Below are 230,686 nucleotides of genomic sequence, written 5' to 3' on the forward strand. Positions count from 1 at the left end.
TATTCTTCAGGTGACCGGTCCTTAGTTTTTTCTGCAATCGTCTATTGTTGTAGAAGCGAAAATACTGCTCGTCTGCTAAACGGATCTTTTACTCTGATCTCGACTGATCTTCCCGATATGAAAAATTTAGTGGCTACAGCATTATTATTGAATTTTGCTCGATTTCTAATTGGATATGCTTACTTTCCTGAGATTGAATGGGAGGTATGGGAGGTCATTTATTTTGACAATGCCAAATCTCATCTTGCTTAAATGGGTGAGGGAACGCTTAAGTAATTTGATAGAATGAAAGAATTAGGATTGAATCAGTGGTTCGCATGAAGAAATATCGTTCCTATAGTGGGACAGTAGGTAAGATTGCTCCCAACGTACTTGATCGTAATTTTCAAGCAGAAAAACCCAATGAAAAGTGGGCAACCGACATTACTGAATTTAAGTTGTTTGGAGAAAAGCTTTATTTATCATCTGTGTCAAAATTAAAGGGCATGAGTCCGGTACAATACCGAGTGCATGCCCAACAGGTTGCCTAAATAATACGTGTCTAACTTTAAGGGGTCACTCTACTGCTGGCTGCTTTTGTTATTTTGAGGGGGATGTTGACGCTGCTCCAAAATACAGGATATTGTCGATAACTTTCGATGGCAGGTTAAGTAAGATTAAACCTCTGTCTTGAAATCCGGATAAATTCGGATATAGCTGCAGTTTCATAAGTATCTTTACGACGTATGAATAGAGTCGGAACTTTATAGAATTCTTCCGAGATTTCTTGAGATTGCAAGTTATATTGAACCATGGCTCTCTCAATTACTGAGCGAGGTAAAAGGGAGACACCAAGACCGGCGTGGATACATCCGAGGATCCCCTCCAATGTTCCGAATTCCATGATCTTTGCGGGTATAATTCCTTTCAGATGTAACCAGTTCTCGAGTTTTTGACGATAAGAACAACCAGTACGGAAAACCAGTAAAGTCAGATTTCGTAATTGTTCGGGTTGACTGATTGAGGGAAACTGTTCTCCTGATATGAGTGCAAGTTCCTCAACCCCTACCTCAGTAATATCGAGCTCAGCATGATCAACTGGCGCAGCTACGAAAGCTCCGTCCAACTCGTATTTCAACACTAAATGGATAAGTTCTTCCGTAGTTCCAGTTTTTAATGCCAAATCCACCTCTGGATAAGATTTATGGTAATCGGTGAGAATAGATGGTAGCCGAATCGCAGCTGTGGTTTCAGGCGATCCGATCCGAAGCGGGCCTCTTGGGGTTGAGTTATCTGCCACGACTCGTTCCGCCTCTTGAGTAAGAAAGACAATTTTCTCAGCATAGGACTTGAGTGTCTCTCCGGATGTTGTGAGCCGAACCCCTTGCCGCCCACGACGAAATAACGCTGTTTTCAGTTTCTTTTCAAGCTGCTGGATACGGATGCTTATACTCGACTGAACATATTCCATTTTTTCGGCTGCTTTGGTAATGCTTCCTTCGTTCGCAACCGCCAGAAAAATCTGCAAGTCTCGGATGTCCACCGTCATTCCTCCATTTAATTATTGATAATTTTGATATTACAAATCGTATAAATTCATTTTACACGATATTTGTGAGGAGTTACAATTAATTTAGTAAGCGGCAGGTCTTATGAAGAAAACAGGAGGTTATAGTATGAGGGCTTATCATTCATTAGAGATAGAAGGATTAAACGTATTTTATCGTGAGGCTGGTAATCCCAACAAGCCAGTCATTTTATTGCTTCATGGCTTTCCATCCGCAAGTCATATGTTTAGAGAGCTAATACCTATTTTAGAAAAAGACTACTATTTAATTGCTCCTGATTATCCGGGGTTTGGGAATTCCTCATCCCCTGACAGAGAAGATTTCCAGTATACATTTGACCATATTACTGAAATTATTGAAACTTTCATCGATAAACTAGGGCTTGCTAAATATGCGTTATATGTCTTTGACTACGGAGCCCCTATTGGCTTTCGTATTGCCAAGCACCATCCAGAACGTGTAACAGCAATAATAAGCCAAAATGGCAACATTTATCGTGAAGGACTAGGAGAAAAATGGGCGGCACGAGAAGATTATTGGCGTTATCCTACACAAGAAAAAAGGGAAAGTTATAGGACAGCATTTGCGCCTAACACAATCAAGGGCCAATATGTTGATGGAACAAAGGAAAGCCAAGTTTCCCCAGATGGTTATACTCTTGATATTGCATATATGTTCCGGCCGGGAAATGATGAGAAACAATTGGATTTAATTTTTGATTACCAAAATAATGTGAAAATGTATCCGGAGTTTCAACAGTATCTCCGTGAATATCAGCCGCCCTTATTAGCAACGTGGGGTAAAAATGATGTTTCATTTATTCCGGCTGGTGCTGAAGCTTTTAAAAAGGATTTACCTAAAGCCGAGATACATTTATTAGATACTGGGCACTTTGCATTGGAAACACATGCATATGAAATCGGAAAGCAAATGTTGGATTTTTTGAAAAACAATAAAAGGGTGGAATAGGGATAATTTGAATTTAGAAGGGTGACAAGTCAGTCTCATGGAGAATTCAGGAGCTAAAAATGCGAAATTGTTTAATTCCACAAAGACCATGATCGGTGGATTAGTTATGCTCATCATTTCAATGGGGATCGGACGTTTTTCATATACTTCTATACTTCCATTGATGCAATCACAAGCTCATCTATCCGCTACGGAATCCGGATATTTGGCAGGGAGTAATAACTTGGGTTACCTTATCGCTGCATTTGGTGCAGGTTTCATAACATGGGGGTCCCGAAGAGCCTATCATCTCCGGATGCAATTGGTACTCTGCATTATTTTAACAGGACTTATGGGAATCACTTCATCATTTTTATGGTGGATGGTTTTGCGCTTTCTGACTGGAGTTAGCAGTGGTCTTATTTTTGTTCTATCATCAAGTTTAGTGTTGGATGTGCTGTTTTCAGATAAACGTGAAAAATGGGTAGGTATATTTTACGGCGGGGTTGGTATAGGCATTGTTTTAGCTGGGTTACTTACGCCTGTTCTTAGCTTTTTCACTTGGAGGGGAACTTGGATCGGGCTTTTGATTATCAGTATCATCCTCATCATACCTGTTTGGTCATTTATCCACGATAAAGAGCCAAAACCTATAACTCAAAATGCTGCATCCCTGAGTTCATCAGCGGAAAATCCATCTATCTTCGGCTGGCTACTTGTTGCTTATGGACTTGAGGGGTTAGGTTATATAGTAAGCGCGACGTTTCTTGTGGCGATGGTTAAGCAAATGCCTCATATGTCAATTTTTGCTGACTTTAGCTGGATTATCGTTGGGATAGCGGCGGTACCATCAACAGTGATCTGGTCCTGGTGGGCGAGTAAAGTCGGTTACATCAAACCATTGATTATTGCGCTTATCCTGCAAGCTGCTGGGGTCATACTACCTGTATGGCTTCCCAATATATTCGGCGTGACGTTAGGATCTGTCCTTTTTGGTGGCACGTTTATGGGTATTTCCATGCTCGCTCTCGCCGCAGCACGTATGTCTAGACCATTCAGTGGTAATAGAGCAATTGCTTTGATGACAGGATTTTATGGTATAGGTCAAATACTCGGTCCAATCGGAGCCGGAATTGTATTGGAAGTGGCGCATAGCTACAACCTATCATTACTTCTTTCTGCTTTGGTGCTTGTTGCTGCTGCTATTATATTGCTATCCGGTGCAGTTAATTCAAGTAAAAAAAAACGACAGGAAATTTGCAACATGCTCGTATTCATCCTGATCAAGAGCTTAGTTAGATCCTGGGCAGTTTGCATTGGAATCAGATACAAATGGAATTGGTGAATTGATTCCTTTAATGGGAGGAATGAAAAATGCAAATAGGTTTTTTTGATTCTGGTATTGGAGGCATTACTGTACTGCATGATACATTAAAAGTTTTACCTAATGAAGACTATTTGTATTACGCAGATACATTAAATGCTCCATATGGGCACAAAACGAAAGATGACGTTAAAAAGCTTGTATTAAATGCTATAGAATTTATTAGCCAGCAAAAAGTAAAAGCGATAGTAATTGCTTGTAATACTGCCACAAGCGCGGCAATCGAAGAAATAAGGGCAAAATCCAGTATTCCATTTTTTGGTATGGAGCCTGCCGTAAAACCTGCCGTTACGACAAAAAAAATATAAATAAACGAATTTTGGTAACGGCTACTGCTTTGACTCTAAGGGAAGAAAGACTTCAAAATCTTATTACTAAATTAGATAACGAACATGTTGTTGATTTATTACCTCTTCCGAAATTAGTTCAGTTTGCAGAAAGTTTTGAGTTTAACGAGCAAATAGTGCTGCCTTATCTTAAAGAACAATTATCTATATATGATTTAAGTAAGTATGAAACTATTGTTTTAGGATGTACTCACTTTTCTTACTATAAAGATATATTTAGAAAATTATTTTCATCGGATGTTAATATAATTGATGGAAATAATGGTACTGCAAAAAATCTAAAAAAAGTACTGGAAGAAATGAATTCTTTAGATGAAGGCAACGGTAATATTTCTTTCTATTGTTCAGGGGTCAAAGTCGAGGATAAGGCTAAATTAAAAGAGTTTAATGAACTGTTCAAAAGATTGTATGCTATTAACGAATATAATTGAAAAGTCTGAGATTTTATTTTCATTGATTATTGCGCTTATCCTGCAAACCGTGGTGTCATGCTACCAGTATGGCTTCCCAATATATTCGGCGTGAGATTAGGGTCTGTCCTTTTTGGGAGGTACGAGTTCGTCTAAATTTCAATAGAAGGAGGTTTTTAAAAGTGTTTGAGACTGATTTGACGCGTACTCTTAAAATTCGATACCCGATTTTTCAAGCGCCGATGGCTGGTGGCGTTTCGACGCCCGAATTAGTAGCGGCTGTTTCAAATGCCGGTGGGCTAGGCAACCTGGGGGGCGGATACTTAACACCGGAGCAACTCCGTAGCGAGATCCAAAAGATCAAGCAACGAACGGACCAGCCTTTTGGAGTAAACTTGTTTGTGCCTGAGCAATCAGAAGAGTCGGAAGAAGCCATTTACCGGATGACAGATTATCTGAATAAATACCGCATCCAACTTGGAATTGCTCAAAATTCATCTCTTATGAAGTTTTCAGAATCATTTGAGGAGCAGGTACAGGTCCTGTTGGAGGAGTGTGTACCCGTATTTAGTTTCACTTTTGGCGTACCATCCCAAGACGTGATCCAAACCATGAAACAGCATGGAATATTCATCATTGGAACTGCTACAACTGTTGATGAAGCCAAGCAATTGGAAGCAGCTGGCGCTGATGCAATTGTGGCCCAAGGGAGCGAAGCAGGCGGGCATAGGGGGACCTTCATGAAAGACCCTTCCCATGCTTTGATAGGCACTATGGCTATTGTTCCGCAGATCATTGACCATGTGTCGATCCCGGTCATCGCAGCAGGGGGAATCATGGATGGACGGGGACTTGTAGCAAGCCTTACATTAGGAGCCGCTGCAGTACAGATGGGCACTGCGTTTCTAGCCTGCCCCGAGAGCGGCGCCCATGAAACGTACAAACAGAAAATCCTCTCGTCAAATGAGGACTCCACTGAAATTACACGTGCATACTCTGGAAGAGCTTCAAGAGGCATTCAAACAAAATTTATGATTGACATGTATCAGTACCCAGGAACAATCCCGGCTTACCCGATTCAAAACGCGATGACCCAGGACATTCGTCAAGCGGCTGCAAAAGCGAACAACCCCGAGTACATGTCACTTTGGGCAGGCCAGGGTCTTCGGTTAGCAGGCGACCAACCTGCCGCTTCAATTGTAAAACAAACCATTGATCAAGCCAGTGTTCTTGTCCGAAAATTTTCTTTTATTAGAATGGTTGATAATAAATAGGGGAAAATAATTTTTATTAAAGGGAGGAAGTTAAAATGCCATTACTTCGTTTTGATCTTATTAAAGGACGAGATAAAGCAAGCCTGAAAAAACTTTTGGATGTTGCCCACCAAATTGTTGTGGAAGCTTTTGACGTTCCTGAGCGAGATCGTTACCAAATCGTTCACGAACACCCGGCGGACCATATGATTATTGAGGATACTGGGCTAGGATTTAACCGTACCGATAGTCTAGTTATTCTCTCCATAATAAGCAAAGCCCGGCCAAAAGAGAAGAAACAAAAGCTCTATTCCTTACTGGCTGAAAGGTTAGAAGCCGAATGCGGCATCGCACCAACCGATTTAATGGTATCTATTGTTGAAAATAATGATGATGATTGGAGCTTTGGACTAGGGGAGGCACAATTTTTGACTGGTAAGTTAAGCTGACTCAATGCTAGGCGTTTCGATCTTAATCGGTAATATATGAAAAAGGCAAACAAGCAGAACGAAATAGAGGGGCTGGCAGGTAGTTATACAACGTCGCACGGAATGACGGTTACATTAAAAAGACTAACTTGAATGGTGCAAGGAGTAAGATGTTGAGTTTTCATTTCGAGACTACAGATGGGGAAGAGATTCACTCGGTGAATCCAAGAAAAACGGGATACAGGGATAGCTTAATGACATCTGTCCATAGAGTTATTGGAAACGGAAAAATGCATTGGAGTTATACCTTCAAGTACCTGCCTGAGGATAAATCATATTGCTTTGTCCTGGATGCATACATTTTGTTCTCTGAAGTCTAATCAAACAAAAACGCGCCTGAACCATTGTGGTTTTGCGCGTTTTGCCGGGATGAAATACGGTGTCAGGACGGAATGTCCATAGCGGTCTGAATGTTTTTCAGATCGAGCTGAATTTGCTCTGCAATATGGTAAGGATGGTATAGGCCCCGCTGCATCATGTAGATTGTTATCTTTTCATGGGAGTCTATGGCTTCGTCGAGCTGTTTCATCAAAATTTGCTTGATTTCGGGGGTGGTACATTCGGTCACGGCCATGGCATAGTTTTTGACTCCGCTCTTGGCGTTCATCAAAAAATCCATTGCGATCACGTCGTCGGTCAGTGTATGAAACCCTGTCATGTGTTCTAATATAGTGTTCATGTTTTTATCTCCTATAGGGTCATTTTAGACAGCACTCCACCGAGCTCCTGAAGCTGCTGCTGTGATAATTGCACGTCTTGCTGCAAAATTTGCATGAGCTCCGGGTCGGTTACCAGAGCTTGCATAGTTTTGGATTTGGTCTTGCAAACGGTCTTGAACGCAGCTATTTCATGAACCTCCAGCATTTCATGCAAAGCGTAATTGGAATTCATTCGGATTGTCCTCCCATGTATCTATCCATATTCAAGGCTTTAAGACGACTTTGATGCAATTGTCCGTTTTCGTATCGAACACTTCATAGCCTCGCTTGGCCTCGCTGAGCGGAATGACGTGCGTAACAATGTCCCCAGGGTCCACTTTGCCCGAAGTAACCAACTCATACATATACGGCATGTAGTGAATGACCGGAGCTTGTCCGGAACGAATGTTCACGTTGCGCTGCATGATGTCGCCGAGTGGGAATCCGTTATAACGTCCGCCGTATACCCCAGTGACTTGGATGGTCCCGCCTTTGCGGACAGCCTGAGACGCAATGATAAATGCGCTCATGGTGCCACCTTGCAGCTTCAAACCACTGGCTAGAAATTCGAGGTCGCTCATCTTGCCGTCCATTCCTACTGCATCAATCACGACATCGGCACCGCCTTTGGTCATTTCCTTGAGAGTGTTGCCGATATTCTTATCCTGTTCGAAGTTTACGATTTCCACATTGTTCGTTCGCTTCGCATGCTGTAAGCGGTAATCGACATAGTCGACGGCTATGACCCGCTTTGCTCCTTTCAGCCAGCAGAATTTCTGGGCCAGAAGTCCGACCGGACCGCAGCCGAGCACGATGACCGTATCTCCATTCTTTACTCCGGCGTTATCTACGCTCCAAAATGCCGTCGTCATGGCATCGGCAATCAAGCTTAGCTTTTCATCCGGTTGTTCGCAGTTTTCAGGAATCTTGAAGTGGGTAAAATTTGCAAACGGAACTCGTAAATACTCGGCTTGCCCGCCAGGGTATCCGCCGGTCGTTCCGGAGTAGCCAAAATATGCGCCCATATCCCCGTGTTCGTTTGACTTGTCACATTGGCTTTCCAGCTGATTTTTGCAAAAAAAGCATTCTCCACATGCGATGTTGAACGGGATGATTACTCGGTCGCCTTTCTTTACATTTGTCACACCGGGGCCTACTTCTTCTACGATCCCCATCGGTTCATGCCCGATGACATAGTTCTCTTGAAGGTTAGGGATCATCCCGTGAATAAGGTGAAGGTCAGAACCGCAAATGGCGGTACTGGTAATCTTTACGATCATATCGTCCGGTTTCTTAATCTTCGGATCAGGCACCTCTTTGACCACGACATTTTTAATCCCTTGATACGTTACCGCCTTCATGCTTTATGTCCTCCAATATGTTCATCTGGGGTCCGATCAAACATCCCTTTACGCGACGTATCATCCGGGAACAAATTCATCTGCCCGATCATCACCGTATTTTTCGCCGAAAGCTGGTCGAGTTGGTACTGTTCGTTAAGCTCATAGGGATGAAACCATTTTTTGCGAATCATGAGATCTGTGATTTCTTGGTGCATTACAATCCCCTGCTTAAGATGATTGCGCAGCAGCGCCCTAACATCCGGAGAAGCGGTTTCTGTCAGGGCGATGGACAAATTTCTCACACCCTCCTTGGCACGAAGAAGGAAGTCCATTGCAAAAGTCATATCTGCCATTTCCGGCATATTTAATGAATTTATTGGGTCTAAATAATCGGTATTCATTTGCGTTCCCCTTTAATGTGTTATAGGTGTCGGGCTATTCGGAACAGGCGCTTGGAAAGGAGCTCTTGCATAGATTGCTTGCAGTTCAGCCATCTGTTGTGTGGATTGAATTACGTCTTTCTGCATTAACGCTTTTAGCTCTTGGTCAAAGACCAAGCCTTGCATAAGTTTTGACTTAGCGAGGCAGAGCGTTTTAAAATTTAACGCTTCATGCAGTTCCATCGATTCATGCGGCGCTAACGCTGGAGTATTCATTGACAAATTCTCACCTCCTTTTTTCACCAAAGTTAGATTTCCCAACGCATCGCATCTTATACTAAAATTGATTGCTGGAATTGTGTGATCCATATATTCCTATTTAGTCGCAGGAATACAAACAAAATATCAACCGCATACTTATTACTGTTTAAATTAATGATCTTTGCTTAAGGGAGGAGGACTCACCTTGCCTAATGGAAACAAAATTGATCTAGGCACTGAAGATGCAAGAAAACCGGCAGAAAGTGCACTTAACTCGAGCGGCAATACGCTGGAGCAACATGCTTCTAACGCGGTTTCTGAGGTGCAAACGGCTTTAAATCAGGCGATGAACTCGATAAGTAAATCTAACGCGGCAACAAATTCACAAGCCTTGGAGACGGCCCGGCGGCAATTGACTCAGGCAGAGGAATTTTTAGATCAAGCGCAAACTTCAGCAAACGCATTACGTCTGCCGGACCAACAATAAAATGCTCTTGGCTCAGTTAGACTTTCAGACGAACTACTTGCCAAAGACAACGGAGAGTCACCGTCAAAAGGCTTCGGGTTGCGCCGAAGCCTTTTGTTTTTTGAGATGTCTTGGACATTTTCAAAAAACTTAATTAAATTCGTTATTATTAAGCAGTGAATCCCAATTTATACAATATGCCGGCTTTGATCTCTTCCTGAAGTCAGCCTATCTTCATTTTAGAAATTATATCGACAAAAATTAGCTCATCTACGTATTTGAGCACCGCACACTCATTCAAAAGATTAGTATTGCAGACAGCAAAGTGAAATCCGCATCGCCAATGTGTCGCATGATGCCACTTACCTGCACGGATGTTGATGACTAACCAGCTACAAACTGGTCGGCATCATAAAATTGAGGACGGCGCAACAACCAGCAGAGGGTTACTCTACCCAGCGTGCTTCTATGTTTCGGTTAGAAAAGAATCATTAAGAGGCAGGCATTAGAAAAAGTTTTAAACATATTATAGGTAATATCCGTTCAAATATGGTGGGGAGGATATCAAAAAAACTATGTTACCTATGGAAGAATATTTCGGTAAGTTAGAACTCGTTTATTCATTTTATGGGGCCATGCCTACAGGCGTTAGTGTGTCAGAAACCGGGCGTATCTTCATTTGCTTTCCGAAATGGGGAGATGACGTTAGATTTACGGTAGCGGAAATTGTTGAGGGTCAGTTGCAGCCTTATCCTAATTTAGAAACGAATTTGGTAAATCCTTTGAATATCACTATGTCCTTCATCAGTGTCCAAAGTGTAATTGCTGATGGAAGGGGGACCCTGTGGGTACTGGATACAGCTGCACCAAATTTTTCTGTGCCTATTAAAGGAGGAGCAAAATTAGTCGCTGTAGATTTAAAAACAAATACAATAAGAAAAGTATACACGTTTGCAGAAGATGCAATCTTGCCGACAACGTATCTGAATGATGTCCGATTTGATTTTCGTGTTGGTAAATCAGGTTACGCATATATAACGGATTCTTCTTCCAAAGGTCCAGGCGCTATTATAGTCGTAAATTTAGAAAATGGAAATGCGTTTAGACGGTTAAATGGAGCAAATTCAACTTCACCCGATCCGTATTTTTTACCGAAAGTGGAAGGTGAAATTTTGATGAATCGAAACACAGATGGTTCGACATCTCCCTTTCGATTGGCTTCTGATGGTATAGCGATTTCCCCTGATGGAAAAATTATATTTTTTTGTCCATTAACCAGTCGTCATCTATACTCGATCTCAACAGAAGCCCTAAGAGACAGAACGATACCGGATTTCAATTTACATTATCATGTGCAGTATTGGGGAGAAAAAGGTGCGTCTGATGGATTGATAACCGATGCAAAAGGAAACGTTTACGCTGGTGACTATGAAAACGATAGTATTCGAAAGATATTTCCGAATGGAATAATGGAAACCATCGCACATGATCCGAGAATTTTATGGCCGGATACTTTTTCTATTGGTCCAGATCAACACTTATATGTTATTGTGAACCAATTACATCGGCAGGCAAGATTTCATTATGGAAAAGACCTGCGACAAAAACCTTACAGTTTAATTCGTATAAAAATTGATGAATTACCGGCTCCTACCTTTTAATAAATATTTCACTTTACAAAGTAGACTTTATTTGCATAGAAAATGCATTTCATGATTTTATGATTATTAAGAATTTGAAGGCTGCCGCTCGACAGCCTGTTCAACTAACTGGAACTTAGTTTTATAACAATGCGTGCTGCCACACAATTAGTAGCGGCATGTATTGTTGATTTCAGCAATTCCGGGGAATCTCTACATATACTTATGTATACTTAAATTAGAACGTTTACGTTTTTTGAGAAATTGGAAATCAAATAGCTTTAATCGGTATGCTAGCTGCTGTTTTTTTTGATCTTAAACACTACACTACATTGTAGACTATCGGTACTCTGTTAAGAGCTAACAGGCAGTTCAGTTCAACAAGTAATCCTAATTCCGAAAAAACATACTATATAGAACGCAATTAAAAAACGGACATCACCACTCCAATCGCCAAATCGGGTAATAAACAGTGAGATCAGACCCAAGGTGGCGATAAAAATGAAAACAAAGAAATCGAGAAATTGAATAGAGCCATGAAAGAAACATCGGATAAACAGCTTTACGAAAGGTACCTGGCTGTACGTCTTCGTTTGGATGTAGAGATATTTCTAGCAGAAAATTTGCAGCAAGATACTTATGAAGTTAAACGCATTTTTAACGAACTTTATATTTAATCTTACCCAGGAAGGTGAACGTAATGAGCATTATTCTTCAGGTTGATTTCAAATTTGAAGGACCGTTCGGAAGTACAATGGCTTCCTCTTTTCAGGAACTGGCTGCAGGTATTTATTAATTAGGAAGAAGGCTTCAAAATGAAAGTCTGGACTGAAAATGAGGCGAAGGGTGAAGCCGGGGGCATTTATTTTTTTGAAAGAGTGCGACTATAATTTTGACGCTAGCCCACTACTCAAAGCTCGGTAGCTCATAATGTAACCTATAAAGTATTTTGAGAACTGATAAAATATATTTCTACAAACTCCGAGCGGTTCTTTAAGAACAAAATTGATTCGAGTGATGCCTCTCTTAGAGGTGTCTCTTTTCTTTTTAACTCACATTCCTAACCCCTACGGCTCTGAAAATGGGGATTTTGGTGCATTAGATTATGAGCGCCCCCATGAAAAATAAACACGAGAGAAGAAGATACAAATTGCATGTTTTTACCTTGTCTGTAAGGCCTGAGGGCTTACCCACCGGGATGCATATGCTGATGCATTGGTTTTTGTCACTCAAAAGGAAAGCTTCGTGGCAGCTGAAAGTCCTCCTACAGATGTTAGCAGTATGGCTCCTACCTATAAAGATGTGGTGTATGCAACTGCAGCTAATGACGAAGGGAAGAAAAGAGAGTTAAAAATGAACATCTTTAAGCCGGAAGGTGTAACCGAAGCAACTCCTGTCTTGGTGTATGTTCATGGTGGAGGATGGAGTATAGGGGACTATCAGGGCGATGATGCTCCTAAAGATGCAAAAAAGGAAACAGCCGCACCACCAAATCGACCAGCACAAATGACAGGTAGAGCCACAGATCAAGTGGCTACAGATTCAGCATACCAAGTTTTTAAAAAAGTATTAGAGGATAAAATCACTTTCGTTTCCATAGATTATCGGCTAAGTGGCGAAGCTATTTTCCCGGCTCCAATGTATGATGTTAAGGGCAGTATCAGATATCTGCGTGCACATGCCAAGGAATACGGTATTGATCCAGAAAAAATTGCAGTTGCAGGAAATTCTGCAGGTGGACATCTGGCTACCGAACTCGCTGTTACCAGTGATATAAAAGAGCTTGAAGGTGATGTTGGGGGCAATCTTGAGTATTCAAGCAAAGTAATGGCTGCAGTTGATTTTTACGGTCCAACAGATATGTTTACCATGGGACCTGAGATGGACCCAACCCTGCAATCTCCTGAGGAGGCAGCCGAAACACATGACTCTCCACGAGCAGCTGAAGCCAAACTTCTTGGATTTGATAAAGAAGGACAAGGTGTGGCAGTCCTGAGAGATATTCGGGATAAAAAACAAACCAATTCTCCTTATTGGGAAAAAGTAAAGTTGGCAGAATTGGCAAGTCCTATAAATTATGTATCTTCAGATGATCCACCAATGTTTATTGCACATGGAGGACGTGACAGTTTAGTATCTATTCAACAAAGTTGGAGACTTAGAGATGCTCTTAACCATACTGGAGTAGAAAATATTTTTATGTCTAACTCTAAAGCTCCCCACGGTGGTCAGGGTGAAGATGTTAATAATGCAGCTATAACTTGGGTAACAAAAAAACTGCTTAATAAATGAGCTGTTCTGAATATTCATGTTAAAAAAGGGAGCGCTCTTTATGAACTCCCCCTGTCAAGTAGACAGTAATTAAGCAACATTAAACAGCCTGAGTCCGATATTCATACGGTCTTAGGTTGTTTAATTTTTATTGAAAACTTTGGTATAACTTTGACGACCATAAAAATTAACTCTAATCGATTGGAGAAAACGAATGAGTTTGGCTATTTATTTTCGGGAAACAAACTCATTTGCAACGCGTTACCACTTAGAGAACAATGATGTGCCTAGGTTGAAGAACCAATTAGGACATTCCTCAATACAAACGACCATGATCTATACACATTTAACAGATGAGGAAATGAGGAAGGCAGTCAATAATATGGATAAGTAATGTAGAGCGCGTCAAGTAAGTGACACAAAGTTGCCTACCTGACTGGGAGAATGACACAAAGTTACCTACTTAGCTTGATTAATAAAAAAATCACCTCATTCGCTTGTAGAAAAAGAACTAAGTCACTCAAAATAAAGGGATCGCAGAAGGAGTAGGGATGGTTGTTGAGTGGTTGATTTATTATGGTAGCAAAGTAATACTTTAATGATTCGAAAACGAGAGGTGCATCATGGAAAACTCAAATATAACCCAGCTTGAAAAACGTATAAATATTTTGCTTGAATGGAAATCTGTATTGTTGCGTTTAGCAGAAGATGAATTGTCACCATATGATAAGTGGTGTGCAGAAAAAGAACTTAGTCGCGAAGATCAACACTTTATCACGAATCTTTGTATGTTATTTAACATACGATTGCATCCTGATCAAAGTAACCCCGATGTTCAAAAAGTCACTAAGAACTTTGAAGAACATTTCAAAGTTGGCGATTTTGAGTTGAGTTACGAAGTATTTGAAAAATTTATAAAAGATTATCAACTTAGAGAGAAAACAATTCATGAGTGGGATGCTCGAGAAGTGCTTGAAAAGCTGGCCGAGAGCAATAGGAGTGTTGAATTGAAGGAACAGCTATTGGGTTAGCTATGGATTCTAAACGGAATAGGTAAAGCGGTCCCGCCAATTTAGATTAGCGGGGCCTTGTTTATTGCAGGAAAAATCACAATTCAGATCTTCAGATTCCATATCAGGTGCGTCATATCAATGTAGCGCTATAATACCTTTATAGCGTCGAAGGATCGTTGGCATAATTCACTCCCAAGTAATGCGCCTGGTTCAGCAGGGCCTCGTAATGCTCAGGCTTGGCTTCCAACGTTTCGTATAAAAACTCAACCCGTGATTGGGACACGCCGCAGTAATCGGCAATACCCACATTGAGCAGATTGGTGATCGATTGCCCATAGTTGCGCTTATGCATCTGCTCTTCTGTCACACCAGCAAGAGCGATCCACAATATCTGCTGATGAGGAAGTTTGTTCGCGCCGTAGGCAATCTCGTTGTTCATGACACGATCTACATACCCTTTCAACATGGCTGGCATATGCCACCACCAGAGAGGAAACACAAAAGCTATAGCATCGTGCTTCTTCAATCGCTCCATCTCCGTTTCAATCTCAGAGGAGAACACCTGTTTCTCTTGGGTAAAGTCCGGTTCATCCATTTCACGAAGAATCGGGTCGAACCCAATCCCATACAAATCCAATATTTCATAACTGTGACCTGCCTTGGCAAGACCTTGTACAAAACGATCAGCTACCTGGAAGGTCAGGGAATCTTTTCTCGGGTGGGATACTACAACGAGTACGTTCATCTTATCTTTCACTACCTTTCTGGATAACGGTTTTTGTAGCCATAAATCAATGACTGATGCTATTATAAACAGGTATCAAGACATCTGGAAGTACGCACTTTGAGGTTCTATAGGAAGAATGAAGTACCATAGGAACATTAAAGCAACCTAAATTGATGCCTTTAAATGGGCTTAAATAATGGAAATTGAGCAGCAAGAAGATTATGTTTTCACCTTGGATACAGCCTGATTATGGAGGGGTTCAAAAATGATGGAACATGGAAAAACGATCGCTCCAAAGAAATATAAAGTAGGCGTGGAAGCGGCCTTGGAAGTGATGGGCGGAAAGTGGAAGCCTTTAATTGTTTACCACTTGATGACCGGACGGAAACGCACGTCAGAGCTTCGAAGATTGATACCGGACATTACGCAGAAGATGCTGACAACACAGCTCAGAGGTCTGGAAAAGGACGAAATTGTGCAGCGCAAGGTGTATTCGGAGGTACCTCCCAAAGTGGAATATGAGTTAACGGACTACGGTTGGGGACTCAAGCCTGCTCTGGACCATTTGTGTTATTGGGGAGAGGATCATCTGGAGAAGGTGCACGGGGATAAGTTTAAGGTTTTGGAGGACTTCGATTCTGAAGAGAAGGGGGCGGGAAGGTGAATGGTGCAAAGCATGTGAAAGAGGCAGTCTCTATTCGTTTTGAAGGAGTCGCTGTAGTTCTGTTGAAGAAGAGCCTTGATCAATACCGTGTACTGATGCTGAAGTGGGCTGGTCGTATGTTGGTGGCAGGATAGAGAAAGGCGAGAAGGCGTGGGAAGCTGCACTAAGAGAAGTCCACGAGGAAACAGGCATTACGGAAGTCCGTTTGTACTCTGCCAATCAATTCGAACAATATTGGAGGCGTATGTCTATATTACTTTCGTATTCGTAGGATATATGGATGAAATCCAGCCTGTCCGGTTAAATCATGAACATACCGAGTACCAATGGATGACGTTTGACGAAGCCAAAGAAAATGCGGCATTGCCCGGATGACATTTTGGATTTTGTTGAAAAGCATTTTGCCAAGAAGGCCCCGTCGAAATGGCTGCGGATTGATAGGAAGGTTAAATAGGAGGGATAATTCATAAAATATTGGACTACATAATCTTTTTTCTACTGAAAAACAAGTTTCCCGTAGAAAAAAGAGACATCAAGAGTACTTATAAAACTCACTGAACGGAATTAGCAGACATTAGACTAAGGATATGGCAACTTGACGTAGAGGTTCAATTCCTTACACTCGCACCATTGAAGTTGCTATTTTAGCGGCTTTTTATTTTATCGATACAAGTTGTCCCGAGCCAAGGACACGAACTTGTACCGATTACCGAAAGTAGAGCGCGTCAAGTAAGTGACACAAATTTGCCTACTTTGTTTGATAATAAAAAAATCACCTCATTCGCTTGAAGAAAAAAACTAAGTTACTCAAAATTCCGATTAAACTGCTAAAGTAGGGAACTTTGTGTCAATGTACAATCGAGAACAAAAGTAATTTATACTACTTGTAATAATAATTTTATTTTGAAAGTTGTGACAACAAGTTTATACCTTTGATGATCCAGTAATATGGAGTTCAAAAATATTATTATGCTTGTTCCAACAAAAGTTATATAAGAAAAGGGTAAACTTGACACTGGACAACGCTAATGTCGGGTGATAAAAACAATATCTCATTAATTGCTGCGAAAATCGCGGCTTTTTTATTTTATGGGATAAAGTTCTTGTCAAAACCAAATGACAAGAACTTTATCCCATTTCCGATTTTGACAAGAATATTATCTCATTTCCGACGAACCAATCATCGAAAGTCTCTATTTTAGCAGCTTTTTTGTTTTATCGGTACAAGTTAGTGTCCGGAGTCGACAACAAAAACTTGTACCGGTTGCTGAAAGGACAAGAACATAGTGTCATTATTGATTTGGTATTTACCTAAACAGCTTAATTCGGCTTATGTGTAAGAAAAGTGGACGTATCGGCAGTTATTAATAAGTTGCTTTTCCAACAACTGCCTTAGCAGTATCATAAAGATTATCATAATGCAGAAGTTCAATCTTTTGTTCCGTTTTGGTACGACGCTTAGTTCGGTAAGTTTTTTCGTTAAAGTCTGCCCGACGGCCTGCAACAACGACGAAATGCATTCTCGTCCTGTCGGGTACCATAAATTCTAAAGGTAATTGTTGTGCCGCGTTCTTGTACTTTAGAATAGCTTCTTGAAAAGATGTATAGTACGATTCGAGCCAATCAGACCAGTCTTTTACTTGACGAATACCCTTTCTGAAAGCATCGCCTAAATCACCGTCACTCAAAGTGATTTTCCCGTACCGTGCTTCTAACTCAACAAAGACGAATTCATAACCGCCTGAATTTTTGCCGATTATCAAGAAATCAACTTGGATAGTTGTACCTAACTTAAGCTCTGGAAAGATGAAGGCATCGTGATGACCAAAGTTATAATTTTGTAAAATGGAGGCGATTATGAAATAGGATTTATTCTCTCGAATCCAATTTAAAACTGTTCGCTCAGGCGTTCCATGACTATCTAACATTTCAGCATATTTTTCGCATAAGTAGTTAAGCTCCGACTCGTTTTTCAATTCTTCAATGTCTAGGTAGTTATTTGGAAAAAGGCTCATGAAATGGCGTGCAGCTTTCGGGTACTCTCTGAACAAACTTTTGCGTATCCACTTCCCCCCCAACTTCCCAACCTTCTCCGCTTCCTTTTTCTCATCCCACAGCTTCAATTCTTCATCGGTAAGGTAAGTATAGTCTCGTTCGTATATTTTCATATGTGGTCCTCTTTTTCGATAGTATTAAACATACCTAATTTTAGCATAAGAGCTTTAATTATCATTATATAATCAGCAAGAATTACTGGAGCTAATAGTGTTTGGTTGCTCTCAATACCACGTAAACTAAATTGTTGACCGTTCCCAATAAAACCGGGTAAAGGTTGATAGTTATTTCTGTTGAAAAACAAAGTAAGTATTAAAATCCGTCACTACCAAAAGAATGTTCTCTTCGTGGAACATAGTTCTCGAAGTGTTGAATTTTCAATGGTAATATATAGATTGAGTACAAGTCATAAGCACAAGAAGTCTATACATGTGTATACAAAACGGGGGATAAGTATGCTTGAAATAACAGGTGATGAAATCGCTCAACTTAATGATACCGACCTAAGATCCTTGGTAGGCCTTCTTTGTGAAGCAGAACTGACATCTGCACAAATCACGACAGCAGGAGTGACTTGGGGAGGTAATCAAAATGCTAAAGATGGCGGAATAGATGTGCGTGTTGAAGTGAAATCAATAATGGATAATGATGGTTTCATCCCGAGATCAAACACGGCATTTCAAGTGAAGAAACCTGATATGCCTCGGAGCAACATTTTGGATGAAATGCGGCCAAAAGGAATACTAAGAGAAGTAATAAGAGATTTAGCCGATAATAAGGGAGCTTACATTATTATAAGTAGTCAGGGATCTACTTCGGATTCTGCATTAAGTAGCAGAAAATTAGCCATGCAAGATGCTATTTCAGATTATGCCAACGCTTCACAATTAAAAGTTGACTTTTATGATCGTGAGCGTATTGCCAGTTGGGTAAGAAGCCATCCTTCTATGATTTTATGGGTTAGAGACAAAATTGGACAACCTCTACAAGGATGGCGATCATTTGATAACTGGGCAGACCATTCTGAGAGTGATGATGGAGGATATCTATTGGATGGAACCTCTCGTTTGTCTAACTCATCAAGTATTGCTGCAAAAGGAATGGATTTGTTACAAGGTATTCAGGAACTAAGAACAATTTTAAAGCGTCCTGGTAGTTCTGTTCGGCTAATTGGATTGTCAGGTGTGGGGAAAACACGCCTAGTTCAAGCTTTATTTGATGATCAAGTTGGTGAGAAAGCTCTAAACAAATCACTAGCTTTTTATACAGATCTTGGAGATGCCCCACTTCCTGACCCTAAATCCTTTACTGCAAGACTTAAATCGCTTGGAAAACGGGGAATCTTGATAGTCGATAATTGTCCTCCTGATCTACATAATCAACTAACTAAATTAAACTCAAACAATAGTCTCATTAGTTTAATTACAGTTGAATACGATGTTAGAGAGGATCAGCCCGAACAAACAACTGTTTTCCGGTTAGAACCTTCTTCAATAGAGCTATTAGAAAAAGTAATTTGTAAGAAATTCACGCATATAAACAGTGTAACCTCAAGAAAAATAGCAGAAATGTCTGGTGGGAACGCACGTGTTGCTGTTGCCATAGCAAGAACAATAAAGATGGGAGAAAACATATCCCACCTAAGGGATTCTGAATTATTTAATAGATTATTTCATCAACGACATGATTCAGACTCAAAGTTACTTAAAGCTGCCGAAATCTGTTCACTCGTCTATTCATTTAATATTGAGACGGAAGCAACAAGAAATATTGAAATGACCATTCTTGCTGAATTAGCAGGAATGAGTGTCTTGGAACTGTATCAAAATGTTGCCGAATTAAAGAGGAGAGATCTCGTACAGCAGCGGAGCACGTGGAGAGCTGTATTACCACATGCTATAGCAAATAGGTTAGCACAGAGCTCATTAGAGAATTTTCCACTCCCGTTACTAAGAGATGTTTTTGAAAAGCGTGCTAATAAGAGGTTATTAATATCATTTTCCAGAAGGCTTGGTTATCTTCATCACAATCAAACTGCTCGAAAAGTTGCTCAAGAATGGCTCTCAGATGGGGGACCGTTGGAGGATTTTCGCAAACTCGATAATGCTGCTGTGACTATGCTTGGTAATGTTGCACCACTTCACCCCGAATTAGTCCTAGCACATATGGAGGAAATTTTAGATCAAGATCGAGACTCAACTTTCTTTTCCCGTCATAATGAAAATTTTAGTTACTTTACAAGTTTGTTAAAGTCTTTAGCATATGATGTTGAGTTTTTTGATAGATCTGTTCAATTATTATGTCATTTTGCTTTAACAGAAGATGTTAACGAGAACAAAAACTCGATACGCAGTACATTAAAATCATTATTTTACATTTATCTTTCTGGAACACACGCTACTGTAGATCAAAGATTAAAAATCATTTCTAATCTAATTGAGTCAGATTCAGAGCAAAAAAATGCATTAGGACTTTCCCTTTTAGATGCAGCACTAGAAGCTTGGCATTTTACATCTATTAATAGCTTTGATTTTGGAGCTCACGTCCGAGACTATGGGTACCATCCAACATCTAATGATGAAATCAGATCTTGGTATGAAACACTCATTCAATATGCTGTGTCAATAGTTTTATCAGAAAAAATAATATCTACTGAGATAAAGGCAATCCTCTGTAGAAAATTCAGGGGGATATGGACTAGAGCAAAAGTTTACAATGCGTTAGAATCCGCTGTGAGAGAAATTTCGGCTAAAAATCCATGGTATGGGGCTTGGTATGCTGTTAAAAACACTATAGGGTTTGATTCTGACAAAATGTCAAAAGAAGCTGTATTTCGACTTGAATCATTAGCTACATTACTGGGACCCCAAAATTTATATGATGAAGTAATGCTGCTAACATTGCCCGATCACGGAAGTCTTCTTAACATAGTAGAAGCAAAAGATACTGAAGAGGCATTGACTAAGATTAGAGATTTATCGCAAGATTTTGGCTATAAAATTAGTTCTCAAGAAGATACCTTGAATGCCTTGTTGATACATCTCATGAGTACTAATGGAAGAAATGTATTTCAATTAGGACAAGGCCTGGCCAAAGGGACTAATGATCCCAAAAAACTATGGGCTACAATGGTTGAAAAACTAAGTACGATCGAACACAATAAACGTAATTATCAACTGCTACAAGGCTTTCTGGATTATCTTACTTCAACTGATAACAGCAGCACTAAAGAACTACTAGATGAAGCAATAGATCACGAGATACTTTCGGAAGTTTTCCCAATTCTTCAGATTGTGATAATTGACATAGATGGAATTGAACGTATAAAAAGATCCCTCCAGCTAGGGAAAGCACCAATTTACTTATACGGGAATCTAGCTTACACACACACATCTGAACTAAATAACGAAGACTTATTCTGCGAGTTAATTCGACTAATTAGCTCTAAACAGAATGGATTGGCCGTTGCTATAGATATCTTTAATATGAAATTTCACCAAAACAATAATGAATTGAGTCCAAGAATACTCACTTTGGGCCAAGAATTAGTTTTAGGTTACGATTTTTCTCAAGAAACTAATAGCGATTCATATCAAATATCAGAAATAGTTAAATCATGCTTTCAAAACAAAGATGCTGCTGATAAAGCAAAACATCTAGCTGTAAAACTCTATACTGCCATTGCAGATAATCGTGTTTTTCACACCAACTTTGATTATATTTATAAATCTCTAGTTGAGGCCCATCCGTTTGTATTTTTGGATGTATTTATAGGAGATCATAACGAATTAGATTACTACATCGAACAGATATTCAGTGGACAATTGATGGTGAGTCCATTGAGAAGCATCCCCCATGAAACATTTATTGAATGGTGTAACATCAAAGGAAAAGCACATTATCCTTTAATAGCATCGGCTATTGAACCGTACATGCATGTAGCCGATCAATTGCAATGGACACCCGTAGCAATATTCCTGATCAATCATTATTCTGATCCTTCAGTTATTTTAGAAGAATTTATGCATGTCTTTCATCCAAATCAATGGGAAGGATCACTAGCAGATAAAATGGTAAAACGCCTTCCACTGTTAGAAAGCCTTATGATTCACGAAAATCCAGTTGTCTCACAGTGGGCCAAAAATAAAGAACCGATTTTGAAGAAAGAAATTATCAGAGTCCATGAATGGGAACAATCACGAGAACAGAATCAGAATGAGCGTTTTGAGTAATGATGGAGATATTCGCTATGTTCACAATTTCTTACCATCAAAAAAACTTAGAGCCTACTGATTTAAATAGCTTATAGATTCTGCAGAGGCGTCGCCAGATTGGCGACTTCTTTGTTGTAAACTACCAGTTTCTATATGTAAAAATTTTTAATTGAAAATATATTACTCATATAAAAGAATTGATATGTATGAAAGATAAGCAACTGAGCAATCCATTTGCATCCGGGAGCGGCGGTGTACACTTTGAAGCTCATATCCAAGCTTCTTTTGTTACATTGATGCTTACAGGTGGATTCGCGCCTTGTTTATCGCGATGGCCTGTGGTCGAATTAAAGCTTCAAGGGAAAATCGATGGGTTTAATACCGATGGCTTAATTGTTTTTGTTGAGGAACCTGTTTCGAAGAGAAAAGCTAAAATGCTTACACAAATTAAGCATAACAGGTTAGCTTACTTGGTATATAAGAAACACTTGAATGTCTAAATAGTTCTTTTAAATCATCCGGAATCTTTTTAGTGATAATTGTTCCAGCATTTTGATTCCATGTTTATACAATATCGACAATACGAGGCCAAACCCAATGCGGATATTGTTGATCAAACTATGAAATATGTGAATGCAAAAGCGGTAACACAACATTTCATTAATTGCTGCGAAAATCGCGGCTCTTTTATTTTGGGATAAAGTTCTTGTCAAAACCAAATGACAAGAACTTTATCTCATTATCGATTTTGATAAGAATATTATCCCATTCCCAACAAAGCAATTCGGGTTATTGAACCATTTCACGATAGGAGCAACCCTTAAATAACGGGCTTGATCGTTCACAGTTGAAAGTGGAAGATCTATAATCTAGGATCATCATCGGAAGTATTGAGAAGCGCATAGACGAATTGAAGATTTTATACATTTTACAATAAGAAACGTGCCTGTTGTCTTCTGTCGCAAACCTATAAATCGGGAGACAAGAACATAGTTCCATTGAAAGTCGATAATATAGTGCCTTTTTTGCTTTAACGGTACAAGTTCTTGTCCCGACTCGAGGAGAAGAACTTGATCCCATTGCCGATTTGATACTCATCTAATAAGATTCAAAGGATTTCGAAAGATTCTGGTTCTTATAACTCTTTTCTCTTTTTCTTCGTAGTCTTGGATGGTGGCCGCAGGATAGGCTGGAGGTGCTGCGGAAGCAGTAACACGAGGCTTTGCGCGCCGGCTGCCCGCGACGCAGTTGCGGTTCTCCTGGTGCCGAACCGAGAAGGAGAGGCTCAGTCGCTCATCTGAAGGTTGTCATTTTAAATTTCCAAAAAAATATATCGCATTAGATGACAGTTAATTATTTGTGGATGTAAAATATAACCGACAGGTAATAGGAGTTTACAGTATTTATATCAAGGCTTAAGGTTTAGGTGCTGGTTCCAATCATCAGTTTTTTTATTTCCAGAAAACAACGCTTAGCTGGCTAGGTAAAAAGATTATTTGATGGGACAATACGTGGATGATGCCGAGGACAAGAACATTGTCCCATTAAAATTCGCTATTTTGGTCATAACCTTGTGAAGTAGACAACCCCTAAAAAACAACCCTATGCTGCGACCGTTTCCCATTTCTGAAAGCGCCAATGGTTGTAAATCTAATCGTAATTTTGGATATCCTGCTATAGCTCCAATAATGTTTGAGGTTTAGTTAAATAGATCTTTTCGGTTTTGAGATGCGAAAAGAACGACTCAATACAAGCGTTGTCAAAGCAGTTTCCAATTCGGAATGGCTGATAATAACCCTAAACTTCGTGAGTTTGTGATAAAACGGTTTCGAGGTGTATTGAAATTCTTGGAGATGGCAGGGGATTTGTGGAAAATATTGAATATTAAAATTAACAAGCGCAATTTGATGAAAACTGTTTTGCGACTTATACTTACGTTAAGATTGATAAGTTATAAAACAAAGTATTCTGTGAGGACAAATTAATATGAAGGATAAACAACTCAGTAATCCGATTTCTACGGGAGGCGGGGGAGGACATTTTGAGGCCCACGTTCAAGCTTCTTTTGTCATCTTAATGCTTACAGGAGGAGTTGCACCTTGTTTGCCTCCTTGGCCTATTACTGAAATAAAACTACAAGGAAGAGTTGATGGGTTTAATACTGATGACTTTATTGTATTAATAGAAGAGCCTGCTTCAAAGAGAAAGCGAAAGTTACTTGGTCAGATCAAGCATAGGATTAAAATCACTCAAGGAGATGAAATATTCTCGGAAGTCATTCGAGCAGCGTGGAGTGATTTTAATAATCCTAAAATTTTTAATAAAGAAAAAGACATTATTGCACTAATCACGGGTCCACTGAATGCAACAGATTTTCATAATGTACAGTGGCTATTGAACCAGGCACGGCATACGAAAGATGTGGAGGAATTTGAGAGGCAGGTAACTCAAGCCAATTTCAGCCCTTCTAAAAGTGAAGAAAAGTTGAACGTGATAAAGTATCATTTGAAGCTAGCCAATAATAATCAAGAGGTGTCTGGCAAAGAACTTTATTCTTTCTTAAATCATTTTTATTTATTAGGGTATGATCTTGGAGAAGAGGAAGGAGAAATGGGAAGTAAATAATGTAAATCTCGAAACCCCTTATCTTATCTATGGATAGGGGGTGAATTATTGTTGTCAGAATGCAACGTATTGTGTAGAATTAAAGAAAATTATGGAAACATAATTGAGGTGGGGGTGGTCCCTCTATACTCAACTTATACAGAGGAATGAATAAAAATGCTTGGGAGAGGGGGGGAGTGTGTGTATAAAGAGCTTCTGAGCATAGCACAGCTAATGGGGGAAACAATGCGATTGGTTGGGTATGCCCGATACTACAAATCCCTTAACATTGATGGTTTACATTACATACATCAAGTAGAAGGTACCCAAGTGATCGCTATTGTTAAACCAAATCATAGTACTCATCATGAAGCTACAACATTTTTAATGAATCTATTATTAACGGAAAAGCTAAAAATGAATACGGTTACATGGCATGCCCAGAATCTGAAAAAGTTCTTGGATTACATGATGTTCTGGAGGCTAGAGGAAGATTTTGAACATATCCATAATATCGAAGTAAAAGCAGGTGGACCGTATCCTATTGAAGTAATATTACTGGGATTTGCGGATTACCTTCGATGTATTCCAAAAGGTTACAAGCCATTTGAAGATTTAAAGGTGGCGACTCACGGGATTCATTGGTCTATGTTAAAGAATATCCCCCTTAACAAACATGCAATGGCAGAAGGGAAGCTATCAACCGTAATTCGAAGCAGTCATAACGATTTAAAGAAAACCAACTGGTGTGAGTACCCGTCTGGTGCACTTGCTCCGATCATCTATACTGCATGTGCATATCTGAAGTTCTTGCGTGATAGAACAACAAGATTTAAATACCTGCCATTAGAGCAGGTTCCGAGAAAAGAAATAAGAGATAATCATTCATTAATAGCGGGTACTGCGGGTAGTAGGGTGCGGATAGTGTTTGATGTGGAAAATATTGCTCGAGATTCCGGTACTGCAGGACCTGGAGGAGGGAAGAGCAGGCAAGCCTCTCCCATTAACCACGACAAGGTCTTTAGTGAGACCGAAGCAGACATGTTCTTTGAATTGATCGATCCGTATGAAAATGCTTTGGATCTTCATCTCTTTGCGATATTGCGTTACTTTGGATTACGCCCTGGTGAAGCAGCTGAGATTCGAATTGAGCCGTCAACAATTCCTTCCAACTTAAACGTGTATCATACAGCAAGAGAGGAATTAACCGAGTCTCTTTCCGGGAACTTGCAGTTTGTAAAAGAACGCGGGTTGCGGGGGAATTGGGTCATTGATACGGGATGGAAAACGAAGGCTTCCTGCAGGGACGTGGCGTTGATAACTCACAAAACAATTGATCCATTTAGCAGGAAAAATATCCGATTTCCAACACAAGAGGAGTTCACTGATCTTCTGTATTGGGCACTTCTTCAGCGGCGGGAACTTTTGTCTTATTACACAAGTGAAGATCATGGCTATCTATTTGTATCAGAGTCAAACAATTCAAAAGGGAAGCCATTAAGTAAGAAAGGCGTTTACAGTAAGTATAATAATTTGGCTGATGACTTATTTCAACGAACTGGGGGAAGCGTAGACCTACGTTCCTACTATCCACACACCTTCCGACACTTATTCGCGACATCACTTCTCCTAAGATATCGCAGACCAATCGAAGAGATCAGCAAGTGGTTGGGGCATTCTTCTGTCGTGATTACGCGCGATACATATATTCATTGGATACCTGAGTCAAATAATGACACAGAAAAAGGTAAAGTAGATCATTTAGGGAGGGTATTTATGCGACAGGCGGAGATCTCAGAGGGAATCCACGCGCATGAGGAGGACTCGGAATGACACTAGAATGGACTCCATTATCGGAATTTCGCAAATTTTTAAAAAACACGCTGCGTTTGAATCATGTGAATCAAGTATTTTCTTCTATAAAAAATCCCGTCCTTCAATTATTTACTACATTTCCGGCCCCGGATAACTGGTTAGCTGTACCGCCTGAAGAGAGACCAACCTTTCGGCATCGCGACAGTCGAGACCTATGGTATGTCATTTTCTGGGCTTGGCATACAGGTTTTTGCAAGGGAAATGATGTAGTAGCACAATATCGTCGAAACGACTTGGTTTGTTACCTGTCAACCAGAGGTCGTGTTAATCTGTCGGATTTCCCCGTCAAAATGGGCCTCCTCAAAAATTCAGAAGCAGAACACATCCGCAAAAAAGACTCAAACCGTATAGGTTTGTTCAACAAACTATCTATACACCTTCTAGGTGTTATGAAACCGCTGGGCGATTTCACGGAAGAAGATATAGCGTTAGCGGATGTAATGCGTCCGAACGACAAACGTTATAACGCCAAGTGTTTAAAGGACATTCTTTTTGAGCTTGGATATTCGGATGAACCAGGAAGACGTAGGCAAAGAATACTGTTTGACGATTGCTGTGAGCATCCAAAGTGGGGGGATATCGCACGTGAGTTTCGCGAGCATTTAAAACGAAGTAATTCGCTAGACTATTATATTCGTAAAGCGGGCAGTGCTTTGCATAAATTTTTCAAATGGCTTGACCAGCACGGGGAGTCGGATGCTTCATCTCTCGAGTATGAAGATTTTCTCGATTTGTTTGATTACATTTCAAAGAATAACGATGGAGAGGAGTTTTCAGCTAAGTATACCGGGAACAATCTTCTACACATAAAGTTATTCTTTGATTGGGGGAAAGGTTCTCATACATTTTTTCCAACATACGTTGACTGGCCCAGTGATTTATATTCTGGAATTCATCGTGAGGCCCAAGAAGAAACATATTCCGGTGATGGCCTCGCTTTTGATGACCCAAACTTCCCGATGCTCATGAAGGAAGCAATTGAAAATTATCATCCCGAAGATGATGTTGAAGTTTTATGTTGCGCTTTTTGGTTAATTATTGCCTCATCACCGGTGCGTAAAACGTATCTGCTCAATCTTCAGGCTGAAGAATGTATGCTGCCATTGCCTAATGCTCCATCAGCGGTAGGATTATACAGCCCATATTCAGGTATTGAGAAAGCTAAACATCGTAACGGCCAATTTCCTATAATTGATTCTGCAGGTCTTAGAGCGGTCGAATTTTTACAGAAAAGATCGAGCGATAAAGCCTTCCGACCGATACGGAACGAAAGAGCGGATGCATCGTATGTGCATCTTTTTCAATTGGAGAAATATCCCTGGATTTTGAATGAAAGACAAATATATATGTTTTTTGATAAGATAGCAGAATTTATTGGACATGGAGATAAAAAAAGGGAAGGCTCATGGTTACAGACACTATCTCATAACTCACATTGCAATCGAAACCGGGAACAGTGAGTTAGCACGACTTGCTGCAGGTCATGAAAATCAAACCATGCTGAATCGATACTTACGAAGTAATCTCTCCCGTCAAGCATTGTTATTTGCTACTATTAAGAAATATCAGGATGGTGAGATTGCGGGACGGTTTATTTGGCGAATCTTCGAAGCACTTGCCAGCGAACAAACTGAGCCTGACGAATTGATAAAAGCTTTGGGATCTGAAGAGCTATCTTTAGATGAATTCTTTGCAAAATTCGGGCTTCCAGCTCCTACAGGTGTAGGAAGATGTTTAATACAGGGGGCTTGCCTTTTTGAGGCAAAGTGTTTTTCCTGTCATCATTTCGCCATACGAAAAAGTGAAGCAGCACAGGCATTTCATACTTTGGCCAGATTAACCAAGGACATGTGGAACATGATGCGAGGCAGTCGGGATTTTACAACCAAAAACGCCAAGGCGGCCGGATTAGCTACGCAAATAGCGTTGCTTGGGGACATGATTCGGCATTTCGGCTATAGTGACGAACAGATTCAAATAGAGGTTATCAGTCGACTAGTCTGAGCTTAGATTGGAAAGAGGTGAAATCGTGTCGCAAATATTAGCTTGGCAATCCCTGAGATTTGGACCCATTACTGTAAGGCGAAAGGGACAATTCGAGAGTAGAGAGCATCTGACAAGATCGGAGTATGAACAATACAGATCGGCAGAGACTTGGGGACGGGTTGAACCTATTTTATCAAGCTCCTTAACGGATTTGGTACAACCCACAATATTTTTCAAGTTACCCGGCACCCAAAGAGATTACGTATTACTGCTTGCCTTTTTACAACGGATCAGTTTGCCTTTAGAGATCGTATTTCCAACCAAGACCGAATTCAATAAATTTCCTTTTCCCGAGTTACCGAATTTTGAGTACTTTGATGCGCTTTACGATAAATACTATCCGGTATTGTATCCGATGGATAGCGAAAAACAACTACAAAAGGCAAAGAAAAGGATTCCTTTGCTTCGAACTGTAGTTTGCTTATGGTTCGCAGGTTACGCCCTTAAGGAAGGGTTAGAGGGTAATCATATTATTACTTCCTCTGTATTAGCAAAAGCAAGTAAGATCGCTAAATATCATAGAAGTAGTTTAACCCTCCTAGGTAAGATGTTAGCTAAAGAAACAGATTCCTTGATTGAAAATAAACCGGTCATACCTTGCGATGAAGCGGAAAGAAGTCTCTGGATAGCCGCGGGAATATATCCAACCCAAACGCCGTTTGAGGAGAGTCTCTATACCTTTGCATTTTCTTACTTGAGGCAACGTGTGAATGATTCAATAACTGATGATTATTACGACGATGAAGGAAATTTACTTTTCAGATACGGTAAAAAAACTATCAGCATAAATTATTGGAAAGCGATAGTCAAGTACATCCGGTATTTTGCAATCAAATGTCGATCAAAAGGTCTTACTGACATAAGCGAGAATTCAATATCAGAAGTATACACAGAGATTTTTGGCCAGATGAAGGGACAAGAAGATAAGACGTTTTTCCGAGTGGCGCTTCGACATTGGCTTAGGTGGCTTATAAGAACTACAAATGCTTCATACAACATAGAACGGATTATGCCAAGACCTAGACGTGTTATGTCAAAAGATCATGGACGAGTATTTAGTATGTCCAAAGCTTATATTCTTGTGCAGACCTTAATGAACGATCAAACTCCTTTAATTAACGAGAACATTCTGATGGACTTTCGTCATAGGCGGGCTTGCCTGTTGATGTTATCAACTGCAGCAAGGCCTCATGAAATAGTTAATTTGCTTCAGAATGCTTTATTTATAGATTCGCAGGATAATTCCTGGATTCGTTTTCACAAAACCAAGACCATTCGCAATCAACCCGATCGAAACGGCTATGAATGGGTTCATCACGCTCTAGTGAAGAACGATGCTGCAAGATGGTTTAACGAATTGATTCATTTTGCCCCATCAGAACCTATATTTTTTCCAAGAGAGTGGGGTGGGGATGGCCTTACGGAACTTCGTTTACTGGCTTCAAAACATAATGATGGCCCTATACGAACTAGCGGACTGTATAATTTTTTAACTCGCATTCAATCGAAGTTATGGCCTGAACTTAGGAAGCCATATTTCACACCCCATAATCTAAGAGCGCTCCATCTTACTTATCGGCGTATCTTAGGAGACAATGATGAGCTACTAGAGAGGCAGGCCGGACATAGTCAAATGACCAAATGTTTAATTTTTTAAACTTCAGGTCAAATCCAAAGGGTGAGGAGAACATATAGAATGGAAAAATTATTGGATCCGCAAAAAACAGCGTTAGTTGTCATTTATTTGCAAAAATGGCTTGGTAATCAATACGCCCCTTATTCCGCCGAGCAGGTAGTATCTAACGCTGCCGCCTTGGCAGATGCTTTCCGTGAGCAAGGCTCAATGGTTGCCCTGGTCCGGGTATCTAGCAAAGATCTGAAGGATATCCCGAGACCGAAGTTGGATTCGCCTGCACCACCACTGAATCTGCCTGAAGGATGGGATCAAATCGTCCCGGAAATGCGGGTCGCCGAAACAGACCACATCATTACTAAAAAGCAATGGGGAGCTTTTTACGGAACGGAGCTCGACCTGCAGTTGCGTCGCCGGGGAATCGACACCATCGTCTTATGCGGCATCGCTACCGGGCTTGGCGTGGATACGACCGCGCGGGAAGCGTTTATGAATGGGTATCAGCTGATTTTGGCGATCGATGCCATGACCGGGTTTTCTCAAGCCGAGCACGATCACGTGAAAAATTTTATTTTTCCACGCATCGGGCGTGTTCGGACAACACAGGAAATCATTTCTGCCTTTGCTGAAGTTTGAACCCAAAGGAGATGTGCCCTTGGATTTATCAGGTTCCAGGGGTCGTTTTTTTATTTCAGGAGGTTGGTCTCTATGACCCAAAAGAGAAGTCCCAAGTCCGATAGGATGTACCCCTGGTATGTCTTATCTGTAACCAGTCTCGGAGCGTTCCTGGTTCTGGTCAATATCGGAACGCTTAATGTCGCATTGCCGGAATTAAGCCAGCAATTTCATGCGAATGCGGCAGCTTCCAGCTGGATTTTACTTTCCTATATGCTGGTAAACACTATCCTGATTTTAATCTTCGGACAAATTTCGGATATTTTCGGAAGAAGCCGAATGTATTTAATAGGAATGGCCATCTTTACCGTATCCAGTTTACTACTCGGTTATGCTTTTAATGTAGAGGTACTAATCCTTCTTCGGATCGTACAGGCTGCCGGAGGAGCGCTCGTAGTGACGAACACAACACCGCTGATTACCGATGCGTTTCCCCAATCGCAGCTGGGCACCGGTCTCGGTCTGAATTTATTGTCCGCTTCCGTCGCGCAGGTGCTTGGCCCGGTCGTCGGCGGCGTGGTCACGACCGCCTGAGGCTGGAGGTGGGTGTTCTGGTCTAATGTTCCCTTCGGGATCATTGCTCTCATCTGGGGGCTCTGGATTCTAAGGGTGAAGCCCCTAGCGCAGCTCCATAAAAAAGTGGACGGATATGGAGGCATCATGATCTTTGTCGCTTTAGCGGGTCTAATCATTGCTTTATCCAAGGGGGGAGAACTGGGCTGGGGAGACAAGCAGGTGATCGGAGGTTTTGCGATATTCGCCATATTTACTACTATATTTTTATGGCATGAGCATCGTTCAGCATCACCTCTACTAGATTTAAGCCTTTTTGAAAGCTGGACGTTCAGTATGGGGAACATCGCTACATTCTTTAATTCTTTTGCCCGTACGGCGGTTGCTCTGCTCTTCGCTCTCTATTACCAATTTGCCTTCCACCAAAACGCGCTTAATGCCGGTCTAAGGATCCTTCCAATTACGATAGGGATGTTGGTCATTTCTCCGATTGCTGGCATGTTGACTAAGAAGGCGGCCATTCGAGTTCTGGCCTCACTTGGAATTCTTATTTCTATAGCAGGACTACTACTACTCCTATTCGTGGTCGGTGGAAATTTCTCTTACGGGGTCACCGCTTGCGGCATGTTGTTAATCGGGGTCGGGACCGGTTTATTCCTTACCCCCAATACGACGGAGGTCATGTCAAGCGTTCCGGAGCAAAGCCGCGGGGTGGCGAATGGACTGCGGTCCATGCTATATAACTTGGGTCAAGTGCTGAGTACGGCTCTTTCTTTAACCATCGTCGGCGCAGCGCTGCCAGCCCACCTGAAGAACGTGCTGTATTCCGGAAAGAACAATGTGATTTCTGCCGTTGATTTTGCTTTCGTCATTCACGGTTACCGCTGGGTCATCATCGCACTAATAGGGACTTCTCTACTCGCTCTTGCTGCCTCGTGGTTCCGTCCGCAACAGAAAAAAGCTTACGAAAGCTCTTCAGCGGCCTCTTGACTTTGACGCATTGATGCCGCGTCAATCCGTCCGATCCTCATCGATCGGTCCTGCGGCTGCCGCCATAACCCCAGCGCGTCCGGTAAGCCCAAACTTCTGGAGCTAGCGATATATATCCGGCGGGTAGTGGAGCGTTGCGATATACTTTCACACGACACCAAGATATCCTCTTCTCCTAAATTCCGCCTTTTGGAGGCGCGAAAAAGATGAGAGTTCTAAAGTTAGAACATGTAGGTGTTCTAACACATAACGAACATTGTTCTTTACGAACAATGTTCGTTATGGTATAAATATTGTATGAACGTCCAAATACTGCATATGCGGTAAATGATACAGTAACATATAGTGGAAGTACTTATACCTGTCTTCAGGCACATACTTCCCTTGTAGGCTGGGAACCATCCAATGTTCCTGCTTTATGGGAGAAAGGCGGCAGCGGAACTACGCCACCTACAACACCGCCAACAACGCCACCAACAGGTCCTTCAGTAACAAAGCCTTCCGAAGTTCCAAGCCACATATGGACATACACAATGAATGCGGGCGATAAATTCGGTAAAGGCGGAGATTTTGCTTTATTGCTGAGTGCTGTGATCAAAAAGGAAAGCAGCTTTGGAGCAGGCTTACCAGGCAGTCCATCAGCCGGCGACGGATTGATGCAGGTAGAACCAAACACACGTAATGCTTATTTATCTCAATTCAGTTCAAAATTTGGCCGTGCTTATAATCACGGCAGTGAACAAGATCAGGTATGCTTGGGCGGACTGATTTTAAATGAAAAGATTACTAGATTCGGCAACATATATAATGGCTTATTACACTATAACGGAGGAGATAACTGGTATCCGGGAGCTACAGACTCTTATGGCCGTCCTATTCTGGCCAATCAATATGCAGATGCAGTTTACGCTACTTATAAGGGCTATGGCGGTAAGAACTAAGATGTTATTTATTTTCCACCCTTGCAGGTTTTACAATCCTACCGTACATGTACACCCAGTTTTGTAAGTAATACCGGGAGTGGGCGGGGGAGGACAAAGGCAACGATGCACATCCACCACAAGCCGGGAGAGAACATGGATGTGGATTGGGCCGGAAAAATAAACTGAAGTTAGTGTTTAAACACTAACTTCAGTTTAAGGGAGGAATTATGAGTATGGAAATTTTTGAGCAGTATGAATCCAACGTAAGAGCATATTGTAGAAACTTCTACGATGTGTTTGACCGGGCTAAAGGTGCACTGATTTATTCAGAATCCGGAAAGAAATTTGTTGATTTTTTTGCAGGAGCAGGAGCTTTAAATTATGGACATAACAACGAATACATCAAACAAAAGATACTCGCTTATCTTGAATCGGACAGTATTACTCATGGGCTTGATATGTACACAAAAGCGAAACGTGAATTTATCGAAAAATTCTCGCAGATCATATTGGAACCCCGAAAGTTAAACTATAAAATTCAATTTTGCGGGCCTACAGGTACAAACGCTGTAGAAGCATCGCTGAAGCTTGCCCGAAAGATCACTAAACGGACTGGTATATTTGCGTTTATGGGAGGATTTCACGGAATGTCGCTGGGGAGTCTGGCTGTTACCAGCAACATTCAGAAAAGATCTTCCTCCGGCATAGCATTATCCGATGTTACCTTTTTCCCATACTCCGAGAGTCCAATTGACTCATTCGATACTATTGAATACATGGAAGCCGTTCTAAACGACGGTCACTCGGGAATCGAAAAACCGGCGGCTATTATATTTGAAACCATTCAGGCGGAAGGCGGCGTAAATATAGCTTCACCCGAATGGATGCTCAGGCTGAGGGAACTTAGCGACAGACACGGTATTCTACTGATTTGCGATGACATTCAGGTTGGCTGCGGACGCACCGGACCGTTCTTTTCATTTGAACGTGCCGGGATGATCCCTGATATTGTACTGCTTTCCAAGTCAATCAGCGGGTATGGCCTTCCCATGTCTATTCTGCTGATGAAACCGGAACTTGATGTCTGGAAGCCTGGTGAGCATAACGGTACGTTCCGGGGAAACCAGCTTGCTTTCATTGGAGCTACAGCTGCGTTGGAATATTGGGAAATGAATAATTTGGAACAGTCTGTGAAATATAAGGAAGCATTTGTAAGAGAATATTTAACCAAGCAGATTTTGTCATTACATAAGGGCCTGACCATTCGGGGTGCAGGTTTGATTTGGGGTATTGATTTTTCCAATGTGGAGGATGAGCGAATCACGCAAAAAGTAGTAGAGGAATGTTACCAAAACGGTTTAATCATCGAAAGCGCAGGAAGAAAAGACAGTGTTATAAAACTTATGCCTCCGTTAACCATCGAGCTTGAACTTTTGCAGCAGGGTTGTTCAATTATCAGACAAGCTATTCAAGAGAATATAAATAAAGTATTGGAGGTCGAAAGTTATGGATAAAATCGCCATTATAGGAATAGGATGCCGTTTGCCAGGAGGAATAAGGGGGCCTGAGGAGTTCTGGGAAGCATTGACTGCGGGAAAAGATATGACTTCCGATTTACCCGAAGGCCGCTGGGATTTAGAAAAGTTTTATGATCCTGACAAATCAAAGCCAGGCAAGCATTACACCTGTCATGGTGGATTTTTAGATAAAATAGATGAGTTTGACCCTTTGTTTTTTGGTATTTCTCCAAGGGAAGCGGCCTTTCTTGATCCACAGCAAAGACTGATGCTGGAGACATCATGGGAAGCAATGGAAGATGGAGGCTTGGATCCGGCCAAGCTAGCAGGAACCAATACCGGTGTCTTTGTAGCGGGCTTCACCCTTGACTATCAAGCAATACAATTTAAAAACGAATCGGTTGAAAGTTTAGATACACATTCGGCAACGGGTATGATGATGACAATGTTGTCCAACAGGATTTCATATATATATGATTTCAGAGGTCCAAGTTTGTCTGTAGATACAGCGTGTTCGGGCTCTTTGGTTGCAACACACCTTGCATGCGGGAGTTTATTGAATAATGAATGTAATCTCGCAATAGCAGGCGGAGTAAGTGTTATAGCTACACCTGAGTATACCATAGCGGAAAGTAAGGGTGGTTTTTTATCTCCCGATGGACGGTGCAAAACTTTCGATTCCAGTGCAAACGGTTATGCAAGAGGAGAAGGAGCCGGCGTTGTGGTTTTAAAACGCCTGTCAGATGCTATCGAAGACGGAGATAGGATTTATGCCGTAATAAGTGGATCGGGTGTAAACCAGGACGGCCACACAGACGGGATTACTGTTCCAAACGGGCAGGCTCAGGAAAACTTAATGAAGGAGGTATACAAAAAGGCAGGAATATCACCTTCAGATATAACATATATTGAAGCTCACGGCACCGGCACTCCGGTTGGAGACCCTATTGAGGCTAATGCAATAGCACGAGTGGTTTCAACAGACAGGCCAAAAGATAAAAAGTGTATTGTCGGATCTGTTAAGACAAACATTGCCCACCTTGAGGCCGCTGCAGGAGTTGCCGCACTGATAAAAGCTTCACTAATCATAAAGCATAAGCAAATACCTCCACATCTGCACTTTAAGAATCCAAACCCTAAAATTCCCTTTGACGATTTATGTATACGAATTCCTCAGACCCTGGAGCCTTTGCCGCAACCCGCATTGGTTGGCATAAATTCATTCGGTTTTGGAGGAACAAATGCCCATATCCTCTTGGAGGAAGCTACAGATCTCCAAAAAGAGGGTACTCCTGAAGTTAATGTAAATACCGGATGGCCATATATGATTCCCATATCTGCGCGCTCAGAAAAGGCGCTAAAAAACTATGCGCAAAAGTATGTTGATTTTATTAATGGAAGTGGAGAAAGTATTTCTTTATATGATATTGGAAGCATGATGAGCAAAAAGCGCACCCATCATGACTATAGACTAGCGGTTTCGGCATCTTCAAAGGAAGAACTTGCAGGAAACCTGGAAGCGTATATTAAAGGACAAGCACGCCAGGGGATGTCTGCGGGAAATGTTGAGGCAGGAAAGTACAATAAAGCTGTTTTTGTATATACAGGTATGGGGCCCATATGGTGGGCTATGGGCAGACAGCTCCTTGAAAAAGACCCTGTGTTTAGAAATATGATAGAAAAATGTGATAAACTTACACGTCAGTATGCTGGATGGTCTCTACTGGAGGAACTTCTCGCCGATGAGGAGAATTCACGTCTGGACCAGCCCCAGTTTGCTCAACCTGCCAATTTTGCTGTTCAGGTGGGTTTGACTGAAGTATGGAAATCCTTGGGTATTATACCCCATGCGGTGGTAGGACACAGTGTTGGAGAAGTGGCTTCTACATATGTTGCAGGAATTTACAGCCTTGAAGATGCCATGTTGGTAAGTATTCACAGAAGCCGTGCACAGCAAAAAGCAGTAAACAAGGGCACAATGCTGGCGGTAGGTTTACCAGAAAAAGAAGTTGTGGCCCTGCTGGATGAGAACATAAAAGGTGTTTCAATGGCAGCAATCAATAGCCCAAATTCGGTAACTTTGTCAGGTGATCCTGATGCCCTTGAGCAGATCCAAAAACAGTTGCAGGATAAGGGGGTTTTTGCGCGGCTTTTAAAGGTCAATGTAGCGTATCACAGTTACCAAATGGAACCATATGAGCAGGAGCTATTGGAGGCATTAAAAGGAATAAAGTCCCAGCCTGCCGGGATACCGATATATTCCACGGTTACAGGGAAAATGCTGACGGGTACAGAGTGTGATGGACATTACTGGTATAAAAATGTAAGAGAGCCGGTACGTTTTGAAGCAGCAATGTATGAAATGATTTCGTTGAATTATAACTTATTTATTGAGGTGGGCCCTCACCCTGTTTTAGCAGCTTCTATTTCTGATTGTCTGTCAGCTAAAAACGTTGAAGGTAAGAAGTTGTTCTCTATAAAAAGAAATGAAAACGAACAGGTTTCAATACTGGAGAATTTAGGGAATCTATATGCACTGGGATACCCTATAGATTGGAACAAGATTTACCGGTACCAAGGTGAGTTTGTAAGTCTCCCTCTTTATCCATGGCAATGGGATAAATACTGGATGGAAACGCAGGAATCAAGTGAATTTAGGCAGGGAAAAAATAAGCACAAGTTTTTAGGACGCCGTTTGAAAACTTCCAGCCCTATATGGGAGATTGAACTTAATACTACCTATATGACGTATCTTTCTGATCATAAAATACAAGGTATAGAAGTTTTCCCCGGAGCAGGGTATGTAGAGCTGGGAATGGCTTGTGCCAGAAGCTATTTTGGAGAGGGTTTTTATACAGTTGAAGATATAAAGTTTGAAAATGCTTTATTTTTAAATCAAGGAGTATCACCTGTGGTGCAGGTGGTTTTGGATCCAAAAACCGCAAAATTCGAGATTTCAAGCAGGATACCGGGACAAGATAAGACTTGGACATGCAATGCATCCGGCACAATAAGAAAACGGCAAAACATAAAGATCACTGCTAAAGATGAGTTGATTCAAATACTTGGCAATTGTACCAAAGAATACGGAAAAGAAGTATGTTATAAAACCTTCTATCAAATGGGTTTCCATTATGGTCCTTATTTCCAAGGTATAGACAAGATATGGAAAGGTGATAACGAAGCTCTTGGCAGGATCGAGATCCCTAAAATACTGGAGATTGATAGCTCTATCTACGGTCTTCACCCGGCGGTATTGGACGCCTGTTTCCAGGTTACCATTGCGGCAGTTGCACCACTTAATGAAGATGAAAATAACGAAGGCCAATCATTCCTACCTGTAGGAATAGACAGGGTGCAGCTTTATGGAAGGCCGGAGCCTGTCATGCTTTGTCATACGCAGATGGTAGATAGGAAAGATAATAATTTGAACGCCAACATCCGTCTATATAGTGAGGACGGAAATCTAATCGCCGAAATACTGGGCATAAGAACTAAGGAACTTGGAAATAGTGGAGGGTCTGATGCTGGAAGAGTTAAGGATTATCTTTATGAGATAAACTGGGAGCTTCTAAAAAGTGAAGAAGTTGATACCCGCACAGCTGCTGCTAACTCTGGAGCATGGCTTATTTTTGTGGATCATAAAGCAGCAGGAAAAGAACTGGCAAATCTCCTTGAAAAAAGGGGAGAAGAATGCTTTATGGTATATCCTGGTGAGAATTTTGGTTGGCAGTATGAAGAGCGTGAGATATATATAAACCCTCGAAGCATTGAGGATCTTAGAGCGTTGTTTGATGAATTCTCAAAAATTAAAACGAAGCTAACAGGTATTGTATATATGTGGAGCCTCAATATCCTTGAGATCCAGGAAGTTAGTAATACAGCTATAGAAAAAGCTTGTTTTGAAAACCTGTTTGTATTAAAACACCTGGTACAAGCAACCACAAATCTGGGATTAAATTTTAAGCTGTGGGTTATTACAAGAGGAGCCCAAATGATCAACAGGGCTACTCCAAATTCTGCATTCTTACAGTCGTTGGTATGGGGCCTTGGCACCGTCATAGGTTACCATGAGTTGCCTTCAAATTGGGGAGGCCTTGTAGACCTTGACATAGAGGCCAATGCGGGTGAAATGGAAATGCTGTTAAAAGAAGTCTTAGGTAATGGAGAGAACCAAATTGCTTTCCGTAATGGGAATAGACTTGCAGCAAGAATCGATAAACTGCGGATTGATATGCAGCATCAAGTACCCGTACATCTTCGCCCCGATGGAAGTTATGTTATTACAGGTGCTTTTGGTGGCATAGGTATGATTACAGCCCAGTGGATGGTTGCCAAGGGAGCAAGACATCTGGTACTGCTTGGACGCGGAGAATTTCCAAAACGTTCTGAATGGAACAATGTAGAGCCAGGCAGCAGCCTTGCAGAGAGGATTGAGTTTGTTCGTAAGCTGGAGTCCCAGGGGGCAACAGTATATATTGGATCAGTGGATGTAACTGATGAGGAAAAGCTTGCTGGATTTTTTAAAGATTTTGATAAGGAAGAAAGGCCTCCTATTCGAGGTGTTGTACATTCTGCTGGTATTACGGATGATCAATTTCTTGAGGTTAGTAAAGATGAGACTTTTTATAGGGTCCTTTCGCCTAAGGTAAATGGTGCATGGAACCTTCACCGTATGACAGAGGGACGGCCTATTGACTTCTTTATTTTATTTTCTTCAGTTGCTTCTGTATTTGGTTCACCAGGCCAGGGAGCATATGCAACTGGGAATGCCTTTTTGGACTCACTTGCACATTACCGTTTATCGAGAGGACTTCCTGCACTGAGTATCAATTGGGGACCATGGTCAGAGGTTGGAATGGCTGCAAGGTTTATGGAACGTGATCCGGAGTATTATATACAAAAATCCATAGAATCTGTAACGGTAGAAAAGGGAATTAGGGCTATGGAGCACCTTGTTGGAGAAGCTGTTGCACAGTCTGTGGTTCTACCTATACTCTCGTGGCAAACGTTTGGGGAAAAATGGTTCTCACCCATGAGTTCTCCACATGTGCTTAAAACTCTTTTGCAAGATGAGTCAGGACAACAAGAGAATATAAATAAATCAAAGGTGGATGTTGATATCCTGGAGGATATTATTTCATCTCCAATACAGAGCAGGCAGAATATCGTTGAAATGCATATTAAAACAATAGTAGCGAAGGTTTTGCGTTATAATCCTGAGGATCTAAGTACCAAACAACCACTAACTGTTTTTGGGATGGATTCATTAATGGCCACCGAAATAAAAAACAGGATGGAGGTTGCCTTTAAAACACCTGTTTCCATAGTAGAACTTCTTAAGGGTTCCAGCATATACGATCTTTCCGAGCAAATGATATCAAAGCTATACGAATCGGGAAAGATTTCAGAACAGGATTCCCTAAATATGGGTAAGGCTGAGCTTGAAAGAATACCTAAAGTTTCTGAAAAAGAGTACTATGAAACCTCATCTGCACAAAAGATGATGTATATCATTAATAATCTTGAGGGTAACAACATTGGGTATAACATACCTGTGGGAATTTTATTTGAAGGTGGGATTGAAAGGGTTGCCCTTGGGGAAGCATTAAAAACATTGATACAAAGGCATGAAGCATTTAGGACATCCTTTGAGATGATTGATGGGGAGCTTGTGCAAAGGATACAAGATGAAGTTGATTTTACTATAGAATATTTTGAGTCTGAGGAAGACGGAGTAGAGAAAATAATCGATGAATTTGTAAGACCGTTCGATTTAAGCAAAGCACCCTTAATAAGAGTAGGTCTTATAGAAATCCATGCTAGCAGGCAAATACTTTTGCTTGATGTACATCATATAGTCTCGGATGGAACTTCAATAATCAGGACTTTTGATGAAATAGTTTCTATATTAAGTGGTGAAAGCCTTCCGGCAATGGAGGTGCAATATAAGGATTTTGCCCAGTGGCAGAATGGCTTGTTTAGCACTGAGGTTTACAAAAAGCAGGAAGAATACTGGCTTAATAGGTTCAAGGGTGAAATTCCTATCCTTGATATGCCTACAGATTATCCTAGGCCTGTCCTTCAAAGCTTTGAAGGAAATAGGTTGCTATTTGATTTAGACAGTCATTTGATGGATAAATTAAATGTACTTTCCTCCCAAACAGGAGCCACCGTGTATATGATACTTCTTGCGGCATTAAATACACTAATGTATAAATACTCAGGACAGGAAGACATAATTATTGGTACTCCTATAGCGGCAAGAACTCATTTTGATACTGAAAGAATACTGGGGATGTTTATAAATACCCTGGCATTAAGGAATTTCCCAGAGGGAAATAAGGCCTTTACTGAGTTCTTGGAAGAAGTAAAAGAAAGCTCCTTAGAAGCATATGAAAATCAGGAATACAGGTTTGATCAGTTTGTGACAAAACTTAACGTAAAGAGAGATTCAAGCAGAAATCCTTTATTTACTGTTATGTTTAATATTGTTCCTTCTGATGAGCATATTATGGAACATCGTGGTGAATTAAAGTATTCCAAATATCCGGTTGAAAGTAAAACATCAAAATTTGACCTAACATTCCAGTTGATACCAGATGGTCATAATACAATATTATGGATGGAATATGCTACACGTCTGTTTAAGAAGGAGACGGTAGAAAGGCTTGTTCAGCATTACTTTAATATCCTTGAAGAGATAACCTCAAACCCTGAAAAAAAACTATCAGAAATCAATATGTTATCCCAAGAAGAAAAGGAGCGAATAATATACGGCTTTAACGATACGAAGGTTGAATTTGAACATCACCTGACGGTACACCACCTGTTTGAGCAGCAGACGAAAGTACGTCCAGACAATATAGCAGTAGCGTATGAAGGCCGTAGATTTACATATGGCCAGATCAACCAAAGGGCAAACAGGATAGCAAGGTACATGCTAAAGGCTGGCACTGGTAGAGAAGAAGCCGTAGTTGTCATGCTGGAGAGGGGACCCTTATTTGTAGAATCGGTACTTGGTATATGGAAAGCAGGGGGGGCTTACATACCTGTAAATCCAAAATACCCTACACAAAGGGTGCTTGATATATTTAAGGAATCTAAAGCTGCCTATGTGTTGACCTTATCAGATTATGTGACCCAGCAGCTTAGTGAGAACTATAAAGGCCGAATTATATACCTTGACCAGTGTGAAAAAGAGATTGAGGCTGAAAGTGGCGAAAACCTAGATCTAGATATAGACATAAATAGTTTGGCCTATGTTATATATACATCTGGTTCAACTGGTGTACCAAAGGGAGCTATGATAGAGCATCTTGGCATGATAAACCACATCCATGCGGAAATAAAGGAACTTTGTATAACTAACAACAGCATAATATCCCAGAACTCGCCTCAATACTTTGATGTATCTGTATGGCAGTTCTTTGCAGCCCTAACCATAGGAGCTCAAATTATCATCTATCCAGATGAAATAGTAAAGGATGTTGCAAGGTTTACGAATCGGATCATAGAAGATGGCATAACGGTCCTTGAGGTGGTACCTTCATACCTTGCTTTAATGCTTGAGTATGTGGAAAATACAGGGAATAAACCGGAAAAACTTCATTACTTGCTGATAACGGGAGAAACCGTAAAATCCGGCATAGTAAGGAAATGGTTTGACCTATGTCCAAATACTAAAGTAGTTAATGCCTACGGACCTGCAGAGGCAGCGGACGATATTACTCTATATACTATGGAAGCTGCTCATGAAGGAGAGAACATTCCTGTAGGCAAGCCTATACAAAATATGAATCTATATATAACAGATAAAAACATGAACCTGTGCCCTATCGGAGTAAAAGGAGAGATCTGCGTCTCTGGAACAGGTGTAGGAAGGGGTTATTTAAATGACCCTGAAAAAACAGCCCATGTATTCCTTGAAGATCCTTTCAGAGAAGAAAAGGGGATAAGGCTGTACAAAACAGGAGACCTGGGAAGATGGCTGCCTGACGGGAATATCGAATTCCTGGGCAGAATAGACCATCAGGTTAAGATCCGCGGATACCGAATAGAGCTTGGAGAAATAGAAGCTCAGCTTCTAAAACATTCTTCAATAAAAGAAGTTGTGGCAGCAACAAGGGAAGACCCCCAAGGGAACAAGTACATCTGTGCATATATAGTTGGAGAAAGTGAATTGACAATACCGGAATTAAGGGAGTATCTCTCCAAAGATCTGCCAGACTACATGATCCCTTCATATTTTGTACAGTTGCAAAAACTGCCTTTATCAGCGAATGGCAAGGTAGATAGAAATGCCCTGCCTGCCCCTGATGGAAATATTAATACAGGGGTAGACTATGCTGCACCATTCGGTGAAATTGAGGAGAAGCTTGTACTGATATGGAGCCAAATCCTTGGAGTCCAGAAGATTGGAGTAAATGATAACTTCTTTGAATTAGGAGGAGACTCATTAAAGGCAACCAATCTTGTATCAAGGGTTCATAAAGAATTTGACATAGAATTTGCATTAAAAGAAGTGTTTATGGGTCCTACAATTTCGGCAATAGCAAAAACTATTAAAAATAGACTTAACGATACAGTGGAAATCGAAGAAATTTTAAGCATGATTGAAAATCTATAAATAGGAATTAAAAGAGATGAAATAGAGAAGAGGGACGAAGTTATGGATAATTTGATGAAAAGAATAGAATCTCTTTCTCCAGAAAAAAGAAAGCTATTTGAGACGATGCTAAAAGAAAAAGGAAAAGATGTTTCAAAATATACGCCAAATGCCTTTTCTGGAATACCTTCTGCCAGAGAGCAGGAATTTTACCCTATGTCATCTGCCCAGAAAAGGCTGTATATACTAAACGAGCTTGAAGGAGCAGGTACTGCATATAACATGCCAGGCGTCGTACTGCTGGAAGGAAACATTGATGCAGTACGCTTCGAACAGGCATTCAAGGAGCTAGTAAAAAGACATGAGGCTCTGCGCACATCATTTCATATGGTTGAGGGTGAACCAGTACAAAAGGTTCATGATTACGTGGATTTCAGTATTACGTACCTGGAACTGGATGAAGAAAAAGCAGCAGAAATAGTCAAAGAATTCATAACGCCCTTTGATCTTAGCCAAGTTCCATTACTGAGAGTAGGACTTGTAAAAACGAACGAAGACAGGCGTGTTATGATGTTTGACATGCACCACATAGTATCAGATGGTATATCAGTCAATATACTTATGAGTGAGTTTTTGGATTTGTACCAAGGGAAGACCCTTTTGCCACTACGGATACAGTACAAGGATTTTTCTGTATGGCAGAAGGAGATGTTTGCCGGAGACTCAATAAAGAAGCAGGAAGAATACTGGCTCCAGACATTTAAGGGTGATATACCGGTACTGGATATGCCTACTGACTATCCAAGACCGGCGGTACAAAGTTTTGAAGGAGATGCTGTAAGCTTTGAAATAAACCCTGAACTTTCAGTCAAACTAAATAAGCTTGCAACAGATAATGGAGCTACCTTATACATGGTACTGATGGCTGCATATAACGTACTCCTGTCCAGATACACTGGACAGGAAGACATCATAGTTGGAAGTCCTGTAGCCGGAAGGCCCCATGCTGACCTGCAGGGTATCATTGGTATGTTTATAAATACCTTGGCCATAAGGAACTATCCTGAGGGAGAAAAGACCTTCGTCCAATTCTTGCAGGAAGTAAGGGAAAATGCGTTTTTGGCTTTTGAAAATCAGAACTACCAGTTTGAAGAACTTGTAGAAAAACTTAATCTCATGAGGGACATGAGCAGGAATCCTCTTTTTGACACTATGTTTGCACTGCGCACTTCAAACAAGACAGAATTTGCAGCATCGGGTATAAACTTCAAACAATACAACAACTGGCTGGAAGGCAGAAAGGCAAAATTTGACCTTATGCTTGAAGTGGTAGAGGGTCAAGAAGGTATAACATTTAACCTTGAATATTGTACCAGGCTGTTTAAGAAGGAGACAATAAAAAGGTTTGGAACCCATTACTTAACCGTTCTTGAAGAGATAACGGCATGCCCTGAAAAAAGGTTGTGGGAAATTGATGTACTGTTACAGGAAGAAAAACAGCAAATCCTATATACCTTTAACGCTACAGAGGCACAGTATCCTAAAAACAAGACTATCCATCAGCTTTTTGAAGAGCAGGCAGAGAAGAACCCTGATCATGTAGCTGTGGTATTTGAGGGTAAAAAGCTTACATATAGTGAACTCAATAAAAAATCAAATGGGTTGGCCCATGTATTAAGGGCTAAAGGAGTCAAACCGGACAGTATCGTAGGTATTCTGGCAGAACGCTCACTTGAGATGATAGTAGCAATCCTAGGGGTATTAAAAGCAGGAGGGGCATATCTTCCCATAGATCCAGATTATCCTGAGGAAAGAATAAGTCATATGCTGGAAGACAGCCGGGCAGTGATCCTGTTGACCCAATCACATTTTATAGACAAATATACATCAATAGGTACAGTAATAAATTTAGAAGATGAGCAGGAATATTCAGATGAACAATATAACTTATCGGAGGTAAATAAACCTTCCGATCTAGCTTACTTAATATATACCTCAGGCTCTACAGGTAAACCCAAAGGGGCAATGATAGAGCATAGAAACATAGTAAGGCTGTTATTTAACAGTAAAATGCAGTTTGATTTTAACGAAAATGATGTATGGACTATGTTTCATTCTATGAGTTTCGATTTTTCCGTATGGGAGATGTACGGGGCGTTGTTATATGGGGGCAGATTGGTGGTAGTTCCTAAAATGACAGCACGCAGCAATGTAGAGTATCTGAGAATTCTAAGGAATGAGAAGGTGACCGTATTAAATCAGACACCTTCAGCCTTCTATAATATAGCCAATGAAGAAGTATCATATGAAGAAAAAGAACTTAAGATAAGATATGTCATATTCGGAGGGGAAGCATTAAAGCCTGCATTGTTGAAGGAATGGAGAAAGAAGTACCCGCAGACTAGACTCATCAATATGTATGGAATAACCGAGACAACAGTGCATGTCACATATAAAGAGATAGAAGAGGAAGAAATTAGATCTAATGTGAGCAGCATAGGAAGGCCTATACCAACCCTTACAACATATGTAATGGATAAGAACATGAAAGTTGTTCCCATTGGAGTAGCCGGAGAGCTTTGTGTAGGAGGAGACGGAGTTTGCAGAGGATATCTTGGAAGACCGGAGCTTACAAAGGAAAAGTTCGTTCAAAATCCGTACAAGCCGGAAGAGAGGTTATATAGATCTGGAGACCTGGTCCGGTTATTATCTGATGGAGAAATGGAATACCTGGGTAGAATAGACCACCAGGTAAAGATAAGAGGCTTTAGGATAGAGCTTGGTGAAATAGAAGCACAACTGCTAAAGCATCCTTCAATTGAGGAATCTTTGGTGATTGCAAAGGAAGACCATCAGGGCAGTAAATACCTGTGTGCATATATAGCGGGAGAAAATGAGCTGACAATATCAGAACTAAGGGAGCATCTCTTAAAAGAACTGCCCGAATACATGGTACCATCATACTTTGTGCAGCTTGAAAAAATGCCATTGACAGCTAATGGCAAGATAGACAGGAAGGCATTGCCTGAACCCGAAGGTAATATAAATACGGGAATAGAGTATGAAGCGCCTATAGGCGAATTTGAAGAGAAGCTTGCACTGATTTGGCAAGACATCCTTGGAATTAAGAAGATAGGAAGAAATGACAACTTCTTTATGTTAGGTGGACACTCTTTAAAGGCTACAAGCCTTGTAGCGAGAATTCACAAAGAGTTCAATATAGACATGCCTCTTAAGGAAATATTTAAGGCTCCAATTATAGCGGAAATAGCAAGGTATATGAAGGAAGCAAAGGAGAGTATATATCAATCCATCCAAACTGCTAAAGAGATGGAATACTACCCTATGTCATCAGCCCAAAGAAGGCTGTATATATTAAATCAGTTTGAAGGAGCAGGGACAGCATACAATATGCCAGGCAGCTTGCTGGTTGAAGGCAGTATTGATCTGGAGCTTTTTCAGAAGACCTTCCAACAGCTTATAAATAGGCATGAGACCCTTCGAACATCTTTCCATTTCATAGAGGGTGAACCCGTCCAGAAGATCAATGATCCTGTGGGTTTTAGTGTAGTGTATCTAGAATCTGACGAAGAAAAAGTGGGGGAAATCGTAAAAGAATTTATAAAGCCGTTTGATCTTGGAATTGCTCCGCTGCTAAGAGTAGGCCTTGTGAAAACGGGAAAAGACAAGCATGTCATGATGTTTGACATGCACCATATCATATCTGACGGTACGTCCATGGATATACTGGTACATGAGTTCATGGATATGTATGGAGGAAATAACCCTTCTTCCCTCCGTATACAGTACAAGGACTATTCTGTTTGGCAGAAGGAACTATTTGCTGGGGACAAAATAAAGAAGCAGGAGGAATACTGGCTCCAGGAATTTAATGGAGAAATTCCTGTGCTGAATATGCCAGTAGATTACCAAAGGCCTGCGGTTCAAAGCTTTGACGGAGGTTTTATCCGTTTTGAAGCAGGCAGTGAGCTTACGGGAAAACTTATTAAGCTTGCAAGGGATAATGGGGCTACTCTTTACATGACATTGCTTGCTTCATACAACATACTGCTGTCTAAGTATACGGGGCAGGAAGATATTATAGTGGGAAGCCCTATAGCTGGAAGACCTCATACAGATTTACAAGACATAATAGGTATGTTTGTAAATACTTTAGCCATGAGGAACTATCCCCAGGGAGAAAAGACCTTTGCTGAGTTTCTAAAGGAAGTAAGGGAAAACTCTATAAGGGCTTATGAAAATCAGGACTACCAGTTTGAAGAACTGGTGGAAAAGCTTAATGTAAAGAGGGATATGAGCAGGAATCCTCTTTTTGATACTATGTTTGTATTGCAAAATACCGGCTCATCAGAATTGAAGATAGATAGGCTTAAGTTTATACCCTATACAAATGAATTTAGAATATCCAAATTTGACTTGACATTAAATGCTCGGGAAACCCAGGAAGGTATTGCATTTGATTTGGAATATGCCACAAGGCTGTTCAAGAAAGAGACTGTAGAAAGGTTTGCAGCCCATTACCTTAATGTTCTGGAAGAGATAACGGTTTATCCTGGAAAAAGGTTGTCAGAAATTGATATGCTTTCACAGGAAGAAAAGCAGAAAATACTATATGACTTTAACGATACAAAGGTCCGGTATCCTAAGGATAAGACTATACATCAACTGTTTGAAGAGCAGGTAGAAAAGACACCCAATAATATTGCTGTAGTGTTTGAAGATAAACAGCTGACTTATAAGGAAGTAAACGAAAAGGCAAACCAACTGGCCAGAAAATTAAGAGAAAAGGGAATAAAACCTGATAGTGTAGTGGGAATTATGGTAGAACGTTCCCCGGAAATGATCATAGGGATCATGGCTGTCCTAAAAGCTGGGGGGGCTTATTTACCCATAGCTCCTGAATACCCTGAAGACAGGATCCAGTTTATGCTTGATGACAGTGGCAGCCAAATTATTCTGATACAGGATAAATTTATAAATGCTAAAGGTAGTTACAGAAATGCTGAATTTATTAGCATAGAAAATCAGGAACTATTTACTGGGGATGTATCAAATCCAAAGTTAATTAGTAAACCTGAAAACTTGGCTTATGTAATATATACATCCGGTTCTACCGGCAAACCCAAAGGGGTAATGATAGAGAACTACTCCGTAATCAACCGGATCAACTGGATGCAGAAGCAATACCCGATAGCTGAAGGTGATGTGATCCTGCAGAAAACTCCCTATACCTTTGACGTATCGGTATGGGAATTATTGTGGTGGAGCTTTACTGGGGCCAAAGTCTGCCTGCTGATACCGGGAGGAGAAAAAAATCCGGAAGAAATCGTGAAGGCAATCGAAAAAAATAAAGTTACCACAATGCACTTTGTACCATCCATGTTGAGTGTATTTTTAGAGTATGTAGAGGAAAAGGGGATAATAGAGGAAATAGCAAGCTTAAAGCAGGTATTTGCCAGTGGAGAAGCACTGAACCTGAAGCAAGTAGAAAAGTTCAACAAGCTGCTGTACAAAGAAAAAGGAACAAGCCTGCATAACCTGTACGGACCAACAGAAGCAACAGTAGATGTATCCTACTTTGGCTGCTCTACGGAAGAAGAATTGGAGCTTGTACCTATAGGAAAGCCCATAGATAACATTAAGTTGTATGTTGTCAGTAAGGAAAAGGGCCTGCAGCCGATAGGAGTAGCGGGAGAACTATGCATAGCAGGGGATGGACTGGCAAGAGGGTACTTGAACAGACCGGAACTTACAGAAGAAAAATTCGCAGCAAACCCATTCGCACCGGGTGAAAGGATGTACAGGACAGGTGACCTGGCAAGGTGGCTGCCTGACGGCAACCTAGAATATCTGGGCAGGATCGACCATCAGGTAAAGATAAGAGGCTACAGGATAGAACTGGGTGAAATAGAGAACCGGTTATTAAAGCATGAAGCAATAAAAGAAGCGGTGGTATTGGACAAAGAAGGAGCTGACGGAAATAAGTATCTTTGTGGATACGTCGTACCGGATCAAGAAATAACCGTACAGGGGATGAGGGAACACTTGTCAAAAGAGCTCCCGGACTACATGATCCCTTCCTACTTTGTGCGGATGGAAAAGCTGCCATTGACCCCTAATGGAAAAATAGACAGGAAAGCATTGCCTGTGCTCGATAGCAATGTTAATACCGGCGTAGAATACGTAGTACCTTCGGGAGAAATAGAGGAGAAACTTGCGCTGTTGTGGCGGGATATCCTTGGAATAGAGAAGGTAGGAAGAAATGATAACTTTTTTATGCTTGGGGGACACTCGTTAAAGGCAACAAGCCTTGTAGCAAGAATTCACAAAGAGTTCAATATAGACATACCTCTTAAGGAAATATTCAAGACACCAACCATCTTAGAAATTGCCAGATATATTAAAGACTCAAAGGAGAGCCTATATCAGTCAATCCAACCGGCAGGAGAAATGGAATACTACCCTATGTCATCTGCACAAAGAAGGCTGTATATACTAAACCAGCTTGAAGGGGCAGGGACAGCATACAACATGCCTGGTATTATGCTGCTGGAAGGAAGCATTGATACAGCGCGTTTCCAGGAAGTCTTCAGGCAGTTGGTAAAAAGGCATGAGACTCTTAGAACATCGTTCCACATGATCGATGGTAACCCGGTCCAGAAGGTTCATGACCATGTGGAATTCAGCGTGATGTACTTTGAAACTAACGAAGAAAAAGCCGCAGAGTATGCTGGGGAATTTGCCAGACCTTTTGATCTTGGCAAGGCTCCTCTGCTAAGGGTAGAGCTTGTAAAAACGGGAGAAGACAGGCATCTTATGATGTTTGATATGCATCACATTATATCCGATGGTGTCTCCATGGACATACTGATTCGTGAGTTTATGGATCTTTATGAAGGAAACAACCCTCCAGCACTTCGGATACAGTACAAGGACTACGCTGTATGGCAGAATAAACTGTTTGATGAGGGCGGAATTAGCAGCCAGGAGGAATACTGGCTCCAAGCATTCCAGGGAGAAATACCTGTACTGAATATGCCGCTAGACTATCCAAGGCCTGTAATACAAAGCTTTGAAGGGGATTTTTTTAGCTTTGAAGCAGGCAGTGAGCTTACGAATAAATTAAACAAGCTTGCAAGGGATAATGGGGCTACGCTTTACATGACACTGCTCGCGGCATACAACATATTGCTGTCTAAGCACACCGGACAGGAAGACATAATCGTTGGAAGCCCTATAGCCGGAAGGCCACATTCAGACCTGCAGGATATCCTTGGTATGTTTGTAAATACCTTGGCTATGAGAAATTACCCCAAGGGAGATAGTACCTTTGTAGAATTCTTGAATGAAGTAAGAGAAAACGCTCTAAGGGCTTATGACAATCAGGATTACCAATTTGAAGAACTGGTTGAGAAGCTTAACTTGAAGAGGGACATGAGCAGAAACCCACTGTTTGATACTATGTTTACCATGCAAAATGCCTCTAAGGTAGAATTTGCAGTACCTGGTATAAGCTTCAGACCTTTTAATAACGGGCTAGAGTATAGAATATCAAAATTTGACCTATCCATTGATGCAATAGAGCGTGAAGATGGTATGGCTTTTAGCTTTGAATATTGTACTCGGCTTTTCAAAAAAGAGACTATAAAAAGGTTGGCGGCTCATTACCTTAACGTGTTGGAAGAGATAACCGCAAATCCGTTTAAAAGGTTGTCGGAAATAAATATGTTGTCCCAGGAGGAAAAACAGCAAATAATCTATGGCTTCAATGATACAAAAGTAGAATATCCTAAGGATAAGACCATACAAGAGCTATTTGAAGAACAAGTGGAAAAGACGCCTGATAACATAGCAGTAGTATTTGAAGATAAATACTTGACTTACGGAGAACTTAATGAAAAGGCCAATCAACTGGCTTGGATCTTAAGGGACAAGGGATTAAAACCTGACAGTGTAGTAGCTATAATGGTAGACCGGTCCATAGAAATGATAATAGGTGTAATTGCTGTATTTAAAGCAGGAGGCGCGTATTTACCCATAGACACCGAATATCCTGAAGAACGAATCAGATATATGATCGATGACAGCTTGGCTGGAATTATTCTTACGCAAGAACATCATAAAGAAAAAATTAAATTTGATCTTGATATTATAAGCTTTGATGACTGTGTGAATTACAACGGGAGAACAGAAAATCTTCCTGTCATTAATAAATCTTGTAATTTAGCATATGTCATTTATACATCAGGAACCACAGGAAAGCCAAAGGGGATCATGATAGAGCATAGAAGTCTTGTCAACATATCTTACGCATGGAAAAAGGAATATAGGCTTGCGGATATGGATGTAAAGCTGTTGCAAATCGCAAGTTTTTCTTTTGATGTATTTGTGGGAGATGTTTCGAGAACGCTGCTCAACGGAGGCCAAATGGTTATTTGTTCATCCGAGGAGAGATACGATCCTGCACGATTATATTCACTTATTAAAACCCATAAAATAACCATCTTTGAATCCACACCGGCACTGATTATTCCTCTTATGGATTATATCCATGATAATGCTTTGATTATTGATAGCCTCAAGTTGCTTATACTTGGATCAGATACTCTCTCTGTGGAAGATTATGAAAGATTACAATCCTGGTATGGAGAGAAACTGCGGGTTGTTAATAGCTATGGGGTTACTGAGTCCACCATAGATTCCAGTTATTACGAAAAGAGACTGGGAAGCTATTTGGAATCCGGGAGTGTACCTATCGGAAAGCCAATGCAAAATATAAAATACTACGTTGTTGACAAACACTTGAGACCTCAGCCTACAGGGGTTTTGGGTGAGTTGTGCATAGGGGGAGAAGGGCTTGCAAGGGGATATCTAAACCGGCCCGAACTGACAGCTGAAAAATTTGTACCTAACCCGTTTATACCAGGGGAAAGGATGTATCGTACAGGGGATCTGGCCAGATGGCTGTCTGATGGGAATATGGAATTTTTAGGAAGAGTAGATCATCAGGTAAAGATAAGGGGATTTAGAATAGAGCTGGGGGAAATAGAAGCACAACTGCTAAAGCACGTTTCAATAAAGGAAGCAGTGGTTATTGCAAGGGAAGATCAGAAGGGAAACAAGTATCTGTGTGCCTATGTGGCAGGGGAAAATGAATTAACAATAGCAGAACTAAGGGGACATCTCTTAAAGGACCTTCCAGACTATATGATACCATCCTATTTTATGCAGTTAAAAAAGCTGCCGCTGACTCCCAATGGCAAAATAGATAGGAAGGCATTGCCCGAACCTGACGGCAATATCGATGCTGGAATAGAGTATGTCGCACCCTTGGGTGAAGTGGAGGAGAAACTTGCGGGGTTGTGGCAGGATATCCTTAGTATAGAGAAAGTGGGAAGAAACGACAATTTCTTTGAGCTGGGGGGACATTCCTTAAGGGCAGCAAATCTTATTGCCAGGATTCACAAAGAGTTCAATGTAAACATACCGCTTAAAGAAATATTTAAGAGCCCAAATATGTCTGAAGTTGCCGAGTGCATCAAGATTGCAAAGGAGAGTGTATTTCATTCTATTGGGCCGGCTGGGGAGATGGAGTACTATCCAATTTCATCCGCCCAGAAAAGGCTGTATATTCTAAACCAGCTTGACGCAGTTGGGATGGCATACAACATGCCTGGTATTATGCTAATTGAAGGCAAACTCGATAAACTGCGCTTTGAACAGGCTTTTAGGGAGCTTGTTGACAGACATGAGTCTTTCCGTACCTCATTCCATATGATAGATGGTAAACCGGTACAAAAGGTCCATAGCAATGTGGATTTTAGTGTTATGTATATGGAAACCGATGAGGAAAGAGCTGCGAAAATAGCCAGTGAATTTATTAGGACCTTTGACCTTGATGAGGCTCCTTTACTTAGGGTTGGGCTTATAAAAGTTGGAGAAGACAGATATATTATGATGTTTGATAAGCACCATATTATATCTGACGGGGTGTCTGACGACATACTGGTAAGAGAATTTATGAGCCTGTATGAAGGTAAGGAACTTCCGGAACTTAAGATTCAGTACAAGGATTTTTCCGTATGGCAGAACAGGCTGTTTGCTGATGGGACAATTAGTAAGCAGGAAGAATACTGGCTCCAAGTATTCAAAGGAGAAATTCCTTTGCTTAATATGCCGCTAGACTACCCTAGGCCAGCTATACAGAGTTTTGAGGGAGATGTGATCAGTTTCAAAGCAGGCAAGGAGCTTGCTGTTAAACTGAACAAACTTGCAGTGAATAATGGTGCCACGCTCTACATGGTACTTTTAGCTTCATACAATGTCCTTTTATCCAAGTACACCGGACAGGAAGATATTATAGTTGGAAGTCCCGTTGCAGGAAGGCCGCATACTGATCTTCAGGACGTTATTGGTATGTTTGTAAACACGCTAGCCATGAGGAATCACCCTCAAGGTGGAAAGACTTTTGTGGACTTCCTTAATGAAGTAAGAGAAAACTCCTTAAGGGCTTACGAAAACCAAGATTACCAATTTGAAGAACTGGTAGATAAGCTTAACCTGGAAAGGGATCTGGGCAGAAATCCACTTTTCGATACTATGTTTGTACTGCAAAATATCGAGGCATCAGAAGTGAAGATGGATGGGCTAAGGTTTATGCCCTATGACAGTGAAGTAAGAATATCCAAGTTTGACTTGACTTTAAACGCTGAGGAAACAGAGGACGGTATTGCATTTGAATTGGAGTATGCTACCAGGTTGTTTAAGAAAGAGTCAGTTATAAGGCTTATTGCCCATTACCTTAATGTATTGGAAGAGGCAGCAGCCTTTCCTGAAAAAAGGCTATTAGAAATTGATATGCTGTCACAAGACGAAAAACATCAAATATTATATGAATTTAATAATACAAAAGCAGGATACCCTCGGGAAAAGACCATCCATCAGATTTTTGAGGAACAGGTGGAACGGACACCCAATAATATTGCTGTAGTGTTTGAAGATAAACAGCTGACTTATAAGGAAGTAAACGAAAAGGCAAACCAACTGGCCAGAAAATTAAGAGAAAAGGGAATAAAACCTGATAGTGTAGTGGGAATTATGGTAGAACGTTCCCCGGAAATGATCATAGGGATCATGGCTGTCCTAAAAGCTGGGGGGGCTTATTTACCCATAGCTCCTGAATACCCTGAAGACAGGATCCAGTTTATGCTTGATGACAGTGGCAGCCAAATTATTCTGATACAGGATAAATTTATAAATGCTAAAGGTAGTTACAGAAATGCTGAATTTATTAGCATAGAAAATCAGGAACTATTTACTGGGGATGTATCAAATCCAAAGTTAATTAGTAAACCTGAAAACTTGGCTTATGTAATATATACATCCGGTTCTACCGGCAAACCCAAAGGGGTAATGATAGAGAACTACTCCGTAATCAACCGGATCAACTGGATGCAGAAGCAATACCCGATAGCTGAAGGTGATGTGATCCTGCAGAAAACTCCCTATACCTTTGACGTATCGGTATGGGAATTATTGTGGTGGAGCTTTACTGGGGCCAAAGTCTGCCTGCTGATACCGGGAGGAGAAAAAAATCCGGAAGAAATCGTGAAGGCAATCGAAAAAAATAAAGTTACCACAATGCACTTTGTACCATCCATGTTGAGTGTATTTTTAGAGTATGTAGAGGAAAAGGGGATAATAGAGGAAATAGCAAGCTTAAAGCAGGTATTTGCCAGTGGAGAAGCACTGAACCTGAAGCAAGTAGAAAAGTTCAACAAGCTGCTGTACAAAGAAAAAGGAACAAGCCTGCATAACCTGTACGGACCAACAGAAGCAACAGTAGATGTATCCTACTTTGGCTGCTCTACGGAAGAAGAATTGGAGCTTGTACCTATAGGAAAGCCCATAGATAACATTAAGTTGTATGTTGTCAGTAAGGAAAAGGGCCTGCAGCCGATAGGAGTAGCGGGAGAACTATGCATAGCAGGGGATGGACTGGCAAGAGGGTACTTGAACAGACTGGAACTTACAGAAGAAAAATTCGCAGCAAACCCATTCGCACCGGGTGAAAGGATGTACAGGACAGGTGACCTGGCAAGGTGGCTGCCTGACGGCAACCTAGAATATCTGGGCAGGATCGACCATCAGGTAAAGATAAGAGGCTACAGGATAGAACTGGGTGAAATAGAGAACCGGTTATTAAAGCATGAAGCAATAAAAGAAGCGGTGGTATTGGACAAAGAAGGAGCTGACGGAAATAAGTATCTTTGTGCGTACGTCGTACCGGATCAAGAAATAACCGTACAGGGGATGAGGGAACACTTGTCAAAAGAGCTCCCGGACTACATGATCCCTTCTTACTTTATGCAGATGGAAAAGCTGCCATTGACCCCTAATGGAAAAATAGACAGGAAAGCATTGCCCGAGCCTGACGGAAGTATGAGTACGGGAACAGAATATGTAGCGCCGCGGAATGAAGTGGAAGAGAAACTGGTTGAAATATGGCAGGAAGTGCTTGGAGCAAAACAGGTAGGAATAAGGGACAACTTCTTTAAAATAGGCGGAGATTCTATACGTGCAATATCATTAGTCAGCACAATATGCAAAAAGTTGGATATAAACATCCAAATCAGGGATATATACATGAATCCTGATATTGAGAGATTGTCTGCATTCTTAAAAGTAAAAGATACGGAAGCTTTTAACAGTAAGATGGGTAAAGCAAGGGAAGAACTGGAGTTATTTAAACAGCGAATATTGATGAATGAAACTCTCTCAGAAAAGTTACCTTCGGACATGGAAGATATATATCCGATGAGTCACATAGAGCTGGGTATGATTTATCATTCCAAAAAAGACTATGAAAATGCAGTTTATCATGACCAATTTGCATTTCATCTGAATGACAAAGACTTTGATTTCCCAGCATTTAAAGAAGCGATGCTTCTAATGACGTCAAAACATGATATTTTAAGGACGGTTTTTAATTTAGAGGATTTTGAAACTCCTGTGCAAATTGTTTACAAGGGCAGTAGTCTTGATATTGAGCAGATAGATATCATGAATTTTAGCAGGACAGGGCAGGTTGAGTATATAAACAAATATTTGGAAAATGACAGAGCGAATCCGTTTGATATATCAAAGCCCCTTTGGAGGATAAGAATATTCAAACTTGACGCAAACCATATTTGTCTGGTTCTGATATTCCACCATGCTATCCTGGATGGCTGGAGTGTTGCTTCATTGATTACGGAAGTTTCAAACCTATACTCTAAGCTTAAGCAAGAAAAAGATTATATACCAACACGGCTTAAATGCAGCTATAAAGATTATATAGCAGACCAAATGACAATTAAGGACAACCAGGAAGTAATTAATTATTGGAGAGAGGAATTAAGTGTATATAAAAGGTTGAATATGCCTGCAAATATTCATGGAAAAACAAAAAAATCTTATAAAGTAGACCATGTAACACGCCATTTAAGTCAGGAATTTTTAGGTGATTTAAGAAGTACTGCCAGAAGATATGATGTAAGCTTAAAGACACTTTGCTTTGCTGCATACACTTATATGCTCAATATGCTTTCATACGAGGATGACTTTGTCGTAGGTTTGGTAGAAAATAACAGACCTGTATGCGAAGATGGAGATAAGATGCTGGGGTGCTTCTTAAATACGGTTCCCGTCAAAATGTGTTTTGATAAAATCGATATATGGGAGGAATTGATAAAAGTTGCAGAAAAGAAATTAATAAACTTAAAGCTTTATGGAAGACTGCCTTTATTTGAGATCATAAATATCCTGGGCGGAAAAGAAAACAAAGAGGAAAATCCTTTATTTGATACCATATTCAATTATGTGGATTTTCATATATATAACGAGATAATAAACAAAGAAATCGGTGATGTTAAAGATAGAATTTCAGTTGATGAATATGAAGCAACCAATACAAGTCTTGACTTTACAGTAAGTAATACATTCGATGATCTTAATATAAGCTTGATCTACTCGGACAAAGTATTGGAAAGAAAACAGGCAGAAGAGTGTATAGACTATTTTATTAATATTTTAAATATGTTTATCCATAACCCCAAAGGGTCAGTTGACAAGCTTATTATATTAAGTCATGAAGAAAGAAAGCAGTTGCTGATAGACTTTAATGATACTAAGAAAGACTATCCGCAGGACAAAACCATACATGAGCTGTTTGCTGAGCAGGTGGAAAGGACACCTGACAACATAGCTGTGGTATATGAAGACAAGCACTTGACTTACAGGGAATTGAACGGAAAGGCAAATCATTTGGCCAGAGTATTGAGGAACAAAGGGGTAAAGCCTGACCGTATTGTAGGAATTATGGCCGAACGTTCATTTGAGATGATTGTGGGGATATTTGCCATATTGAAAGCTGGAGGGGCGTATCTGCCGATAGATCCTAATTATCCTGATACAAGGATAAAGTATTTGTTGGACGATAGTGGTTCCCAGATCCTTTTGACCTCCAGGACCTTTATGGAAAATAAGCAGATTGATGCGGATATTATATATCTGGAGGAAGAATATTTAAATGAAGAGAACTCAAAGCTTGAAAATGTAAACAAACCCTCGGACCTTGCGTACGTCATTTATACATCAGGTTCGACAGGGAAGCCCAAAGGTGGAATGATTGAGCATACTAGCGTTGTAAACATAATTACAGCCCTCCAGGCCATGTATCCGCTTAAAGCGGAAGACGCTTTTCTATTTAAAACAACTTATACCTTTGACGTATCCGTAGCTGAGATATTTGGCTGGTTCCTCAACGGAGGAAAGCTTGTAATATCACGCCAAGGTGTGGAAAAGGAAGCTATGGAGTTAGTAGAGGTAATAAACAAGCATAAGATAACCCATGTAAACTTTGTACCATCAATGCTGAATATAATGGTACAGACTTTAAAAGATAATGGTATAAAACTGCCATCAACTCTCAGGTATATTTTTGCTGCTGGAGAAGCGCTGCCCAAAAAGCTTGTCCATGAGCTTTTCGATGTCTCAGAGAACACATCTCTGGAAAATATCTATGGGCCTACAGAGTCCACGATATATGCAGCGGGTTACAGTATAACAAAGAAAATAGCAGAAGAACTTATAACAGTACCTATAGGGAAAGCTTTACAGAATGTATACCTTTATATACTGGACAAGCACAACCAATTAACTCCTGTAGGAGTGGCCGGTGAACTTGTGATAGGTGGAAGCGGTCTTGCAAGGGGCTATTTGAATAGACCTGAACTGACAGCAGAAAAATTTGTACCTAACCCGTTTATTCCCGGCGAAAAAGTGTACCGCACAGGGGACTTAGTAAGGCGGCTTCCTGATGGGAACATCGAATTCATGGGCAGGATCGACCACCAGGTAAAGATAAGAGGCTTTAGAATAGAGCTTGGAGAAATTGAAGCACATCTGGTGAAGCACACTGCTATTAAGGAAGCAGTGGTTATTGCAAAGGAAGAGCAGCAAGGGAAGAAGTACCTGTGTGCATATATTGTAGGGGAAAATGAATTGACCATTTCCGAGCTAAGGGAGCATCTCTTAAACGAACTACCTGACTACATGGTACCAGCATATTTCATGATGCTGGAACAGCTGCCATTTAATGCCAACGGTAAAATTGATCGGAAAGCATTGCCTGAACCACAGGGGAATATTAATACCGGAGTAGAGCATGTAGTTCCTAGAAACGAAAGAGAAGAAATACTGGCCAAAGTATGGGAAGACGTACTAAAAACTGAAAACATCGGGGTAAAAGATAATTTCTTCAGCCTTGGAGGAGACTCAATAAAAGCCATACAGGTAATGTCGCGTCTTAACGTCCATGGGCTAAAGCTTGAAATGCGGGACTTATTCAAACATCCTGTAATTGAGGAACTCGTCGAATATATACAATCTACAAGCCGAAGAATTCATCAAGGCCCGGTAGAAGGCATAGTACCGATAACACCTATACAAAGATGGTTGTATAAACAAGACAGCAAGGATATCCATCATTTTAATCAGGAAATAATGATATATGGGCGTAACGGATTTGAAGAAGCTATTATTCGAAAAGTATTGTCAAAGCTTGTAGAGCACCACGATATTTTTAGAACAGTGGTAAAAATAGAGGATCAAAATATACTCCAATACAACAAAAACCTTGAAGGTGAACATTTTTCATTGGAAATTGTAGACCTTAGGGACAGCTATAATTACCGGGAAAAAATAGAGCTGGAAGCGTCGAGGATTCAGAGGAGCATGGACTTGTATAACGGTCCTTTAGTTAAGGTTGGTCTGTTTAAGACTAAAGAAGGGGACCACCTGCTAATAGCTATTCACCACCTTGTAGTTGATGGGGTATCGTGGAGAATCATACTGGAAGATTTGGACATAGGATACAGACAGGCGCTAAACAATGATGAAATAAAATTCAGCAACAAGACCGACTCTTTCAAAGATTGGGCACAGAGGCTTGATGAGTATGCCAATAGCCCTGAACTATTAAAAGAAATAAATTACTGGACCAATTTGGAAAAAACTGAAACAATACCGCTTCCAAAAGACCGAGAGATTGAAGAAAGAAGGTATATGAATAACAATAGCGTCAAGATCGAGCTGAGTATTGAAGAGACTGAGAAGATGCTAAAGCGGGTAAACCATGCTTATAACACAGAAGTAAACGACATATTGCTTACCGCCTTGGGATTAGCAGTGAGGGAATGGACCGGAAATGATAAGGTTCTGATCAGTCTGGAGGGGCACGGCAGGGAGGAAATCATTAAAGACATTGACATAAGCAGGACCGTGGGATGGTTCACCACCCAGTATCCCGTGGTGTTAGATGTCAGCGGACAACTCGATATTTCCCGCATGATCAAATCGGTAAAAGAAAACATCAGGCAGATACCTAACAAAGGGATAGGTTACGGCATACTAAAATATCTTACCTTGCCGGAAAACAAAGCCGATTTAAACTTTAATCTAAACCCTGAAATAAGCTTCAATTACCTCGGTCAATTCAACCAGGATAATGTAGACAATTTATTTGGAGTGTCTGATATTCCTGCCGGAGAGTCTACAGGACCAAACTATAAAAGTGAGTATTGTATTGATATTAACGGCGGAACTGTAGAAGGCGGGAAGCTGGAATTAAACTTTAGCTACAACCAGGGCGAGTATGAGAAGAGTACTATTGAAGGGGTAGCGGTGAGTTTTAAAAAGCATTTAGTAAACATAATAACCCATTGTGCAGAAATGGACTATTCAGAAGCTACACTCAGTGATTTTACAGTAGACGATCTGAATATGGATGAGTTTGAAGACGTATTGAATAACTTCGAATAAAAAGAGTTTGTATTTAAGGAGGAGTACTTATGAGTGATTTGAAGAAACAAAACATAAAAGATATGTACCGGCTCACTCCTATGCAGCAAGGGATATTGTACCACTATATGATGGATAAAAATTCAGACGCCTACTTTGAGCAGATATCACTTTCTATAAAAGGCATCCTGGACATTGATTGTGTTGAAAAGAGCGTTAATATCATTATTGAAAAGTATGACGCTTTGAGAACAATTTTTTTGTATGAAAATGTAGCCAAGCCCTTACAAGTAGTCATGAAGGAAAGAAAGCTGTCTGTCAGCTATGAGGATATTACCCCCCTTGCCGAAGAACTAAGGGATAGGTATATAGAAGAATACAGGGTTAAAGACAGAAAAAAGGGCTTTGACTTATCAAGGGATATTTTAACAAGATTAAGTGTAATTAAAACAGGCTACCAATCTTATAACATGGTATGGAGCTTTCATCACATCATTATTGATGGGTGGAGTCTCGCAAATATATTTAGAGAATTTATGGAAAACTATGAAGCCCTGATGAATAGCCGGGAGCCGGAGTCAGGAAAGGTATATCCTTACAGCCGCTATATCAAATGGTTGGAAGGCAGAAATCAGAACGAGGCCGCAGATTACTGGGAAACCTATCTTAAAGGTTACGAGCATCAGACAGTCCTTCCCCAAAACGGCAGGTCTGCAAGTGATGATTTCAGGATTGAAGAAACGGAGTTTAAAATATCTGAACAAATAACTAGCGATCTTGAGAAGTTTGCAGCCAAAAACAATACAACCATGAGTACCATTATAAAGACCATATGGGGGATATTATTACAGCGGTATAACAATACCGATGATGTGGTGTTTGGTGAGGTGGTATCGGGAAGGCCTCATGAAATACAGGGAATTGAGAGCATGGTGGGTTTATTTATAAATACCGTTGCAGTAAGGGTGAGTTGTGATGAGGATAAAACTTTTACCGAACTGATCAAAGAGATGCAGCAATCGGTGCTTGAATCTGACCGGTACAGTTTCTATCCTCTGGCGGATGTGCAGTCAAAAACATGCTTGAAAGATGCCTTGATACATCATGTCATGGCTTTTGAAAATTACCCTATGGATGAAGCGGTTAATGCTTCATCCAGTAATGGCATTTTAAATGTAGTTGGAATGGAAATATTCGAGCAGACGAATTATGATTTTGGGATACTCGTTGATGGCGGTAAGGAATTATCTATTAAATTCAGTTACAACTCACTGGTATATGATGGTAATTTCATAGAAAAAATCAAGGGACATTTTCAGTCGGTAATAGAAATTGTAACCGATAATCCCGATATGCATATTAGGAATATTGATATACTCACCGAAGTGGAAAAGAAAGAAATAGTACACTGCTTCAATAATACAACGGAGGAATACCACAGGGAAAAGACCATTCACCAACTATTTGAGGAACAAGCGGTGAAGACACCTGACAATGCGGCAGTGGTGTTTGAGGGTAAGCAGCTAACCTATAGGGAACTCAATGAGAAGTCAAATCAGCTTGCAAGAGTGTTGAGGGATAAGGGAGTTAAACCAGACAGCATAGTGGGTATTATGGTAGAACGCTCACTGGAGATGGTCATAGGTATATTTGGCATACTTAAAGCCGGAGGGGCATATATGCCTATAGATCCTGACTACCCTAAGGCAAGAATCGAATATTTACTCGAGGACAGCAGGATAGGGGTGCTGATTTCCCAAAAGCAATTCCTGGAGAAAGTGGAGTTTTACGGGAAGTATATAGACATAGAAGATGAAAGCCTTTATGCCGGAAACCCTATGAACCTGGAAGTGGTATGTTCACCGCAAAATTTGGCATATATCATTTATACATCTGGGTCTACAGGAAAACCTAAAGGGGTTATGGTAGAACATAAAGGGGTAGCAAATCTGGAGGCGTTTTTCAAGACCCGCTTAAATGTAAGTGAAAGCGATAGGATTATTCAATTTGCATCAATTTCATTCGACGCTGCAGTTTGGGAAATATTTATGGGACTATTGGCAGGAGCAACACTATATATATCTTCAGGCGATATTATCAATGACTATCGAAGATTTGAAGAATACCTAAATGAAAATGAGATAACTATTGCTACTTTACCACCTCCGTATCTGGCAAATCTGGACCCGGAAAAAGTAACTTCCTTAAAGAAGGTAATTGCAGCAGGTTCGGCTTCCACTCCCGAACTTTTAAAGAAATGGAGCAACAGGATTTCATATATAAATGCTTATGGACCTACTGAGACAACCGTATGTGCAACGGTATGGAAAGCAGATGATTGTGAGACGGCCGATAAGTCGGTACCTATTGGTAAACCTATTACCAATACCCGGGTGTTTATAGTTGATGAAAACAATAATCTTAAGCCCATAGGTGTTGAGGGTGAACTCTGTGTTTCCGGGGCAGGATTGGCGAGAGGATACTTGAAAAAACCGGAACTTACCAGGGAAAAGTTTGTACCGAACCCATTTATGCCTGGAGAACTGATGTATAAAACAGGAGATCTTGCAAAGTGGCTTCCTGACGGGAATATTGCATTTGCCGGCAGAAAAGACCACCAGGTTAAAATAAGAGGGTATAGAATCGAGCTTGAGGAAATAGAAGCAGCCCTTTTGAAGCATGCTGATATAAATGAGGCGGTGGTCATTGACCGGGAGGATTCAAGTGTAGGCAGGTATCTTTGCGCTTATATAGTGTCTGACCGAGAAGTGACAGTGACCGAAATAAGGGAGCTTATATCTAAAGAGCTGCCCGATTATATGATTCCATCCTATTTTATGAGGATAGCAAAAGTACCGTTAACCATAAATGGAAAATTGGACAGAAAGGCGCTGCCGCTGCCTGATGGAAGAATAAATACAGGAACAGAGTATGCAGCGCCTTCAGGTGAAGTGGAGGAAAGGCTTGCGCTGCTGTGGCAGGACATCCTTGGAATAGAGAAGGTAGGAAGAAATGATAACTTCTTTATGCTCGGAGGACACTCGTTAAAGGCAACAAGCCTTGTAGCAAGAATTCACAAAGAGTTCAATGTAGACATACCTCTTAAGGAAATATTCAAAACACCAACCATCTTAGAAATTGCCAGCTACATTGAAGACTCAAAGGAGAGCCTATATCAGTCCATTCAACGTGCTGGGGATATGGAATATTATCCCATGTCATCCGCCCAGAAAAGACTATATATATTAAACCAGCTTGAAGGAGCTGGAATCGCCTACAATATACCTGGCATAATATTGCTGGAAGGTACTGTTGATAAAGCACGTTTTGAGCAGGCTTTTCATAGTCTGATAGAAAGGCATGAGAGCTTTCGAACCTCCTTCCATATGATCGAGGAAGAGCTGTCTCAGAAAGTCCATGACAAGGCGGACCTAAGTATCATGTACCTGGAAACCAGTGAAGAGAAGGTTCCCGAAATAGTGGAGAAATTCATAAGGCCCTTTGACCTTGGAAAGGCTCCACTATTAAGAGTTGGACTTGTAAAGATTGGAGAAGCCAGACATATTATGGTGTTTGACATGCATCATATCATATCGGATGGAGTGTCCAACGACATACTGGTAAGAGAGTTTATAAGCTTATATGAAGGGAAAATACTTCCTCCACTGCGTATACAGTACAAGGACTACTCAGTTTGGCAGAGGGAATTGTTTGCAGGAGCTGCCATAAGTAAGCAGGAGGAATTCTGGCTCCAGACCTTTCAGGGAGAGATCCCTGTGCTGGATTTATCCACCGACTACCCAAGACCCGCAGTACAAAGCTTTGAAGGAGACTACATCAGCTTTGAAGCTGATAGCGAGCTTGCGGTTAGACTTAACAAGCTTGGATCAGACAATGGAGCTACATTATATATGACGCTTCTTGCTGCATACAATGTGCTGTTATCTAGATACACTGGACAGGAAGATATTATTGTGGGAAGTCCTATAGCTGGAAGGCCTCATGCTGACCTTCAAGACATCATAGGTATGTTTGTAAACACTCTGGCCATGAGAAACCACCCGCAAGGAGAAAAGACTTTTATTGAATTCTTGAAAGAAGTTAAAGAAAATGCTTTGAAAGCATACGACAATCAGGACTATCAGTTTGAAGAATTAGTGGATAAGCTGGACATAAGGAGGGATATGAGCAGGAATCCCCTCTTTGATACCATGTTTGCCATATACAATGTTGGAAAAGCAGAGCTCATAACGTCTGATCTAAGCTTCAAGCCGTACAACAAAGGGATAGAAGGCAGAATATCAAAATTTGACATCACCTTAAATGCATTTGAGACTGAGGATGGTATAGCCTTTGAACTCGAATACTGTACAAGACTGTTTAAGAAAGAAACAGTTGAAAGACTTGGGGCTCATTACATCAATTTGCTGGAAGAAATTGCAGCATACCCCGAAAAAAGGCTTTATGAAATCGAAATGTTATCACAGGAAGAAAAACAGCAAGTATTATACAGCTTTAACGATACTGCTCTCGAATATCCCCTGGATAAAACCATACACCAAATGTTTGAGGAGCAAGTGAAAAAGACTCCTGATCATATTGCAGTGGTTTTTGAAGGTAAACAATTAACCTACCGAGAACTGAATCAAAAGGCAAACCAATTGGCCAGGGCATTAAGAGAAAAGGGAGTAAAGCCTGATGATATTGTAGGCATAATGGTGGACCGCTCGCCTGAAATGGTTATAGGTATAATGTCAGTAATCAAGGCTGGGGGGGCGTACCTTCCTGTAGATCCTAATTATCCATTGGAAAGAAAAAGGTATATGATGGAGGACAGCAAGGCCAAAATTTTACTCACCCAAAATCATCTTATGGATCGTGATGATTTCGATGGTGAGATTATTGATTTATCTGATTATGATTATAATTTTATAAACGATGTGAATATAAAATGTATAAATAAGCCTGGTGATACAGCGTACATCATCTATACCTCTGGCTCAACGGGAAACCCTAAAGGTGTTTGCATTGATAATAAGAGTGTATTAAACCTGGTAGAGGGTCTGTTCCAGAGAATATATAGCAAATATGAATCACCGTTGAATGTTTGCCTCATTGCCCCTTATGTTTTTGATGCTTCGGTGCAGCAGATTTTCGCAGCACTGCTAATGGGGCATGCATTGTACATTGTACCGGAGGAAGCAAGGAAAGACGGTAAAAAGCTGCTGGACTTCTATAGTGAAAATAGGATTGATATTTCGGATGGAACGCCCATACACGTAAATATGATGTTAAATTCTCCTCCTATAGATAATAACCTAAAAGTGAGACATTTTATTATAGGCGGAGATGTTCTTCCATTTGATGCAGTAAAAGACTTCCTAAGCAGATTTGAGGATGTGCAACCTTGCATCACAAATGTTTATGGTCCTACCGAATGCTGTGTGGATTCTACGGAATATTTGATTACTGCGGCGGGGCTTAGTAGATTGGATAATATCCCCATAGGCCGTCCTTTGCCAAACACCAGAGCATTCATACTTGGTAAGAAATTAGAAGTAAATCCTATAGGTATCGCTGGGGAATTATATATATCTGGGGATGGTCTTGCCAAAGGCTATTTAAACAAGACGGGGCTTACTGCAGAAAGATTTGTATCTAACCCGTTTATAAAGGGAGAAAGAATGTATCGTACTGGGGACTTGGCAAGATGGCTGCCTGACGGGAATATAGAATTTTTAGGCAGGATGGACCACCAGGTAAAGATAAGGGGATTTAGAATAGAACTTGGAGAAATAGAGGCTCAGCTATTAAGACATGCTTCAATAAAAGAAGCTGTGGTTATTGTAAAGGAAGACCAACAGAAGAACAAGGATCTGTGTGCATATTTCGTTGGGGAAAATGAACTGACAATAACTGAACTAAGGGAATGCCTTTCAAAAGAATTGCCCGAGTATATGATCCCGGCATACTTCATGCAGCTGGATGAAATGCCTTTGACAGCCAATGGTAAGATAGACCGGAAGAACTTGCCCCACCCTGCTGCTCATTTAAATACTGGAGTAGAGTATGAAGCACCTTCAGGTGAAGTGGAAGAGAAGCTTGTACAATTGTGGCAGGATATCCTGGGGGTTGAGAAAATAGGGAGAAATGATAATTTCTTTGTGCTTGGGGGGCACTCATTAAAAGCAATAAACTTTGCAGCCAAAATTCACAAAGAGTTCAATGTAAATATATCTCTTAAGGAGATATTCAAGCTGCCGACAATTGCAGAAATTGCCAAGTACATCCAGGAAGCCCAAGAGAGTATTTATCAATCTATCCAGCCCACTGGAGAAATGGAATACTATCCTATGTCGTCTTCCCAAAGAAGGCTGTATATATTAAATCAGCTTGAAGGAGCAAGGGTGGCATACAATATGCCAGAGTTTATGTTGTTAGAAGGCAGTATTGATATAGAACGTTTTGAGAAAGCCTTAGATCAGCTGGTAAAAAGGCATGAGGCTTTCCGGACCTCCTTCCATATGGTAGATGGTGAACCGGTGCAGAAGGTCCATGATGAGGTGGAATTTAGTATCATGTACATGGAAACCGGCGAAGAAAAAGCCTCAGAAGCAGCAAATGAATTCATAAGGCCATTTGACCTTGGCAAGGCTCCTTTACTAAGAGCAGGGCTCGTAAAAATTAGAGAAGACAGGCATGTCATGATGCTTGATAAACACCATATCATATCTGACGGGGTGTCGGATGAAATACTGGTAAGAGAATTCATAAGCTTGTATGAAGGAATGAATCTTCCAGCACTTCAGATTCAGTACAAGGACTATTCCGTATGGCAGAATAAATTGTTTGCTGACGGCACAATCAGTAAACAAGAAGAATACTGGCTCCAGGCATTTAGGGGAGAAATACCAGTACTTGATATGCCGGTAGACTACCCAAGGCCGGCTATACAGAGTTTTGAAGGCGATATGGTCAGTTTTGAAACAGGCCGGGAACTTGCACATAAACTGAACAAGCTTGCCGTGGATCATGGAGCAACACTGTATATGGTGCTTCTAGCTTCATACAATGTGCTTCTTTTCAAATACACCGGACAGGAAGATGTCGTAATTGGAAGCCCTATAGCAGGAAGGCCACATACAGATTTGCAGGACATCATAGGCATGTTTGTCAATACCCTAGCTATGAGGAATTACCCTCAAGGTAAAAAGAATTTCAGCGAGTTTTTGATGGTAGTAAAAGAAAATGCTCTAAGGGCTTATGAAAACCAGGATTACCCATTTGAGGAACTTGTGGAGAAGCTTAGCATTAAGCGGGATTTGAGCAGAAATCCGCTGTTTGATACTATGTTTGTCTTGCAAAATAAAGAGGCATCAGAATTTAAGATGAATGGGCTAAGGTTCATGCCCTATGATAATGAGTTCAGGGCGTCCAAATTTGATTTGACCCTAAACGCCCAAGAGACCCAGAATAATATTGTATTTGGGTTAAAGTATGCTACTCGTCTGTTTAAGAAAGAGACAATAGAAAAACTTGGGGTCCATTTCATCAATGTACTGGAAGAGATCACAGCTTACCCCGAAAAGATGCTGTCCGAAATAAATATACTATCTCAGGATGAAAAACAGCAAATACTAAATAGTTTTAATGATACAAAGGCAGAATACCCTAGGGATAAGACTCTACATGAGCTGTTCCAAGACCAAGTGGAAAGGACACCTGATAATGTAGCTGTAGTGTTTGAGGACAAGCAATTAACCTACAGGCAGCTCAATGAAAAGGCAAATCAGCTTGCCAGAGCACTTAGAAGTAATGGTGTAAAGCAAAACAGCATAGTTGGAATAATGGTAGAAAGATCCGTAGATATGCAGGTTGGAATACTGGGAATTTTAAAAGCAGGAGGTGTCTATTTACCAATTTCAACCAAACTTCCTGGACTAAGAATAAAAAAATTACTGGAAGATAGTAATGCAACTATGCTGTTGACGCAATCACATTTAGCGGATAAAGCAGAGTTTTACGGTAATATATTACTGCTTGATTCCCCTGAAATATACATTGGAAGTGCTGAAAACCTTGATAAAATAAATAAACCAGAGGACTTAGCTTATATCATTTATACATCGGGATCTACTGGAGTTCCGAAGGGTTCAATGATAGAGCATCGAAGTGTAGTTAACTTGGTTTATGGACTAAGAAAGCTTGTCTATGAAAATTATGATAATTATTTAAATGTTGCCCTTGTGTCCCCTTACTTTTTTGACGCATCTGTAAAACAAATATTTGCGGCTTCTCTCCTTGGCCATACGCTGTTTATAGTTCCTGAGGATACAAGGCTAGATGGTGAGGGCCTTCTAAAGTACTATAACAGGAATTCAATTGCTGTTTCAGACGGAACACCAGCACATATAAAGCTTTTAACAGATACTGCCAGGCCTGGCGAAAGTCTTTCAGTTATGCAGTTTATTATCGGAGGGGAAGAACTTTCATGTAAAGGTATACAAGGTTTCTATGATCGGTTTAAAGATAATAACCCTACTATAACAAACGTTTATGGTCCAACAGAATGCTGCGTAGATTCAACTTATTACCATTTAAGCCGTGAGAAGGTGAGAAATCTAACAAGTATACCTATAGGTATGCCATTGCAGAATTATAAGATATATATACTTAATGAAGACATGAATATCTTACCGGTTAATACAACTGGTGAAATATATATATCTGGAGATGGGCTGGCAAAAGGCTATTTGAACAAACTTGAATTGACTACGGAAAAATTTGTAGCTAATCCTTTCAGCTCTGGAGAAAGAATGTATCGTACCGGTGATCTTGGAAGGTGGCTTCCTGACGGAAACATCGAATTTATAGGCAGAGTAGACCATCAGGTAAAGATTAGGGGCTTTAGGATAGAGCTTGGGGAAATAGAAGTGCAGCTATTAAAGCATCCTTCAATAAAAGAAGCTGCGGTAATTGCAAAGACAGACCAGGAGGGCAACAAGTATTTGTGTGCTTATATAGCAGGGGAAAGTGAATTTACAATATCAGATTTAAGGGCGCTTCTCTTAAAAGAACTTCCCGATTACATGATACCACAATACTTTGTTCAGCTGGAAAAGCTGCCTTTGACAGCCAATGGCAAAATAGATCGGAATAATTTACCCCAAAATGACGGTACTTTAGCTACATCAGTAGAGTATGTAGAGCCTTGCGGTGAAGTTGAGGAGAAGCTTGCACTGCTGTGGCATGATGCCCTTGGAGTACAAAAAATTGGTGTGAATGATAACTTCTTTGAACTGGGAGGATACTCACTGAAGGCAATATCCCTTATAAGCAGAATTTATGAACAGTTAAATGTTGAGGTACCACTAAAAGACTTTTATATGGCCCCAACCATAAAGGAAATTGCCCGTTTTATACACAATACGTACGCCAATGATTATATTACACCAAGTCCGGCAATTCATTTTAATTCAGCAATGGAGAGTCTTATGTTTGCATTCCCTCCAGGAGGAGGAAATGGAATAGCTTATGGTAGTTTATCAAAACAAATGAATGCTTATTCCATATATTCCTTTGACTTTATAGAAAATGAGAGCAGGATGGAGGAGTATGTGAAGGCAATTACTTCTGTCAAACCCGAGGGCCCATATATTCTATTTGGTTACTCGGCAGGAGGTAATCTGGCATTTGAAGTTGCTAAAGTATTAATTGAAACTGGACATCATGTATCCGATATAATCTTTCTGGATTCGGCTAAATCATTTGTCCTTATTGAGGAAGAAAGCGAAGATGCTAAGAAACTTGCTGAGCAACAGGATAAAGAATTTATAGAAGAAAATGAGAAACTTATAAAAGGCATGTTTGGAGATAACCAGGCAGTTATTGAAAAGGCCATTGAAAGAATGAGAAATTATCATAAATACACTAGAAGTGTTATAAACTCGGGACAGATAAACTCCAATATCCATCTTATTATATCACAGCAGCAAGACAATGAAGGTGAAGCTGATTTATGTGAAGGATGGAGAGAGGCAACAACGGGAGAGTTCAAAGTATATAACGGATTTGGCAGTCATTTTGATATGTTAAGTACAGGATATATAGATAAAAATGCGGCTATTATTAAAGAAATATTGGAAGAGATCAACCAATAGTTCAGATATAAGGGGTAGATATAATGGATAAGATTAAATTGTTTTGTCTGCCGTATGCAGGAGGTTCTGCAGCAGTATATAAATATTGGGAACAATACTTGCATGATAGGATTGAGCTTTTCCCGATTGAGCTTGCGGGAAGAGGCAGCAGGATTGGTGAACCGTTTTACGGAAGTGTTGAGGAAGCGCTTGAAGATATACACCGTATTATCATAAGCAACCTTGAAGAACAACCTTATGCGTTGTTTGGCCACAGTATGGGCAGTGTACTTGTATATGAACTTGCCTATAGAATAAAGGAGCTCGGACATCCATATCCTGTCCATATGTTTATTTCCGGCAGATATCCTCCGGGTTTTGTAAGTAAGAAGAAGGTACTCTATGATTTGCCGGATAAGGAGTTTGTGGATGAGGTATTTAAGCTGGGAGGCACGCCCAAAGAGGTTCTGAAAAGCAATGAATTAATGGAGTTGTTTTTACCGATACTCAGAGCGGATTTTAGAATTACTGACACATACAGGCACATTGAAAAAAACGCTAAGCTTGACTGCGATATAAGTGTATTGTGGGGAAAAAGAGAAAAGGGAGCCACTATTTTTGACGTTGCAAAATGGCATGATTATACGTCCAAAAGTTGTAAAATTCATATGTTTGACGGGGATCATTTTTTTATACACGATTACAAAAAGGATGTAGCAGCAATAATAAATAGTAGTCTCATCGACTTTGCAGACAATGGTATGTGAAGACTGAAGTTTATTTAAAATTTAATATGAAATCAAGAGGCTAAGTTTTTAGGTTGACTTTAATGACCTGTAGACTTAGCCTCTTTCCAGTCTAATCAAAAATTTCAAGAAAGTAGAACCTACGTCCTATTGGAATTATTTTCATGTTTCTGTATTATCAGAATTGTAATCATTTGTTTAATCGCTTTAATTATGGAATGAACTTGAAGTATTTGTGAAAACAAAGGGGGGGAAATAGTGCTGATAAATGTTGAAAATGAGCAACACAGGAAAATATCAGAAGAAAAATACAAGGAGGTTTGAAAATGACTAGCAAAAAGTTTTCTTTTAAAGCCACATCACTTTTGGTAGTTTTAGCAGTATTCTTATCCACCTTTTGCGCAGTCTTGCCGGTGAGCGCAGCCGCTAGGGGAGCATGGGCACCAAATACTGCCTATGCAGTAAATGATACAGTAACATATAGTGGAAGTACTTATACCTGTCGTCAGGCACATACTTCCCTCGTAGGTTGGGAACCACCTATTGTTCCTGCTTTATGGGAGAAAGGCGGCAGCGGAACTACGCCACCTACAACACCGCCAACAACGCCACCAACAGGTCCTTCAGTAACAAAGCCTTCCGAAGTTCCAAGCCACATATGGACATACACAATGAATGCGGGCGATAAATTCGGTAAAGGCGGAGATTTTGCTTTATTGCTGAGTGCTGTGATCAAAAAGGAAAGTAGCTTTGGAGCAGGCTTACCAGGCAGTCCATCAGCCGGCGACGGATTGATGCAGGTAGAACCAAACACACGTAATGCTTATTTATCTCAATTCAGTTCAAAATTTGGCCGTGCTTATAATCACGGCAGTGAACAAGATCAGGTATGCTTGGGCGGACTGATTTTAAATGAAAAGATTACTAGATTCGGCAACATATATAATGGCTTATTACACTATAACGGAGGAGATAACTGGTATCCGGGAACTACAGACTCTTATGGCCGTCCTATTCTGGCCAATCAATATGCAGATGCAGTTTACGCTACTTATAAGGGCTATGGCGGTAAGAACTAAGGTGGATTTTAAAAAAAGATAAGCAAAATCGGGCTGAAAAATGCGTTTTTTCAGCCCGATTTTTTTAGGGCCTGTACGCAAACTGTACAACTCGTAGAAATCTAGTAAAATAAGGCACATGAGACGAAGATACGAGTTAACGGATGAAGAATGGAATATAGTTGACCCCCTGTTGCCCCCAGCCCGAAAAAAACAGGGAGGACGTCCGCCCAAGGATCGGCGCCAGATGCTCAATGCCGTGCTTTGGGTTGCTCGAACGGGCGCGCCATGGCGGGATTTACCGAGTTACTATGGCCCTTGGTCTTCAGCCTACAGCTTTTTCTGGCGGCTACAAAAAGCGAATATTTGGGGTGAAATACTGAAGCATGTCGCCATCGAGCCGGATTGGGAGCAGGTCATGGTCGATGCCACCATCGTCCGCGTCCATCAACATGGAGCGGGCGCAAAAGGGGGCAGGACCGGCAAGCAATCGGACGTTCGCGCGGAGGATTAACTACCAAAATTCATGCGATGGTGGATGCGCTCGGCTATCCGCTGCGTTTCGAATTGACGCCAGGACAAGACCACGATTCTGTCACCGGCTATCGCCTTCTTCATGAACTGGACTTCTGCCCGGGCGAAGTGTTGGCTGATCGCGCCTACGATACCAATGCCATTCTGGAGCTTTTGCAAAGCCGAGCGATCACTCCGGTTATCCCAAGCAAACGCAATCGGCGGGTAAAGCGCCCGTTAGATTCATCCGACAGGACATGTCGGGTGATAGGAACATTATCTCATTAATTGCTGCGAAAATCGCAGCTTTTTTATTTTATGGGATAAAGTTCTTGTCAAAACCAAATGACAAGAACTTTATCCCATTTCCGATTTTGACAAGAATATTATCTCATTCCTGAAGAATCAATCCGGGTTATTGAATCATTTCACGAACGAGCAGCGACTATCATAGGAGCATCCCTTAAATCACAGGCTTGATCGTTCACAGCCGAAAGTGGAAGATCTATAATCTTAGGATCATCATCGGAAGTATTGAGAAGCACATAGACGAATTGAAGACTGTATACATTTTTACAATAAGATACGTGCCTGTTATCTTCTGTCGCAATTTCAAATCAGGAGACAAGAACATGGTCCCATTGAAAATCACTATTATAGCGGCTTTTTTGTTTTATTGGAACAGGTTCTTGTCCCGATTGCCGTAATGAATACAAACATGATCCAATTAACAATTAGACATTTATCTATACAGTTGCAAAATAGCAAATGTCGTTATGCTTACCTCAGAAATTTCAGAGTAAGACTTTAAATTTCATCAGTGGGGAGACGATTCCCCTGATCCGCCCCATGTGCTCTTCTACTGCCATTTGCAGGAGCGCTATAAGCTTTACTACAAAACCGCAGTGAAAGAAACAGACCACTTCAGATTGAAATAAAAGTAATTTAAGTAATTTAGTTTAAGAAAAAGGAGTGCTTAAAGTCGATCTGAAAAATGCCTGTTAGTGGTCTTGGAGCACTTAGTGATCTTAATGCACCTTCATATCTATTCTCTATATTAACTGACCCTCGCATCAAAAACATCGAATAAGATTGATCAAGGAGTGGATTTTGAATAATGATATCTTTAACCCACAGTAACAACCATCATCAGATTCCAAGTGGTTTTTCGAGAACATTTTAACAACCTGCGAAAATGATCGTCAATCGAATTGATGTAATTTGACATAGGCTTAACAATTAATAAAATTCTTGGTTTCGAGGGGTGATTGGAGAAATGTAGCTTTAGTTCAGCAAACCTGGAGCTGTCATATATACGAGTGAGACAAAATGGAATCAACCCGGGCAATACCAAATCTGCGCTGCTAAGTGTCATTTCCTCCGTTGTGGCAGATGTGGGTTCCTCTCCATAGGACGTCATGTACCAGGATTCATCATCTCTCACGTCTACATGTTGCAGCTCAGCCTCATCTACCGTTGTACCCATACCGGAACTCGTTGATACGATTGAATTCATTGGAATAGATGGATTTTAACCTGAAAAATATCGAGGGAAAATCATTTTTTTCAGCACTATATTGTACAACCGGTTGTCTATAAAGTGGGATGTAAACGAATACAACAATTGAATTCATCATGTTATTATGAATCCACAGCAAGAAAGAAGTTAATCCTGCTGAGTAAAAGGAAATATAAAACAATTTGCAAGGAGGATTTTTTCAACCCTAGCTTCGAAAACTAACATACCAGGAGGAATTAACATGTCAAATTCAAAAATTAAAATCGCCGTAGCTTGTGGAAGCGGAGTAGCAACTTCTACTATCGCAGCAGATGGAGTGAAAGAGGTATTAAAAGAAGCAGGAATTGAACATTACGATATCATTAAAACGAGTATGACGGAATTACCGAATATTATTGACAACGTCGATATTGTTCTGACAACTAATAATTTTAAAACCGATGAAAAGCCATATATGAACATCATGGGATTTGTAACAGGGCTTAATGAAGAAAAATTGAAAAATCAATTGGCTGAAAAACTGCTGGATTTAAAAAATAGTTAAGGTGGTAGATCATAATGGATACTGTGCATAATATTATTAAATCTATTACTGATATGGGAGCAACAGCTATTTTACCAATAATAATCACTGTATTAGGTCTAGTTTTTCGAATGAAAGTTGGAAACGCTATCAAATCCGGTCTTTTAGTTGGAGTAGGCTTCTTAGGTTTAACATTAGTTGTTGGCTTGCTCAATTCCTCCCTAAAACCGGCAGTTGATTATTATGCAAAAATCGGTTCTGGATTTACAATTGCAGATATTGGATGGCCAGCTGTAGGGGCGGCATCTTGGGTGCCTCCTTTTGCAGCATTAGCAATCCCTCTTGGTTTAATTATTAATCTAGTATTAGTTCGACTTAGATGGACAAAAACGTTAAATGTGGATATATGGAATTACATGCATTTTCTAATCCCAGGAGCTTTGGCTTACTTTCTTTTTGACAGTTTCTGGTTAGGGTTGGTAGTAACATTGGTGATGTCTGTTATTGCTCTATTTGTTGGTGATTTAATTGCTTCAAAATGGCAAGAATACTTTGGTTTAGAAGGTACAACCTGCACAACTATTATTTATTCAGCTTGGGGTTATCCGATTGCCTGGCTGGTAAATAGAATCATTGATTTCATTCCTGGTTTAAATAAATTGGAGTTTTCGCTGAGTAAAATTAATAAAAAAATAGGCGTTCTCGGGGACCCCGTTATTATTGGATTTATTGTTGGGTTAGTTTTAGGGGCAATTACTAAAAGACCTGTTACAGAGATAGTGACTATGGCCACAGGGATAGCTGGAGTTATGGTATTAATGCCTAAAGTTGTTGGAGTGATGATGGACGGGCTATCTCCAATTGGGAAATCGGCAAAAGACTTTATGATTAAACGCATGGGGAATAACTCCAATCTAAATGTGGGGATGGATATTGCGCTAGGCTTAGGCGATCCGACTACTATTACAACTACAGTCGTTTCCATTCCAATTGTTATGTTATTAGCACTCATTTTACCTGGAGTTCAGTTCTTTCCAATAGGACTGTTAATGTCTGTTACCTATATTTCTGTAATGTGTACGCTAACAAGCAAAGGAAATCTATTCCGTTCTATTGTGTCGACAGTAGTATTTTGTATTATCACATTTTATTTGGCAGGATTTGTTGCACCTGGTGCAACACAGATGCTTAACAGCGCAGGTGTCGAGTTAAAAGGTTTAGGGACAGATGTTACTTTTTCTGAGATATGGAACTTATTAATTTATTGGGTAAGCACTTTAGTTAAATAAAGACTAGAGAAGAGGAAAAACAATGAATCTGATTTTACCTTCAATATTTGCAGCAGATTTAATGAACTTAAAAAGTGAATGCGATGTTTTATATGAAGAAGGATTTCAAGTACTTCATGTAGATATGATGGACGGAAATTTCGTCCCTCATATCGCATTTGGTCCAGAACAAATTAAAAATATAAAAAAACAAGTGAATATGAAATTAGATGTTCACATGATGGTATCAGCCCCAGAGCAGCATATAGCGAGTGTGTTGGACACTGGAGCAGAAATGATATCAGTTCACTATGAATCAACTCCTCATATTCGTTTTGTCATTGATCAGATTAAGCAACATGGAAGGAAAGCAGGGATCGTCATTAATCCTGGGACGGACACCTTTTTATTGAAACCTTTTCTAAACATCATTGACTATGTTCTAGTTATGTCGATCAATCCAGGAAGACCTAATCAAGTTTTTATGGAAGAAACAATTGATAGAATAAGAGAACTGAAAGTAATGATAGGTCAACGAGATATTCAGATCGAAGTTGATGGTGGAGTCGATGAGAGTATAGCTAGTCAATGTATCGAAGCTGGAGCATCTTTGGTTGTCATCGGATCATATTTATTTTCGAATAACAAAGCACATGTGAAGAATTTGAAAAGTCTAGAACATGGAGAGAGAAAGGATGAGAGAAAATGAAATCATTAAAACTGTATGGTGCCAGAGACATACGTTTTGGAGGAGCGGAAAAACCTCAAATACTGCATGGAAAAGATGTCATTGTAAAAATAAAAGCATGTGGCATTTGTGGATCTGATATCTCTCGGTATAAAAAATTGGGTGCAGTCACACCTGGTCAGGTATGGGGACATGAATTTGCAGGTGTTGTAGAACAAGTTGGCGATCAAGTAACAGATCTAAAAATTGGAGACCATGTTGCTGGATGTCCAGCACTAATTGAAGAAGATGATTATTATTATCGAGCAGGTCAACCAGCTAGAGCGAATTCATTGCATGCAATAGGTGCTAAGGAACCTGGTGGATTCGCCGAATACATTAAACTCCCAGAGAAGAATTTAGTTAAAGTACCTGATGATTTGGATTTCGAATCAGCTTCAATGGTAGAACCTTCTACTGTAGTTTTACATGGGTATTATCGAACCAATCTATCGGTGGGCGACGATGTGGTCATTGTTGGAGCAGGGGGAACCATTGGGTTGTTTGCTGTTCAATGGGCAAAAATATTTGGCGCGAAAAAAGTAATTGCGGTTGATATTGATGATGAAAAGCTTCAAATTGCGAAGGAATTAGGCGCCGATTATACGATAAATTCTCTGAATGAAGATGTTCTGACAAAGGTCGCTAAATATACGGATGGCATGAATGCAGATATTGTAGTTGAAGCAGCTGGAACGCCACATACAGCAGCAACTGTGTTTGGTTACGCCAAAAAAGGCGGCGGAGTTGTGTTCCTAGGTATCCCTTATGCAGACGTTGCGATGGAAAGATTTTATTTTGAAAAAATCCTAAGAAGTGAGTTAACCGTGTGGGGATCATGGAGTTGTGTATCCGCACCATTCCCAGGTAAGGAATGGGCAACGACTGTTCACTTTATGCACAATAACAGATTAAATACTAAAAAAATGATTACACATCGTATACCGCTTGAAGAAGGTTCAGAAATGTTTGAACGATTAATGGAAAGAAAAGAACTTATCGGCAAGGTAATCATGTATCCAGAAAGCTGAAGGTGAACTTATGGACAAATTAATTAAACAAATGGAAGTCATTATGAAAGAATTAGAAAGAAGTATTTCCTTAATGAATGTTGGTGAATGTGAACAAATTCTGCAGGCCTTGTATAATACAAAGCGGATTTTCCTTGCTGGTTCAGGGAGATCAGGTTTAGCGATCCGTGCTTTCGCTAATCGACTGTTGCACTTAGGTAAAACGGTTTATATTGTTGGTGATATTACTACTCCAAGCATTCAAGCAGAGGATATTTTATTTATTGGTTCTGGTTCAGGAGAAACCGCTGGTCTAATAGTAAATGCAAAAAAAGCAAAGCAATCAGGAGCAAAGGTAATTCTTAATACAACGAATTCGCAGTCCACTTTGGGGAAACTAGCTGATTACATGCTTTTAATTAATGTTGACAATAAAGAAACGGATACTGATTTAATGGAATCTTCTATTCAACCAATGGGATCGGCATTTGAGCAATTAAGTCTTCTCTTGTATGATGCGATTGTTTTGGAATGGGTAGCTACTTTTAATGAAACCTATGATGACATGAAATTAAGACATGCTAATTTGGAATAAACGTTTGATTTGGAGGCAGAACAAAATTTCGATTCTTCACAGAGCGCCTCCAAGAGCAAAGATTAAATTGAGTAATTTGAATACGACCTAAACTTGAAGCCTCTTATATAATCCTCTGGAGCTGTCAATATTATTATTAACAAGGAAGGAGGAGAGAGAGCCATGCAGCTTGATGATAGAAGCAGCAGCTTGCTGCAAGAATTGTTATCAAATCCAAGTGTGAAGAGTAAGAACTTGGAACATAAGTATGGTTTAAGCCGCAGGCAAATCAGTTACAGCCTTGAAAAAATCAATGATTGGTTAGAGGGCCAACGCCTACCAAAAATTGAACGGAATAAACAGGGTGTTTTTATTGTTGATGCTACTCTCTTCTCTGCTGTGCCTAATGAAGTAAACAAGCCTTCGACAAAAAAGTATATTTTTTCTGAAGCAGAGCGAGTAGAACTTATTATTCTGATCCTACTGAGTCGTAGTGAAGAATTATCTTTATTTCATTTTACCAGTTCCATTTACGTAAGCAAGAATACCATACTAAATGATCTAAAAGCAGCACAAGAATTAGTCGAACCTTATGATCTTAGTATCCGTTATTCCCGGTTATCTGGTTACTCAATTGAGGGTGTTGAATTTCAAAAAAGAAAGTTATTGATTGATGTCGTTAACAAAATTCATCACATGTACAATGGGGAAAAATGGGTTCAACAGTTAGCAGAGATCACTGAAAAAGAAGTGCAACAGATTCATGAACGTCTTGAAAAGGTTGAAAACCATCTGAGCTTGAAATTTACAGACGATAAGATGAAAATTTTGCCGCATATCCTACTGATCTTGCTGCGAAGAATCAAACTTGGGAAAACAATAAATTCCTTTCATATTAGCTATGAAGAATTATCGGATACCAAGGAGTACCAAGCGGTTCAAGAACTACTATTGGATTTGGAGCATATACCGACTGAGGAAAGATTATTCATCACACTGCAAATTCTTACGACGAATGTTTCCTCATCTGAGCTCCTTGGGGAAGACATCGTATCAGATTTAAATCAGGCATTGAAAAAGATGCTGGAGCGATTCGAGAAAATGTCCTGCATCCTCTTACAAGACAAAAAGCAGTTGTTGCATATGATCATGCTGCATATAAAACCTGCATATTATCGCATTAAATACAAACTTACTATTACTAATCCACTACAAGAAACAATTAATAGTGAATTCATAGAACTGCACCACCTTGTAAAAAAGTCAGCAAAACCTTTAGCTGATTACATTGGCTGTGATATTCCAGATAGTGAATGCACTTATTTAACGATGCTGATAGGCGGTTGGTTAACAAAGCAAGGAGACAGCATTCTGAGTAAAACAAAAGCAGTAGTGGTTTGCGCTAACGGAGTATCCGTTTCTAAGCTTTTACTAATTACTTTGAATGATTTATTTCCTGAATTCATTTTTCTGGATTCCTTATCTGTGAGAGAATTCAAGATGTATGATTTGGAATATGACATTGTTTTTTCTTCCGTATATCTGCAAACGAACAAACGACTATTTATAGTCAAGCCAATATTACAAAAGGAAGAAAAGATCTCTCTACGAAAACAAGTGATGGAATTATTGCATGGATTCACTCCATCTGAATTAAGTTTGAAAAATATTCTGGAGATCGTTGAGAAATATGCAACCGTTCAGAACAGGCAACTTCTTGCAAAGGAATTACAACAATACTTTACAAGCCATCACTCGTTGTCTTTCAAATCACAACCCGAATTACAAAAGACAAATTTGCATGACCTGATAACGCCGGAGAATATTACATTGCTTCCTTCAGTATCATCTTGGGAAGAGGCTATACGATTAGGGGCGCTACCGCTGCTACTTCAAGGGAGTATCCAACCTTCTTATGTAGAAGCTATGATCCAACATTACGATGTGGAAGATCCGTATATCATTATTAGCCCAAATGTGGCAATTCCTCATGATAGTCCCGAAAGTGGCGTAAACGAAGTAGCTATGAGCTTGCTCCGTTTAGAGCAAGGCGTTGAATTTGCAAGAAATAGGCCGATAAACATCGTTATTATCATAGCCGCTGTCGATAAACAACAGCACTTAAGGGCATTGGTTCAATTAATGAAACTTGTTGAAAGTAAAGATGATTGTGAAGCTATCATTCAAGCCCAAAGTGCAATGGATATCCATAGTATCATCAAAAAATATGGTACGGATTAATAAAAAGATATCTATGTGTTCCGATTTTTATAAAAGGGAGTAATTATTATGAGCGCAAAAACGATAAATGGACTCGTGTTTGATCAGGATTTAATTCAACTGCACGCACGTTACGATTCGAGGGAAGAGCTTATCAAAAGCTTTGGAAAAAAGATAGAAGAGAAAAATTATGCCAAAAAAGGATATACAGAATCTTTGCTTCAACGTGAAATCGAATATCCGACCGGAATCAACATGGGGACAATTGGTATAGCAATTCCACATACAAATAAAGAATTCGTTAACGAAACTGCTATTGCCGTTGCAGTTTTAGATAATAGCATAGAGTTCGAGGATATGGGGGGATCAGATGAAACTGTCAACGCAGAAATCGTGATGGTACTTGTAGTAAAAAATCCTAAGATGCACATCTCATTTTTAAAGAACTTAACGAGTTTGTTTCAAGAAGAAAAATTCGTTAAACGTTTTCAAAATGCAACTAATCCTGCCGAGATCGAGGAAATACTCTTGAAGTTGCTTTAATAGAGACACATAAAATAATGTTGTAAAATTAATTAAATTGGTTGATGGGACCGGATATGAAATTGCGACATATAACAATGATGGAAAACTGGATTTACAGCCAAATACAGATTATCATCTCAAAGTAGAAGCGCAAGGCAATATCACTAAGGTTTATTTGAACAATAAATTAGTTATCGACACAAAAGATCAAACTTATAAAGAAGGACACTTTGGTCTCAATGTATGGGATACAACGGCTTTTTTTAATGATGTTAAAGTGAAACTAACACATAAAGATGAATGATTAAGAAAAGTTAAATAATGATATTTGTATCTCTATGGATTTAGTTTGTGTCGCCACACAGCGACACAAACTTTTTTTAATTATATTGAACAAACCAAACATAACTTAATGATGGGGGCATTATCAATGAATAAGGAGTGATGAGAAATTACTGCAATATTATCTGGAACTCAAAGGTCCGAATGCGGGGGAATGGAACTCCTCTCCACAGTGCCTTCACACACAGTTGGTGACAAGAGATTACATAAAGAAGACATTCGATATTTTTGATGAAATCCAAGTATGTAATGTTGGTATCGGAACTGGAGATTGGGACGATTACCTTGGATATTGGCTTAAGGGAAGAGGTGGTTTAACCAGCATTGATATTGACGAAAGTATTTGCGAGATATTTGAGTATAGACAACAGAGGGAGCAGCATCCCAATCCATCAAAGGATTTATGCAGGAGCATATTCGATTCCGATTTGCCTCAAGAAGCCTTTGATATTGTAACCCTAATTGGGTCCGCTATTAATGAAACAGGGGACTTCAAAAAATGCTTAGATTCGTGTTTTAGTTTAATCAAGCATGGGGGATATTTGATGTTTATGGCAAGTTTAAAATATACACCCGTTGAAATGTTAGAGGAATACATAAGTAATACTAAATATCATATTGTGCAAAAAAATGTATACGAAGTGTTCCCTGAATATCCGTTTTTCATCAGCAAAATCAGAAAATAATCAGGCTAAGTGTAAATTGACTTACTGCAACCACTCTAATTGTATAGGCTTGGTTGCACAATCTTTGGTACTTCGCGAATAATTTTTCTTTCATTTGCGATATAAAAGTTTTCATTTGTAAAGTGATTATATATATTCTTACCTTCATTCAGTCATTTTCATCGACCTATCAATTATAAGGACGCGATGCTCTCGCTTCATTTTATTAATCGAGAGCAACAGGGATGCGCATCATAAATAATAAGTTTAAATTTTCACCAAGCTTTCCGTCATTCATTAGAAGGTGCCCTGATCAGTAGCATCTTTCCAATGAATGACGGACCTCTACATAAAAAGGTGTCCAGCGACCTTAGGGATCGTCTGACACCTTTTGCTGTTTTTACGCTTCATTCCTTGATTCAACCTTGCGCTACGAAACGATTAACTTCTTCCAACGACGGCAAGGCTGCAATCGCTCCAACTTTAGTGCGAATGACCTCGATCATAGGGGCGATACCATGCTCAGCTGAAAAGTCGAGCATTTCTTGCGTTTCTTTGATACTGCCAATGTATGATGCCGTAATATTCCGCGCCCAGCAAATAAGAAGAAAACATTATATTGATCTGGCTTGTTTGGCAGACCAAGATTTACAAGTGCCCTGTCCACACTAAGGATGGATAGAAAGGCATCAACGTTGATATTTGCAGACACTGTGTTTAAAATAAGATCAAATTGACCAGCCAACTCAGTGAACGTGGTGGGATCAGAGGTTACGTAATAGTGATTCGCGCCAAACGCAAGAGCTTCATCTTTTTTGTTCATACTATGGGGTTGTTACCTATGAGAGCGATACCTTGCCCCGCTCCGATGCAGTTCGGCATATTTCTGCGTGTTTGTCCCATATAATTTCCACCTTAGGCTTAGATTTTGTTCAATCAAGAATGAGGGTTGACACCTATATCGGGAATAAATATAATAAGGCTAATCAAAACATATGAACAGTTGATCATATGTTTATATAAATTCAATTCGTTTCTTTCAAACTGTATAGAGAGGGAATGAAAAGTCGATCGAAACAGTGGAAAGGTATTATGACAAACCATTCAATTAGTTTAAGGAGAGGATAACGGTGTCCGTAAACAATCATGGTCATGACCATGGACATAACCATAAGCATGTACATACCAACAATAAAAAAGTACTTCTGATTTCATTCATCATTATTACGGTGTATATGATTATCGAAGCGGTTGGAGGTGTGATTACCAACAGTTTGGCTCTGCTTTCCGATGCGGGTCATATGTTGTCCGATTCCATCGCTTTAGGGGTGGCTTTGCTTGCATTCACATTTGGCTCCAAAGCTGTAAACACAGGGAAAACATACGGCTACAGGAGATTTGAAATTTTAGCTGCAGCCCTTAACGGTGTTACGTTGATCGGCATTTCACTTTACATTTTTTACGAGGCGATTGAGCGGTTTATGAATCCTCCGGAAGTAGCCACCCTTGGCATGTTGATTATCAGTACCATCGGATTGCTTATAAATCTGTTGGTTGCGTGGATTATGATGCGTGGGAGTGACACCAAGGAAAACCTGAATATGCGCAGTGCCTATTTGCACGTACTCAGTGATATGCTGGGGTCAGTTGGCGCCATTGCCGCAGCTCTTATGATGATGTTTTTTGGCTTGGGCTGGGCAGATCCGCTTGCTAGTGTCGTTGTCGCGGGACTTGTTTTACGTAGCGGTTACTTTGTCACAAAATCGTCCTTGCATGTTTTGATGGAAGGGACGCCCGAAAATGTTGATATGAACGAAATTGTCAATTCGATCCGAAGGGTAGATGGTGTTAAGGGAGTCCATGATGTACACATTTGGTCCATTACAAGCAGCATGAACGCTCTTACTGCTCATGTTGTCGTTAACGGAGAAAAATCGATCTATGAAACCGAAGTGATTCTAAAAAAAATCAAACACATGCTGGAAAACAAAGAAATCTGGCACGTGACCTTACAAGTTAGGTCCGAACGGCATGCTCACGATAGCTCGATTTTATGTACCGTCAAAGCCGATGTGACGGATGCGCATGCTCATCATCACCATTGATGGACACGGAATCGTCAACATCAACCGCTGTAGACGAAATGAATTTATTCCCCCACAAGCGGCCTCTCCACTCCATAGTGTGATGAGGCTGTTCTGCTACTTATGGAAACAAAGTCAATCAAATCAAGATGACTTGTATAATGAGTTTTTAATAAAGGTGTCTGGCCTACATTCAAGTTCGGAATTAATTCTTACTAAAATAGTATCTCAGTGTAATAGAAAAAGTACTTTTATCTAACTGGAATGTTATAAAAACTCAGTCTCAAAGGATGTTATAACCCATACTACTGCGAGTATTACGGCAGGCCAGTAAACAAGCTGGAGCTGCTGTTTCGCTTGCTGTTTTTGCAGATCCTATACAATCTCTTGGATAACCGAATGATTTAGGAAGCCAAAGTGAATCTGGCTTACAAGTGGTTCATCGGATTAATCCGGAGGATCCGCTGACAGATCGAGTTTGACCTTAGAGATACGTTCAAGAAATGGATCAAGCGCAGGCCGATCATTGAACACAAAAACGTGGAGGTGAAGAGATTCGGTATGGATACAGCCCCAGGTACTAGGGTCTCTTTCGTATGTGATTACAATCCTACCTCACCAAGTTCGTTGTAAACGCGAAACGGAGGTGAAGCTAATAGAGTAAAAGCAGCCCATCATCGGGTAGAGGATGGGCTGCTTTTTTCGTCTCATCGTATCCATTTTTCCTGTCTGAGCTTTCATAACTATACAAGCGAGGGTTTGCAGGAATCTCCTAATTCGGGGCTGTTTTTACGTTATTGATGGTAGGTGAAATGGTGAACCGTTTTTGGGGGAGTGTTGCCCTCATTCAAATCTCTTTCTGCTATTTGGAAGCTACATCCATCAATACTCAGGAAAAGTTTGTCTTTAGCTTTCGGGGATGTTTAGATAATTAACAAGCCTGTTTTTTTATTGTATTTATTAAGCTGGGATGAAAAAGTGTCCATCAGTTTTTCATATACGGGTATAATGATGACGAAAATGAAAAGGGAGGAGATTAAGATTAATTATAAAGATATATATAATTTACATATTCAGCTTCTTGATGTATATGAGAGGAACCAACAGGATCGCCATCCTTATCAAAAGGATATTAATTTTTATAAACGACAACTTAACTTTTTTTATGAAAATATTGTACAAAAGATTTTTGTTTTAAACCAACTAATAAAAATTTATGAGAAGAATAGAGAGCCTAAAATTAAGTGGTGCTCAGAGACTTATTATTCAAAACAACATGAGGATATTGAAAAAGTAACAGATTGAAAGATGATAAGACCAGTGGGTGGTTTCATTTCAGCGTAATTAAAATAAGATTCTATATGAATAAATAGACATGCTAAAGCGAAATATTCAAGAAAAGCAAAATCACAGATGAGTTCCCAGTTTGGGATTTGATTCTGTGATTTTTCTTATTTCACGAGCGGAAAAATGTTTGAATTGGAGGCTATTACAAAGAAAATATAACGAAAATTACCGCTAGAAGCAGGCTAAATTGCTGCTCAAGAGCCTGTTTCTACAAGTAGTCACCATAGTTTAGACCTGCAGGAGAAGTTAACCTCGTATGCAAAAGATTAAATCAGATCTACAACAATACAGAAACAACCTCTCGCCAAAAAGGGACGAAGCGGGCTATCGTAAAGCTTAGCAATAAATCCAATTACTAACTCGGATTACTAACTCGGGTATCGTTTCTTTGTCCTCTGAGAAATGAATACGAACCCATTTCTCAGAATCCAGGCGAAGATTAGGGAGTTTGATCACTTCATCTGGATCCTAAAATTCCAGTCTGGGTATACCAGATGAACCAAAGCCAGTAGCTCCGTTTTCCTTGGCTGTGGAATAGGGCGGTTATTATCTTTTTTTTCCATATGGGCTTTATTTAATCTTGGCAGCAATATGCTGTGGATTACTTGAGTTTGAAGACACGCCCTAGTTAATTAAAATCTTAAATAAGTTGAATCTTTAGCCGTTGATCTAAATCAAAAGGTCTTCGGATTTTTGGTTTGGGTTTAAGAACAAAATAGACTTAGTAGTTTAAACGGGAAAGTAATACAGGTGCTGTAAATTGAACTTAAGTTCTATTCTGAGATATAAAGATTAGATATAAAAACGTTGACTAAATTCAATTTCAAAAGTATAATTCAATTAATCGATTGAATAATTGATAAATTAATTGAGGAGGATTCTATTTATGGGAGCAGTATCTTTAACAAAACAGAATTTTGAATCGAACATTAAAACCGGAGTGACACTAGTCGATTTTTGGGCACCGTGGTGTCCACCTTGTCAAGTGCAACTTCCAATCGTGAACGAGCTAGCTGATGATTTAGCCGGACAAGCAACAATAGCCAAAGTCAACGTTGATGAGGAAATCGAATTGGCTTCACAATTTGGAGTTAGAAGTATTCCAACGCTTCTCTTATTTAAAGATGGTAAACTGGCTGAAACAATGGTGGGGGTCGAGCAAAAGCAAGCTCTTAGAGAAAAAATTCTAGGATTGCTTAATTAACAGAGTATTCAACAAATCCATTTTTGTAATAATCATTGAAATACATGTGAAGAGAGCGACGGATTTGGATTTTTCTGAACCGTCGTTTTTTTCAATTTATTAAGTGAATTTTTGAGTTAGAATCAAAATGAACGGAAAGTAAATGTTGGATTGCTATTTTATACTTGGACATACTAGTGAGTAATTCGAATGCAGGAAGGCATAACCCGAAAATCCAAGGTATTGCAACAAAGAGGAGGTTCCAAATGGAAAGTAGATGTCCTGAATCGGATATTAAAGAACGTTTATATCAGCAATTTGCTCGAATTGGGAAATGTTTATCCAGTGACAAAAGACTTGAGATTATGGATCTCTTATCAAACGGACCAAAATCTGTTGAAAGTTTGGCTACACAAACTGGTATGAGTGTTGCGAATGTATCCCGTCACTTACAAATTTTGCTGGAAGCGAAATTGGTTAGATTTCAAAAGAAAGGTACTTTCGTCATATATAATATTAGTGATTCATCTGTAACTCATTTTTTGTCCTCTTTATGGAATTTGTGTGAGGACAGACTCTCTGACATAAAACAGATTAAAGATGAGTTGAAAAGGCAATATGTAGGTGTTCAAAGTATCACAAAAAATGACCTATTGGCAAAAATGAAGCAGGATAACATGGTTCTCATAGATCTTCGACCAGTTGAGGAGTATAACACATCTCATATCCCAGGTGCTATATCTGTACCTTTAGAGCAGTTGGAAGAATACCTAAAAACATTAAATAAAGCTGATGTAGAACTTGCTGCATACTGTCGTGGCCCTTATTGTTCTCTTGCATCTCAAGCTGTTGATTATATTCAAAAACAGGGCTTCACAGCGTATCGAATAGAAGAAGGAGCCCGAGAGTGGAATGCTTACGATGGAGAATGAGGAACGAAATTTTAATAATAGATGCAATTGGAAAATATAATACTTTTAACATTTAAAGTTCGATTTAGAGAGTTGATCATACTGAAAATTAATCATTAAATTCAACTGTTCAATTGATTTTATGGAATCCCTGAAAAATAGTTTTTTTTGTTAAATTTACTGGCTAATTCAACATTTCTGCTTCTTTCGCGGTGTAAGATGTTATCTTTAAAATCAAACCCAATCCAGGTGCCTGATCATATTAAATGGCTTGACATAAGAGATAATTCCGATTTTGAAAAAGAGCAAGTTCCAGAATCCATCAATATCTCTAGGGCGATTGTCTTTTGTTTGGAGAAAAGATAAGTCTCCCACAGATAGATAGTGTAATTATATTGACCGATCAATATTTTAAAGAAAAAAAGCGGTACGTATTTTACGAAAATAGGGATTTCATGATTTGTATTTATTAGTAGGTCCAGTTCCTCAATTAAATGAATGGAGTTAGAAAAGTAAATTAGAACAATATTGCATTGAATATTATTGGATCTGTAGCTATTCAGTTCCGAATAACATACAGTAAGGCGGGAGATTAATGATAAATGTCCAAGAAATAACTTCAGTGAATGAAATAGATTCGTTTATCCAAGATAACCGATTAAGTATGCTATATGTATCTCAAGAGGATTGTAATGTATGTCATGCAATTTATCCCAAACTAAAAGAATTACTCAACAACTATCCAGAAATAAAACTTGCGCATATAGATGCTAGTCAGGTAGAGGCGGTTGCAGGCAAATTATTGATTTTTACAGTTCCCACGATCATCTTATTTTTTGATCAAAAGGAATATCTTCGTGAAGGACGGTTTGTTCAGTTTGAACAATTAGAAGCACGATTAGAACAGTTGTACAATGCGGTATAAATTATAAGGCAATATCAACATGAAAATAAAACTATTTAATACGATGGAGAAAGAATGGAGAATCCCGTGATTATTATTGGTGTTGGTTTAAGTGACCTGCGAGCTGTCAATTTACTTACGGAACAAAGAATCTGATGCCCATCAGCAAAAAAAGTAAGGACTATTTTTTATAAAGATTGTTCTGCGGATGCCGATACGGCTATATCCAAAGAGCGTATTTCACTTCAAAATTTTTCACATTAAGTACCTATACCTGTATCTGGGAATGGAACATCCAAAAACTAACAAGAAGTTACAACGAATCTATTCATCCGTAATGAAAATAATCAATTCGAATATACAATTAATTAATTGAATATTTGACCCGTTTAAATTATACTAATGGAATATCACTATTTTAAAACTAAGGAGGTTTATTCATGAAGAAAATGAAAGCCATGCAAATTCCAGCTGCAGGAGAAAAAATGCAGTTAGTTGAGGTACCGGTTCCGCAGCCGGCAGAAGGGCAAGTATTGCTCCGCGTTGAAGCTTGCGGCGTATGTAATGGAGATTCAATGGCCATGGGCGGTGCGGCGTCAGCATATCCCCGCATTCCTGGACATGAAGTGATAGGAATCGTTGATGAGCTTGGATCAGGCTCGTCAAAATGGAAAATTGGAGAACGTGTCGGCATTGGATGGCATGGGGGACATAGCCATGTGACCGGATTAACAATGGACGGTGGATATGCTGAATACATGGTTGCTTATGAGGAAAGTTTGTCCAGTATTCCAAATGAAATTTCGGCAATGGAAGCTGCTCCACTAATGTGTGCTGGAGAAACGACCTTTAGTGCCATCAAAAATAGTAAAGCTCGCCCTGGTGATCTGGTAGCGATTCAGGGGATTGGTGGACTGGGACATCTTGCCGTTCAGTTTGCAAGCAAAGCCGGATATCGCACCGTGGCTATTTCACGAGGAAATGATAAAGAAGCTCTCGTACGTGAACTTGGAGCCCATCACTACATTGATTCGGCCAAAGAAGATCCGGCTGAGGCATTACAAGCATTAGGCGGTGCTAAAGTCATCCTGGCAACTGCACCTAACGCGAAGGCCGTTTCCTCTCTGATCAACGGGTTGGGTCAAGACAGCGAGCTCATCATTGTGGCAACTTCCACTGATCCACTAGAATTGTCAGCGATGGACTTTTTGAAAGGATCTAACACGGTCAAAGGTACGTTAACAGGCGGAGCGGAAGAAATCCAAGCGACGATTAATTTCAGTGTGCTGACGGATATTCGCCCCATGATTGAGTCATATCCATTAGATCGTGCTAGCGAAGCATACGATAAAATGATGTCAGCATCGACTCGATTCCGTGCTGTCCTGAATATTTCTGAGTGATAATATAATTCTATAGGTGGGTAGCCTACGACTCACGGGTTAATAGAACCACTTGTTCAATTTGGACAAGTGGTTTTTATAATGTACTGTAGGATTTACCATACGCCTGTAATACTAAAGATACTGCGTTATGTCGAACTTCGCTCAACTAACTTGTATGTTAAAGTGTTTAGCCTGTTTTTGATGTTATTCAACTTATTTTGCAAAATAAGAAATGCATTCTCAGCTTGCTGGTCGATAGGATAGTCAATCGTTGTCAAATCGAGCAAGTGAGCCACCTCTGTATTATCGAAGCCCATAATCCCCAAATCTCCCGGAATGGAAAATCCCAATCGACGCAGGGCTGTCATAAGACCAGCTGCCACTTCATCATTGGCACAAAAAATAGCATCAGGTCGGTCTTCCTGCGATACCCACCATTTAGCAAGCTCCTCCCCATCACGAACTAAAGTTTTATCTTCGAAATGAGGAAATGGATACGCCATGAGATTGTGTTTCTTAACGAATTCTGTATGGGCACGAATGCGTTCCTTTGTATTCAGTCCTTTGGACATCGGATATATGCTAAGTATTTTTCGGTAACCTTTGGAATGAAGATATTCAAGACCTGTCGAATAGGCATGAAATTGATCCATATAGACAGAAGGAAGATTCTCGTTTTGAAGACGTTGCCATATAACAATGGGGCCATACCGGACATAGGATTCAATGACATCCCATTCATTGGACCGTATCAAACACACGATAGCATCTAATTGCTTCCGTTTTAGCATTTCCAGGGCGATAAGCTCCTTTTCAGGTTCTCCATTCGTGATAAAAAGAGTGACGATAAATCCGTTTTTCTCAGCAAAAAGAGTGAATGCACGAACAAAATTAATAATAATGGGACTAAAGGAGATCGTCATTATTCCAATCTGACGAGTTTTACCTTTTTTTAGAGAGATCGCATTAGCATTGGGGACATAATCAAGCTCCTCGATAATTTCTAAAACTTTTTGTCTGGTTAAATCACTTACGTAGCCGTGTTTATTAATTACTCGTGATACAGTTGCTGTGGATACTCCCGCTAAGCGAGCAATTTCTTGAATATTCGCCACTTCTAACCACCTCTTAAGAGAAATCATATCATGTTTCCTAAGTTTGTCTTAACTAAAAAGGACTTCAGAGCCTAATAATATTGGCCTTGAAGTCTTTTAGTTAAGAATTGGAGAAATTCATTGTTCTTCGTCTGTTCTTAGAAGTCAGCTTAGTGTAACTGAAAATGTTCTTGCCACTCATTTAAGCCCTCTTCCATGCGAAAAGCCGTAAAGCCTTCAGATTGTAATTTCTGGGTCGCCAAAGCTGAGTAGACACACAGTGGGCCTCTGCAATATGCGATGATTTCTGTGTTTTTCGGTATCTCTCTTATTAATGCATCTAACTCTTCCATCGGCACCGAAATTGCTCCCGCAATATGATCCATATCATACTCTTCTTTAGGACGTAAATCGACCAAAATTATTGAATCATTATTAATCTTCTCCCTAACTTCATCCATCGTAAGCGTTTGAACGTTATCAAGATTATTTAGGAAATCATCTTTCATTCTACTAATGTCAGGGAGCTGTTTTTCACTGATTCGCCATAAAGAGGAAAGAAATTCGATGATTTCTGGATCAGCCAAGGAATAGATCACATATACTCCTTTTTTTGTGAATTTAACCAGTTTTGCATCGAGCAGAACTTGAAGGTGGCGGGAAACATTCGCAATATTCATGTCTGTGCAGGTAGCTATTTTTTCTACGGTTCTAGAACCATTGGATAGCACATTTAAGATCTCAAGACGCTTATCACTGGATAAACATTTTCCGATTCTAGCCAATTGTTTATAGAGATCTTCCTTAAAAATTTTCGCAGAGTTCAGCATATCTTCCATTATTCTCAACCTCTATTCTTGTCGTATTATAAAACGGGAATCCCCAATTTCAATTCATGCATAGCAGAAGCCTTAGAACACACCTTAAACTATAATCCTTAAATGAAGAATCATAATGAGGAAATTAGATACTAAAAATTTGACTCTACTCACGAAATCGAGCTCTTGGTCATTCAATTGAATATTAAAATTTTAACATGAACATCCCGAGTGGAGTCAAGTTAAAAGGATATACTTTAATAAAATTTATAAGAATACCCTATTTAGAAAGTTAAAAAGAAAGCCTTTCTATTTCATGTATCTCATAAACGCATAGACGACCAAGGCTATAACATATAAGTTTGGGCTAAGCAATTCGTTCCAATCTATTGATAGAGGACCAAAGCACATCTTAGTTGATCTCCATCCGAATGGATTATGATTAAAGGCGCCAAACTTGCCTTCCACAACCACCAACACGTCTTGAACCATCAATTCCGCTGTGCGACTCTGGGGATTTCGACTCCACTCTAGGGGCGTGAGCTGTAGGGTACTGCGAAAGCAGTTCTTCATGAGGAATTTGCTCAATCAGGTCGAGACGATCAGACAAGATTATTTTCTTTTATGACCAAGGCCCGCGGTATCGCCGCGGTGACTGGCAAGCTGCTGCTCGATGACTATTGGGCGTGCAGAACAGCGTCCCGGTAGATCGAATCTGTATATAAAAGAAAATCTTAAATTCTGGATTACATATCTAACATACAACGCATATGAAACATAAACTCTCATAAAAAAGGTTGACACTGCCATTGCGCTCTGTCAGCTTTTTTCATAATGCAAAGATTAGTCAAACATCCGCCCCCAAATATATTTCTACAATGTGTGTCTCATTTGTAGTCATTTTCTATCCGTGTATTGACGAACAGATTTCCTAATGCTATAATTCAATTAATCAATTGAATATTAAAAAAGTCTGTTATAAACAACTGTAAGAACAATCAATTTTGGAGGGATCAATATGTATAAATCTGTAATTGTCGGAACTGGTCCAGCAGGACTGACCGCAGCGATCTACCTGGCTCGTGCTAATATGAATCCGCTCGTCATTGAAGGACTTGAACCAGGAGGACAGCTTACAACAACAACTGAAATCGAGAATTATCCTGGATTTCCAGAAGGCATCATGGGCCCTGAATTAATGGATAATATGCGTAAACAAGCGGAACGCTTCGGGGCTACATTTCTTAATGGTTGGGTAAAGACGGTAGATTTGGAAAAACGACCGTTTAAACTGGAAGTGGAGGGCAAAGGTGAAATCATAACTGAAACTCTGATCATTTCCACCGGTGCCAGTGCGAAATATTTAGGAATACCAGGCGAAACGGAAAATGTAGGCCGGGGAGTTAGTACTTGTGCCACTTGTGATGGGTTTTTCTTTCGAAATAAGGAACTCATTGTAGTGGGTGGAGGCGATACTGCATTGGAAGAAGCAAACTTTCTAACACGATTCGCTTCCAAAGTTACTGTGGTGCATCGTCGAGAAGAACTGAGAGCCTCAAAAATTATGCAAGATCGCGCTCGTTCAAACCCTAAAATTGAGTGGGCTTTAAGCAGGACCCCGCTTGAAGTTGTTGCGGAAGAGCGTGGAGTGACAGGATTGAAAGTCCTGAACCATATCTCAGGCAAAGAGGAAATCCTACATGCACATGGTGTATTTGTAGCCATCGGCCATCATCCGAATACGGACTTTTTAAATGGTCAAATTGAAACGGATGAGAATGGCTATATCGTCACAGTACCCGGCACATCAATGACAAATGTTTCAGGTGTGTTTGCTTGTGGAGATGTACAGGATACTCGCTATCGTCAAGCTATTACAGCAGCAGGAACTGGAGCCATGGCGGCTATGGATAGCGAAAAGTTTATCGATTCTTTGGAGAATAATTAAAAACGTGTTAACCGAATAGATCCTTGTGAAATTCTCGGAATCGAAAGATTTTAGTGACAAGTACAAGTGTTAAAATATGGAAAAAGGAGCATGTTAAAATGCCGAATCAAAAAGTGAACATGAATACGGTTTGGTTCAAAGACGCGAAAGGTTTTGGTCGTATGAAAGGCGACAATTTACAAACCCAAATTGCTATCCCTGTTATGAAAGGCGGAAGTGGAGAAGGTGCTAATCCACAACAACTCCTGATGTCCTCTGCCATTGCTTGTTATGCTCTGACACTGGCGTACATGCTCGATCGCAAGAAACTACCTGTTGCCGGGTTCTTTATGGACACAGAAGGGGACATAGCTAGAGGGGACCAACTGAGCATTACACATCGTCCGCATGTTGTTTTATCCTCGAGTGCATCAAAGGAAGATATCACTGTGGTCGAAGCATTATTCTTACAAGCAGAAGAAAAATGCCACATTGGTCAGCTGCTTGTCAAAGCAGGTGTGCCGGTAGGTACCGAAGGTAAGGTATCGATTGATGCTGGAGATGATCTGACAAGTAACTATATTGAACAACATCAATTGGAATGGTAAACCATCCATTAAAAAAGGAGAAATTAAAATGAAAAAAGTTACCTCTAAATCAGAATTTGATACAGCTATCCGTTCCCCCAAAATTACAGTTGCTGTTTTTAAAGCAGACTGGTGCCCGGACTGCAAATTTATTGATCCATTCATGCCTGAAGTTGAAGAAAAATTTGCGAATGATCTGGATCTCATCGAGGTGGATGTAGATCATGTAGGCACTGTGAGTGAAGAACAAAATATTATGGGTATTCCAAGCTTTGTAGCCTATGTCGACGGTAAAGAGCATACTCGTTATGTCAACAAGCTTCGTAAATCACGCGAAGAGATTGAACATTTTCTGCAAAGTGCTGTTGAGGTATATAACAAACGTTCATAAGGGATTTTTTGCTATTGCGTATCAATATAGAAACTACTCGAAGAAGCCACGTTTACCTCAAAAAGCAATTTGGCATAAAGAACGGTACGACACCAACTTAGAAGGCCTCATTAAAAAATATGAACAAACGATCTCTAACTACATGGATAAACGTACAAATGGAAAAGAAACAAGAGGTTGGAGTCAAGAAGTATCCTCCTTCTATAACCACATTTATTATTCTGAAGTGAGAAGAATGTTGCAGCAGCAAGGATTTAATTTCAAGTAATTTCATTGATGGAAGCCCAAATTACATGAAAATCAATCGCTTAGGTTAAACAAGCCCTAAGTTGAAGATGGAGCCGATTTGGATATCTGCTCTAATGGAGGAGAGCTGTCCTATTTAACAGGCTTCTGTGGTGGTGTAGCCATAACTTGGTCCTCAGTTCATTTTATAAACGTTAGAACGAGAGTCTTTTTATATGCACTGTTAGGGATTAGATAAGTTGATTTAATTGTTGCTAATATACGAACGTCTACGTTATAAAATGACAATAATAAAACTTGGAGGTTTTTTTGTGACTAATTCTCAATCTGTTGAAGCTCTTTTTAAACCATTCGAAATGGGAAATCTCAAACTATCTAATCGTATTATATTGGCACCTATGACTCGAAATTTTTCTCCAAATGGAGTGCCAGGGGAGGATGTCGCTGCGTATTATCGTCGTAGAGCTGAAAATAGTGTTGGACTTATTGTGACAGAGGGTACGTTTATCAACCATCCTGATGTTGCATCCGAGGTGCCAGCATGGCAGGAGGACGTACCACACTTATACGGAGAAGAGGCGCTAAACGGTTGGTCAAAAGTAGTTGATGGAGTACACGAGGCCGGTGGGAAAATTTTCTCTCAAATGTGGCATATGGGTGCACGAGGCAACGTTAATAATTACTCAAAACAAGAAATTTCGGAATTGGTTGAAGCTTTCGTACAGGCAGCAGTCAATGCTAAAAAAGTTGGTTTTGATGGCATCGAGATTATGGCAGCCCATGGATTTTTAATCGATCAGTTCTTCTGGGAAAAAACAAACTCGCGTAACGATGAATACGGTGGCGACATTGTCAAACGTGCACGCTTTGCTAGTGAGGTTATCGCAGCTTGCCGACGTGCTGTTGGACCAGAATTTCCAATCGTGTTGCGAATCTCGCAGTGGAAATATGATGCCTATACAGCAAAATTAGTTGAAACTCCAGAACAACTAAAACGTTTCTTAACGCCATTAGTTGATGCAGGCGTTGACATCTTTCATGCCTCTCTTCGTCGCTTTTGGGAACCAGCTTTTGAAGGATCTGACTTGAATCTTTCAGGATGGATTAAAAAACTGACAGGGAAACCAACAATTACAGTTGGATCTGTCGGTCTTGACGCTGATTTTTTGGATTTCTTTGCTACCGGGGAAGAGGCTAATGGCAAAGCCAACAAGATGGGCGATTTAATCGAGAGATTGGGACGTGAAGAATTCGATTTGGTCGCAGTCGGGCGTGCATTATTGGCTGACCCTGACTGGGTAAACAAAATCCGCGATGGACGAACAGAAGAATTACTTCCGTTTACGCGTGAGGCAATCGAAACATTGTATTAAACGGGAGTATGAAAATTAACGAAGAACCTAAATCGATTTGAAATGCACCCCCTAGAATATATTAGATAAACCCTGGGTTTAACCAATGTATTCTAAGGGTTCATTCTTTTGTGGCTATTCGCATGCATATTTTGGAAGGTTGGATATAAAAGATTTATTAAATATCTGGATATTCATGGCCTCCAAGGTGTCCTCCTGTTCGCATAAAAAGGACTTGACTTAAATGCCTACACATTCTATAATTCAATTAATCAATTGAATAATGTTTTCTTGTTTCGACTAAAAGGAGCCATTTAATGAGAGAAACTTGTTGATTCAATCGTAGGATCTATGAAAAAGCGTAAGTAAGGAAAAAATTCTGAGCGTGATGAATAAAAGCTAAGCGTACACTAAAATTTCTAATGAATAGAGGGGTTTTCTATGAGTCATCAAGACAGTTTATTTAAAAAATCGAATTTTAAACGTATTGGAGAATTTAACTCGGTTTCTCCAGAGATATTCAAGGCGTTTGTAGCCTTTGAAAAGTTAGCATTGGCTGAAGGTAAACTTACAGCAAAATACAAGGAACTAATTGCAATTGCTATAGCCCACACCACGGGATGCCCTTATTGCATTGAGGTTCATGTAAAACAAGCTAAGAAACATGGTGTTTCAAAAGAGGAAATGGCAGAAGCTATAATGGTTGCCACCGCGCTCAAGGCAGGTTCGGCGATGGCTCATGGCGTTAATGCTTTAAATGCGTATGATGGTACCGATGACGACGAGTTATACCGTGCATCTTATATTAATAGACTGCGGGAGTTTACCCAATTAAGTGATTCGTTTAAATCCTTTGCTTCTTTTGATCAGCAAGCGTTGAAAGCCAGCATACTCAGTACCAAGGAAAAAGAATTGATTGCGGTTGCGGTTGCCCATACCACTGGGTGTCCATATTGCATTGATATTCATACGAAAGCAGCTAAAAAAGCCGGAGCAAACAAAGAAGAACTGGCTGAATCGATTATGGTAGCTACTGCTTTAAAAGCTGGTTCCGCTCTTGCTCATGGAGTAAATGCACTGGTTGCATTTGACGAATAACTAAAACTGAGAAGGGGTAGAAACATGAAAATTGAAATCTGGTCTGACATTGCATGTCCATTCTGCTATATTGGTAAACAAAATCTGGAGCGAGCCTTAGATGGATTACCGTATAAAGATGAAATAAGTATTGAATACAAAAGCTTTGAGCTTGATCCGGGAGCTTCTTCGTATGATGGAACAAGTTTTGTAGAAAAATTAACCCCTAAATTTGGCGGAAGAGAACAAGCAAAAGAATTTCTTAGCCACTTAACTCAACAAGCCAAGAACGTGGGATTATCCTTTCAATTAGATAGTCTTAAACCCACCAATACACTGGATGCTCATCGTTTATTAAAATGGGCAAAAACGAATGGCAAAGAAACAACGTTGAATGAAAAATTACTTATTGCACATTTCACTGAATCAAAGGATGTAGGAGATTATGATACACTGGCCGATATTGCAGAAGCGGTTGGATTAAATAGAAAAGAAGCCCTCGGAGTATTAAAAAATAAGGATCTTTATAAAGATCAAGTACGAAAAGATCAAGATGAAGCTCGTAGAGTTGGGATTAGCGGGGTACCGTTCTTTATATTCAACCAAAAATATGCAGTTTCAGGGGCACAGCCGACAGAATCTTTTTCTCAAGTGTTAGAGAAAGTTTGGGAAGAAGAGCATCCGGCACCTAAGTTTGAAATTCTTTCTGATGAAACATCTAGTGAAGGACTATGTACTGATGAAGGGTGTGCGATCCCGCCTAAAAAGTCATAAAGGACAAGCGAGGATTCAATTAAATTGGTCTATGAAAAATATAAAATAGAGGAGTCCTAAATATGAGTAAAATGAACGGTGTAGATGTGAATATGCTCGGAAGCTTGGCAGAAAAATATAAGGAAAATCCTGAGGATGCGATTACAAGTTTTGCTTCTACAGTAAAATGGAAAGATGGGTTTTACTCGGAGGCCGAGGTTGGGGACTATAAGCCGGTACCCATTGATGAACCAGAGTGGCTATCTGGAACTGGAAAAGGGCCTAATCCCGTTGAGCTTTTGTTAAGTGCACTTGGCGCTTGTGTAGGTGTTGGATTCATTGCAACAGCTAGTGGTATGGGGATTAAAGTAAATTCGTTGGACGTTGATGTTACTGGCGAAATAGATCTGAACGTTTTCTTTGGCTTAAAAGAGGGGAATTCTGGCTTTGATGAAATAAACGTTCGTTTCAATGTGGACAGTGACGCAGATGAAACGCAGGTTGAAGAATTGGTTGCACAAGCCATAAAACTATCACCTGTGAGAAACACCATTGAAAGAAACGTTAAAGTGAATTCGACGTATACACTTAACAATTAAAACGTAAGCGTCAAACCTAGTACACCTGTAAACCCAACACCAGTCATGAGATCATAGGCATATCTTAACGATTTGCCAGATGACCAGAGCAGAACGACACCAGCAGCAATGGACGGAGCGCATCACGGACTATGAGCCAGTGGCCTCACTGTATGAAAAACGTGAAGATCACGAAATTGTGTACTAATTCAAAAGATTCGTGCTATTAAGAATATAAAGGCTTCATAGACTTGGTAATCTATTTTTCATTCACTTAAGGAGTGATACAATGGCACATTACGCAGCAATCTTGCACATAGTTGACCCGGTAAAAAGACAAGAGTTACATCCTAAGCACCTGGAATTTTTGAACAAAATGAAGGAACAGGGGAAAATTTATGCCATGGGACCTTTTGTTGATGGGGCCGGCGGTCTAGTCATTTACGTTGCAGATTCATTGGAAGAGGCACAGGCGATGGTTGAAAAAGACCCGTATGTGTCGGAAAAAGCGCTTCGCTTGGAACTTCATGAGTGGAAAATGGTATAAATGAACATACATTTCTCTTTTAGGTTTCGTTAAAAAGCCATCAACGCTACTACAATATCAAGAGGCCCCCAGTATAGGGAGCCTCTTTTTTTGGTGCACCTCACAGTCGCATCATTAGGTGGTTCAAATCCACCGGGTAGCTTTACCCTTTAAAGTGCCGTAGCCGAAGCAGACATCCGGCAATCCAAGGTTTCGGATGGGCAGGGTGGAGAAAGTTTGGGAAGAAGAGCATCCGGCACCTAAGTTTGAAATTCTTTCTGATGAAACATCTAGTGAAGGACTATGTACTGATGAAGGGTGTGCGATCCCGTCTAAAAAGTCATAAAGGACAAGCGAGGATTCAATTAAGATTAGTTTATGAAAAATATAAAATAGAGGAGTCCTAAATATGAGTAAAATGAACGGTGTAGATGTGAATATGCTCGGAAGCTTGGCAGAAAAATATAAGGAAAATCCTGAGGATGCGATTACAAGTTTTGCTTCTACAGTAAAATGGAAAGATGGGTTTTACTTGGAGGCCGAGGTTGGGGACTATAAGCCGGTACCCATTGATGAACCAGAGTGGCTATCTGGAACTGGAAAAGGGCCTAATCCCGTTGAGCTTTTGTTAAGTGCACTTGGCGCTTGTGTAGGTGTTGGATTCATTGCAACAGCTAGTGGTATGGGGATTAAAGTAAATTCGTTGGACGTTGATGTTACTGGCGAAATAGATCTGAACGTTTTCTTTGGCTTAAAAGAGGGGAATTCTGGCTTTGATGAAATAAACGTTCGTTTCAATGTGGACAGTGACGCAGATGAAACGCAGGTTGAAGAATTGGTTGCACAAGCCATAGAAATATCACCTGTGAGAAACACCATTGAAAGAAACGTTAAAGTGAATTCGACGTATACACTTAACAATTAAAACCATGAATACTTGATTGTTTTACTAGAAGCGTAGACATTATGCGAGGAACACATAGCATAATGTCTACTTTTTTTATAATATTAGGATCAGGGTGCTTTCGCTTTACCTTGTGGCTAAGGACATATGTGCTCCCTTTTGCCAAACGTCCTACATACGTCAGTAGTTAGTATTTTTAAAACAGCCGACAGGCCGATGTACGAACTATTCTACAGTGGGAGTGGAGAAAACAGATTTGCTGCTCCAGCAGCCGACTTGAGTTATAAGTAGAACAGTAAAGATGGGATAGGTCGTCTACACATTTTGCTTCATTCCCTTCTTTCTGATCACGAACACGATGGAAAGAAGTACCGGAACCAGAAAAAACAAAATGATTCCCATGTATTCGACCGCACCGCTCAGGCTAAACACGTCCATCATACGAACAGGAGTCATTGTGGAGATAAAGATAATCGGAATTAAGCCAAAAATTGCATAACGATATTCAAGACCGAATACCTGTGAGACCCCTAAGGATGCATTGAAGAAAAAACTACAGAAATTACAAAACATTTGCAGCATCCAGATCACCAGCAGCGGAAACTCCAGACGTTCAAAAAGAAATCGGGGATTTCAAAAGTGCGTATTAAATTAATGGTGGGCCAAGTACTTGTCACAGTGGAGTCCATCGATAACCCACCGATCACCATAACTACGGTCAGAAAGTACAAAACCCAAGGGATACTGATCCCCACTACCATGGTGCCGCTTTATATAATGGCTTTGGTTGACCTTCACAAACCGCTTGCCAGTAACGTTGTAATATGCGATCCGTTCAGCAAGCCCTAAAGATATTTACAAGAATATCTCTATAGTTCTAAAGACCGTTCTTCATTTAAGAGGAGAGGTCTGGATTATCTGGCGAAACCAGCGATCACGGAATCGAAATGCTTGTGGTTAGAACATGGTGGTATTTTTTATTAGAATGAGGAATGGGAAAGGAACTTACCGGTGAAATCATATGTGCCTTTTACCTATAAAATGATGGTACCCTACTTGCTGCTAGTGTTGCTTACGGACGTGTTGATCGGCTATATTTCGTATTCGATGCTTGTTCAATCGCGGACCGAGATGGCTGAGACGAATATTCGGACCGGCATGGAGCAGACAAGGAACAATATTCTTTACCAGATGGACGAAATTCAGCGCATATCCGATACGCTATTTGGTAGCCTGGCGTTCCAGCAAGCCATTCAGAAGAAGGGAGATCCGCTGGACATTTACTGGACGATGATGGATGAGATCATCCCGCAGATGACAGCGCCGCTGCAGCTATCTGGGAACGATATTCGCCTTATGCTTTACACACTGAACAGCGATTTGAGCATTGTGAGTGGCGATAACCTTTCGGAGCCGATCGCGCAAAACGATTATTATATCCTGCCGTTCGGTGAGATTTCCCATTCCGAGTGGTTTCGTTCGCTTCAAGCCACGGAACGGGACAACATCTGGCTGCAAATCGATACCGACAGTAAACTTGGTAATATATCACATTTTCGCCGTTTGGTATCGTATGCCGACTATAAGACCGAAATCGGCTATGTGCGTATCACCGTGTCACTCGAAGACCTGTTGGGCGATTTCGTGGCCTTTCCGCTCGAAGAAGGGATTACGCTACGTCTGGTCGACCGTTCCACTGGCATATCGCTTTACCATCGAGGAATGGCCGAACAGAACGCCTCGCGCGAAGCGTATCTAAGCCTCCTGGAAGAGATCCCGGGTACTGATTTCGTAATCGAGACGCTGGTGCCCAATTCCTACTTGTCAAAGGATGCGGGTAGGTTACAGCGAATCATCATCACCGTATGTGCCATTAGCTTTGCTGTCATGGCCTTCATTGGCTATATCGTCGCCCGCCTTTCCGGGCGTAGGATGTCGAGGATCGTCAACCTTGTTCGTTCGTTCCAGAAAGGGAATTTTCTAAAGCGGATACAATTCTCCGGCAATGACGAGTTTGTACAAATCGCCGATGCGTTCAACGTGATGGCCAGTAGTATCCAAAAATTGATCGATAGCGTCTATATCGAAGGCATCCAAAAGAAACAAGCTGAGCTGGAGGCATTGCAAGCACAGATCAATCCTCATTTCCTCTATAACACGCTGTCGACGATCGGAAGCTTGGCGAATCTCGGAGAGACGGACAAGGTGACGGAGATGGTGCAAGGGCTCTCCCGTTTTTACCGTCTCACCCTCAACCAAGGCCGTGTCTGCATTGAGCTGGAGAAAGAGCTGGAACAAGTGACGACCTATCTTGCGATCCAAAGGGTAAAATATGCGGACACGTTTACGGTGCATGTCGATGTCGAGCCCGATATTCTGCAGGTGCCGGTCATCAAGCTGATCCTGCAACCCTTCGTGGAGAACGTCTTTAAGCACGCTTGGTTCGGAGATTCTATCGCGATCCTGATTAAGGCGTGTCGTATTGGCGATCTTATCGAGCTGAAGGTCATCGACAACGGCATTGGCATGAAACCCCATACAGTGGAGCGATTGTTAAACAACTCGAGGCAAGAGGGCGGTTACGGTGTCAAAAACGTCGACGAGCGCATCAAACTGTTATATGGAGATCCTTACGGCGTCCAGATCGCAAGTATTTATGGAGGAGGAACGACGGTTCGGATTCTGCTCCCGGCTGGGCATCAGGATGGGCAGGGCGGCGAACCACGGCAGTAACCGTGAATTTGTATCCGTTTTCATTGAAGACCGCCATGTTGTCCTTCGGGGGGAAAAGGTATGATACATTCAGGCATAGTGCGTAAATGAGTGAAACGATCGGAGGCATGTACATGAGTGTTAATCTGTTGCTAGTTGATGATGAAGTGGTCGACCTCGAATGGCTACGCCGACGCGTCCTCGAGAGTGGGCTGAATGTCCGCGTGGCGGGCACGGCCCATAGCGGTTTTCAGGCATTGAAGCTCATGGAATCCGAACCGATAGACTTGATCTTATCGGACATTCGAATGCCGATCATGACGGGAACCGAATTCGCCCGGAAGGTCAAGACGATCCATCCGAAGGTTAAGATCGTATTTATTAGCGGCCACGAGGATTTCGGCTACGCCAAGGAAGCGATCGAGATCAATGCTTCAGGGTATTTGCTGAAGCCGGTCGAAGACCAAGAATTATTTCGTATACTGACGGAGCAGGTCGCGAAAATTGAGCAAGAACTGGAGCAGGATCGTTCCTTTACGGAAACCCTGTCGCTCGTGAACGAAGAGCTACTCCTACGGTGGTTTGAGGAACGAACGCCCGCGTCGGCCACATCGCACGTTAGTGGCGTGCTTGCGCATTATTTGGAGAAGGAGACGTCCGTGGCGCTCGTGGAAATTGACGACTTAGAATGGAAGATGCGCAACCTTCCGCCGGAAGAGCAACGCGCAGAGATTCGAAAGATCAGCCGGACGATCAAGACATTTGCAGCAGACATCAGGCTCGGTACCGTCATCGAGGGGCAGGGAAACCGATTCGTGATTCTTGCAGCCGTGCCGGAGTCTAGGTTCAATAGCTTGCTTAAGGAGCTTGTCGAACATGTGAATCGAAGCACTTCTCGCACGGTCACGATCGGCGTCGGTCGTTACGCATCCAACGAGACGGAACTCCACGAGTCTTTTCGACAGGCGCTGGCGGCGCTTGGCGCCAAATGGCTGCTCGGCAAAAATCGAATCATTCAAGGAGTGATCGAGGCACATCCTCAAAATACGCCGGGCAAGTGCATGGAAGAGAAGGTCAATCGAATGCTCGAAGCGATCTTGGACTACGACCTGGTCACAATTGACGACTGTTTGATGGAGTTGCTTCAACAGGATGTAACACTGACTGGCAAGGAAGGCGTGTACGCGCTTATCATACGCATGACGTCCAAGCTGCATGCCGATCTTCAGCAGCGAAAAGAAAATTTATACGAGCTGCTGGAATGGGAATCGCGCCAACCAGACGTACTATTTCAATTCGAGACGGTGCATGACATTCTGTCTTGGCTTCGCAGGGGATTCTTCGAGCTGTCTGAGATGCTGTACATCAAGGGACAAAGGCAGATGCGCAAACTAATTGAAGAAATCATGCGATACGTGGAGAATAACCTGGAGAAGAAAATTACGCTTAAGGAAGTCGCGGCGCATTTAGATTTTACTGCGAACTATTTGGGCCAGTTATTCAAAGAGGAGACGGGCACACATTTCAGCGATTACTTGATCGGCCTAAAGACGGATCGTGTGTGCGAGCTGCTTAAAGACCCGACGAAGAAAATTTATGAAATCGCTGATCAGATGGGCTATAAGAATATAATTTATTTCAACCGGAATTTCAAGCAAGCAATGGGCATGACGCCGGGCGAATACCGCAAGAAGCACAAAATTTGATAGCTATATGTGTGATTGAGGTCCCGGTCGAATCATGACCGAGGGTCTTTTTTTTCTACGCGTAATCAATGAACTCACTGACCTTATTTTAAATGTTTATTAGATAATTATGCTTCTTTTGAAATCTCTGTTGCTTGGTTCCAGCCGGCCTTGTTAATCAATGGGGCAGTGTAGTTTTTTTATGGAGGTAAACGGCACGGTTCGACAGATCGGTGAAAAAGTATAGTTTTTTGTTGCTTGGCTAAATTTTCAAGGCCTATAACGCTCGCCTATAATGGGGACAAAGAGGAGAGAGGAGAGGGAGCATATGAACCTGCATGGATTTTGGAGCGATGTCAGGAAGTATAAAACCCTGCTACTGATGCTCACGCCAGGCGTACTTTTTATTTTTCTGTTCGCCTACGTGCCTATGGCGGGAATCGTATTGGCGTTCAAGCAATTCAACTTCGATGGCGGTGTATTCGGGAGCCCCTGGAATGGTCTCGATAATTTCCGGTTCCTTTTCGAGTCAGGTGACGCCTGGCGCGTAACACGCAACACCGCGCTTTACAATATCGCGTTCATCGTCGTGAACAACGTAGTGCAAATCTTTGCCGCGATCCTGCTGTTCGAGGTGGGGGGGAAGTGGTTTCGAAAGTTGACTCAAACGGTGTTTTTCCTGCCTTACTTCATCTCGTGGGTTGTCGTCGGCGCCATTGCATTCAACTTATTTAGCTACGACTTCGGGTTTATTAACGCGATGTTGACGAAGCTGGGCATGGAGCCGATCGACATTTACAATACCCCCGCGTATTGGCCGTTCATTCTGGTCATCGTATCCACATGGAAGGCGTTTGGTTACGGGACGATCATGTATCTGGCTACCATCACGAGCATCGATACCGAGATGTACGAGGCGGCGGAAATCGATGGGGCCAACGTCTTCCAGCGAATCTTGAAAATTACTGTGCCAAACCTGTATCCAACAATGATTATCCTGGTGTTGCTGGCGATCGGCAATATTTTTCGTGGGGATTTCGGGATGTTCTACAACATGATCGGCAACAACGGTCTCTTATTCTCAAATACAGATGTCATCGATACGTTTGTCTTCCGCCTGCTGATGAGCTCAAATGAGATCGGCATGTCGGCCGCAGCGGGCTTCTACCAATCGTTGCTTGGCTTCGTGACCATCATGATTGCCAACTACGCGGTTCGCAAATACGATAAAGACCGTGCATTATTCTAAGAGAAGGAGGAAATGCCCATGTCTACGATAAATACGAGCCCAGTCGCCCAAGCGGTAGGCAGAAGACGCGTGTCTGCCGATCGTGTATTGCTCAATATTATCGGTTACGTCTCGCTTACTATTCTGGCTTTGTTCTGTATCTTGCCTTTTATTTTGATCGTGTCCTCCTCGTTGACAGAGGAGAAGAGCATTATTGAGAATGGCTTTCAGTTGTTTCCGACGGTCTTCTCGATCGAAGCGTATAGTATTCTGTTCAAATATCCCTCACAGATGATCCAGGCTTACGCCGTCACGATCGGGGTGACCGCCATCGGGACGGTAGTCGGGCTGTTTTTGACCGCAATGACGGCCTATGTTCTGGCTAGGAAGGATTTCAAATGGCGAGGAACCTTCTCGTTCTACTTCTTCTTTACGACACTGTTCAACGGTGGGCTTGTCCCCTGGTACTTGCTCGTCGTTGAATACTTGCACCTGAAGGATACTTTTCTGGTATTGATTCTTCCCTTATTGATGAATGTGTTTTACATCATTGTCATGAAGACGTTCATGAGTAATATACCGGAAGCGATTACAGAATCCGCTAAAATAGACGGAGCGGGCGATTTTAGGATCTTTATCGAGCTGATCATCCCCTTGTCGAAGCCGGCACTGGCGACCATAGGATTGTTCATCGCGCTTGGTTACTGGAACGATTGGTATAACCCGCTGCTCTTTATCTCACAAGAGAATTTGATGCCGCTGCAGTACTATCTTTATCGCATGCTTGGGAATATGGACGGCATGCGCAAGGCGATGATGGAATCGGGGGCAGTCGTCAATTTAAGTATCCCGACCGAAAGCTTGAAGATGGCGATGACCATTGTAGCGACAGGACCCATCCTAATCGCGTACCCGTTCATTCAGCGTTTTTTCGTCAAAGGCTTGACTGTTGGTTCAGTGAAAGGATGATCTCAGGGCAACTTGGTTATCAATAGCATGTCCGTTCACATCAATGCCATTATCTGAATTAGGGGGAGTATGGATCATGAAACATAAGAAGAGGAATGCCATGTTGCTTCTTGTCATCGTGCTGTTGCTTAGTACGCTACTTAGCGCATGCGGTAGTAACAACGGAAATTCGGGGGACGGGAACGGTACAGACGGCGCGAACGACGGCACGGTTAAACTGAAAATGCTGCTGCTGGGCGCCAAGCCGGCGGATTACGACGAAGTGTTCGGTGAGGTGAACAAACTGCTGAAGAAGAAGATCAACACGACAGTCGATGTCGAATTCCTCGACTGGTCCGATTGGTCGCAGAAATATCCACTCAGGTTCGCAGCGAAAGATGATTTCGACTTGGTGTTCACGGCGAACTGGGCATTTTATTCCAATCAGGCGCTGAATGGTGGCTTCTACGAACTGACCGACGAACTGCTGAAATCCAATGCACCTATGACATGGAAAGCGATGCCGAAGCTCTCTTGGGACCAGGCGAAGATTAAGGGTAAGCTGTACATGGTGCCGAACAACAACCAAGAAATTATGGACAAAGTTCTGCTAATTCGTGAGGACTTACGAAAGAAGTACAATCTTGAGCCAGTCACCAGTCCCGAGACGTTTGCCGCCTACGCGAAGACGATTTCGAAGAACGAAAAAGGGATGAGCGGCTTCGCCGCAGCGGCGGGCGGCGGGTATAAATGGAACGAGCTGGATAATGTGCTGCTCGAGCAGTATAACGAATGGAAACTCGTAGATCCGAACATCCCGTTCGCTTATAAGCTCGACGATGCAACAGGCAAAGTTTTTAACGTTTATGATACGCCGGAATTCAAAAAGTTGCTCATTTATTATAAAGACTTGGCCGATAACGGTGGTTGGTCCAAGAACGTTGTCAACAGCAAGAACGACGTTTGGCAGGAAATGAAGGCTGGCAAGGCCGCATCGTACAAACGCAATCTCGGATCTGTGGGCTTCGATTTGGCCGAGGCTCGTCGTGCGCTTCCTGATGCCGACATGGCTATCGCCGATCTCACCCCGAATCAGAAGAAGACGGCTTCCATCTCGACGCAGAATGGCATGGCGGTTCATGCGACGACCAAGCATGTAGAGCGTTCCCTAATGGTGATCGACCTATTGCAGAACGACAAGCAAATTCATGATTTAACGATGTACGGCATCGCAGGCAAGCACTACGAGCCGGTCGGCGACGACAAGTTTAAACCAGGCGCGAGCCAAGCGAATTTCACCGGTTTCTCCTACTGGGGGTGGAATTCGGCACTCAATCGGACGGATGCTTCCTACCCTCAGGAAGCGACGAATATGGAAGCTGACTGGAAGAAGAAAGTTTATCACTATCCGCTTGAGACGTTCGTGTTCGACGACCAGAAGGTAAAGAATGAAATGGCTAGCATCGGCAACGTGATGTTACGATACGGCGTTCCGTTAGAGTACGGCCTGGTTCCGGATTTGGAGAAGGGTCAAGCCGAGTTGATCAAACAACTTAAAGTTGCAGGCATCGACAAAGTGCAGGCGGAACTGCAAAGCCAGATCAACGCCTTCTTAGCAGGGAAATAATGTAAAGAGGGAGTCATTCCCTCTTTCTTTTTTCAACGAAAGGCGGGTACAGCATTGGCAAACTTCGAATTTTTAAAAGGGATAGATATCTCGTTTGTGGACGAAATCGAAGCGGCAGGAGGTACGTTTTACGAAGACTAGGTGCAGGACGACATGCTGCGATTAAAGCGGAGCGTGTGAGTTGATCAGGTTGCGAATTTGGAACTACCCGAATCGGCGGATTCTGAAATCCAAGTGGACGATCCAGTTGGCGTGGAACGGGATGTGATCCATAGAGGTTTGTGAAAGCGCTTCAATCCAGATGTGTTGATGCAAATAAAACAAGGAGGTAGTACAATGATAAATAGAATAATTGCTATGATTCTTACATTTGCAATGATTATATCCATGACAGCCTTTATCTTACCTATTAAGGTAAGCGCTTCATCTATCCCTGACTCGTTCGCCAAAGGCGCAGATATCAGCTGGCTGCCACAATTAGAGGCCCTGGGTTATAAATTCTATAATGATAATGGGGAAGAGCAAGATCTTCTTCAGATTTTAAAGGATCACGGAATTGATTCCATAAGAATACGGGCTTTTGTTGATCCGTCTGATGATCCTTCCAATGGTCATTGCAGTACAGAAGAAGTAGTTGCATTAGCATCTCGTGTAAGCGCCTTCGGATTTAGGGTTATGATTGATTTACACTACAGTGATACTTGGGCTGACCCGGGAAAACAGATAACACCTAAAGCATGGGCCAACGATAATTTAGATCAATTAAAAGTACATGTATCGGAATACACTTCTGAGGTGATGAATGCTCTAAAAGTAGCAGGCGTAACACCAGAGTGGGTACAAATCGGGAATGAAATTAATAATGGAATGATGCATCCCTTGGGGGAGTATAGCAATACGTCCAACCTCGTTCAACTGATCCAAGCCGGATCGAGCGCAGCCAAAGCGGTTTTTCCTGGGATTAAGGTTATCATCCATAGAGCAAGCGGAGCAGAAAATGGCGTTGAACCGTTTTATGCCGGTCTGGTTGCAGCCGGTCTTAAAGATAGCGATTATGATATCATTGGCTTATCTTATTATCCGGATTCGGTTTTTACTTCCTCAATTAATGAATTAACTGAAAACATGAATAAACTCGCAGAAAAATATAGGAAGGAAGTCATGATTGTTGAAGTCGGGGGGGAAGTTGCCAAGGATGCTGATAGTGTTTATAACATGCTTGTAAATGTTCAAAATAAATTACATGCAGCTCCGAACGATTTGGGAACGGGTGTATTTTATTGGGCACCTGAGGGGAATTATTTTGGGTATCCTAAATCTGCATGGGACCCGGACGGTACGCCCTCATTGGCATTAGATGCATTTATTGACGGTGCTGTTGAAAATAATCGGTATCCTGTGCAATCTTTAGCTCTGGATAAGCACACCGAAACGATTGAAGTAGGTGCTACTAGTAAGCTAAATGCTATCATCAATCCTGCTAATGCAACCTATAAAGGAATTACTTTTACGAGCTCAAATCCTGATATCGTAAAGGTACATCCTTATAATGGGACTATTTCCGGACTTTCTGTTGGGACAGCAACCATATCGGTGGTTTCATATGATGGGGGTTTTACTGACTCTTCCGAAGTTACTGTGGTGCCAAGCACAAGTTTGATTCAAAATCCTGGCTTTGAGATGGGATTAAAACCGTGGAAGGTTACTGGGGATACAGACGCGGTTAGTACAGATAGTGACGTACACTCCGGCACATTAGCATTACACTATTGGAGACCAACATCCACAGAATTCAAAGTTTCCCAAACTATCACAGGGATTAAAAATGGCACCTATCAATTATCTGCTTGGGTCTACGGCGGAGGAGAAGAAGAGATATCTGAGATTTTTGCTGGAGGTAAAAGGAAGAGTTTTACAAATACCGGACAATGGTCTAATCCAACAATAGATAACGTTGTAGTTACAGATGGAACTCTGACTATTGGCGCCCATCTAAAATTTCCCGGCGGGCAGTGGGGAAACATTGATGACTTCAAACTTATTAAGAAAGCCGATGCTGTAAAGTAACAAGATCTTTGGATCTAAGCTAAAGACATCGAAATTAAGTTATTGGAAAAGCGGGTCCCCATTCCTTGGAATGGGGACCCGTTTCTTTCGTTTTGACTCATACTATTCGAAAGGGACTTTTTACGAGCAAGAGGCACAAGATTTGAATAGCTGCATGTGTGAGCGAGACCCTGGTTGAATCATGAACGGGGTTCTCTGTTTTTTGCTCTGAGGGAAAATACATGGTTCGACAGATCGGTGAAAAAGTATGGGTTATTGTTGCTAGGCTAAATTCTCGAGACCCATTACGCTATCCTATAATGGATACATAGCGGAGAGAGGAGAGGGAGAGCATGAACCTACACAGATTTGGAGTGAGGAAGAATGAAACCCTGCTTCTAATGCTCACGCTGAGCCTATCGTGATCGGGTATCAGATGTTTCTGCTGGGTTTTCCGTCGATATCATCCTGCCGCATTTCAATCATGCTGGATGAGTTACCGAATACAATAAAATCGTATCGACGGCAGAGGCTTACGACATGGCGCTAGCTCACCGCAGTCACTCCATACCGATCGCTTTGACTGCTTGCCTGCAAGTAGATCAATAGGCATTCATTATAACAAAGCAAGTATCGATTACAAGGACGAAGCGTGGACGAGTGGTGAGCGTAAAGGACGAAAGGGCGTGGATGATTATGGTTAAGATCGAGACGTATTGGGAGGACTTGGGTATAAGGCAAATCAATCGCGAGGAATCCAGGGCGTATTTTATTCCATATGGGGATACGCGGCGGGCGATGGAGGGGAAGCGAGGGCGATCTCCCTTTTACCAAACGTTGAATGGCAGCTGGAAATTCCGCTATCATGCCAGTGTACAGGGGGTTGAAAACGGGTTTTATGAGGAAAGGGCGGATGTCGGTGGATGGGACGATCTTCTTGTACCTTCCTGCTGGCAAGTGAACGGATACGACCAGCTGCATTATACGAACATCCACTATCCTTTTCCGTATAATCCGCCGTATGTGCCGGACGACAATCCGGCGGGGGTCTATGTCAGGGACTTCAATGTGCCGGTTAGCTGGGAGAAGAAGAAGCCGTTCATCGTGTTCGAGGGCGTGAACTCATGTTTTTACCTATGGGTCAACGGCCGGTTTGTCGGCTACAGTCAAGGAAGCCGGATGCCGGCGGAGTTCGATCTGACGGGCGTCTTGCGAACGGGATCGAACCGGGTTACTGTCATGGTCTTAAAATGGTGTGATGGTTCGTATATAGAGGATCAGGACGTTTGGCGATTTTCGGGTATTTTCCGGGACGTCTATTTGCTCGCACGCGATTCACATTACATTCGGGATGTCTACAACAAGCAAGAGTTGGCGAGTGATTTCAGCTGGGCCGTGCTGCGCTGCGAAATCGAGGCGATTGGCCCTGTAGGCGTAAAAGCGGAACTACTTGACACGGCCGGTAAGCAGGTCGGCTTCCAATCGGCGGCAATCGACGGGAAGGGTATGCTAGCGTTCCATGTCGAAGCCCCGGTGCTGTGGAACGCGGAGTGTCCTTATTTGTACCAGTTACTCGTATACTCCGGACAAGAAGTCCTCCTATTCCAGGTAGGCTTCCGCAAAATCGAAATCAAGGACGGTGTCTTTCGGATTAATGGACAGGCCGTTAAGCTAAAAGGGGTCAATCGGCATGACTCTCATCCCGAGCTGGGACAGACCATTCCCGTTCCCCACATGGTTCAAGACCTTGTCTTAATGAAGCGGTATAACATCAACACGATTCGGTCTTCACATTATCCCAACGACTCGAAATTTTTGGAGCTTTGCGACGAATACGGATTTTACGTCATCGACGAGGCGGACTTGGAATGCCATGGGGTGCTGCCCGCGACGGGAACCTACCATGCCTTGACGAAGAATCCAGCCTGGCGGGAAAGCTTTGTCGAACGCGCGGAACGGATGATCGAACGGGATAAAAACCACCCGTCCGTCATCATTTGGTCGATGGGGAATGAATCTGGTTTCGACGCAAATCATATCGCGATGGCGGAGTGGGCGAAAGTGCGCGATCCATCCCGTCCGATTCACTACGAAGGCGCCGCACCACGCCATCAAGGCAGCACCGAAACGAGGTGTTTGGACATGGATAGCCATATGTACGAATCGATCGAGTATATTGAGAATTATGCGAAGGACGAAACGGCTACGATGCCGCTCTTCTTATGCGAGTACAGCCATGCGATGGGCAATGGCCCCGGGGATTTGAAGGATTACTGGGACGTCATATATAAATACCCGAAGCTGATGGGCGGCTGCGTCTGGGAATGGTGCGATCACGGGATTTTGACGCGGACGGAGGACGGCACACCTTTCTTCGGCTACGGAGGCGACTTCGGGGATCGGCCAAATGACGGAAATTTCTGCATTGACGGACTCGTGTCGCCGGACCGCGTTCCGCATACCGGTCTGCTCGAGCTAAAGCAAGTCATCGCTCCAATTCGCGTGGAAGCAAAGGCGCTTGAGGAAGGAAAGCTCGATGTCACGAATCTATACGATTTCATCGACTTGTCCCACGTCATTTTCCATTGGAAGGTCGAGAAGGACGGACAAGTCGCGGGACAAGGCCTGCTCGAAGGACTGTCGACGCCGCCGCACGCAACGGAAACGATTACGATCCCGGTTTGCTGGCCTAAGGAGTCGGAGAGCCGTTATTTCCTGACGATCTCATACCGATTGAACCGCGAGACGTCATGGGGCGACTTGGGGCACGAAATTGCGTTTGAGCAATTCGAGCTACCCGTCATCCGAAAGAAAGTAGACGTCGTTGCCGTTGACCGGCCCGGCATCTTGGCGCGGGAAGAGGATGGGATGCTGACGATCAAAGGCTTCGATTTCGTCCATCACTTCGATTTATGCAAGGGAGCATTCACGGCGATTTCCCGGCACGGCGTGCCGCTTATTCAAGAACCGGTTGCCTTCTCCGTATGGCGCGCGCCGACCGATAACGACCGCTTTGTGAAAGAAAAGTGGCTTGAGGCCGGATTTGATCGGGCGGTCACGAAGGTGTATCGCGTGGATTGGAAGCAGGAGGAAGTCGGTTCGGTCACCATTCAAGTCTCCTTCTCATTGGGCGGCCATAGCGTACCGACCATTCTCTCAGGAAACGCCGAATGGACAGTGTTGGCGACGGGGGAAATCGCGCTATGCGTAAAAGCGAACGTGAAGGAGGACCTGTTGTATTTGCCTCGCTTCGGGCTTCAGCTCACGATGCCTGCCGGCATGGAGGAAGTAGAATACTTCGGACTCGGCCCGCACGAGAGCTATATGGACAAACGTCGAAGCGTAAAGAAAGGGCGTTACCTGACGACAGTCGATGAGATGTTCGTTCCTTACATTAAACCGCAAGAAAACGGCTCACGATTCGGAACAGAATGGGTCACTGTATCCAATGCACTAGGCATGGGCCTTCGTTTCAAAGGGGATGAGGCCTTCTCGTTCAATGCGGGGCATTACGGCATGGACGATCTTGCGGCTGCGGGGCACCTCCATGAGCTTACTAAGCGTAAAGAAACGTTTATCCATCTTGATTACAAGATGAGTGGAATTGGATCGAACTCTTGCGGTCCGGAGCTGCTCCAGCCATATCGTCTGGATGAAAAGGAAATTGAATTTGGTTTTCGCATCATTCCGGTGTTTAAAGCAGATGAGTAGCTATGCCTGCCCAGCAGCACAAATACGATAAGTTCAAACAGATTCGTTTGATTCCAAGATCTAGCTGCATTTTTGCAGGTAGATGACCGATTTTGTCCATAATTCACCATTACACGAGGAGAGATAGACGCTATGAAGAACACGCAAGTATTCCCACCCGTCAGCGACAAGCTTCCCGTCATGATGCACGGCGCCGATTACAATCCAGATCAATGGCTTCGTTATCCGGAGGTGCTCGAAGAAGATATCCGTCTGATGAAGCTTTCCGGCTGCAACGTCATGTCGATCGGCATATTCGCATGGGCCGCGCTCGAACCGACGGAAGGCACGTTTACCTTCGATTGGCTGGATCAGATGCTCGAGTGCTTCGAAGCGAACGGTATTTATGCTTGGCTGGCGACGCCGAGCGGCGCACGCCCGGCTTGGATGTCGGAGAAGTATCCTGAGGTTCGGCGGGTCGAAGCGAATCGCATCCGCAACCTGCACGGCATGCGTCACAATCACTGCTATACATCACCGGTTTACCGCGAGAAGACTTCCATCATCAACCAGAAGCTGGCGGAGCGTTACGGTGACCATCCGGCGGTCGTAGGCTGGCATATTTCCAACGAATTCGGCGGCGATTGTCATTGCGACTATTGCCAAGACGCCTTCCGGGAGTGGTTGAAAAGTAAATACGGCACGCTTGAGGCGTTAAACCATGCGTGGTGGTCGACGTTCTGGGCGCATACGTACCTCGATTGGGGGCAGATCGAATCCCCTGCTCCGCATGGCGAATCCGCGGTACACGGCCAGAATCTTGACTGGCGACGCTTCGTGACGGACCAAACAATTGATTTCTGTCGGTACGAGATCGAAGCAATACGGAAAGCAGGATCAGCGTTGCCGGTCACGACCAACATGCATATGTTCGAGGGTTTGGACTACCGTAAATTCGGAGATTTGCTCGACATCATTTCCTGGGACGCTTATCCAACGTGGCATGAGCATCAAGACGACGCCAAATTGGGAGCATTCGTCGCGTTCTATCACGACCTGTTTCGTTCTATCAAGGGGCGGCCGTTTCTGCTGATGGAAAGCACGCCGAGCCTGACCAACTGGCAGCCGGTCAGCAAGCTAAAGCAGCCGGGCATGCACAAACTGTCCTCGTTGCAAGCCGTGGCGCACGGCTCGGATTCCGTCCAATACTTCCAATGGCGCAAAAGCCGCGGCTCCAGCGAGAAATTCCACGGCGCGGTTGTGGACCATGTCGGTCACGAGCATACGCGCGTCTTCCGCGATGTCACGGAGCTTAGCCAGACGCTGGCGGGATTGATCGAGGTCGTTGGGACTTCGACGCCCGCGCAAGCGGCAATCCTGTTCGATTGGGATAACCGTTGGGCAATCAAGGATGCACAAGGGCCTCGCAACATGGGTCTCCATTACGAAGAGACTGCGTATGCTCAGCACCGCGCGCTGTGGTCGCACGGCGTGCCAACTGACGTCATCGGCTCCGAGGACGACTTCGCGCCGTACAAGCTGATCGTCGCGCCCATGCTATATTTGTGCCGGGAGGAGACCGGGAAGAAGCTAGAACTTTTCGTCGAGAACGGGGGGACGCTGGTCGCGACGTACTGGTCCGGCATCGTCGACGAGCATGATCTTTGCCACCTCGGGGGTTTCCCGGGACCGCTACGCAACACGCTTGGCATTTGGGCGGAGGAGATCGATGGCTTGTACGACAATGATCGCAACGGCGTCGTATTGGCGGCGGACAATCCGCTCGGGCTGGCAGGAACATTTGAATCGCATGAACTTTGCGAGCTGATCCATACGGAGGGTGCGGAAGTGCTTGGCGTCTACACGGACAGTTTCTATGCAGGCCGTCCCGCGCTGACGGTGAACCGACTGGGCAAAGGCCGCGCCTATTACATGGCGACCCGCTTCAAGGACGATTTCCTGGACGCATTCTATGGCCGATTGGCTGAAGAGGCCGGCCTGGAGCGGGTAATCGATACAAAGCTTCCTCATGGCGTTACGGCGCAGGCGCGGACGAACGGAACGGCCGACTTCGTGTTTATCCAGAATTTCGGAGGTACGCCGCAGCAAGTCAAATTGGACGGCCAGTCCTACACGGATATGGAAACAGGCGATGCCGCGGGCGATGCCGTCGAGCTCGGTGTAAACGGCATTCGCTTGTTGAAACGACAAGCGAAATCCTGGTACAACAAGTATGGAGCAAATAAACAAAATGGATGACAAATGTGCCTTGTCAGTAAAGATGATGCCTGCATAGGGTAAAAGAATACAGTAAGAAGCCCTGTACTCTATTAAGGTACAGGGCTTCTTGCATTTCAAATAGTCAATTACTGAGAATAAACGTGCCATAATCCCCCCGTTTTTCAAATGAGATCCAGGTAGATCACCATCTCTTTCATGTTCTGGGCGGCTGCTGTTGTCTTTTAGACTGAAAAATAAAGTGTTAGACTAGGTAAATAGAGTTGTAGACTGAGAAAATAAAGTCTTAGACTGGTGTCGTTGATTTAACGCGGTTTTTGAATTGAAGAATCGTCAGCTTTTGAAAAATAAGTTTTAGACTAATCCATTAAAAGAAGCAGCGACGGAACAAGACTTGAAAAATAAAGTCTTAGACTGCCGCTGTTGTCGTTCAACTAACGTATTTCGTTAGTTCAATCAATTCTGTTGCCATCGTATATGCTGGTGGTGAACCAGGTCTTCTACATTACTATATCGTCTTTCGTAAGTTTTTGGTACAGGGCTATCTTCTCGTTGGCAAGGGAAATCATGCACTCAAGTTCCTGCCGCTTGGATTCCAGTTCCACCAGATGCTTTTCAAGAATTTCTATCCGTATGTGTAAGGCAGGAGTAAAATTAGCAACTTTTTCCCCTTTTTGAATTTTATCCAGTACACATCCGTCACGAGTAAATTCCGTAATCTCCTCAAGCGACAATCCCAATTTTTTTAATCTAATTAAACATTGTATATATGAAACCTCACTTTCGGTATAAATGCGTGTCCTTCCATTTCTTCGATTTGGTTCCTGTAGCACTCCAATTTTTTCATAATAGCGAATCGTATAAGGAGTTAACCCCGTTCTTTCTGATACTTGACTTATAGTAAGCATTGCTTTTTTATGTCACTCCTTTTTTCTAAACCAAAATTTAAAACTATTATACATCTTTAAGTCAACTCGAAGTCGATATTTGCACCTCAAACTTCATTTCAAAAATTTGTGCTTGATTTCTAGTTGACTCTAACTTGTAAGCTAAAGTTGCTAATTGATATACATGAAACATAAAAAAACTAAAGATAAAAGGAAATGGTGTCAAACTTATTTTGATGGAGGCATAAACAATGAACAACAAATATTTCACGATTCAACAAGCAGCGGAAGGTATCTGGGGTGCTATTTCGGTACCTGGTAGTGGTTCCCTGGGGAATGCGGCAATTATTGACATTGGGGATTTGACCGTTGTTGTGGACACAACTAACCTACCGCATTCTGGTGCTTTGTTACGTCAAACCGCAGAACAATTAACGAATAAACCAATTAAATATGTGATCAATACTCATTTCCATGGAGATCATGTCAACGGCAATCAGGAATTCATGGAAAGTGATTTTATATCTACCGTTTGGACAAGAGATTTGCTATCTGAAATGGGTAAAGTGAATATTGATCTTATGCAACAAAACATTCAGAAGTTAATAAATAGCCTACATCAAGTACGTTCACAAGAAAAAAATCCGCACATCTTAACCGAAATCGGCTATGATCTTTCCGTGCAGAGAGCCCTGTATGATGCTATCCCTTCCCTTCGTAGGGTGATACCCACGATAACTTTTGACGATAAACTAGTTATAAAAGGAGCAAAACGCACTGTCGAAGTTTTATCCTACGGAGGCGGCCATTCTTTAAGCGATGTCGTTATTTACGTGCCTGAAGAACGAACCTTGATTGCTGGTGATTTAATAACCAACAAGACGATTCCGGTCATGCCATACGGTAATCCCTACGCTTGGATACGCATCCTTAGACGCATTCAAAGAGATCTGAAGGTAGATACTGTCATTCCCGGGCATGGAGATGTGTCCACTCCAGATAAAATCCTAGATGTCATTCGCTTTTTAGAAAAAACGATCGCTTATGTGTCTGAAGCTGCGACGAGCGGAAAACCAGAGTCTTACTGGTTAAATGAAGGTGTATTAAATGGCTATGAAGATTGGCATCTAGCTCAGTATTTCAGATGGAATTTTCGCTGGCTCTTCAATACAATGCTTGTTCAAAATAATAGATGAGACACAACTAGCACTCCCTTTAACTCCACCAGATTCACAAGGCCAGTTCTGAATGTCAACCCGGCAGCACGTTTGGGTATTTTCAAACGTAATTGGCAGTCTGCTTGTTAGGTTAACCTGCCCGTTAGCTTAATGAAGCATCGTCAGTCTAATACTTTATTTTCACTGAACAGCTGTCATCAGGACTTGTTCTCTTAAGTTTTGCAGACGGTGTAAACGGTAATAGCGAAACCCGTTAAGCACTTTGGCTTCAGCTAAGCTTCACTCAATCGTTTCTTTTCGTTATCGGTATAGATATTTTTCGGATCTTCTCTACCGGTTTATTCGAACTTCCTCTCAGAAATGTCATGTTTCCAGTTTGCGGCGATTCCTGAAACGTCTACACTTCTCCAATTGCCTGTAACCGTGGCAATCCATTGTCCGGTAGGGAAGTGTTGGTTTGAGGTTTTTGCCGGAGCCGATTATCTTAGCATGGAGATTGATATCAGCAAGGCGGCCAATGAGCTCAGCAGAAAATGATCATGAATCTGGGTATGTATCAGGACGGTACTACCTTGAAGGAACATGTATCTAAAGAAATGTATGTGAAGATCAAAGAGATTCTGAAGAAAAACGGGAATGGAAGCGAACATGCTTGATGATTCAAGCCCTAGATAGCCGAGACTACAAACAGCAGCCTGAAATCGGCGAAGGCTGGTTACGGACCGGCTGCAGGGGGGTGACCTGTATTTCATCCAATGGACATTTGAAGGTTCGAACGACAATAAAAATTGGACAGTTTTGGATGAAGAAGTAGACATTAAATGGCTCCCGGTAAACTAGAATTTTCAATCGACTACCTTCAACTATACTGCATCTAAAATTTTTTCTGCCCAATGTCATAGAAGCATTTAGCTGCATGTTGTAGATGTTTCTGAAGTTACTAAAAAAAACGCTCATTTCATTGATCATTCATAGGAAGTTCTTTCTCTTTTTTGGTGGTGAAGTTTTTTTAAAATGGTCTGCTTAATTTTAGTGGCATTTCTCCTTGTGCGAAGGTTGCGTTAGCTGGTTATTGCGGCTGATGTTGCAACGGAAGTACCATTTATCACTTGCTTGAGAAATCCAGCACTAGGCAGAGAAGCCGAATACAAGCTAACGACTACCGAGTACCCCAAAAAAGCTTTGGTTGCAGGGGCGGGATAGCAGGTCTTGAGGCAACTGCTTTGGCTATGGGGAAGCAGGCCATCAAAGAAGGTGTAGAGGTGAAACTCGGAACGCCTGTTACCGCATCCCTTAATATGCGTCATGGAAAATCTTTATGCTTCTGGGGTGAAAACTTTAACGGATGCCAAATGTGTGGAAATTAAGGACAACGCAGTTGTAATTGAAAACAAGAGGCAACTTCAAGACTACCCTTGTAATTCGGTTGTCGTTGCTATCGGTGCCAAATCACGAAGTTTTGAGAATATAAATGCGTTTTGCAGAGAGCATTACATTCCATGTCATGTTATCGGAGATGCGGTCCAAGCTCGCAGAGCGCTGAATGCCGTGGCCGAGGCAAACGAAATTGCACGGGCGATTTAGGCGAAAAAAGGAGGAATGGAAAATGGAGTGAAAGCACGGGTAGCATAAAGCAAAGATGCTACTGCAAAGTCATGCTGGAGAGATTTGTCTGCTCCCAGCATGACCAAACAAACACGTGGAAGATTTGAAGTAAACACCGAATGAAGAAAGTGCCTTGCCAGCCTTTACTGGCGTTAGGTACTTTCTTCTGTACAAAATACGTGGTCCAGTACATAAACAACAAAAATAGTGTAGGATGTCCTGTTCAATATGTGCTTCACATCGGTCTCATAGTTTGGGAATCCGCGATAACCTAAAGCCAATCTAAAGCCCAAAGGCGATGTTTAAGCTCTTAATTGGTCCACAATAATTTCTTCAGGATATTGAACTGTTCTGCCTCTTCTACCTGTGTATGAAATGCCGCAATGGCATTCAGCATAGCCATTTTATTGGATAAGATTTACAAAAACGTTCATCATGGTAATGATGGTATCGGCAGTCATATGGTCCGTCCTTACAGAGCCGTCTTGCTCTCCAAGTAAGGCAAGCTCGCTGAAAAGCGCGATCAGTTTGTTGTATTGTGCCTGGTAGATGTCTATATCTTCCAGAGGTTGTTTTGACATCGCAACGTAGCATTCAAATGCTTCAATAAGTTTAGAGTTTCGTTGATGCTCTGTGTTCTGAAAAAAGATGAGCGCACCAAAGATTCTGTCCAGCTTGTCGTAACAGTTGCCTTTACCACTTATAATTTCTGACAACACCTCAAACTAGGATTGGACAATCTTGGAAGCAACGGACACGATCAATTGCTCCTTTTTAGGGAAATAGCGGAAGATGGTAGCTACACCCAAACCCGCTTCCTTGGCGATCTCCTGCATCGTGGCTTGTTCAAACCCTTTATTGGTAAAAACGATCTGGGCTGCTTCAATAATATTTATGCGCCGCTTTATTCACAGATTGCTACGCTCATGTTCAAGTCTTTGACTAGGTTGAATGAGGAAGACCTCCTTACAGGATTCAGCTTCAATTATGCTAGCAAAGTTACTTCTTGCTTGTCAATGAACAGGTCCGTATTAAACATAGCGAAGCATATGGATTAACTTTTGCTTGGTTCACGAAGTAAAGTTGCATTCTCACTTTCGAAAATGATAGTAGTACTATCATAATGATATATATAATATCATTTTTTTAAAGTATATTAACTTTACTGGAGGATGAGCCCAATGGCCTACAATGAAAATATTAAAATTGGTGATCTATTAAACCATGAAGAAGCGTTCGTTGTACTGCAAAAACATTTACCTGAATTTGTAAGTGAACCAATATTTAAGATGGCCTCCAATTTCACTTTGGGTCAGCTGGTTGACCTTCCTCAAGTGAACATTCCCCTTTCTACACTAGAAGCAATTAAGAATGATTTGGCTTCAATTGTGTTTGTAGCAGAAAAGACTCCACAAACCTACGCTGCTCCTTCCTCCAGAAAAAACGATGCTTCGCTTGAGGGTAAAGTCATCATCGTCATAGGTGCAGGAAGCGGAATCGGGCGGGCGAGCGCAGTGCTGATGTCAGTAAGAAGAGCCAAGTCACGGCGGTAGTTTTTTAGAAGGATCGTTCGAGGGATTTGCTTCTGACGATCATTACTTTGCCCAGCAGGGTTACCTGGTATTTGACGTTGAGTATCCTCTATCGACACCAAGTGAACCGACTTGGGAGACAACTCCCGCTGCTGTGTCCAGCGCCCTTGCATGGGTCGGTGACAACGCCAGCCGATGGAACGGTGATACGACCAAGATCATATTAACGGGCGAGTCTGCGGGCGGGAATCTTGCTTCTCTCATCGGTTACACCGTTGCGGCAGGGGAAACCCAGAGTGCAGGAAATGTCCCTATTCCCGCAGCGGTTGCCATCGAATATCCGGTCGTAGATCCGATTAAACTGGTGACTACTTTGAACGAAGCGCTAGAGCAGTTCATCGGAGGTCCACTTGCTGATCATCCCGACCGCGTCGCTGCTATCTCGCTTTATTCGGCATCAGCTTGTTTAGTTTCGATTGAATCTGTTCTTAGTTGTATCTCTTGAACGGTTAGAGGTGCCTAACCAACAGTATATTGGAATCCTTAACCATTGAAAAAATTAATATATTTATTAGGAATCATGTATATTCGGGAGTGTTAGCTGAGAGAAGATTTGCGAAAATACTTAAGCATCCATCTAAAGATAGAGACCTTTCAAGAACTTTGCAAAAATTTAAAATAATTTGCCCAATCGTACATGAGGTTTATGCCCTTATGTACGATTTTTTATTTTAGTTTTCGATTTAAAATGAATAGAAGAAATCGAGTAAATTAGCAGAGTGCTAATAATGCAAATTTCCTTTTATTATGTTTAAAGGGTGTGGTCAGTTGAAGAAGTTAAAATTGTTCATTAAAAATGCAAAGGTAGGAGGGAATACTTTTAATGCTTAATCACTCTCCACAAATAAATAAGTTTTTTAAATGGTGTATGGGTATCATTTTTGTGCTCATCATTATATATTTGTGTACACTAGTCGATTTTTTATTTGTACCGATAACTTCGTTAATCAGCGTTGTCTTATTGCCATTAATGATGTCTGTTTTTTTCTATTATCTTCTGCGTCCATTGGTAGATTTACTGGAAAGACATAAGTTAAACCGTTCTCTTGCAATCATACTCATTTATATCGCCATTGCAGCCATTTTAGCTGTCTTTATTGTTGGTATTTGGCCTTCCATACGTAATCAAATGATCAACCTAGTGGATAATGCACCCAGTTTATTTAGTGCATTAGGTAATAAAGTTCATGAATTAGAACAGAATGGGGCACTTTCTGCCATTTTTCCGGGAGACGTTAATCCGCTAACACACCTTACTGAATACTTGAATAAAGGTTTCTTATTAATTACGGATTATGTAACCAATTTGTTTGGTCTTGTTTCCAATGTTACAATCACATTGTTTACGTTCCCTTTAATCCTTTTTTATATGTTAAAGGAAGGGGGGGAATTTGGCCGTAAATTGGTTAGTTTTGTTCCTAAGCGCTTTCTAATCGCTGCAAACGAGGTCTTGGATGATATTGATAGCGCACTTAGCAGCTTTATCGTGGGAAGAGTACTTATTAACTTGGCACTTGGTGTGTTAATGTACTTCGGATTTCTTTTGATTGGACTGCCATATGCCTTATTATTAACCGTCGTTGCGGTGATTATGAATTTTATTCCTTTTGTAGGTGCTATTCTATCATCGATTCCTATTGTTATTATTGGCTTCATTCAGTCACCCTCGGTTGCGATATGGTCACTTATCGTTATTTTATTGGCCCAGCAAATACAAGACAATATCATCTCTCCCTATGTATTCGGTAAGCAACTTGACGTTCACCCTTTGACAGTGATTATTCTTGTGCTGATTGGTGAGGATTTAGCAGGAATTACAGGAATATTGCTGGCCATCCCTTATTATATGACCATTAAAGTAATAATTAGTAAGGTGTACTTGCTTTTTTACAGAGAAAAATGGGAAAATTTATGATTGATATTGAATTTTAGTATGCTAAAATTTATTTTTTTACCCACTCGTACACACGTCATCGCACATGTGTACGTTTTTTTTAAAAGGTACAAAATGATAAAATATAAATATAATGTTTTTTCTAAGTATAAATTTAGAGGTGGACTATGGGCAAACAATCTAATGAACAAGGCCAAGAAGATGTAGACTTAAAGATCTACGATGGAGAAGGTGATCGACTTAATATTTCCAGAGTTCCGATTATATTATGGATCGTTTTCATCTTTATCGAAGGAATTGTTATCCAAAATATATCTACACCATTACCATTTCGAAGTCTATTGTTCTCTCTGGCAATAACTCTGCATGTACTTTTGTACTGGCATGTTCGTAAAGTACTAAATTACGGCTCATGGATCTATTTTATTATTCAAGCTGGAATCATCTTCTTAAGCGCTTTCCTTCTACCTGTCAGTTTCCCAATTGTGCTGATTGGATTAATTCCAATTTTAATCGGTCAAAGCATAGGTATATATTATCAAACAAAAAAAGTTGTGTTGGTGTTTGTTGGCTTCTATCTTCTTTTTTGCCTTGCTATGATATGGCATCGCGATGATGAGAACTCCGTGCTGTTTATTGGGTTGCTCATTCTTATCGTTATTATCGTAGCTGCATATTCTATTCTTTTCTACGGACAAGTCAATGCGCGGATTCGTACCCAAAACTTTCTTACTGAACTGGAGCTTGCACATCAAAAAGTAGAAGAGCTTACATTAGCCAACGAGCGGCAACGCATGGCCCGGGATTTGCATGATACACTGGCTCAAGGTCTTGCTGGCCTGATTATGCAGCTGGAAGCCGTAGATGCCCATATGATAAAAGGCAGCTCGCAGAGAGCCCATGAAATCGTTCAACAGTCCATGTCACAGGCACGAAAGGCACTGGCTGACTCACGAAGGGCGATAGATAACCTACGTTCAAAATCGGCCTCGGAAGTCGACTTTTCCGATGCAGTCCGGGAAGAAGCGCAGCGTTTTACGATGGCTACCGGAATTCGTACATCACTGAACATCAAAATGAAATCCTCGGTATCCAGGCTGTTGATTGAGCATGGGTTACAAATCATAAGTGAATGTTTGACGAACGTAGGCAAGCATTCTTATGCCAAGAACGCTTGGATTAATATTTTGGATAATTCAGATAAAATTACTATAGTGGTCCGTGATGATGGAAAAGGATTTAATCCAGATCTCATTGCCAGACGATCAGGACATTACGGACTCATAGGTATTCATGAGCGTGCGCGTCTGCTGGGCGGAACAATCCAGATCAACAGCACAGTTCAAGAAGGGACATCTATTAAAATAGAGGTACCCCTTACCAAAGGAGATGTATCATGAAATTTAAAATATTAATCGTAGATGATCATTGGGTGGTTAGAGAAGGGCTTAAACTCGTTCTAGAGACAAATGACAGCTACGAAGTTGTGGGTGAAGCGGGAGAAGGGGTAACAGCTATGACCCTGATTGAGGAACTTCAACCGGATGTCATCCTAATGGATTTATACATGCCCCAAATGAGTGGATTGGAAACGATGAAAGCTTTAAAAGAGAAGCAAAATGACACACCAGTTATTATCCTGACTACCTATAACGAAGATGATTTAATGATTCAGGGGCTCTCCTTGGGGGCCAAAGGCTATTTATTAAAAGATACTAGCCGTGAAAATTTGTTTCGGACTATTGAATCCGCTTTAAGAGGAGAGACACTTCTTCAGCCGGAAATTACAGCAAGAGTTTTTGCTAAAACAAGTGAGAAAGAGGTCAAGAGTGAGCTGCATGAAGATACTTCAATCCTGACCGAGAAAGAAAAGAACATATTACAATTTGTTGCGCAGGGGTTTAGAAGCAAGGATATTGCGCTCGACATGGGGATTTCGGAGCGGACGGTGAAAGCTCATTTAACGAACATTTACAACAAGCTCGGTGTCGAATCCAGATCGGAAGCAGTAGCCGTTTCTTTGGAACGAGGCATTCTGAATATTTAAAATTGGTGAATAAAAACATATAATCATTTTGAATTTGCCCAAACGTACATGAGGTGCTTGCCCTTATGTACGATTTTTTTTTTTGTTAACTGTTGTACCATGAAAAGAGAAAGTCCAGTTAATCTCGTAGATTGCTGGTAACCGCTTAGAAGTAAGTCAAGGAGGATGAAATTGTTGAATAGAACACGAATCAAAATGCTAGTCATGGGAATAACTCTCGCCATGGTGGTTTCCGGTTGCTCAAGCGCTTCGAAGGATACCATTGCAAAATCTGGTCAGCCGGTACAAATTCAAAAAGTAAAGATGCAGCCTTTGGCTAATGAATTTAATTTGGCGGGAACATTGCAGGCAAGCAATCAAATTGCGGTTTCCTTTGAAGCGGATGGACGTATTTTAAATACAACGGTTGAAGTAGGGAATCAGGTACATAAGGGGGCAGTCCTCGCGAAATTGGACACATCCACTTATCAACTGCAGCTTGCGAGGGCCAAGGCAGCTATGGATCAGGCGAAAGCCGGTGTTAGTCAAGCAGACGCTTCTGTTCAATCGGCACAGGCGAGTATTCATACTGCACAATCCCAGATTAATTCAGCCCAATCCAAATTACGGGAATTAAACAATGGTGCCAAAAAACAGGAAATTGTACAGGCGCAAAATGCAGTTACGGCGGCTACCAATACCTATAACAAGAAAAAGGCAGATGCCGCCAGGACGCAAAGCCTATTTCAGGCAGGGGCAGTATCATTAACGGAAAATGAGAATGCGCAGCTTGAATTAACCAACGCACAAAAAAGTTTGAGTGATGCGCAAGAGCAATTGTCCCTTTTGCTTGCAGGGGCTTCCCAGGAACAGCGTGCACAAGCTTCGGATGGTGTAGATCAGGCCAGGGCAGGGTTGGAATCGGCTAGGGCTACTCAGCAACAAGGGCTAGCCAGTAAAGCTCAGGCTCAGGCTTCCTACAAGGATGCATTGGTCGCTTATGAGCAATCGGCTTTGGCGATTAAGAAAACCACATTAACATCCCCTATAGCTGGTGTTGTGATTGAGAAAAAGATATCTGATGGGCAGTTGGGCTCCAGCGGAAGTGAAGCGTTTATTATCGGAAATATCAGCACTTTAAAAGTACTTCTTCCCGTACCGGACAGCGAAATCTTATCGTGGAAGAAAAATCAAAAAGTAAATATATCACTTTATAATGAAATTAGAACAGGGACCGTTACTCAGATCTATCCATCGACTAACTCCAAAACGGGAAGCATCAATGTGGAAGTTAGCATTCCCAATCCTGAACTGAATTGGAAGCCTGGTCAAGTCATTAGTGCATCCAAAAGCATGAATCAAAACGAAGCGCTTTTAGTGCCCGTAGAGGCTGTAATTAGTACGGGAAATGACCCGTATGTCTTTAAAGCTGTAAATGGAAAGGCCGTTAAAACAGCGATTAAACTGGGGAAGGTGACTAATAATCAGCTCGAAGTTGTCTCTGGGCTACAGGTAGGCGATCAAATCGTTACGCAAGGAGCAGGAACCTTGTTTAATGGCGATTTACTCGGGAATGATGTACTTGGGAAATCGGAGGAGTCGTCCGAATGATTAAATATATCGTTAAAAAACAGAAAATCACACTTATTTTCTTTGGCATGTGCATTTTGCTAGGGATTTACAACTTTGCATCGTTACCTAAACAGGAGATGCCTGACGTTATTCCTATGTCAGCCAGTGTTACAACTGTGTATCCAGGGGCCTCACCTGAAAGAATCGAACAAACCATTACGAAGATATTGGAACAGAAAATCAAAGAAGTGCAGGGTGTCAAAACCATTTCTTCCACTTCTTCTAAAGGCCAATCCAGTATAAGTATAGAAGCTTTGGATGAGGCAGATCCGACAAAAGTGTGGGCTGATCTTCGTACCAAAGTACAGGATGCACAGTCTGAGCTTCCGGACGATGCGATGCAGCCCATTATCAATGATAGTATGGCAGGCTCCTTCATCGGGTCATACGCAATCACTTCTGATAAAGTTGAAAATCTATACTCGTTAAATGAGTTGATGAATAAATGGAAAGATCAATTAAAAACGGTCCCAGGTATTTCAAAAGTTAATATTCAAGGAATTCCAGAACAAGAAGTACGAATAAGCCTGAACACTCAAAAAATGCAGCAATACGACATCTCCTGGGAACAGGTCGTTCAAGCCATTAAAAATGAAAACGATAGAGTACCTACAGGAAGTCTGGATTTCAATCAGCGTACGTATCAGTTGACGGTAGATGCTTCAACTGACCCCAGTGTTTTAAATAACGTTCAGATTTCAAGCAACGAAGAAGGGTTCCCTATATCCTTGAAGGATATCGGTACAGCCTCGCTTGTTTTAAAAAAAACGGAGAGTTATACGTATGTGAATACCAAGCCTGCTATTTCAATCAGTTTGAGTGGAGATACAGGCACAGACGTACCAACGGTATCCAAAGCGGCAACAGCCAAAATCAACGAACTTGCGAGTAGTTTACCTAAAGATGTACATTTTGAACTACTTTTCGCTCAAAATGACCGTGTAAGTGAAATCTTTGGTAATCTGTCCAAAGAGATGATGATTGCTATTGCATCGGTTATTGTGATTTGTACATTAGGTTTAAACTTGTTGACTTCTGCATTTGTGGCGTTGGCTATCCCTGTTTCTATTGCCATCGGTTTTATTGTCTTGCCGATGACAGGAACGACGCTGAATCAAATTTCAGTTATCGGATTAATCATCGTACTGGGGATACTGGTTGATGATGCCGTCGTGGTCAATGACAACATTGAACGCCGACGCTCTGAATTTGGGGAAGATGCTACGGAGGCCGCAATTAAAGGAACGAAAGAAGTATCCTTATCGATCATTACAGCCACGCTGGCTACAGTTGCAGCATTTGCCCCGCTTTTATTTCTGCCGGGCAATATGGGAGACTTTATTCAACCGATTCCTACTGTAATTTCGTTAACGATGCTGGCCTCCATGATTATGTCGCTTACGATCATTCCTATTTTCCGTCAATGGTACGATAACCGACATAAAGGTAAAGAACGTAGCAAAACGACCAAGCCTCCAGGGCTCCTTGGCAATCAAATTCAGTCCCTCTCTAATGTATACGCTAAAAACTGGATGCCGAGAATACTGCGTCGACCACTTTTCACTGCGCTTATTGGTCTTATGATTGGTACGGCAGCATATGGACTGCTTGCTATTGTGCCCATTCAATTATTTCCTGAATCGGACCAACCGGATGCCACAATCTACGTAACAATGCCAGAAGGAACGTCGTTGCAGGCAACCAATCAGGTTATAACTGAGATTGAGAACTGGGTTAAAAAGCAGCCAGAAACAGAACATCTGGCAGCAACGGCAGGTGGTGGAGCACCTCAAATGTACAGCGATATAGCAGCTGGTAGTGGCTCTGTGGGAGCGGTACACGGACAACTTACTGTTGTTGGTAAAGAAGGAGTCTTTGATATCAAAAAAACAGTGGACAGCTGGACAAGTACGCTGCAAGCCAAATATCCAGCAGCATTAATAAGTATACGTGTTCCTCAATTAGGTATCCCAGTCGGCAGTGCAGTGTCTGTCCGTATTAAAGGAGAAGACCTTGGTAAGCTGCAAACGATGACCACAAAAATAAAAGAAATCGTTGCGGGGACTTCTGGAGCTGTAGATGTGACCGATAACATGGGGATGCAGAGCTATAATTTGAATTTTCAAGTCAACCAGCAGGCCTTGGATAAATATCAGGTTAACTATTCCAACTTAACCCGCACTTTGTTGCTAATGGGTGACGGAGTGAAGGTCACGGATTTTGACACGGGTAAGGAACTGCTGGATATCAATATGTATATGGATAAACCTAACCATGATCCTGAGGTGTTATTCCAACAGCTAAGTGTCACTAATGCGGGAGGAGAGCAGATCCCGTTATCCCAGTTAGCCACGATGAAACCGGACTTTTCCATTCAGCAAATCCACCGCTATGATTTGGAACGGACGGTAACGATTACAGCCAATGCAAAAGGGCGTACGGCTTCGGAGCTCACCCAGGACATCCGCAGCAAGCTTACAAGTACACACTTCGATTCGGGGTACACTTGGGAAATGGACGGGGAAACATCTACGCAGTCCGATTTGTTTAAGGATTTAGGCAAATTAGCCGTTATCGTTGTTTTTCTCATTCTGCTCTTGATCACCATGCAGTTTTACTCGGTTTCCACACCGCTCATTATAATGACGACTGTGTACCTGGCAGCAGCAGGAGGAGTGCTTGGTAGCTTTATTACAGGTATGCCAATCGGCTTTATGAGTATCATGGGTATCATTTCCCTTGCCGGTATCGTCGTGCGTAATGGTATTGTATTGATCGAGTTTATTGAAGATGCACGCCGTGAAGGCGCCGAGTTAACAGAAGCCATCTTAATGGCATGCTCTGCCCGTTTCCGTCCGATCTTGCTCACCTCGCTAACTGCGATCGTCGGAATGATACCGATTGCTACGATGGGAGAAATTCTATTCAAGCCATTGGCAGCGACCATTATATTCGGACTGATTTTTTCAACCATTTTAACGTTGTTTGTAGTTCCGACTCTGTATATGGTTGTAGCTCAACTGAAGCTGAAACGGAAGCATAAGAAGGAAATGCATACAAACAATGATAGCTCATTGTCTCTGTAACGGATACAAAAGAGAAAGGCCATAGCTTTGCTTGAGCATCTACCCGATCGTACATTAGCCTCTTGCCCTAATGTACGATTTTTTTCTTATATGAGCGTACTACAATGAACAGTAAGGAAAAAAGTATCAAAAATCAAAAGCAGTAAAAGTAAATTTTATACGATGCCAAAGGAGAGAGTCGTATGACTGAAAACGAGCAGCACGGTCGCATTCTAATATCAGATGATGTTGTATCCCAAATTACTGGTGTAGCCGCATTGAAGACTCCAGGAATTTCAGCAATTTACGGAGGGTTTTCGAAAGAAGCAAACAAACGTATGAATGAAAAAAATATTAAGAAAGGAATTTCAGTAAAAATTAGCTCGGATGAAACAACTATTGATCTAAAAGTTGTCGTTGATTACGGATGTCCCATCCATGAAGTGACCAGAGAGTTACAACAAAATGTAATGGAAGATGTGATTCATATGACAGGGTTATCCATTGTTGTGGTGAACGTCAAGGTGGAGGGAATTGCTATTCAAAATCGTTAACTTTGTGAAGGATTCAAACCTAAATTCCCGTTCTAGTCTGTTGTTTATCCAAACGTGCATGAATGACCTAACCTCATGCACGTTTTTTTTTATATAAAATTGACTTAGCGTATGTACTGTATACCTGTCGTGTTAATATCGGATATATGGTTATTGAGTCGAAGATCCTTAATTACCTAAAATCATAAAAAACTGCACAATGAATAGCCATCAAGGGAAGTATGTTTCCTACACATGATGAACCTGTACGTCATATAATTCTGTTTAAAAAAGAAGAAAGTAAGACAAGAGACCTGACTTACCTTCTTCTTTCAATTATTAGGTCTGAGACTCGCGCAGCTTTTTCTCCTTTTCAAGAAAAAAGTTATAGAGCGCGCCATAGAGGTTTGCGTCGCTTCGATAAGTACATTGAGTAATCTTCGGATTCGCCATGTGCAGTGGATTTACTCTCTTGATCTCTCCAAGAGCCCAATCCAGACGCTCAATCAATATGGGTTGGGCGTTAATCCCCCTATCGATGGCAAATAATTCTGGGTCGAGAATATACTGAAGGTTCATACTGTGTGCAGCTACCTTTAGGCAGTATTCATCAGGCTTTCTTCCTTTATCAGCGCGAACTTTGAATTAAACTCAGTGGCTGAGCCTTATTTGAAGCGACTGGCTCAGGAAGTTGAACAGTCGGTATTTTTGGCACAATACCAGGAAAAATATTTGAAGCTCTCATTTATTTTGGGCATTCACAGTTCGAACATACTTCAGTATCGTCTAGAATAGGGAGTTCTCCAACCGATTCATATAGGTGCTAGCGGAAAGGCCATTTTAGCCTTTTTATCTGATGACAAGATAAGCGAAGTCCTTGAGCAAGAAGGAGTATAACCAATGACATTCAACAAATATGGACGTAAATCGAGAAAATAAGAAATATTGGATATTCATATACCTATAGCGAACGTAAGAATGAGTCCATCGGCATTGGGGCACCTATATTTGATGCAACGAACCACGTAGTGGGGAGTATCATCTGCGCAATTCCTCTTAGTCTTTATAAAGAGGAATTGCGCAGATTACTATAAACAAAATTTTAGAGGCAGCAAGAGAAATTTCCTATCATCTTGGACTAAATGAAACAGTTGAAACAAAGAATGGCGGAACCCGTTGATCTGATACGTATGTATACGATAAGAATTTGGGACGCAGATTTGCGTAAGCAAATCGAAGCTTAGATTTCAGTACTTAAAATCATGTAGGAAAACATAAATCTAACACCTTTAGAAGTCATTAAATAAGCAGCTTTTTGTGTATAAAGTATCGACAAAACTAGTAGTTTTCTAATAAATAAATCGGTTGATATTCGTCTTTTTCCGTTCCTATGCCTATCACAAAAAGTTATCCGGCGCAGTTATTTACGTACTGCGTCTATTGGTTTTAAAGAAGTTTGGAAAAAATGAACAAGTGGAACAGAATGATGGTAACGCTGGAGGTTACCGTCTAAGAAGCTCCTCCAACCAGAGTTCCAACCGAAATACTTGTCAGGAGTCTGCTGCTGACTGAGGAACTTCATCAACGGTTACAATGCCCATTACTGTTAAAAGTCTGTCATCTCAGCCTAAACTATGATAATTCTTCAGATGATGTAACTCCTGTTGACGATATCAGTTTTGCAGTGCCCAAGGGGAGATACTTGATAATATCGGCAAGTCTGGAAGTGGTAAAAGTGTTACTTCATTGGCTTGCTAAACTTGCTGGGCGCAGCCGGAAAATTCAGCGCGGACAATTGGATTTCAAAGGCAGGGAGATTCTCGACTGGGTGATGCAACAGTCATAAAGGAAAGAAATTTCTTTTATATTCCAAAAACCAATGACTTCACTTAATCCTTTGTTCACCATACGAAACCAGTTAGTCGAAATGATTATGCTCCATTTGCAATTGAAGAAGAAAGCTGCAACTCATATTGCCATTCAGATGCTGGACAAGGTGGGAATTAGAGAGTGTCTATTATAGAAATCAAGGAGTGATTAGCCGTATGAACTGGATCGAATCATTACAGATGGCTATTCATTATATGGAGACCATTTACTCGAAAAACGTTTGAGCAGATCTTTTCATTGGACATCAGATCCTATAATCTTGGGAGGTACCCAAGTCAGAATGCTGGACTGTACTAGATCTTGTTGAAGAGCATTAAAGACTACTCCAACTCAATTGAAAATTGATACAACCATTCGTCAATGCTGTGGTCAGGTACATTTAAAGCACGGTAGGTCGCTGGAACATCCGGGTATCCCCCTACATCTTCCTGACTATCAATTATCTTTCCTCGACCAGTCAGAAAATCGGAGATAATTCGTTGATCTGTTGCATCCCGGTCCTCCGGCCTTGCTCCTGCATGCTCAGTGACCTCCTTTACTACTTCCGAGGCAGCTAGTGCTTCAAGTCCTTCAACCCAAACAGGTGGATTGTCAAGTTCCTTGATTCCGCCAAAAGTCAGCGGGACTGACTTGCCATTACGGTCATAAGCAAGATTATCTTTGAGATAAGCCCAGCCGCTTTTACTGTTCGTTCCGACAATTCCTAACCCTTTAATCGTATCTACTCCATGCCGCATGTAATTCCCGACGATACTGACTCTAGGGCCTTCCGGTTTGATCCCCGTATCCGTCCATTCATTCTCCACGAATCCGAGTCGAATTGCCCATTTTCCTGGATTATAAATGACATTGTTAACAATTACGCCCGTCGAGAATGCTTTGAACCACGGATTACGTTCCATGTTATGGGCATAAAGGTTTCCGATGACTGCCACGTCCTGGACGTAATCATGAACGAGCGTACCCATGGAATGGGGGCCCTTCTCATGAACGGAATTATACAGGCCTTCGGCGATAATACTATTACTGAGTGTTACACGGTGGGTAGTCGCCTTGGTTCCGCTGGTACGAGGACCTGAGAAGGACATGTTCTCATCCACTCCCCAAGAAAAGGAGCAATGGTCAATGACAATGTTATAAGCGGAGGCTCCGTAAGTGGATACATCTGGTTCAAAGCCTGCACCTTGAGTGCTGTCACCGTTGCCCATCCGAAACCGGACGTGCTGCATCAACACATCATGCGTTCTGATCTGCATACCTCCCTGGATGAATGTAATGCCAGGGGAGGGAGCCGTTTGACCTGCGATGGTCACGTAGGGTTCTCTTAGCTCAAGACGCTCCTTTTCTAGATTTATGACACCGCCGACTTCAAATACAATAATCCGCGGTCCCTTGGTTTCTAATGCCGCACGAAATGAGCCTTGCCCGTCATTGTTCAGGTTGGTCACTTTGATTATTTTTCCGCCCCGGCCTGCTGAAGTGTCAGTCCCGTATCCCACGGCTCCCGGGAACACCGGTTGTGCTCCGGCTTCACCCGCTGTTACAGCCCCCATCATCCATATCCACAATAACAACATACATAAGCCTACCTTCCATCCTTGTTGCAAACAGCTTCGTACATCCATTTAGGATATTCCTCCTTTTTTATTATACTAATGATATTATATATATATCCTAATATAACTTCTTTTGAGATTCATTCCAACTATTAGCGCAAAAAGATTGTGAACCAGCCACTAATGTCGATTTTGTGTTTTCTATAAAACTAAAATTACCTATCAACTTAATGCTGCTGGTAGGGTATTTACTATCCCAAGCGCTGGGATTACTCCGTAGTAACGAACGATTGGGTAGCCGTAACTGGAGTTTGCCCCTTAGAATCAACCGCAGATCGGATCTAAAAAAATATGAAGATCACATTACAGAAAGTGCATAAATAAAGGGACTGCTCTCAGAGTGGAAAAACTTATACTCATAAGGAGCCGCGATAATCGCAGTTTTTTGATTTAGCGTTATAAATCTTGTCCAGACCCATGGACAGGGACATAAGTTCAAAACCAATTTGCTATTGCTCAATTTTTTTGGAATATAAAATTTCCAAAAGGTGAGTTTGAAATTAAGTTTGAAGAAAACTTGGTACATCAAATATTATCCAGGGCTCTATCTATGAAAAATTTAGAAACAGACGGATATCTAGTCGGTTATTACGACTATCAATTAAGAAAAGCCACTATTGTTTATAATAGTGATGCATTAAATGACTCAAAGCAAAGTAGGAATAGACTTCATAGGGGCACGTATGAAAATTTGGCTTAGGAAGAAGGGACACGGAAAAAAGATATTATGTGAGGGAGTAGTACTTTGTTCCATATGTATCATCTAAAATGAGTATGCTTGATCGTAGTCAAATGAAATAATTTCACTGATAAATTTATTCGCTGTCCAAAACCAATATTACTTACATTCGACTCATCTTTTCTCTTGGTAAGAACATAAATAGAGGAGGACGAGTCATTGGATCAGACCGGAAGAAGGATTCAGTTAAAGCATTCAATTAAGCCATGATTTACAAAAACTACGACTATGCACTGAGTCTGCTTGTTCAAGGATTATCCTCTTTAATTATGGGCTTGAATCCGCGCCAAATAAGCTATAAAATAATCGATTCTGGCACCATGGGCGACAAATTGCATATAGATACGAGAGAGCAATGGGTCTACACAGCAGACCCTTACAGTTTAACACGGGATGCCAGACATGTGATAATTGGTGACAGATACGGTTATAAAATCGAATCCATTAAAATACTTGACAACTCGACGGTTAGTCAAATGGATAGTAATTTTGTGGAAAGAAAAAAAGGACTCTACAACAGAAAGGCTGTTTTTAATGGATGACATTCACCAAGCAAACGTCTTAAGGGGGAAGGCCGGATTGCTTCTTCGTATGCATCGGATGTCGATCTTGAGTAGTAAGGATATGTACAATTGCTGGACTATAATCTGGACCAATATCAATTTAAGGAAGTCCATCAGATTACTTCATTGAACGGAAAAGACGATGTGGCGATTGAAAATTTGGCTTTTCATCCAATGGACAACATGCTACTATAACGCTTCATTCAAGTGCTTCTGACTACCGCACGGATGAAATGCTGCTTAAACTTATGGACGACAGCGAACTCCTGCTGAGTTCATTACTGCGACATACGGCTGTGGAAAATGTACAGGCGGATTATTGGAATGAACAGAACCTGTACTCTAATGTCAAGAGCAACGGACAGACGATTCACTACAAATGGGATGCACTAACTGGTAAACAGCACCTATTGTAAGACGGTAAGGCACTCACACGGATACGTTAAAGAGGCTCAGGAGGAAATCCCCTGAACCTCTTTTTTACTGACCTTAAAGCTGTTTGACCAGTAATACATGAGGAAGTCCATCCTCTATGAAAACCTCAGAGGCAGTTTGATAGCCGAGTTTATGATAGAAAGGTTCCGCTTGTGTCTGTCCATGCAACTTGGCTTGGTTTAAGCCTTTGTTTAAGGCATGTTGCTCAAGGAATGTAAGGATCATTTTGCCAACGCCGTGCTTACGGTGGCTGGCTAAAACACATATTCTTTCAAACTTAGCTATGCCATCTACGATTCTCCATCTGCTGGCGCCTACAGGCTGGCCTTGATCCCATATCACCATATGTTCTGCTTCTTGATCATAGGCATCAAATTCTTCTTCGTGCGAAATTCCTTGTTCTTCGACAAATACAGCTTTCCTGATTTGATAGGCTGCCTTGAGTTCTTCCTCAGTCATGACTATTTTTGCATTCAATGCTGTTCACCTCATAATTATTAGGATGAGTTGCAAACCCATGAGCAACCGCGGCTTAGGGAGTAATCTTAAATTCAATTGTCCAGTCGAAGATATCACTGTTTACCTGAATATTCTATCAAAATAATCTCTAGGTTCAAAGTTTTTTTGATTTCATCGTCTGCATATCTTTTTCGTTACTCTTTATATCTCTATCCTCTTGGATTCGTTGCATACCTTATATGATAAGCGTCATGATTACATTGATCCTCAATGTCCCCAATGTAGTAATGAGGGATTAAATGATTAATGATGTTCAGAGAAAGCCGAGCTTTTATGTTTGCAAAGTGAATTAGGGCACGACAGGGGGGATCTGCATTCCTCCAAGTACGATTTGACCACCGCATGGGAGAGCTCTCCCTCGAAAGAAACAAGGCTTCAATTATCGATAATTCTAAGTATCATCCGACACCCCCCCAAAGAGATCGCTTCGCTTTGAAGTGAGATATCCAAAACATTTTTTAATGAGAACGGGATGTACACTTCTCAATTTCTGAAACCTCAATTCACTAAGAGGGACAGAGAAGAAATTTAGAAGGTTGTTGTAATATTTGAAGAATATGAAGTACGCGACATTAGCTAAAAATATCTTCACGTATCATCCTATTCGTTCTTCTGTCGCCAAGGAGATTCTTAGAGGGTGATAAATCTGAAGAATAATCCATAAGAATGCTCAATCATGTTTTTTCACATTTAACCATGTTAAAATGAAAAAATAATTAGAGATATGGCATGGAGAGAAGGCAGGGAGAATCAATGAAACCAAAACTTAACGATGTTGCACAATTAGCTGGAGTTTCACCGACTACGGTTTCTCGCGTACTTAATAATCGTGGCTATATCAGTCAAGAAACGAAGGATCAAGTTCATAAAGCGATGCAGGAACTGAATTATTTACCAAATGATGTGGCTCGGTCATTATTTAGTAAACGAACAAATCTGATTGGATTAATCATTCCGACTACAAGCAACCCATTTTTCGGAGAGCTGACTTTTCATATAGAGAATATTTGTGCGTCATTAGGTTATAAGCTGTTGCTTTGTAACAGTTTGAATCAGCTGGATAAAGAAGAATCTTATGTGGATATGCTTATGCGAAATCAAGTTGACGGTATTATCGTTGGTACACACAACCAAGGTATCGTAAATTATGAACAGAAGAATATTGCCGTCATTGCGATCGATCGCTTCCTATCCGATTCAATCCCAGTTGTAGGATCGGATAATTATTTGGGTGGAAAACTGGCGTCAGAACTGCTTATTGAAAAGGGGGGCAAGCATATCTTACACATAAATGGCCCTGTTGAATTGGAAACACCGGCAAGCTTAAGAAGAAAAGCATATGAAGATGTGATGGAGCAGTGTGGTCGAAAGGCAATTACCTATGAAGTACATGATCCCTTTCACCAACAGAATCACGATGAACCGATTGAACGCTTGCTTGATGAACATCCTGAAGTAGATGGATTGTTCGCGAGTAATGACTTGGTGGCAGCGTCTTTTAATTGAAATCAAAGAGTAGAGCTCTTTTTTTTTCGAAAATATGTCAAGCGGTTGACATATAAATGAGGGAGTTCAAATCTTTGCAACACATGGAGGAGCTTAAACGTAAGTAAAACCAATCCCCGCTAACCAACCTTCATTGGTTGGTTAGCGGGGATTGGTTTGATGAGAAATTACTCTCAAGTCAGCAAATGCTATTACCGGGATCACGTGTACATCAAATGGAATTATTGAAAATATTACTAGTCGCTTCGGCGGAAACAGTAGTCAAAATGGCATTGAGTTAAAGGAAACCGCTACGGGACTCGATATTCACTTATGCATAACCATTCAACACCGATTAAAAGTGCCAGAAGTCTGTAAGGTACTTCAATCGAATGTTAAGGAAGCTGTTGAAAATTTCACTGGAGTAAGCATTGACCGCGTTAATGTAACTATTGTGGGGGTATCCATTGATTGATCTCATACGGGAAACGTTAACCATTCATCAAACGAGAAGGTAGCCGATCAACTTGATCGACTACCTTTATCCGTTTTTTCTTGTATAAGAATCATTAGTAGGGGCGAACGGTTGTGGACAAGAGCATTCATCTTGAAGTTATCCTAGATGTATGCGAGGTGCGGATAAGGGATAACTGTTTGTTGGGTCCTGGCGTTCATGTCTATACGGCACCACACCCCATAGATCCATATGAACGAATTAAAGACCCTGAAAATGGAGCACCTGTTTCTATTGGCAACAATGTTTGGGTATGCGGAAGAACTGTGTCGATTGGCCATAAAGTAATCGTCGCATCAGGAGAGGGGAATCCTGCCAAAGAGATCCGCTCGATAAATCTGAGTGAGGATCTTAACTAAGAAGAAATATATTTAGTCTCATATAGATGTAAGATTTAAATTGAAGAGCTATATCCAAGACAGGATTGAACCATGAGGTTTGAGAATCTTTCATGTGAGTGATTGATTCAACTTCAGAAGGAATATGCAACGAAGCTCCTCTGCCACGTGAATCCTTACACTGGCTTAGCCCTAATCGACGATCCGGCGGTTATGACCATTCAGATCAATAATGAGGATTCGGTCTTTAAGGGCACGGAAGATATAAAGGATACGAAGGGCATCGTACCGTACGGACAGGAGTTGCAACGCCGCTTTAACCGGTACCTGCTTGCCAAATATGATACAAGGAAGAATCTGTCCGATGCCTGGACATTTAATGGCGTCTGTGCTCTAGGCACAGAGGAAGATCCGGAGGAGGGCACCGTGCTTTTCCCGGAGGGAGATTTCTATCAGGTTCAGAATAACCCTATGGGTGAATGGACAGGTATAGAGAGCCCCGCACGCTATGCCGATTTCACAGAATTCGGCATTTATATTAACCGTCGGTATTATGGCACAATGATTGACCATGTTCGCTCTCTGGGGGCGAAAGTACCCATTGTGACTAGCAACCTATTAAACGGCGCTGCGGATGTTTATTCCCATGCTGACGGCGACTTGATGGAGAACAATACCTACTTCAACCATCCGATACCTCCCTTCGACGAGGCTAAGCCGAAAGTGGCAGATATGCGGGAATATGTAACTTCCAATCCATTGACCGTTCATAAGGACGGCTTGTTTCTTCGCACTAACATGCTTCCGATGGCCAGCACGGCAGTGGTGGCGGGCAACCCCTTTATCTTGAGCGAGTGGAACGAGTATGGTGTTAACCCGTTCCACTCCACGGCGTTCATTTCGATGGCAGCCTATGCCTGTCTGAACGAATGGGATGGTCTCATCGTTTATTGCTATCATACGTCTGAAAGCTGGAACGGCCAGCCTGCCGATGAGATTACCAACATATTTGATGTTTACAACGATCCATCCCTGATCTGTCAGTTCGGTTTTATGGCCGCATTGTTTCTCGGGGACCTCGTGCGTCCGGCGGAGCACCGGGTGGATCTGGTCTTCACGCAGAACGATCTGAAGACCCTGCCGCCAGCTTTCAGTATGCCGAACGCCTATCTCCCTTACATTACAAGCCTGCGCAACGTATTCTTGGATCAAGGGGATGCCTATACCGGTGACGCAGACGTTGCTGTTACCGCCGGATTTGTAAACAATGGCGATCTTTCTCAGGCTAAACGCGCCGTATATTACGCCTGGTCTCCATATCGGGACGCCCTGCGGCACGCGAACGGCGAAGGGCGGCTGGAGCGTCTTGCCGCTCCAGGCAGATGAAGAACTGCCTGGAGCGAAGCTGGGCGACAGGATCCTGGTCTTCAATGAGATTGCTCCCTTGGCTGGCGAAGGCGATTACACTACGTTTGCCGCAAACCTGGATGCGCGCTCAAGCGTTGGGGCCTTCTGCCCGACGACCGAGGACTCGTGGGCAGTGCCCTCGTCTCCGATACCGGAGAATTGGCCTTTGATCCGAAGGCAGGCACCTTCCGCATCCGCACCGAAGGCTGTTCTTACTTCAGCGGCGATCCTTCGGACGGCATCGCGTTGACAAAGGATTATTTCCCTTTCTCTTATCAACCATCGCATCTCAGCGGCATTGCTGCCTGTAAAAGGCACTTCCGTAGAATGCTCAGAAACCTACCTTTTGACGGTCCTCGGCCACACCGGCATGGACGAAACCATCTTTACCACGGAAGGCTTATTTACGACTGTCGATTTTCAGGGGAAGCTGTACGCGGACACCCCGGAAGGAACCTTGTTCGTGCGCTGCAAGTCCGCAACGCTTACTGCTCTGGACACGGTGGGCACGCCAATCGCCAACATCGAATGCGCTCCTGCTCATGACGGCGTGATCTTCGTTCTGGACGGAACAATCCCTGCTGTCCATTTCCTGCTGGAAAGGAAATAAGGCTAGAGGTAAAAAGTTCAATGCAGCAAAAGGCAATTTTACCGATTATTTCGTGAGCGTTGCGAGATGTAGTAGCGTTATAGTGCACGGATTTAAATAGGAGGAATCGAAGCCGGTGGTGAACCATCGGCTTTCTTATTATTAGCGTGGCCAGTCAAGCTAGACACAACCAGCTTATTAGTGTCCAACCGGGGCAAGAGCCGAGTCGCCTAGAAGCTTCGGCATCTGGAACATTCAAGAGCTGATTCAGCTGAACTTTGGGCCGCTGTATGGATTATCTTTTACCGGCCTTCCTGGTAAGGGAACCACTGTGTGAGTACATATTCCAAAGTTAAGGGGAAAGTAAGCGCTAACATAAGATCTCAAAGGAAATCGAAACTTTTCCCCGTAGGTGCTGGCTTTGAAGCCTACTACAATAAAGGAGGACACAGAGAAACATACTGAAGGAGGCTGCTTATGAGTTCGAAAATAGAGGAGGTTGCGGTGCGGACCCCCAAAAAGGTTAAATGGTTGTCCCCACTACAGGAGCTAAGGAAAAACTGGGTGCTATATGCGATGTTCATCCCGATTGCTGTTTTTTTTATCATCTTTGCCTATATACCGATGACAGGCATCATTATGGCTTTTAAGGAATTCAACTATAGGGATGGCATCTTCATGAGTCCATGGAACGGACTGGAGAATTTCGAATATTTTTTTCAATCCGGCAAGGCATGGCTTGTGACCAAGAATACCATCATGTACAATCTGATGTTTCTGGGATTTTATACGTTCTTCTCAATTTTAGCCGCGGTGCTGATCTCGGAGACATACAACAAATTTTTCAAAAAGGCTACCCAAACTTTTATGTTTCTGCCTTATTTTATTTCCTGGGTTACAGTGTCCGCATTTGTGTATAATTTTCTGAATTATGAATTCGGAATTGTAAACGTTTTCCTGAGGAATATCGGGTTTGAAGCTATAGACATCTATTCGTCTGGCGGCTATTGGTATCTTCTGCTCCCGCTGCTATACGTGTGGAAGTGGGTTGGCTTTGGCAGTGTCCTGTATCTAGCGGCAATTGTAGGGATTGATCAGGAGATTTATGAAGCAGCAACAATTGACGGCGCTAGCCGTTTTCAAAAAATCATGAAAATCACGCTTCCTTTGCTCAAGCCTACAGTGGTAGTGCTGATTCTGTTGGGGCTAGGAAGGATTATGCGCGGCGAGTTCGATATGTTCTACCAACTGATCGGCAACAACGGCGCGCTGATGAATTCCACAGATATTATTGATACATTGGTGTTCCGCTCGCTGATGGGCACGCAGGATTTTGGCATGGCTTCTTCGGTGGGGCTCTATCAATCGGTACTCACACTGATTATTATCCTGTTCGCTAACTACCTTGTCCGCCGCTATGACAAGGATAACGCACTGTTCTAACTTGACCATAAGAAAGGAGGAATCTTTATGACAAAAAACAAATTGAATTCGGCGCCCGTCTTTAAGGCCTTCTCATACATTGTTGTCTCGCTTATCGCAGTTCTATGTTTGATGCCTTTTATCGTTCTAATCTCCGGCTCTATTTCGGAAGAAGGGCAGGTTTTAGCCAAGGGTTATTCCTTTCTGCCACGCGGCTTTTCGTTGGATGCCTATGCCTACATCTTCCGCAATCCCGGTGAGATTCTTTCTGCTTACCGCGTCTCGCTGATCGTGGCGGTGGTTGGAACGGTGCTTTCGCTGCTGTTCTCCACGATGGCGGCCTATGTAATGTACCGTAAGGAAGTAAAGTACCGGAATAAACTAGCGTTTTTTCTGTTCTTCACCACATTGTTTAACGGTGGATTGGCCCCTTATTTCATCTGGATCACCAGTTATTTGCATCTGAAGAACACTCTTGCAGTACTAATTTTGCTCCCCATGTTCAATGTTATGTATGTGCTGATTCTGCGCAGCTTCATACAGGGCTCTGTGCCAGAGCCGCTAGTGGAATCGGCCAAAATTGACGGGGCGGGAGACTTTCGGATTTTTTGGCAGATGGTGTTGCCGCTCTGCAAGCCCGCACTCGCTTCTATTGGTTTGTTCACCATTCTGGCCTACTGGAATGACTGGTGGACCCCGATGATGTTCACTGACAAGGAGCAATACGTGCCATTGCAATATTTACTCTATAAAATGTTGTCTTCAATGAACATGTCTGCGGCTATGGCCCAACATATGTCGGCTCTTGACACGCCTAAAGAAACGTTCAAGCTTGCTATGACAGTGATTGCTACAGGACCAATTGTGATTCTGTTTCCGTTCCTTCAGCAGTATTTCGTAAAAGGTATTACAATTGGCGCCGTAAAAGGGTAAACCCTACTGTGCGGATGCAGAGGCAATACGTTTGTGAGTCCTGCATAGATGGGGATTTATATATAATTGCGATTTTCAGAGGGGGAATAAGAGTGAGAAAAGTAAAGAAAAAAGTTATGTTGATCCTGACAACGTTGCTGTCACTGACGATGCTGCTGTCTGCCTGCTCGAGTAGCAACGATGCCGCCACAAGGCCAGAACCGAATCAGAAAGAGGAGGTTGTGCTGAAGGGTTACCTGCTCGGTGAAGCACCGAAGGGTATGCCGGATGTGCTCGCGAAGCTCAATGAAAAGCTGAAAAAAGACATCAATGCCACCATTGATCTGAATTACATCGGCTGGGGGGATGTGCAGTCGAAGTATCCATTGTTGTTGGCCTCAGGCGAAGATGTGGATTTTATCTTTTCGGCAGATTGGAATTATTATGTCGAACAAGCGAATAAAGGAGCCTTTTATGAACTTAAGCCTGAGGATATAGCCAAATATATGCCGAAGAAATCGGCTGCTATTGATCCTACAGCTTGGGAAGAGGCCAAGATTAACGGTAAAATCTTTATGATTCCAAAAACCACTCCGGACAGCAATGTCTTTGTGGCTGTACTACGCAAGGATATTATGGCGGAAGCAGGCCTTACCGAGGTGAAGAGCCTCTCTGAAATTGGTCCTTATCTGGAAGCTGTTAAGAAAAACCATCCGAATATGATCGGCCTAAACCTGGACTCTCAGGTTGATCTTCCGACACCGTATCAACAGCTGATGCGTGATAAAATTGGCTATACAGGCGGTCCTTTCGGAGGCGGTCCTTTGGCTCAAGGAGTAGCTTACGATTTTACAGATCCGACTGGGAAAATCTACAGCATGGTAGAGGAGCCTTACCTAAGCGCACAAAAATATGCTGCCGGCATCATGAAGGACTGGTATGACAAAGGTTATGTTAACAAAAATCCATATTCAAATAAGATCCGCTCCAAGGATAATTTTGTGGAAGGCAAATCTGCGGTAGCGTTTGGCAACAGCATAGATATTGCATCCACCCTAGAAGCTGCTCAAGCGAAAGGAATTGAAACCTATATCATTCCGTCCTTGATGCCAAATGGTAAGGTCCCAATTGGAAATTATATAGGAGCTGGAATTTCCATTGCGGCCAATTCCAAAAATCCGGAACGTGTGATGCAGGCGTTCGACCTTATTATGGAAGATCCTTCTTATGTGTATTTGACTTATTTCGGCATCGAAGGCAAGAACTACGTCATCACACCAGACGATAAAATCGGGCTGCCGGAAGGGATAACAGCCGATACAAATACCTATCCTCCGGATGCTGCGGGCTTCTGGTTCGTAAATAAGGCTTTGTTTAAGCCGATGAGTACTTGGCCACAGACTTATATTGACTTTTGGAAGAAACAGGACGAATATAATACCTCAGACTTCGCATTAAAAGGCTTCTCCTTCAACTCGGAGAATGTCAAGACGCAGATTGCAAACTTGGCCAATGCTTCGACACAATATGCCAATCCAATCTATATCGGCGCAGTCAAGGATGTAGACAAAGCATTTGACGAACTGGCCAAAAATCTGAACAGTGCTGGTCTGGATAAGGTCAAAGCAGAGGTGCAGACCCAGGCTGAAGAATTTCTGGCAAAGAAGAAATAACATTTGATCACCGTCGAATAGGGAAATGAATGAGTTACCGGTCATGGTACTTTTTGAAGAGCGCAGCAGGCAAGCTGCGCTTCTTTTGGCAGATGTTAGTATACGACGAACTGAGAGAATCGCTTGTAATAAATATCAAATGGAGAGTGAGAGATGATGAGTAATATTAGCTTAATGCCTCAGTTAAAGAAGGAAAATGGGATATTCAATTTGTATGTCGATGGAAATCCATTTATTGCACTGGCAGGGGAGATCCATAACTCCAGTGTCTCTGACTTGAACTATATGAAGCAAAGGTTTGTCCTCAACTTAGAGAATTACACTTAAATACAGTAATCGTACCGGTCTATTGGGAACTGATCGAACCGATGCAGGGGGAGTTTGACTTTCATCTTGTTGATGGAATTATTGAACAAGCCCAGGAAGAAAACCTGCGACTGGTATTCTTATGGTTCGGGTTATGGAAGAACGGAAAATCCTCATATGTTCCAAGCTGGGTTAAAAGGGACTACAAGACCTACTTTCGGGCGGTATATCAGAATAAAGAATCTTCCGATACGATATCGCCATTATGTGAGAAAGCCGTTGAAGCTGATGCGGCTGCGTTCAGATATTTCATGGCTCATCTGAAGAAAGTGGATGGAGATCGCCATACCGTTATCATGGTGCAAGTTGAGAATGAAATCGGATTCTTGGGCAGCGACCGTGATTACTCCGATCATGCGAACGAGCAATTCAACGACTCGATACCCGATGAATTGGCTGCGATTTTTGGCAAGGTAGGTTCATGGAAGGAGGCGTTTGCGGATGATGCGGAAGAATACTTTATGGCTTTTCATTACGCTCGGGCCATCGAACGAATCGCTAGCAGTGGTTCTGATGAGTACGCTCTTCCTATGTTCGTGAATGCATGGCTTGAGCAATTCCCATGGAAGCCCGGACCTTATCCTAGCGGGGGCCGATAGCAAAGGTCATGCAGATTTGGAAAGCGACGGCTCCGACCATCTGTCTTTATGCGCCGGATATTTATGTTCCCAATTTTGCCGAGGTTTGTGAGGAGTATACGGCCGGGAACGACAACCCCTTGTTTATTCCTGAAACTAGAAGAGACGTCGCTTCAGTGACAAACGTATTTTATGCGATTGGAAAACATAATGCCTTGTGTTTTTCTCCTTTTGGCATTGAAAGCATCTTTGCCCCTCCTTCAAATGACAACGCAAATATCGAATTGGGTTTAGCTCTGAATATCGACTTTTCTGCCTTTGTTTCAAATGGAACCGGCCCCTACCTCGCACGCAGCTACGAGCTTCTCGGCAATATGCAGGCGATCATTCAGAAGTACCGCGGTACAGGAAAAATGACGGGATTTATTCAAAATCATGAGCCCGGCTGTATATTGTCTTTCACCAAATATGATTTGAAAGTAAACTATCAGCGCAGACAGGAAGGGAAACCGGTGTCAGGCGGCCTCGTAATCGAAGCGTCGGATAACGAATTTATTTTAGTCGGCATTGGATGTTCATTTGAATTTCTGCCTAAGCGCGGCGACACTTCCAAAGTGGACTACATTAGGATCGAGGAAGGAACGTTCGTTAAAGACAAATGGATCCGGGGGCGTGTTCTGAATGGGGACGAAGCCTCTTATGGATTAGCAGTCGGCAGCAATCCATCCTCCTTTTGTGTGGAAATGTATCAATACCGTTGAACAATTTGAATCTCTGCTAAGCTATTGATAACGATCTCGGAGTCATAATGAGAACCTAGGCAATGATGAATCCATAGAAGAAGACGGAGTGAAGGAATGAAGGGGATGGGAGCAGCGTTGTTGATATATAATGAATGAAAACGTCGTAGGGGAAGTGAGCACATCATGAGGCTGCTGATCGTAGAGGATGAAGAGAGAACCAGGGAAATGCTGTGCAAGCATATTGCCTGGGGGGAGTTGGGTATTAATGAGTTGGAAACGGCCCGCAATGGCATGATTGCTCTGGAGAGGTTCCAGAGCTTTCGTCCCGACATCGTGCTCTGTGATATCCGGATGCCGAAGATGGATGGTATAGAATTCGCGCAACAGCTTCGTAAGATTGATGTTTCATGCAAGCTATTGTTCCTGAGCGGATTCTCGGACAAGGAATATCTAATGTCAGCGATCCGGCTGAATGCTCTCGACTTTATTGAAAAGCCGATCAATCTAGATAAGGTGAGGGAGGCAGTTCGAGAGGCAGTGGAGTCCAGAAAAAAGGATAAGCAAAAACGAATGGAGGAGCGCCAACTGCAGGAGGCCTATGATGAAGGTCTGCCTTATCTGAGACAGGAGATGGTCCGCAAACTTATTTCAGTTCCTGATTCGCTCCATGTGTCGAAGGCTTTGGAGAGTAGAGAAACCTTTCTTTTGCCTCTGGAAGGACCGTATACTGTGCTTGCATCGTGCATGTACTGGCAGCCACCGCAATATCCCAAAGATCCGAGGCTAGTCCAAGAGGCAGTGTTGCGGGAGCTGAATATGAATAACAAGCTGGCTTCGCTACAAGGCATCTGCGGTTTCGATTCACGGAATTTTTTAATCTTTATTCTGCCGGGGATTTTCGGCTGCAGCTACCGGGAACAACGTAAGGTATTGGAGGATCTCTACGCCGAAGCGGCCGGGATCATAGGCAGCAATATCCGTTTTTGTATGGGGGTCGGAGAGTCGGTAAAAGAACAGTTGCAAATTCCGAATGCATACAGAACTGCTCTCGATGTGTGCAGTCTGCATTATTACAGCGAGGGTGATCGGCTAATCTTTGCCAATGCACTTGGTGGCAACCGATCACTTGCTACCGACTGGAACATGGTGCGCAGTCTGCGCGGACTTCTGAAGCAGGGGGAACTGGAAGCTGCCCGCAGTCTTATTGTGAATTGGACCAAGCAGGCCAGGGCAGCACGTGATCTGAATATTGTCCGGCTCAAGGATTCCTATTTCCAACTCTTGCTGGTCATTCTCGATACAGCTGTGCAAATGGGGTTTACGGATACGGATGAGGACATGGAGCGGCGGTATATCTGGAAGGAGATTGACCGTGTTCCCGACCTGGCAAGCATGGAAAAATACATCCTCTCCTTCCTGGACTTGTTCCTGGTACCGCCGGAAGGGGAAGGTAGCTCGGCTAAAATGAGAGAGATTCTGCATTATATTCACAAGTACTTTCATGAAAGGGGTTTCACAATTCGAGATATTGCTGATCATGTGGCGTTGAGCGAAACTTATCTCTGCTCCCTGTTCAAGAAGCAGAGAGGGGGCACCGTCAAGGAATATATCTCCTCGCTGCGAGTGGAAAAGGCCAAGGAACTACTTCTGGACAAGGAATTGAAGTTGTATGAGGTTGCAGAACGGACCGGCTTCACCGATGCCAATTACTTTACCACCTTTTTCAAAAAATGCGCAGGCTGCACGCCTTCGGAGTACCGGGAGAGGATGGCCAAATGAAACTGAAGTCCAGGAGAGCGTTCGCTGATTTTAGCATCCGGCATAAGCTGTTCGCTTCCTATATGCTGGTGATCATTATCCCGTTGGCCCTGCTGCTCTTCCTGCATCTGTTGTTAACCGCGAATGAAATGGAGAAGCAAGCGTTGACTTCGGCCCACAAAATGTTGGAGGAAACTAAATCCTACCTGCATTACCGTGCAGAGACAGTTAATGAAGTGTTGAACTTCATTGCCTTCAATGATACCGTTCAGACTCTGGTAGCCGAAGATCCGAGACGGTATGAGGATATCAATCTCTGGGGAACGGATGCCAGAAGGCTCGACCGGATACTGGCGAAATCCCGCTACAATTCGGATATTGAAACTGTTCAGCTCTATATGAAGCAGGGGCTTGCTTCAGCCACAGAAAGTCCCGACTATTTGAACATGGACAAATTGGAGAACAGCCTCTGGTTCAAGAACTTTATCGCTTCCCATTCCGTCTTCACCTGGCTGCCTTCCTCCGCTATTGAACAGGAAGAGGGCAGCGATGAAGTATCCGTCCTGCGAGTCATTCCAAATGCGCACAATATACAGGTGAGTGATGGCCTTGTGCGTGCCCGGATCTCGCAAAGCACAGTTCGTTCCGTGTTGGAACATGCTGTTGCCACTCCGTCTACCTCCGTAGTCTTATTCAATAACCGCGGTGATGTTCTAAGCACCTCTGGTGAATTTCTGTATACCTCCAAGGAATTTAAGGATATGCTGTCTCTGGTTCCGGCCGATGGGGAAATCGACACTATAGAGTTCAATGGGCAGCAAATCCTGCTTGGACTGGAGGCAATCCCTGAGACGGATATGAGTATAGCGATGATTGTGCCCTACTCGGACATACTGGAATCCAGCAACCGGATGCGCAATCGGCTGATCTTAATTTTTTTATTCATTATTCCCCTTACCTTTATTCTGTCCTTCGTTATTGCTGGTTCGGCAACCAAACGTCTCCGGCAGCTCATTCGGCATGTGCGCAAGGTCAAGGACGGCAATTTACGCATGTCACCGCTTCCAGCCAACCAAGATGAGATCGGAGAGCTAACAACTAATTTTAATATGATGGTGGAGAATGTATCGCGGTTGATGGAGGAGACCTACACGCTCGGGCGCGAAGTGAAGAACAAGGAGTTGAAGGCACTGCAGGCACAGATTAACCCGCATTTTCTTTACAATACCCTGGATCTAATCAATGTTATGGCTATTGAATCCGGTAATGAGGAGATATCCAAAGTAGTAGACCGGCTGGCTTTGTTCTATCGTTTGAGCCTGTCGAACGGCAGTGAGACCGTCACTTTGGAGAGTGAACTGCGGCATATTGAATCCTATGTGTCGATCCAAAACATGCGATTTAATAGTGCGATTACACTGAGCTTGAAGGTTTCACCGCTGCTGCTGGGCTGTGAGGTGCCCAAAATCATGCTGCAGCCCTTAATCGAGAATGCGATTCTGCACGGCATTTTAGAGAAAGATTCGGAGACGGGCATAATCCAGGTATCCGCTATGGAGGAGAAGGGCGATCTGGTCGTGGAGATCAGCGATGACGGCATCGGCATGGTGGAAGCAGTAGTGGAGGCTTTGTTAATTAGGCCTGTTAGCAAAACCACGGGCGGGTTTGGCATCAAGAACATTCAAGAACGGATTCAACTGAACTATGGGTCGTTGTACGGATTGTCCTTTACCAGCCTACCTGGTGAAGGAACCACTGTATGGATCCGCCTTCCCAAGTCAATCAAAAAGTAAGCGCTTAAAAAAAACGAAGAAAATCAAAACTTTCCCCCGTAGAGTGCTGGTCCTGCAAAGTTTTACAATAAGTAGAAAGAAGTATGTACATGGTTATTTCTTAAGGCTCCCTAACCCTGCGAGGCTGTCAGTACACATAAAGTCGTGGAATGAATAACGAAACGTCGTTCAAGGAGTAGAGCTGGCTTTCAGGCTCAGAGTAAACTTGAGTTAAAACATCTTCACAGTTGATGGAAACTTTAATTTTTTGGGGGGAAGAATGATGATTTACAAAGATGCCAGTAAATTTATTCATGAGAGAGTCGAAGATTTAATTGGAAGAATGACACTGCAGGAGAAAGTGGCCCAGTTAACTTGTGCAAATTCATATGGTGGAGAAACCGTGTATGATACTAGACACGGTAAATTAAAAGATGGCATTGGTACCATCAGTTATTTAAACGACTCCCTAACGGGTGACAATAAGAAGGATAAGGAGACAATAAAGGGCATACAAAAGTTTCTTGTTGAAGAAACCAGATTAGGTATCCCTGCGCTGTTTCATAGTGAAGGGATAGCAGGGGCGCAGATCCCAGGCGCAACTACTTTTCCGCAGTCTCTTAATCTTGCTTCTGCCTGGGAGCCGGCGTTAGCACAAAAAATGGGTGAGGTCGTCAAAAAACAACTAAGGGCATATGGATTCAAGGCTGTGCATTCCCCCCTGTTCGACTTGGGACGGGATCCGAGATTCGGAAGAATCGGCGAAACCTATGGAGAAGACCCCTATTTAGTTGCGCAAATGGGCGTGGCGTTCGTCAAAGGCGTCCAAGGTGATCATGAGATCATGGCTGCCGCTAAGCACTTTGTCGGTTATGGTAATGCTGAAGGGGGAAGAGGCGGCGGAGAACAGCAAGTCGACGAGCGAAGATTGTTGGATAGTTATTGCTTCCCCTTTGAAGCGGCTATTCATGAGGCGGACGTGAAAGCGATCATGAATAGTTATGGGATTTTAAATGACCAGGCTGTGTCTACGTCAAAGTGGCTGCTTACCGATATTCTGAGAGACAAGTTGGGATTTAATGGCTTGGTTGTGGCTGATTATGGCAGTATCACGCATGCAACATTACGGTATAGAGTGGCAGAAGATCATAAAGAGGCAGGCATTCTGGCACTTAAAGCCGGACTAGATGTGGAACAACCCGGCAATCAATGTTACCAGCATTTAATAAAAGCGGTTGAATCAAGCGAACTGGAAGAGGCCTATATAGACAATTCCGTAAGACGAGTTCTTGAGACCAAATTCAGGTTAGGGCTATTTGAGAATCCTTATGATGATGGCGATTTTTTTTATGAAATTAAAAAAGCGGAGAATGTGGAGTTATCACGGGAGATTGCGGAGAAATCGATGGTATTGGTAAAAAATGAGGACAATATTCTGCCGCTCAAAAAGAGCCTGAAAGTAGCACTGATCGGCCCCGCCTCAGACACCAAAACCAACTTCTTTGGCGGTTATTCATCGGTAGGATCGGCCAGCACAAGAAGTAGCGATTTCGACAAATCCGAAGAAGACAGCTTCCTGAGAATGCTTTATACAGGGGCAATAACCGACGATAAAGAGTCATTAAAGTCGATGGGAATTGAATTTGATGACCAGCCCACCCCAGAACAAAGAGAAATCATTATGAATATGATCAGACAGAATTTAGCTTCTGAAGATTCCTCGAAAAGAGTCTATAAAACGAATGAAGAATTTGTTCAAATGTTCTACCCGGATTGTAAATCGGTAAAAGATGTGTTGGAGAAAGAGCTTGGGAAAGAACATGTGCTGCACGCCAAAGGCTGCAATATCTCCAAACCTATCGACAGAGGGATTGAAGCGGTAAAAGCTGTGGTGCAACAGGCGGATATCGTCATTGCCGTATTAGGTGGTAAAGAAAGCATGATTGATCCTGAAGCGACTTGCGGTGAAAACAAAGATAATCACAACATTGGTCTTGAAAATTCTCAACTGGAAATGATGGCAGAAGTATTTAAGTTGAATAAACCGGTGATTTCAATTATTGTTGATGGCCGTCCATTAGCTACTCCATTGGTAAGCGAATACAGTAAAGCAGTCCTTTATTCGTGGCTGCCTGCACAGTCTGGAGCCGAAGCCATTATGAATATCCTTACCGGACAGAAGAACCCTAGTGGAAAGCTGCCGGTGACTATTGTCAAAGAAGCAGGTCAGATTCCCATGTATAACAGCAGACTACCGCTCTATGTTGAAATGAATGAATGGGCTGAATATATCGACCCCACCCAAAATAAACCGTTATATCCATTTGGTCATGGATTAAGTTATACGCAATTTGAATACGGTGACCTGGAACACGACCGCTCGGTTCAAGTTGACGGAGAATTGAATATCTTATTTAAGCTGAGCAATGTGGGACAGATTGCCGGGGATGAAGTTGTGCAGGTTTATATCCGGGATCGGGTGAGCAGTGTTGCAAGACCTGTGAAGCAACTGGTTGGATTTGCACGGATTAGCTTGGACATTAACGAAACAAAGAAGGTTTCTTTCAAGGTAAACATGAAGCAACTGGCATTTCATGACTTGAATATGAATCAAGTTGTGGAGCCAGGTAACATGGAAGTGTTTATAGGTGCCTCATCCCAAGATATTCGATTAAAAGGTACCTTTGAGATTATAGGTGAAAAAACTATTGTTGAACGAAAGGCATTTTCATCAAATGTAACGATTACAGAACTGTGAAAACTGAATTAGCAATTCCTCTATTTCCATAACCGTTTACTAGGAGTGAGAAAATGAAAGTAGATAAAATTCATCATTTTTCTGATAAAGGTAACTCTTGTATTATTAATACGCCACGGCCCCCGAGGCATTGGTACAATTATTTGTGGAGCGAGCAAGGATATTGCACACAAGTTTCCCAAATTGGGCATGGCCGAAGCTATTATATCAATTCAAAAGCAGACATGTGTATGATCAATAATCAGGATGCCAAATACCTGTACTTGCGCGATGATGACGCCAATGTGTACTGGAATATAGGGGAAGGCCCATTAAATGAAGAAGTCGAGGATTTCTCATGTGAGCACAATATTGGATATTCCATTCTCCAATCACAAAAGAACGGCGTCCATGCTTCCTGGAAGCTTTTGGTCCCGCATGAAGGCTATAACGAGGTATGGGTAGTCAAGGTCAGGAATAATACGGATAAAGTTAAGAATATCAGCGTATTCTCTACCGTGAGCTTTGAGCTTGAAGGCTTTAATTACCCGCGGTATTACGAAATGTACAGGAGCTGTGAAACCTTCTTTGATGAGAGGCTGAACGGTATTTACTGCCAGTCCAAACATCCCTTCACGCCCCATAACAGATACAACAGTTATATCGCCTGCTCGGAAACCGTCCACGCCTTTGATGGCAATCTGGGAGAGTTTTTGGGAGATCTGGGGTCATACACTAGGTTGGATGCCATGCCAGCACCGTTGTTCCAGCGGCCGGACGTTGTAGTGAAAGGGAGAGATTGTACGAATTCTTTAACTACGCTTGTCAACCTCGGTGGGGTCTTGCAGAACAAGCTGGTACTGGCAGCTGGTGAAGAGAAGGAGCTGTATTATGTGCTGGGCGTCAGTGAATCGTTGGAAGAAGCGGTTCAAACGATGGAGCAATACAGCAACAGGGACCGTATCGAACAAGCACTACTGGAAACAAAGGAGCACCAGAAGTGCAAATACGCTGGCCTCCATATTGTTACGCCTCATGAGAAGCTGAACGTGCTTATGAACGAATGGGTGAAAAAACAGATTGACTTCTGCATAGTCGGCAAGAAGGGGGTTCGGGATAATCTTCAGATTGCCGTAGCCCTTCTAAATTACAGACAGGAAAGGGCCAAGGAGGAAATTATAGAATGCTTGCGGCATCAGTTTAAGGCAGGACATGCTGTGCTGACTTGGTATCCATATGATGCTACCCGTTACTCAGACCAGCCGTTCTGGATTATCTGGGCGGTGTGTGAGTTGATTAAAGAAACCGGAGATTATTCTCTTCTGGATATGGAGATCGAATATCAGGATGAAGGCTCGGCAACGATGCTGGAGCATGTAAAGGCTGCAGTCAACCGGTTGATTGAAGATAAAGGGAAACATGGCCTGGTGCGGATTTTCTTCGCGGATTGGAACGATGCCTTGAATATTACAACGGACCCGGATGCGGAATCTGTCATGCTATCCCAGCAGTTTTGTTATGCCCTGAAAGAGTTGTCAGCGTTGATCCGACGATTGGGCGACACAGGTTATGCTGGGTACTTGGATGAACAGTACCATATCCTCCGCAATGCGATTAACGAAATGGCTTGGGACGGAAGCTGGTATATGCGCGCTCTTAGCAAAGAAGAGAATATCGGCTCCAAAGACAGCAAGGGGAGCACAATCTATATTAACGCACAATCGTGGGCCGTACTAGCTGATATTCCGGATGAAGAGAAGCTGCCCAAGGTGCTGGATTCCATGGACAGCATGGAGCATGATTTTGGTTTCCCGATCAATATGCCTCCCTATACGGAATATTCTCCCCATGTAGGCAGAATGGCCGGCATGCTTCCCGGGCTATTCGAGAACGGCGGAGTTTACTGCCACGCAACCGGTTTCAAAATTATGGCGGATTGCAAGGCAGGCAGGGGAGTAGAAGCCCTACGTACATTGCTGAAGATCATTCCAGACAGCGAAGCGAATCCATCCACACAATCTGGAGCGGAGCCGTATGTCTTCACTAATTGTTATTCAATTCACCCCAAATATTATGGGAAGTCCTACCAATCATGGACAACCGGAACCTCGGCATGGGGACTCATGTCCCTCTTGGAGGGAATTATGGGGATCAAGCGGGATTATGATGGTCTCCGGATTGACCCTTGCTTCCCGGCAGATTGGGAGGAAGCCCAGGTATTTAGGGAGTTCCGTGGCACACGTTATGATATTACCATCCGGAACCCATCACGGTTGTCTGAAGGACAACCCGAGATACAGGTGGATGGAAGCCTTATCAATGGAAATCTGCTGCCTCTCTTTCAGGATGATCGGACCCATTCTGTAGAAGTTGTTCTTAAGCCCAAACCTTCGAACACAAAAGTCGTCATATGAATAACGGAAAGTCGTTGTGGGATCTGCGGCCTAAAGGTTTGGTTATCGGTGTGGTGAAAGGTAGATTTGAAAATTTGTAGAGGAGTTGACAGCATGATTGGTACTTGGAGTTTTCTGCACCAAACGCCTCAATCCACGATTAAAATGCAATTTATCATTGAAAAGAAAGAAACTTATGTATTATCAGTTGTTCTGGAACCGTTTCCGTTTCCAATCGAAATCACTGCGTTGACTGTAGAAGGCAACACGCTTCAGGCCAAGGGAGTATCATCATTTGTACCAAATGAAACGCTTCAATTTGAACTGACATTTAATGATGAAGAGTTTCAGGGCAGGATCAAGATTCCCTTCCAGGAAGCATTCTTCGTAAAAGGTGTGAAAGGGCCTGGCCCATCGCTCGCGGATACGCTCATTTCCGAAATCGCTCCTTATCGGAAGCATGATGTAAAGCAACGCGACGATACAGAGATTTACCTATCCGTTGAAGCTCTTCTCAGCAAGATGTCCATTACTGATAAGATTGGTCAAATGAGTCAGTGTATGTCTACAAACCTCTCGCTTGGATCAGAGCTTGCGTCTGACACACCGGAAAAACTGGTTGCAGAAGGCCGGGCTGGTTCAGTTCTGTCGGCCGTAACGGGTCGCAGAGTGTTCGAACTCCAAAAAATAGCGGTGGAGCAATCCCCGCATAGTATTCCGTTGCTATTTAATTTTGACGTTATACATGGGTTTCAGACGGTATTTCCCGTGCCGCTTGCTTGGTCCTGCAGTTGGGACTTGGAATCTATCAGGGAAGCTTGTGCGATTGCCGCAAAAGAGGCTACCGCCAGCGGTATCACATATAACCATGGCCCGATGGTCGATGTTACGAGAGACCCGCGTTGGGGTCGCGTCGTAGAGGGCGCAGGCGAAGATCCTTATCTGGGAAGTCTAATCGCCAAAGCTCAAGTAGAAGGCTATCAAGGTAACAGTTTACACGATCCTGATACACTCATTGCTTGTTTAAAGCATTTTATTGCATACGGAGCTGCCGAGGCAGGAAGAGATTACAATACGGTAGATATTTCGGAAGGTACCTTGCGGAATGTTTACTTACCGCCCTTCAAGGCGGGGATTGAATCGGGCGCCGGGTCGGTGATGAATGCCTTTAATACGTACCAGGGGGTTCCTGTGGCAGGAAACCGCTACCTCCTTAACGATGTACTGAGAGGAGAGCTGGGCTTTGACGGTATATTGATTTCCGACTACGGCTCCATTGACGAAATCGTCGCTCATGGGTACGCAAGGGATAGCAAAGAAGCAGCAAAAAAGGCTCTTGATGCAACGTTGGATATTGAGATGGTGACTCGTTCTTATGATCATTTACATGAATTGATCGAACAGGGACTCGTTACGGAAGAACAATTGGACCAAGCGGTACGTCGGATTTTGACTTTTAAGTATAAGATCGGCATTATGGATGACCCGTTCCGTTATGTACGCCCGGAAATAGAAAAGGAATCTCACTTCCATCCGAGTCATCTGACAGCGAGTCGGAGTCTGGCGCAGAAATCCATCGTTTTGTTGAAAAATAACGGCTTGCTCCCGATTACAAGCAAGGAACGAAAGATAGCTGTAATTGGTCCATTCGGTGATAGCAAGGATCTGCTGGGACCGTGGCAGTGGTCCCGATATGCGAATGAAACCGTTACGCTCTGGCAAGGGATTGAAGAACAGGGAGTACCGGCGGTAGATCTTTTGCTCGAAGAAGGATGCAAGGTTGAGGAAGCGATTGTAGGAGGACTGGAGCGGGCAGCTTCTGCGGCGGAACAAGCCGACATCGTTATTCTTGCCCTTGGTGAGAACAGTGAAATGTCTGGCGAGGCTGCATCCCGCATGGATATTACGCTGCCGAAGGCTCAACAAGAACTAGCGAAGGCAGTTGTTAAGGCAGGCAAACCGACCGTATTGGTTCTAACAAATGGACGTCCTCTTGTGCTGGATTGGTTTGAGCATCATATGGACGCCATCGTGGAGACATGGTTCCTTGGATCTCAAGCCGGGCATGCCATAGCAGATGTGCTCCTTGGCAATTATAATCCGTCCGGCAAACTAACGATGAGTTTCCCCGCTCATGCCGGACAAGTACCAGTATACTACAATCACTTTAGCACTGGGAGGCCTGTAACGGAAAGCAATAAGCATTTAAAGTTCTTTTCCAAGTATATAGATGGTTCTAATGATCCCCTGTATCCTTTTGGTTACGGGCTAAGCTATACGACGTTCGAGTATTCGGCAATTTGGTTATCCCAATCGCAGATGAATGCTTCAGAGACAATTACTGCCAACGTGACGATTACCAATACAGGTATGATACAGGGAGAGGAGACCGTCCAGTTGTACATTCAGGACCTTCATGGCAGTGTGGTCCGTCCAGTGAAGGAGCTTAAGGGGTTCCAAAAGGTGACATTAGCCGCAGGCGAAGCACAAGAAATCCGCTTCACCATCGCCGAAGCGGATTTGGCTTTTTGGAATTCGGATCGAAAATATGAGGCCGAACCGGGGGAGTTCAAGGTTTATATCGGATCGAGTTCTCGCGATGTGAAAGAAGCGTCATTCGAACTTCTGCCTTAAACGAGTTCTGGTACTGGAAAGGTCCTTCTCTACGATGCTGCTGGGTCCGATCCTGTGGAAGGATTAGCGAAGTAGAGAGGGAGTTCTGATTGTTTCAGCTGGTCCATTTTTACATTGGGGAAGGGTAGCGACTTCCTTGTTAACATTCATATACCGCTGTTTATAAATTTGTTCAAAGATAGCGAAGCAGGAAATGTGCCGATAGAAGCCTATAACACTTAATTATTTTATAAAGCGCTCGCTATGAGTCTTATGTAACACAGTTGCAATATTTCCAGTTAATTCAGTCCTCGATTTTGTATTTGACTATTGAGTGGAGTACATTTATCGGCCAAGATCAAAATATATTCCAACGGCTTCAATGCAGGAGAGCTATGACGAAATCATTAACTTGCTTGACTTGATGAATATGAATGATGAGGTGCCGGTGTTCAAAGGGACAGAAAGATCGATGCCCAATAGAACACTCCTACGATGTCTGAGGGAGCTGAACTCATTATTCGTGAGGCCATGTTGGACGATCGACAGCCCCTCTACTACGATTCATATGTTTTATTGACTTCAATTATATGTGGGGAAAATCTACACTTCAAGTGAAGCATGGCGCAACATCAGTATTTTGTTGCCTTTGAAGTTTTATAAAACATTAAAGCACTTCCGTATTGAGAAAGTGGTTAATAGGTCTAACGTTGTTTTAGTGTATTTATTTTACGGTGTATATAAAGAGGGGATGTTTTAAACAGCTTTAAGAAGTCGAGTAGGACCGTCGAATTCAAAAAATAGAAACAAGCAATCAGGCTTGTTTATCCACTGATACACTGGTCCATTCAGAACAACCACTCCAATACAGTTAAACACACAGTATAAGTAAGGTTTGAATCGAATAGAAGAACAAATGCGAGGAATTGGAGTAAAGGGACTGATTAAAGAAGATGACCATGACTTAGTAGATGAACTTCTTACCACAGTAAATAAGTTAATCAAATAAAAAATGTTTATGATGCAGATCCAGAGAACAGTTGGTAATGTTCAATATTTTGTCAAGCTGTCAACACAGGAAAATGTCCGTCTGCAATCAGCCAAGGTGAACAGTCGCCGCTAACTTTTGGAGGAGCAATATACACTAAGAAGAACAGTTACTCTGTACAGGTCAGAATAATATGTACAAATTAGATATTGAAATGTAAATAGTGAATAGAAAGGAAGCATTCCTTAAGAAAAGTACGAATGAATTTTACAAATGTTCGTAGCAAAAATTCTTTAAGAAATCAAATTATAATGCGCTATATATAACTATAATTTTTTTTTAATCCTACAATTCATGAAATAAAAAGAACTCATTTTTGTTAATGAGTTCTTTTTATTTATGATGCACTCTCTTTTTTCTTTTGTTTGTTTTTCTTAGTTGATGGATTTGAGAGAAGAGTAATGCTCGTTTGAAGAGCTTCCATTAAATCAATAATGTGATGTGACTCATTCTTTTCTGAATCTATTTGGATTACTTCTTGTCCAGAAATTTTAGATTGTATTAACGACTGCATTCGAACTTGCCCGACATTTATAAATTGGGATTCATCGGTTTTAGAAGAGGAGAGGTTCTTTATTAACTGCTGAGCTAACTGTAATTGATCCGAATCTATTTGTGCTTCGCTAGGCAAATTCGGTATACGTTCAGAAGGACGTATTTCATTTGGGTAGTACATGGTAGACAATTGGATAAATGATCCGTTCATTGGTTTAAGTATGCAAAGTTTTGTACTTGATCTTATCGTTATTTTAGCAACTGCTACACGTTTAGTAACTTCCAATGCCTTAATAAAAAGACTGTATGCATCTGTGTAGCTATTTTCTGGACCAAGGTAGTAGACCTTCTGTGTGAACATTAAGTCCACTGATGTCTCTTTAATAAATTGAATAATATTTATTCTTTTTGAATCTTCATGTATTTGCTCCAATTCCTCTTTTTTAAAAATTAAAAACTGGTTGTTATCTAATTTATATCCCTTAATTAAATCTTCTGAACTCAGCTTTTTTTCACAACTTGAACAATAACGTTGATTCTTAACTGTACCATGACACCCTTTATGTAGTAACTGAAGGGAAAATTCTTTCTCCTCTGTAGCTGCATATAACTTTACAGGGATATGTACCAAACCAAATTCGACCGTGCCTTTCCAAATGGTATGCATTTGTAATAACCTCCCGATATTCATAAAGGAGATTATTCCCTTTTCAAATAATAAATAAACCGCTAACCTAATTGGTTGAGCGGTTTATTTATTGTCGAAGATCTGAGAAACCAGCAATTGAATTTTAATTAATTCAGAGCTATTCATATCAAATAATTTTGTATGCAATTGATTTAATAGTTGATCTTTCTTAGTCTTTTCATTCTTTATGTACTTGCTATATAAAAACAAGTCTAAAACTTGAACATCAAGCGCGTTTGCAATCTTCTGCAGGTTTAGTAATGTAATATTTTTTTCTGCCCGCTCTAGACCACCAATATAAGAAAAATGAAACCCTGCCTTCTCACCAAGTTCCTCTTGTGAGAATCCCTTTTTTGTCCTAAGTTCACGGACCCGTTTTCCAACTGCAACCAATATCGGTTCCTTCATTGCTACACCTCAGACTCAGTGTATACAAACTGTGAAGGTGAATACATTAGTGTATATGAGTCAAATGCCTTAAATGATATGTTAACGTATCAATTACAAAAAATTGTCCATACTTGAATTGAGGTGATGAAATGAGACATAAAAAGAAGGAATTAGGAATTGGAATGGCCGCCGTTACTGGACAAGGATTAAAATTTGCAGACTTGTGTTACAGTAGCAAAATACTAATGAAATACCAGCATTTTGAGGATGCACAAAAAAACGGAGAGTGGAAGATCCCCGTTCTATTTTTTGAGAAGAATCTCGATATATTAATAATAGTTAATTTTGATTTTGTTGACTTAGCATATGTTATTGATAAAAGAGTTTCAGTAAACGAGCAAGTACTTGATGCTTATTATGAAACAATTAGAAATCTAAGAGCCCAGTTAAAATTTGCTAAGCAAATGCTTAGGTAAAACCCAAATATTAGATAGTTTTGTTGGCTAATTTAGTAGGCGGTAAATCATGTAAAGTATTATTTAGCAGCGATTGTATCGACGTATCAAGTACTTGTGCAATTTTAAATAGGATATGAATCTGGACATGGTGTTTGCCACTTTCTATATTGCTAACCGCCGTTCGAGATAGGTCAACAGCTAACCCTAATTGTGTTTGAGTCATCCTCAAAAGTTTTCTTTTACATCTAATGTTAAAACCGATGATTCTGTACAAATCCATTGCGATCGTCTCCCCTCATTTTTCTAACACTTTTCTCTATGAATCTACTTTATTAGTCTATCTAATTTATCGAAATTATATACTGTACAAAAAGATAATAATGAAGTTGGTATAAAAATAAGTGTGAGATCAAAAGAAGATAGTATTCGCTATTTTGTGTTAGGTCTATTTATTTCTCAGATGGAGTAGAGGAAGTTTAAAGTATCTGATATAAACATGACTGAAAAAGTCTGTAACCTGTTGAACGATGTCTATAACACTGCCTGCCAAGATGAGCTTCATGATTCGTTTAACAAAATATAATGTACAAATAAACTAGTTAAATTTTTAACTTTAGAAAGTCCAAGATTCTAAATTTATGAATGCAACTAAATATTCATGATAAATTGTTAGGAGGTTGCATGAATGAGTATAAAGAATGTATACAAATTCCACTTACAGCTGCTAGAGATTTATGAAAAAAATCAAATCTTACCTAATCCGTATCGCAAAGAAATTAACTATTATTATCGGCAACTCAATTTCTTTTGTGAGAATACGATGCAGAGGATTTTTGTATTGAATCAATTAATAAAAATATATGAAAAATCGAGACATACACAAATTCAATGGTGTTCCCATAAATACTATTCAAACCATTTAGAAGAATAGAATGAAGAATATATCCTGTATTTAAAAGTGGTTCATTTAAAATGTTTATTATTCAGGAATTAGGAAATAAAAGTCTTGAAAGGTGATGATAATGATGTACACACCAAATATCGTACCCCGGAGTTCTAAATACGGTAATAATTATTGGACTTCACTCGGACCTAAAGTGGGGATGAGGGAGGTCACGCTTTATAGTGATCTAGAATTTGACCATTGGATACGAATTGAAACTACGCCAGATGTGGAAACTTATTGTGAACAATATCCTAAAATCAGCTATGTTTTTAATGGTGAGCTACATACAACTATTTTTGATATGTGGGTTCAGATGAAAAATGGAACTATAAAATGTTGTGAGGTTAAATATGAATCCGAGTTAAATGCTGAAAATCCACGTAACTCTCGAACATTGAAACAAATAGAGGCACAGAAAATTTGGTGCGATAATAATGGAATTTTGCATGAAATTGTTACAGACAAAGATCTAAGAAAGAACTACTTAGAGTTGGAAAATAGATTAAAGATTATCTCTGTCGTGAAAAATAACGCCCAACCTAAATGTACCGAGGAGATCATAAAAATTTTAACTTCTGAGCGGCTAAGCTTAAAAACATTGACTGAGCAGTCCAACATTCCCTTTAAAGATATTCATGATGCATGTATATGGCTTTTTTACAGAGGAATTATTGATGTAAATATTAATGAATGTATTATTTCCATGCAAACGGAGGTGCAGTTGAATGAGTCGAGTGAAAGTTTTTGATAGAGGCGGCTTGTCACAAACTCAAATGGATCGTGACCTTTGGTTTAAAGTAGATGAGACGTTGCTTAACGAAGAGAAAAGAATATTATTTCTAAAGCGAAAAGAAGCAATCGATCTTTATGTAAACAATGAGAAGAGTCTGAAGGAAATCTTTTCATGCACGGGTATCGATCGTAGAAATCTGATACGTTTATATAATCGTTGTATTTCTTACGATGAAAATGCTCTTCCATGGGGGTATAGAGCCCTGATACCGGGCAAAAATATAAAAAAATATGAATTAGACCCACTATCTAAAAAAAGTAATGTATCAAGAAAAACAGGGGAATTCAATTTATTACTTGATAAATATCCACAAATTAGAGATGAAATAGATGACTTGTTTTTTGGTCGAAAAAAAAAGTTAACTGAACCGGTTATGAAACCTAAATACATACATAAAAAATTTGTGGATAGATGCAAAGAAGCAGGTATTCCTAGAAGTTCTTATCCATTTAACACTGATACTTTGGGGTATAGATCGCTATGTAGATACTTAGAGAACCTTAGGGATATTCACTTTGGCAAAGCTGCTTCGCGATTCGGACATGATGCTGAACAAAAAGCTAAAAATTCGGGGGTAGGCCAACAGAATTATCCTCAAAATATAACCCCTTATCAAAAGGTTGAGTTTGATGGCCATAGAATTGACGGCATTTTTGTTATAAAGGTGAAAACATTGGAAGGAGATGACGCAGTTTTAACTTTAGACAGACTTTGGCTATTGAGTTTTACAGACCGCGCAACTCGAAACGTTATTGGAAGACCTCACATTTGTCTTAACAAGGAGTATAATGCAAGTGATGTAATGATCGCTGCCAAAAAAGCGATTATGCCATTTAAGAAAAAGAATTTAACAATAGACGGTCTGTCATATCAGCCAACAGGGGGATACCCATCTGAACAATTTCCTGAGATTGAATGGGCGGTATGGGATGTCATTTATTTTGACAATGCCAAATCTCATCTTGCTCAAATGGTTAGGGAACGCTTAAGCAATTTAATAGGATGTACAACTTGTATTGGTGCAGTTGATAGGCCAATGAGACGTTCTTTCATTGAAAGATTTCATAATACCTTTACTTCCAGTAGTATTCAACGGATGGCAAATACCACCGGAAGTCATCCAAAAGATCCCCGTAGGAAAGATCCTGAAAAAATGGCCATCCGTTATGAAATGACATTTGAACATTTAGAGGAAATCGTCGATGTTGTTATTTCAAATTATAATGGCACTCCACACGGGGCATTGTTTTATAATTCACCACTTGAAGCACTGGATCAAAGACTCAAGAAAGGAATGAAACCCAGATTGTTAAATGAATCAAAGCGTACAGAATTTCTGTTTACACAAGTCGAACAACCTAGAACTATTCGAGGTAGTATTTCCTCGGGAAAGCGTCCTTACATCGAATATATGGGAGTTGAATACCGTAATGAATTACTAGTAAAATCTGCTCATTTAATTGGTACAAAGGTTAATGTACACATAAATGTAGATGATCTTCGTACGATCAGAGTGTTTCTCCCAGATGGTAGTGAGTTTGGAGAGCTCGTTGCGGCTGGTAAATGGTCATTAACACCGCATACTTTACAGATACGAAAAGCCATTAATCTGCTAAAAAAGAATAAACTTATTCATTTTACACAGTGGGACGATCCGATTTTTGTTTACCATGAATATCTAATCGCAAAAGAAACGGAAAAGAAGAAAGGCTCAGGAAATCGAATAGCAAAAGTCCAACAAGTTATTCGACAAGCAGAAGAAGAAAGTAATTCCCCGAATCAAAATAAGTTATTAGCTCAAGAACATAAAAATTTAGCAGAACTAGATAAAGCAAGAGAATTACAAGAAAAGATTCTGGTCCAAAAAACATCAACCTCTACAAAAAGGTACAAAACCATTACTTATTAGAAAGGAGTGCTTAACAATGAAAAGACCAAATATTATACCTGGAACACATCCAATTGAGCAGGGGCAATATGTTCTTCCTACCATTGAGATAACCAGGTTGATGGATAAGATTATTCAGATTATTAAAGATGGTGGGCCGGGAATGATTGTTTATGGTCGCCCCCGTTTAGGGAAGACTAGAGCAACAATGTTCGCTGTTAACTATTTACCATCAGAATTGGAAACCCCGATTCCTGTACTTGTTGCAGACTGCAAAAGCTATAGAGTACCTAGTCCAGAAAAGTTTTTTAGAGACATGTTGTCAGACTTCTCCTTTGGCTTTAATAGTAAAAAAGATGAAATTGTGCTACGCAATCAAATTGTGAATTTGATGCATGAAAAAGCTGAACATTCAAACCTTCGCAGAATTGTTTTGATTATGGATGAAGCTCAAAAAATGACGGAATGGCAATATGATTGCTTAATTGATATCTCTAATCAACTAGTACGTAGGAATATTAGAATGACTACAATATCGATTGGACAAGAACAACTGGTCAATCGGAGATCTTTTTTTCTGGCTAATGAAAAAGCACATATTGTAGGCCGGTTTATGGCATCTGAGTATCGTTTTAAGGGAGTTCAGGCTTCAACCGAGATGGAGTTTGTATTACAGAGCTATGATGAATCCGAGTTTCCGGAAGACAGTGGCTGGTACTACACTAAGTATTACTTTCCCCAGGCTTTTAACTCAGGGAGAAGACTGTCTGAGTTTTCATCTAGTTTGTTCAATCTCTTTTTAGAAATACGGCAAGAGTTTGGCCTCTCCGGTAAGTTTGAAATACCCATGGAGTATATAGCATTTACCGTCGAAAATGCATTGAAAATCAATGGCTCTAACGGTAAAGGTTCCGAATGGCTCTCAATGCATCAGTGGAGAGAAGCAATTAACAGATCTGGTTATATCGAATCTGAAATTTATATGGCCTTGGCCAGAAAGAAGGCTAATTAATGTTCATTGTATGGAGAAAAGAATGGATGAATGAATACGAGTCACCTTGGTCAATATTTGAAAAAGTAAGTTTAGCCAATCATATAAACCGCACTGAAATTCTGAAAACGCTGGGTAATGCAGAAGTAAAAAAGATTAAAAAAAATGTTTTGACTGATTCTAGAAGAGAACTAATTAAATTAAGTGGATTTGATTTAAACACATTGAAACAATATTTGGGAGTAGATTTATCCGTTCTCAACAAATCTGTAATATCAAATCTTCTAAAGCCAGTGGAGTATTATCAAGAACCTATTTCTACTTGGTTTCCTCAATCACTAAATTGGTGTCCAGAATGTATTAAAGGAGGATATCATAGTTGGTTACATCAATTCACGTTGTTTCATAGTTGCCCGATTCATCAAATTAAACTATTGAGTTCGTGTCCAAAGTGCTTAAATCGGATTCCTTTCCTACTTAGCGATTTAGCACTAAACGAGCCATTTACCTGTAAGTGTGGATTTAAGCTAGCCGATATCGGTAGCACCCCTTGGTCACAATGGAAAATGAAGGTAGAGATAGCGGATGTTCCAGTTTCTAAATGGATAGCACAAGGGAAGAGAGATGATTCTAATCGGTTGCTTTTTTCACCTCTAGTTAGTTCAATCCAACATTTTACTCTGGAACCTAAAATTCAATCTAAGTGTTTTTTTAATGTGAAAGTTACCTCAACTCAAGATTACTCATATAGAGATGAGTTTAAAAATGATTTATATAAGCAAAATTGTAGATGTTTCAAAACTATAGATCATTATGTTAGAAAGAAATTCATCAAAAAACATCTTAAATGTATACTAATGCTTCAAGAACTTAGAAAAAATGAAAATGAAGAGTTTCCTCCCATTTGTCCATATGCCTATGCATATGTATTCTGGAAGCAAACTTTATTAGGGAGAGAGCATTTTTACAATAATCTAGTTATTTCTAGAAGAAGACCCGGTATAACTGTTGCAACTGAACTTATAGAGGACATCATAGATGACTACAAAAATAGGCTCTTTGCTCATACCAATCTGTCTATATATGATAACAGAGAAATGTTTCACTGGGTAATAAATCGTGTGACATCTGAACTATGTCTCAATTATTTTTACGAATGGCTTAAAATAGCGGTGGAAGGAGCCGAACAAATTAGTGTTCCGAATCGAGATAAATTAGATATTATGTTACAGAATAGAGTGTAGCCATGAGAATTTACGAGAATCCAAGTGATGAAAATAAACGAATTGAATCTTACGTTAAGCAATATGTAATGAAGTTAAGAATATAAAAAAACAAACAGATTTAATTCGCCTTTATTAGGCGATTTTTTATTTTTGCTGTAATAATAATCATGAGATATAATTAAAATTATATGGGAAATGAGATAAGATTCTTGTCATTTATGAGATAAAGTTCTTGTCATCCGACAAGGACAACGCTAAAGCCAAGCTGTTATACGGTTTTCTTTATACATGTTCACAAAACCCGTATTTTATACATATGTTTGTAAAGCTGTACATCGTTTTTGATGTATATTAAAGATCCCCATTTCCCTGTTTATGCAAAAATGCGTGAGAACAGTGTTACAATTGCCTTATCTAATTCAGGTGAAAATCCTGCCACTTTTAAGACAAATCAAGCAGGAGAAAAACAAAATTGTGAGTATAACGAATAACCGTCAATCCACTATCGCTAAAATTTCAGATATTAATATTCCTTATTATGTAAATGAGGAGTATTATGAATCAGCCAATATAACCACTCAATTCCCTGTTCTATTTCTTTTGGAATGGATGGCCAAAGAAGTAACTGCCTTTCGAAAGCTTGACTTCAAGACCGGGATGCTTTTCTTCCATTGTGCGTATAATTTTGGGAATAAACCTTGTACATGCTGTAGGGTAAGCACCTATATGAACTTTACCAATCTCCAAATCTTGTTCCGCTGCGATTAACTCATCCACTTTTTGTAATTCACTCAGTACATTTCTAAAAAGGATTAATATCCGTTCTCCCACATCCGTAAAAACTAATCCGTTTTTTCTGTTTCTCTTGATCAGCTTCGTCCCCAACTCGGATTCAACAGATGCCACAATACGGCTTACTGCCGGTTGTGTCATATGCAGTTCTTCGCCTGCTTTTGTGAAGCTTCCTGTTTCCGATATCTTAACAATGAGTTGAATTTGCATCTCATTCCATATCAATTTTGATATCTCCTTTATAATGAATATGCATTTTATTAGATGTGAAACTTAATGTAACATAAAAGAAAATATTACTATATTTCACATTAAAAGTAGTGAACTTCCTTGTGTATCGCATTACAAAAATTGACATTTCATATGAAAATAAGTAATATAATTAGAAACATTTATACTATAAAGTGCCCTTCTCATCCCCTCTTTTTAAATTCCTGATCCTACCTATTTTAAGGAGTGAAAATGCTATGTGCGCACAAACGCTAAAAGCGAATACAAGGGATGTAATCAGTAACTATTGCAAATGGATCGCAGCTGGTATGATTGTAACTCTCACGGGATGCTCGCTTGCATCCGCCGCTCCTTCACCCTCATCCTCTAGTAAAACTAGTGAACCCGCCTCCTCTCTAGTCACATTTCAATTGCAAGAGGCTACGATTGCTCAAATGCAGGACGCGATGAAGTCAGGAGCACTGTCGAGTGTCGAGCTCACCGCCATGTACCTTAACCGGGTATATGCCTATGATTCTAGTGGCATTCGACTGAATTCCATCCCTGTTCTGAACCCCGACGTACTAAAAGAAGCTGCTCAGGCTGATCAACTTAGGGCGCAAGGTATTAAAACTGGGCCTCTGCAAGGCATCCCCTACACGGTCAAAGACAGTTACAAGGTTAAGGGACTTACTGTCGCTTCTGGATCTCCAGCTTTCAAAAACCTGATGGCAAAGGACGATGCCTTTACAGTAGAAAAGATACGCAAATCCGGTGGGGTGCTCATTGGTAAAACCAATATGCCGCCAATGGCAGCAGGGGGAATGCAAAGAGGCGTTTATGGCCGTGCTGAAAGTCCATACAATCCAAATTATTTGGCTGCAGCCTGGTACTCTGGCTCCTCTAACGGATCTGGCGTGTCAACAGCCGCCAACCTCGCTGCCTTCGGCATGGGGGAAGAAACGGTATCCTCTGGAAGATCGCCAGCATCTAACAATGGTTTAATTGCCTACACACCATCGCGGGGCCTAATCTCCATTCGAGGGAATTGGCCACTCTTCCCTATACGGGATGTCGTTGTCCCACATACGAGGACTGTCGAGGACATGCTCCGCTTACTTGACGTGATCGTTGTAGAAGATAAGATCACCAAGGGTGATTTCTGGCGAGAGCAGAAATCCGTTCGGCTACCTTCTATCAACAGTGTCCGTCCCAATTCCTACCTAGAGCTGCGAGATACTCAAGCTTTGAAAGGCAAACGCATTGGTGTTCCGAAAATCTATATCGGTAAGGACCCAGAAACCACAACTCCGATTAAATTCAGACCTTCAATACAAGCATTATGGGAAAAAGCTGTAAAGGATTTAACTGCTCTTGGAGCTGAAGTTGTGGAAGTTGACTTCCCCTTGCAAGTGAACAGCGAGAAGGACCGACCGACAGCGAAAACACCTGAAGAACGTGGTCTAATGCCGGCAAAATGGAGTGAAAAGGAATTCGGGCTGCTTAATCCCTATGCAGCTGAGGAATTTCTTAAAAGTGTGGGCGATCCGAATTTCCCGTCATGGGTTAATATCGACCCCGCAACCGTCTTCCCGAATCCGCCCGGTTCGGTAGATGCCAAACGTGGCAGAGACCTGGGTCACTATGACGTATTCATTGAAACCATAAAGAAAGGCGTCATCCCTTACGAACAAATTCCTCAGTTTCATGAAGGGCTGCGGGGGCTTGAAAATGTACGAAAGATTGATTTTGAAAATTGGATGAAGCAAAACAACCTTGATTTTATTGTATTCCCAGCCAATTCGAATATCGGCAAAGCTGACTCCGATGTGAATGAAACGTCCTATGAGGAGGCTTGGGAGAATGGTAACTATTTCTCCAATACGAATTTCATTCTACGCGAGTATGGGATCCCAAGTGTGTCTGTGAGTATGGGCGCTATGAAGGACACCGGTATGCCCGTTAATCTGACAATGGCAGGTGCCGCATACAGCGATAACGACCTGCTTCGTTACGCTTATTCCTATGAGCAGGCTACCAAAAACCGTCCTATTGCAGCACGCACACCAGCGCTTGAGGATGAAACCTTTTCCTATAGCCCGCAAACTTCTCTCCCACCCTCTAAACGCAAGGAAACAGGAGCCCCTGAACTTAAGTTGAATGCTTCAATCACGGATGATGTTCTCGCTTTGGAAGGTTCAGTCACAGATCAAAGCGATATCGCACAGCTTAAAGTTTATGTCAATGGCATTCGTGCCGTTATTACAGAGGATAAAACCAATTGGTCAGCAACACTTCCAACTACTAAATACAAACAGGATGGTGCCTCCCAAGCCGATACGCTGCATATTCTCGTACTGGCCAAGGATATTTACGGAAATACCTCTGCTCAAGTCAAGTCTGTCACTTTACCCCAATGATAAAGGACTGACTATAATTGTGGGTTCCCTGACCGTAAGGTTATCATTAGAAAAGCTATCGCTGCAGCTGAGGGATTTATAGCTCTTCCAGATGGTTCAGAAGCGAATATGCAGGTTCGACTCTGAGGGTACATTTGGGTATTGAACACCTGATACTGTCGAGGACAAGAGATTTAGATTATCGGGACAGCTATGTATAAATCATTTTGTGTCATGGATAAAAGGACGAACAGGGTAACCACCCTTTTATCCATGACAGGTTGCATTTAATACTGTCCATTATGACAGAGGCTATTACTTAGCGCATTTAGCCATTACAATATTTCGATATACCCTTCTGTTCCATGCACACGAATTCGTTGCCCATCTTTTATCAGTTTGGTAGCATTCTCTACTCCGACAACTGCGGGTAAGCCATATTCACGTGCGATAACGGCTCCATGAGTCATCAGTCCACCAACTTCGGTGACTAGGCCTTTTATGGATACAAACAATGGTGTCCAGCTGGGGTCAGTAAAGGCGGTGACTAATATATCTCCATCTTCCAGATCAGCATCTTCCATGTTTAAGATGACACGTGCTCGTCCCTCTATAACTCCGGTAGAAACAGGCAGACCTACAATCGCTTCGGCTGGGAGATTTTCTCGTTTGTACTCACCCGCAATGATTTCACCATCAGACGTGATAACACGTGGTGGAGTTAGTTTTTCATACAATTTGTACTCTTCTTTTCGTTTGCTAATGATCTGGTAATCTAGTGTATTTGTGCGTACGACTTCGTAAAGTTCTTCAAAAGTGAGATAGTATATATCTTCTTTTTCATGAATAACGCCCACTTGTACGAGTTGTTCGGCTTCTTTCAGTAAAGCCTGCTTATAAACAAAATAACGATTAACCATACCGTATTTGGGATATTCACGATAACCGATGAAATTCCGGATGAGGTCGATCATTCGTTTTGTTTCTTTTGCTTTTTGTTCACCATCCGGTAATTGCTTCAATCGATCTAATAACTCTTGTTCTTTTTTCAAAGCCTCCTGTCGCCCCTGCTCAAATTTCCAATTGCCAGCATTAGGCTCAAAGTTTTTGATATTACTGAGAATCATGGGGACAAGTATAATTGGTTTTTCACTCCAACGAGTTCTCGAAATATCGATTTCACCGGCACATCGCATTCCATATTTGTTGAGATAAGCATAGATAGCGTCTTGAGTTTCCTGTCCACCATCCAACTTAACCAGTTCATCCAAAAAATTATCATCTTTTACATGTTGTAAATAATCAATTACCTCCGGATAAGGACGAATCACATCTGCGACATCCAATAGCGCCAGACCCATTTCCGAAGTAATGTTGTTTGGTACAGATTGAGAAAGCATATCTGCTGCGTTTTTTTCACCTAACCACTCGTACATTTTTTCATTGATCCATGACGAAGCATTCATAGCAGTCATAAAAACCTTTGAACTTTGTGGGTCAAATAAGATCTTCTTTAATTCTTGGAGATCTTCCAGAATAAAATCAAATAAATCTGCTCCTGATTTCGTTTGGATGTTTTGTTTTAATTCTTCTATCGATGTTTGACTGTTCTTAATCAAATCAGAAACGATTGCCGGATCGTTTTCGATTTGTGCTTGAAAACCTGCAGACGACCTACCTTTACTGCTATTACCGGGGCTCAGTTCTTTTCTATCATCTGGTAACGATTTTATAAAATCTCGCTCTATTAGGGTCATAAATGCGTCTTTTATGAGCGGATCAGATTGGCCCAGGGTATTTAAGAAATTTTCTCTGCTGACAGGTGAAGCCAGCATATGTGTAACATCAACAAACAACCTTCCACCGGCTATACGCATGGGTGCAGGAGTTATTAACAGGTAAAAAGACAATCCCAATGGTTTTATCGGGTCAGTCATCATTTGTTGATGACCGACAGATACATAAACGTGATTTTCTTGATCATTTGCTTCAGGGATCGGGTATAAAGTCGTGATTGGACGACTCTGGACAATATAAAAAGTATCATGGGCCAAACACCATTCGATATCTTGTGGATAGCCAAAATAAGCTTCGATCTGTCTTCCCATGCGTGCCAGTTGTAAAATTTGTTGTTCAGTAAGGGTTTGAGTCTTTTGCTGATCGGGGTCGATCTGTCGGGTCTCTGTTCCGCCTTCTCTTCGTCCATAGACAGCCAATTTTTTGGTTGCTATCCTCTTATCGACGATTTCCCCTTCCTGTACTTTATAACAATCGGCAGAGACCAAGCCAGAGACCAGTGCTTCTCCAAGTCCAAAACTGGCATCGATTGATAGCAGCTTCCGGTTGGATGTAATCGGATCAGCGGTAAATAAAATTCCTGAAGCCTGCGGGAAAACCATCCTTTGAACGATAACGGATAAATAAACTTGACTGTGGTCAAATCCATTTTGCATACGGTAGATAACCGCGCGATCCGTAAACAGGGAAGCCCAACATTTACTGATATGCTGCAAGATTGCTTCTTTGCCAATGATATTTAAATAGGTGTCTTGTTGACCAGCAAAAGAGGCATGTGGCAAATCTTCAGCAGTCGCACTGGAACGCACTGCATAAGCATGTTCTTCTCCAAACCGGGAGAGATAATGAGTAACTGATTCCACAACATCGTCAGGAACTTCTACTTCCATAATGATTTGTCGAATCTGCCTGCTGATTTCACCAATTTGAGCACGATCTTCTGCTTTTAGTCTTGTTAGTTGATCCAACAATGCATAATACGCTTCTTTTTGTTCGATGGCTTTTTGATACCCCACTGTTGTAACACAAAAACCTTCTGGCACATGTATTCCTTCAATTTTTGATAATTCCCCTAAATTCAATCCTTTTCCGCCAACGAGCAAAAGCTGCGTTTTTTCCATTTCCTGAAAACTGAGAACCAAAGAACTCATTCAATATCTCTCCTAACCATTAAATTGAGAAAAAAACATTTGACAAGAGTTTAGCGGCATGGTAAAGTTAAAGTATACGATGCGTTAATTTTGTATATTTAAATTTTAAAGTCGCAATCTGATTATATCATCGTGTCTGTTTTATATGCAATATAAAAGAACCTGATAAAACTATCCAGGTTCTTTTTTGATTTCCCGCTATCATTAGTCAAATCAAAAATCATTGCTCGAGCTGAACTCAGTTACTGCATAGTTCCCTATCGGTTATGCTGCCTAAGGAAATCCTGAAGGTTTTGTCGGATTCTTATTGAGCTAACCTGCCCGTTAGTTCAGCGAACGAAGCGCGTATAGTGAACCTCTTATATTTTTTCCGGGCTGTTCTTCTTTACATTTGGGAAAATGGGAAAACATATAAGTTTCTATAATACACTTCATCTCACATGTTAATAATTAGCCCGAGTCATCTAGCTTTGCAAAAGCCGGTACAGCAGCGCCTCTCCCTTATTCTCAAACGTTCGCTGTTTCTCCAGAAATTCAGGTACCTCCGACAGCCGGGAGGGTCTGTACCCCGGACCGCCGCAGCCGCAGGAGTGGTAAGTGTATCCTTGTTGGTATAGTAGCTCCACCTTTTTCCACTGCTTGATATCCGTTTGCTTCGGGGCCTGGAAATCATGACCCATGTCATGCATGGATGCTTGGCATTGCGGACAGACATGGTCAACCCGTTCATATTCATCCTTCGGCATTTCAATCCGTGATGTCTGCTTATATACCTTCCTGCAGGTAAAGCAGGCAAAGATATCTTTATATGGGCCGTACATTGCATATCTGCACATATTGTTCCCCCCTTTATGATCTAGGATTGATCTGGCATTTTTCACTTACATGGAAATATTTCAGTATTTTTAAATTGTAATATAATTTTCCTTTTGATGCAGCGGTTTAGGAAGTTCGCCGGTGAGCGGTTGCGTAAAAAAAAATACCCGACTACTCTTTCATTCTACACGAATCAAGTCTTAAGATCTCTTTATCCCCCCAAACTATTTTTACTGGACCTACTATAATGTGTCCCTTGCTCAAATAAATTAAATTGAATTCGGGTAAACAGCCGGAACATTATACACCTCCCTGTACAGTTGATTTTTTATGAATTTAAATTGCGAGTCTGTCAGAAGATCGGGATAGCTCATGATACATAAATTCTTCAGCAGAGTCTGCATTCCTATTTACGATAAATTTGATTAAGCTGTCACATTATTCAACGAGTATCTTCAAGGAAGATTCCATCTGACATGTATACAAGGACGCAAACTCCTGTGAGAATTCCTCCAGTTTGACCACTGCCTGACGGTAAATAACAATACTCACGAGCAAAAACGAAATGACACAGGCCAGCACGTTTCCGCCCATAAATTTTGCTGCAGTCTCGCATTTCTTACCCGCTCTTTCACCAACATATCCAACTCGTAGAACAGCTCCATGAATTACCCACTTCATTAATATTCATACATGTTAAATTGAGCTAGCTGCCTTATTTCTTGATATAATCAGCGAACTTCCGGAGAAAATCGAGCGAATGGATATCCTCTCTGAGATGATGATGAACCAGATCATCCATTTTGGTTGTTTCCTTATTTAGCATGTATTCAAGCATAGCTTGATGCTCATGCCAGATGCCCATCAGCTTCCCTGTTTCCAGCATATGCAGCTTGCGATATCTGATATAGTGAACATTCGACTGCTGAATGAGCTGCCAAAGAAACCCCCGCCCCACCAATTGGAACATGGTTTGGTGGAACTGATCATCCAGACTGAGAAATTGATCCGTAGCATGATCTTCTTCAGTCACAGCTCTCTGTCTGTCCAGAATATCGCTCAGCTTCTGTACATCACTTAATGTAATTTGCGAAGAAAGCTCCTTCATAATCTCCTTTTCCAATGCGCTTCTTAAGTAAATAATTTGTTCAACCGACTCCAGATCAATATAGGACACAATGTTCCCCTTCTTGGGATAAATATCAATGTAGGACTCAAGCGCAAGCTGCTTCAATACATCACGCAACGGAGTTCTGGACAGCTGAAAACGTTCTGACAAGGTCGTCTCGCTGAGCATAGTACCCGGCTTTAAGGTCAGCGACAAAATATCATTTTTCAAAAGCTGCTTGATTTCTTCTTTCGTCAACATTTCATTCCTACCTTCACTTTATCAATCTAGAACTATTATAAAGCATTTTGAGATGACAAACCCCTCTCTAATTATCATTGACAAGGACGAACCTCATAATTTATGATCAACTCAATCTTGTATACAAGATAAAAAAATTAGGGAGGGTATCGTTATGAATATGACCTGGAGATGGTATGGAGAAGGCAACGACAATATTACACTGGATCATATCCGGCAAATTCCGGGAGTTATGGGCATTGTCTGGTCTTTACATGATAAGGTAGCCGGTGAAGTATGGGAAATGGAGCGAATTCAGGAGGTAGCTGATCAGATTACGAGTAAGGGCTTTAGTACGGCGGTCATAGAAAGTGTAAATGTCCACGATGATATCAAAATCGGCCTACCATCCCGCGATCAATATATTGACATTTATATCGACACCATTCGAAAATTAGCCAAAGTGGGAGTCAAGGTGATTTGCTATAACTTTATGCCTGTCTTTGACTGGACCAGAACAGAGCTGTACAAGGAACTGCCTGACGGGTCCAACGCCCTCTTTTATGAAAAGGCTACCATTACCGATGATCCCCGCCAAATGGTGGATCGGATTCTCAAGGGAGCTGGGAAGTTCACCATGCCTGGCTGGGAACCGGAACGGTTGGCGAGACTGGATGAACTTTTTGCTGCTTACGCGGATGTCACTGAAGACAAGTTGTTTGACAACCTGAAGTATTTTCTTGAGCGCATCATCCCGGTCTGCGAGGAGGTTGACATCAAGATGGCCATTCATCCTGATGATCCGGCATGGCCCATCTTCGGATTGCCGAGAATTGTCCGGAATCGTGAGACCATCCGACGCATCCTAGATGCAGTGAACAGTCCATATAATGGTCTAACCTTTTGCACAGGCTCACTGGGGAGCAATCCTGAGAATGATTTGCCAGCCATGATTCGGGAGTTTCATGATCGTATTCATTTTGCGCATATTCGTAATGTCAAGGTGTTTGAGAATGGCGACTTTATTGAAGTGTCACACCGCGGGAAGGACGGAAGCGTCGATGTACCGGAAGTAGTTAGAGCTTATCACGAGAACGGCTATCAGGGATATGTACGCCCGGATCACGGCAGACATCTATGGGGGGAAGAAAAGAATTGTCGACCTGGCTACGGTTTGTATGACCGTGCACTGGGGGTTATGTACTTGCTTGGTGTCTGGGATAGTCTCGCTCAAGGCAAAGGAGTGAAATAAATGCTCCAACTTGACCGGAAAGGCCTTTTAGACAAGGCGGCCTGGCGAGCAGCAGGCATCAAACTGCCGAAATATGATCTGGAGCTTGTAGCCAATAACACCCGAGTTAGACCGCAATGGGTGCATTTCGGCGCAGGCAATATTTTTCGAGGGTTGATAGCCAATGCGCAGCAACAACTGCTAAATAACTTGAAAGCGGATACAGGTATTATTGCGGCCGAAGCCTTTGATTTTGAAATGATCGACAAAGCCTATAAGCCTTACGACAATCTAACCTTACTGGTGTTGATGAGTGCAGACGGAAGATTTCACAAGAGCGTGGTCGCAAGCATTGTTGAGGGACTCGCAGCAGAGCAAAATCGTCCAGACGACTACCTCCGTCTGATTGAAATATTTGAGAATCCGTCCCTGCAGATGGCCAGCTTTACTGTCACGGAAAAAGGATACTCCCTGACCGGGCCCGACGGCAAGTATCTGGCTGTTGTGGAGAGGGATTTGACGAATGGTCCTGAACAGCCGGTGCATGTGATGAGCATAGCTACTTCGCTTGCCTATCGGCGTTATCTGAGGGGGCGGCATCCAATGACCTTTGTGAGCATGGATAATTGCTCCCATAACGGCGATCTGTTAAAGGATAGTATGATTGCCATCGCCAAGGAGTGGACTCGCAGAGGCCTAGTAGAGGAAGGATTTGCAGACTATCTGCAGAATGAGGAGAAAATAACCTTCCCCCTGACCATGATTGACAAAATCACCCCCCGCCCTTCCTTGCAAGTACAGTCTGCTCTTCGGGAGCTGGGGTTAGCTGACATGGAGATGATCGTTACCTCCAGGCATACGTATACGGCTCCCTTTGTCAATGCTGAGGTTAGCGAGTATTTGGTCATTGAAGACAAGTTTACGAACGGGAGACCTGCACTGGAGGAAGCTGGCATCATCTTCACGAATCGGGATACGGTGGACAAAGTGGAGAAGATGAAAGTCACTACCTGTCTCAATCCGCTGCATACAGCGCTGGCCCTCGCTGGGTGTCTGCTTGGGTATGAGCTCATTGCAGATGAAATGAAGGATCAGACATTGTGTCGTCTGGTGGAAACCATCGGCTACAAGGAAGGCTTACCTGTTGTAGATGATCCCGGTATCATCCAACCGAAACCATTTATTGACGAGGTATTGCAGGAACGCTTCGTCAATCCCTATATTCCGGATACGCCACAGCGGATTGCAACAGATACCTCTCAAAAGATGAGCATCCGTTTTGGGGAAACCATAAAGACTTATGCTAGCACAGCAGGGCTTGATCCTACGAACTTGACTGCTATTCCCTTGACCATTGCGATCTGGTGTCGCTATTTACTGGGAGTGGATGATCAAGGAGAACCCTTCACACTCAGTCCGGACCCGTTACTGGATACGTTGCAGGGATATTTGCAGAATACGAAGCTGGGCGATCAGACCTCCGAGGTTCGCTGCCTCCTCGAGGATGACAAACTGTTCGGTGTCCGATTATATGAAATTGGTCTGGGCGACAAGATTGAAGCCATGTTTCATGAAATGCTGGCAGGTCCCGGAGCAGTGCGAAGCACGATAGAGAAGTATGTGAACTAGAACTTACATTAATGCAATCCTCCCTACCAGAAACTTTGGTCAGGGGGATTGCATTAATGAGAACCAATTCTTTAAATAATCAACATCCACATGACTAATCATCTGTTCTTCTCCCCTTTTTTTGGGTTCGCAAAGTAATATCAAATCCCGGTTGCTTCACCCGCGAATACCATTTTTTAACTCGCTAGAATGCACGTTTTAGAAACAAATAGTAGAATGAAAATTCTAGTATCATGAAAAAATGTAATATTACTTAGAAGGTCACAATCACTTTGCCTTGGGAGTGGCCCGTTGACACTTTAATCAACGCTTTGTTAATGTCATCAAACGTATAAGTTGAATCTATAGAGGGCTTGATATTTTCTTTTTCAACAAGTTTAGTGATTTCTTGTAATTGACTTCCATTGGCTTGCACAAATAAAAAACGATATTCATTTTGATTCTTGCGTGCTAAAGAATCTAAGCGAGCACCCACTAGACCAAACAATACTTTTTTCCACATTGGAAAATGATTGTCAACCGCAAAGCGATAATTAGGTCCGGCTTTCAATGATACCAATTTCCCTTGTGGTTTTAAAATACCCAGTTCAGCTTTGATCTCTTTGGTACCCAAGGTGTCGATCACATAATCGATATCGGACAGTATGTTAGCATAATTCTCTGCCTTATAATTTATGAATTGATCAGCCCCGATCGACAGTGTACGTGATCTGCCTCTTTCACTGCCACTTGTAATAACATATAATCCCATTGATTTGGCAATGGGGATTGCCATAGCGCCAAATCCTCCGGTTCCTCCAGGAATGAATAGCTTTTTATTCGGCTGGGCATGGAGTACATCGTGCAATGCTTGATAAGCAGTCAAGGCAGTAAGGGGTACCGCAGCAGCTTCAATAAAAGATAGATTTTCAGGCATGATGGATAAAGCATCTTCATCCACGGCCGCATATTCAGCAAAAGCACCGATTTTATTAAGCGGCAACCTCGTATAAACAGGGTCACCAACCTTAAAATTCAAAACATCATCACCAACAGCTTCAATAACGCCAGATAGTTCATTCCCTAAAGTTAATGGCAACTTATAGTCGGCAATCATCCGAACACTGCCATTCAGATTAAGAATGTCCAGTGGATTTACACCTGCAGCTTTTACTTTGACAAGTACCTCATGGCTATTGATCTGTGGCATGTTTACATCATTTAATTCCACTTGGATTATTTTTGAATATCTCTGTACTTGTGCTGCTCTCATCATTCATCCTCTTCCTTTACTAATTTGGAGATAGCATAACCATGAACGCAATCGAGTTTTTAGCTCGACCTGCTTGCTATACCATTTTTTACTAAATGTGTTTTTTTGAAAACATCGAGCATCTTTTGACTAAAAAAACGTGGCGCACAATTTTCAGTTGTACGCCATGTTTCAGCCTTTATGTTATTGTAGACCCTCTTGCATTCTAATTCTTCCATGTATTCAAGGATATATGAATTGAATTTAAAATTCTGAAATGATTGGATAGATTTGGCCTCTCAGGTTGAAATCATAGTTCTGGTCTACAATACCTACCACTTCGTTGTTATCATAAAGATCCACCATGAAGCCCGCCATTTGTTTGGCAGTGTGGTACTTAGGCATGTTTGCTTTGTAATCAAATTCTTCAGTATCTAATGATTTCTTCGAGAATTCTGTTTCCGTTATAGCTGGTGCTAAAACCTTTGCTTTTAGTTTTGCACCTTTCATTTCTAGTTCTTTTGCAAGGCCTTCTGTGAAGGCACTAACGTAATATTTAGATGCAGAATAAGCAACACTCCCAACAGCAATGGCATATCCGAGTGCGGATGAGACGTTAATTAACTGAGTTCCTTCTACATCAGCATAATCTCGTACATATAGTGTAGAAAGGATCGTCACGGTTTCAATGTTAACACGTAGCATAGTTTCAACTTTATCTAAATTCTGTTCTGCTACAAAAGAAGCTTCACCGAGCCCCGCATTGTTAATCCAGGTCTCAATTTGGTATTCCTTTAAATTGTTATATAGTGTGTAGGCCTGATCTGTAACAGACAGGTCACTTGTACGAACAATAACATTTATAGTAGGATCAATATCCAGAATTGCTGATTTGAGTTCTTCTAATTTATCCAATCTTCTAGCCACCAAGATTAAGTTTTTGCCACGTGCAGCAAACGCCAATGCCGTTTCATATCCAATCCCTGAACTTGCTCCCGTAATAACTGTATACTTCATAATATTCTCTCCTTCATAACATCCAGATTAGTGGTAATGAGTTTTAAAGACGATTTTAGAATGATCATTCTTATTAGGGTAAAAAAACAGTTAGATCTAACTTGCTATTAGCATATCAATTTTAGAACGAACAGTAAAGAATTTTTTTATGACTAAAATTTTAATTTTGGAGCGGTATTCCTTGACTTGTTTGAGGCATAAGATACAAGTTCTTTCTTTCATTAGAGGGACAAGAAAAAACTTGTATCACGGAAACAAACAGTCCTCCATTTAGGTGACTCCTTTTGCCTGTCATGCTGTAATTCCACTTTTAATCTAAAGCGGTCAGTGTCATATCAATAATATTCTTTAATTTTTGCTGATCCGTTGTTGTCTTAACCAACGTACGTAGCCCTAACCACGCATTCATTAAATAATGAGAAATAACTACAGGATCCAAGTCAGCCTTGAACTCACCCGATTGTTGACCTTTCAGTACAAGGTTAGTCAAGAGTTCCTCAGTTCGCGAATAACTCTCATCAACTAAGGATGCAACTTCAGGATCCAACACGCCGAGTTCCACGCCTGAATTCACGAGAAAACACCCTAGAGGTTCTCCTTCATTTCTTACTGTCGCCTCAAACAACTCCCGAATTAATTCTTTGATCGGTTTTTGTTTTTCAATCAGAAACCTCATTTTGCTGGTCTGCTTCGTTTCATATCGTTCGAGAGCTTTCATAAATAAGGCATGCTTATCCCCAAAGGTATCATAGATACTTCTTCGGTGAATGCCCATAAACTCAACCAAATCTTGCATTGAAGTTTTCTCATATCCTTGTGCCCAAAACAGGTGTATTGCTTTATCTAATACTTCATTAACTTCAAATTCTTTTGATCTTGCCATCGTCATCACCTCGAATAATCATTATACAATTTAGTGAAGGATCGGCAAACTAGATTTAAAAAAAGTGAATACATTACAGGTATGAGGTCTGTCTTATATATTTAACCCAGGATTCTTCGTTTGTCTGCTTGTAACCAATCAGGCGACCAACCTTTTTCCAGGGCATCCAGGGTTACTCCTGGCGGAACGATAGCATCTATCGCATCCAGGATATCAGTGCTTAATCGGATGTCGCTGCCTTTTAGCGTTTCACGTAGTTGCTCAATTGTTCTTGCCCCCACTATAGCAGAAGTAACTGACGAGTGAGCTTGTGTAAATGCCATGGCAAGATGTGGCAAAGTTAATCCTGCTTCATCTGCAAGGGTTTGGAGCTTAGCAATGGCTTCGAACTTGATGCGATTTTCTTCTCGATTCGGATCTACAACAGTTGAAAGTTTCCCTAGAGAACTCGCTGCTCTTGAATCTGGGGCTACCGCTTCTCCCGAGCGGTATTTTCCCGTAAGCAGACCACCCGAAAGTGGGCTCCAAACCATTACGCCCATTCCGTATTTTGCGGTTGCAGCAAGCAGATCGAATTCGATACTTCGATTCAATATGGAATACGGGGCTTGCTCGGATACAAAGCGTGCGGTATTTTTGCGTTCGCTAGTCCATTGTGCTTCGGTCACTTGCCATGCCTGAAAATTGGATGTACCAATATAGCGAATTTTCCCTTCACGAACCAGGTCCGTAAGTGCGTCAAGACTCTCTTCAATGTCAGTATGGAGATCCGGCTGATGTAGTTGATACAAATCGATATAGTCCGTTTGCAACCTTCTCAAGCTTCCCTCTACTGCACGCTTAATCCAATATTTCGAGTTACCGGATTGATTAAGCCCACTGCCCATGGGCATTCCGCCTTTCGTGGCCAGAATAACATCCTGTCTGCGTCCTTTTAGGATGTGACCCAGAATTTCTTCGGATTGACCACTTGAATAAACATCCGCTGTATCGATCAGATTAATGCCTCCAGCCAAAGCCTCATCTAACATGACTGCAGCTTCTTTCTCCGTATTGTTGCCCCAAAAACCAAAAGTACCTGTACCTAATACAAAACTGCTTATTTTAAGGCCTGTATTTCCTAATACACGATATTCCATGTTCAATCCATCCCTTCTCCATCTGTTATAATTAGAATGATCATTCTAATATTCGTAGAAGAGCTCCACGGCAAGATCTCACACCATTCCTCATAACTCTTGGCTTCTTATCCGTGTATTCCTCCCGCGCCAACAATATAACACATTTAGAATGATCGGTAAAGAATGATTTTATGCCCGAAATTAAGATCCTTCCTGAAAATGAACTAAGAAGACTCCAAAGCCGCGGTCAAAACGGAGCTGAAGTCTTCTTTTCAATAAAATGAACATTCAGAGCGGGATGTAAAAATTACATTAGTTTACGCATCTAACGTATACAAGGGAAGGTTTGCCGGTAAAGCCGCCGGGCGCAGGCATGTGCTCTGCATTGGATAGAAGGTCTGCTGATCGGAGGAATCGTGGAACGCCCACATCGCCTCCAGCACATGATAAGCCAATTCACCACTGGCGCGATGAGGCCGTCCGCTGCGGATAGCGTAGGCCATATCGGCAACACCGATGCCCCGTGTATTCTCCTGATAGCCCGGCAGCAGCGGTACCTCTGTCCATTCTTGCTCGCCCAGCAGCCTGTAGCGAACTGGCCCTCCGAACGTATTCGGGTCAGGCACCTGCAGTGTGCCATGAGTACCATATACCTCAATCGGTGGCAGAGTGCTTCCACCAAAGATATCAAAGCTAGTAATGAGCGTAACGACAGCCCCCTGCTTGAAACGCAGCAATCCGGCCACATGGGTCGGTATATCGACCGGGATGGTCTGACCTCTCTTTTTCTCGCTCGTAATCGTTCGCTGATCCATCGCCTTGCTTGTCATGCCCGAAATGGCAGCAATCGGACCCAGCAATTGCACCAGAGCCGTCAAATAATAAGGGCCCATATCAAACATTGGACCGCCACCGACTGCATAATAAAATTCAGGATCAGGATGCCAATGTTCATGCCCACGGCTCATCATGAAAGCCGTAGCGGCTACCGGACTCCCAATGACTCCGTCTTCAATCAGCTTCAATGATGTCTGTATACCGGAACCGAAGAAGGTCTCTGGTGCGCAGCCGACAAGCAGCCCCTTTTGATGAGCAAGATCCAAGACAGCCTGCCCCTGCTCACGGGTGACGGCAAGTGGCTTCTCCACATAGACATGCTTGCCTGCCTCAAGAGCTCTGAGACATACGTCGGCGTGAACGCCCGGAATGGTCAAATTAATGATGAGTTCGATCTCCGGATCAGCCAATATCTCATCTACCGAATATACATTTGGAACGTTGAACGCTACCGCCTGCTCCTCTGCCCGACCTTGGTCCAGATCCGCTACTGCGTACAGCTCCAGAATGTCGAAACGATGGCAATTTTCCATGTAAATTCCGCTAATTTTACCACACCCGATAATGCCTACTTTCATTTTGTTCATGCCTGGACTCCCTTCTTCTTCAGAAAAAATGGATAATGGCATTCTTTTATTACCGCTGTTGGTTGTCTGTCATGCCTGTATAAGCCTCTGCCAGAGAGCTGCCCCGGGTGGCCACCGCCTGTTTGCCTGCTGCTGCCCACAGAAACCCGCTGCGCATCATCTCGGTCACTTGAGGCATATCTATGATATCTGCGTGATGGCCCAGCGAATTGTAGAAGACGCGGCCGTTCCCCCAGCGCTTCGTCCATACAACAGGAATATCCACAGGCCCATTGGCTGAATGGGGGCCTGGTACGATCGGAAAGCGTGTGGTTGCCAGCACTTCAACTGCCGGGTCTACGTGGAGGTAATACTGCTCGCTTTTGACCTGAAAATCCTCAATATGGTCTAGAAGTGGGCTGGAGCCGCGCTTCATGTTCACCATGTACTCTACGCCGTCATTGCCGGGATGTGCAACCCATTGCCCACCTGTCATGAACTGCCAGTCCACGTTGTTCCGGAAGGCATCACACATGCCGCCATGGCAGCCTGTGAGACCTACGCCGCTTTGAACCGCAGCTGAGACATTATTGACCAGTTCCTGCTCAATCTGTCCCATGGTCCACATTGGAACGATCAGGTCCAGGTCAAGCAGTTTCTCAGCATCCTGATAGGCTTCTAGGGTATTAGACACCTCCACCTCGAACTGCTCTTCCTTCAAAATGCGTTCAAAAATGGCCGCCACCTGCTCCGGCTCATGTCCGTTCCATCCACCCCATACAATCAGTGCCTTGCGCATCTGTAATCCACTCACCTTTCGGAATGTATTGTTATACTACATTTCTTCAATGGATACCCAGCGGCGTTCCTCTATGGATCGTCCTACCGCTTCAAGCACAGCCTGACAAGCAACACCGTCACGGAAGTTCGGCGACGGTTGTCTTCCTTCAGAGATGGCACTCAACATCTCAAGCATCTCATGGGTGAAGGTGTGTTCGAATCCAATCGTATGTCCTGCAGGCCACCAGGCTTCGGAGTACTTGTGTGCCGGATCGGTGGCGAGTACGCGGCGAAAGCCCTGAACGTCCTCCTCATCCTGTGTGAAATACACTTCCAGTTCGTTCATTCGTTCAAAGTCAAACCGCACACTGCCTAGGCTACCGTTGATCTCGAATGAATTTGTGCTCCGATGTCCGGCAGCAAAACGTGTGGCCTCGAAGCTGCCCAGCGCACCTCCGGCGAAGCGTGCCAGGAACAACGTGGCATCATCGACTGTCACTTCTCCCATCGGAGCATTTGCTTCAGCGCTCCTTTTGGAGCTCAACCCGCTCATCTCCAAAGCCAACGGGCGCTGTTTGATGAATGTCTCGCTCATGCCGATCACTTCATGGAACTCGCCGACCAAGAAGCGAGCGAGATCAATCAGATGAGCGCCAAGATCACCATGAGAGCCAGAACCGGCCACTTCTTTTTGCAGCCGCCATACCAGAGGGAAGGACGGGTCCAAGATCCAGTCTTGAAGGAAGAAGGCACGAAAATGATAAATTTTGCCTAGGCGCCCGCTCTCGACTAGCTGCTTTGCCAGCTGGACAGCCGGAGAAAAACGGTAGTTGAAGCCTACCATATGTCTGACCCCTGCTTCCTCTGCTACCTGCAGCATGTCACGTGAATCCGCCAGCGAGAGCGCAAGTGGCTTCTCACAGAACAGATGCTTGCCATGAAGGGCAGCCTCAACGACAATTTCCTTATGGGCATTACTCGGGGCGTTAATGTCAATGAGATCAATATCGTTACGTTTCACTAGATCACGCCAATCCGTAACACTTTCGGGCCAGCCGTACTGGCGGGCAGCTGCCTGAACCCCCTGCTCGTTGCGTCCACAGATAACGGACATCTCTGGCTGCAGCGGGGCATCTGGGAAGAACATGGGTAGACTACGGTAAGCGTTGCTGTGAGCCTTGCCCATAAATTTGTAGCCAACCATTCCGATACGAAGACGATTAGACATGTCGTGATCCTCCTTATGGGTCTGAGTTTCAACGAATTTTTGACGAATGGTGTTATTGACGAATGGATGACGCCCTGATAATCAGCTCTGTGGACAGGAGTTCTCTTATCGTGTCGCGCCCGGTTAGTTCCAGGGCTGGAATAAGATTCAGAGAATCGGGTATAAGCTTCGAGGCTGCAAGCTCACCCATCTCATAAAAAGGTACGCGGACACTGCTTAGCGGCGGAACAGCCATCTCAGCCGCATCCGAATCGTCATAACCTACAAACGCCGGAAACCGGTCAGCTGTCAGTCCGCGCTCACGGAGACCCTGCATTACCCCGAGGGCCATCCGGTCGTTCGCCGCAAATACAGCATCAATATCATTCAATTTGTCTGCGATTGTAGCTGAGGCTTCGAGCCCGCTTCGACGGCTGTAATTACCTTCCAGAAGCAGATCGTGGTCATATTCAATACCGGCCTCCTGAAGCGCGGTACGGTAACCCTTCAAACGCTCAGTACTGTTGGAATAGATGTCCGGGCCGTTGAGAAAGGCAATCCGCTTGTATCCCTGCTCGATGAGGTGACTTACAGCCGCCCGGCTGCCTTCTACATGGTCTGCATCCACTTCACAGAACGACTGCCCTTCAAAATGGTGATTCATGACGCAGAACGGACGCCCTTCTTCCTGAAGTCTCTTTAGAGCTTCCTCCTCATCGTGGTCATCCCTGGCTCCAAGGATGATACAGGTATCGATCCTTTGCTGGCGGAAAAGACTACTGTAATCAATCCGTTCCCCCGGCTTTCGGAACAATAGAAGCAGATCGAGCCCGCTGTCTCTGGCCTTGTTTCCGATACCGCTCAGCATCTCAGAGAAAAAATAGGCTGAGAACAGGTGGGCCTTCGGGACATAAGGCATAACTACACCAAGATGGCCACTCTTGCTTCGGGCAAAGTTACGGGCCAGCGCACTGGGTACATATCCAAGCTGATTAGCTGCGTCCAGAACCCTTCTCCGCGTATCCTCTTTGATAGGACCTACTGCATTCAATACCCGAGATACCGTCGCTTCAGACACGCCGGAAAGTTCTGCTACTTCCTTGCGCGAAACGATATTACCCACCTCCAAATCATTTTATGTACGCGCGTACATTTTCTCATGCAGCCATACCTCTGTCAATCCCCAAAAAGCGTACCCCGTGGATGGATAAGCTCTTTTCGTTACTAAAAGGACACGGTCTCGTAGTTCCTGCTGGCAAAATAGTCAAATATACAAGATACAAAATGATTCCTTAAGGCTTGAGCATGCTAATCATTCCTACTCCAATCATAAGTACTGTAATTCCCGCAAGTATGCCTATCCATTCCTTTGGACTCTTCTTTTCCTTAAATATTAAAATGCTGCCAACACAAGCAATGGCAATACTCGCTTGAGAGATCGGAAAACTAGCCGCCATGCCGATAAGCCCGTTGGCAATAAATAGTGCTAGATTCGCGATGCTCCAAACTAATCCTGTAGGTAAATTGCGAACCACCAGAAAGAATCGTAGCCGCCTTTTGCCCTTCAGATTCATGACCATGGCTGAGCATAGCATACCGAGCGATTGCGGCAGAATGACGGATAGCCCCGATATATGAAAGAACTGATTAATAACGACATAACTACTTAACGCTAACCCCGAGCAAACCAACATTATGATAATGGGTACCGGCAAAGGCTTGGACAACCCAGCAGACTTGCCCTGATTGCTGGTTAACAGAACCCCTGCCAATATACACAGAAGAGAACCAACGCCTATCCCATATTGGTACCCTGTTATCCATTCACCCAAAATAAGTGCGGCAAATAGCGTCGTCCCTATCAACTGCAGACCACAAATCACAGGAATGGCGATCGATACGCTTACTTTTTGAAAAGCTTGAAACTGAAGCAATTGTCCAGCGGCCCAGAAAATACCAGATATAAAACTTACCACAAAATGAATCGGTGCTAATGAGGTAGGGTGAATGATATACAAGCACAGGGCAAAAAGCACAGCACCAATCACGGTACCTGTCAGCTGTTCTCGGGGACTGGCTTTTGTTATATGTGCCAATATCGGCATAACTCCCCAGCCAACGGCTGGAATAAAAGCAATAATGAAATCCACGCGCGGAATTCTCCTCCCGTAAAAAGTACTCTTCCTACAATCATTAAATACGCCATGCAGGAAAAAATCTACAGTTTTACGATAGCAAAAAAAACCGCTTCTAAATACAAATATTTTTATAGATTAATATAGCAAAATCAAAGAAATTTTTTTCTATACGTACTGGGAGATATGCTCATTACATTTCTAAAAGCTCGCGAAAAGGTCAATTGATCGGTATAGCCGACCGAATTAGATATGACCTGAATCGAATAATCTGTATGTTGCAGCAGTTCGCACGCTTTTTTAATCCTGAGGTCTATCAGATATTGTTTAGGCGTTTCACCAGTCTCAAGTTTGAAAACGGAGGTCAGATAATTCGGATGTAGACCGAGGTACTCCGCTACTTCACTAATCTGGATGCCACTGATGTAGTTTTTCTCAATAAAGTTTATCGCTTGAACCGAATAAGGAAGCTGCTCCTTCACCGACATCGTTTCTCCCAAGTCGTGCACAAGTTTGGCGAGAATATGGAATAAATACCCCTGTATAGCCAACGATGAAGAAAGTGTGTTATCTCCGATCCGCAACATCTCAAGAATCGTGGAATGAAAGAACGTAATATCTTCGATATCGATTACATAAGTGTTCTGGCTCGGAAGTGATATGTTCTGCAGGTAGATGTCGGATTTAATGCCCATAAAGCCGACCCAACAGTACTCCCAAGGCTCGGCTTCATCCGCCTGGTAATAAGCTACTCTTTTGGCCGGAATTAAAAAAGCCTGTCCTTCTCCTATATCGTAATTTTTGTTGTCAATCACCAACCTACCTCGTCCTTTTAGCACAAAATGAACCAGATTAAAATCGCGGGCGATGGGTCCAAAATCCTGATTGGATAAGCAGAGCTCTGTTCCACAATTATATAAAATCAAATCTGAGATATTTTTATGCTCTGAACTGGTATACGTATCAACATATTGAATCATATTCTCGCCCATTGGCATCCTCCCCATTTTCCCAAATAAAGAACCTATGCTGGTTAATTTATCAGTATAGCATAAGTTAAGGATGACAAATATTCAGAAAAGGTTTAGCTCTAAACTATAGTTTTTTGTAAGGTTCTTTGTTTTTCCTATATTCGACTTAAAAAAAGTCATGTATTTTCTATCACTCCCTTTGTTATGCTGATTCAATAATAACGCTTTCAAGTGGTTCGACATATTTTGAAAGGGGCTATGTACATGGCTAGTCTACAAGTTAACCAAAAGGAACGGACATTTCACTTAACGAACAAATACTGCAGTTATCTTTTCCGTGTCATGGAGAACGGGCAATTGGAGCATTTATATTACGGCAAAAAAATAGAGTACTTGGGTCAATATGACCGTTTTATCGAGCGAAGCTACCGTCCCGTGTCTGTCGGTGAGTTTGATAGTGACTTGGTGACATCGTTGGAAAGTATTAAGCAGGAGTTTCCTTCTGTGGGAAGTGGAGACTTTCGAGAGCCAGCAATTGAGATCATACAGGAGGACGGATCTCATATAATGGAATTCACTTATGACCATTACGAGGTAATCACTGGAAAACCTAAAATTCTTCATCTTCCAGCTACGTTTTGTAAGGAAGCACATGAAGCAGAGACACTCCTCATCACGCTGACCGATTCTCTTACAGGAGCGGTGGCCGTGCTTGCTTACACCATCTTCAGCGAACTGCCCGTGATCACGAGATCCGTATCCATAACGAATTCCGGGAATAATCCCCTGAGAGTCAACCGTCTAATGAGCCTGAGTCTTGATCTCCCTGACTCCGAATATGAAATTATTCATTTATCAGGGGCTTGGGGCAGGGAACGTCATGTGGAGCGTACACCATTGAGACCTGGGTTACAGTCGATTGGGAGCACACGAGGAATTAGTGGTCATGTTCACAACCCATTTCTGGCGCTTGCCAAACCCGGATCACAGGAACACCAAGGAGAAGTATTTGCAGTTAATCTCGTTTACAGCGGGAACTTTCTTGCCCAGGCGGAAGTGGACAGCTATTCAACTACCCGATTGATGATCGGCATTCATCCTGACAAATTCTGCTGGACCCTGAAGCCAGGAGAATGTTTTTATTCGCCTGAAGCAGTTCTGGTCTATTCTGAGAGCGGTTTAAATGGCATGAGCCAAGCATACCATTGCCTGTACAATAAACACTTAATTCGCAGTAGTTGGACCGAGCGGGAACGACCTGTATTGATCAATAATTGGGAGGGGACCTATTTTGATTTTACTGAGCAGAAAATAGTTGATATGGCAAAAAAAGCAGGTGAACTGGGGATTGAACTCTTTGTCTTGGATGACGGATGGTTCGGTCGAAGAAACAATGATACATCTTCCCTCGGTGACTGGTTTGAAAATCCTGAAAAGCTACCGAACGGGATCTCGAATTTGGCAAAGAAGATCAATCAGCTCGGGATGAAATTCGGTCTTTGGTTCGAGCCGGAAATGGTTAACTCCGACTCTCATATTATGAGGGAGCATCCAGACTGGGTTGTGGGAACACCCGGCCGTCAACGCAAGCATGGACGCCATCAATATGTTCTTGATTATTCCCAACCGCCTGTTGTAGATTACCTGTTTAAGTTAATGGATGACGTGCTCTCTTCTGCTCGGATCGAATACGTAAAATGGGATATGAATCGCTGTATTTCAGAAGCCTATTCGTTATCTCTGGGCAAGGAAAGACAGGGCGAATTTTTTCACCGCTATGTCTTGGGTGTATATGCTTTATATGAGAAGCTGATTACCGAACACCCTGAGATTTTGTTTGAGTCCTGTGCTTCCGGTGGGGGACGGTTTGATCCAGGGATGCTTTATTATGCTCCGCAAGCATGGACAAGCGACGATAGCGAGGCTATAGAACGTCTGAAGATTCAGTATGGCACTTCCATGGCCTATCCGCTTAGCAGCATGGGCGCTCATGTGTCAAGCATCCCGAACCACCAGGTAGGTAGAACCGCACCGCTGCAAACCAGATCCAATGTCGCCTACTTTGGTATATTCGGTTATGAACTTGACCCATTGGCTTTGTCCGAAGAAGAGTGCAATGTAATCAAAGAACAAATACAAACGTATAAACGTCACCGACGATTAATTACACAGGGAACCTTTTACCGTTTGCTAAGTCCCTTTGAAAAAAATGAGACTGCCTGGATGGTCATTGATGCAGAATGTGAACATGCTCTCGTCGGTTGGTACCAGGTGCTCTCGCGTCCGAATCAAGCTTATTTACGACTAAAGCTAGTCGGGCTGGACGAAATGGCAGTATATTTTGTGGAAGAGCTGGGCCAACGTTTTACCGGCAGCGAGTTAATGAACATTGGACTTATACTAACCCCGCCTCATAAGGCGGGACAGGATTTTAATATTGCGGAGAAATACGATTTCTCATCTCAATTATTTACTTTAACAAAAATGACTTCCTCATGATTGGATTATGACTTGAAGAATTAGATCAAAGACCCGTTCTTCTCTTCAGTAAAACAGCTGAGACTCCAGGAAGCCCGCCGTCTCTTATTAGCTGAATCGGCGGACGCCGCAGACGTCGCCTTCAGGGTCGGATACGAGAGTTCCTCCCATTTCAGCCGCGAATACTCCCGAATGTTTGGGGCTCCTCCAAGAGCGGACATTAAGCGATTGAAGGAGAAATACGACCAGGTCATGAATGACTGAGTATCTGGACCGATCGGTGAAGAAGAAAAAAGGACGGCCTTGGGCCGTCCCAGGCTGTCGAGACTTTCTTGACAGCCTGAGCAGACATATGTCTGCTAGTCTCATAATGGTTTATCAGGGCCAAATACAAGATTGGCGGACTGCTTGGCTTTCTCAATGACATTCATGACCCTCTCGCTGTGTTTAAGCATATCCGAGACTTTTTTTAAATCTTTTTCCTCGATGATACGGTCAAATTCAACGAATTCGTCATACATTCGATGCGAATGATCTTTAAGGTCCACCCGAATTGGCGTTTCCTTATTCGCAGTGTAATCAAAGTAGTCGCATATATTAGCTGAACTTGCCATGTGTATATGGCCCTTATTGCCTTGAATGTTCACGGCATTGGGGGCCGTACTATCTTTTGAACCTATGCAGACACACTTGAAATCACCGTAATCAAGCAGCAGCATACCTGAAGTATCAATTCCACGCTCCATGTTCGCCCAATACTCCACTTTCTTAGGGCTCCCGAAGAATCCAACAACAAAATGAATATTATATAAATTAATATCCATCAAGGCTCCACCAGACATTTCTGGATTAAACGCAGGCTGGATTATCCCCTCTTTGAAGGCTTCATACCGAGATGAGTATTGAGAATAGTTGCATTCAACGATTTTGATCTCACCAAGTTTAGGTAGATACTCCTTCATTGACAAATAATTTTTCAAATATTGATTTGTTATGGCTTCCACCAATACCAGTTTTCTTTCCTGGGCAATTTCTTTTAGCTCAAGAAATTCTTGCAAATTGGAAGTAAACGGCTTCTCACAAATGACATGTTTACCGCTCAATAATGCTTCTTTTGCATATGAATAATGAAGATGATTAGGCAGCCCGATATAAACTGTATCCACTTCACGATTCATCAGCATTTCGCTGTAATCCGAATAAATCTGAGATATTCCATATTTATTTTGTAAATCCAGTAATTTCTCCTGGTGGCTAGGTCTAGAACAAATGCCCTTTAATAAAATGGTCGGGATTTCCTGAATAAAGCTCAATAGATCCCCTACGATCATCCCTGCTCCGACAATTCCCAACTTCATTTTAGTTGCACTCCTCTATACCTTTTTCAAGTATTCCCATACAAATTATCGTTTCTTCGTCTTTAATCACTTTTTCTTTACCAAGTACGATCGACTGATAGATTTCGTCATATACTCGAGCATAGTCTCCCTTTTCAGAAACGACTTTTTCTTCATGATACTCGCCTTTATCATCCAGATATGTTAAGATGCCGTAATGCTCGGGCAGGTCGATGCCAAAATCGGAGTGTCCCTTAGGCAGATAGTATAATTTCAGATGCTCCTCCTGACGATCCTTCGTTTGCTTTATAAAAACGCCTTTTTTGCCGTATACAACAAAACTCGGCCGCTCTTTTAAGCGAAAAAAGCTGGATTTGATGGATACCTTGAGCGAGGGATAATAAAAATCCAGATCAAAGTAATCATTCATTCTCCCAGTACCCAACAATTGACGAACATCATAATGGATTGTGTCCGGCTTTCCAAAATAGGAAAGAACCTGGTCAATGGTATGAACGCCATGTCCATATAGGTAACTGTTATATTTGGAAAAATGAGAAGTGGAGTTCGGGATCTCAGGGCGATAATAATCGTAATGCATCTCCACCTCCAGCAAATTTCCAAGCTTTCCTGATTCAATAACTTTCTGGACAGTGAGGAAATCCGAATCGTAACGTCTATTCTGATAGCATTGTATAACCAGATTTTTCTCTTTAGCATATTGGAAAATCGACACGGCTTCTTCTTTGGTTAACATAAAAGGTTTCTCAACAAGTACATTTTTCCCATGGTCTAGCGCCATTTTCGCATAAGAGTAGTGAGATTCTACAGGTGTACAGATAACAATCAACTGAATCTCCTTATCGTTCATTAAAGATTCTATATTATCTGTATACAGCACATCAGGGATTTTTTTCCACTCCCTTTTATCTGGATTACGGGCGTATATTGTCTTCACTTTCAATTCAGCTCTGTTCAATGAAAAAGGAAGATGATAACGATTCGTGCTTTTCCCATTTCCAATATAACCGATGGTAAGCATATTATTTCCCCTTTAGGCTCTTTTTCATTTATTATAAAAGAAGAACGTTGATCGTAAAGGATTCGCCACCAAAATGGTACATTCAACCGATTATTTGTCAACATGGCGGTTTGTTTTTAAACAAAATGTTTATTTTATATCCTTTATCAAACGTTATTTCAATTGAACCGGAGTGAACCTGTTGAAAATACTGATGCAATTAGCAGAAATGCAAAACTTTACACCAAACGAAAAAAGCATTGCATCCTATATTTTGCTTCATAAGGAAAGTATCCTGCACTTAAATATTCAGGAGCTTGCAAAGGCAACGTATACTTCGCATTCCGCAATTAATCGATTAACACATAAACTTGGGCTATCGGGCTTCAAGGAGTTTATAATCAAACTTGCTCGGGAGTTTCAGCAGAACACCCAGAACATTTCCAATGTAGACCCCAACTATCCCTTCGGTTTTGATGAATCCCCACTTCAAGTGGCAAAAGAAATTGCAGAATTAATGAAAGAAACGATTGAAAAAAACTTTACATTCATGGATGATGATTCATTGTCGCAAACAGCGATGCTGCTGGAACAAGCAAAAAGAATCTTTATATATGCGTTAGGCGATTCACAAATCCGTGCGAAAAGTTTTCAAAATAAATTAGTAAAAATAAACAAGTACGTGGTTATAGCCACGGAGCTGTCTGAATGGGCTTATCATACGGCTAATCTTACGACACAGGACTGCGCTGTGTTTTTAACTTACCACGGAAAGTCGCCGATTTTTTTAAAAGCAGCACGGCATTTCGCACATGAAAATATCCCTTTTATCACAATTACAGCAACCAATCAAAGTGAATTAGCCAAACTCAGTAATATCTGTATCCAGGTGCCTAATGACGAAGTAAAACATGCCAAGATTGGTACATTTTCGTCGCAAATTGCTTTTGACTATGTATTAAATGTGATTTATTCCTGTATCTATAAAATCGACTACTTGAAAAACATGCAAACCCTAACTCAATCGTTGGAGAATTCGCATCTCAATGACATGATGAATGACGTATAGAATGAATATAGCACTAAAACAAAAAGTCGCCAATATGGCGACTTTTTCAGTATATATATTGTTCTCCTCAGTCAAGGATCAACTTTCATCTATTGCTTTTCGAATATCATAATCATTGATATCGATATCTAAATTCATTCCAAGTGCCAACTTTGCCAGCTGTTTTCCAATAAAGGGGCCCATGGTCAACCCGGATGCTCCAAGCCCATTTGCCGCTATAAGACCATCCCAGCCTGGAACAGCTCCGATCACCGGTAGAAAACCGGGTGTAAAAGGACGGAAACCAACTCTTACCTCCTGAAAAGTGCTGTTTGCTAAATCAGGGGCCAATTCTAAACCTTTGTTCAGAATTTCCTGCATCCCACCTGCTGTTACTCTCGTATCGTAACCTTCGATTTCATTTTCGTGAGTCGCCCCTATTACGATCTTCTGTTTATCAAAAGCCAGCAGATATTGATCAGAAGGCGGTATGACTACAGGCCAGGTGCCTGTGTCTTGCCTATTAGAAACCTGCAAATGCATAATTTGTGCTTTTTGATAACTAACCTTAAAATGAATGCCCAAGGGCAACAGTAGTTGATTTGCCCATGCACCTGCACAAACAATGACCTTGTCAGACGAGAAGCTTTTTGCACCGACCACTACTCCCGTTACATGGTCGAACTCATATTGAAGCGTAGCATTTCCATGTATAAGGACCGCCCCGTTTTTTTGTGCTGATCGGATCAACGCATCCCGCAGCGCACGACCATCTATACGGGCGGCACCGCTAATATGAACAGAATGATAACCTTCTACTAATAAAGGAAACCGTTCATGGGTTTCTTTTTTATTTAGCCGGGTAATTTCACCGATTTCCGGTGCATCCGCTTGTCGTAAGTGTGCCCGCTCCTCCATTTTTTTGATTTTCTCCAAATCATCATGAATACTGAGAGCACCCACTTGAGCATAGCCAGTTTCTGTTTCTCCCTCGCTTTTGAGATCTTCAACCAACCCAGGATAAAAACGTGCGCCTGCCTTTGCCAGCTGGTACCAAGCCTGATTACGTCGCTGGGATAGCCAGGGACAGATAATGCCAGCAGCGGCATCAGTAGCCTGTCCTTTATCTTTACGATCTACAATAATGACATTAGCACCCATTTTTGCTAGATGGTATGCTGTCGATGCCCCCAGAATTCCTGATCCAATTACGATGACCTTCTTCATGATTACATCCCTTTCCTAAATCACTGTATCCATTATAGCGAATAGTGCATGAATGCATAAAGTTTGAAACATTAATATTTCAATCCTTATAAAGTTCTTAGAATTGATCTGTAAAGTAGTTATCAGAACGAATGAAAAGGATGAAATGATATGGATAACATTATTTTACAGACTAAAAATCTCTGCAAAACCTTCGGACGACAACAGGCGGTGAACAACGTCACATTATCTATTCAGGAGAATTCCGTGTACGGGCTGCTTGGCCCAAATGGGGCAGGAAAATCAACTACCTTAAAAATGTTAACCGGTATGCTACGACCGACAGCTGGTGAGATTTTGTTTCAAGGAAAATCCTGGTCCCGAAAAGATCTCGCCCAGATCGGAGCACTGATCGAATCCCCTCCACTCTATGAGAATTTGACAGCTAGAGAGAACCTCAAAGTTCGTACAACGTTGCTGGGATTGCCTAATTCGCGGATTGATGATGTGCTGAACATTGTTGATTTGACCCATACCGGGAAAAAGCGCTCGGGCCAGTTCTCGATGGGTATGAAACAGCGGCTGGGCATTGCCATTGCGCTCCTCAATCATCCCAAGCTGTTGATCTTAGATGAGCCAACCAACGGACTAGACCCCATTGGTATTCAGGAGCAACGCGAGTTGATTCGCTCCTTCCCGAAGCAAGGAATTACCGTAATTCTTTCCAGTCATATTTTATCCGAAGTCGAACAAATCGTTGACCATGTCGGTATCATTGCCGGCGGCGTATTAGCTTATCAAGAGGCGGTCACTCCAGGGCAAAACCTGGAATCGTTGTTCATGCAGATTGCACAGGAATACCGAAAGGGAGGTGAGTAGGATGCAGCAATACATAGCAGCCGAACATCTAAAATTAAAGCGCACCTTCACAAAAAAGTTGGTCTGGCTTGCCCCTATTGTCACTCTTCTTCTGTGTACCGTACTCATGGGGGGACGTATGCTCCAAAGCGCCAGCTACAATTGGTGGTATTTCATGCTGCTGCCAGGTGCGCTCACCTTAATGTGCTCAGGAGTGATCCAAAAGGATGGCAAGAAGCTCAAATATCGAGCTGTCCTCGGAGTGTCTGAAGATCTAGCTCGGGTATGGTACGGTAAGATCGGGGTTTGCGTAAGACTCTTAATGGTTTCTTTTATTGTCCTATTTATAGGGATAACTCTTGGCGGATTCGTATTCTCAACTTCCGTGACACTAGCAGGAAGCGTTACTGCAACTTTAATCCTCTTCATTACCTTTTTGTGGCAAGTTCCACTTTGCCTGTTCCTGACGGACCGAATAGGCATGTTTGCCACTCTAATTATCAACATGCTGGGGAATGTAGCCTGCACCGTCTTATTCGCTACGTCTTCTGTATGGTGGGCGGTACCCTATGCTATTCCAGCGCGATTGATGTGCGCCGTCATTAAGGTGCTGCCTAATGGGCTTGCTGTTCCTTCAGGAGACCCACTTTTGGATCGAGGCGTAATTGTGCCTGGCCTAGTGATCACAGTTTGTCTATTCATAATTCTGTCCGTACTGACGGCCATGTCTTTCCGCAAGCGGGAGGCTAAGTAAGATGATATCTTTCTTCCGCAATCTGAAATCCGATGTGCTTAAACTTAGAAGACAGCCCTTATTGCTGGTGCAGCTGCTTGTGCCGCTCTTGGGCATAGCAATCTTTCTAGCCTATTATTCCTTTACTCCGTATTCACCGATTTCAAAAGTGGACGGCTATTTGCAAATTCTGGCTGTGGCTCTTCCTACCATGATTGGTGTTGTCTGCTCCATTGCTGTTGAGCAGGAATCAGTCGCTGGGAATTACCAGCAGCTCTTGATCTCGCCAGTGAAGCTGCTACCTTTCCTGAGCAAGCTCACCCTGCTTCTGATCTTGGGATTTGGCAGTGTGCTGCTTGCCTCCGGTGGCTTTGGGGCTGGCTATATATATCTTATGAGAGAGTCACCGTATGGCTTGAAGTTTTATGTGTTGGCTGCCTGCATTCTGTTTATGTCCAGTGTATTCCTTTATATTCTGCATTTTTTCATTAGTTTGCGATTTGGCAAAGGAGCTTCCATCGGTCTAGGCATCATGGAGAGCCTATTGTCCGCTTTGCTTCTTACAGGGCTGGGTGATCATAATTGGATATTCATCCCCTCTGCTTGGGCTGCCCGGTTCATCACGATCTGGGCGCAATACAGCGCAAGCTCAGTAGACGCTATTCCTGAAGCTATACAGCTTGATTCGGGAATCAGATATTGCCTAGTGGGGACTTTAGCGATCATGGTATTATTAGGTTTATGGATTTGTCGTTGGGAAGGACACAATTCGTCGGAATAAAGACTAGAGTAAAGAAAGCAAGGGAAGTGAATTAAGCATGGCAAACTTGTTGGCCGTTGATGATGAACCCGCCGTTTTGGCACTCCTTCAAAATATTTTGCAGAAAGATGGCCATGTTGTCACGGTGGTCTCCGACTCCCCACAGGTTCTCACCATGCAGCTTGGAGCCTTTGACCTCATCCTGCTTGACGTGATGATGCCTACCATGGACGGGTTCACACTCTGTCGGGAAATTCGCAGCAAGGTAGACTGTCCGATCCTGTTCCTCACCGCAAAATCCATGGAGAACGATGTGATGTTGGGGCTTGGGGAAGGGGCCGACGATTATATTGTCAAGCCGTTTGGTGCTGGAGAGTTGCGCGCAAGAATCAAAGCCCATCTCAGACGCGAGAATCGTGAACGGCGTAATGTATTCTGCATTGGGGAAGTGCATTTCAATCTGTCCGGCAAGGAAATCACCGTTCAGAATGTTGTAGTCCCGTTTACCAAAAGCGAATATGAGATATGTAAGTTTCTAGCCCTGAACTGGGGACAGGTGTTTCCTAAAGAGCAGATTTACGAAGCTGTCTTCGGCTTGGATGGGGACAGCGATTCCGCCACCATCGTGGAGCATATTAAGAATATCCGAATCAAGCTTGACAAAGTAGAGGTTTCGCCAGTGGAGACGGTTTGGGGGATCGGGTACCGATGGAAGTAACCAAAGTACAGCAAGCACGCAAGACTACCAAACTGCGAACCATTTTCCTGGGTTATTTAGTTATGTTCTGCACCGGGACGATTGCGCTCGCGCTGTTCCTGGTCCTTATCTTCTATGTCCTGATGTCTTGTGGGACTATTCTCCCCGCGAACTATGCTGAGAATCAGGTGCGGGAGGACAAGACAATCATTGAAGCGGGCAAGACCCTACAGCCGGATTCTCGGCAGAAACTGTATAAATACGCATCATTCACTTCGGAAGGCCGCCTCATTGAGCGAAACCTTTCTGAAAAGCAGGCTCAAGCTGCTTGGAGTGTTACGCAGCAGAACGATACTGCTTATCAATTTCCCTATAACTATGTAAAAGTCTCACATAATGATAAAGTTACTGTGATGCGTTATTCTGTCTCGGCTCAGTTTGAACTTCCTATCCTGCGTCAATATTTGCCGAACGCGGAATTATCCTTTTTTGCCGTGTTCTGCATCGCCTTTCTCGGAGGAGGTGTCTTACTGGCTTCCTCCTTCGGACGAAAGCTGACACACAAAATGAGTGGATTGCAGCAGGCAACAAAGCAAATTCAAGCGCAGGATCTGGACTTCTCAATTCAGCTCAGTGGCGTGATGGAGATCGATCAGGTGCTACATTCCATGGATAAAATGAAAGAAACGTTAAAGACTTCGCTTCAGAAACAGTGGAATCTCGAAAAATCCCGCCGCGAGCAAATATCCGCTCTAGCACACGATGTCAAAACACCACTTACTATCGTTCGTGGAAACGTAGAGCTGCTGTCCGAGACCGATCAGTCCGATGAGCAAAAGAACTATACGGATTATATAGCAGAAAGCACCAGGCAGATGGAGCAGTATATTAAGACTCTCATTGACATTTCAAAAGCCGAAACACTAGTCACCCTACGGGCGGAAACGATGGATGCTGACTTCTATTTAACGAAAGTGAAAGATCAGATAATGGCCTTGGCTGCTGTCAAAAAAATATCTGTAGCATCTGCTGCATATAACCTCCCTAAGACGCTGTATGCAGACCCAGTTCTACTTGAGCGCGCCATTATGAATGTTGCTTCTAATGCGGTAGATCAGGCGCCTGAGTATAGCGAGATCCAGCTGATCGTAGAGTCTGTGGAAGACGGCATTCAGTTCAGCATCTTAGACGAAGGCTCGGGCTTCTCTCCAGAAGGTCTCAAACAGGCCGCCGAGCAGTTTTATATGGGTGACTCGTCCAGAAGATTAAGCGGACATTACGGGATGGGCCTGTATATAACAAAATCCATTGTCAACCTACATGGCGGAAAGCTGATTATTGCCAACTCCACCCAGACAGGCGGCGGACAGGTAAGTATTAAAATTCCACTCAGGTCATTACCGATATGATCGTCAAATTTTAAAAAAAGCCGGAATGTCGCTGAAGGAGTTAAAACCTATTATCCAGCTTCAATTAGATGAGAACAACATTTCAAATATTGAATGGTACGATAGGCTTTACGATTACCAAAAAAAGATAGATCAGCAGCTGCAAGAACTTCAGGAAATTAAGGATATGCTTGAATTGAAACTGCGAACCGGGCAAAAATTTGGTCATAACTTTTTGCCACTTAAGACCCAAACTTAATCTATTTTAAAACTGGATTGTTCTGCTTGACCTAGTGTTTACACCAGGTTGTAAGATGTGCATTAGAGTCCCTCCAAGGATTCCACATCATACAAAAGGGAGTTTATAAACATGAACAATACAATAACAATAGGAAAAACAGGATTAAAAGCATTTAAACTTGGTTTTGGAGCAGGTGTGGTAGGTAATTCAATGATGTATCCAAAAGTCGATGATACTCTAAGCCGACAATTAATTAGAACTGCCCTTATTTCTCGCGAATTTGGAACGCGTGGATCGATTCAAAGCATTCGCGAAAGACAAGGGTGCAGATCCTGCACAGATTGCGCTAGCTTAGCTATTAACGCGTCAAGCCGTTGATCTAATTATTCCAGGTGCAACCAAGCCTGATCAAATCGAGTCCAATTTTCAAACTCTGGGTGTTCGACTTATAAGTGACGAGCTTAAGCAACTCGATATTCTTTTCAACCAAGATAACTTGTTTTCAGAGTAACAGATTGTCATTGTTCTACATACACTTCCTAATGTACAAAAAGGGTTCTAAAGTGAAAACTTTAGAACCCTTTTTTGCAGAAGTATTTATTTTGTAATCGTAATTTGTTTGGATGCAGTATTATAGTTTACCTGATACCCCGACAACTCGCTAATCACTCGTAATGGAACCAGTGTGTAGCCGTTAACAATAACCGGAGCTGTGATGTTCGTCGAATAACTCCGGGAGTTGTTTAACTCATACACGGCAAGGGTCGAATTCTTGACCTGAAGCACTACTTGTTTGCCGTCTGTAGGTCGAGTCAGAATAATCTTTTTGGTCGCCTTTTCATAATTCACCTCGTAACCTATCCGTTCACTGATAAAGCGCAGCGGGACCATCGTCGCCCCATTAATGATTCGCGGAGCCTGAGCCATCGTCGTAGCACGACCATCGACATAAGCTGATTTAGCTCCTGGTGTCAGGGTGAACGAAGTTGAATATGAGGAAACCGCATTGTTAGGGTAGGAGGACGTTGTACCAGAAGTTGTTGTTGTAGTAGAACTCGTCCCGGATGATGAACTACTGGTCCCAATTGCTCTATTGCGAATAGCTTCTAACCGATCCAGCAAATCGCTTTTACGGGTTCCGCTCGGCAGATCACTGATTGCATCTCTGGCAGAACGCCAGTCGGAGGCATTCAGACTGTTTTCTGCAATTCGCATCAAATCTCTCGCTTTCTCATAGTTCGATGAACTAGATGACGAAGAAGAGTAGTAACCATCCGAATCCGTGCGTTCTGATATCTTAACGCCACTAGATTCTCTTCCATTACTATTGACAGTCACGACCTTAATCTCATACCAGCGTCCTTCTCGCAAATCCGTTATTTTATAGGACTCAGAGCTTGTAGTTCCCTCATAATCACCATCAACATATATCTTTACCTTGTCGGCTTTACTCGGCATATCGTAGGTGATTTTGATCCAGGTGTCGCTCTTACTATCTACTTCAAGATTGGACACTTCTGACGAATTGGAGGACGTACTGTCCGTTGTGGCAGTCAGTCTCACACCAGAGGACAATGCACCTGTGCTTCGCTTGGACCTAATCGTGAACGTGTAGGTCTGGCTTGCCGAAAGATTGTTGAATGTATAGGATGATCCTGTTGAATCGGTTACCAGTTGCCCGTCCTTATACAGACTGACCGTACTAATTCCGCTAGGCTTTGTCCAGGAAACAGTAACACTATAGTTATTAACTGATGTCACTGAAGCACCTGTCACATCGGGCACGATATCGGTAGAGACCGTAGAAGTTGTAACTGGAATACTAACTCCTTGAGATATATTTCCGGATTTGTCTATCGTTTTGACCGTTACGGTATAGGCTGTGGCAGCATTCAAGACATTAAACGTGTAAGACGTGCCTGTGGTTCTTTGAATTTCTGTACCATTTAAATAGACAATCGCTTGGCTTAAGTCAGCATCCTTAGGCAATATGTAATTGATGGTAAATCCATTATATCCTACATTCGTAGCTGTCAGCCCGCTTACCTCTCCTGGGGGTGTCTTATCCACAGGACCATCAACGGAAGCCGTTTTAGCCTGTATTGTCGCACCTTTTGATTCATCTCCGCTCTTATTCACCGTCTTCACTTGAAAGGTATAGTTCGTATTCGGCTGTAAACCGCTCAACATATAAGAGTTACTTCTAATATTATCTACATACACATCGTTAGTGACACCAACCACTTTTACATGGTCAAAATTAAGGTCTGACGGATTGGTCCAGGACAAATTCACTTTTGTTGTTTCTGTAGGAACCGCTGTCAGATTACTTACCTCTGCCAGCGCGGTATTGGCAGTAACCATTTGGCTCGACACTACTTTTAGCATTTGGTTAAGATAGGTGTTCTGGCCATAGCCTTTGGTTAACGTAGTCACTTTTGTGCCTGAAGTAACAGGCACATGACGACCTTGAGCGGTTGCTAATTTGGTATGTAACTGTGCTGTATTCAGGACTGTCAGATTTGAGTTATGCCTTTCAGTCGGCAACGCGCTAGCCACTGCATCGGGTGCCAAAATGCCATATCCCGTATTCAAAATCAGTGTAGCCGTTGCGAACGGAGCCATCCATTGACGCAAACGTTTTTTATTCATATTCTATGCTCTCCTTGATACCAGAATGGAAATTTATTTGTCAAAAACTAATAATTTAAGCTTACAAGCCCTTCTGCTGCAATCCAGCTTTTAAAATATGTACCATAATGTACACACGTTCATTTAACTGTTATCGGAATTTGCATACAAAATGTTTAGGCTTCACACCGCATTTTTACTGATAGGGGTCGCGCAAACAATATATGATAAGCCCTCGCACTTGACCAACTTAATGTTTTTTCTTACTCCAAGCCATCTTTCTAAGTCCCATTGTTTGTTTCAATAATTTAAACGAAATTACGATTATCGTTTCCGGGGACGTAAGCTGTGGGACGTTGGAATCAGCCGTAAATATTCGATATATCGTAACTTTCTACCGTTTAATAACATTGCATTATAGGATATATTAAATTTTAAGCACTAGGAGAAGGAGGTTTATTATGTTCAAAAATGCCTTTAAGATGTTTGGTGTCATTGGTAATATTGAAGCGATTTCATATCTGCTGCTTGTGTGTATCGCTATGCCACTTAAATACGCAGCTGGAATGCCACAAATGGTAAGCTGGGTGGGTATGATCCATGGGGTACTATTCGTGGCTTATGTTGTAGCGACTGTGGTCATGCTGATTATGCGGAAAATAACGCTACTGCAAAGTCTTGCTGCCTTGATTGCATCGCTGTTGCCGTTTGGTCCCTTCATTTTTGATCGTAAGGTGCTTAAGAAAGCCGAAGCACGTGCCAGTCATACCAGCCCGATAAAAGCTACATAAGCATGTACAAGGGCAAGTGCCAATACAACAACGCGGCTTTCTCTTCCCACTCATGCAGCAGTATACAAAAACAACCGATGGCTCTAATGGTCAAGACCCCATTTTATAGACACTGAAAAAAGACCCTAGGCTATAAGCTGCTTCCGATACTCTTTCGGAGGCAGCTTATTTAACTTTCGTTGTGGTCGACATTGGTTGTAAAATCGAATATATTCTTCTATTCTCCTTTGTGCCCCGTCCATATTTCGGATATCATATGGGTAGAGCCCTTCCGTTTTGAGATGCGAGAAGAAGCTCTCCATCGAGGCATTATCATAACAATTGCCTCGGCGAGACATGCTGATCCGGGCGCCAACCTTTGGCAACATGTCATGGTACGCATGGGACGTGTACTGGAATCCCTGGTCGCTGTGAACGATGAGGCCAGTCACGTCTTTTTGCTGTTTAAAGGCTTGTCGAAACGTCTGTAAAACCAGTTCGTTATCATTTCTATGGCTCATCTGGTACGCGATAATTTCGTTATTGAACAAGTCTTTAATCGCAGACAGATATAGCCAGCAATCCCCCACACGATATTGCGTGATATCTGTGACCCATTTTTGATTAGGTTTGTCCGCCTTGAAATCCTGTTTTAGCAGATTTTTCGCCACACGACCTTTCGTAGAGGAAGCATAGTTGCAGCGATGTTTCCGGCGAATTTGTGAGCGGATTCCCAAGACCTGCATGAGCCGGAGTACCTTTTTATGGTTCATCCAGACTCCATGATCGTGCTGCAAAAATAGTTGAATTTGGCGATAGCCGTAGACCCCGTTATACTGCTCATACACTTTCTTCACAAGTGCTTTCGCGTCCCGATCTCGATCTGCTCCTCTACGCTTTAAGAAGGCGTAATATCCACTTCTGGAGACTTTGAAAAGCGTACACAGTTTGCTAATAGGATAGTCTTTCGCAGCTTTCTCAATGGTTATATATTTGTGTGCTTCATCTCCTGTATCCAGATTTCCAAACACTTTTTTAGCATATCATTTTCCCGTCTCAGCTTCTGTACATACCTATCCTGATCGATATACTCCTTACGCCGTCCTCGCTGGTCCATGAGCCCGAATTCACCGAGTTGCTTGTATTTGCGCATCCATTCTTTTAATCGATGTCGATCTGCGATCCCAAACTTCTCCATGAGTCTACGATACGTCCAACCTTCTTCAATATGGAGTCGTATGGCCTCTACCTTGGTTTCAAACGTATACTCGTTAAACTTTGTTCCCTTTTTCGCCGGCATAAAAAATGCACCCCTTAGATTTCATCGGATAAACCAGGGGTTTATTCCAATGTCTATTCTAAGGGGTGCACTTCACTAAACCACTCGGTTGTTTTTGTATACGCGAATTGTAAATTGTTACTTTCCCACGCAGTAAGGGAGACTCTAACTTTGTCATTCTTTTCTTCCCTATCTGCTATATTTATGTAATCACAACAACTAATCTCTCGGGTAATTTACACTCATAATATCCATAAAAGGAACTTTATCCGTTTCTCCATTACTCTCTACATGAACCTTTCCTGTTCTCGGGTCCATTTTAACAATTTGTCCACGGGTTGTTTCTTCGCGTCCCCATACGGTCAATACAACTTCAGATTGCTCTCGTTGTGCTTCTACAAGCTGATTCCCGATTTCCTCCAGTACAAATTCATCCCGAGTAGGCCGTTTGGGTACCTTCGCTTTTGCCACTTGCTATCACCCTTCCTTCACGCAAAATCAAAATCAAATTCATTCCATTTTACCATACTTTTCATCATTTGGTGCTGGTAATGTGAGTAAAATTACGTCTCAGAACCACAAAAAAGCCGAGTTCTCAAAAACGAGAACATCGGCTCTCTAAAGTTACTTGTTGGAGCTCATTAGGAGAGATTGAAAATTGAAGAGACAGGATTATTTGACCAACTGTGGAATGTAATCCACGATATTATAAATAGGAGCACTGCTCTGTTGCGTAACGGCCAAAATCAATGCACCTTCGAGCATCGAAATGATAAGTACCGCCAGACTGTGTGCCTTTTCCTCGTCCCAGCCCGATTCCTGAAGACGCTCCATATAGATGTGCTGCCAATCTGTAAACGTATTCACACAAGCATGACGTAGCGATTCACTAATACAGGAAGTTTCCGCAGCAGCCCAGAAGCCAATCGGCATGAAGTCGTTAAAGCCGGTACGGTCTGCTTCCTCAGCTGTATTACGAATAAAATCCTGAATGGCTAGTACTGGATTATCATTCCCGTCCAGTGTCTGTTTTAATTTTTGCTTTATAAACTCATTCCCTCTTCTTATGCACTCCAAAGCCAATTCTTCTTTACCACGCGGAAAATAATAATAAAGTGACCCTTTCGGTGATCCACTCTCCGCAAGAATCTGATTCAGTCCGGTCGCGTGATACCCCTGATGAAAAAAGAGCTTCGATGCGGTTTGTACGATATTCTCGTATGATTCGGGTTTAGCAGCCATATACAGCATCCTTCATTATTTAATATTTACAACTTATACTTTGACAAAAAAATAACAACATGTTTATTATATATAGACCGATTGTTATAATTCAACACTATTAATTTATTTGGAGGAACAAAAACAACATGAGTACAATGAGTCAAACAAGTTCACCCTCTGAACCCAAAACGTTCAAGGTGCTACCTATTATGATTGCGCTGCTCCTTAGCGGCTTTATTGGGATGTTCAGTGAAACGGCACTTAACATTGCACTGAATGATTTGATGCAGATTTTGCATATTACAACTGCAACAGCCCAATGGCTGACAACCGCTTATCTGCTTACACTCGGTATTTTAGTACCTGTATCGGGATTGCTGATTCAAACCTTTACGACAAGACAGCTGTTTGTGACATCGTTGCTATTCTCAATAGCCGGTTGTCTCGTTGCCGCACTTGCACCTACTTTTTCAGTGCTATTGATCGCACGTATTCTTCAGGCCATTGGTACGGCGTTGTTATTGCCATTGATGTTTAACACCATCTTGATCATTTTCCCGGCTGAAAAGAGAGGCGCGGCTATGGGGATCATCGGATTGGTCATTATGTTTGCACCTGCGGTGGGACCTACCATTGCAGGACTGGTACTGCAAAATCTGTCTTGGCACTGGATCTTCTGGATCTCCCTTCCATTCTTGGTTCTCTCGCTGATCTGCGGTGTTTTATTTATGCAAAACGTTTCAAAAACGACCAAGCCCAAAATTGATTTTTTATCTATCCTATTGTCTTCCATTGGCTTCGGCGGTGTCGTGTTTGGTTTCAGTAAATCCGGAGAAGGTGGCGAAGGTTGGGCTAGCCCGGTTGTTTTGCTTCCTGTAATCATCGGTCTGGTATCGTTGATTCTGTTCTCTGTACGCCAGTTGAAAATGAAGCAACCTATGTTGAATTTGCGTGTGTTTAAATATCCAATGTTTGTTATTGGCGTTATCATGGTATTCCTATGTATGATGACGATCCTTTCTACAATGCTGATTCTTCCACTCTTTTTGCAAAAAGGGCTGGCTCTGTCTGCTCTAACAGCAGGTTTGGTACTTCTGCCTGGTGGGATTATCAATGGTCTCTTGTCTCCCATTATGGGCTCCCTATTCGATAAATTTGGTCCCAAATGGCTTGTCATTCCAGGACTTGTGATTGTAGCTGCTGTTTTGTTTTTCCTGTCCGGCATTACAACAACATCAACTCTTGTACTCATTATTGTGCTTCATAGCTGCTTGATGATCGGCATTTCCATGATTATGATGCCAGCTCAGACAAACGGCCTAAATCAGCTCCCTATGGATCTATACCCAGACGGAACAGCCATTATGAGTACGCTCCAACAAGTTGCTGGTGCAATCGGTACAGCCGTAGCGGTAAGCATTCTCTCCAAAGGTATGGATGGCTATTTGAGCCAATCCAGTATGCCTGAATCCGTAAATGAAATGGCCAATGCCATGACAATCGGATCACAAAATTCATTTTTCTTTGCGATGATCATCAGTGTGATCGGGTTGATCCTTGCCTTTTTCATCCGTAGAGTTCATGTTGAACATGGCACTGCCAAAGCTCCCATGCACTAATTTATAATTTTCATGTGATCCCAAATTAAAAATATGTGAATAAACTTAAAGACTGCTAACCATATCACTATTGGTTAGCAGTCTTTTTGATATGAATTTACATACACATTCATCAATTACATATTTACAAAGCACCTTCATTTGGTTACGATATGATTTATGAGTTAAAGCGTAAAAATTACGATTACTATTAAGGAGGACTCCCTGTTGTTTAAGCGTTCTTATTTTAAACTATTTATACCTGCGGTAATGGCGGTGATGATGGCAGCCTGCGCTTCATCTCCGTCAGCTTCACCCTCTCCATCTGCTGCACCACAAGATAAAAGTGTCACCTTATTGTTCAACGTGCAAAGCCCTACTATAGACCCCCATTCAGATGTAAATTACACAGCTGTTCGTGCTGGAGTAAGTGAAACACTGATAAAAGTGAACAAGGATCTTAAGCTGGAAGCTTGGCTTGCAGACAAATGGAACAGCAAGGACGGACAGCACTGGACCTTCAACATCCGATCAGGTGTGAACTTCCACAGCGGTAAAGCCGTCAATGCTGCTGCTGTCAAAGCCTCTTTGGAAAGAGCGTTAAAGCTCAATCCATCGGTCAAAAATGCGCTACATATCCGTGATATTCATGCGGATGGACAGATTTTGACCATTACGACAGACAAGCCTTTCCCAGAATTTGTGTCTGAGCTGGTTCATCCGAATACGGCTATTATAGACATCACAGCTACAGGTGACCTCCCATCTGGGACGGGACCGTTCAAGGTTGCCAGCTTCCGTGCTGGAAGTGAACTGAATTTAGATCGCAATGAACAATATTGGAACGGTGAAGTAAAGTTGAAACATGCCAAATTCATGTTTAACGAAGACGCCAATGCACGTCAGCTTGCTTTCCAAGCCAAAACTGCTGATATTGTGTATCGCCCGCCAATTGAAAGCCTGGAGCTATTGAAAGCTGATTCTACCGTTAAGGTAGACTCGCTTCCTAGTTTGCGAACGCATCAACTTATTTACAATATGAACAATAACGATCTGAAAAAGACGGCTGTGCGTAAGGCATTCGATAACCTGATCAACCGTGATGAGATTGCCAGCGGTATCATGTCCGGCCAGGGAACCCCTGCTCAAGGGCCATTCTTGCCCGACTTTCCATTTTCACCCGAATATATCACGAAAAAGTTTGATTTGAATGCTGCACGAGAAGGCTTCAAGCAAGCTGGATATACAGTGCAGAACGGAAAAGTTGCAAACCCCGACGGCAAGCCGCTTCATCTTACATTACTAACTTACCAGTCGAGAGCGGAGCTTCCACTCATTTCCCAGCTGATACAGGCTAACGCTAAAGAACTTGGCATTACGATTGATATCCGTCAGGTTGATAATATTGACGAATACCTTGCCGCTCATCAAGATTGGGATTTAGCGACTTATAGTAGCATTACAGCCCCGCGCGGCGATGCAAGCTATTTTCTGAATGCGGCTTACATGCCTGAAGGAGCGCTGAATTATGGGCGTGTGCATGTACCGGAACTCACGGGTATGATTTCACTGCTGAACACAACCGTGAATGAAGAACCACGCAACAAGCTGGCGCTGAAGGCTGTCACGCTGATTGACCAAGAAAATCTGCAATCTTTTCTGGTCCATCCAAACAACGTAGTGGCCTATCGCGATTATGTACATAACTGGGTAACTAGCCAAAGTGAATACTACTTGCTGACCCAGGACCTGGATGTGAACTAGCATGTTCAAATCCATCGCCAAAAAGTTTCTTGAACTTGTACTGTTCTTTCTTATTCTTTCCTTTGTGAGCTTCTGTCTGCTTAAGCTTGTTCCGGGCGATCCCGTCCGGAGCATTCTCCGGGTAGACGATGTAGCTGTGTCCAATCAGCAAATTATGGATATGCGCAGCCAACTGGGGCTGGATCAGCCATTACCTGTGCAATATGCTAAGTGGCTGGTTCAGTTGCTTCAGTTTGATTTTGGACATTCTTATCTAACCCATCGTCCGGTATTCACAGAGTTTATGGAAAAGCTGCCATATACACTGCTGCTGACCGGAGGTTCCCTGTTCATTATGCTGCTGATAGCTCTCCCGCTGGGAACAATGGCGGCGCTCTACCGTAACCGCTGGATTGACAGCGCCAGTCGTGTGTTTGCCTTAATCGGCTCTTCGATTCCCAGTTTTTGGCTGGGGCTTTTGTTTATCGAATGGTTTGCAGTTAAATTGCGCGTTTTGCCGTCTATGGGCGAAGGAACCGCTTTTCATTTGGTACTCCCTTCTCTTACCTTGGGATTAGCAATGGCGGCCGTTTATGTACGAATGATCCGCGCAAGTCTGATAGAAAGCTCGGGGCAAGACTTTATCAAAGCGGCGCAAGCGCGTGGCATCAGCCCCATTCGCATTTTTTTCAGACACATGCTCCGCCACAGTCTAGTTCCACTCATTACGGTATTCAGTGAGAGTATAGGCAGCCTACTGGGAGGCACAGTCGTGATTGAAGTGCTATTCGCCTATCCGGGGCTGGGCAAATGGATTGTGGATGCCATTGCTGCAAGGGATTACCCCATTATTCAGGGCTATACCGTATTTATGGCTGCATTCATTGTATGTATCAATATCTTGGTAGAGCTGTCCTACCGTTGGGTCAATCCCGAAATCGCTTTGAAGGAGAAACGTTTATCATGATAAAATCCGTACATGCGGAAAACAGGCAGCTCACTAGAACACGATTGTCTAAAACATGGATCGTGTCGCTCTCCATCCTGCTCATTCTTGCAGCAATTACAGTCGTTCCGTTTCTTGCACCGCAAGATCCGTATCGTATCCAGATGGGGAATCGACTACAATCGATCAGCGCTACGCACTGGCTGGGAACGGATCATTTGGGCAGAGATGTACTATCTAGAGTCATAGCTGGACTTCGGACGACTGTCGGAACCAGTTTGTTGATTTTGGCCGTTTCGCTGGTTGTCGGGGTCCCTCTTGGTCTGCTTTCAGGATTTATTGGAGGCTGGATGGATCGTGTATTCAAACGGGTAGTTGATGCCTTCATGACATTACCTGATTATATTTTTGCCATTGTACTGAGCGGTTTGCTCGGACCAGGCTTAGTAAATCTTATTTTCGCGGTGACTGCGGTAAAATGGGTTGGTTATGCACGCCTGGTGCGTAGTACCGTTCTGGCAGAAAAGCAAAAGGATTACATTTCGTTATCCATACTGGCGGGTACCTCCTCCCTACGGATTGTCATGCGGCATATTCTCCCCCATGCAATGGGGAATGTTCTTGTGCTGGCTACGCTGGATATCGGCAAAATCATTTTAATGATTGCCTCTCTATCTTTTTTGGGCTTAGGTCCACAGCCGCCAATTCCCGAATGGGGTACTATGTTGAATGAAGGACGAGCGTATTTTCAAATGGCTCCCCACCTGATGCTGGTTCCAGGGATAGCTGTCGTGCTAACAGTGCTACTGGCGAACGTATTTGGAGACAAACTGCGCGACCGTTATGATGTTAAAACCCGGACAGAGGAGTGAACTGGCACATGCTGACTATTGAAGGCTTAACGATTCGGACAAATGCAAAAACGATTGTAGAGCAACTGGAGCTTGCCATTCGTCCGGGGGAATGGTGTGCTCTAGCCGGCGAAAGCGGTAGCGGCAAAAGCATGACGGCGTTTGCTATCGGCGGCCTTCTCCCCTCTTCTGTTACAGCGAAAGGAATCATTGCGTGGAAGGACAATAATTTGCTAGCCCTATCCGCTAAACAACGACGTTCTTTGCTTGGTAGTGAAATATCTTACATTTTTCAAGACTACCACGGGGCTTTCACCCCCTTTCTGCGTGTAGGCAGCCAACTGGACGAGCTGATGCGCGCCCACGGCAAACAAGATCGCAAGGCACGTAAGAAACTCTGTATCGAGGTGCTGGAGCGCGTACAGCTTCCCGCCGAGCGCGTGTACCGCAGCTTTCCGTTTCAGCTCAGCGGCGGTCAATTGCAACGGGCAGCTATTGCGGCTGCACTGCTACTGGAGCCGAAGTTGCTTATTGCCGACGAGCCTACAACAGCTCTGGATACGCTCACAGCTCATCGGGTGCTCCAGCTCATTGACCAAATCCGGACGGAGACGGGTATTTCTGTCTTGTGGATCACTCATGACCTGCGTCATGTACGCAAGTATGCAGATCGAATCGCAGTGATGCGCGAAGGTTCGCTGGTTGAAACTGGTGAAACGCAAGCGGTGCTGAACCATCCGGCCCACCCGTATACTCGTCGTCTACTGGCGGCTATTCCACCGCTGTCTCCGGGCGCTCCAGCACGTTTGCCTTACAACAGCACTGAAGAACAGAACGCATTGGAAAGGAGTGCTTTGCATGAATAATCAAGCCGCCTGCGCTCAGCAACAAGACACGTCTAATGCTGTCGTGACCGTCTCCGGTTTGACGAAGGCTTACACTGGAGGCAAAACGGTGCTGCAAGATATTGCTCTGTCCATCTCCCCTCGAGAATGTCTGGGTATTGTCGGGGAAAGCGGCAGTGGGAAAAGCACACTCGCTCGTTGTATTTTGACATTGGACCCGTTTGATCAAGGTGAGCTTAGACTGGATGGACAGTCTATCCGGGGATTAAAGCGGAGCGAGTTAAAACGGATTCGCAGCAGGCTGGGTGCAGTTTTTCAACATCCATCTGCGGCTTTGAACCCCAGACTAACCATCCTGCAATCCCTACTGGAACCACTGGACGAGCTTAAGTACTATGTTCCTTCTTTTATGACGGGTATGTCCTCAGAACGTCGGGATATAGCAGAACATTTACTTGAGATGGTAAAGCTTCCAGCCAGCTATCTGAACAAGTTTCCACATCAGCTCAGCGGTGGGGAAAAGCAGCGTGTAACCATCGCACGTGCCATCAGCACAGAGCCGGATTTTATCGTATTGGACGAGCCAACAGCAAGTCTGGATGTGACCACACAAGCCACTGTTTTGAATCTGCTCAAGGATTTACAGGATGAGCTAGGATTGGCTTATCTGTTTATCTCACATGATCTGGCGGCTGTGCACTTTATGAGTGATCGAATCATGGTCATGAAAGAAGGCAGTGTGCTTGAGCATTTTCCCAAGGAAGCATTATTTCATTCGGATCGCCATCCCTACACACAATCATTACTGGAGGTTTTTTCAACATGTTGCCTTCCCACCGAGCCTATCTTGCTTTAGCTATCCCTTTAATTATTTCGACGATTACAACCCCGCTACTCGGTGCGGTGGATACAGCTGTAATCGGTCATTTGAGCGATTCCGCGTATTTAGGCGGTGTAGCGGTGGGCACTCTTATTTTCAATACTTTATATTGGCTGTTTGGCTTTCTGCGAGTCAGCACATCAGCTTTCACAGCACAAGCCGCGGGGGCACAAAATAATGACCAGGGCATAGCTGCTCTCATGCGCCCACTGGCCATTGCTTTACTCATTGGTGCGGGATTTATTGTGTTACAAAAGCCAATTCTGCTAGCTTCTCTTCAGCTAATCCATCCAGCTCGGGATGTAGCTGAGCAGGCAGCAATTTATTTTAACATTCGTATTTGGGGAGCCCCTCTTACATTGGTGAACTATGTACTGCTCGGCTGGCTGATGGGATTATCCCGTGTGAAGGCTACATTATTTTTGCAAATTTCAATGAACGTAATCAATATGGTATTAGCTATTGTATTTACACAGATGATGCATTGGAATGTCACTGGTGTAGCAAGCGCTACTCTGATTGCGGAAGTTTTTGCATGTATATTGGGTCTCGTTCTGGTGTTCCGCTCATCGATCTGGAGAGAATGGAAGCAAAGCGGACAGATGAATTGGCGAGGTTGGTTTGGAGCTTCAGAGTTGAAAAGTGTCATGGCAACAAACCTTGATCTTATGATTCGTACAGCCTGTCTGCTGACGATGTTTAATCTGTTTACGGCGCGCAGTGCAAGCTTTGGAACCGATCAATTGGCGGCAAACGCTATTTTGTTGCAGATCCATTATATTATGGCTTACTTTTTTGACGGGTTCGCCAACGCCAGTAGCATCATGACGGGTCAGGCTCGGGGTGCCGGGGATCGTAAAATGCTGCAAAGGGTTATTCACTTGTCCTGGTTCTGGACACTGGTGACCAGCGTAGTGACGGGAGGATTATATCTCGCACTGAAAGAGCCGCTTATCTCACTATTTACGGGTAATGCTACAGTGATTAGCCTTACAGGCCCTTATAATGGATGGCTTGTGGTCTTTCCGCTGGCAGCCGGGCTGGGACTGGTATTCTACGGTGTGTTTACGGGGATGACGGTAACGTATCCGATCCGTAATTCGATGCTGATGTCATTGCTCTGCTTTTTGATCGCTCTCTTCTGGTGCGTTCCCCATTATGGGAATCACGGACTTTGGCTATCCTTTATCGTATTTGCACTAGGACGGTCACTGTTTCTTGTAATCTATTTACCTCGCTTGCAGAGGATATAGCAGCACCTGATTTACATCGCTCTCAAAAACAAAGGATGTCCCATCCACCATGTACGTGGTGTTGGGACATCCTTTTATTATTTATTCATACGGCTTTCAGGTTAGGAGTTTGCAGATACCTCTACTCGCCTTGAGGAACGGTCAAGCCCAAACCTTCGGCTATACGGCGTCCGTATTCAGGATCAGCTTTGTAGAAATGTCCGATCTGACGTAGTTTGATTTCATCACTTTCTACGGGCTTCATCGCATTTACGATGTTTCGGACCAGACGTGCGCGCTCTTCTTCACTGAGCAAGCGGTATAGGTCACCCGGCTGTGTGTAGTGATCATGATGATCGTAGGCTACACTTTGAGCCTCGCCAGACACTTCAAAAGGGGCAATTTTATGCGCCGGTGATTCTTTGGGTCCACCGAGACTATTAGGCTCATAATAAACAGATCCTCCGCCATTGCTGTCACTGCGTAATGCACCATCACGTTGGTAGTTGTGTACTTCCGCATGCGGACGGTTGATCGGCAACGAATTGTGATTTGCACCTACACGGTAGCGATGTGCATCTCCGTAGGCAAACAGGCGTCCTTGCAGCATTTTATCCGGGGATGCCTCAATACCAGGAACAAATGAACCCGGGGAGAATGTCGCCTGCTCTACCTCAGCAAAATAGTTCTCAGGATTGCGATCCAGCACCATGCGTCCAACCTCGATCAGCGGGTAATCCTTTTGAGACCATACTTTTGTCACATCAAATGGATCAAAGCGATACGTATCTGCATCTTCTACCGGCATAATCTGCACATGAAGTTTCCATGCAGGAAAATCACCTTTTTTGATGGCATTAAACAAATCTTCTGTATGATAATCCGGATTTTCACCAGCAATTTTCGCAGCCAAATCCACATCAAGATTTTGCACACCTTGCTCTGTTTTAAAATGATATTTCACCCATACTGCCTGTCCTTCGGCATTTACCCACTTGAACGTGTGACTACCGAAACCATGCATATGTCTAAGTGTAGCTGGAATACCGCGGTCAGACATAAGGATACTTACCTGATGCAGCGATTCAGGAGATAAGGACCAGAAATCCCAAACTGCATTCGGGTTTTTCAGATGGGTTTGGGGATGACGTTTTTGCGTATGAATAAAGTCAGGAAATTTAATGGCATCCCGAATAAAAAACACAGGTGTATTATTGCCCACGAGATCATAGTTGCCTTCTTCTGTATAAAACTTCACCGCAAAACCACGTGGGTCGCGTACAGTATCGGACGAGCCCAGCTCACCCGCCACAGTAGAAAAACGGATAAACATCGGTGTACGCTTGCCCACTTCAGACAAGAAGCTTGCTTTTGTATATGCAGACAAATCATTAGTGACTTCAAAATATCCGTGCGCCCCTGCACCTTTTGCATGAACGACACGTTCCGGCACACGCTCCCGGTTAAAATGCGCCAGCTTCTCCAGCAGATGCACATCCTGAATTAGTGTGGGACCCCGTGAGCCTGCTGTGATCGAATTTTGATTATCTCCAACAGGAGCGCCCCAGCTTGTAGTCAGGTTCGTTGGTTGGTTACTCATGATTGAAATCACCTCTTGAATGAATTGGTTAACTATGTGCCTTTCACTATAAATTGTGCACAAACAAAAATCAATACTTTTTTATAATTATTATAATTTAGGATTTAGAATTAGTTTAAAATCATAAATAAAAAAGCAAGCCCTATAAGGCTTGCCGTATATGCACTACTGTATTTATTTACTAATAAGTATGCTTCAACTTTCACGTTCTGTGATGATTACTTCGATCACTTCTCGAAGTTTTGCCATGGAGGCTTTCAGACAATATTCATGTAGAATTCATCATAAAATCATAAAAGCAGCTGCTTCCTATCGAGAAAATCCAAGATATCCTCAACTGACTGGATTACCTCCCGGCCTTCTGTGGATACGATTAGATCCGGTTCTAGCGGTGCTTCATAGGGAGCATCAATCCCCGTAAAATGATGAATTTCTCCGGCACGCGCTTTCTTGTACATTCCTTTTGGATCGCGTCGCTCACATTCCTCCAGGCTACACTGAATATAAATCTCATAGCAACCTTCCTGCTGTAAAATCTCCTTTACCATTTCACGATCTTCACGATAAGGGGAAATGGTGGCGCAAATCGTTAGAACACCCGCATGTGCCATTAGCTTTGCAACTTCAGCAATACGGCGGATATTTTCTTTACGGTCAGCGGGCAGGAAACCTAGATTCTGATTTAAACCGTGCCGAACATTATCCCCATCCAAAATAAACGTGTGTATGGCTTGTGCGTATAACGCTTTTTCAAGTGCGGAGGATACCGTTGATTTTCCCGAACCAGACAGCCCCGTAAACCAAAGCACCGGACTTTTATGGCCATTCAAAAGCTGACGCGCTTGCTTATCAATATCGGACACATGCCAGGTTATATTCGATGATGGATTCATTCAGCACCTTCCTTTTTCATGAGATATTATAGTAAACAGTTTTTATGCACTGCCTTCACTTCAAGAAAGAACATTTTTAAAGCTGTTTAAAGTATGTTGGTCTGCTTTGTGATCCAACACTGCAAAAACAATCCGGTCAAACAGCAAACCATATCCTTCATCTACAAGCACTTGCTTGAACCAGAGGGCAACCTCTTCTGGCTTATTGCGAAATACCCCGCAACCATAGGCTCCCAGCACAAGATGTTCTACGCCGTTTTGCTTAGCCATTCCAAGAATGTAACGGATCCGCTCCAGCATCACTTCACCAATCCGATTCATCTGCTCTGGCTCCCGTTCTCGCACAACTCCAGCATTTACAGCAGGTGCGGTCAGGAAGTCGACTTGATATAGCTTCTCCAACAATGTTCCCTGATCATCCCTAAATACCGGAACTTCAGGCGAATAAATCATATAATCTGAATAAAAACAGCTCCGCAGCTTCCGATTATGTCCATACATCTCTTCCATTTGTGAAATGCAAGGATATAACGCTGACGAACGAGCCAAGCTTTCCTCTTGAGCCTGGCTGCCTCCGAGAAATCCACCTCCCGGGTTTTTGGCTGATGCAAAATTCAAACACGCCACGTGGGTCAGCTTCTCCTCTACCTGGAGTCTGTATGCTGCCTGTAACGTACTTTCTCCCGTAACTTCCAATTTTGCAATGATCGTCTGTTCGTCTATGCGGGAAGAAGGCTCCAATATACTTTTTATTCTTTGCTCTGTTTCTTGCTTTACAGCTACCAACTGAGGAGGTGTATATAACTTCGAGCCTGTGACCGCATTCCCTATCTCTTTTGTCATGTCTACTTGAGCCTGTTTGATATTCGTATAATATCCATATTCCAAAATGGATAGTGTTTCCTGCGCCATATGCGATCGGGCATCCCGGTTATTCCGGGAATTCATTGTATTTTTCATGATGACTATACCTCCTTTTGCAATACATCCTCACGTAAATTCGTCAATATTTCTCCTAGCCAGTTCGTGCCACGCCATAGCTTGCGGTTCCGTATACGAGCATCGCTCTCAGCTAAGCCTACACCCCAAATGGTGTCGGTCGGACTAGCCTCAACCAGAGTGGTTCCTTTCGTTTTAAGCAGATGCTTGAGCAAATTCGGATTTTGTGTAAACTTGGCGTAATTACCGTCATACACAAATTGCCGGCAATTGGCCTCCCACAAGGATTGGTCAAATCCGCGCACACTGCGGCCACGGGCTTTTTGCTCCCTTGGGGTGGGGGCTTGCATAATTTTCAGGGCCGCCTCTTCATCCCCAAAAAGCTGTGCTTTTTTTAACATCATATATTGCTCGGCACAGTTAAACTCCAATCCATCCACGACAAAATCAGAAGGATACCATTGCGAAAACGGCGAATGACTGCGATAAAAAAACGTAAACTTTTCCATGAAGATTCCTCATTTCATATTCCTTATGCTACATAAAACGCGACCGAGGCTTAAATCGGTATAACTTTGACGGACGATGTCCGGCTGCCTTTCTATACTCATTGGTTTCTTCCACGAGATCAGCAATTTTACGACGAAAAGCTGCGGCCAACAGCTCCTTACCTAGAATAATTTCATACACCTGCTGAAGCTCACTCAGTGTAAATAGAGCTGGCATCAGGTGAAACGCGATATCTGTGTATTCTATTTTGCTGCGCAGACGCTCTATACCGTACGCAATGATTTTGGCATGATCAAAAGCAATTCCTTGTGACTCCAGCACTTCTCGCTTAATTTCAATGGTTTTCCCCTTAAGAATTTCAGTTATTTTTACTTTGGCTGACAGATGGATGTCCCCATGCTTCAATGTGATGTTAATGTCTTGTTCCCATTTGTAACCTTCCGACTGATTCGTCCGCGTCTCCTGAGCTACGCTGTAATCCAGCTCAAACCATTGGGCATCAGCGGCATCATCCCCCGCCAGTACCTCCAAGGATTCGTGGTCCACCAATGCCATGTAAGCGCAGCTAATTACCCGCATACGAGGATCACGTGCCACATCTCCCCAAGTATATAGCTGCTCCATATAAATTTGATCCACATTCGTTTCCGTTTTAAGCTCGCGTCGTGCAGCCTCTTCCAGACTTTCATCTATGCCTACAAAACCACCCGGCAACGCCCATTGCCCTATATAAGGATGCTCTCCTCTTTGGATCAAAAGAAGCTGGAGGGTCTTCTCCGGTAGCTTCCGGTAATTTTGTTGGAGCTGATCCATTACCGTAAATAGCAGCATATCTACCGTTACGGATGGGCGCTCATATTCATTCGCATCATAAGCGGCCAAAAATTCCTCTTCCGTCAAGCCACTGTGATTATGTTTCGATCCATCTGTCACTTGCCTCACCTACCTGTTCATATATGGGTCATTTGTCGCTTTTGATTCAAAAGTGACGAATGCTTTATGTAACTTTTAATTTGAATTAATTGATAAAAACAAAATGTTAATATCAATACAATAATATATAAAAAGTACTTCGTCAATAGGGTGTATAGACCTATTTTTAATCGTTTAATAGTACTATTAGACTGTTTACTGAATTTCACTTGTTGCTTATTGTCATATCATGTATGATGTTTTGGTCAATATAGGAAACACAACATACTAATCACGTAGGGAGAAGATCTAATTGTCTAACCAGTTTAATCCGCAATTCAATCAGCAAGGAGCACCATCCAGACCAGCCCCTGTTTACCCACCTCCTGTATCATTCAAGGAGTGGATGATCAGTTTACTTCTGATGGCTATACCGGTAGTTGGACTTATTATGCTGTTTGTGTGGGCATTTAGCGGCTCGACTAATCCGAGCAAAGCTAACTATGCTAAAGCAGGCCTTCTTTGGGCCGCTATTGTAATTGTGATCTATATCATTATGGCTGTTGCTCTGTTGCCTGCTATCATAAGTTCATTGAATTCAAGCAGCTACTATTGATTCTAATTACATAGCAAAATAACCTTCCGATGAAATAGCCTGATACATCAGAAGGTCTTCAAATTAAACTGCCGATCTCGTCGGCAGTTTTTATTTGAGCTCTTTTACTTTACTCCTTTATTCTCACAGCATAACGATTTATCATTCCCGGCGTCCCCTGAAAATCAAGTTTGCCCTGAGCGATCAAATATTGAATCCGGTATTCCAAAAAAGTATCGCTTCTTGGCTGCAACCACTGCGTTAAAGCTTGACCTATTATTTTTCCGGTGTTCACAAATTCCAGATTATCCGCTAACTGTATCCTGCCAATCATATCCAGCAAGGCCTGATCCAAATAATCCTCCGGCACATGAACAATACGGTCATTGTCCCATAATCTCAGGACACTATCTTGCTCGCTAAGCTCCAACCACTCCCGTTCGTATCGATGTCGGTCTTCCATACACACCTCATAAATTTCATGTTCACTTCGCTTAATAAAGCGTTCGATTTCTTTCGAATGCACCACGCTCATGGATAGAGGGAATGGACTCTCAGTATATAAACGATCATCCAGCTCCCGCTCCAAGGTATCCGTGACATTAATGACCCGAATAGGTGTAGCTCTGTTGCGCAAGAGATATAATGCAAAGCGTAATCCAACCTGCTCGTCAGCATTAGAGCCACACCAGATCGTGATCGACTTATCATCCGGAATTTCACTAAGGGTAACCATCATCTGTTCAATACGCTGCTCCCAATTGGCGTAATGGAAAAACTCATAATGCATCATCCGTTCAGCCAACCAGCTGTGACGGTTTTCTTGTCCTTCTGATGTTTCCAGCCTCCACAATGGTCCTATAGAAAACTGATCATTAAAAGACAGCACGATACTCTCAAGCCGCAATCCTGCACCCGAAATTCCTACCTTCATCGAGCCTGCGGCAGACTGAGAGAACAATAGATGCACATGCCTCTCCCGGGTGCGCTCATGCTCTAGTCGCTCATTTCGGCTCGTTTCCACATCATTTGCCCACTGCTCTAATATAGGATTAGCCCATTCAGGATTTTTGTCTGATAAGGCTGCGGCCTGCTCCAGTACACTACGTACAAAACCTCTAAGTCTTCGACCCTTAAAAACCTCATCGTAGTCTTCATCAAAATTCGGTTCATTATGAGATAACAACAAGTCACTACCTCCTCTTATCAATTTCAATTCAAACTTGTCTTTCGACCAGAAATATCTTTAGAATAGGCGTATAGCTATCACTTCTTACTCTACAATAAAATACCACAGATTGGTTACTCGACTGGAGGAAAAGAAATGACATCGGAGTGGCAGAGATTACAGACCAAACTGCCGGAATGGGTAGAACAAAGCCGTCATGAGTATATTCATGGCAAGGTAGCAGCATATATTCCCGAACTGTCCAAAGCCCCGGCCGACGCGCTTGGTGTTGTTGTAATGAACGGTGCGGGTGAAACCGTGGTAGCCGGGGATACGGAAATCCAATTTACGATGCAAAGTATTTCAAAGGTATTTACGCTCATTCTGGCCTTGATGGATAATGGAGAGGACGTTGTCTTCTCTAAGGTGGGTATGGAGCCTACCGGAGACCGTTTTAATTCCATGCTCAAACTAGAACTAGTTGAGCCGGGGATTCCGTTTAACCCACTGATTAACGCGGGGGCAATCGCGATCTCCTCTCTGATTCGCGGGAACAGTCCAGAAGAGAAATTTGCCCGTGTTCTCCAATTTTTCCGCCTGCTTACCCACAATGACACATTGGAATTTGATCAGGATGTCTACGACTCAGAATCAGCTACAGGCCATTTAAATCGTTCCCTTGCTTATTTTCTAATGGAAAAAGGTATTTTAAGAGGTCATGTGGAGGATGTGCTTGAAGTTTATTTCAGACATTGTGCTGTCAAATTGAACTGTACAGATTTAGCACGTATGGGACTTGTACTAGCTTACAACGGCCGTGATCCGGTGACAGGTATACCGTTGATTCCCCGCCGCTATGTACAGATCGCCAAAACATTTATGACGACATGCGGCATGTATGACGCCTCAGGGGAATTCGCCATTCAAGTCGGACTACCTGCCAAAAGCGGCGTATCAGGCAGTATTATGACGATGGTACCCGGACGATATGGCATTGGACTGGTTGGACCTTCTCTGAACCGTATGGGCAACAGTACAGCTGGTGTACATTTGCTGGAGAAGATGTCTCGGGATTTTGACTGGAGCTTGTTCTAAGTATACGAAAAAAAGGGTATTCCCAGCCTTTACGGCTTATAGGAATACCCTTTTTTTTGTTACGTGCCTTCTTTGTTACGAGATTTGACCGTTAACCAGTTTAATTTGAATACGGAACGGATCAGCTACATATTTGGCGCCATCGCGTTCTTGCACTCCATAGCCTGCTACCTCTAAACGAGCCACAATGGCATCCAATTCCTTCTGATCTGGTACGATCAATTCAAAATAATCCAATCCGGCAGCGTGCTCAGGAGCTGGTGGTGCTCCTTCACCTGCCCATATATTCAAGCCCATATGGTGGTGGTAACCACCTGCGGAAACAAACAAGGCTGAAGAGCCATACCGGCAAGTAATATCAAAGCCAAGCACATCGCAATAAAATTGCTGTGCTTTGAGCAAATTAGACACATGGAAGTGGACGTGCCCGATTACCGTTCCCTGAGGTAGTCCCTGCCAAGGTAGATTTTCGGAAATCGCAACCAAGTCTTCTGCATCCACGGGATCTGTTCCCATCATGTAAAATCCATTAGCATCCTTTTTCCATTGATCACGGGGACGATCTGCATAGATTTCAATTCCGTTATTATCGGGGTCATGGATATATAGAGCTTCACTTACATCATGGTCTCCCTGTCCGATTTTAATCTCATGAGCCAGCAGATTACGTAAAGACAGACCCAGAGCTACACGGTTTGGTAGAAGAATAGCAAAGTGATATAACCCGGCAGCAGATTGACGCGGCAGAATAACTGCATTTTCAATATAGTTAAGGATCAGCAGAGCATGCTTTCCATCAACGGTCAATTCAGCAGTATCCGCCGTTTGACGCAGCAGCTGAAAACCAACGACCTCTGTATAAAATTGAATAGAACGCTCCAAGTTACTAACCTTTATTGAAACCTGCCCGATTTTGGTGTTGCCATGAATATGTGCTGTCATGAGATTTCCCTCTTTCTACATGGATTGGAGGACTAAAGCTAATCAAAAATTATTTTTCTGTTGACTCACGACGGCTGAACAAAGAATCCAGAGACAAGCGAGTCGTTGGTGCAAATACCAGATGAAGAGCTACCAGAATAAAAGCAATATCCAGCTCATAGCCAGCGCCTTGACCATTCCCCATTAACCCGCCGGACAATTTTGCTGTAAAAATGGCGCCGATCAAAACAATAACCAAAAGCCCAGATACATAGCGAGTAAGCAATCCAAGAATCAATGCAATCCCGCCGACCAACTCAATCACCGCAACGACATAACCTAGAAATCCTGGAACGCCAATGCTGGCAAACCAGCCTGCTACATTACCCAACCCCATTTGGAATTTAGCAATTCCGTGTGCCAAAAACAAAATTCCCAGCGCCACCCGCATAATTGTAGAAATGTTTCTGCTTGCTGAACTCATGTTTATCTCTCCATTCTGTTTGTTTATTACACTCATACAAGTGCATATGAATAATTAATTTATATTACTAATAATTTGGTTAAAAAAATAATCCTGTCTGAATCTATGCCACAACACATTAGTGTGAATCAAACTCGAATTATTAGTAATAGAAATAATTATTTTGTAATGTGAATTTATCATAAGAAACTATAGTCTGTCAACAAATTATTTGGTATGATAAATATTAAATTAGTATACATTATATTTCCTTAAAGGAGGAACGTTCTATGAGTATAGGATGCAACATACGCGCTGCTCGTAAACGTAAAAATTTATCCATCCAGCAAATATGCGAACGAACCGGACTATCGCAAGGGTTTATGAGTCAAGTAGAAAATAATAAAACCTCCCCTTCCATCGCTACATTGGACAGTATCGCTAATGCGCTTAAGGTCCCTCTCGCTTTTCTGCTTCTTAAAGATGAGGAACGGATGCAAGTGATTCGCAAGGATGAGCGCCGTAAAACCTTATATGGTAAAAACAACATTCAGGTTGATCATTTGGGAGGACAAGGAAACGTTAAAATGATGCTGGTGGACATGCCGCCAGGCTCGTCTACAGAAGAGGAGCACGCTCATGCAGGGGATGAGATTCATTTTATCTTGGAGGGGACGGTGTACGTGGAGCAAGGGGAGGATTCAGCTACTTTGGAAGCAGGGGATTCCTTTAGCTGGAGAGCAGCTATCCCCCACTATGCCAAAAATGTGGGAGATAACAACGCCCGAATTCTGATCTCCGTCTTTCTCGAAGCAGATAATGACGCTTAATAGATACTTACGCAAGCACAAAGCAACAAAAGTACAAATTCCATCAAAAAAGCGCGTACCGGAAGTATCTTTACTTCAACGATCCGCGCTTTTATATTTTAACTTGCTATTGCTGCTCTTAACTTATTCCATCGCCTGCTGGGTATCTGTACGCGATTCCCACGGCAGCTTGAAAGTTTTCATAATTTGTTTGGTATTAGCCGGGAGTCCAGTTATCGGATCACCAGTAGTACCCAGCAGTTCTTCTTTTTTATCCGTAGTAATACGCCCATAGAAAGTGCTACTGCTGTCTCCCCATCCTGTAGTGAACTCGTAGATCAGCGGCTTATTTATTTTCGGATAAGTTCCCCACTGATTTTTGGCTTTATTCTCCAAAAAACGCCCCAGCGGGTCGTATTCCATTGTAAATTCTTTATCAAAGGGAGCTCCCACATACCCTTGATAGGTGACAATCGGAAAACCGTCCTTCACTTCAACCAGACTCAGCACATCCCCGTTCACTGTAAAATACCGTAATGCTTCACCTTGGGGGAACATGTAGACACTGGACAGAAGCTCAGTGTTAGGACGGTGTGCTTCTATATAAGGATGGACAGAACTTCTGTTTATGCGGATTAACGCTTCGCGTGCTGCCACGAGATCTCCCTCATATATTTGTTCTTTTAGTTTACCGTGAATCGGTGGCTGCACCTGAATCTGTGTATTTGTCTTCTCCAGCGTATAACCTAATTCAAGCGACACATCTCTCAGAGGTATATATACTTCTTTACTTACAACTTCAAAGGTAAGTTGCTGCTGGTTCTTACGTGATCGCTCCTTAAGAACCAAGGGGTCTGCCCACTTTTGTAGCGTGACCTGCTTCTTTTTGACATCCCAGTGGTAGGTTGCACCTACAGCTTCGGCTAAAGATTTAAGCGGAACCATGAGCTTTCCGTCGATCAATAGAGGTTTAGCCTTGCTGTCAATAGGTTGTCCGTTTATAACAATATCTATGAACTGCGTTGATTGAGACGCTATGGCACCCTGTTTAGCAGCTTCGGCAGCCGCCTGATGCATTGCGGTCAAGAGTAAGGATAGCATTAACAAGGCGACAAACAATCGCTGAAATCCTGCTCGTTTTATCTTCATCATCAGTCTCCGTTCACTTAATGAACTTGTTCATTCCTGATCTATCTCTTTTTGGCGGCGTCAATGTCTCCAGGATTCAAACCTTCCCATATGTTCGGAATACTAACGGTCTCTGGATGCTCAAATACGAGAAACGCAGTCGGCAAATACCGCTCTCCGTATTCAGAAGAAGGCTTGTTCACAATGGCATTATCCTTGACGAGCACCGTTGAGGAACCTCCATCCAGATTAGCACCGATAACCGCTCCATGTTTAAGCAAAATATTTTGCATATCATACAAGTTGGCACCAATACTGTACCCAGGCTGACGACCGTCGATGGTCACGAATATAATGGCCCCGTCTGCTCTTTGCCCCATTGCGGTACGGGGAGCAATTCCCCACCCCTCGCTTGCATTGCGAATCAGACCTTTCCCATTCACGATTAGGCGTGGTTGAAAAGTAACCGCTTCTTGCACATTCATTTTGGACAACTCGGACAACGAATAGTGACCGGCTATCATTTTTCCCTGTTTATCAATACCTACGATTTGAACAGAGGCATTTTTGCCCATATCATTGTAGTATATCTCGCCCTGGGAAATGACAACGCCAATCGGTTTAAAGCCATTCCCATTCCAGTTGGGATCGGCAAAGCCACCGCCATTTACGCCAGCAACAGCCCCTAAACGCTCGACCATACTAGATACCCTTTCTCCCCGACCGACCTTGGCAGGAACCCCGAGCCGAATTTTAGTGGGGTCATGAACCGTCATAACATAGCCATGATAGTTACGGCCCGATACCTCTTCCACTTCAACCAGCGGCGTTTGTTGTACTTTGGTCGGTATCAGATCAGGCAGATTGATTGTATGTCTGTCCTTCTCCTCACCCATCGCTTCAAAACGGGCCGAATATTCAGCCACACGTTTTTTCGCCTCTGCTTCCCCGATAAAGTACTTCGCCCAGTGACGATGTTGGGTCGTGATCAGCGTATCCGCAGCCAAATAGCGCATGTCCTTGCCAGATGACGTTAAGAACAACCACGCACCACCCCCTATTCCTGCTACCAGGAATACAATAAACAGTCGCAGTATAAAACGACCGAATTTTCCTTTTCGTTTCTTTTTTCTATTTTTCTGCCTGCGAGCTGCTGCACGCTTTGGCAAGACTTCCGGTTTCATTCATCATCTCTCCTGTTATTGGTGACTTCTATCTTATTCATCACTATGGCCCATCAAATGATCTGTAACGATAGGCAGCGACATCTAACGACAATATCATAAACTAATTTTGTAGAATGATAGTGTCAATTTTTTAACAGATTCATCCACTCTGAAAAAAATACAGGAAAAAGTCCTCCACATGAATGTGAAGGACTGTAATTAAGGGTACTCTACGCTTTTTACGGAGCAGCCTCCGGTTCGAGCAGCATGAACAGCTCTTTCATCTGCTGTCGCTTGAGTTTGGGACTAAGCACATACAATGTATCGCCCGGTTCAATCACCGTCGTGCCTCTCGGGGCAATAATTTGCTCGTTCCGAATGATGGCTGTGAATAAAATATCTTCAGGCAACTGTATATCCTGAATCGCTTTGCCCGCTATGGACATCCCTTTTTGCACCTGAATGTGGTTGATTTCCGAAGTGGTTTTTCCCAGAGAAACTAATTCCAGCAGTGAAGGAGATGACGTCTCGTTAGGGTCCATCAAGCCAAGCTTCACCGCTAGCCACGAAATAGTGGTACCTTGAATAATCGCAGAAGTGAGCACGACGAAAAATACAACGTTAAAAAACAAGGGTCCTACATCCATCTCATCCAGTAAAGGATAGGTTGCTAGTACAATAGGTACCGCCCCCCGCAGTCCTGCCCAGGATAACAGTGTCTTTTCGCGCACAGAGTACCTGGAAAAAAGTAAGCTTAAGAACACGCCTATTGGACGAGCCACGAGCATGAGGATGAAGGAGAGCGCCAAGCTTTGCCACGCAATGCCCAGCAATTGATCAGGAAAGACCAATAGCCCGAGCAGGACAAACATCATAATCTGCACCATCCAGGCGAAACCATTGTTAAAATGGATAATGGATCGCTTGTAGGTCAAGTCGGAATTTCCCAAGACAATGGCCATGACATAAACCGCCAGCAATCCGCTTGCCTCCAGTAACGATGCCGCCGCATACGTCAAGACTGCAAATGCCAGAGCCATCACAGGATACAAACCGGATGAATCAAAATTCATTTTATTAATCGCATATACACCTATGCGTCCGAGTACAAAACCAACGACTAAACCAAAACCCATTTCCCATAAAAATAACAAGATATGTATCCAAATGGATTGCTCAGGGTGATGTATCAGCTCGATCAATGTTACCGTGAGAAATACAGCCATCGGGTCATTACTGCCGGATTCCGCTTCGAGCGTTGAGGTAATTCGTTTTTTGATGTTTTTACCTCCTAGAACGGAAAACACGGCCGCCGCATCGGTCGATCCGACAATAGCGCCAAACAGCATGGATTCCATCCAGCTTACGCCTAAAATAAACTTGGCGCATACGCCAATGACTACGGTCGTAATGATGACCCCTAACGTTGATAACGATAACGCAGGTCGAATAACCGGTTTAACGTCTGCAAACTTTGTCTGCATCCCGCCTTCAAACAAGATTACAATGAGCGCGAGAATGCCCACCAGCTGTGTGATAAAGGCATTATCAAAATAAATAAACTGACTGAGCACCATACCTACGGCAATAAACAAAACAAGCGCAGGCATACCGAAACGGCTGGAAAATTTGGTAGTCAGCACACCGACCAGCAGCAAGCTGGACAGCAAAAGCACAATCAAATTAATAAGGGTTGTCTGTTCCATACGGCTTCTCCTATCTTGAAAATAGATGTTCAATTTTTCGCCTTCTATCTATATACCCTCAAATCACACGGAATACTAATCTTAAGTAAAAAAATATATGAGAAAACCAAAAAATCCAGCTCATGGTCTGTGCTAAATCGCACTCCATGAGCTGGTTTGTATATTTTTTATAAGGCTTAAGCAGAGACAATCGTCGTGCTTTAGGCTTTAGGATGAATCATACGCGCAGGTACAACATATTGATCGAACTGTTCTTCAGTCAACAGTCCGCTGCGGAGTGCCGCTTCTTTTAGGGACAGCCCTTCTGCATGAGCAAGTTTGGCGATTTTAGCGGCATTTTCATATCCGATATGTGGATTCAATGCCGTCACCAGCATCAGTGAATTATTCAAATTGTGCTCAATTTTAGCGAGATCAGGCTCGATGCCAATCGCACAGTTGTCATTAAAAGCAATCATGGAATCAGCCAGCAGATGAACAGACTGCAAAAAATTGTATATGATTACTGGCTTAAACACGTTCAGTTCAAAATTACCCTGACTCGCAGCAAAGCCAATAGCTGCATCATTACCCATTACTTGCGTAACGACCATTGTCAGTGCTTCACTCTGAGTCGGATTCACCTTGCCTGGCATAATGGAGCTACCCGGCTCGTTAGCAGGAATCGTGATTTCGCCCAAGCCGCTACGCGGACCACTTGCCAGCCAACGAACATCATTGGCGATTTTCATCAAATCGGCAGCGAGCGCTTTGACTGCTCCATGTACGGCCACCACTTCATCGTGGCTGGTCAGTGCATGAAATTTATTGGGTGCAGAAGTGAACGTTTTGCCAGTGAAACTGGAAATTTCCGCTGAGGTTCGGGAGCCAAACTCTGGATGAGCATTAATTCCTGTCCCCACCGCTGTACCGCCAATCGCCAGCTCCTTCATGTATTGCACCGTGTCGATGATCATTCGCTTGCTCTTGTCTAACATTGCATACCAACCACTTATTTCCTGACCCAGCGTAAGCGGTGTCGCATCTTGTAAATGGGTTCGTCCAATTTTTATAATATCCTTGAATTGCTCTGACTTCTGTTGAAAAGTCTCTTTCAGCTTATCGATGGCAGGCAACAAACGGTCCTCCACTGCAATGACACCCGATACATGAAGCGCCGTGGGAAACGTATCATTCGAGCTTTGCGACATGTTAACATCGTCATTGGGATGCAGCTTCGTATCCTTTCCCTGCTCTTGTAACCATTGGCTCCCCAGATGAGCAATCACTTCATTCACATTCATATTGGACTGCGTACCGCTCCCTGTCTGCCATACAACCAACGGGAAATGGTCATCGACCCGCCCTGCGAGAATCTCGTCCGCTGCATAAATAATCGCGTCCTGCTTCTCCTGTGATAGCTTACCCAGCTTATAGTTACTGATCGCCGCGCTCTTTTTAAGCACCGCGAACGCCTGTATGACCTCTAATGGCATTTTCTCCGAGCCAATCGGGAAATTTTCCTTGCTGCGCTGTGTTTGCGCTCCCCACAGACGGTCTGCCGGTACTTTGATTTCGCCCAACGTATCCTTTT

At 42.4% G+C, this 230,686-nt stretch carries 168 protein-coding genes and 12 pseudogenes (1 of these 180 only partly in view); 123 read left to right on the top strand and 57 right to left on the bottom strand.

The window, feature by feature from the left end; translation table 11 throughout:
• Positions 1-285: 285 nt before the first annotated feature.
• Positions 286-509: pseudogene (locus T3H97_RS12595) on the top strand (IS3 family transposase); the annotation flags it as partial.
• Positions 510-646: 137 nt separating this feature from the next.
• Here the strand turns inward: T3H97_RS12595 and T3H97_RS12600 are convergent.
• Positions 647-1,522, bottom strand: a complete 876-nt coding sequence (locus tag T3H97_RS12600; protein WP_103048550.1) for a LysR family transcriptional regulator — start codon at positions 1,520-1,522, stop codon at positions 647-649.
• Positions 1,523-1,655: 133 nt separating this feature from the next.
• On the opposite strand from T3H97_RS12600, the gene T3H97_RS12605 reads away from it, so the two are divergent.
• From T3H97_RS12605 to T3H97_RS12625, 5 genes and pseudogenes are all read left to right on the top strand, one after another.
• Positions 1,656-2,516, top strand: a complete 861-nt coding sequence (locus tag T3H97_RS12605; protein ID WP_328802736.1) for an alpha/beta fold hydrolase — start codon at positions 1,656-1,658, stop codon at positions 2,514-2,516.
• A gap of 37 nt (positions 2,517-2,553) precedes the next feature.
• A complete protein-coding gene (locus T3H97_RS12610; protein ID WP_328802737.1) occupies positions 2,554-3,840 on the top strand; it encodes a YbfB/YjiJ family MFS transporter in 1,287 nt (428 codons plus the stop codon).
• Positions 3,841-3,869: 29 nt separating this feature from the next.
• Positions 3,870-4,657 (top strand): annotated as a pseudogene (gene murI, locus T3H97_RS12615) (glutamate racemase).
• A 161-nt stretch (positions 4,658-4,818) separates the two neighbouring features.
• On the top strand, positions 4,819-5,910 hold the full coding sequence (locus T3H97_RS12620) for an NAD(P)H-dependent flavin oxidoreductase (protein ID WP_328802738.1): 1,092 nt from the start codon (positions 4,819-4,821) through the stop codon (positions 5,908-5,910).
• A 35-nt stretch (positions 5,911-5,945) separates the two neighbouring features.
• Entirely contained in the window at positions 5,946-6,338 is a 393-nt protein-coding gene (locus T3H97_RS12625) for a tautomerase family protein (protein WP_328802739.1), read from the top strand.
• Positions 6,339-6,759: 421 nt separating this feature from the next.
• Here the strand turns inward: T3H97_RS12625 and T3H97_RS12630 are convergent, their stop codons facing one another.
• The 5 genes from T3H97_RS12630 to T3H97_RS12650 are packed head-to-tail and all read right to left on the bottom strand — an operon-like array spanning position 6,760 to position 9,074.
• Positions 6,760-7,056 carry a spore coat protein gene (locus T3H97_RS12630; RefSeq protein ID WP_328802740.1) on the bottom strand — a complete coding sequence of 99 codons (297 nt, stop codon included), beginning with the start codon at positions 7,054-7,056 and terminating at the stop codon, positions 6,760-6,762.
• A gap of 11 nt (positions 7,057-7,067) precedes the next feature.
• A complete protein-coding gene (locus tag T3H97_RS12635) occupies positions 7,068-7,268 on the bottom strand; it encodes a hypothetical protein (RefSeq protein WP_328802741.1) in 201 nt (66 codons plus the stop codon).
• Between the two features lie 31 nt (positions 7,269-7,299).
• Complete coding sequence (locus T3H97_RS12640; RefSeq protein ID WP_044785935.1) at positions 7,300-8,436, bottom strand: zinc-dependent alcohol dehydrogenase; 1,137 nt, start codon at positions 8,434-8,436, stop codon at positions 7,300-7,302.
• Complete coding sequence (locus tag T3H97_RS12645; protein WP_328802742.1) at positions 8,433-8,819, bottom strand: spore coat protein; 387 nt, start codon at positions 8,817-8,819, stop codon at positions 8,433-8,435. The genes T3H97_RS12640 and T3H97_RS12645 overlap by 4 nt, the downstream gene beginning before the upstream one ends.
• A gap of 12 nt (positions 8,820-8,831) precedes the next feature.
• Positions 8,832-9,074, bottom strand: a complete 243-nt coding sequence (locus T3H97_RS12650; RefSeq protein WP_274485628.1) for a spore gernimation protein GerQ — start codon at positions 9,072-9,074, stop codon at positions 8,832-8,834.
• Between the two features lie 190 nt (positions 9,075-9,264).
• Here T3H97_RS12650 and T3H97_RS12655 point away from each other — a divergent pair, with 190 nt between their 5' ends.
• The 6 genes and pseudogenes from T3H97_RS12655 (at position 9,265) to T3H97_RS12680 (ending at position 14,467) form a co-directional block, all read left to right on the top strand.
• Positions 9,265-9,546 carry a hypothetical protein gene (locus tag T3H97_RS12655; protein ID WP_328802743.1) on the top strand — a complete coding sequence of 94 codons (282 nt, stop codon included), beginning with the start codon at positions 9,265-9,267 and terminating at the stop codon, positions 9,544-9,546.
• Between the two features lie 554 nt (positions 9,547-10,100).
• Entirely contained in the window at positions 10,101-11,186 is a 1,086-nt protein-coding gene (locus tag T3H97_RS12660) for an L-dopachrome tautomerase-related protein (protein ID WP_328802744.1), read from the top strand.
• 679 nt (positions 11,187-11,865) lie between these two features.
• Positions 11,866-12,040, top strand: a pseudogene (locus tag T3H97_RS12665) (YdhR family protein); the annotation flags it as partial.
• 370 nt (positions 12,041-12,410) lie between these two features.
• Positions 12,411-13,457, top strand: coding sequence for an alpha/beta hydrolase (locus T3H97_RS12670; protein ID WP_328802745.1), 1,047 nt, complete (start codon positions 12,411-12,413; stop codon positions 13,455-13,457).
• A 223-nt stretch (positions 13,458-13,680) separates the two neighbouring features.
• Positions 13,681-13,830: pseudogene (locus T3H97_RS12675) on the top strand (tyrosine-type recombinase/integrase); the annotation flags it as partial.
• A 229-nt stretch (positions 13,831-14,059) separates the two neighbouring features.
• Positions 14,060-14,467: a hypothetical protein gene (locus T3H97_RS12680; protein WP_328802746.1), complete on the top strand. Its 408-nt coding sequence runs from the start codon at positions 14,060-14,062 to the stop codon at positions 14,465-14,467.
• 139 nt (positions 14,468-14,606) lie between these two features.
• On the opposite strand, the gene T3H97_RS12685 is transcribed toward T3H97_RS12680, so the two are convergent.
• On the bottom strand, positions 14,607-15,194 hold the full coding sequence (locus T3H97_RS12685; RefSeq protein WP_328802747.1) for an NAD(P)H oxidoreductase: 588 nt from the start codon (positions 15,192-15,194) through the stop codon (positions 14,607-14,609).
• A gap of 247 nt (positions 15,195-15,441) precedes the next feature.
• On the opposite strand from T3H97_RS12685, the gene T3H97_RS12690 reads away from it, so the two are divergent.
• From T3H97_RS12690 to T3H97_RS12700, 3 genes are read left to right on the top strand one after another with little or no spacing between them, the layout of a single operon-like run.
• A complete protein-coding gene (locus T3H97_RS12690; protein ID WP_328802748.1) occupies positions 15,442-15,840 on the top strand; it encodes a winged helix-turn-helix transcriptional regulator in 399 nt (132 codons plus the stop codon).
• Complete coding sequence (locus T3H97_RS12695) at positions 15,837-15,974, top strand: hypothetical protein (RefSeq protein WP_328802749.1); 138 nt, start codon at positions 15,837-15,839, stop codon at positions 15,972-15,974. The genes T3H97_RS12690 and T3H97_RS12695 overlap by 4 nt, the downstream gene beginning before the upstream one ends.
• Positions 15,944-16,111: an NUDIX domain-containing protein gene (locus tag T3H97_RS12700; protein WP_328802750.1), complete on the top strand. Its 168-nt coding sequence runs from the start codon at positions 15,944-15,946 to the stop codon at positions 16,109-16,111. The genes T3H97_RS12695 and T3H97_RS12700 overlap by 31 nt, the downstream gene beginning before the upstream one ends.
• Before the next feature lie 1,093 nt (positions 16,112-17,204).
• Here the strand turns inward: T3H97_RS12700 and T3H97_RS12705 are convergent.
• Positions 17,205-18,008: a Shedu anti-phage system protein SduA domain-containing protein gene (locus T3H97_RS12705; protein WP_103048582.1), complete on the bottom strand. Its 804-nt coding sequence runs from the start codon at positions 18,006-18,008 to the stop codon at positions 17,205-17,207.
• A gap of 342 nt (positions 18,009-18,350) precedes the next feature.
• Here T3H97_RS12705 and T3H97_RS12710 point away from each other — a divergent pair, with 342 nt between their 5' ends.
• The 18 genes and pseudogenes from T3H97_RS12710 (at position 18,351) to T3H97_RS26420 (ending at position 73,598) form a co-directional block, all read left to right on the top strand.
• Complete coding sequence (locus T3H97_RS12710) at positions 18,351-22,127, top strand: hypothetical protein (protein ID WP_328802751.1); 3,777 nt, start codon at positions 18,351-18,353, stop codon at positions 22,125-22,127.
• 188 nt (positions 22,128-22,315) lie between these two features.
• Positions 22,316-22,609, top strand: coding sequence for a hypothetical protein (locus T3H97_RS12715; RefSeq protein ID WP_025723560.1), 294 nt, complete (start codon positions 22,316-22,318; stop codon positions 22,607-22,609).
• Between the two features lie 1,486 nt (positions 22,610-24,095).
• Positions 24,096-24,734 (top strand): hypothetical protein, encoded by a 639-nt coding sequence (locus T3H97_RS12720; RefSeq protein WP_025723561.1) that lies wholly within the window; start codon positions 24,096-24,098, stop codon positions 24,732-24,734.
• Positions 24,735-24,914: 180 nt separating this feature from the next.
• Entirely contained in the window at positions 24,915-26,546 is a 1,632-nt protein-coding gene (locus T3H97_RS12725) for a tyrosine-type recombinase/integrase (RefSeq protein ID WP_328802752.1), read from the top strand.
• Positions 26,543-28,048, top strand: a complete 1,506-nt coding sequence (locus T3H97_RS12730; protein ID WP_328802753.1) for a hypothetical protein — start codon at positions 26,543-26,545, stop codon at positions 28,046-28,048. Before T3H97_RS12725 ends, T3H97_RS12730 begins: the two co-directional genes overlap by 4 nt.
• 37 nt (positions 28,049-28,085) lie before the next feature.
• The gene (locus tag T3H97_RS12735) at positions 28,086-28,592 is read left to right on the top strand and encodes a hypothetical protein (protein WP_103048585.1); all 507 of its coding nucleotides are present in this window, start codon (positions 28,086-28,088) and stop codon (positions 28,590-28,592) included.
• 25 nt (positions 28,593-28,617) lie between these two features.
• A complete protein-coding gene (locus T3H97_RS12740) occupies positions 28,618-30,291 on the top strand; it encodes a site-specific integrase (RefSeq protein WP_190299356.1) in 1,674 nt (557 codons plus the stop codon).
• A gap of 39 nt (positions 30,292-30,330) precedes the next feature.
• On the top strand, positions 30,331-30,903 hold the full coding sequence (locus T3H97_RS12745; RefSeq protein WP_328802754.1) for a hydrolase: 573 nt from the start codon (positions 30,331-30,333) through the stop codon (positions 30,901-30,903).
• 105 nt (positions 30,904-31,008) lie between these two features.
• Positions 31,009-32,445: pseudogene (locus tag T3H97_RS12750) on the top strand (MFS transporter).
• Between the two features lie 293 nt (positions 32,446-32,738).
• Positions 32,739-33,386, top strand: coding sequence for a carbohydrate-binding protein (locus T3H97_RS26415; RefSeq protein ID WP_442955643.1), 648 nt, complete (start codon positions 32,739-32,741; stop codon positions 33,384-33,386).
• Between the two features lie 215 nt (positions 33,387-33,601).
• Positions 33,602-34,882: a diaminobutyrate--2-oxoglutarate transaminase gene (gene ectB / locus T3H97_RS12765; protein ID WP_025719505.1), complete on the top strand. Its 1,281-nt coding sequence runs from the start codon at positions 33,602-33,604 to the stop codon at positions 34,880-34,882.
• Positions 34,875-43,514: a non-ribosomal peptide synthetase/type I polyketide synthase gene (locus T3H97_RS12770; RefSeq protein ID WP_328802755.1), complete on the top strand. Its 8,640-nt coding sequence runs from the start codon at positions 34,875-34,877 to the stop codon at positions 43,512-43,514. The genes ectB and T3H97_RS12770 overlap by 8 nt, the downstream gene beginning before the upstream one ends.
• 42 nt (positions 43,515-43,556) lie before the next feature.
• On the top strand, positions 43,557-60,875 hold the full coding sequence (locus tag T3H97_RS12775) for a non-ribosomal peptide synthase/polyketide synthase (protein ID WP_328802756.1): 17,319 nt from the start codon (positions 43,557-43,559) through the stop codon (positions 60,873-60,875).
• A gap of 29 nt (positions 60,876-60,904) precedes the next feature.
• Positions 60,905-71,014, top strand: coding sequence for a non-ribosomal peptide synthetase (locus T3H97_RS12780; protein WP_328802757.1), 10,110 nt, complete (start codon positions 60,905-60,907; stop codon positions 71,012-71,014).
• 23 nt (positions 71,015-71,037) lie between these two features.
• On the top strand, positions 71,038-71,760 hold the full coding sequence (locus tag T3H97_RS12785) for a thioesterase II family protein (RefSeq protein WP_025721395.1): 723 nt from the start codon (positions 71,038-71,040) through the stop codon (positions 71,758-71,760).
• 305 nt (positions 71,761-72,065) lie between these two features.
• On the top strand, positions 72,066-72,818 hold the full coding sequence (locus T3H97_RS12790) for a carbohydrate-binding protein (protein WP_190299361.1): 753 nt from the start codon (positions 72,066-72,068) through the stop codon (positions 72,816-72,818).
• A 118-nt stretch (positions 72,819-72,936) separates the two neighbouring features.
• A complete protein-coding gene (locus tag T3H97_RS12795; protein ID WP_039275226.1) occupies positions 72,937-73,311 on the top strand; it encodes an IS5 family transposase in 375 nt (124 codons plus the stop codon).
• 17 nt (positions 73,312-73,328) lie between these two features.
• Entirely contained in the window at positions 73,329-73,598 is a 270-nt protein-coding gene (locus T3H97_RS26420; protein WP_442955617.1) for a transposase, read from the top strand.
• Positions 73,599-74,436: 838 nt separating this feature from the next.
• Here T3H97_RS26420 and T3H97_RS12800 read toward each other — a convergent pair.
• Positions 74,437-74,796 (bottom strand): hypothetical protein, encoded by a 360-nt coding sequence (locus T3H97_RS12800; RefSeq protein WP_328799884.1) that lies wholly within the window; start codon positions 74,794-74,796, stop codon positions 74,437-74,439.
• A gap of 274 nt (positions 74,797-75,070) precedes the next feature.
• On the opposite strand from T3H97_RS12800, the gene T3H97_RS12805 reads away from it, so the two are divergent.
• The 9 genes from T3H97_RS12805 (at position 75,071) to T3H97_RS12845 (ending at position 82,704) form a co-directional block, all read left to right on the top strand.
• Positions 75,071-75,373 (top strand): PTS sugar transporter subunit IIB, encoded by a 303-nt coding sequence (locus tag T3H97_RS12805; protein ID WP_034095039.1) that lies wholly within the window; start codon positions 75,071-75,073, stop codon positions 75,371-75,373.
• A 14-nt stretch (positions 75,374-75,387) separates the two neighbouring features.
• The gene (locus T3H97_RS12810) at positions 75,388-76,641 is read left to right on the top strand and encodes a PTS transporter subunit IIC (protein WP_025722478.1); all 1,254 of its coding nucleotides are present in this window, start codon (positions 75,388-75,390) and stop codon (positions 76,639-76,641) included.
• A gap of 22 nt (positions 76,642-76,663) precedes the next feature.
• Entirely contained in the window at positions 76,664-77,329 is a 666-nt protein-coding gene (rpe, locus tag T3H97_RS12815) for a ribulose-phosphate 3-epimerase (RefSeq protein WP_053325504.1), read from the top strand.
• Positions 77,326-78,378, top strand: a complete 1,053-nt coding sequence (locus T3H97_RS12820) for a galactitol-1-phosphate 5-dehydrogenase (protein WP_328799885.1) — start codon at positions 77,326-77,328, stop codon at positions 78,376-78,378. Before rpe ends, T3H97_RS12820 begins: the two co-directional genes overlap by 4 nt.
• A gap of 10 nt (positions 78,379-78,388) precedes the next feature.
• On the top strand, positions 78,389-78,952 hold the full coding sequence (gene hxlB / locus T3H97_RS12825; RefSeq protein ID WP_328799886.1) for a 6-phospho-3-hexuloisomerase: 564 nt from the start codon (positions 78,389-78,391) through the stop codon (positions 78,950-78,952).
• A gap of 162 nt (positions 78,953-79,114) precedes the next feature.
• Complete coding sequence (locus tag T3H97_RS12830) at positions 79,115-81,172, top strand: BglG family transcription antiterminator (RefSeq protein WP_328799887.1); 2,058 nt, start codon at positions 79,115-79,117, stop codon at positions 81,170-81,172.
• A gap of 48 nt (positions 81,173-81,220) precedes the next feature.
• Positions 81,221-81,694, top strand: a complete 474-nt coding sequence (locus T3H97_RS12835; RefSeq protein ID WP_025722483.1) for a PTS sugar transporter subunit IIA — start codon at positions 81,221-81,223, stop codon at positions 81,692-81,694.
• A 37-nt stretch (positions 81,695-81,731) separates the two neighbouring features.
• Positions 81,732-81,980: a DUF6250 domain-containing protein gene (locus T3H97_RS12840; RefSeq protein ID WP_328799888.1), complete on the top strand. Its 249-nt coding sequence runs from the start codon at positions 81,732-81,734 to the stop codon at positions 81,978-81,980.
• Positions 81,981-82,209: 229 nt separating this feature from the next.
• Entirely contained in the window at positions 82,210-82,704 is a 495-nt protein-coding gene (locus T3H97_RS12845) for a class I SAM-dependent methyltransferase (protein WP_328802821.1), read from the top strand.
• A gap of 398 nt (positions 82,705-83,102) precedes the next feature.
• On the opposite strand, the pseudogene T3H97_RS12850 reads toward T3H97_RS12845, so the two are convergent.
• Positions 83,103-83,509: pseudogene (locus tag T3H97_RS12850) on the bottom strand (zinc-binding dehydrogenase); the annotation flags it as partial.
• A 304-nt stretch (positions 83,510-83,813) separates the two neighbouring features.
• Here T3H97_RS12850 and T3H97_RS12855 point away from each other — a divergent pair.
• The 6 genes from T3H97_RS12855 (at position 83,814) to T3H97_RS12880 (ending at position 90,515) form a co-directional block, all read left to right on the top strand.
• Complete coding sequence (locus T3H97_RS12855) at positions 83,814-84,788, top strand: cation diffusion facilitator family transporter (RefSeq protein WP_328799889.1); 975 nt, start codon at positions 83,814-83,816, stop codon at positions 84,786-84,788.
• A gap of 957 nt (positions 84,789-85,745) precedes the next feature.
• The gene (locus T3H97_RS12860; protein WP_328799890.1) at positions 85,746-86,072 is read left to right on the top strand and encodes a hypothetical protein; all 327 of its coding nucleotides are present in this window, start codon (positions 85,746-85,748) and stop codon (positions 86,070-86,072) included.
• A 928-nt stretch (positions 86,073-87,000) separates the two neighbouring features.
• A complete protein-coding gene (gene trxA, locus T3H97_RS12865; protein WP_328799891.1) occupies positions 87,001-87,318 on the top strand; it encodes a thioredoxin in 318 nt (105 codons plus the stop codon).
• Positions 87,319-87,563: 245 nt separating this feature from the next.
• Positions 87,564-88,229: an ArsR/SmtB family transcription factor gene (locus T3H97_RS12870; protein WP_103048564.1), complete on the top strand. Its 666-nt coding sequence runs from the start codon at positions 87,564-87,566 to the stop codon at positions 88,227-88,229.
• A gap of 574 nt (positions 88,230-88,803) precedes the next feature.
• Entirely contained in the window at positions 88,804-89,133 is a 330-nt protein-coding gene (locus T3H97_RS12875) for a thioredoxin family protein (protein WP_103048565.1), read from the top strand.
• A 419-nt stretch (positions 89,134-89,552) separates the two neighbouring features.
• Positions 89,553-90,515: a zinc-binding dehydrogenase gene (locus tag T3H97_RS12880; protein ID WP_328799892.1), complete on the top strand. Its 963-nt coding sequence runs from the start codon at positions 89,553-89,555 to the stop codon at positions 90,513-90,515.
• A gap of 128 nt (positions 90,516-90,643) precedes the next feature.
• Here T3H97_RS12880 and T3H97_RS12885 read toward each other — a convergent pair whose 3' ends face one another.
• Both T3H97_RS12885 and T3H97_RS12890 read right to left on the bottom strand, forming a co-directional pair.
• On the bottom strand, positions 90,644-91,612 hold the full coding sequence (locus T3H97_RS12885) for a LacI family DNA-binding transcriptional regulator (RefSeq protein ID WP_328799893.1): 969 nt from the start codon (positions 91,610-91,612) through the stop codon (positions 90,644-90,646).
• 149 nt (positions 91,613-91,761) lie between these two features.
• Entirely contained in the window at positions 91,762-92,430 is a 669-nt protein-coding gene (locus tag T3H97_RS12890) for an ArsR/SmtB family transcription factor (RefSeq protein WP_103048568.1), read from the bottom strand.
• Between the two features lie 997 nt (positions 92,431-93,427).
• On the opposite strand from T3H97_RS12890, the gene trxB reads away from it, so the two are divergent.
• The 9 genes from trxB (at position 93,428) to T3H97_RS12935 (ending at position 100,771) form a co-directional block, all read left to right on the top strand.
• Positions 93,428-94,357, top strand: coding sequence for a thioredoxin-disulfide reductase (gene trxB / locus T3H97_RS12895; RefSeq protein ID WP_190299332.1), 930 nt, complete (start codon positions 93,428-93,430; stop codon positions 94,355-94,357).
• Positions 94,358-94,455: 98 nt separating this feature from the next.
• Positions 94,456-94,944 carry an OsmC family protein gene (locus T3H97_RS12900; protein WP_134904393.1) on the top strand — a complete coding sequence of 163 codons (489 nt, stop codon included), beginning with the start codon at positions 94,456-94,458 and terminating at the stop codon, positions 94,942-94,944.
• 28 nt (positions 94,945-94,972) lie between these two features.
• The gene (locus tag T3H97_RS12905) at positions 94,973-95,314 is read left to right on the top strand and encodes a thioredoxin family protein (protein ID WP_328799894.1); all 342 of its coding nucleotides are present in this window, start codon (positions 94,973-94,975) and stop codon (positions 95,312-95,314) included.
• 557 nt (positions 95,315-95,871) lie between these two features.
• The gene (locus T3H97_RS12910; protein WP_328799895.1) at positions 95,872-96,933 is read left to right on the top strand and encodes an NADH:flavin oxidoreductase; all 1,062 of its coding nucleotides are present in this window, start codon (positions 95,872-95,874) and stop codon (positions 96,931-96,933) included.
• Positions 96,934-97,353: 420 nt separating this feature from the next.
• A complete protein-coding gene (locus T3H97_RS12915) occupies positions 97,354-98,010 on the top strand; it encodes a carboxymuconolactone decarboxylase family protein (RefSeq protein WP_023988731.1) in 657 nt (218 codons plus the stop codon).
• 24 nt (positions 98,011-98,034) lie between these two features.
• Positions 98,035-98,763, top strand: coding sequence for a DsbA family oxidoreductase (locus tag T3H97_RS12920; protein ID WP_328799896.1), 729 nt, complete (start codon positions 98,035-98,037; stop codon positions 98,761-98,763).
• A gap of 62 nt (positions 98,764-98,825) precedes the next feature.
• The gene (locus tag T3H97_RS12925) at positions 98,826-99,341 is read left to right on the top strand and encodes an OsmC family protein (RefSeq protein WP_103048574.1); all 516 of its coding nucleotides are present in this window, start codon (positions 98,826-98,828) and stop codon (positions 99,339-99,341) included.
• Between the two features lie 268 nt (positions 99,342-99,609).
• Complete coding sequence (locus T3H97_RS12930) at positions 99,610-99,867, top strand: YciI family protein (RefSeq protein ID WP_103048575.1); 258 nt, start codon at positions 99,610-99,612, stop codon at positions 99,865-99,867.
• A 388-nt stretch (positions 99,868-100,255) separates the two neighbouring features.
• A complete protein-coding gene (locus T3H97_RS12935) occupies positions 100,256-100,771 on the top strand; it encodes an OsmC family protein (RefSeq protein WP_328799897.1) in 516 nt (171 codons plus the stop codon).
• A gap of 294 nt (positions 100,772-101,065) precedes the next feature.
• Here the strand turns inward: T3H97_RS12935 and T3H97_RS12940 are convergent.
• A pseudogene (locus T3H97_RS12940) lies at positions 101,066-101,511 on the bottom strand (GerAB/ArcD/ProY family transporter); the annotation flags it as partial.
• A gap of 250 nt (positions 101,512-101,761) precedes the next feature.
• Here T3H97_RS12940 and T3H97_RS12945 point away from each other — a divergent pair.
• The 8 genes from T3H97_RS12945 to T3H97_RS12980 all read left to right on the top strand — a co-directional run bounded on the left by T3H97_RS12945 (position 101,762) and on the right by T3H97_RS12980 (position 116,945).
• Entirely contained in the window at positions 101,762-103,483 is a 1,722-nt protein-coding gene (locus tag T3H97_RS12945) for a sensor histidine kinase (RefSeq protein ID WP_328799898.1), read from the top strand.
• Positions 103,484-103,596: 113 nt separating this feature from the next.
• Positions 103,597-105,168 (top strand): response regulator, encoded by a 1,572-nt coding sequence (locus tag T3H97_RS12950; protein ID WP_328799899.1) that lies wholly within the window; start codon positions 103,597-103,599, stop codon positions 105,166-105,168.
• Positions 105,169-105,475: 307 nt separating this feature from the next.
• Positions 105,476-106,396, top strand: coding sequence for an ABC transporter permease (locus tag T3H97_RS12955; RefSeq protein WP_023988741.1), 921 nt, complete (start codon positions 105,476-105,478; stop codon positions 106,394-106,396).
• An 18-nt stretch (positions 106,397-106,414) separates the two neighbouring features.
• Positions 106,415-107,344, top strand: a complete 930-nt coding sequence (locus T3H97_RS12960; RefSeq protein WP_025684891.1) for a carbohydrate ABC transporter permease — start codon at positions 106,415-106,417, stop codon at positions 107,342-107,344.
• A gap of 76 nt (positions 107,345-107,420) precedes the next feature.
• On the top strand, positions 107,421-108,950 hold the full coding sequence (locus tag T3H97_RS12965; RefSeq protein WP_328799900.1) for an ABC transporter substrate-binding protein: 1,530 nt from the start codon (positions 107,421-107,423) through the stop codon (positions 108,948-108,950).
• Positions 108,951-109,286: 336 nt separating this feature from the next.
• The gene (locus T3H97_RS12970) at positions 109,287-111,017 is read left to right on the top strand and encodes a glycosyl hydrolase 53 family protein (protein ID WP_328799901.1); all 1,731 of its coding nucleotides are present in this window, start codon (positions 109,287-109,289) and stop codon (positions 111,015-111,017) included.
• 669 nt (positions 111,018-111,686) lie between these two features.
• Positions 111,687-114,707, top strand: coding sequence for a glycoside hydrolase family 2 TIM barrel-domain containing protein (locus tag T3H97_RS12975; protein WP_328799902.1), 3,021 nt, complete (start codon positions 111,687-111,689; stop codon positions 114,705-114,707).
• A 132-nt stretch (positions 114,708-114,839) separates the two neighbouring features.
• The gene (locus tag T3H97_RS12980) at positions 114,840-116,945 is read left to right on the top strand and encodes a beta-galactosidase (RefSeq protein ID WP_328799904.1); all 2,106 of its coding nucleotides are present in this window, start codon (positions 114,840-114,842) and stop codon (positions 116,943-116,945) included.
• Positions 116,946-117,424: 479 nt separating this feature from the next.
• Here T3H97_RS12980 and T3H97_RS12985 read toward each other — a convergent pair whose 3' ends face one another.
• Complete coding sequence (locus T3H97_RS12985) at positions 117,425-117,832, bottom strand: MerR family transcriptional regulator (protein WP_328799905.1); 408 nt, start codon at positions 117,830-117,832, stop codon at positions 117,425-117,427.
• Positions 117,833-118,062: 230 nt separating this feature from the next.
• On the opposite strand from T3H97_RS12985, the gene T3H97_RS12990 reads away from it, so the two are divergent.
• Together T3H97_RS12990 and T3H97_RS12995 are read left to right on the top strand one after the other, a co-directional pair.
• Positions 118,063-119,007: an MBL fold metallo-hydrolase gene (locus T3H97_RS12990; protein ID WP_328799906.1), complete on the top strand. Its 945-nt coding sequence runs from the start codon at positions 118,063-118,065 to the stop codon at positions 119,005-119,007.
• Positions 119,008-120,345: 1,338 nt separating this feature from the next.
• Positions 120,346-120,573: a hypothetical protein gene (locus T3H97_RS12995; protein ID WP_328799907.1), complete on the top strand. Its 228-nt coding sequence runs from the start codon at positions 120,346-120,348 to the stop codon at positions 120,571-120,573.
• Between the two features lie 425 nt (positions 120,574-120,998).
• Here T3H97_RS12995 and T3H97_RS13000 read toward each other — a convergent pair whose 3' ends face one another.
• Both T3H97_RS13000 and T3H97_RS13005 read right to left on the bottom strand, forming a co-directional pair.
• Positions 120,999-121,175 (bottom strand): hypothetical protein, encoded by a 177-nt coding sequence (locus T3H97_RS13000; RefSeq protein WP_272640800.1) that lies wholly within the window; start codon positions 121,173-121,175, stop codon positions 120,999-121,001.
• A 144-nt stretch (positions 121,176-121,319) separates the two neighbouring features.
• A complete protein-coding gene (locus T3H97_RS13005) occupies positions 121,320-121,502 on the bottom strand; it encodes a TetR/AcrR family transcriptional regulator (protein ID WP_328802822.1) in 183 nt (60 codons plus the stop codon).
• A gap of 273 nt (positions 121,503-121,775) precedes the next feature.
• On the opposite strand from T3H97_RS13005, the gene T3H97_RS13010 reads away from it, so the two are divergent.
• From T3H97_RS13010 to T3H97_RS13045, 8 genes and pseudogenes are all read left to right on the top strand, one after another.
• On the top strand, positions 121,776-122,147 hold the full coding sequence (locus T3H97_RS13010) for a hypothetical protein (protein WP_328799908.1): 372 nt from the start codon (positions 121,776-121,778) through the stop codon (positions 122,145-122,147).
• A gap of 49 nt (positions 122,148-122,196) precedes the next feature.
• Positions 122,197-122,631 (top strand): annotated as a pseudogene (locus T3H97_RS13015) (alpha/beta hydrolase); the annotation flags it as partial.
• A 378-nt stretch (positions 122,632-123,009) separates the two neighbouring features.
• The gene (locus tag T3H97_RS13020; RefSeq protein ID WP_328799909.1) at positions 123,010-124,101 is read left to right on the top strand and encodes an AI-2E family transporter; all 1,092 of its coding nucleotides are present in this window, start codon (positions 123,010-123,012) and stop codon (positions 124,099-124,101) included.
• A 146-nt stretch (positions 124,102-124,247) separates the two neighbouring features.
• Entirely contained in the window at positions 124,248-125,480 is a 1,233-nt protein-coding gene (locus T3H97_RS13025) for a sensor histidine kinase (protein ID WP_328799910.1), read from the top strand.
• Positions 125,477-126,127: a response regulator gene (locus T3H97_RS13030; RefSeq protein WP_272640804.1), complete on the top strand. Its 651-nt coding sequence runs from the start codon at positions 125,477-125,479 to the stop codon at positions 126,125-126,127. Before T3H97_RS13025 ends, T3H97_RS13030 begins: the two co-directional genes overlap by 4 nt.
• Before the next feature lie 165 nt (positions 126,128-126,292).
• Positions 126,293-127,717 carry an efflux RND transporter periplasmic adaptor subunit gene (locus T3H97_RS13035; RefSeq protein ID WP_328799911.1) on the top strand — a complete coding sequence of 475 codons (1,425 nt, stop codon included), beginning with the start codon at positions 126,293-126,295 and terminating at the stop codon, positions 127,715-127,717.
• Complete coding sequence (locus T3H97_RS13040; RefSeq protein ID WP_328799912.1) at positions 127,714-130,824, top strand: efflux RND transporter permease subunit; 3,111 nt, start codon at positions 127,714-127,716, stop codon at positions 130,822-130,824. The genes T3H97_RS13035 and T3H97_RS13040 overlap by 4 nt, the downstream gene beginning before the upstream one ends.
• A gap of 182 nt (positions 130,825-131,006) precedes the next feature.
• Positions 131,007-131,357, top strand: a complete 351-nt coding sequence (locus T3H97_RS13045; protein ID WP_272640807.1) for an Asp23/Gls24 family envelope stress response protein — start codon at positions 131,007-131,009, stop codon at positions 131,355-131,357.
• Between the two features lie 318 nt (positions 131,358-131,675).
• Here the strand turns inward: T3H97_RS13045 and T3H97_RS13050 are convergent, their stop codons facing one another.
• Entirely contained in the window at positions 131,676-131,915 is a 240-nt protein-coding gene (locus T3H97_RS13050) for a hypothetical protein (RefSeq protein WP_328799913.1), read from the bottom strand.
• A 356-nt stretch (positions 131,916-132,271) separates the two neighbouring features.
• Between T3H97_RS13050 and T3H97_RS26425 the strand changes: the two genes are divergently transcribed.
• Both T3H97_RS26425 and T3H97_RS13055 read left to right on the top strand, forming a co-directional pair.
• Positions 132,272-132,430, top strand: coding sequence for a hypothetical protein (locus tag T3H97_RS26425; protein WP_420793139.1), 159 nt, complete (start codon positions 132,272-132,274; stop codon positions 132,428-132,430).
• Positions 132,431-133,038: 608 nt separating this feature from the next.
• Positions 133,039-133,182, top strand: a complete 144-nt coding sequence (locus tag T3H97_RS13055; RefSeq protein ID WP_023988748.1) for a hypothetical protein — start codon at positions 133,039-133,041, stop codon at positions 133,180-133,182.
• A gap of 364 nt (positions 133,183-133,546) precedes the next feature.
• Here T3H97_RS13055 and T3H97_RS13060 read toward each other — a convergent pair whose 3' ends face one another.
• Positions 133,547-134,851: a pectate lyase family protein gene (locus tag T3H97_RS13060; protein WP_023988749.1), complete on the bottom strand. Its 1,305-nt coding sequence runs from the start codon at positions 134,849-134,851 to the stop codon at positions 133,547-133,549.
• A 1,362-nt stretch (positions 134,852-136,213) separates the two neighbouring features.
• Between T3H97_RS13060 and T3H97_RS13065 the strand changes: the two genes are divergently transcribed.
• Entirely contained in the window at positions 136,214-136,339 is a 126-nt protein-coding gene (locus T3H97_RS13065) for a hypothetical protein (RefSeq protein WP_328799914.1), read from the top strand.
• A 38-nt stretch (positions 136,340-136,377) separates the two neighbouring features.
• On the top strand, positions 136,378-136,560 hold the full coding sequence (locus tag T3H97_RS13070; RefSeq protein WP_328799915.1) for a hypothetical protein: 183 nt from the start codon (positions 136,378-136,380) through the stop codon (positions 136,558-136,560).
• Positions 136,561-136,633: 73 nt separating this feature from the next.
• Here T3H97_RS13070 and T3H97_RS13075 read toward each other — a convergent pair whose 3' ends face one another.
• Complete coding sequence (locus T3H97_RS13075) at positions 136,634-137,056, bottom strand: GNAT family N-acetyltransferase (RefSeq protein ID WP_023988752.1); 423 nt, start codon at positions 137,054-137,056, stop codon at positions 136,634-136,636.
• A gap of 795 nt (positions 137,057-137,851) precedes the next feature.
• On the opposite strand from T3H97_RS13075, the pseudogene T3H97_RS13080 reads away from it, so the two are divergent.
• The 15 genes and pseudogenes from T3H97_RS13080 to T3H97_RS13145 all read left to right on the top strand — a co-directional run.
• Positions 137,852-138,595 (top strand): annotated as a pseudogene (locus tag T3H97_RS13080) (LacI family DNA-binding transcriptional regulator); the annotation flags it as partial.
• Positions 138,596-138,770: 175 nt separating this feature from the next.
• The gene (locus tag T3H97_RS26430) at positions 138,771-139,058 is read left to right on the top strand and encodes an Asp23/Gls24 family envelope stress response protein (protein ID WP_420793140.1); all 288 of its coding nucleotides are present in this window, start codon (positions 138,771-138,773) and stop codon (positions 139,056-139,058) included.
• A gap of 140 nt (positions 139,059-139,198) precedes the next feature.
• Positions 139,199-139,456: pseudogene (locus T3H97_RS13085) on the top strand (acetyltransferase); the annotation flags it as partial.
• A 102-nt stretch (positions 139,457-139,558) separates the two neighbouring features.
• Positions 139,559-140,821 (top strand): alpha-amylase family protein, encoded by a 1,263-nt coding sequence (locus tag T3H97_RS13090; protein WP_328799916.1) that lies wholly within the window; start codon positions 139,559-139,561, stop codon positions 140,819-140,821.
• A gap of 367 nt (positions 140,822-141,188) precedes the next feature.
• Positions 141,189-141,452 carry a hypothetical protein gene (locus tag T3H97_RS13095; protein ID WP_328799917.1) on the top strand — a complete coding sequence of 88 codons (264 nt, stop codon included), beginning with the start codon at positions 141,189-141,191 and terminating at the stop codon, positions 141,450-141,452.
• 456 nt (positions 141,453-141,908) lie between these two features.
• Entirely contained in the window at positions 141,909-142,874 is a 966-nt protein-coding gene (locus T3H97_RS13100) for an ABC transporter permease (protein ID WP_328799918.1), read from the top strand.
• A gap of 27 nt (positions 142,875-142,901) precedes the next feature.
• Complete coding sequence (locus tag T3H97_RS13105) at positions 142,902-143,786, top strand: carbohydrate ABC transporter permease (RefSeq protein ID WP_328799919.1); 885 nt, start codon at positions 142,902-142,904, stop codon at positions 143,784-143,786.
• Between the two features lie 92 nt (positions 143,787-143,878).
• Positions 143,879-145,438, top strand: a complete 1,560-nt coding sequence (locus T3H97_RS13110; RefSeq protein ID WP_328799920.1) for an ABC transporter substrate-binding protein — start codon at positions 143,879-143,881, stop codon at positions 145,436-145,438.
• 317 nt (positions 145,439-145,755) lie between these two features.
• Positions 145,756-146,403 (top strand): annotated as a pseudogene (locus T3H97_RS13115) (beta-galactosidase); the annotation flags it as partial.
• Positions 146,404-146,411: 8 nt separating this feature from the next.
• A complete protein-coding gene (locus tag T3H97_RS13120) occupies positions 146,412-147,143 on the top strand; it encodes a DUF5597 domain-containing protein (protein WP_328799921.1) in 732 nt (243 codons plus the stop codon).
• Between the two features lie 165 nt (positions 147,144-147,308).
• Positions 147,309-148,904: a response regulator gene (locus tag T3H97_RS13125; protein WP_328799922.1), complete on the top strand. Its 1,596-nt coding sequence runs from the start codon at positions 147,309-147,311 to the stop codon at positions 148,902-148,904.
• Positions 148,901-150,676 (top strand): sensor histidine kinase, encoded by a 1,776-nt coding sequence (locus T3H97_RS13130; RefSeq protein WP_279833770.1) that lies wholly within the window; start codon positions 148,901-148,903, stop codon positions 150,674-150,676. The genes T3H97_RS13125 and T3H97_RS13130 overlap by 4 nt, the downstream gene beginning before the upstream one ends.
• Positions 150,677-150,935: 259 nt before the next feature.
• Positions 150,936-153,413 carry a glycoside hydrolase family 3 N-terminal domain-containing protein gene (locus T3H97_RS13135; protein WP_328799923.1) on the top strand — a complete coding sequence of 826 codons (2,478 nt, stop codon included), beginning with the start codon at positions 150,936-150,938 and terminating at the stop codon, positions 153,411-153,413.
• 53 nt (positions 153,414-153,466) lie between these two features.
• Positions 153,467-155,806 carry a GH36-type glycosyl hydrolase domain-containing protein gene (locus T3H97_RS13140; RefSeq protein ID WP_328799924.1) on the top strand — a complete coding sequence of 780 codons (2,340 nt, stop codon included), beginning with the start codon at positions 153,467-153,469 and terminating at the stop codon, positions 155,804-155,806.
• A gap of 93 nt (positions 155,807-155,899) precedes the next feature.
• Positions 155,900-158,419, top strand: coding sequence for a glycoside hydrolase family 3 N-terminal domain-containing protein (locus T3H97_RS13145; protein ID WP_328799925.1), 2,520 nt, complete (start codon positions 155,900-155,902; stop codon positions 158,417-158,419).
• Between the two features lie 1,364 nt (positions 158,420-159,783).
• On the opposite strand, the gene ku is transcribed toward T3H97_RS13145, so the two are convergent.
• Both ku and T3H97_RS13155 read right to left on the bottom strand, forming a co-directional pair.
• A complete protein-coding gene (gene ku / locus T3H97_RS13150; RefSeq protein ID WP_328799926.1) occupies positions 159,784-160,608 on the bottom strand; it encodes a non-homologous end joining protein Ku in 825 nt (274 codons plus the stop codon).
• Positions 160,609-160,692: 84 nt separating this feature from the next.
• Complete coding sequence (locus tag T3H97_RS13155) at positions 160,693-161,037, bottom strand: helix-turn-helix domain-containing protein (protein ID WP_322172211.1); 345 nt, start codon at positions 161,035-161,037, stop codon at positions 160,693-160,695.
• 131 nt (positions 161,038-161,168) lie between these two features.
• On the opposite strand from T3H97_RS13155, the gene T3H97_RS13160 reads away from it, so the two are divergent.
• A complete protein-coding gene (locus T3H97_RS13160; RefSeq protein WP_328799927.1) occupies positions 161,169-161,495 on the top strand; it encodes a hypothetical protein in 327 nt (108 codons plus the stop codon).
• Positions 161,496-161,505: 10 nt separating this feature from the next.
• Here the strand turns inward: T3H97_RS13160 and T3H97_RS26435 are convergent, their stop codons facing one another.
• A complete protein-coding gene (locus tag T3H97_RS26435) occupies positions 161,506-161,757 on the bottom strand; it encodes a helix-turn-helix transcriptional regulator (RefSeq protein WP_442955618.1) in 252 nt (83 codons plus the stop codon).
• Between the two features lie 742 nt (positions 161,758-162,499).
• Here T3H97_RS26435 and T3H97_RS13165 point away from each other — a divergent pair.
• From T3H97_RS13165 to T3H97_RS13180, 4 genes are read left to right on the top strand one after another with little or no spacing between them, the layout of a single operon-like run.
• On the top strand, positions 162,500-163,171 hold the full coding sequence (locus T3H97_RS13165; RefSeq protein ID WP_328799928.1) for a TnsA endonuclease N-terminal domain-containing protein: 672 nt from the start codon (positions 162,500-162,502) through the stop codon (positions 163,169-163,171).
• Positions 163,149-165,125 carry a hypothetical protein gene (locus tag T3H97_RS13170; protein ID WP_023988765.1) on the top strand — a complete coding sequence of 659 codons (1,977 nt, stop codon included), beginning with the start codon at positions 163,149-163,151 and terminating at the stop codon, positions 165,123-165,125. The genes T3H97_RS13165 and T3H97_RS13170 overlap by 23 nt, the downstream gene beginning before the upstream one ends.
• Positions 165,126-165,141: 16 nt before the next feature.
• Positions 165,142-166,116, top strand: a complete 975-nt coding sequence (locus T3H97_RS13175) for an ATP-binding protein (RefSeq protein WP_023988766.1) — start codon at positions 165,142-165,144, stop codon at positions 166,114-166,116.
• Positions 166,116-167,339 carry a TniQ family protein gene (locus T3H97_RS13180; RefSeq protein ID WP_328799929.1) on the top strand — a complete coding sequence of 408 codons (1,224 nt, stop codon included), beginning with the start codon at positions 166,116-166,118 and terminating at the stop codon, positions 167,337-167,339. The genes T3H97_RS13175 and T3H97_RS13180 overlap by 1 nt, the downstream gene beginning before the upstream one ends.
• 573 nt (positions 167,340-167,912) lie before the next feature.
• Here T3H97_RS13180 and T3H97_RS13185 read toward each other — a convergent pair.
• Positions 167,913-168,338, bottom strand: a complete 426-nt coding sequence (locus T3H97_RS13185; protein ID WP_328799930.1) for a LysR family transcriptional regulator — start codon at positions 168,336-168,338, stop codon at positions 167,913-167,915.
• 242 nt (positions 168,339-168,580) lie between these two features.
• Between T3H97_RS13185 and T3H97_RS13190 the strand changes: the two genes are divergently transcribed.
• Entirely contained in the window at positions 168,581-170,743 is a 2,163-nt protein-coding gene (locus T3H97_RS13190; protein WP_328799931.1) for an amidase, read from the top strand.
• Positions 170,744-171,057: 314 nt separating this feature from the next.
• Here the strand turns inward: T3H97_RS13190 and ppsA are convergent, their stop codons facing one another.
• The 4 genes from ppsA to T3H97_RS13210 form a co-directional block, all read right to left on the bottom strand.
• A complete protein-coding gene (ppsA, locus tag T3H97_RS13195) occupies positions 171,058-173,670 on the bottom strand; it encodes a phosphoenolpyruvate synthase (RefSeq protein ID WP_328799932.1) in 2,613 nt (870 codons plus the stop codon).
• Positions 173,671-174,134: 464 nt separating this feature from the next.
• On the bottom strand, positions 174,135-174,506 hold the full coding sequence (locus tag T3H97_RS13200; RefSeq protein WP_272638075.1) for a hypothetical protein: 372 nt from the start codon (positions 174,504-174,506) through the stop codon (positions 174,135-174,137).
• Positions 174,507-174,924: 418 nt separating this feature from the next.
• Positions 174,925-175,167, bottom strand: coding sequence for a hypothetical protein (locus T3H97_RS13205; protein WP_272638076.1), 243 nt, complete (start codon positions 175,165-175,167; stop codon positions 174,925-174,927).
• Positions 175,168-175,201: 34 nt separating this feature from the next.
• Entirely contained in the window at positions 175,202-175,855 is a 654-nt protein-coding gene (locus tag T3H97_RS13210) for a GntR family transcriptional regulator (protein WP_328799933.1), read from the bottom strand.
• Positions 175,856-176,009: 154 nt separating this feature from the next.
• Between T3H97_RS13210 and uxuA the strand changes: the two genes are divergently transcribed.
• Together uxuA and T3H97_RS13220 are read left to right on the top strand one after the other, a co-directional pair.
• Entirely contained in the window at positions 176,010-177,086 is a 1,077-nt protein-coding gene (gene uxuA / locus T3H97_RS13215; protein WP_250271558.1) for a mannonate dehydratase, read from the top strand.
• Complete coding sequence (locus tag T3H97_RS13220) at positions 177,087-178,694, top strand: mannitol dehydrogenase family protein (protein ID WP_328799934.1); 1,608 nt, start codon at positions 177,087-177,089, stop codon at positions 178,692-178,694.
• 253 nt (positions 178,695-178,947) lie between these two features.
• Here the strand turns inward: T3H97_RS13220 and T3H97_RS13225 are convergent, their stop codons facing one another.
• The 10 genes from T3H97_RS13225 to T3H97_RS13270 form a co-directional block, all read right to left on the bottom strand.
• Complete coding sequence (locus T3H97_RS13225; protein ID WP_328802823.1) at positions 178,948-179,946, bottom strand: NADP-dependent oxidoreductase; 999 nt, start codon at positions 179,944-179,946, stop codon at positions 178,948-178,950.
• A 243-nt stretch (positions 179,947-180,189) separates the two neighbouring features.
• A complete protein-coding gene (locus T3H97_RS13230) occupies positions 180,190-180,942 on the bottom strand; it encodes an SDR family NAD(P)-dependent oxidoreductase (protein WP_250271554.1) in 753 nt (250 codons plus the stop codon).
• 310 nt (positions 180,943-181,252) lie between these two features.
• Positions 181,253-181,825 carry a TetR/AcrR family transcriptional regulator gene (locus T3H97_RS13235; protein ID WP_165176836.1) on the bottom strand — a complete coding sequence of 191 codons (573 nt, stop codon included), beginning with the start codon at positions 181,823-181,825 and terminating at the stop codon, positions 181,253-181,255.
• 101 nt (positions 181,826-181,926) lie between these two features.
• Positions 181,927-182,964 carry an aldo/keto reductase gene (locus T3H97_RS13240; protein ID WP_328799935.1) on the bottom strand — a complete coding sequence of 346 codons (1,038 nt, stop codon included), beginning with the start codon at positions 182,962-182,964 and terminating at the stop codon, positions 181,927-181,929.
• A 299-nt stretch (positions 182,965-183,263) separates the two neighbouring features.
• The gene (locus T3H97_RS13245; RefSeq protein ID WP_328799936.1) at positions 183,264-184,370 is read right to left on the bottom strand and encodes a Gfo/Idh/MocA family protein; all 1,107 of its coding nucleotides are present in this window, start codon (positions 184,368-184,370) and stop codon (positions 183,264-183,266) included.
• Between the two features lie 49 nt (positions 184,371-184,419).
• Positions 184,420-185,148: a ThuA domain-containing protein gene (locus tag T3H97_RS13250; protein ID WP_328799937.1), complete on the bottom strand. Its 729-nt coding sequence runs from the start codon at positions 185,146-185,148 to the stop codon at positions 184,420-184,422.
• A 36-nt stretch (positions 185,149-185,184) separates the two neighbouring features.
• Positions 185,185-186,357: a Gfo/Idh/MocA family protein gene (locus tag T3H97_RS13255; RefSeq protein WP_328799938.1), complete on the bottom strand. Its 1,173-nt coding sequence runs from the start codon at positions 186,355-186,357 to the stop codon at positions 185,185-185,187.
• A gap of 52 nt (positions 186,358-186,409) precedes the next feature.
• Entirely contained in the window at positions 186,410-187,465 is a 1,056-nt protein-coding gene (locus tag T3H97_RS13260) for a LacI family DNA-binding transcriptional regulator (RefSeq protein WP_328799939.1), read from the bottom strand.
• A gap of 163 nt (positions 187,466-187,628) precedes the next feature.
• Positions 187,629-188,486 carry a GRP family sugar transporter gene (locus T3H97_RS13265; protein ID WP_328799940.1) on the bottom strand — a complete coding sequence of 286 codons (858 nt, stop codon included), beginning with the start codon at positions 188,484-188,486 and terminating at the stop codon, positions 187,629-187,631.
• Between the two features lie 137 nt (positions 188,487-188,623).
• Positions 188,624-189,463, bottom strand: a complete 840-nt coding sequence (locus tag T3H97_RS13270) for an AraC family transcriptional regulator (protein ID WP_328799941.1) — start codon at positions 189,461-189,463, stop codon at positions 188,624-188,626.
• 243 nt (positions 189,464-189,706) lie between these two features.
• On the opposite strand from T3H97_RS13270, the gene T3H97_RS13275 reads away from it, so the two are divergent.
• Both T3H97_RS13275 and T3H97_RS13280 read left to right on the top strand, forming a co-directional pair.
• A complete protein-coding gene (locus T3H97_RS13275; protein ID WP_328799942.1) occupies positions 189,707-191,941 on the top strand; it encodes an alpha-galactosidase in 2,235 nt (744 codons plus the stop codon).
• 48 nt (positions 191,942-191,989) lie between these two features.
• A pseudogene (locus tag T3H97_RS13280) lies at positions 191,990-192,184 on the top strand (helix-turn-helix domain-containing protein); the annotation flags it as partial.
• A 101-nt stretch (positions 192,185-192,285) separates the two neighbouring features.
• On the opposite strand, the gene T3H97_RS13285 reads toward T3H97_RS13280, so the two are convergent.
• Both T3H97_RS13285 and T3H97_RS13290 read right to left on the bottom strand, forming a co-directional pair.
• Positions 192,286-193,278, bottom strand: coding sequence for a Gfo/Idh/MocA family protein (locus T3H97_RS13285; protein ID WP_328799943.1), 993 nt, complete (start codon positions 193,276-193,278; stop codon positions 192,286-192,288).
• 1 nt (position 193,279) lies between these two features.
• The gene (locus T3H97_RS13290) at positions 193,280-194,299 is read right to left on the bottom strand and encodes a Gfo/Idh/MocA family oxidoreductase (protein ID WP_328799944.1); all 1,020 of its coding nucleotides are present in this window, start codon (positions 194,297-194,299) and stop codon (positions 193,280-193,282) included.
• A 181-nt stretch (positions 194,300-194,480) separates the two neighbouring features.
• On the opposite strand from T3H97_RS13290, the gene T3H97_RS13295 reads away from it, so the two are divergent.
• On the top strand, positions 194,481-195,347 hold the full coding sequence (locus T3H97_RS13295; RefSeq protein WP_328799945.1) for a MurR/RpiR family transcriptional regulator: 867 nt from the start codon (positions 194,481-194,483) through the stop codon (positions 195,345-195,347).
• Positions 195,348-195,425: 78 nt separating this feature from the next.
• Here the strand turns inward: T3H97_RS13295 and T3H97_RS13300 are convergent, their stop codons facing one another.
• Complete coding sequence (locus T3H97_RS13300) at positions 195,426-196,553, bottom strand: NAD(P)/FAD-dependent oxidoreductase (protein ID WP_328799946.1); 1,128 nt, start codon at positions 196,551-196,553, stop codon at positions 195,426-195,428.
• Between the two features lie 150 nt (positions 196,554-196,703).
• Between T3H97_RS13300 and T3H97_RS13305 the strand changes: the two genes are divergently transcribed.
• The 7 genes from T3H97_RS13305 to T3H97_RS13330 all read left to right on the top strand — a co-directional run bounded on the left by T3H97_RS13305 (position 196,704) and on the right by T3H97_RS13330 (position 201,587).
• Positions 196,704-197,411, top strand: coding sequence for a lantibiotic protection ABC transporter ATP-binding protein (locus T3H97_RS13305; RefSeq protein WP_272638088.1), 708 nt, complete (start codon positions 196,704-196,706; stop codon positions 197,409-197,411).
• 1 nt (position 197,412) lies between these two features.
• Positions 197,413-198,144, top strand: coding sequence for a lantibiotic immunity ABC transporter MutE/EpiE family permease subunit (locus T3H97_RS13310; protein WP_272638090.1), 732 nt, complete (start codon positions 197,413-197,415; stop codon positions 198,142-198,144).
• Between the two features lies 1 nt (position 198,145).
• On the top strand, positions 198,146-198,904 hold the full coding sequence (locus T3H97_RS13315; RefSeq protein WP_328799947.1) for a lantibiotic immunity ABC transporter MutG family permease subunit: 759 nt from the start codon (positions 198,146-198,148) through the stop codon (positions 198,902-198,904).
• 37 nt (positions 198,905-198,941) lie between these two features.
• Positions 198,942-199,601 carry a response regulator transcription factor gene (locus tag T3H97_RS13320; RefSeq protein ID WP_328799948.1) on the top strand — a complete coding sequence of 220 codons (660 nt, stop codon included), beginning with the start codon at positions 198,942-198,944 and terminating at the stop codon, positions 199,599-199,601.
• Positions 199,592-200,989 carry a HAMP domain-containing sensor histidine kinase gene (locus T3H97_RS13325; protein ID WP_328799949.1) on the top strand — a complete coding sequence of 466 codons (1,398 nt, stop codon included), beginning with the start codon at positions 199,592-199,594 and terminating at the stop codon, positions 200,987-200,989. Before T3H97_RS13320 ends, T3H97_RS13325 begins: the two co-directional genes overlap by 10 nt.
• A 7-nt stretch (positions 200,990-200,996) precedes the next feature.
• Positions 200,997-201,227 (top strand): MerR family DNA-binding protein, encoded by a 231-nt coding sequence (locus T3H97_RS26440; protein ID WP_336297630.1) that lies wholly within the window; start codon positions 200,997-200,999, stop codon positions 201,225-201,227.
• A 111-nt stretch (positions 201,228-201,338) separates the two neighbouring features.
• A complete protein-coding gene (locus T3H97_RS13330; RefSeq protein ID WP_328799950.1) occupies positions 201,339-201,587 on the top strand; it encodes a hypothetical protein in 249 nt (82 codons plus the stop codon).
• 219 nt (positions 201,588-201,806) lie between these two features.
• Here the strand turns inward: T3H97_RS13330 and T3H97_RS13335 are convergent, their stop codons facing one another.
• Positions 201,807-203,861 (bottom strand): fibronectin type III domain-containing protein, encoded by a 2,055-nt coding sequence (locus T3H97_RS13335; protein WP_328799951.1) that lies wholly within the window; start codon positions 203,859-203,861, stop codon positions 201,807-201,809.
• A gap of 440 nt (positions 203,862-204,301) precedes the next feature.
• Here T3H97_RS13335 and T3H97_RS13340 point away from each other — a divergent pair, with 440 nt between their 5' ends.
• On the top strand, positions 204,302-204,631 hold the full coding sequence (locus tag T3H97_RS13340) for a DUF3817 domain-containing protein (RefSeq protein ID WP_134902573.1): 330 nt from the start codon (positions 204,302-204,304) through the stop codon (positions 204,629-204,631).
• Positions 204,632-204,756: 125 nt separating this feature from the next.
• Here the strand turns inward: T3H97_RS13340 and T3H97_RS13345 are convergent, their stop codons facing one another.
• The 4 genes from T3H97_RS13345 to T3H97_RS13360 all read right to left on the bottom strand — a co-directional run bounded on the left by T3H97_RS13345 (position 204,757) and on the right by T3H97_RS13360 (position 207,131).
• A complete protein-coding gene (locus tag T3H97_RS13345) occupies positions 204,757-205,641 on the bottom strand; it encodes an IS3 family transposase (RefSeq protein WP_134902449.1) in 885 nt (294 codons plus the stop codon).
• A complete protein-coding gene (locus T3H97_RS13350) occupies positions 205,596-205,910 on the bottom strand; it encodes a helix-turn-helix domain-containing protein (protein WP_025722639.1) in 315 nt (104 codons plus the stop codon). Before T3H97_RS13350 ends, T3H97_RS13345 begins: the two co-directional genes overlap by 46 nt.
• Before the next feature lie 198 nt (positions 205,911-206,108).
• Positions 206,109-206,360, bottom strand: coding sequence for a YolD-like family protein (locus T3H97_RS13355; protein WP_061828313.1), 252 nt, complete (start codon positions 206,358-206,360; stop codon positions 206,109-206,111).
• 201 nt (positions 206,361-206,561) lie between these two features.
• On the bottom strand, positions 206,562-207,131 hold the full coding sequence (locus T3H97_RS13360; protein ID WP_328799952.1) for a TetR/AcrR family transcriptional regulator: 570 nt from the start codon (positions 207,129-207,131) through the stop codon (positions 206,562-206,564).
• A 137-nt stretch (positions 207,132-207,268) separates the two neighbouring features.
• Between T3H97_RS13360 and T3H97_RS13365 the strand changes: the two genes are divergently transcribed.
• The 7 genes from T3H97_RS13365 to T3H97_RS13395 all read left to right on the top strand — a co-directional run bounded on the left by T3H97_RS13365 (position 207,269) and on the right by T3H97_RS13395 (position 215,229).
• Entirely contained in the window at positions 207,269-208,732 is a 1,464-nt protein-coding gene (locus T3H97_RS13365) for a DHA2 family efflux MFS transporter permease subunit (RefSeq protein WP_190845181.1), read from the top strand.
• 207 nt (positions 208,733-208,939) lie between these two features.
• Complete coding sequence (gene nikA / locus T3H97_RS13370) at positions 208,940-210,475, top strand: nickel ABC transporter substrate-binding protein (protein ID WP_328799953.1); 1,536 nt, start codon at positions 208,940-208,942, stop codon at positions 210,473-210,475.
• Between the two features lies 1 nt (position 210,476).
• A complete protein-coding gene (nikB, locus tag T3H97_RS13375) occupies positions 210,477-211,421 on the top strand; it encodes a nickel ABC transporter permease (RefSeq protein WP_328799954.1) in 945 nt (314 codons plus the stop codon).
• Complete coding sequence (gene nikC / locus T3H97_RS13380) at positions 211,418-212,272, top strand: nickel transporter permease (protein ID WP_250271504.1); 855 nt, start codon at positions 211,418-211,420, stop codon at positions 212,270-212,272. Before nikB ends, nikC begins: the two co-directional genes overlap by 4 nt.
• A gap of 8 nt (positions 212,273-212,280) precedes the next feature.
• Positions 212,281-213,117, top strand: coding sequence for an ABC transporter ATP-binding protein (locus T3H97_RS13385; RefSeq protein WP_328799955.1), 837 nt, complete (start codon positions 212,281-212,283; stop codon positions 213,115-213,117).
• Positions 213,110-213,952: an ABC transporter ATP-binding protein gene (locus tag T3H97_RS13390; RefSeq protein ID WP_328799956.1), complete on the top strand. Its 843-nt coding sequence runs from the start codon at positions 213,110-213,112 to the stop codon at positions 213,950-213,952. The genes T3H97_RS13385 and T3H97_RS13390 overlap by 8 nt, the downstream gene beginning before the upstream one ends.
• Positions 213,919-215,229, top strand: coding sequence for an MATE family efflux transporter (locus tag T3H97_RS13395; RefSeq protein ID WP_328799957.1), 1,311 nt, complete (start codon positions 213,919-213,921; stop codon positions 215,227-215,229). The genes T3H97_RS13390 and T3H97_RS13395 overlap by 34 nt, the downstream gene beginning before the upstream one ends.
• 121 nt (positions 215,230-215,350) lie before the next feature.
• On the opposite strand, the gene katA is transcribed toward T3H97_RS13395, so the two are convergent.
• From katA to T3H97_RS13420, 5 genes are all read right to left on the bottom strand, one after another.
• On the bottom strand, positions 215,351-216,808 hold the full coding sequence (katA, locus tag T3H97_RS13400) for a catalase KatA (RefSeq protein ID WP_328799958.1): 1,458 nt from the start codon (positions 216,806-216,808) through the stop codon (positions 215,351-215,353).
• 290 nt (positions 216,809-217,098) lie between these two features.
• A complete protein-coding gene (gene cysC, locus T3H97_RS13405; RefSeq protein WP_328799959.1) occupies positions 217,099-217,701 on the bottom strand; it encodes an adenylyl-sulfate kinase in 603 nt (200 codons plus the stop codon).
• A 60-nt stretch (positions 217,702-217,761) separates the two neighbouring features.
• The gene (locus tag T3H97_RS13410; protein ID WP_328799961.1) at positions 217,762-218,661 is read right to left on the bottom strand and encodes a TIGR02452 family protein; all 900 of its coding nucleotides are present in this window, start codon (positions 218,659-218,661) and stop codon (positions 217,762-217,764) included.
• Between the two features lie 5 nt (positions 218,662-218,666).
• The gene (locus T3H97_RS13415; RefSeq protein WP_250238945.1) at positions 218,667-219,149 is read right to left on the bottom strand and encodes a riboflavin biosynthesis intermediates N-glycosidase; all 483 of its coding nucleotides are present in this window, start codon (positions 219,147-219,149) and stop codon (positions 218,667-218,669) included.
• A 28-nt stretch (positions 219,150-219,177) separates the two neighbouring features.
• Positions 219,178-220,083: an NUDIX hydrolase gene (locus T3H97_RS13420; protein ID WP_328799962.1), complete on the bottom strand. Its 906-nt coding sequence runs from the start codon at positions 220,081-220,083 to the stop codon at positions 219,178-219,180.
• Between the two features lie 292 nt (positions 220,084-220,375).
• Between T3H97_RS13420 and T3H97_RS13425 the strand changes: the two genes are divergently transcribed.
• Positions 220,376-220,678, top strand: a complete 303-nt coding sequence (locus tag T3H97_RS13425; RefSeq protein ID WP_254347401.1) for a hypothetical protein — start codon at positions 220,376-220,378, stop codon at positions 220,676-220,678.
• Positions 220,679-220,787: 109 nt separating this feature from the next.
• Here the strand turns inward: T3H97_RS13425 and T3H97_RS13430 are convergent, their stop codons facing one another.
• Entirely contained in the window at positions 220,788-221,846 is a 1,059-nt protein-coding gene (locus T3H97_RS13430) for a DUF1835 domain-containing protein (RefSeq protein WP_328799963.1), read from the bottom strand.
• 135 nt (positions 221,847-221,981) lie between these two features.
• Between T3H97_RS13430 and glsA the strand changes: the two genes are divergently transcribed.
• A complete protein-coding gene (glsA, locus tag T3H97_RS13435; protein WP_328799964.1) occupies positions 221,982-222,920 on the top strand; it encodes a glutaminase A in 939 nt (312 codons plus the stop codon).
• Between the two features lie 75 nt (positions 222,921-222,995).
• Here glsA and T3H97_RS13440 read toward each other — a convergent pair whose 3' ends face one another.
• A complete protein-coding gene (locus tag T3H97_RS13440) occupies positions 222,996-223,862 on the bottom strand; it encodes a VOC family protein (protein ID WP_328799965.1) in 867 nt (288 codons plus the stop codon).
• Positions 223,863-223,911: 49 nt separating this feature from the next.
• Complete coding sequence (locus T3H97_RS13445) at positions 223,912-224,325, bottom strand: DoxX family protein (RefSeq protein ID WP_103049210.1); 414 nt, start codon at positions 224,323-224,325, stop codon at positions 223,912-223,914.
• A gap of 269 nt (positions 224,326-224,594) precedes the next feature.
• Between T3H97_RS13445 and T3H97_RS13450 the strand changes: the two genes are divergently transcribed.
• Positions 224,595-225,134: a helix-turn-helix domain-containing protein gene (locus T3H97_RS13450; RefSeq protein ID WP_328799966.1), complete on the top strand. Its 540-nt coding sequence runs from the start codon at positions 224,595-224,597 to the stop codon at positions 225,132-225,134.
• A gap of 123 nt (positions 225,135-225,257) precedes the next feature.
• Here T3H97_RS13450 and T3H97_RS13455 read toward each other — a convergent pair whose 3' ends face one another.
• From T3H97_RS13455 to fumC, 4 genes are all read right to left on the bottom strand, one after another.
• The gene (locus T3H97_RS13455) at positions 225,258-226,265 is read right to left on the bottom strand and encodes a copper amine oxidase N-terminal domain-containing protein (RefSeq protein ID WP_328799967.1); all 1,008 of its coding nucleotides are present in this window, start codon (positions 226,263-226,265) and stop codon (positions 225,258-225,260) included.
• A 38-nt stretch (positions 226,266-226,303) separates the two neighbouring features.
• Positions 226,304-227,425, bottom strand: a complete 1,122-nt coding sequence (locus T3H97_RS13460) for a phosphodiester glycosidase family protein (protein ID WP_103049208.1) — start codon at positions 227,423-227,425, stop codon at positions 226,304-226,306.
• Between the two features lie 221 nt (positions 227,426-227,646).
• Complete coding sequence (locus tag T3H97_RS13465) at positions 227,647-229,113, bottom strand: potassium/proton antiporter (RefSeq protein WP_023988873.1); 1,467 nt, start codon at positions 229,111-229,113, stop codon at positions 227,647-227,649.
• Between the two features lie 200 nt (positions 229,114-229,313).
• A protein-coding gene (fumC, locus tag T3H97_RS13470) for a class II fumarate hydratase (protein ID WP_328799968.1) crosses the window boundary here: on the bottom strand, positions 229,314-230,686 show its 3' portion. The gene runs 16 nt beyond the window's last position; 1,373 of the gene's 1,389 nt are visible here — the last part of the coding sequence; the start codon falls outside the window, past its right edge; its stop codon occupies positions 229,314-229,316.

The sequence above is a fragment of the Paenibacillus sp. LX16 genome, assembly GCF_036252815.1.
In the GTDB taxonomy this organism is placed as follows: domain Bacteria; phylum Bacillota; class Bacilli; order Paenibacillales; family Paenibacillaceae; genus Paenibacillus; species Paenibacillus polymyxa_B.

Bases quoted from the DNA above. Each gene is read 5' to 3' on its own strand.
- nikB (WP_328799954.1), top strand. From the start codon at position 210,477: ATGTTCAAATCCATCGCCAAAAAGTTTCTTGAACTTGTACTGTTCTTT.
- T3H97_RS12645 (WP_328802742.1), bottom strand. From the start codon at position 8,819: ATGAATACCGATTATTTAGACCCAATAAATTCATTAAATATGCCGGAA.
- T3H97_RS13310 (WP_272638090.1), top strand. From the start codon at position 197,413: ATGCAGCAATACATAGCAGCCGAACATCTAAAATTAAAGCGCACCTTC.
- T3H97_RS13385 (WP_328799955.1), top strand. From the start codon at position 212,281: ATGCTGACTATTGAAGGCTTAACGATTCGGACAAATGCAAAAACGATT.
- T3H97_RS13120 (WP_328799921.1), top strand. From the start codon at position 146,412: ATGCAGATTTGGAAAGCGACGGCTCCGACCATCTGTCTTTATGCGCCG.
- T3H97_RS13020 (WP_328799909.1), top strand. From the start codon at position 123,010: ATGCTTAATCACTCTCCACAAATAAATAAGTTTTTTAAATGGTGTATG.
- T3H97_RS12950 (WP_328799899.1), top strand. From the start codon at position 103,597: ATGAGTGTTAATCTGTTGCTAGTTGATGATGAAGTGGTCGACCTCGAA.
- T3H97_RS13030 (WP_272640804.1), top strand. From the start codon at position 125,477: ATGAAATTTAAAATATTAATCGTAGATGATCATTGGGTGGTTAGAGAA.
- T3H97_RS12610 (WP_328802737.1), top strand. From the start codon at position 2,554: ATGGAGAATTCAGGAGCTAAAAATGCGAAATTGTTTAATTCCACAAAG.
- T3H97_RS12960 (WP_025684891.1), top strand. From the start codon at position 106,415: ATGTCTACGATAAATACGAGCCCAGTCGCCCAAGCGGTAGGCAGAAGA.
- T3H97_RS12810 (WP_025722478.1), top strand. From the start codon at position 75,388: ATGGATACTGTGCATAATATTATTAAATCTATTACTGATATGGGAGCA.
- T3H97_RS12990 (WP_328799906.1), top strand. From the start codon at position 118,063: ATGAACAACAAATATTTCACGATTCAACAAGCAGCGGAAGGTATCTGG.
- T3H97_RS13230 (WP_250271554.1), bottom strand. From the start codon at position 180,942: ATGAAGTATACAGTTATTACGGGAGCAAGTTCAGGGATTGGATATGAA.
- T3H97_RS12785 (WP_025721395.1), top strand. From the start codon at position 71,038: ATGGATAAGATTAAATTGTTTTGTCTGCCGTATGCAGGAGGTTCTGCA.
- T3H97_RS13245 (WP_328799936.1), bottom strand. From the start codon at position 184,370: ATGAACAAAATGAAAGTAGGCATTATCGGGTGTGGTAAAATTAGCGGA.
- trxA (WP_328799891.1), top strand. From the start codon at position 87,001: ATGGGAGCAGTATCTTTAACAAAACAGAATTTTGAATCGAACATTAAA.
- T3H97_RS13465 (WP_023988873.1), bottom strand. From the start codon at position 229,113: ATGGAACAGACAACCCTTATTAATTTGATTGTGCTTTTGCTGTCCAGC.
- T3H97_RS13050 (WP_328799913.1), bottom strand. From the start codon at position 131,915: ATGAACCTTCAGTATATTCTCGACCCAGAATTATTTGCCATCGATAGG.
- T3H97_RS13140 (WP_328799924.1), top strand. From the start codon at position 153,467: ATGAAAGTAGATAAAATTCATCATTTTTCTGATAAAGGTAACTCTTGT.
- T3H97_RS13125 (WP_328799922.1), top strand. From the start codon at position 147,309: ATGAGGCTGCTGATCGTAGAGGATGAAGAGAGAACCAGGGAAATGCTG.
- T3H97_RS13145 (WP_328799925.1), top strand. From the start codon at position 155,900: ATGATTGGTACTTGGAGTTTTCTGCACCAAACGCCTCAATCCACGATT.
- T3H97_RS13340 (WP_134902573.1), top strand. From the start codon at position 204,302: ATGTTCAAAAATGCCTTTAAGATGTTTGGTGTCATTGGTAATATTGAA.
- T3H97_RS12780 (WP_328802757.1), top strand. From the start codon at position 60,905: ATGAGTGATTTGAAGAAACAAAACATAAAAGATATGTACCGGCTCACT.
- T3H97_RS12650 (WP_274485628.1), bottom strand. From the start codon at position 9,074: ATGAATACTCCAGCGTTAGCGCCGCATGAATCGATGGAACTGCATGAA.
- T3H97_RS13395 (WP_328799957.1), top strand. From the start codon at position 213,919: ATGTTGCCTTCCCACCGAGCCTATCTTGCTTTAGCTATCCCTTTAATT.
- T3H97_RS13000 (WP_272640800.1), bottom strand. From the start codon at position 121,175: ATGTCAAAACAACCTCTGGAAGATATAGACATCTACCAGGCACAATAC.
- T3H97_RS12685 (WP_328802747.1), bottom strand. From the start codon at position 15,194: ATGAACGTACTCGTTGTAGTATCCCACCCGAGAAAAGATTCCCTGACC.
- T3H97_RS13045 (WP_272640807.1), top strand. From the start codon at position 131,007: ATGACTGAAAACGAGCAGCACGGTCGCATTCTAATATCAGATGATGTT.
- T3H97_RS12955 (WP_023988741.1), top strand. From the start codon at position 105,476: ATGAACCTGCATGGATTTTGGAGCGATGTCAGGAAGTATAAAACCCTG.
- T3H97_RS12805 (WP_034095039.1), top strand. From the start codon at position 75,071: ATGTCAAATTCAAAAATTAAAATCGCCGTAGCTTGTGGAAGCGGAGTA.
- T3H97_RS12880 (WP_328799892.1), top strand. From the start codon at position 89,553: ATGAAGAAAATGAAAGCCATGCAAATTCCAGCTGCAGGAGAAAAAATG.
- T3H97_RS12870 (WP_103048564.1), top strand. From the start codon at position 87,564: ATGGAAAGTAGATGTCCTGAATCGGATATTAAAGAACGTTTATATCAG.
- T3H97_RS12775 (WP_328802756.1), top strand. From the start codon at position 43,557: ATGGATAATTTGATGAAAAGAATAGAATCTCTTTCTCCAGAAAAAAGA.
- T3H97_RS12635 (WP_328802741.1), bottom strand. From the start codon at position 7,268: ATGAATTCCAATTACGCTTTGCATGAAATGCTGGAGGTTCATGAAATA.
- T3H97_RS13105 (WP_328799919.1), top strand. From the start codon at position 142,902: ATGACAAAAAACAAATTGAATTCGGCGCCCGTCTTTAAGGCCTTCTCA.
- T3H97_RS13210 (WP_328799933.1), bottom strand. From the start codon at position 175,855: ATGTTGACGAAAGAAGAAATCAAGCAGCTTTTGAAAAATGATATTTTG.
- T3H97_RS13175 (WP_023988766.1), top strand. From the start codon at position 165,142: ATGAAAAGACCAAATATTATACCTGGAACACATCCAATTGAGCAGGGG.
- T3H97_RS12680 (WP_328802746.1), top strand. From the start codon at position 14,060: ATGGAAAACTCAAATATAACCCAGCTTGAAAAACGTATAAATATTTTG.
- T3H97_RS12935 (WP_328799897.1), top strand. From the start codon at position 100,256: ATGAGTAAAATGAACGGTGTAGATGTGAATATGCTCGGAAGCTTGGCA.
- T3H97_RS13070 (WP_328799915.1), top strand. From the start codon at position 136,378: ATGCTGCTTAAACTTATGGACGACAGCGAACTCCTGCTGAGTTCATTA.
- trxB (WP_190299332.1), top strand. From the start codon at position 93,428: ATGTATAAATCTGTAATTGTCGGAACTGGTCCAGCAGGACTGACCGCA.
- T3H97_RS12640 (WP_044785935.1), bottom strand. From the start codon at position 8,436: ATGAAGGCGGTAACGTATCAAGGGATTAAAAATGTCGTGGTCAAAGAG.
- T3H97_RS12715 (WP_025723560.1), top strand. From the start codon at position 22,316: ATGAAAGATAAGCAACTGAGCAATCCATTTGCATCCGGGAGCGGCGGT.
- T3H97_RS12915 (WP_023988731.1), top strand. From the start codon at position 97,354: ATGAGTCATCAAGACAGTTTATTTAAAAAATCGAATTTTAAACGTATT.
- T3H97_RS12790 (WP_190299361.1), top strand. From the start codon at position 72,066: ATGACTAGCAAAAAGTTTTCTTTTAAAGCCACATCACTTTTGGTAGTT.
- ectB (WP_025719505.1), top strand. From the start codon at position 33,602: ATGGAAATTTTTGAGCAGTATGAATCCAACGTAAGAGCATATTGTAGA.
- T3H97_RS13255 (WP_328799938.1), bottom strand. From the start codon at position 186,357: ATGTCTAATCGTCTTCGTATCGGAATGGTTGGCTACAAATTTATGGGC.
- T3H97_RS12965 (WP_328799900.1), top strand. From the start codon at position 107,421: ATGAAACATAAGAAGAGGAATGCCATGTTGCTTCTTGTCATCGTGCTG.
- cysC (WP_328799959.1), bottom strand. From the start codon at position 217,701: ATGAATCCATCATCGAATATAACCTGGCATGTGTCCGATATTGATAAG.
- T3H97_RS13440 (WP_328799965.1), bottom strand. From the start codon at position 223,862: ATGACAGCACATATTCATGGCAACACCAAAATCGGGCAGGTTTCAATA.
- T3H97_RS12920 (WP_328799896.1), top strand. From the start codon at position 98,035: ATGAAAATTGAAATCTGGTCTGACATTGCATGTCCATTCTGCTATATT.
- T3H97_RS12890 (WP_103048568.1), bottom strand. From the start codon at position 92,430: ATGGAAGATATGCTGAACTCTGCGAAAATTTTTAAGGAAGATCTCTAT.
- T3H97_RS13450 (WP_328799966.1), top strand. From the start codon at position 224,595: ATGAGTATAGGATGCAACATACGCGCTGCTCGTAAACGTAAAAATTTA.
- T3H97_RS26420 (WP_442955617.1), top strand. From the start codon at position 73,329: ATGGTGGATGCGCTCGGCTATCCGCTGCGTTTCGAATTGACGCCAGGA.
- T3H97_RS12985 (WP_328799905.1), bottom strand. From the start codon at position 117,832: ATGCTTACTATAAGTCAAGTATCAGAAAGAACGGGGTTAACTCCTTAT.
- T3H97_RS13180 (WP_328799929.1), top strand. From the start codon at position 166,116: ATGTTCATTGTATGGAGAAAAGAATGGATGAATGAATACGAGTCACCT.
- T3H97_RS13025 (WP_328799910.1), top strand. From the start codon at position 124,248: ATGGGCAAACAATCTAATGAACAAGGCCAAGAAGATGTAGACTTAAAG.
- T3H97_RS13130 (WP_279833770.1), top strand. From the start codon at position 148,901: ATGAAACTGAAGTCCAGGAGAGCGTTCGCTGATTTTAGCATCCGGCAT.
- T3H97_RS13320 (WP_328799948.1), top strand. From the start codon at position 198,942: ATGGCAAACTTGTTGGCCGTTGATGATGAACCCGCCGTTTTGGCACTC.
- T3H97_RS12875 (WP_103048565.1), top strand. From the start codon at position 88,804: ATGATAAATGTCCAAGAAATAACTTCAGTGAATGAAATAGATTCGTTT.
- T3H97_RS13325 (WP_328799949.1), top strand. From the start codon at position 199,592: ATGGAAGTAACCAAAGTACAGCAAGCACGCAAGACTACCAAACTGCGA.
- T3H97_RS13360 (WP_328799952.1), bottom strand. From the start codon at position 207,131: ATGGCTGCTAAACCCGAATCATACGAGAATATCGTACAAACCGCATCG.
- T3H97_RS12705 (WP_103048582.1), bottom strand. From the start codon at position 18,008: ATGAAAATATACGAACGAGACTATACTTACCTTACCGATGAAGAATTG.
- T3H97_RS12730 (WP_328802753.1), top strand. From the start codon at position 26,543: ATGACACTAGAATGGACTCCATTATCGGAATTTCGCAAATTTTTAAAA.
- T3H97_RS13270 (WP_328799941.1), bottom strand. From the start codon at position 189,463: ATGGGCGAGAATATGATTCAATATGTTGATACGTATACCAGTTCAGAG.
- T3H97_RS12980 (WP_328799904.1), top strand. From the start codon at position 114,840: ATGAAGAACACGCAAGTATTCCCACCCGTCAGCGACAAGCTTCCCGTC.
- T3H97_RS13365 (WP_190845181.1), top strand. From the start codon at position 207,269: ATGAGTCAAACAAGTTCACCCTCTGAACCCAAAACGTTCAAGGTGCTA.
- T3H97_RS13350 (WP_025722639.1), bottom strand. From the start codon at position 205,910: ATGCCGGCGAAAAAGGGAACAAAGTTTAACGAGTATACGTTTGAAACC.
- T3H97_RS12795 (WP_039275226.1), top strand. From the start codon at position 72,937: ATGAGACGAAGATACGAGTTAACGGATGAAGAATGGAATATAGTTGAC.
- T3H97_RS12975 (WP_328799902.1), top strand. From the start codon at position 111,687: ATGATTATGGTTAAGATCGAGACGTATTGGGAGGACTTGGGTATAAGG.
- T3H97_RS13155 (WP_322172211.1), bottom strand. From the start codon at position 161,037: ATGAAGGAACCGATATTGGTTGCAGTTGGAAAACGGGTCCGTGAACTT.
- T3H97_RS13190 (WP_328799931.1), top strand. From the start codon at position 168,581: ATGTGCGCACAAACGCTAAAAGCGAATACAAGGGATGTAATCAGTAAC.
- T3H97_RS13235 (WP_165176836.1), bottom strand. From the start codon at position 181,825: ATGGCAAGATCAAAAGAATTTGAAGTTAATGAAGTATTAGATAAAGCA.
- T3H97_RS12630 (WP_328802740.1), bottom strand. From the start codon at position 7,056: ATGAACACTATATTAGAACACATGACAGGGTTTCATACACTGACCGAC.
- T3H97_RS12820 (WP_328799885.1), top strand. From the start codon at position 77,326: ATGAAATCATTAAAACTGTATGGTGCCAGAGACATACGTTTTGGAGGA.
- T3H97_RS12770 (WP_328802755.1), top strand. From the start codon at position 34,875: ATGGATAAAATCGCCATTATAGGAATAGGATGCCGTTTGCCAGGAGGA.
- T3H97_RS12625 (WP_328802739.1), top strand. From the start codon at position 5,946: ATGCCATTACTTCGTTTTGATCTTATTAAAGGACGAGATAAAGCAAGC.
- T3H97_RS13225 (WP_328802823.1), bottom strand. From the start codon at position 179,946: ATGAGAGCAGCACAAGTACAGAGATATTCAAAAATAATCCAAGTGGAA.
- T3H97_RS12925 (WP_103048574.1), top strand. From the start codon at position 98,826: ATGAGTAAAATGAACGGTGTAGATGTGAATATGCTCGGAAGCTTGGCA.
- T3H97_RS13250 (WP_328799937.1), bottom strand. From the start codon at position 185,148: ATGCGCAAGGCACTGATTGTATGGGGTGGATGGAACGGACATGAGCCG.
- T3H97_RS13460 (WP_103049208.1), bottom strand. From the start codon at position 227,425: ATGAAACCGGAAGTCTTGCCAAAGCGTGCAGCAGCTCGCAGGCAGAAA.
- T3H97_RS12660 (WP_328802744.1), top strand. From the start codon at position 10,101: ATGTTACCTATGGAAGAATATTTCGGTAAGTTAGAACTCGTTTATTCA.
- hxlB (WP_328799886.1), top strand. From the start codon at position 78,389: ATGGACAAATTAATTAAACAAATGGAAGTCATTATGAAAGAATTAGAA.
- T3H97_RS12605 (WP_328802736.1), top strand. From the start codon at position 1,656: ATGAGGGCTTATCATTCATTAGAGATAGAAGGATTAAACGTATTTTAT.
- T3H97_RS12930 (WP_103048575.1), top strand. From the start codon at position 99,610: ATGGCACATTACGCAGCAATCTTGCACATAGTTGACCCGGTAAAAAGA.
- T3H97_RS26435 (WP_442955618.1), bottom strand. From the start codon at position 161,757: ATGGATTTGTACAGAATCATCGGTTTTAACATTAGATGTAAAAGAAAA.
- T3H97_RS13010 (WP_328799908.1), top strand. From the start codon at position 121,776: ATGGCCTACAATGAAAATATTAAAATTGGTGATCTATTAAACCATGAA.
- T3H97_RS12690 (WP_328802748.1), top strand. From the start codon at position 15,442: ATGATGGAACATGGAAAAACGATCGCTCCAAAGAAATATAAAGTAGGC.
- T3H97_RS13100 (WP_328799918.1), top strand. From the start codon at position 141,909: ATGAGTTCGAAAATAGAGGAGGTTGCGGTGCGGACCCCCAAAAAGGTT.
- T3H97_RS12720 (WP_025723561.1), top strand. From the start codon at position 24,096: ATGAAGGATAAACAACTCAGTAATCCGATTTCTACGGGAGGCGGGGGA.
- ppsA (WP_328799932.1), bottom strand. From the start codon at position 173,670: ATGAGTTCTTTGGTTCTCAGTTTTCAGGAAATGGAAAAAACGCAGCTT.
- T3H97_RS12830 (WP_328799887.1), top strand. From the start codon at position 79,115: ATGCAGCTTGATGATAGAAGCAGCAGCTTGCTGCAAGAATTGTTATCA.
- T3H97_RS13390 (WP_328799956.1), top strand. From the start codon at position 213,110: ATGAATAATCAAGCCGCCTGCGCTCAGCAACAAGACACGTCTAATGCT.
- T3H97_RS13415 (WP_250238945.1), bottom strand. From the start codon at position 219,149: ATGGAAAAGTTTACGTTTTTTTATCGCAGTCATTCGCCGTTTTCGCAA.
- T3H97_RS13205 (WP_272638076.1), bottom strand. From the start codon at position 175,167: ATGAAGTGGGTAATTCATGGAGCTGTTCTACGAGTTGGATATGTTGGT.
- T3H97_RS12905 (WP_328799894.1), top strand. From the start codon at position 94,973: ATGAAAAAAGTTACCTCTAAATCAGAATTTGATACAGCTATCCGTTCC.
- T3H97_RS13200 (WP_272638075.1), bottom strand. From the start codon at position 174,506: ATGTGCAGATATGCAATGTACGGCCCATATAAAGATATCTTTGCCTGC.
- T3H97_RS13040 (WP_328799912.1), top strand. From the start codon at position 127,714: ATGATTAAATATATCGTTAAAAAACAGAAAATCACACTTATTTTCTTT.
- rpe (WP_053325504.1), top strand. From the start codon at position 76,664: ATGAATCTGATTTTACCTTCAATATTTGCAGCAGATTTAATGAACTTA.
- T3H97_RS12745 (WP_328802754.1), top strand. From the start codon at position 30,331: ATGGAAAAATTATTGGATCCGCAAAAAACAGCGTTAGTTGTCATTTAT.
- T3H97_RS13285 (WP_328799943.1), bottom strand. From the start codon at position 193,278: ATGAAGTTGGGAATTGTCGGAGCAGGGATGATCGTAGGGGATCTATTG.
- T3H97_RS13410 (WP_328799961.1), bottom strand. From the start codon at position 218,661: ATGAAAAATACAATGAATTCCCGGAATAACCGGGATGCCCGATCGCAT.
- T3H97_RS12800 (WP_328799884.1), bottom strand. From the start codon at position 74,796: ATGGGTACAACGGTAGATGAGGCTGAGCTGCAACATGTAGACGTGAGA.
- nikC (WP_250271504.1), top strand. From the start codon at position 211,418: ATGATAAAATCCGTACATGCGGAAAACAGGCAGCTCACTAGAACACGA.
- T3H97_RS13135 (WP_328799923.1), top strand. From the start codon at position 150,936: ATGATGATTTACAAAGATGCCAGTAAATTTATTCATGAGAGAGTCGAA.
- T3H97_RS13220 (WP_328799934.1), top strand. From the start codon at position 177,087: ATGCTCCAACTTGACCGGAAAGGCCTTTTAGACAAGGCGGCCTGGCGA.
- T3H97_RS13445 (WP_103049210.1), bottom strand. From the start codon at position 224,325: ATGAGTTCAGCAAGCAGAAACATTTCTACAATTATGCGGGTGGCGCTG.
- T3H97_RS12970 (WP_328799901.1), top strand. From the start codon at position 109,287: ATGATAAATAGAATAATTGCTATGATTCTTACATTTGCAATGATTATA.
- T3H97_RS13165 (WP_328799928.1), top strand. From the start codon at position 162,500: ATGATGTACACACCAAATATCGTACCCCGGAGTTCTAAATACGGTAAT.
- T3H97_RS12900 (WP_134904393.1), top strand. From the start codon at position 94,456: ATGCCGAATCAAAAAGTGAACATGAATACGGTTTGGTTCAAAGACGCG.
- T3H97_RS13335 (WP_328799951.1), bottom strand. From the start codon at position 203,861: ATGAATAAAAAACGTTTGCGTCAATGGATGGCTCCGTTCGCAACGGCT.
- T3H97_RS13170 (WP_023988765.1), top strand. From the start codon at position 163,149: ATGAGTCGAGTGAAAGTTTTTGATAGAGGCGGCTTGTCACAAACTCAA.
- T3H97_RS12835 (WP_025722483.1), top strand. From the start codon at position 81,221: ATGAGCGCAAAAACGATAAATGGACTCGTGTTTGATCAGGATTTAATT.
- T3H97_RS13240 (WP_328799935.1), bottom strand. From the start codon at position 182,964: ATGGAATATCGTGTATTAGGAAATACAGGCCTTAAAATAAGCAGTTTT.
- T3H97_RS13455 (WP_328799967.1), bottom strand. From the start codon at position 226,265: ATGATGAAGATAAAACGAGCAGGATTTCAGCGATTGTTTGTCGCCTTG.
- T3H97_RS13330 (WP_328799950.1), top strand. From the start codon at position 201,339: ATGAACAATACAATAACAATAGGAAAAACAGGATTAAAAGCATTTAAA.
- T3H97_RS13160 (WP_328799927.1), top strand. From the start codon at position 161,169: ATGAGACATAAAAAGAAGGAATTAGGAATTGGAATGGCCGCCGTTACT.
- T3H97_RS13275 (WP_328799942.1), top strand. From the start codon at position 189,707: ATGGCTAGTCTACAAGTTAACCAAAAGGAACGGACATTTCACTTAACG.
- T3H97_RS13315 (WP_328799947.1), top strand. From the start codon at position 198,146: ATGATATCTTTCTTCCGCAATCTGAAATCCGATGTGCTTAAACTTAGA.
- T3H97_RS13290 (WP_328799944.1), bottom strand. From the start codon at position 194,299: ATGCTTACCATCGGTTATATTGGAAATGGGAAAAGCACGAATCGTTAT.
- T3H97_RS13060 (WP_023988749.1), bottom strand. From the start codon at position 134,851: ATGGATGTACGAAGCTGTTTGCAACAAGGATGGAAGGTAGGCTTATGT.
- katA (WP_328799958.1), bottom strand. From the start codon at position 216,808: ATGAGTAACCAACCAACGAACCTGACTACAAGCTGGGGCGCTCCTGTT.
- T3H97_RS12735 (WP_103048585.1), top strand. From the start codon at position 28,086: ATGCTGAATCGATACTTACGAAGTAATCTCTCCCGTCAAGCATTGTTA.
- T3H97_RS13300 (WP_328799946.1), bottom strand. From the start codon at position 196,553: ATGAAGAAGGTCATCGTAATTGGATCAGGAATTCTGGGGGCATCGACA.
- T3H97_RS12710 (WP_328802751.1), top strand. From the start codon at position 18,351: ATGCTTGAAATAACAGGTGATGAAATCGCTCAACTTAATGATACCGAC.
- glsA (WP_328799964.1), top strand. From the start codon at position 221,982: ATGACATCGGAGTGGCAGAGATTACAGACCAAACTGCCGGAATGGGTA.
- ku (WP_328799926.1), bottom strand. From the start codon at position 160,608: ATGCATACCATTTGGAAAGGCACGGTCGAATTTGGTTTGGTACATATC.
- uxuA (WP_250271558.1), top strand. From the start codon at position 176,010: ATGAATATGACCTGGAGATGGTATGGAGAAGGCAACGACAATATTACA.
- T3H97_RS13305 (WP_272638088.1), top strand. From the start codon at position 196,704: ATGGATAACATTATTTTACAGACTAAAAATCTCTGCAAAACCTTCGGA.
- T3H97_RS13035 (WP_328799911.1), top strand. From the start codon at position 126,293: ATGAAATTGTTGAATAGAACACGAATCAAAATGCTAGTCATGGGAATA.